Annotated in this window: 193 protein-coding genes, 2 tRNA genes and 5 pseudogenes (2 of these 200 cut by a window edge); 117 read left to right on the top strand and 83 right to left on the bottom strand. The window is 72.5% G+C overall.

Translation table 11 applies throughout. The features are described 5' to 3' along the window. Positions 1-777 carry the 5' portion of an ALF repeat-containing protein gene (locus ACZ4QV_RS10115; protein ID WP_467762764.1) on the bottom strand. It extends 219 nt beyond the left edge of the window, so only the first 777 of its 996 coding nucleotides appear in the window; the start codon lies at positions 775-777; its stop codon lies beyond the left edge, outside the window. A gap of 64 nt (positions 778-841) precedes the next feature. Here ACZ4QV_RS10115 and ACZ4QV_RS10110 point away from each other — a divergent pair, with 64 nt between their 5' ends. Both ACZ4QV_RS10110 and ACZ4QV_RS10105 read left to right on the top strand, forming a co-directional pair. After that, positions 842-1,639, top strand: a complete 798-nt coding sequence (locus tag ACZ4QV_RS10110; RefSeq protein WP_361149383.1) for an alpha/beta fold hydrolase — start codon at positions 842-844, stop codon at positions 1,637-1,639. Between the two features lie 88 nt (positions 1,640-1,727). Then, entirely contained in the window at positions 1,728-2,444 is a 717-nt protein-coding gene (locus ACZ4QV_RS10105; protein ID WP_467762763.1) for a hypothetical protein, read from the top strand. A 95-nt stretch (positions 2,445-2,539) separates the two neighbouring features. Here ACZ4QV_RS10105 and ACZ4QV_RS10100 read toward each other — a convergent pair whose 3' ends face one another. Further along, positions 2,540-3,733 (bottom strand): thiolase C-terminal domain-containing protein, encoded by a 1,194-nt coding sequence (locus ACZ4QV_RS10100; protein ID WP_361584479.1) that lies wholly within the window; start codon positions 3,731-3,733, stop codon positions 2,540-2,542. Between the two features lie 149 nt (positions 3,734-3,882). On the opposite strand from ACZ4QV_RS10100, the gene ACZ4QV_RS10095 reads away from it, so the two are divergent. After that, on the top strand, positions 3,883-5,172 hold the full coding sequence (locus ACZ4QV_RS10095) for an acyl-CoA dehydrogenase family protein (protein ID WP_467762762.1): 1,290 nt from the start codon (positions 3,883-3,885) through the stop codon (positions 5,170-5,172). A 32-nt stretch (positions 5,173-5,204) separates the two neighbouring features. After that, the gene (locus ACZ4QV_RS10090; RefSeq protein ID WP_467762814.1) at positions 5,205-5,678 is read left to right on the top strand and encodes a nitroreductase family deazaflavin-dependent oxidoreductase; all 474 of its coding nucleotides are present in this window, start codon (positions 5,205-5,207) and stop codon (positions 5,676-5,678) included. Between the two features lie 335 nt (positions 5,679-6,013). Here ACZ4QV_RS10090 and ACZ4QV_RS10085 read toward each other — a convergent pair whose 3' ends face one another. Further along, a complete protein-coding gene (locus tag ACZ4QV_RS10085) occupies positions 6,014-6,661 on the bottom strand; it encodes a TetR family transcriptional regulator (RefSeq protein WP_361149396.1) in 648 nt (215 codons plus the stop codon). Positions 6,662-7,051: 390 nt separating this feature from the next. Here ACZ4QV_RS10085 and ACZ4QV_RS10080 point away from each other — a divergent pair, with 390 nt between their 5' ends. Continuing rightward, positions 7,052-7,816: a VOC family protein gene (locus ACZ4QV_RS10080; protein ID WP_467762761.1), complete on the top strand. Its 765-nt coding sequence runs from the start codon at positions 7,052-7,054 to the stop codon at positions 7,814-7,816. Between the two features lie 657 nt (positions 7,817-8,473). Next, positions 8,474-11,125 carry a protein serine/threonine kinase AfsK gene (gene afsK / locus ACZ4QV_RS10075; RefSeq protein ID WP_467762760.1) on the top strand — a complete coding sequence of 884 codons (2,652 nt, stop codon included), beginning with the start codon at positions 8,474-8,476 and terminating at the stop codon, positions 11,123-11,125. A gap of 31 nt (positions 11,126-11,156) precedes the next feature. Here the strand turns inward: afsK and ACZ4QV_RS10070 are convergent, their stop codons facing one another. Next, entirely contained in the window at positions 11,157-12,065 is a 909-nt protein-coding gene (locus ACZ4QV_RS10070) for a hypothetical protein (RefSeq protein ID WP_467762759.1), read from the bottom strand. A gap of 229 nt (positions 12,066-12,294) precedes the next feature. On the opposite strand from ACZ4QV_RS10070, the gene ACZ4QV_RS10065 reads away from it, so the two are divergent. Further along, positions 12,295-12,888, top strand: a complete 594-nt coding sequence (locus ACZ4QV_RS10065; protein WP_361587392.1) for a hypothetical protein — start codon at positions 12,295-12,297, stop codon at positions 12,886-12,888. Then, complete coding sequence (locus ACZ4QV_RS10060; protein ID WP_361149407.1) at positions 12,888-13,427, top strand: hypothetical protein; 540 nt, start codon at positions 12,888-12,890, stop codon at positions 13,425-13,427. The genes ACZ4QV_RS10065 and ACZ4QV_RS10060 overlap by 1 nt, the downstream gene beginning before the upstream one ends. A 65-nt stretch (positions 13,428-13,492) precedes the next feature. Here the strand turns inward: ACZ4QV_RS10060 and ACZ4QV_RS10055 are convergent, their stop codons facing one another. Genes ACZ4QV_RS10055 through ACZ4QV_RS10045 form a run of 3 tightly spaced genes read right to left on the bottom strand, consistent with a single transcriptional unit; the run spans position 13,493 to position 15,960 of the window. Then, a complete protein-coding gene (locus tag ACZ4QV_RS10055; protein WP_361149410.1) occupies positions 13,493-14,281 on the bottom strand; it encodes an enoyl-CoA hydratase/isomerase family protein in 789 nt (262 codons plus the stop codon). Then, positions 14,278-14,802 (bottom strand): Zn-ribbon domain-containing OB-fold protein, encoded by a 525-nt coding sequence (locus ACZ4QV_RS10050; RefSeq protein WP_361149413.1) that lies wholly within the window; start codon positions 14,800-14,802, stop codon positions 14,278-14,280. The genes ACZ4QV_RS10055 and ACZ4QV_RS10050 overlap by 4 nt, the downstream gene beginning before the upstream one ends. 6 nt (positions 14,803-14,808) lie before the next feature. Further along, the gene (locus ACZ4QV_RS10045) at positions 14,809-15,960 is read right to left on the bottom strand and encodes a lipid-transfer protein (RefSeq protein WP_361149416.1); all 1,152 of its coding nucleotides are present in this window, start codon (positions 15,958-15,960) and stop codon (positions 14,809-14,811) included. Positions 15,961-16,068: 108 nt separating this feature from the next. On the opposite strand from ACZ4QV_RS10045, the gene ACZ4QV_RS10040 reads away from it, so the two are divergent. The 3 genes from ACZ4QV_RS10040 to ACZ4QV_RS10030 all read left to right on the top strand — a co-directional run bounded on the left by ACZ4QV_RS10040 (position 16,069) and on the right by ACZ4QV_RS10030 (position 18,885). Further along, positions 16,069-17,727, top strand: coding sequence for a FadD3 family acyl-CoA ligase (locus ACZ4QV_RS10040; RefSeq protein WP_467762758.1), 1,659 nt, complete (start codon positions 16,069-16,071; stop codon positions 17,725-17,727). 131 nt (positions 17,728-17,858) lie between these two features. Continuing rightward, positions 17,859-18,512, top strand: a complete 654-nt coding sequence (locus tag ACZ4QV_RS10035; RefSeq protein ID WP_361617671.1) for a hypothetical protein — start codon at positions 17,859-17,861, stop codon at positions 18,510-18,512. A gap of 154 nt (positions 18,513-18,666) precedes the next feature. Further along, positions 18,667-18,885, top strand: coding sequence for a hypothetical protein (locus ACZ4QV_RS10030; RefSeq protein ID WP_361149424.1), 219 nt, complete (start codon positions 18,667-18,669; stop codon positions 18,883-18,885). 20 nt (positions 18,886-18,905) lie between these two features. Here the strand turns inward: ACZ4QV_RS10030 and ACZ4QV_RS10025 are convergent, their stop codons facing one another. Beyond that, a complete protein-coding gene (locus ACZ4QV_RS10025; RefSeq protein ID WP_361149427.1) occupies positions 18,906-20,543 on the bottom strand; it encodes a class I adenylate-forming enzyme family protein in 1,638 nt (545 codons plus the stop codon). 148 nt (positions 20,544-20,691) lie between these two features. Here ACZ4QV_RS10025 and ACZ4QV_RS10020 point away from each other — a divergent pair, with 148 nt between their 5' ends. Further along, positions 20,692-21,123: a pyridoxamine 5'-phosphate oxidase family protein gene (locus ACZ4QV_RS10020; protein ID WP_361617668.1), complete on the top strand. Its 432-nt coding sequence runs from the start codon at positions 20,692-20,694 to the stop codon at positions 21,121-21,123. 93 nt (positions 21,124-21,216) lie between these two features. Here ACZ4QV_RS10020 and ACZ4QV_RS10015 read toward each other — a convergent pair whose 3' ends face one another. The 3 genes from ACZ4QV_RS10015 to afsR form a co-directional block, all read right to left on the bottom strand. Next, positions 21,217-21,438, bottom strand: coding sequence for a hypothetical protein (locus ACZ4QV_RS10015; RefSeq protein WP_361149432.1), 222 nt, complete (start codon positions 21,436-21,438; stop codon positions 21,217-21,219). Between the two features lie 339 nt (positions 21,439-21,777). Next, positions 21,778-22,215 carry a laminin G gene (locus ACZ4QV_RS10010; protein WP_361149434.1) on the bottom strand — a complete coding sequence of 146 codons (438 nt, stop codon included), beginning with the start codon at positions 22,213-22,215 and terminating at the stop codon, positions 21,778-21,780. Positions 22,216-22,425: 210 nt separating this feature from the next. Then, positions 22,426-25,368: an SARP-family global regulator AfsR gene (gene afsR / locus ACZ4QV_RS10005; protein ID WP_361149437.1), complete on the bottom strand. Its 2,943-nt coding sequence runs from the start codon at positions 25,366-25,368 to the stop codon at positions 22,426-22,428. Positions 25,369-25,721: 353 nt separating this feature from the next. Here afsR and ACZ4QV_RS10000 point away from each other — a divergent pair, with 353 nt between their 5' ends. The 10 genes from ACZ4QV_RS10000 (at position 25,722) to ACZ4QV_RS09955 (ending at position 37,740) form a co-directional block, all read left to right on the top strand. Further along, positions 25,722-26,978 (top strand): amidohydrolase family protein, encoded by a 1,257-nt coding sequence (locus ACZ4QV_RS10000; protein ID WP_361638708.1) that lies wholly within the window; start codon positions 25,722-25,724, stop codon positions 26,976-26,978. Positions 26,979-27,090: 112 nt separating this feature from the next. Next, the gene (locus tag ACZ4QV_RS09995) at positions 27,091-27,912 is read left to right on the top strand and encodes an alpha/beta fold hydrolase (protein ID WP_361587404.1); all 822 of its coding nucleotides are present in this window, start codon (positions 27,091-27,093) and stop codon (positions 27,910-27,912) included. 58 nt (positions 27,913-27,970) lie between these two features. After that, on the top strand, positions 27,971-28,354 hold the full coding sequence (locus ACZ4QV_RS09990) for a thiol-disulfide oxidoreductase DCC family protein (protein WP_361149446.1): 384 nt from the start codon (positions 27,971-27,973) through the stop codon (positions 28,352-28,354). A gap of 181 nt (positions 28,355-28,535) precedes the next feature. Continuing rightward, positions 28,536-29,483, top strand: coding sequence for a TIGR03619 family F420-dependent LLM class oxidoreductase (locus tag ACZ4QV_RS09985; RefSeq protein ID WP_361587538.1), 948 nt, complete (start codon positions 28,536-28,538; stop codon positions 29,481-29,483). 32 nt (positions 29,484-29,515) lie between these two features. Then, positions 29,516-30,295 (top strand): SDR family NAD(P)-dependent oxidoreductase, encoded by a 780-nt coding sequence (locus tag ACZ4QV_RS09980; RefSeq protein WP_361587406.1) that lies wholly within the window; start codon positions 29,516-29,518, stop codon positions 30,293-30,295. Positions 30,296-30,456: 161 nt separating this feature from the next. Then, positions 30,457-31,593, top strand: a complete 1,137-nt coding sequence (locus ACZ4QV_RS09975) for an LLM class flavin-dependent oxidoreductase (RefSeq protein ID WP_361149451.1) — start codon at positions 30,457-30,459, stop codon at positions 31,591-31,593. Positions 31,594-31,612: 19 nt separating this feature from the next. Continuing rightward, complete coding sequence (locus ACZ4QV_RS09970) at positions 31,613-33,343, top strand: N-acyl-D-amino-acid deacylase family protein (protein WP_467762757.1); 1,731 nt, start codon at positions 31,613-31,615, stop codon at positions 33,341-33,343. Then, complete coding sequence (locus ACZ4QV_RS09965) at positions 33,340-34,833, top strand: aldehyde dehydrogenase family protein (RefSeq protein WP_361149457.1); 1,494 nt, start codon at positions 33,340-33,342, stop codon at positions 34,831-34,833. Before ACZ4QV_RS09970 ends, ACZ4QV_RS09965 begins: the two co-directional genes overlap by 4 nt. A 237-nt stretch (positions 34,834-35,070) precedes the next feature. After that, positions 35,071-36,660: an APC family permease gene (locus ACZ4QV_RS09960; protein WP_467762756.1), complete on the top strand. Its 1,590-nt coding sequence runs from the start codon at positions 35,071-35,073 to the stop codon at positions 36,658-36,660. Positions 36,661-37,368: 708 nt separating this feature from the next. Further along, entirely contained in the window at positions 37,369-37,740 is a 372-nt protein-coding gene (locus tag ACZ4QV_RS09955) for a DUF6415 family natural product biosynthesis protein (RefSeq protein ID WP_467762755.1), read from the top strand. A gap of 9 nt (positions 37,741-37,749) precedes the next feature. Here ACZ4QV_RS09955 and ACZ4QV_RS09950 read toward each other — a convergent pair whose 3' ends face one another. After that, entirely contained in the window at positions 37,750-39,261 is a 1,512-nt protein-coding gene (locus tag ACZ4QV_RS09950; protein ID WP_467762754.1) for a CehA/McbA family metallohydrolase, read from the bottom strand. Between the two features lie 214 nt (positions 39,262-39,475). Here ACZ4QV_RS09950 and ACZ4QV_RS09945 point away from each other — a divergent pair, with 214 nt between their 5' ends. From ACZ4QV_RS09945 to ACZ4QV_RS09935, 3 genes are all read left to right on the top strand, one after another. Continuing rightward, entirely contained in the window at positions 39,476-40,300 is an 825-nt protein-coding gene (locus ACZ4QV_RS09945; protein WP_361149465.1) for a TIGR03619 family F420-dependent LLM class oxidoreductase, read from the top strand. A 310-nt stretch (positions 40,301-40,610) separates the two neighbouring features. Then, the gene (locus ACZ4QV_RS09940; RefSeq protein ID WP_361881752.1) at positions 40,611-43,253 is read left to right on the top strand and encodes a bifunctional FO biosynthesis protein CofGH; all 2,643 of its coding nucleotides are present in this window, start codon (positions 40,611-40,613) and stop codon (positions 43,251-43,253) included. A gap of 99 nt (positions 43,254-43,352) precedes the next feature. Further along, complete coding sequence (locus tag ACZ4QV_RS09935; RefSeq protein ID WP_467762753.1) at positions 43,353-46,235, top strand: tetratricopeptide repeat protein; 2,883 nt, start codon at positions 43,353-43,355, stop codon at positions 46,233-46,235. Between the two features lie 9 nt (positions 46,236-46,244). On the opposite strand, the gene ACZ4QV_RS09930 is transcribed toward ACZ4QV_RS09935, so the two are convergent. Continuing rightward, entirely contained in the window at positions 46,245-46,505 is a 261-nt protein-coding gene (locus ACZ4QV_RS09930; protein ID WP_030021897.1) for a hypothetical protein, read from the bottom strand. A gap of 219 nt (positions 46,506-46,724) precedes the next feature. Here ACZ4QV_RS09930 and ACZ4QV_RS09925 point away from each other — a divergent pair, with 219 nt between their 5' ends. From ACZ4QV_RS09925 to ACZ4QV_RS09905, 5 genes are all read left to right on the top strand, one after another. After that, positions 46,725-47,846, top strand: a complete 1,122-nt coding sequence (locus ACZ4QV_RS09925; RefSeq protein ID WP_361149474.1) for an ADP-ribosylglycohydrolase family protein — start codon at positions 46,725-46,727, stop codon at positions 47,844-47,846. A gap of 594 nt (positions 47,847-48,440) precedes the next feature. Beyond that, positions 48,441-49,421 (top strand): ABC transporter permease, encoded by a 981-nt coding sequence (locus ACZ4QV_RS09920; protein WP_467762752.1) that lies wholly within the window; start codon positions 48,441-48,443, stop codon positions 49,419-49,421. Then, on the top strand, positions 49,421-50,461 hold the full coding sequence (locus ACZ4QV_RS09915) for an ABC transporter permease (RefSeq protein WP_467762751.1): 1,041 nt from the start codon (positions 49,421-49,423) through the stop codon (positions 50,459-50,461). Before ACZ4QV_RS09920 ends, ACZ4QV_RS09915 begins: the two co-directional genes overlap by 1 nt. Continuing rightward, a complete protein-coding gene (locus tag ACZ4QV_RS09910) occupies positions 50,458-52,995 on the top strand; it encodes a dipeptide ABC transporter ATP-binding protein (protein ID WP_467762750.1) in 2,538 nt (845 codons plus the stop codon). Before ACZ4QV_RS09915 ends, ACZ4QV_RS09910 begins: the two co-directional genes overlap by 4 nt. A gap of 79 nt (positions 52,996-53,074) precedes the next feature. Then, the gene (locus ACZ4QV_RS09905) at positions 53,075-54,775 is read left to right on the top strand and encodes an ABC transporter family substrate-binding protein (protein WP_361149485.1); all 1,701 of its coding nucleotides are present in this window, start codon (positions 53,075-53,077) and stop codon (positions 54,773-54,775) included. Positions 54,776-54,822: 47 nt separating this feature from the next. On the opposite strand, the gene ACZ4QV_RS09900 is transcribed toward ACZ4QV_RS09905, so the two are convergent. Next, positions 54,823-56,454, bottom strand: a complete 1,632-nt coding sequence (locus tag ACZ4QV_RS09900) for a sodium:solute symporter family protein (protein WP_467762749.1) — start codon at positions 56,452-56,454, stop codon at positions 54,823-54,825. A gap of 401 nt (positions 56,455-56,855) precedes the next feature. Continuing rightward, positions 56,856-57,640, bottom strand: a pseudogene (locus ACZ4QV_RS09895) (SDR family oxidoreductase). Positions 57,641-57,920: 280 nt separating this feature from the next. Here ACZ4QV_RS09895 and ACZ4QV_RS09890 point away from each other — a divergent pair. Beyond that, positions 57,921-58,874, top strand: a complete 954-nt coding sequence (locus ACZ4QV_RS09890) for a hypothetical protein (protein ID WP_467762748.1) — start codon at positions 57,921-57,923, stop codon at positions 58,872-58,874. Between the two features lie 152 nt (positions 58,875-59,026). Here ACZ4QV_RS09890 and ACZ4QV_RS09885 read toward each other — a convergent pair whose 3' ends face one another. From ACZ4QV_RS09885 to ACZ4QV_RS09875, 3 genes are all read right to left on the bottom strand, one after another. Then, the gene (locus ACZ4QV_RS09885; RefSeq protein ID WP_361149498.1) at positions 59,027-59,236 is read right to left on the bottom strand and encodes a DUF397 domain-containing protein; all 210 of its coding nucleotides are present in this window, start codon (positions 59,234-59,236) and stop codon (positions 59,027-59,029) included. Between the two features lie 201 nt (positions 59,237-59,437). Further along, complete coding sequence (locus ACZ4QV_RS09880; RefSeq protein WP_361149500.1) at positions 59,438-60,304, bottom strand: helix-turn-helix domain-containing protein; 867 nt, start codon at positions 60,302-60,304, stop codon at positions 59,438-59,440. Positions 60,305-60,645: 341 nt separating this feature from the next. After that, the gene (locus ACZ4QV_RS09875; RefSeq protein ID WP_361149503.1) at positions 60,646-61,419 is read right to left on the bottom strand and encodes a GOLPH3/VPS74 family protein; all 774 of its coding nucleotides are present in this window, start codon (positions 61,417-61,419) and stop codon (positions 60,646-60,648) included. Between the two features lie 248 nt (positions 61,420-61,667). Here ACZ4QV_RS09875 and ACZ4QV_RS09870 point away from each other — a divergent pair, with 248 nt between their 5' ends. Beyond that, positions 61,668-64,448: a D-alanyl-D-alanine carboxypeptidase family protein gene (locus ACZ4QV_RS09870; protein ID WP_467762747.1), complete on the top strand. Its 2,781-nt coding sequence runs from the start codon at positions 61,668-61,670 to the stop codon at positions 64,446-64,448. Between the two features lie 289 nt (positions 64,449-64,737). Beyond that, a complete protein-coding gene (locus ACZ4QV_RS09865) occupies positions 64,738-66,168 on the top strand; it encodes a glycosyltransferase family 39 protein (protein ID WP_467762746.1) in 1,431 nt (476 codons plus the stop codon). A gap of 49 nt (positions 66,169-66,217) precedes the next feature. Here the strand turns inward: ACZ4QV_RS09865 and ACZ4QV_RS09860 are convergent, their stop codons facing one another. Beyond that, positions 66,218-67,042 (bottom strand): ArsR/SmtB family transcription factor, encoded by an 825-nt coding sequence (locus tag ACZ4QV_RS09860; protein ID WP_361587434.1) that lies wholly within the window; start codon positions 67,040-67,042, stop codon positions 66,218-66,220. A gap of 63 nt (positions 67,043-67,105) precedes the next feature. Between ACZ4QV_RS09860 and ACZ4QV_RS09855 the strand changes: the two genes are divergently transcribed. After that, the gene (locus ACZ4QV_RS09855) at positions 67,106-68,191 is read left to right on the top strand and encodes a hypothetical protein (RefSeq protein WP_361149511.1); all 1,086 of its coding nucleotides are present in this window, start codon (positions 67,106-67,108) and stop codon (positions 68,189-68,191) included. After that, the gene (locus tag ACZ4QV_RS09850) at positions 68,188-69,072 is read left to right on the top strand and encodes an isocitrate lyase/PEP mutase family protein (protein WP_361587438.1); all 885 of its coding nucleotides are present in this window, start codon (positions 68,188-68,190) and stop codon (positions 69,070-69,072) included. Before ACZ4QV_RS09855 ends, ACZ4QV_RS09850 begins: the two co-directional genes overlap by 4 nt. 89 nt (positions 69,073-69,161) lie before the next feature. Here the strand turns inward: ACZ4QV_RS09850 and ACZ4QV_RS09845 are convergent, their stop codons facing one another. Continuing rightward, positions 69,162-69,470, bottom strand: coding sequence for a hypothetical protein (locus ACZ4QV_RS09845; protein ID WP_361149516.1), 309 nt, complete (start codon positions 69,468-69,470; stop codon positions 69,162-69,164). Between the two features lie 257 nt (positions 69,471-69,727). Between ACZ4QV_RS09845 and ACZ4QV_RS09840 the strand changes: the two genes are divergently transcribed. Next, on the top strand, positions 69,728-70,381 hold the full coding sequence (locus ACZ4QV_RS09840) for a hypothetical protein (protein WP_361617060.1): 654 nt from the start codon (positions 69,728-69,730) through the stop codon (positions 70,379-70,381). Continuing rightward, on the top strand, positions 70,378-71,835 hold the full coding sequence (locus ACZ4QV_RS09835) for a sensor histidine kinase (RefSeq protein WP_361587443.1): 1,458 nt from the start codon (positions 70,378-70,380) through the stop codon (positions 71,833-71,835). Before ACZ4QV_RS09840 ends, ACZ4QV_RS09835 begins: the two co-directional genes overlap by 4 nt. Here the strand turns inward: ACZ4QV_RS09835 and ACZ4QV_RS09830 are convergent. Together ACZ4QV_RS09830 and ACZ4QV_RS09825 are read right to left on the bottom strand one after the other, a co-directional pair. Further along, positions 71,816-74,026 carry a caspase, EACC1-associated type gene (locus ACZ4QV_RS09830; protein ID WP_361587445.1) on the bottom strand — a complete coding sequence of 737 codons (2,211 nt, stop codon included), beginning with the start codon at positions 74,024-74,026 and terminating at the stop codon, positions 71,816-71,818. The genes ACZ4QV_RS09835 and ACZ4QV_RS09830 overlap by 20 nt on opposite strands. A gap of 61 nt (positions 74,027-74,087) precedes the next feature. Continuing rightward, entirely contained in the window at positions 74,088-74,615 is a 528-nt protein-coding gene (locus ACZ4QV_RS09825) for an effector-associated constant component EACC1 (protein ID WP_361149526.1), read from the bottom strand. Positions 74,616-75,155: 540 nt separating this feature from the next. Here ACZ4QV_RS09825 and ACZ4QV_RS09820 point away from each other — a divergent pair. Then, entirely contained in the window at positions 75,156-75,305 is a 150-nt protein-coding gene (locus ACZ4QV_RS09820; protein ID WP_361149529.1) for a hypothetical protein, read from the top strand. Positions 75,306-75,408: 103 nt separating this feature from the next. Here ACZ4QV_RS09820 and recQ read toward each other — a convergent pair whose 3' ends face one another. After that, positions 75,409-77,391 carry a DNA helicase RecQ gene (gene recQ, locus ACZ4QV_RS09815; protein WP_361587542.1) on the bottom strand — a complete coding sequence of 661 codons (1,983 nt, stop codon included), beginning with the start codon at positions 77,389-77,391 and terminating at the stop codon, positions 75,409-75,411. A gap of 376 nt (positions 77,392-77,767) precedes the next feature. Between recQ and ACZ4QV_RS09810 the strand changes: the two genes are divergently transcribed. After that, on the top strand, positions 77,768-78,376 hold the full coding sequence (locus ACZ4QV_RS09810) for a DUF4232 domain-containing protein (protein ID WP_361149532.1): 609 nt from the start codon (positions 77,768-77,770) through the stop codon (positions 78,374-78,376). Between the two features lie 102 nt (positions 78,377-78,478). After that, positions 78,479-78,763 carry a hypothetical protein gene (locus ACZ4QV_RS09805; RefSeq protein WP_467762745.1) on the top strand — a complete coding sequence of 95 codons (285 nt, stop codon included), beginning with the start codon at positions 78,479-78,481 and terminating at the stop codon, positions 78,761-78,763. Positions 78,764-79,077: 314 nt separating this feature from the next. Here ACZ4QV_RS09805 and ACZ4QV_RS09800 read toward each other — a convergent pair. From ACZ4QV_RS09800 to ACZ4QV_RS09760, 9 genes are all read right to left on the bottom strand, one after another. Further along, positions 79,078-79,150, bottom strand: a tRNA-Arg gene (locus ACZ4QV_RS09800). Between the two features lie 374 nt (positions 79,151-79,524). Then, positions 79,525-81,156, bottom strand: coding sequence for a SulP family inorganic anion transporter (locus ACZ4QV_RS09795; RefSeq protein ID WP_467762744.1), 1,632 nt, complete (start codon positions 81,154-81,156; stop codon positions 79,525-79,527). A 17-nt stretch (positions 81,157-81,173) separates the two neighbouring features. Further along, on the bottom strand, positions 81,174-81,776 hold the full coding sequence (locus ACZ4QV_RS09790) for a carbonic anhydrase (RefSeq protein ID WP_361149541.1): 603 nt from the start codon (positions 81,774-81,776) through the stop codon (positions 81,174-81,176). Positions 81,777-81,872: 96 nt separating this feature from the next. Then, on the bottom strand, positions 81,873-82,769 hold the full coding sequence (locus tag ACZ4QV_RS09785) for a hypothetical protein (protein WP_361587452.1): 897 nt from the start codon (positions 82,767-82,769) through the stop codon (positions 81,873-81,875). After that, on the bottom strand, positions 82,766-84,229 hold the full coding sequence (locus ACZ4QV_RS09780; protein ID WP_361587453.1) for an MFS transporter: 1,464 nt from the start codon (positions 84,227-84,229) through the stop codon (positions 82,766-82,768). Before ACZ4QV_RS09780 ends, ACZ4QV_RS09785 begins: the two co-directional genes overlap by 4 nt. Before the next feature lie 40 nt (positions 84,230-84,269). Next, positions 84,270-84,791 (bottom strand): glycine-rich domain-containing protein, encoded by a 522-nt coding sequence (locus tag ACZ4QV_RS09775; RefSeq protein ID WP_361149548.1) that lies wholly within the window; start codon positions 84,789-84,791, stop codon positions 84,270-84,272. Positions 84,792-85,004: 213 nt separating this feature from the next. After that, complete coding sequence (locus tag ACZ4QV_RS09770; protein ID WP_361149550.1) at positions 85,005-86,282, bottom strand: phenylacetate--CoA ligase family protein; 1,278 nt, start codon at positions 86,280-86,282, stop codon at positions 85,005-85,007. 271 nt (positions 86,283-86,553) lie between these two features. Continuing rightward, on the bottom strand, positions 86,554-86,715 hold the full coding sequence (locus tag ACZ4QV_RS09765) for a hypothetical protein (RefSeq protein ID WP_361149552.1): 162 nt from the start codon (positions 86,713-86,715) through the stop codon (positions 86,554-86,556). Positions 86,716-87,338: 623 nt separating this feature from the next. Beyond that, positions 87,339-88,508, bottom strand: a complete 1,170-nt coding sequence (locus tag ACZ4QV_RS09760) for a ScbA/BarX family gamma-butyrolactone biosynthesis protein (protein WP_361587456.1) — start codon at positions 88,506-88,508, stop codon at positions 87,339-87,341. A gap of 215 nt (positions 88,509-88,723) precedes the next feature. Between ACZ4QV_RS09760 and ACZ4QV_RS09755 the strand changes: the two genes are divergently transcribed. Further along, positions 88,724-89,338, top strand: a complete 615-nt coding sequence (locus tag ACZ4QV_RS09755; protein WP_361587544.1) for a ScbR family autoregulator-binding transcription factor — start codon at positions 88,724-88,726, stop codon at positions 89,336-89,338. A gap of 22 nt (positions 89,339-89,360) precedes the next feature. Further along, positions 89,361-90,572 (top strand): NAD-dependent epimerase/dehydratase family protein, encoded by a 1,212-nt coding sequence (locus tag ACZ4QV_RS09750; RefSeq protein ID WP_361587458.1) that lies wholly within the window; start codon positions 89,361-89,363, stop codon positions 90,570-90,572. Positions 90,573-90,674: 102 nt separating this feature from the next. On the opposite strand, the gene ACZ4QV_RS09745 is transcribed toward ACZ4QV_RS09750, so the two are convergent. Then, entirely contained in the window at positions 90,675-91,922 is a 1,248-nt protein-coding gene (locus ACZ4QV_RS09745) for a transposase (protein ID WP_361617065.1), read from the bottom strand. Between the two features lie 1,023 nt (positions 91,923-92,945). Here ACZ4QV_RS09745 and ACZ4QV_RS09740 point away from each other — a divergent pair. The 4 genes from ACZ4QV_RS09740 (at position 92,946) to ACZ4QV_RS09725 (ending at position 97,143) form a co-directional block, all read left to right on the top strand. Continuing rightward, positions 92,946-93,788: a helix-turn-helix domain-containing protein gene (locus tag ACZ4QV_RS09740; RefSeq protein ID WP_361149558.1), complete on the top strand. Its 843-nt coding sequence runs from the start codon at positions 92,946-92,948 to the stop codon at positions 93,786-93,788. A gap of 105 nt (positions 93,789-93,893) precedes the next feature. Then, positions 93,894-94,859, top strand: coding sequence for an aminoglycoside phosphotransferase family protein (locus ACZ4QV_RS09735; protein ID WP_361587460.1), 966 nt, complete (start codon positions 93,894-93,896; stop codon positions 94,857-94,859). Positions 94,860-94,897: 38 nt separating this feature from the next. Further along, the gene (locus ACZ4QV_RS09730; RefSeq protein ID WP_361587462.1) at positions 94,898-95,611 is read left to right on the top strand and encodes a hypothetical protein; all 714 of its coding nucleotides are present in this window, start codon (positions 94,898-94,900) and stop codon (positions 95,609-95,611) included. A gap of 212 nt (positions 95,612-95,823) precedes the next feature. Then, complete coding sequence (locus ACZ4QV_RS09725) at positions 95,824-97,143, top strand: IS701 family transposase (protein ID WP_361587464.1); 1,320 nt, start codon at positions 95,824-95,826, stop codon at positions 97,141-97,143. Between the two features lie 9 nt (positions 97,144-97,152). Here ACZ4QV_RS09725 and ACZ4QV_RS09720 read toward each other — a convergent pair whose 3' ends face one another. After that, a complete protein-coding gene (locus ACZ4QV_RS09720) occupies positions 97,153-97,494 on the bottom strand; it encodes a hypothetical protein (protein ID WP_361587466.1) in 342 nt (113 codons plus the stop codon). Beyond that, positions 97,491-97,664, bottom strand: a complete 174-nt coding sequence (locus ACZ4QV_RS09715) for a hypothetical protein (protein ID WP_361149571.1) — start codon at positions 97,662-97,664, stop codon at positions 97,491-97,493. Before ACZ4QV_RS09715 ends, ACZ4QV_RS09720 begins: the two co-directional genes overlap by 4 nt. Positions 97,665-97,755: 91 nt before the next feature. On the opposite strand from ACZ4QV_RS09715, the gene ACZ4QV_RS09710 reads away from it, so the two are divergent. The 3 genes from ACZ4QV_RS09710 to ACZ4QV_RS09700 all read left to right on the top strand — a co-directional run bounded on the left by ACZ4QV_RS09710 (position 97,756) and on the right by ACZ4QV_RS09700 (position 99,199). Beyond that, complete coding sequence (locus ACZ4QV_RS09710) at positions 97,756-98,406, top strand: TetR family transcriptional regulator (RefSeq protein ID WP_361587468.1); 651 nt, start codon at positions 97,756-97,758, stop codon at positions 98,404-98,406. 119 nt (positions 98,407-98,525) lie between these two features. Continuing rightward, positions 98,526-98,849 carry a helix-turn-helix transcriptional regulator gene (locus tag ACZ4QV_RS09705; RefSeq protein WP_361617048.1) on the top strand — a complete coding sequence of 108 codons (324 nt, stop codon included), beginning with the start codon at positions 98,526-98,528 and terminating at the stop codon, positions 98,847-98,849. After that, complete coding sequence (locus ACZ4QV_RS09700; RefSeq protein WP_361587470.1) at positions 98,798-99,199, top strand: DUF5753 domain-containing protein; 402 nt, start codon at positions 98,798-98,800, stop codon at positions 99,197-99,199. The genes ACZ4QV_RS09705 and ACZ4QV_RS09700 overlap by 52 nt, the downstream gene beginning before the upstream one ends. Before the next feature lie 256 nt (positions 99,200-99,455). Here the strand turns inward: ACZ4QV_RS09700 and ACZ4QV_RS09695 are convergent, their stop codons facing one another. Continuing rightward, positions 99,456-100,112 carry a rhomboid-like protein gene (locus ACZ4QV_RS09695; RefSeq protein WP_361587472.1) on the bottom strand — a complete coding sequence of 219 codons (657 nt, stop codon included), beginning with the start codon at positions 100,110-100,112 and terminating at the stop codon, positions 99,456-99,458. Positions 100,113-100,509: 397 nt separating this feature from the next. Here ACZ4QV_RS09695 and ACZ4QV_RS09690 point away from each other — a divergent pair, with 397 nt between their 5' ends. Further along, positions 100,510-101,178 carry a TetR/AcrR family transcriptional regulator gene (locus tag ACZ4QV_RS09690; protein ID WP_361149585.1) on the top strand — a complete coding sequence of 223 codons (669 nt, stop codon included), beginning with the start codon at positions 100,510-100,512 and terminating at the stop codon, positions 101,176-101,178. A gap of 327 nt (positions 101,179-101,505) precedes the next feature. Next, complete coding sequence (locus ACZ4QV_RS09685; RefSeq protein ID WP_361149588.1) at positions 101,506-103,041, top strand: MFS transporter; 1,536 nt, start codon at positions 101,506-101,508, stop codon at positions 103,039-103,041. A 222-nt stretch (positions 103,042-103,263) separates the two neighbouring features. Here ACZ4QV_RS09685 and ACZ4QV_RS09680 read toward each other — a convergent pair whose 3' ends face one another. Together ACZ4QV_RS09680 and ACZ4QV_RS09675 are read right to left on the bottom strand one after the other, a co-directional pair. Continuing rightward, the gene (locus tag ACZ4QV_RS09680) at positions 103,264-103,761 is read right to left on the bottom strand and encodes a MarR family winged helix-turn-helix transcriptional regulator (protein WP_030024258.1); all 498 of its coding nucleotides are present in this window, start codon (positions 103,759-103,761) and stop codon (positions 103,264-103,266) included. 143 nt (positions 103,762-103,904) lie between these two features. Then, positions 103,905-104,960: a questin oxidase family protein gene (locus ACZ4QV_RS09675; protein WP_361637304.1), complete on the bottom strand. Its 1,056-nt coding sequence runs from the start codon at positions 104,958-104,960 to the stop codon at positions 103,905-103,907. 106 nt (positions 104,961-105,066) lie between these two features. Between ACZ4QV_RS09675 and ACZ4QV_RS09670 the strand changes: the two are divergent. Next, positions 105,067-105,528: pseudogene (locus tag ACZ4QV_RS09670) on the top strand (pyridoxamine 5'-phosphate oxidase family protein); the annotation flags it as partial. A 58-nt stretch (positions 105,529-105,586) separates the two neighbouring features. Here ACZ4QV_RS09670 and ACZ4QV_RS09665 read toward each other — a convergent pair. Continuing rightward, complete coding sequence (locus ACZ4QV_RS09665) at positions 105,587-106,174, bottom strand: hypothetical protein (RefSeq protein ID WP_361587475.1); 588 nt, start codon at positions 106,172-106,174, stop codon at positions 105,587-105,589. A 104-nt stretch (positions 106,175-106,278) separates the two neighbouring features. After that, a pseudogene (locus ACZ4QV_RS09660) lies at positions 106,279-106,599 on the bottom strand (GNAT family N-acetyltransferase); the annotation flags it as partial. A 174-nt stretch (positions 106,600-106,773) separates the two neighbouring features. Between ACZ4QV_RS09660 and ACZ4QV_RS09655 the strand changes: the two are divergent. The 4 genes from ACZ4QV_RS09655 (at position 106,774) to ACZ4QV_RS09640 (ending at position 112,038) form a co-directional block, all read left to right on the top strand. Further along, positions 106,774-107,775 carry a sigma-70 family RNA polymerase sigma factor gene (locus ACZ4QV_RS09655; RefSeq protein ID WP_361149597.1) on the top strand — a complete coding sequence of 334 codons (1,002 nt, stop codon included), beginning with the start codon at positions 106,774-106,776 and terminating at the stop codon, positions 107,773-107,775. Between the two features lie 382 nt (positions 107,776-108,157). Continuing rightward, complete coding sequence (locus ACZ4QV_RS09650) at positions 108,158-108,928, top strand: DeoR/GlpR family DNA-binding transcription regulator (RefSeq protein WP_031008731.1); 771 nt, start codon at positions 108,158-108,160, stop codon at positions 108,926-108,928. Beyond that, positions 108,925-109,872, top strand: coding sequence for a 1-phosphofructokinase (gene pfkB, locus ACZ4QV_RS09645; protein ID WP_361149599.1), 948 nt, complete (start codon positions 108,925-108,927; stop codon positions 109,870-109,872). Before ACZ4QV_RS09650 ends, pfkB begins: the two co-directional genes overlap by 4 nt. Positions 109,873-109,968: 96 nt before the next feature. Beyond that, positions 109,969-112,038 carry a PTS fructose transporter subunit IIABC gene (locus ACZ4QV_RS09640; RefSeq protein WP_467762743.1) on the top strand — a complete coding sequence of 690 codons (2,070 nt, stop codon included), beginning with the start codon at positions 109,969-109,971 and terminating at the stop codon, positions 112,036-112,038. 130 nt (positions 112,039-112,168) lie between these two features. Here the strand turns inward: ACZ4QV_RS09640 and ACZ4QV_RS09635 are convergent, their stop codons facing one another. Both ACZ4QV_RS09635 and ACZ4QV_RS09630 read right to left on the bottom strand, forming a co-directional pair. After that, a complete protein-coding gene (locus ACZ4QV_RS09635; protein WP_361150179.1) occupies positions 112,169-113,425 on the bottom strand; it encodes a L,D-transpeptidase in 1,257 nt (418 codons plus the stop codon). Positions 113,426-113,524: 99 nt separating this feature from the next. Beyond that, positions 113,525-114,721, bottom strand: a complete 1,197-nt coding sequence (locus ACZ4QV_RS09630) for a CaiB/BaiF CoA transferase family protein (protein ID WP_361587481.1) — start codon at positions 114,719-114,721, stop codon at positions 113,525-113,527. A 356-nt stretch (positions 114,722-115,077) separates the two neighbouring features. On the opposite strand from ACZ4QV_RS09630, the gene ACZ4QV_RS09625 reads away from it, so the two are divergent. After that, positions 115,078-115,344: a hypothetical protein gene (locus ACZ4QV_RS09625; RefSeq protein ID WP_361149606.1), complete on the top strand. Its 267-nt coding sequence runs from the start codon at positions 115,078-115,080 to the stop codon at positions 115,342-115,344. 45 nt (positions 115,345-115,389) lie between these two features. Here ACZ4QV_RS09625 and ACZ4QV_RS09620 read toward each other — a convergent pair whose 3' ends face one another. The 8 genes from ACZ4QV_RS09620 to ACZ4QV_RS09585 form a co-directional block, all read right to left on the bottom strand. Beyond that, positions 115,390-116,013: a YIP1 family protein gene (locus ACZ4QV_RS09620; protein ID WP_361149608.1), complete on the bottom strand. Its 624-nt coding sequence runs from the start codon at positions 116,011-116,013 to the stop codon at positions 115,390-115,392. Positions 116,014-116,035: 22 nt separating this feature from the next. Then, positions 116,036-117,277 (bottom strand): P1 family peptidase, encoded by a 1,242-nt coding sequence (locus ACZ4QV_RS09615; RefSeq protein ID WP_361587484.1) that lies wholly within the window; start codon positions 117,275-117,277, stop codon positions 116,036-116,038. A 163-nt stretch (positions 117,278-117,440) separates the two neighbouring features. Next, entirely contained in the window at positions 117,441-118,211 is a 771-nt protein-coding gene (locus ACZ4QV_RS09610; RefSeq protein WP_361617042.1) for a L,D-transpeptidase family protein, read from the bottom strand. Between the two features lie 212 nt (positions 118,212-118,423). Further along, complete coding sequence (locus ACZ4QV_RS09605) at positions 118,424-119,578, bottom strand: low temperature requirement protein A (RefSeq protein WP_361149615.1); 1,155 nt, start codon at positions 119,576-119,578, stop codon at positions 118,424-118,426. Between the two features lie 103 nt (positions 119,579-119,681). Next, positions 119,682-120,596 carry a hypothetical protein gene (locus tag ACZ4QV_RS09600; RefSeq protein WP_467762742.1) on the bottom strand — a complete coding sequence of 305 codons (915 nt, stop codon included), beginning with the start codon at positions 120,594-120,596 and terminating at the stop codon, positions 119,682-119,684. A 53-nt stretch (positions 120,597-120,649) separates the two neighbouring features. After that, entirely contained in the window at positions 120,650-122,269 is a 1,620-nt protein-coding gene (locus ACZ4QV_RS09595) for a peptidoglycan-binding protein (protein WP_361587490.1), read from the bottom strand. 130 nt (positions 122,270-122,399) lie between these two features. Continuing rightward, a complete protein-coding gene (locus ACZ4QV_RS09590; protein ID WP_361149622.1) occupies positions 122,400-122,795 on the bottom strand; it encodes a hypothetical protein in 396 nt (131 codons plus the stop codon). Between the two features lie 154 nt (positions 122,796-122,949). Then, a complete protein-coding gene (locus ACZ4QV_RS09585; protein ID WP_361587494.1) occupies positions 122,950-123,303 on the bottom strand; it encodes a WXG100 family type VII secretion target in 354 nt (117 codons plus the stop codon). 577 nt (positions 123,304-123,880) lie between these two features. On the opposite strand from ACZ4QV_RS09585, the gene ACZ4QV_RS09580 reads away from it, so the two are divergent. Next, positions 123,881-125,203, top strand: a complete 1,323-nt coding sequence (locus ACZ4QV_RS09580; protein ID WP_361637329.1) for a M20/M25/M40 family metallo-hydrolase — start codon at positions 123,881-123,883, stop codon at positions 125,201-125,203. Positions 125,204-125,293: 90 nt separating this feature from the next. On the opposite strand, the gene ACZ4QV_RS09575 is transcribed toward ACZ4QV_RS09580, so the two are convergent. Then, positions 125,294-125,869, bottom strand: coding sequence for a TetR/AcrR family transcriptional regulator (locus tag ACZ4QV_RS09575; protein WP_361149629.1), 576 nt, complete (start codon positions 125,867-125,869; stop codon positions 125,294-125,296). Between the two features lie 70 nt (positions 125,870-125,939). Here ACZ4QV_RS09575 and ACZ4QV_RS09570 point away from each other — a divergent pair, with 70 nt between their 5' ends. From ACZ4QV_RS09570 to ACZ4QV_RS09560, 3 genes are all read left to right on the top strand, one after another. Further along, a complete protein-coding gene (locus tag ACZ4QV_RS09570; RefSeq protein WP_361149631.1) occupies positions 125,940-126,545 on the top strand; it encodes a dihydrofolate reductase family protein in 606 nt (201 codons plus the stop codon). Between the two features lie 190 nt (positions 126,546-126,735). Then, positions 126,736-127,908: a MerR family transcriptional regulator gene (locus ACZ4QV_RS09565; RefSeq protein ID WP_467762813.1), complete on the top strand. Its 1,173-nt coding sequence runs from the start codon at positions 126,736-126,738 to the stop codon at positions 127,906-127,908. Between the two features lie 138 nt (positions 127,909-128,046). After that, positions 128,047-128,679, top strand: coding sequence for a TetR/AcrR family transcriptional regulator (locus tag ACZ4QV_RS09560; RefSeq protein WP_467762741.1), 633 nt, complete (start codon positions 128,047-128,049; stop codon positions 128,677-128,679). 35 nt (positions 128,680-128,714) lie between these two features. Here the strand turns inward: ACZ4QV_RS09560 and ACZ4QV_RS09555 are convergent, their stop codons facing one another. From ACZ4QV_RS09555 to ACZ4QV_RS09545, 3 genes are all read right to left on the bottom strand, one after another. Then, positions 128,715-129,920, bottom strand: a complete 1,206-nt coding sequence (locus ACZ4QV_RS09555) for an NAD(P)/FAD-dependent oxidoreductase (protein WP_361149636.1) — start codon at positions 129,918-129,920, stop codon at positions 128,715-128,717. Between the two features lie 113 nt (positions 129,921-130,033). Beyond that, positions 130,034-130,957: a sulfite exporter TauE/SafE family protein gene (locus tag ACZ4QV_RS09550; RefSeq protein WP_467762740.1), complete on the bottom strand. Its 924-nt coding sequence runs from the start codon at positions 130,955-130,957 to the stop codon at positions 130,034-130,036. An 85-nt stretch (positions 130,958-131,042) separates the two neighbouring features. Then, positions 131,043-131,828 carry a GntR family transcriptional regulator gene (locus ACZ4QV_RS09545; protein WP_361149641.1) on the bottom strand — a complete coding sequence of 262 codons (786 nt, stop codon included), beginning with the start codon at positions 131,826-131,828 and terminating at the stop codon, positions 131,043-131,045. A 402-nt stretch (positions 131,829-132,230) separates the two neighbouring features. Between ACZ4QV_RS09545 and ACZ4QV_RS09540 the strand changes: the two genes are divergently transcribed. Further along, on the top strand, positions 132,231-133,658 hold the full coding sequence (locus ACZ4QV_RS09540; RefSeq protein WP_361587503.1) for a rhodanese-like domain-containing protein: 1,428 nt from the start codon (positions 132,231-132,233) through the stop codon (positions 133,656-133,658). Here ACZ4QV_RS09540 and ACZ4QV_RS09535 read toward each other — a convergent pair. Continuing rightward, positions 133,618-134,409, bottom strand: a complete 792-nt coding sequence (locus ACZ4QV_RS09535) for a hypothetical protein (RefSeq protein ID WP_467762820.1) — start codon at positions 134,407-134,409, stop codon at positions 133,618-133,620. The genes ACZ4QV_RS09540 and ACZ4QV_RS09535 overlap by 41 nt on opposite strands. A 216-nt stretch (positions 134,410-134,625) precedes the next feature. Further along, positions 134,626-135,024: pseudogene (locus tag ACZ4QV_RS09530) on the bottom strand (MFS transporter); the annotation flags it as partial. Positions 135,025-135,188: 164 nt separating this feature from the next. Here ACZ4QV_RS09530 and ACZ4QV_RS09525 point away from each other — a divergent pair. Continuing rightward, positions 135,189-135,704, top strand: coding sequence for an AMP-binding protein (locus ACZ4QV_RS09525; RefSeq protein ID WP_361149652.1), 516 nt, complete (start codon positions 135,189-135,191; stop codon positions 135,702-135,704). A 21-nt stretch (positions 135,705-135,725) separates the two neighbouring features. Here ACZ4QV_RS09525 and ACZ4QV_RS09520 read toward each other — a convergent pair whose 3' ends face one another. Continuing rightward, complete coding sequence (locus tag ACZ4QV_RS09520; RefSeq protein ID WP_361587508.1) at positions 135,726-136,136, bottom strand: recombinase family protein; 411 nt, start codon at positions 136,134-136,136, stop codon at positions 135,726-135,728. 107 nt (positions 136,137-136,243) lie between these two features. Then, positions 136,244-137,437 (bottom strand): helix-turn-helix domain-containing protein, encoded by a 1,194-nt coding sequence (locus ACZ4QV_RS09515; protein WP_361587552.1) that lies wholly within the window; start codon positions 137,435-137,437, stop codon positions 136,244-136,246. A gap of 227 nt (positions 137,438-137,664) precedes the next feature. Here ACZ4QV_RS09515 and ACZ4QV_RS09510 point away from each other — a divergent pair, with 227 nt between their 5' ends. Further along, positions 137,665-137,877, top strand: coding sequence for a hypothetical protein (locus ACZ4QV_RS09510; RefSeq protein WP_361587554.1), 213 nt, complete (start codon positions 137,665-137,667; stop codon positions 137,875-137,877). A 49-nt stretch (positions 137,878-137,926) separates the two neighbouring features. On the opposite strand, the gene mscL is transcribed toward ACZ4QV_RS09510, so the two are convergent. The 4 genes from mscL to ACZ4QV_RS09490 form a co-directional block, all read right to left on the bottom strand. Continuing rightward, entirely contained in the window at positions 137,927-138,445 is a 519-nt protein-coding gene (mscL, locus tag ACZ4QV_RS09505; RefSeq protein WP_361149658.1) for a large conductance mechanosensitive channel protein MscL, read from the bottom strand. A 1,004-nt stretch (positions 138,446-139,449) separates the two neighbouring features. Further along, positions 139,450-139,806: an FmdB family zinc ribbon protein gene (locus tag ACZ4QV_RS09500; protein ID WP_361149660.1), complete on the bottom strand. Its 357-nt coding sequence runs from the start codon at positions 139,804-139,806 to the stop codon at positions 139,450-139,452. 69 nt (positions 139,807-139,875) lie between these two features. Continuing rightward, on the bottom strand, positions 139,876-141,099 hold the full coding sequence (locus ACZ4QV_RS09495; protein ID WP_361150185.1) for an MFS transporter: 1,224 nt from the start codon (positions 141,097-141,099) through the stop codon (positions 139,876-139,878). Between the two features lie 528 nt (positions 141,100-141,627). Beyond that, positions 141,628-143,310, bottom strand: coding sequence for a potassium/proton antiporter (locus tag ACZ4QV_RS09490; RefSeq protein WP_361149662.1), 1,683 nt, complete (start codon positions 143,308-143,310; stop codon positions 141,628-141,630). Positions 143,311-143,584: 274 nt separating this feature from the next. Here ACZ4QV_RS09490 and ACZ4QV_RS09485 point away from each other — a divergent pair, with 274 nt between their 5' ends. Further along, positions 143,585-146,494 (top strand): penicillin acylase family protein, encoded by a 2,910-nt coding sequence (locus ACZ4QV_RS09485; RefSeq protein WP_361149665.1) that lies wholly within the window; start codon positions 143,585-143,587, stop codon positions 146,492-146,494. A 140-nt stretch (positions 146,495-146,634) separates the two neighbouring features. Here ACZ4QV_RS09485 and ACZ4QV_RS09480 read toward each other — a convergent pair whose 3' ends face one another. Further along, the gene (locus tag ACZ4QV_RS09480) at positions 146,635-147,243 is read right to left on the bottom strand and encodes a 5-formyltetrahydrofolate cyclo-ligase (RefSeq protein WP_361150187.1); all 609 of its coding nucleotides are present in this window, start codon (positions 147,241-147,243) and stop codon (positions 146,635-146,637) included. 80 nt (positions 147,244-147,323) lie between these two features. Between ACZ4QV_RS09480 and galU the strand changes: the two genes are divergently transcribed. The 9 genes from galU (at position 147,324) to ACZ4QV_RS09435 (ending at position 154,975) form a co-directional block, all read left to right on the top strand. Continuing rightward, the gene (galU, locus tag ACZ4QV_RS09475; RefSeq protein WP_361149667.1) at positions 147,324-148,226 is read left to right on the top strand and encodes a UTP--glucose-1-phosphate uridylyltransferase GalU; all 903 of its coding nucleotides are present in this window, start codon (positions 147,324-147,326) and stop codon (positions 148,224-148,226) included. A gap of 4 nt (positions 148,227-148,230) precedes the next feature. Beyond that, entirely contained in the window at positions 148,231-149,547 is a 1,317-nt protein-coding gene (glp, locus tag ACZ4QV_RS09470; RefSeq protein ID WP_361149670.1) for a molybdotransferase-like divisome protein Glp, read from the top strand. 303 nt (positions 149,548-149,850) lie between these two features. Then, positions 149,851-150,333, top strand: a complete 483-nt coding sequence (moaC, locus tag ACZ4QV_RS09465; protein ID WP_361587512.1) for a cyclic pyranopterin monophosphate synthase MoaC — start codon at positions 149,851-149,853, stop codon at positions 150,331-150,333. A 77-nt stretch (positions 150,334-150,410) separates the two neighbouring features. After that, positions 150,411-151,184 carry a MogA/MoaB family molybdenum cofactor biosynthesis protein gene (locus tag ACZ4QV_RS09460; protein ID WP_467762812.1) on the top strand — a complete coding sequence of 258 codons (774 nt, stop codon included), beginning with the start codon at positions 150,411-150,413 and terminating at the stop codon, positions 151,182-151,184. Further along, positions 151,181-151,804 carry a GNAT family N-acetyltransferase gene (locus ACZ4QV_RS09455; RefSeq protein WP_361150189.1) on the top strand — a complete coding sequence of 208 codons (624 nt, stop codon included), beginning with the start codon at positions 151,181-151,183 and terminating at the stop codon, positions 151,802-151,804. The genes ACZ4QV_RS09460 and ACZ4QV_RS09455 overlap by 4 nt, the downstream gene beginning before the upstream one ends. Positions 151,805-151,955: 151 nt before the next feature. Beyond that, complete coding sequence (sepX, locus tag ACZ4QV_RS09450) at positions 151,956-153,134, top strand: divisome protein SepX/GlpR (protein ID WP_467762739.1); 1,179 nt, start codon at positions 151,956-151,958, stop codon at positions 153,132-153,134. Between the two features lie 75 nt (positions 153,135-153,209). Next, positions 153,210-153,282: transfer RNA gene (locus tag ACZ4QV_RS09445), tRNA-Ala, on the top strand. Between the two features lie 308 nt (positions 153,283-153,590). Beyond that, a complete protein-coding gene (locus ACZ4QV_RS09440; RefSeq protein WP_361637359.1) occupies positions 153,591-154,022 on the top strand; it encodes a DUF3995 domain-containing protein in 432 nt (143 codons plus the stop codon). Between the two features lie 146 nt (positions 154,023-154,168). Next, positions 154,169-154,975, top strand: a complete 807-nt coding sequence (locus tag ACZ4QV_RS09435) for a hypothetical protein (protein WP_467762738.1) — start codon at positions 154,169-154,171, stop codon at positions 154,973-154,975. A 53-nt stretch (positions 154,976-155,028) separates the two neighbouring features. Here the strand turns inward: ACZ4QV_RS09435 and ACZ4QV_RS09430 are convergent, their stop codons facing one another. Then, positions 155,029-155,580 carry a TetR/AcrR family transcriptional regulator gene (locus ACZ4QV_RS09430; RefSeq protein WP_467762737.1) on the bottom strand — a complete coding sequence of 184 codons (552 nt, stop codon included), beginning with the start codon at positions 155,578-155,580 and terminating at the stop codon, positions 155,029-155,031. A 413-nt stretch (positions 155,581-155,993) separates the two neighbouring features. On the opposite strand from ACZ4QV_RS09430, the gene ACZ4QV_RS09425 reads away from it, so the two are divergent. Further along, a complete protein-coding gene (locus ACZ4QV_RS09425) occupies positions 155,994-156,950 on the top strand; it encodes a DMT family transporter (RefSeq protein ID WP_467762811.1) in 957 nt (318 codons plus the stop codon). On the opposite strand, the gene ACZ4QV_RS09420 is transcribed toward ACZ4QV_RS09425, so the two are convergent. Both ACZ4QV_RS09420 and ACZ4QV_RS09415 read right to left on the bottom strand, forming a co-directional pair. Continuing rightward, positions 156,925-157,458 (bottom strand): M23 family metallopeptidase, encoded by a 534-nt coding sequence (locus ACZ4QV_RS09420; RefSeq protein WP_361637365.1) that lies wholly within the window; start codon positions 157,456-157,458, stop codon positions 156,925-156,927. The two genes, ACZ4QV_RS09425 and ACZ4QV_RS09420, sit on opposite strands and share 26 nt — an antisense overlap. A 120-nt stretch (positions 157,459-157,578) precedes the next feature. Continuing rightward, positions 157,579-158,682, bottom strand: a complete 1,104-nt coding sequence (locus tag ACZ4QV_RS09415) for a LacI family DNA-binding transcriptional regulator (RefSeq protein ID WP_361879367.1) — start codon at positions 158,680-158,682, stop codon at positions 157,579-157,581. Positions 158,683-159,200: 518 nt separating this feature from the next. Between ACZ4QV_RS09415 and ACZ4QV_RS09410 the strand changes: the two genes are divergently transcribed. The 6 genes from ACZ4QV_RS09410 to ACZ4QV_RS09385 all read left to right on the top strand — a co-directional run bounded on the left by ACZ4QV_RS09410 (position 159,201) and on the right by ACZ4QV_RS09385 (position 169,273). Further along, positions 159,201-160,640: an ABC transporter substrate-binding protein gene (locus ACZ4QV_RS09410; RefSeq protein ID WP_467762736.1), complete on the top strand. Its 1,440-nt coding sequence runs from the start codon at positions 159,201-159,203 to the stop codon at positions 160,638-160,640. A 36-nt stretch (positions 160,641-160,676) separates the two neighbouring features. Then, complete coding sequence (locus tag ACZ4QV_RS09405) at positions 160,677-161,645, top strand: carbohydrate ABC transporter permease (protein WP_467762735.1); 969 nt, start codon at positions 160,677-160,679, stop codon at positions 161,643-161,645. Next, a complete protein-coding gene (locus ACZ4QV_RS09400) occupies positions 161,642-162,559 on the top strand; it encodes a carbohydrate ABC transporter permease (protein ID WP_361149689.1) in 918 nt (305 codons plus the stop codon). Before ACZ4QV_RS09405 ends, ACZ4QV_RS09400 begins: the two co-directional genes overlap by 4 nt. Before the next feature lie 41 nt (positions 162,560-162,600). Further along, positions 162,601-163,833: a glycoside hydrolase 5 family protein gene (locus ACZ4QV_RS09395; protein WP_467762810.1), complete on the top strand. Its 1,233-nt coding sequence runs from the start codon at positions 162,601-162,603 to the stop codon at positions 163,831-163,833. Positions 163,834-163,894: 61 nt separating this feature from the next. Then, on the top strand, positions 163,895-166,105 hold the full coding sequence (locus tag ACZ4QV_RS09390; protein ID WP_467762734.1) for an endo-beta-N-acetylglucosaminidase: 2,211 nt from the start codon (positions 163,895-163,897) through the stop codon (positions 166,103-166,105). Between the two features lie 87 nt (positions 166,106-166,192). After that, on the top strand, positions 166,193-169,273 hold the full coding sequence (locus ACZ4QV_RS09385; protein ID WP_467762733.1) for an alpha-mannosidase: 3,081 nt from the start codon (positions 166,193-166,195) through the stop codon (positions 169,271-169,273). A 50-nt stretch (positions 169,274-169,323) separates the two neighbouring features. Here ACZ4QV_RS09385 and ACZ4QV_RS09380 read toward each other — a convergent pair whose 3' ends face one another. Together ACZ4QV_RS09380 and ACZ4QV_RS09375 are read right to left on the bottom strand one after the other, a co-directional pair. Next, on the bottom strand, positions 169,324-170,574 hold the full coding sequence (locus ACZ4QV_RS09380) for a glycosyltransferase (RefSeq protein WP_467762732.1): 1,251 nt from the start codon (positions 170,572-170,574) through the stop codon (positions 169,324-169,326). Continuing rightward, positions 170,571-171,422 (bottom strand): MerR family transcriptional regulator, encoded by an 852-nt coding sequence (locus ACZ4QV_RS09375; protein WP_361587531.1) that lies wholly within the window; start codon positions 171,420-171,422, stop codon positions 170,571-170,573. The genes ACZ4QV_RS09380 and ACZ4QV_RS09375 overlap by 4 nt, the downstream gene beginning before the upstream one ends. Positions 171,423-171,838: 416 nt before the next feature. Here ACZ4QV_RS09375 and ACZ4QV_RS09370 point away from each other — a divergent pair, with 416 nt between their 5' ends. The 3 genes from ACZ4QV_RS09370 (at position 171,839) to ACZ4QV_RS09360 (ending at position 174,189) form a co-directional block, all read left to right on the top strand. Next, positions 171,839-172,321, top strand: coding sequence for a hypothetical protein (locus ACZ4QV_RS09370; RefSeq protein WP_361149699.1), 483 nt, complete (start codon positions 171,839-171,841; stop codon positions 172,319-172,321). 6 nt (positions 172,322-172,327) lie between these two features. Then, on the top strand, positions 172,328-173,581 hold the full coding sequence (locus ACZ4QV_RS09365; protein WP_361587533.1) for a HAMP domain-containing sensor histidine kinase: 1,254 nt from the start codon (positions 172,328-172,330) through the stop codon (positions 173,579-173,581). A 104-nt stretch (positions 173,582-173,685) separates the two neighbouring features. Then, positions 173,686-174,189 (top strand): DUF1269 domain-containing protein, encoded by a 504-nt coding sequence (locus ACZ4QV_RS09360; RefSeq protein WP_361587535.1) that lies wholly within the window; start codon positions 173,686-173,688, stop codon positions 174,187-174,189. Positions 174,190-174,223: 34 nt separating this feature from the next. On the opposite strand, the gene ACZ4QV_RS09355 is transcribed toward ACZ4QV_RS09360, so the two are convergent. Further along, the gene (locus tag ACZ4QV_RS09355; RefSeq protein WP_361149704.1) at positions 174,224-174,757 is read right to left on the bottom strand and encodes a GNAT family N-acetyltransferase; all 534 of its coding nucleotides are present in this window, start codon (positions 174,755-174,757) and stop codon (positions 174,224-174,226) included. Between the two features lie 266 nt (positions 174,758-175,023). On the opposite strand from ACZ4QV_RS09355, the gene ACZ4QV_RS09350 reads away from it, so the two are divergent. From ACZ4QV_RS09350 to ACZ4QV_RS09330, 5 genes are all read left to right on the top strand, one after another. After that, positions 175,024-175,353: a hypothetical protein gene (locus tag ACZ4QV_RS09350; RefSeq protein ID WP_361149706.1), complete on the top strand. Its 330-nt coding sequence runs from the start codon at positions 175,024-175,026 to the stop codon at positions 175,351-175,353. A gap of 126 nt (positions 175,354-175,479) precedes the next feature. Further along, entirely contained in the window at positions 175,480-176,283 is an 804-nt protein-coding gene (locus ACZ4QV_RS09345) for an exodeoxyribonuclease III (protein ID WP_361149709.1), read from the top strand. Between the two features lie 189 nt (positions 176,284-176,472). Beyond that, positions 176,473-177,189 (top strand): class I SAM-dependent methyltransferase, encoded by a 717-nt coding sequence (locus ACZ4QV_RS09340; RefSeq protein WP_361149711.1) that lies wholly within the window; start codon positions 176,473-176,475, stop codon positions 177,187-177,189. Then, entirely contained in the window at positions 177,186-178,418 is a 1,233-nt protein-coding gene (locus tag ACZ4QV_RS09335) for a cytochrome P450 (RefSeq protein ID WP_361588665.1), read from the top strand. Before ACZ4QV_RS09340 ends, ACZ4QV_RS09335 begins: the two co-directional genes overlap by 4 nt. A 196-nt stretch (positions 178,419-178,614) precedes the next feature. Beyond that, complete coding sequence (locus ACZ4QV_RS09330) at positions 178,615-179,439, top strand: ATP-grasp domain-containing protein (RefSeq protein WP_361149716.1); 825 nt, start codon at positions 178,615-178,617, stop codon at positions 179,437-179,439. 12 nt (positions 179,440-179,451) lie between these two features. On the opposite strand, the gene ACZ4QV_RS09325 is transcribed toward ACZ4QV_RS09330, so the two are convergent. Next, entirely contained in the window at positions 179,452-179,664 is a 213-nt protein-coding gene (locus ACZ4QV_RS09325; protein ID WP_361588662.1) for a DUF397 domain-containing protein, read from the bottom strand. A gap of 100 nt (positions 179,665-179,764) precedes the next feature. Then, positions 179,765-180,952 carry a helix-turn-helix domain-containing protein gene (locus tag ACZ4QV_RS09320; RefSeq protein ID WP_361588660.1) on the bottom strand — a complete coding sequence of 396 codons (1,188 nt, stop codon included), beginning with the start codon at positions 180,950-180,952 and terminating at the stop codon, positions 179,765-179,767. Between the two features lie 324 nt (positions 180,953-181,276). On the opposite strand from ACZ4QV_RS09320, the gene ACZ4QV_RS09315 reads away from it, so the two are divergent. The 3 genes and pseudogenes from ACZ4QV_RS09315 to ACZ4QV_RS09305 all read left to right on the top strand — a co-directional run bounded on the left by ACZ4QV_RS09315 (position 181,277) and on the right by ACZ4QV_RS09305 (position 183,397). After that, entirely contained in the window at positions 181,277-181,573 is a 297-nt protein-coding gene (locus ACZ4QV_RS09315) for a DUF7848 domain-containing protein (RefSeq protein ID WP_361149725.1), read from the top strand. Between the two features lie 9 nt (positions 181,574-181,582). Further along, positions 181,583-182,062, top strand: a pseudogene (locus tag ACZ4QV_RS09310) (methyltransferase domain-containing protein); the annotation flags it as partial. A gap of 180 nt (positions 182,063-182,242) precedes the next feature. Further along, a complete protein-coding gene (locus ACZ4QV_RS09305) occupies positions 182,243-183,397 on the top strand; it encodes a DUF6183 family protein (protein ID WP_361588658.1) in 1,155 nt (384 codons plus the stop codon). Positions 183,398-183,544: 147 nt separating this feature from the next. Here ACZ4QV_RS09305 and ACZ4QV_RS09300 read toward each other — a convergent pair whose 3' ends face one another. Next, positions 183,545-184,447 (bottom strand): ALF repeat-containing protein, encoded by a 903-nt coding sequence (locus ACZ4QV_RS09300; protein WP_361588657.1) that lies wholly within the window; start codon positions 184,445-184,447, stop codon positions 183,545-183,547. A gap of 333 nt (positions 184,448-184,780) precedes the next feature. On the opposite strand from ACZ4QV_RS09300, the gene ACZ4QV_RS09295 reads away from it, so the two are divergent. After that, positions 184,781-185,203, top strand: coding sequence for a hypothetical protein (locus tag ACZ4QV_RS09295; RefSeq protein ID WP_467762731.1), 423 nt, complete (start codon positions 184,781-184,783; stop codon positions 185,201-185,203). Next, positions 185,119-186,279, top strand: a complete 1,161-nt coding sequence (locus tag ACZ4QV_RS09290) for a hypothetical protein (RefSeq protein WP_361588653.1) — start codon at positions 185,119-185,121, stop codon at positions 186,277-186,279. Before ACZ4QV_RS09295 ends, ACZ4QV_RS09290 begins: the two co-directional genes overlap by 85 nt. 42 nt (positions 186,280-186,321) lie before the next feature. Here the strand turns inward: ACZ4QV_RS09290 and ACZ4QV_RS09285 are convergent, their stop codons facing one another. Beyond that, positions 186,322-187,065 (bottom strand): MerR family transcriptional regulator, encoded by a 744-nt coding sequence (locus ACZ4QV_RS09285; RefSeq protein ID WP_361150197.1) that lies wholly within the window; start codon positions 187,063-187,065, stop codon positions 186,322-186,324. A gap of 259 nt (positions 187,066-187,324) precedes the next feature. Here ACZ4QV_RS09285 and ACZ4QV_RS09280 point away from each other — a divergent pair, with 259 nt between their 5' ends. From ACZ4QV_RS09280 to ACZ4QV_RS09265, 4 genes are read left to right on the top strand one after another with little or no spacing between them, the layout of a single operon-like run. Beyond that, the gene (locus ACZ4QV_RS09280) at positions 187,325-188,857 is read left to right on the top strand and encodes a flavin-containing monooxygenase (protein ID WP_361588651.1); all 1,533 of its coding nucleotides are present in this window, start codon (positions 187,325-187,327) and stop codon (positions 188,855-188,857) included. After that, complete coding sequence (locus ACZ4QV_RS09275) at positions 188,857-189,819, top strand: alpha/beta fold hydrolase (protein WP_361637872.1); 963 nt, start codon at positions 188,857-188,859, stop codon at positions 189,817-189,819. Before ACZ4QV_RS09280 ends, ACZ4QV_RS09275 begins: the two co-directional genes overlap by 1 nt. Further along, positions 189,816-190,697 carry an SDR family oxidoreductase gene (locus tag ACZ4QV_RS09270; protein ID WP_361149741.1) on the top strand — a complete coding sequence of 294 codons (882 nt, stop codon included), beginning with the start codon at positions 189,816-189,818 and terminating at the stop codon, positions 190,695-190,697. The genes ACZ4QV_RS09275 and ACZ4QV_RS09270 overlap by 4 nt, the downstream gene beginning before the upstream one ends. 39 nt (positions 190,698-190,736) lie before the next feature. Next, the gene (locus tag ACZ4QV_RS09265; RefSeq protein ID WP_467762730.1) at positions 190,737-190,991 is read left to right on the top strand and encodes a hypothetical protein; all 255 of its coding nucleotides are present in this window, start codon (positions 190,737-190,739) and stop codon (positions 190,989-190,991) included. Positions 190,992-191,063: 72 nt separating this feature from the next. Here the strand turns inward: ACZ4QV_RS09265 and ACZ4QV_RS09260 are convergent, their stop codons facing one another. Then, positions 191,064-191,660, bottom strand: coding sequence for a L,D-transpeptidase family protein (locus ACZ4QV_RS09260; RefSeq protein WP_361149746.1), 597 nt, complete (start codon positions 191,658-191,660; stop codon positions 191,064-191,066). Between the two features lie 30 nt (positions 191,661-191,690). Further along, complete coding sequence (locus ACZ4QV_RS09255; RefSeq protein ID WP_467762729.1) at positions 191,691-195,116, bottom strand: S41 family peptidase; 3,426 nt, start codon at positions 195,114-195,116, stop codon at positions 191,691-191,693. A 174-nt stretch (positions 195,117-195,290) separates the two neighbouring features. Between ACZ4QV_RS09255 and ACZ4QV_RS09250 the strand changes: the two genes are divergently transcribed. Together ACZ4QV_RS09250 and ACZ4QV_RS09245 are read left to right on the top strand one after the other, a co-directional pair. Beyond that, a complete protein-coding gene (locus ACZ4QV_RS09250; protein WP_361617598.1) occupies positions 195,291-195,863 on the top strand; it encodes a TetR/AcrR family transcriptional regulator in 573 nt (190 codons plus the stop codon). Between the two features lie 143 nt (positions 195,864-196,006). Next, entirely contained in the window at positions 196,007-198,214 is a 2,208-nt protein-coding gene (locus ACZ4QV_RS09245) for an MMPL family transporter (RefSeq protein WP_361149752.1), read from the top strand. 199 nt (positions 198,215-198,413) lie between these two features. Here the strand turns inward: ACZ4QV_RS09245 and ACZ4QV_RS09240 are convergent, their stop codons facing one another. Both ACZ4QV_RS09240 and ACZ4QV_RS09235 read right to left on the bottom strand, forming a co-directional pair. Further along, positions 198,414-199,610: a serine hydrolase domain-containing protein gene (locus ACZ4QV_RS09240; protein ID WP_361588641.1), complete on the bottom strand. Its 1,197-nt coding sequence runs from the start codon at positions 199,608-199,610 to the stop codon at positions 198,414-198,416. A gap of 123 nt (positions 199,611-199,733) precedes the next feature. Continuing rightward, positions 199,734-201,779, bottom strand: coding sequence for an MDR family MFS transporter (locus ACZ4QV_RS09235; RefSeq protein ID WP_361149757.1), 2,046 nt, complete (start codon positions 201,777-201,779; stop codon positions 199,734-199,736). 149 nt (positions 201,780-201,928) lie between these two features. On the opposite strand from ACZ4QV_RS09235, the gene ACZ4QV_RS09230 reads away from it, so the two are divergent. From ACZ4QV_RS09230 to ACZ4QV_RS09205, 6 genes are all read left to right on the top strand, one after another. Then, on the top strand, positions 201,929-203,116 hold the full coding sequence (locus ACZ4QV_RS09230; RefSeq protein ID WP_361149759.1) for an energy-coupling factor ABC transporter permease: 1,188 nt from the start codon (positions 201,929-201,931) through the stop codon (positions 203,114-203,116). A gap of 1 nt (position 203,117) precedes the next feature. Continuing rightward, positions 203,118-203,879 carry a cobalt ECF transporter T component CbiQ gene (gene cbiQ / locus ACZ4QV_RS09225; protein ID WP_361149761.1) on the top strand — a complete coding sequence of 254 codons (762 nt, stop codon included), beginning with the start codon at positions 203,118-203,120 and terminating at the stop codon, positions 203,877-203,879. Beyond that, on the top strand, positions 203,867-204,691 hold the full coding sequence (locus ACZ4QV_RS09220; RefSeq protein WP_467762728.1) for an energy-coupling factor ABC transporter ATP-binding protein: 825 nt from the start codon (positions 203,867-203,869) through the stop codon (positions 204,689-204,691). Before cbiQ ends, ACZ4QV_RS09220 begins: the two co-directional genes overlap by 13 nt. 89 nt (positions 204,692-204,780) lie before the next feature. After that, entirely contained in the window at positions 204,781-205,986 is a 1,206-nt protein-coding gene (locus ACZ4QV_RS09215; RefSeq protein ID WP_361149767.1) for a serine hydrolase domain-containing protein, read from the top strand. Positions 205,987-206,071: 85 nt separating this feature from the next. Then, a complete protein-coding gene (locus tag ACZ4QV_RS09210; RefSeq protein ID WP_361149769.1) occupies positions 206,072-206,233 on the top strand; it encodes a hypothetical protein in 162 nt (53 codons plus the stop codon). 117 nt (positions 206,234-206,350) lie between these two features. After that, positions 206,351-207,166 (top strand): SDR family NAD(P)-dependent oxidoreductase, encoded by an 816-nt coding sequence (locus tag ACZ4QV_RS09205; protein WP_361149772.1) that lies wholly within the window; start codon positions 206,351-206,353, stop codon positions 207,164-207,166. On the opposite strand, the gene ACZ4QV_RS09200 is transcribed toward ACZ4QV_RS09205, so the two are convergent. The 4 genes from ACZ4QV_RS09200 to ACZ4QV_RS09185 all read right to left on the bottom strand — a co-directional run bounded on the left by ACZ4QV_RS09200 (position 207,163) and on the right by ACZ4QV_RS09185 (position 212,261). Beyond that, positions 207,163-208,008, bottom strand: coding sequence for a DMT family transporter (locus ACZ4QV_RS09200; protein WP_361149775.1), 846 nt, complete (start codon positions 208,006-208,008; stop codon positions 207,163-207,165). The two genes, ACZ4QV_RS09205 and ACZ4QV_RS09200, sit on opposite strands and share 4 nt — an antisense overlap. 246 nt (positions 208,009-208,254) lie before the next feature. Beyond that, positions 208,255-209,913: a penicillin-binding transpeptidase domain-containing protein gene (locus ACZ4QV_RS09195; protein WP_361617594.1), complete on the bottom strand. Its 1,659-nt coding sequence runs from the start codon at positions 209,911-209,913 to the stop codon at positions 208,255-208,257. Between the two features lie 133 nt (positions 209,914-210,046). Further along, the gene (locus tag ACZ4QV_RS09190; RefSeq protein WP_361617592.1) at positions 210,047-210,433 is read right to left on the bottom strand and encodes a hypothetical protein; all 387 of its coding nucleotides are present in this window, start codon (positions 210,431-210,433) and stop codon (positions 210,047-210,049) included. 100 nt (positions 210,434-210,533) lie between these two features. Beyond that, a complete protein-coding gene (locus ACZ4QV_RS09185; RefSeq protein WP_361149783.1) occupies positions 210,534-212,261 on the bottom strand; it encodes a dolichyl-phosphate-mannose--protein mannosyltransferase in 1,728 nt (575 codons plus the stop codon). A 152-nt stretch (positions 212,262-212,413) separates the two neighbouring features. Between ACZ4QV_RS09185 and rsmI the strand changes: the two genes are divergently transcribed. From rsmI to ACZ4QV_RS09145, 8 genes are all read left to right on the top strand, one after another. Next, positions 212,414-213,283, top strand: coding sequence for a 16S rRNA (cytidine(1402)-2'-O)-methyltransferase (gene rsmI / locus ACZ4QV_RS09180; protein WP_361617590.1), 870 nt, complete (start codon positions 212,414-212,416; stop codon positions 213,281-213,283). A gap of 170 nt (positions 213,284-213,453) precedes the next feature. Continuing rightward, positions 213,454-213,933 (top strand): hypothetical protein, encoded by a 480-nt coding sequence (locus ACZ4QV_RS09175; protein WP_361149789.1) that lies wholly within the window; start codon positions 213,454-213,456, stop codon positions 213,931-213,933. A 57-nt stretch (positions 213,934-213,990) separates the two neighbouring features. Further along, complete coding sequence (locus tag ACZ4QV_RS09170) at positions 213,991-214,869, top strand: TatD family hydrolase (RefSeq protein WP_361149791.1); 879 nt, start codon at positions 213,991-213,993, stop codon at positions 214,867-214,869. Positions 214,870-214,994: 125 nt separating this feature from the next. Continuing rightward, the gene (locus tag ACZ4QV_RS09165) at positions 214,995-216,677 is read left to right on the top strand and encodes a ubiquitin-like domain-containing protein (protein WP_361637887.1); all 1,683 of its coding nucleotides are present in this window, start codon (positions 214,995-214,997) and stop codon (positions 216,675-216,677) included. 90 nt (positions 216,678-216,767) lie between these two features. Next, complete coding sequence (gene rsmA / locus ACZ4QV_RS09160; RefSeq protein ID WP_361149796.1) at positions 216,768-217,661, top strand: 16S rRNA (adenine(1518)-N(6)/adenine(1519)-N(6))-dimethyltransferase RsmA; 894 nt, start codon at positions 216,768-216,770, stop codon at positions 217,659-217,661. Continuing rightward, positions 217,658-218,563 (top strand): 4-(cytidine 5'-diphospho)-2-C-methyl-D-erythritol kinase, encoded by a 906-nt coding sequence (locus ACZ4QV_RS09155; protein WP_361588623.1) that lies wholly within the window; start codon positions 217,658-217,660, stop codon positions 218,561-218,563. The genes rsmA and ACZ4QV_RS09155 overlap by 4 nt, the downstream gene beginning before the upstream one ends. A 179-nt stretch (positions 218,564-218,742) precedes the next feature. After that, on the top strand, positions 218,743-220,545 hold the full coding sequence (locus ACZ4QV_RS09150; protein WP_361149801.1) for an ABC-F family ATP-binding cassette domain-containing protein: 1,803 nt from the start codon (positions 218,743-218,745) through the stop codon (positions 220,543-220,545). Between the two features lie 236 nt (positions 220,546-220,781). Continuing rightward, positions 220,782-221,498 carry a helix-turn-helix transcriptional regulator gene (locus ACZ4QV_RS09145; RefSeq protein ID WP_361149803.1) on the top strand — a complete coding sequence of 239 codons (717 nt, stop codon included), beginning with the start codon at positions 220,782-220,784 and terminating at the stop codon, positions 221,496-221,498. Between the two features lie 9 nt (positions 221,499-221,507). Here ACZ4QV_RS09145 and ACZ4QV_RS09140 read toward each other — a convergent pair whose 3' ends face one another. After that, entirely contained in the window at positions 221,508-221,804 is a 297-nt protein-coding gene (locus tag ACZ4QV_RS09140; RefSeq protein WP_361149806.1) for a hypothetical protein, read from the bottom strand. Between the two features lie 33 nt (positions 221,805-221,837). Then, a complete protein-coding gene (locus tag ACZ4QV_RS09135; protein ID WP_361617587.1) occupies positions 221,838-223,535 on the bottom strand; it encodes a sodium:solute symporter family protein in 1,698 nt (565 codons plus the stop codon). Between the two features lie 235 nt (positions 223,536-223,770). Here ACZ4QV_RS09135 and galT point away from each other — a divergent pair, with 235 nt between their 5' ends. The 3 genes in view from galT to galK are tightly spaced (each overlapping or abutting the next) and all read left to right on the top strand, a layout consistent with a single transcriptional unit that may run on beyond the window. Beyond that, the gene (gene galT / locus ACZ4QV_RS09130) at positions 223,771-224,817 is read left to right on the top strand and encodes a galactose-1-phosphate uridylyltransferase (protein ID WP_361149811.1); all 1,047 of its coding nucleotides are present in this window, start codon (positions 223,771-223,773) and stop codon (positions 224,815-224,817) included. Beyond that, entirely contained in the window at positions 224,814-225,785 is a 972-nt protein-coding gene (galE, locus tag ACZ4QV_RS09125) for a UDP-glucose 4-epimerase GalE (RefSeq protein WP_361617584.1), read from the top strand. Before galT ends, galE begins: the two co-directional genes overlap by 4 nt. After that, positions 225,782-226,425, top strand: the 5' portion of a protein-coding gene (galK, locus tag ACZ4QV_RS09120) for a galactokinase (RefSeq protein ID WP_467762727.1). The gene runs 616 nt beyond the window's last position; 644 of the gene's 1,260 nt are visible here — the first part of the coding sequence; it begins with the start codon at positions 225,782-225,784; its stop codon lies off the right edge, out of view. The genes galE and galK overlap by 4 nt, the downstream gene beginning before the upstream one ends.

Genomic DNA, 226,425 nt, shown 5'->3' with positions numbered 1-226,425 from the left:
GGAGTCGACGGCGGGCGTGACGTTCTTGCCGCCGCCCTTGGCGGCCTCGTCCTCGGCAGCCTTGTCCTTTGCTGCCTTCTCCTTCGCCGCCTTGTCCTTGGCCGCCTTGTCCTTGGCGGCCTTCTCCTCTTCCGCCTTCTTCGCGGCGGCCTCGTCCTTGGCGCGGGCCTCGTACTGGCCTACGTCGAGGAAGTGCTGAAGGGCCTCGGGCCCGGCCCACAGCGCCTCGTCGGCGGCGGCTCTGACGGCGGGGCCGCCGATGCTGGAAATCTGCACCGCGCGCACCCTGTTGTCCGCTTCGGTGGCCAGGGCCAGGCCCTCCTTCAGGAAGCGCACCCGGTCCTGCGGGGTCCCCTCAAGAGCCTTGGCGGCTGCTTTGTAGACGCTGGAGTCGGTGCTCTTGCCCGCGATGCTCCGCAGGATCGCCACCCTGTTGTCCTCGTCGCGGGCCTCGTACTGCCCTGTCTCCAGGAACTGGCGCAGGCCCTCGCGCGGACCCATGAGCGCCTTCCTGGCCTCCCGGGCCAGCGCGCGGCCGGGGTTCCCGTCCAGCATCCGCGCGACCGTGAGCAGGTCCTCCTTCATGCTCGACGTGTCCGCCGGCTTCTTCGCGGACGCGTCCGGCTCCGTCTGCGCGCCCTGGTCCGGCGCCGAGTTGGCGGTGGCCGGTGCCTCGGCGGCGAGCGCCGGGGAGGCGAACAGCACGGCCGGCGCGACGGCGGCAGCCGCCAGGAAGGCCGTGAGACGGGCCTGCTTCTTCATGTCTTGCACCAACATTTCCAGTAATGATCAAAAAATAACCTTTACAGGGTAAGGGGTGTCCGGGATTAGCGTGCCGGGCATGGGGACTTCGCAAGAACACCGCAGTCGGCTGCTCCTGGGCGGCCGTAGCCTCTCGTATCTCGATTTCGGCCCCGCCGACGGAAAACCTCTCCTCGCCTTGCACGGGCATTTCTCCGAAGGCCGCGGTTTCGCCGGGCTCGCCGCCGAACTCGCCCCGGAATGGCGGGTGATCGCCCCCGACCAGGGCGGCCACGGCGAGTCGGACCGTACCCCGGACCTTTCCCGTGAGGCGTACGTCGCCGACGCGATCGCGCTCCTCGATCATCTCGGCCTGTCGTCCGCCGTGGTGCTCGGACACTCCATGGGCGGCAAGAACGCGTACCACCTCGCCGCCCGGCATCCCGAGCGGGTCCGTGCGCTGATCAACGTGGACGACCCGGTCGTGATCACCGACACCGGCCCCAGCGGCATCGCCTTCTGCCTGGACTGGCCGCGCCAGGCACCGACCCGTGAGGCGCTGCTCGACGGCCTCGGCGCGGCGGCGCCGCTGATCGCCCCATGGCTGCGGCAGCAGGACGACGGCAGTTGGCGGCTACCGTTCGTGCCGGAGGACATCGTCGCGTCCGACTTGGGCGTGCGCGGTGACCACTGGCCGGTCTGGCTGGGCAGCGACTGTCCGGCCCTGCTCGTGCACGGCCGTACGAGCTTCTTGCTGACGCCGGAGCTGGCCCGGGAGATGGCCGGGCGTCGCCCGCGCACCCGCCGGGTCGAGCTGGACGCCGGGCACTTCATCCCGACCGAGGACCCGCAGGGGCTGGCCAGGGCGGTACGGGAGTTCCTGGGCACGCTTCGGTGAGCGGGGAACGGGTGAGGGGGCGGGTGCGAGGGTGTTACGGGCGGGGCCATAGTGGACAGAGGGGAGGAAATCTCCATAAGGTAAAGAAATGGCAAACTTCGTTGAATGCATAACCGATCCGGACGCCGCCGGTGAGCTGTGGTGCGGAGACCGCACGGTCGCCGTACTCGCCGCCCGCCCCCAGGGAGCGGTCGATGGGGCCGGAGGCGTCGAGGGCTCGGTCGCGCTGCTGGACCTGGGCGCCGACGACCCCGCCCTGCGCTTCGTCGCCGTCCTCGACTGCGCCGAGGACGCGATCCTGGTGCCCCTGTTGCAGGGGGCGACCGACGAGGTCCGCAAGGCGGGCGGCACGGCGCTGCGGTGGATCACGGAGGAGGACACGAGCCCCGGCAGGCCCGCGGTGGAGCTGGGTGCCCTCGAAAGCGGCGAGGTCTACCGGTGGTGGCGGCGCGGCCTGCCGGCCGGTGTCCCCGTGCGGGACGCGGCCGTACGGCAGTTCCCCTCCGAGGAGGAGGGGGTCGCGTTCCGTATCGGTACGGACGACGCCTGGTACGACGTCGAGTTGGACGACGCCCGCGCCCGCCTGGTCCACAACCGCGAAGAGGACAGCACCGCCGACGCGCTCACCGCCCTCACTTCCGCGGCCCTCCACGCGCTCGACACCGACCACCCCGGCCTCCGTACCGCCGAGGTCAACGCGGCACCCGACGACGAGGAACTCCACGCGGCCCTGCGCCGTCTGGGATTCGAGGCGACGGACTCGCGCGCCGTGGAGTACACGTTGGCGCTGGTGCAGGGCGGGTAAGGGGTGGGCCGGGCCGCCGCTTCACGGACGCGGCACGGCGTCGAGCGAGAGGGAGTAGTTGAAGGGGTAGTGGCTCACGGCCTCTGCCCCGTCCTCTACCCCCGCCCCAGCACCACCGTCCCCGACGAGCAGAACCAGCCGCCCGTCCCCGAGGCCACGGCCAGTTCCGGGAGGCTGCCGTCCGGCCGTCGTACCTGGCGGCCCTCGCCCGCCTCGCCGCGTAGCTGGCGTACCGCCTCGACCAGCAGGAACAGGCCGCGCATGCCGGGATGGCAGGCGGCCAGGCCGCCGCCGTCGGTGTTGACGGGGAGGGCGCCGTCGCGCAGCAGCCGGCCCTTTTCCACGAACGCGCCGCCCTCGCCCTTGGCGCAGAAGCCGAGGTCTTCCAGCGTCACCAGCGTCATGTAGGTGAAGGCGTCGTAGATCTCGGCCACGTCGATCTCCGACGGGCGCACTCCGGCCCGTTCGAAGGCGAGGCGGCCGGAGACGGCGGCAGGGGAGACGGTGAAGTCCTCCCATTCGGACATCGCGGAGTGCGACACGGCGGTGCCCGCGCCCAGGACGTGGACGGGCGGTTGGGCCAGGTCGCGTACGTACTCCTCGGCGGCCAGGAGGACCGCGCAGCCCCCGTCGGAGCGGATGCAGCAGTGGAGCTTGGTGAAGGGGTCGGCGATCAGCGGGCCGGACAGGACGTCGTCGACGGTGATGGGGTCCCGGTACATCGCGTCCGGGTTCGTGGCCGCGTTGGCCCGCGCCTGGACGGCGACCTCGGCGAGTTGGGCGAGGGTCGTGCCGTACTGGTGCATGTGGCGGCGCGCGGCCATGGCGTACTTGGCGACGAGGGTGTGGCCGTACGGCACCTCGTACTGGAGCGGGCCGCGGGCGCCGAAGGAGAGGCTGGCGGTACGGCGGCCGGCCTTGAGGTCGGCGCGCGCCGTGGACCCGTACACCAGCAGCACCGCGCGCGCCTGCCCGGCCGCGATCGCGTCCACGGCGTGCGCGGCCATCACCTCCCAGGTCGCGCCGCCCACCGACGTGGAGTCGGTCCAGGTGGGACGCAGCCCCAGGTACTCGGCGACCTCCACCGGCGCGAGGGTGCCGAGTCCGGCCGAGGCGAAGCCGTCGACGAGCGAGCGGTCCAGGCCGGAGTCGGCCAGCGCGCGGCGGGCGGCCTGGGCGTGCAGGGCGTACGGGGTGGGTCCGTCCACGCGTCCGCAGTCGGAGAGGGCGACACCGGCGATGACTACCTTGCGGGGGAATGCGGCGGTACTCCCTGGCGGTAGCGGCATGGACCTGACGGTACATCAGATAGCGGGCGGGGCGGGAGGGTGCGACAGCGGGGTGAGAAGTGCGCGTGAGGCTGGGAAAAGCGGTTCGGGGTACCTAACATGACGGGCCGTCAGGTCGTCGTACGGCCGTGACCGGGAGGAGTCCGCCGATGGATGCCGCGTTCACCGATGAGCAGGACGAGATCCGCCGTACGCTGCGGGAGCTGCTGCGGAAACGCTGCGGCTCCGACGACCTGCGGGCCGCCGTGCGCACCCCCGAGGGGTACGACCCCGACCTGTGGCGACAGCTCGCGCAGCATCTGGGGCTGCCGGGACTGGCACTGCCCACCGCGTACGGCGGCGTCGGCTGCGGGCCCACCGAGCTGGTGCTGGCCTGCGAGGAGACCGGGCGGGTGCTGCTGCCCTCGCCGCTGCTGCCCACCGCCGCCCTCGTCGCGCCGCTGGTGCTGGCGCTGGGGACGGAGGCGCAGCGTGCGGAGCTGCTGCCCGCCCTCGCGTCGGGAGAGCTGACGGGTGCGCTCGCCGTACCGGGCGGGCAGCTCGGCACGGCCCTCGCGCTCACCGCCCGTAACGGCGGGGACTGGGCGGGGGGCGGCCGGGCCGGCGGCATCCAGGCGCGGGAGTGCGGAGGGGGAGGGGGGCGCGGGACGGCGGGGGAGTGGCGGCTGTACGGGGAGGCCGCGCAGGTGCTGGGCGGGCACAGCGCGGGGCTGCTCCTGGTGGCCGCGCACGCGGGCGGCTATGCGCGCAGCCGGACGCTGCTGTTCGTCGTACAGGGGGACGCGCCCGGTGTGGCGCGGGTGCGGCAGACGGCGATGGACGAGACCCGGGCGCTGGGGGTCGTCCAACTGCGCGATGTACCCGCCTCGTTGCTGGGGGCGGAGGGCGCGGGCGGGGGGAATGGGCGGGTGGGGCGCGCGCTCGCGCAGGCGGGTGCCGGGGTCGCGGCGGCGCTGGCCGCCGAGGCGGTCGGGGCGGCGGGCGCGGCGTTGGAGCGGACCGTCGAGTACGTCAAGGTGCGGGAACAGTTCGGCCGGCCCATCGGGTCCTTCCAGGCCGTCCAGCACCGGCTGGCGGACCTGTACGTACAGGTGCAGGCCGCCCGGTCCGCGGTCTGTTACGCGGCGTGGGCGGTGGGCGGCCCGGCGGTAGGCGGCCCGGCGGAGGGCGGCCCGGCGGAGGGCGCCGAGCCCGGTGCCCCCGGCCTTGCGCTCGCGCACGCTCTGGAGACGCTGCGCGCGGTGGCCGGGGAGGCCATTCAGTTGCACGGCGGGATCGGCTTCACCTGGGAGCACGACGCCCACCTGTTCTTCAAGCGCGCGGCCTGCGACGAGCTGCTGTTCGGGCCCGTGCACCGGCTGCGGGCGCAGGCCGCCGAGACGGCGGGAGTGTTCGGGGACGGTGGGGGCGGCGAGCTGCGGGCGGAGGTATCGGCGTGAGGGCGCCCGGCGGCTCCGGAGCGTCCGCCCGGGTGAAGGCGTCCGGCAGGCGGGTGGTGCAGAAGGTGTCCGCGACGCGTGGCTTCGCGCGGGTGGCGCCGTACGTCGTCCCCGCCCTGGACCGTACGGTGCACCGGCTCACCAAAGGCAAGGTGCTGCTGAGCGCGCGGATGCTGCCCGGTGCGGTGCTGACGGCGACGGGCGCCCGGACCGGCCTGCCGCGGCGGACGCCGCTGGCGTGCCTGCCGGAGAAGGCCGGGACGTGGCTGCTGGTCGGCAGCAACTTCGGCCGCCCCGGGCACCCGGCCTGGACGGCCAACCTGCTGAAGCACCCGGAGGCCGAGATCAGTTGGCGGGGCCGGGACGTCCCCGTACGGGCCCGGCTGCTGACCGGTACGGAGCGGGCGCGGGCATGGGCGGCGGTGGTCGGGTTCTGGCCGCCGTACGCCGCGTACCAGGCGCGGGTCAGCCGGGAGATCCGGCTCTTCCGGCTGGAGTCGCGCTGAGCGCACGGGCTCACGGGTGCACGGGTGCACGGGTGCACGGGCGCACGGGCTCACGGGCGTACGGGCTCCGGGCGTCCGCGCGTCACGGCCCTGGGCGTCCGGGGGCTTGATGCTGCCCGCAGACGCGCACAGCGGGTGCCGGCCGGCCCCGAGGGGCGGACAACACCCGCTGTGACGTACAGCTATGGCAGGACGAGCGCGAACGAGAACCGTTCCGTGGGCTGTTTCGTGAGGTATTCCCGAGCTGTGTCGTGGCGCGGAACCGGGGTGCCGCGTGGGGTGAAACAGGAGGGCGAAATGTGGCCTGAGCCGTGTGCCGTGGAATGCGACCCGGGTTATTTGGTGGGCTTTTTCCCGGTGACGCCCAGGTGCACCAGAAGCGCCAGGTTCGGCTTCAATTCCTGCTGTTTGACACCCCAGCTCGTGAAACCCTTCTGATGAGCGGCGACCGCCGCCAGCATGGCGACGAGCGAACCGGCCATCGCGGCCGCACTGACGTCCTTGTCCACCTTGCCCTTGGCCTGGAGCTCCTTGATGGAGTCGGTAAGGGAGTTGGTGACGGCATTGAGGATCTTCATGCGGATCTTGTAGAACCGTTTGTCGCCCTCGGCGGCACCGAGGTCGACGACGCGCAGGATCGCGTCGTTCCGCCGCCAGAAGGAGAGGAATCCCTCGACGAGTTCCTCGGCCGCCTGCCGGCCCGACCGGCCCACCCAGGAGCGCCCGGCCACCAGGTCGGTCAGGCTCGCGCCCTCTTTGGCCATCTCCTCGGCGATTTCCAGTACCGCGCCCTCGACATCGGGGAAGTACTGGTAGAACGTCGCGGGCGAAGTGCCCGCTTTGCGGGCCACATCGATGACCTTGACGTCTCTGTACGGGGACGAACTGAGCATGTCGCTGAGGCAGTCGAGCAGCTTCTGCCGGGTCGCCTGTCCACGGCGCCCGGCGACTCTGCCGTCGACGGTCCGAACTTGTCCTGTCATGCCGTCAGCTTACCGAGGGGTGATCGGAGCGCGATTTGGCTGCCTGCAAATGGGGATGCGGGAGTTCGGCCGTATCGGTCCTGGCCGGCCCCGTGCGCGGGGCGGCCGGGGCGGGCCGGAGCGGGCCCTGAGGGCGGCTTGGCCCGAACAAGTGAATCGTATTGTCAACAGGCTGTGGACAACTTTTCCGGACCGGCGCGGACCGGGTTCCGGCGGGGGTGCGCGACCGTGCCGTACGGCATTGCGGGCGCGGAACAGATCATTGCGGACGGGGAACTGCTCATTGCCGGACGGCGGGGAATGTCCGGTAAGGAGCGTGATCGCAGAGAATTGGCAGAATGTTCGATTACTCTCCGGGCGCGCGGCAAGATCCAGGGCTAGTTTGGCCCCATGACTGCATTCGCGGCGGGCGCCCCGTGCTGGGCCGACGTCATGCTGCCCGATCTGGAAGCGGGCAAGAGGTTCTACGGAGAGCTGTTCGGCTGGACCTTCTCCGGCGGCGCCCCCGAGTCCGGCGGCTGCACCGAGGCGTACAAGGACGGCAGGGCGGCCGCCGGCCTGATGCCCAAGCGGGACGGCCGGATGCCCACCGCGTGGAACGTCTACTTCGCGACCCCGGACGCCGCCCGGACCAGCGCGCTGATTCTGCGGGCGGGCGGCCGGATCGTCACGGAGGCCGCGCCCGTCGGTGACTTGGGCACCATGCTGGTCGCCGCCGACCCCACCGGCGCGGTCTTCAGTATCTGGCAGGCCGGCACCCACCAGGGCTTCGGCGTGCAGCGCGAGTCCGGCGCGTACGTCTGGACGAGCCTGAGCACCCGCGACCCGGAGCGGGCCGACGCCTTCTACGAAGAGGTCTTCGGTTTCGAGAGCGTGGCCGACAGCCCGGCGGCGGACGAGCGCTTCCGGCCCTGGCGGCTGCCCGGCCAGGGCCGCGAGGTCGGCGGCCGGATCCTCATGGACGAGCACGCGCCCGCCGCGATGCCGCCGCACTTCACCGTCTGCTTCCTCGTCCCCGGAATGGACGACGCCGTACGGACCACCACCCGGCTCGGCGGCCGGGCCACGGTCGAACCGGTCGGCACGCCGGGCGGGCCGTTCGCGGTGCTCACCGACAACCAGGGGGCGGGCTTCGGCGTCATGGCCCCGAAGTAGGCGCTCACCGACCACAATTGAGGACGAGGACAGCTCCCGCTGTCGGGCCGCGGACGGCGCGGCCCGGCAGCGGGCCTGTGCGAGGGGCCTGTGGGGGCGGCGCGACGACCTTGAGTACGGCACAGTGGGTACGGCCGCGCGCGGGGAGAGAACGGGGACGGGACGACATGACCAGTACGGACAGCAGACCGGACGGACGGCTTCCGGTGCTCGCGGGGTGGGGTACAGGACTGGACATATCGGAGCCCGGCGGACGTAACCGATCTACCCGACGTACCCGGTCGTTCCCGGGCGCAGGTCCGGTCCGGCGGCAGTTTCGGGCGGTGTGACGGCGCGGCGACGGCACGCCCCGGCGCGATCCGGTCGTACGGTGTTCGACAGCTCGTCGGCGGCCCGCGGCGGCGCCCGGGCCCGTCCGTACGGACATCCGTCCGCACGGATCCGTCACGGCATGTGACGGTACCGGTGCGCACCGCAGAAGCCCGCCGGGACACGACGGGAGCGGCCCCGGGTTCGCAACCGTGGGCCCGGCCAGGAAGAATCAGCACGCGTACGGCCGAACAGGCCAGGCGGTGAGACGCTGCACGGGGCAGTGGCTCTCGGCGGCCACCGGCTTTTGAGAGTCTCTTTAACGCCCCACGGGGAGGTGGCAGGCAAGTGGTGGAGCAGCTGACACAGCTGACGCAGCACGATCCCCGGCGGATCGGCCCGTTCGAGGTGCTCGGCCGTCTCGGGGCCGGCGGCATGGGGCTGGTCTACCTCGCGCGCTCGGCGTCCGGGCGGCGGGTGGCGATCAAGACGGTGCGTACGGAACTCGCCGAGGACCAGCTGTTCCGGGTCCGCTTCACCCGCGAGGTGGAGGCGGCCCGCGCGGTCAGCGGCTTCTACACCGCCGCGGTGGTGGACGCCGACCCCCGGGCCGCGGTGCCGTGGCTGGCCACCGCCTACGTGCCCGCGCCCTCCCTGGAGGAAATAGTCAATGAGTGCGGGCCGCTCCCGGCCCAGGCGGTGCGCTGGCTCGCGGCCGGCATCGCCGAGGCGCTGCAGTCCATCCACGGCGCGGGCCTGGTCCACCGGGACCTGAAGCCGTCCAACGTGCTGGTCGTCGAGGACGGCCCGCGCGTCATCGACTTCGGTATCGCCAGCGGCGTCTCCAACACCCGCCTGACCATGACGAACGTGGCCGTCGGCACGCCCGCGTACATGTCGCCCGAGCAGGCCCGCGACTCCCGCAGCGTCACCGGCGCCAGCGACGTCTTCTCGCTCGGTTCCACCCTGGTCTTCGCCGCCACCGGACACGCCCCCTTCCACGGCGCCAACCCGGTCGAGACGGTCTTCATGCTGCTGCGCGAGGGCCCGGACCTGGCCGGGCTGCCGGACGAACTGCGGCCGCTGATCGAGTCCTGCATGCAGATGGAGGCGCCGGGCCGCCCCACCCCCGCCGACCTCCAGTCCCAGCTCGCACCGCACCTGTTCGGCTCCGGCAGCGACGACAGCGGCACCGCCTCCGCCTGGCTGCCGGACGGCGCCGTCGCCCTCATCGAGGGGCGGCGCGGCGGACGCCAGACCGCGTCGGCGGCCGCCGGGCGCGGCGGCACCGGGCAGCCCCGCGCCGCGCGGCAGCCCGTACCGCACTCGCCGCCGCCCGCCCAGCCGCCGCCACCGCGCCCGCGCGACGCCCCGGCGGCCGCGGCCGCGCAGGCCGGCGGCGCGATGGGGGCGCCCGGGGCGGAGCCCGGCTGGGCCGGAGCCGCCGGAGTGGGCCCCGGCGCACGCCGGGCCGCCGACCCGCGCGGCGCCGCGCAGCCGCCGCAGTCCGCGCCCGCCGGTCCGGTGGCCGCGGCACCGCCGGTCGCCGCCCCGCCGTTCTCGTCCGCCCCGCCCGCCGCGTCGCGGCTGCCGGACGCCGACGTGCCGAACGGCTCCGTACGCCTCGCGGGCACCTCCGCACCGATAGGCCCCGGCCCCCGCGCCGGGGACGGCGGGCAGCCGCAGCCACGCGCCCAGGCACCCGCCACGGACTGGGTCCGGCCGCCCGCGGGCGCGCCGGGCGGCCCCGGCCACGGCCCCCACGAAGGCGACCCGGCCGCACCCCTGCCGCAGCAGGGCGCCGCGGCGGGGCACGGCTCCGGCGCGCCCGTCACCGGTGCGGGCGGCGGCTCCGGAGGCGCCGCGCCCGCCCGCTGGCGTCCCTGGCGTTTCCGCATGTCCAACGACGTATGGGGCACGCCCACGGTCGCCGGCGACCTGCTGTACGTCACCTCCTTCGAGGTGCACGCCCTCGATGTGGCCAGCGGCCGCCGCCAGTTCAAGACCCGTGACGTGGCCTGGAGCATGTCCGTCGCGGACGGCCGTATCCACGCCTCCGACGGGCCGAGCCTGTACGCGCTCGACGCCGCCGACGGCACCGAGCAGTGGCGCCTGGGCAGCGACGGCTGGATCTACGCGCTCACGGCCGACCGGGGCACCGTCGTCACCGGCACCCGCGGCGGCGGCGTCCAGGCGTGGGAAGCCGCCACCGGCGAACGGCTGTGGGAGACCGGCGGCGTCCAGACCGACTTCGAGACCGCCGACCTGGGGCCGGTCCTGCACGAGGGCACGGTCCTCGTGTGGACCGACGGGCGGCTGAAGGCCCTGGAAGCCCGTACCGGTGCCGAGCGCTGGTCGTACCCGGTCGGCGACACGGCCTCCTGCGGCGGCGTCCCGGTGCGGCTGCTGCCCGCGCCGGACGGCGCCGTGTACGTCACCGCCGGGACGCGGGTGCTGGCGATCGACCTCGCGCGCGGCGAGGTGCGCTGGCACTTCGAGGCGCCCGCCGCGTTCCTCAGCCGCCCCGCGTTCGCGCCGGGGCCCGCGGTCACCGGCGGCGGTCTGTACCTGGCCGACTACCTCGGCACGGTCTACGCCCTGGACGCGGCCGACGGCCGGGACCGCTGGCGCATCGCGACCGAGGCCCGGCAGTCCACCGAACCGGTCCTGGTCGCGGACGGTGCCGTGCACCTCGGCAGCGGCCAGGCGCTCTACACGCTCGACGCCGTCACGGGCACGCCCCGCTGGCGGTTCCAGGCGGGCGGCGAGGTGATCGGCGCGCCCGTGGTGGCGGACGGCCGGGTGCACTTCGGCTCGGCCGACCACTGCCTGTACACCCTCGACGCGACGGGTGGACAACTGCGCTGGAAGCTGGCCACCGGCGGCGAGATCACCGGCACGCCGGTGGCCGCCGGGGGTGTCGTCTACGCGTGCAGCAAGGACCGGTGCGTGTACGCGCTGGACGCGGCGAAGGGGACGGGGCTGGCGCGGCGGTCGTGACGGGCGGCGGCCGGGCCTCGCGCGGGCGCGGCTACCGGTCCTTGTCGCGGGGCGGCTGCCCGGGCCGTTCCTGCTCCGGCTGTACCGGCCGCTCCGGGGGCTCCGGCTGTACCGGCCGCTCCGGGGGCTCCGTCTGTACCGGATGCTCCGGCCGTTCCGGCTGTACCGGCCGTTCCGGTGGCGGTGTCGTCCTGATGGGCCGCGTCTCGTCGTCGGGCCGGGGCGGCGGCTGTCCCGGATCGTCCGAGGCCGGGGGCATCCGGACCGCCCGGGTGGGCTGGTCGTCCGGGTCCGGCGGGCCCGACGCGGGCGGCGGGTGCCCGGCGCCCGGCCACCGTACGGGCGGCTGCTGATGGGGTGCCGGAGGCGGTGTCGCGCCGTACGCGGGGGTGCCCTGCGGCGGGGTGTCGCCGCCCCGGATCGGGCCGGGCTCCCACTCGGGCCCGGGGGCCCCGTAGGGCGTCGGCTCGCCGTACCGGTTGTCCCGCTCCGCGGAACCGGCCTCCCGGCGCCGGGAGCGCACGCCCCGGCGCCCGCTCATCACCAGGGCTCCCAGCCACAGCAGCGCGCCCCCTCCGAGGGCGTACGCCACCCCCAGCCCCACCCCTTGGCCGGCGTTCTCGCCCACGGTGAGGCTGCCCGCCTGCTGCCCCTGGCGGACCATCCACAGGATGGTGAAGCCGAGCACGACGAGTCCCGCCACCGCGACGAGCAGGCGGGAGCGGAACACGATGCCCAGCAGGGTCACCAGCGCGGCGAAGGCCATCGGCAGGAACACCGAGCCGAACAGGTCCGCCTTGTCCCCGGTGATGCCCCGGAACAGGTCCTCGATACGGATCTCGCGTCCGTGACGGCCGTCGTACCAGGCACGGAAGGGGCTCCAGACGGCGGCCGCCGCTCCGGCGAGGGCCAGTACGGATCCGAGTACGTTGCGCACCACAGGCGTCGCCTCTCAGGTCGCTGATTCGTCCCGTTTCCCTCTGTAATCGACGCTACGCCCGACTGCACGCGCGCGCCAGACCTGCGCGTTTTACCTGGTCAGGAAGAGATTTTGGGTAACGCAAAGAGGTTGCTAGTCTGCCGTGCACTCGTCAAGAAAAGATAAGGACGAGCGAGGCCGCACGGGCAGGACGCGGCTCTTTCAACGGGGTCAACGGGGGCACAACAACATGAAATTCCGTCATGTCCGCGCGGTCGCGGCGGCCGCGGTGGTCCTGGTCGCGCTGACCGGCGCCCGTCACTCGCACGGAGGTGGCTGCGGCAGCAGCCACAGCAGCAGCGACGGCGGTTCCAGCAGCACGGGCGGCAGCAGCACCAGCGGCAGCAGCAGCGGCGGCTACGAGGCCAGCACCGGCGGCTACGACGGCGGTACCAGCGGCGGCAGCTCGACGAGCGGCAGCACGACCAGTGGCGGCAGCACCAGCGGCAGTACCTCCGGCTACACCAGCGGCGGCTCCGGCAGCAGCCGCAGCGCCATGGGCGACATCAAGATCAACGGCTGCCGGTACAACGGCGCCGGGAGCGTGAAGACCACGGTCAGCGCCACCAACAGCTCGTCCACCACCAAGTACACGTACCTGCTGACGGTGAAGTTCACCGCGCCCGGCGGCAAGGACCTCGGCACCCGCCACCCGAGCATCCCCTACGTGATGCCGGGGCGCACCGACTCCACCGACGTGATCCAGTACGTGCCGTCCGACGCCGCCACCGCCGGTACGTACCGCTGCTCGGTGACCGACGTCCAGCGCACCCCGCTGTCCTGATGGCCACCTGGGAACGGCGGCCCGTGCGGGCCGCCATCGCGGCCGTGACGGTGACCGCCGGCGCGCTCGGGCTGGTCGGCTGCGGCGCCCTGCTGCCCGGCGGCCACGCCGGCCGGGTGACACCGCCGCCGCCACCTCCCGGCTACCGCTACTCGCCGTCGCCCGGCTACGACTCGCCCTCGTACGAGCCGACGTACTCCTACTCGCCGTCGCCGACGCCGGAGGAGACGTACGACCCGGACGGCCGCTCGGACGCGCGCGGCAACAACTGCCGCTACGACCAGTCGACCCACCGCCTCGAATACTCGGTCTCGGTGACCAATCCGTCGCTGACCAAGACCTTCAAGTACGAGATGGCCGTCAACTGGATGAAGGCGCGGCCGGCCGACGGCACGGCGTTCGGGCTGCACCAGCGCAGCATCATCGTCCGGCCGGGGCAGACCGAGACGTACACGGCCTCGTACAGCTACACCAACACCTCGACGCGGCAACTGTGGTTCCAGTGCGAGATCCGCAGGGCGCGCAAGTCGGAGCTGTGACGGGGCCGTCGGCGGACCGGTGACGCTTGCGGGCGTACGGCCTCCGGGGCCGGTGCGCCCCGGCGTCAGCGGACCCGGAAGTCCCGGGAGCGGGCCGCGAACAGCCCCGCCTGCTCCTCCGGCGGCAGACTGCCCAGCGCGATGAGCTGCGGGGCGTGGGCCACGGCCTGCGCCCGCGCGGCCTCCCGCGACGCCCACAGGGCCCGTACGGTGCCCTGCACCGCGCCGGTCGGCTGCGCGGCGAGCACGGCGGCGGCACGCCGGGCCGCCGCCACCGCGCCGCCCGGTGGCGTCAGCTCCGACACCAGGCCCGTCGCATGGGCGCGGCGGGCACCGAGCCGCTCCGCCGTGCCCATCAGGGACAGCCGAGCGATCTCGCCGTACGGCATCCGCTGCGCCATGAAGACCGACTCGTACGCGCTGACCATCCCGTACGTCGTGTGCGGGTCGAAGAACGTGGCCTCCTCGGAGGCCACCAGGAACTCGCACTCGCCCAGCAGGTAGAACGCCCCGCCGCAGGCCATCCCCTCGACGGCCGCGACGACCGGCTTCCACAGGTCGTTCGCCTTCGGGCCGATGCCGAGCAGCGGGTCGTCGGCCGAGAACGGGGCGGACGGCTGCGGGACGTCCGCCGAGCGGTCGATGCCGGTGCAGAACGCCGCACGCCCGGCGCCGGTCAGGACGACGGCCCGTACGGCGTCGTCGAAGCGGAACCGGCGCCAGACGGCCGCGAGCGCGCCGGCCGTCGCCAGATCGATGGCGTTGTGGCGTCCGGGCCGGTCGAGCGTGACCAGGGCGACGCCGTCGGGCGCCGTCTCCACCCGGACGGGCGGCTGTCCGCCCGGCGTCGTCACGGCCGCTCCAGCAGCCAGCGCGGCACGGTGACGCCCGGCGCCTGCTCGTGGAACGCCACCCTCACCGCGGCGCCGATACGGACCCGGCCCGGGTCGACGGAGTTCAGCGGGGCGTCCGGGGCCGCGACCAGGTTGCCGGCCAGGCGGATGCGCGGGGCGTCGGCCAGCTCCACCACGACGACGGTGTACGGGGCCTGCGCGGTGTAGGCGGGCAGCAGCGGCGGGTGCGGCACGACGTACGACCAGACGCGGCCCCGGCCCGACATCCGCCGCCAGCGGTGGTCGAAGGACTGGCAGTGCGGGCAGCACGGGCGGGGCGGGAAGCGCAGCTCGCCGCAGGCGGCGCAGGACTGGACGCGGAGTTCGCGGCGGGCGGCGTACTCCCAGAAGGGGGCGCCGTCGTCGTCGGGGACGGGGAGGAGGAGAGCGTCGGCGGGGGCGGGGGTCGCGTTCGGGGCTTTGCCCTGGTCGGGGGCCGGTTCGGGGCCGTTGTCAGTGGTCGGCCTCATGCTGGTGGACATGAGCACTCAACTCCTCAGCAGCAGGGCCGATGTGGGGACGCCCTCACCGGCCGTGACCAGGCAGGTGGCGGCGTCCGGGACCTGGGCGGTACTGGTGCCGCGCAGTTGCCGGACGCCTTCGGTGATGAGGTTGAAACCGTGTACGTACGCCTCGCTCAGCCCGCCGCCCGCGGTGTTCAGGGGCAGCCGGCCGCCGATCTCCAGGGCGCCGCCCTCGGTGAAGGCCGCGCCCTCGCCGCGCCCGCAGAAGCCGTACCCCTCCAGGGAGAGCGGGATCAGCGGGGTGAACGCGTCGTAGATCTGCGCCACATCGACGTCCTCGGGGCCGAAGTCGGCCTGCTTCCAAAGCTGCCGGGCCGCGGTCCAGGCCGGTCCGGTGAGCGGGTCGTCGGTCCAGTAGTTGACCATGCCGTGGTGCTGGGCGGGCAGGCCCTGCGCGACGGAGTGCACATACACCGGGCGGTGGCGCAGGTCGCGGGCGCGTTCGGCGGCGACGACCACACACGCCAGCGCGCCGTCGGTCTCCAGGCAGTTGTCGAAGAGGCAGAGCGGCTCGCTGATCCAGCGGGAGGTCATGTACATCTCGCGGGTCAGCGGCCGGTCGTACATGATCGCGGCCGGGTTCTGGTTGGCGCGGTTGCGGCAGGCGAGCGCGACGTTGAAGAAGTGGTCACGGGTCGCGCCGTATTCGTGCATGTAGCGCCGGGCGAGGACACCGATCTCGTCGGCGGGCCGCAGCAGACCGAAAGGTCGGGTCCATTGGGCCGGAGTGGGCAGTTGGACAGCGGTGTTCCGCCACGGGCGGGGCCCCGATCCGCGCTTGCGCGAGCGCCAGGCGACGCCCACGCCCGCCTGGCCGGTGGCGATGGCCGCAGCCAGGTGCGCGACGGTCGCACACGAACCGCCGCCGCCGTAACCGGCCTTGGTGAAGAAGGTGACGTCACCGGCGCCGATCGCCTTGGCGACCTCGACCTCGTCGGTCTCCTCCATGGTGTACGAGGCGAACGCGTCCACCTCGGCCGGGGCGATCCCCGCGTCGTCCAGCGCCGCGACGATGGCCCGGCACGCCAGCGTGCGTTCGGACTCCGGAAGCCGCTTGGCGAACGCCGTCTGGCCCGTCCCGGCTATCACCGCCGCGTCCTTGAGGGTCGCCCCCATCGCCACCTCCGTGGTCGGCCGTCCGTGCTGACAGCCGAGGAGGCTACCGCTAACCTGACGGGTAGTCAGCTACTCGGTACGGGCAGCTCTGTCGCGGGAGGTAGTGCGATGCGCGGTGACCTGGACGAGCCCGGCACCACCGACCCCCGCGCCGACCTGGAGCACGGCACGATCCCCCGGCTGGTGCGGGCCGCCGCCGAGCGGTACGGCCCGGCCGAGGCGGTCGCCGAAGGCCGCCACCGCCTGAGCTACGCACAGTTGGGGGAGCGGGTCGAACGGGCCGCGGCGGCCTGCCTCGCCGCCGGTGTCCGCCCCGGCGACCGGGTGGCCGTGTGGGCCCCCAACACCACCGGATGGATCACCGCGGCGCTCGGCGCGGTGACGGCGGGCGCCGTCCTGGTGCCGGTCAACACCCGCTTCAAGGGCGCCGAGACGGCCCACGTCCTGCGCCGCACCCGCGCCCGCCTGCTGTTCGTCACCGGCACGTTCCTCGGCACGTCCTACGTGGCCTCGCTGCGGCGCGCGGCCCGGGAGGGCTCCGGTCGCGGCCCGCTCCCCGGCCTGCCGGACCTGGAGCGGGCCGTCGTCCTCTCGGGAGACGCCCCGGACTCCTTCCAGACCTGGCAGGACTTCCTGGCGGCGGGCGAGGCGGTACCGGCCGACGCGGTGCGCGCACGGGCCGACGCCGTCCGCCCCCAGGACCCTTCCGACATCATCTTCACCTCCGGCACCACCGGCCTCCCCAAGGGCGCCGTCATCACCCACCAGCAGACCCTGCGCGCGTACGGCGTCTGGAGCGAACTCGCCGGACTCGTGCCCGGCGACCGCTACCTGATCGTCAACCCGTTCTTCCACACCTTCGGCTACAAGGCCGGCATCATCGCCTGCCTGCTGCGCGGCGCGACGATGATCCCGCAGCCGGTCTTCGGCGTCCCCACCGCGCTGGCCCACATCGCCGCCGAACGCGTCACGGTGCTGCCCGGCCCGCCCTCCCTCCACCAGCAGCTCCTCGACCACCCCGACCGGGCCCGGTACGACCTCGGCTCGCTGCGCCTGGTCGTCACCGGCGCCGCCGTCGTACCGCTGGAGCTGGTCGAACGGCTCCGCGCCGAGCTGGGCGTCGGCACCGTACTGACCGCCTACGGCCTCTCCGAAAGCTCCGGCATCGCCACGATGTGCCGCCGCGACGACCCGCCCGCCACCGTCGCCGGAACGTCCGGGCGCGCCGTACCCGGCACGGAGATACGGATCGCCGGCGCCGACGGCCGGGGGGTGGCGGAGCCGGGGACGGCGGGCGAGGTCCAGGTCCGCGGCTATCACGTGATGACCGGCTACTACGAGGACCCGCCGGCCACCGCCGACGCGCTGACCCCGGACGGGTGGCTGCGCACCGGCGACGTCGGAGTCCTGGACGCCGACGGCAACCTGCGCGTCACCGACCGCCTCAAGGACATGTTCATCGTCGGCGGCTTCAACGCCTACCCCGCCGAGATCGAGCGCCTGCTCGCCCGCCACCCGGACGTCGCCGAGGTCGCCGTCGTCGGCATCCCCGACCCCCGGCTCGGCGAGGTCGGCAAGGCGTACACGGTCCGCCGCCCGCACTCCACGCTCACCGCGGCGGAACTGATCGCCTGGGCGCGCCGGGAGATGGCCAACTACAAGGTGCCCCGGGAGGTCACGTTCGTGACGGCCCTGCCGCGCAACGCGAGCGGGAAGGTCGTCAAGGGCGAGTTGCGCGGCGCTCTCGCCCTTCCGACGCACCCGTAGCGGCAGGCCCCGGGCAGGGGGGCGTAGGACGCCACCCGTCGATTACCGGGGTGTTAGCAGGCTGTTAGCCGCCCCCGGCACCGTTGAGTACGTACCGACGACTCCGCCGCACCTGTTCCTGGGGGAACCGCATGACCAGCCTCACCACCGCCGCCTTCCGCCGCGGCCGCCGGCTCGCCGCCACGGCGATCGTCGCCGTCGCGGCGTTCTCGCTCACCGCGTGCAACAGCTCCTCCGGCGGCCCGGGCCCGGCCGAGAGCGCGGCGGTCGACGCTCCCGAGGGCGGCTCGTCCGGCGGCTCGGGATCGTCCGGCGGCTCGGGCTCCGCGGGCGGCGACGCGGGTCCCGTGGACACCGGCACCTCGGGAGCACAGGCTGCGGGTGGCTCCACCGGCGGCGGCACGTCGGGCGGCACGGGCTCCAGCGGGTCCGGCACGGGCAAGGCAGCAGGTACCGGTACCGGTGCCGGTACGGGCGCCGGTCGCAAGGGCGTCGACGCCACCCTGGTCGGCACCCTCAAGTACCTCGCCCCGGGCAAGCTCACCGTGACCCCGCGGTCCGGTACGGAGCAGGCGTTCTTCGTCGCCGCCGACACCGAGGTCCTCGGAGCCGCGACCATCTGCGGCGGCCCCGACGGCCAGGTCACCATCACGGACGACAGCTACGGCACCACCGCCTGCACCACGGACCAGCTCGACGAGGCCGCCAAGAAGAACACGGTCAAGGTCCGCGCCACGATCCACAAGGGCATCGCCACCAAGGTGGAGGAGCGCTACCACCCGTAAACCACTTGCCCACCCCCGGCGCAGCCCCCGGCCCCCCGACCGGGGGCTGCGCGCATCCGTCGCGGCCTCGGTACGGTGCAGTGCAGTGCGGCGCGGTCGGCCGCTGTCCCGATCCGGTGGTTGTGAAGCGGCGCTCGCGTGGAAGGCGTGCAGTATGAGCACTCCGTATCCCGACGGGCCCGAGCCCGGCGGCCCCGTGACCGACCCGCCCGACCCGCCCGGCCCCCAGCCGGGACCCGAACCTCAGCCGGGACGCGACCCGAGTCCGCCCCCGCCCGGGCCGAGCGACCCCATGGGCCCGGACCCGATCCCGCGGCCGTCCGACCCGGACGCGGCCCCGGAGCCCGCGCCGCAGCCCGGCCCCCTCACCTGACCCTCACCTGCCCCCGGCCCTCAGCGCTCCCCGAACCGCTCCCGCAGCGCCCCCTTGAGCACCTTGTCCAAGGGGCCGCCCCGCGGCAGTGCGTCCAGGATCTCCAACTGCTCCGGCAGCTTCTGCGGCATCAGCCCCGCCCGGCGCAGATGTGCGGTGAGCGCGCCGAGCGTCAAGGCCCCCGGGCTCGGAACCGCATCAGGCTCCGAGCCCGGCCCCGGCCCCGGCCGGGCGCCTGCCTCCGCCCCCGCCCCCGCGAGAGTCACCACCGCACACACCCGTTCACCGCGCTCCCGGTCCGGCAGACCGATCACCGCCACCTCGCCCACCGCCGGATGCGCGCGGATCAGCTCCTCGACCTCTTGGGCGGAGATGTTCTCGCCCTTCCTGATGATGATGTCCTTGAGCCGCCCGGTGATCACCAGGTGCCCGTCCGCACGCAGCAGGCCCAGGTCGCCGGTGCGGAACCAGCCCTCCGCGTCGAACGCCCCGGCCGTCAGCGCCGGGTCGGTGTAGCCGCGGCAGACCATCGGCCCGCGTACCGTGATCTCGCCCGGCTCGCCGGGCCGCGCCTCGCCGCCGTCCGGCCGGGCGATCCGGACGCGGGCTCCGGTCACCGGCTTGCCCACGGTGTGTGCCAGTTGTTCGTCGCTGTCGTACGGCGTCCCCATCGCGATCATGGGGCACTCCGTCATCCCGTACCCGTGCACCACCGCGCACTCCAGCTCCCGGCCCGCCGCGTGGTACAGCTCCGGCGGGAGCGGCGCCCCGCCGCCGGACAGCAGCCGCAGCGTGGGGACGAGCTTGACCGCCGGTCCGGGTCCGGCATGCGCCCGGCGACGGCGGGCCTCATCGAGGAACGCCTGGTAGAAGGCCGTGCTGCCACCGGCCATGGTGACTCCGTGCCGCCGGTACGCCGCGACCGCGGCCGCCGGTTCGAACGTGTCCAGGACGACGGCCGGGAAGCCGCTGAGCAGCATCGCGACCACGTAGTCGGGCCCGGCGACGTGTGCGTACGGGAAGGCGATCGAGCCGGTGTCCGCATCGGTCATGCCCAGCGCGGTGGCCAGTCCGATGCCGCCCGCGAGGAGCGAGCCGTCGGTGTGCTCGACGCCCTTGGGGTCGGCGGTCGTGCCGGAGGTGTAGTAGATCCACGTCGGCGTGCCGCCCGGCCGTACGAAGTCCGGCAGCGCGTCCCCGGAGCCGGGCGCGGCCTCCGGCAGCCCGTCGGCGACGGAGAGCACCCGCACACCGGCGGGCGCGACCTGCCGCGCCGTGCCCGCATAGTCGTGACCGCGCCACTCGCCCGGCACGATCGCGTACTCGGCGCCCGATTGCCGCAATGCGAAGCCGACTTCCCGCGCCCGGTGCAGATGCAGCACGGGTATCTGCACGGCTCCGAGCCGGGCCAGCGCGAGGGACACCGCGACGGTCAGGGGCCAGGTGGGCAGTTGCCACAGGACGCGCGTGCCGGCGCCGATCCCCAGCCCGTGGAACCCGGCCGCCAGCCGCAGGGCCCGGTTCCGTACCTCCTCGAAGGTGACGGTCTGCCCGGAGCCGCCGGTGGTCTCGTCGAAGAACATCGGCTGCCGCGGGGACAGCTCCACCCGGTACCCCATCAGTTCCCAGAGCGAACGCACACGATCGGGTTCGAACACGTCGCCTCCTAGGGGAGCGGGGCCGCGACGGTAGCAGACGTACGCAGACATGAGGAGACGTCAACTGGCGGAACATGCGGAACATCCGCACGGGGGACGGCGTTGGGAGCTGGTGACCTGGTCCGCACGAGCACGTGAGGAGACGGCCATGCCGTTGAGTACGGAAGAGCGCGAGGCTTTCCTGGCCGAGCCGCACATCGGAGCCCTGTCGGTGGCGTCGGGCACGGCGGACCGCGCCCCGCTGACCGTGCCCATCTGGTACGGCTACGAGCCGGGCGGCGATCTGTGGATCACCACCGAGCGGGATTCGCGCAAGAGCCGGCTGATCGCGGCGGCGGGCCGGTTCTCCCTGATGGCGGACCGGGTCGAGCCGACGGTCCGCTATGTGTCGGTCGAGGGGGAGGTCGTCTCGACCGAGCCGTCGACGGACGAGGAGCTGCGCGCGATCGCCGAGCGCTACCTCGCTCCGGAGGCCGCGGCGGCGTACCTCAAGAACGTCCTGCCCACGTTCGGCCCGTCGGTGACCATCCGGCTGCGGCCGCGGCGGTGGCTGTCGGCGGACATGGGGTCGGCCGTTTGACCCGAGCAAGCCTTGGATCGGACGCCGTAGGGGCCGGCCTCACCTGGTCCGGCCCCCGTCGGTCGTGGTCCGGGCCCGTGACGGGCCCGGGGGTTACGGGCGGTGGGTGTCCAGCGGGACAAATCCGCCCGCGTCCGGCCGGTGGGTGTCGGGCGCGACGGAACGCTCGACAGGGGTCGGGCGGTGGGTGTCGGGCGCGACGGAACGGTCGGCGGGTATCGGCCGGTGGGTGTCGGCGAACGCGGGAACCGCCGCCGTGCCCGCTACGGCAGTGGCGAAAGCAAGAGTGACAAGGGTGCGCTTGATACAACTCATGACAGCTCCTCCGTGGGGGAATCCCATATGAGTGACGCTAGCTTCTGGTGAGGCATGTGTTCGATCCCCCCGGCCGGAAACGGCCGTAGAGCGGGGGCGAAAGCGTATGACTGCGGGTATGCCGCGGGGACCGGCTTCGATGGCTCCCCCCTGAGTGCCATCGAAACCGGCCCCCGCGATCCCCCGGATCCCCCCGGATCCCCCGATCCCCGGATTCAGCAGTCCCCCCGGATCCCCCGATCCCCCGGACTGCCGAAACCGCAGTGGGTCTGGTGTGGAGTTACTCGCCGTACGGGCGGGCCGATGGTTCCCCCGTGACCCGCCCGTACGGGCGTCGCACTACTTCGGCTCGGCCACGGGCACGTTGCCCTCGTCCATCACGACCACATTGCCGTCCCGGCCCGGTGCGGGCTGGGTGGCGTCCTCCGTGACCAGCGCACCGTCGATGATCGGCCGGTGGCTGTCCTCCGGCTTGATGGGCCGGTGGCTGTCCATGGGCGTGATCGGCCGGTGGCTGTCCATGGGCGTGATCGGGCGGTGGCTGTCCTCCGGCTGGATCGGCCGGTGGCTGTCGACGGTCTCCGGCTGGATCGGCCGGTGACTGTCCTGCGGCACGATGGGCCGGTGACTGTCCTGCGGCTGGATCGGCCGATGGCTGTCGACGGGTTGCGGCGGAATGGGCCGGTGGCTGTCCTGCGGCTGAATGGGCCGGTGACTGTCCAGCGGTTTGACGATGTTCCTGTCGTCGTCCTTTCGAGCCTGATTCTGAGAGCTCACGGTGATCAACTCCGTTGTGTGGGCGCAGTTGGCCCACCCGGCCGGCAACTCCCCCGTGGGTCGCCGGACGGGTGGACCATGGCCTTACACCTTGCGGTGGGGCCTGGTCACCGAGCCGCTTGCCCCCCGAGGCGGCGGATCGGTAATTAGAGACTGACCCCTCGCGATGAACGATCGATAAACGCCTGAAGCCCGCCGTCCGGGCGGCTTTTACACCAGCGCGACAGGGGCGGTGAAATGCTGCGTCTCCCCGTCCGCGGGCAGGCCGAGCTGTTCGTGGATGGACACGACTTCCTGCCAGCAGACCTTCGCCCGTCCGGTGTGCCCGATCTGGTTCAGGGCGTGCCCCAGCGTCGTCAGCGCGTCGGCCCGCCAGCGGCCGCCGCCGAGCCCCCGCAGGGCGGACAGCGCCTGCTCGGCGTAGTTGGCAGCGTTGGCCGGGCGGTGGGCCGCCAGGTCGACCTCGGCGAGCCGGAGGTAGGTCATGCCCTCCCAGAACCGCTGCCGGCTGTCGCGGAAGATGACGAGTGCCTCGGTGAGCTGCTGGGTGGCCTCGTCGAGTCTGCCGGCCAGCGTCAACGCCATGCCCAGCGCGTACATGCCGTTGCCGAGGCGGCGGGTGGCGCCGACCTCGCGGAGGGCGGCGACACCCTGCTCGGCGAGCTGGATGGCGCTCTCGGTGCGCCCGGTGTCCAGGTGCAGCCGCGACAGGTTGCACAGCGCGCTGGCCTCGGACTGCTTGTTGTCGTTCTCGCGGAAGGCGAGTAGGGCCTGGTTCAGGTAGCCCTCGGCCGCCTCGAAGCGGTGCTGGATGCTGGCGATGATGCCGCGGTCGTTGGGGCCCTGCGAGGCGGCGAAGGGATCCTCGGCGGCGAGCCCCAGCAGGGTGGCCAGCTTCGCGTGCTCGTCCGCCTCGTTGAGCCGTCCGGAATGGGTGTAGAAGGGCGCCAGTGCCCAGTGGGCCCGGCCCTCCGCGTGCTGGTCGCCCGCGCGGCGCGCGGCGTCCAGCAGGACGAGGTTGGCCTGCTCCCACTGACGGCTGTTGGCGCCGGACTCGGCCATGTCCCGGGTCAGGAGCAACAGGTCGACGGCGCGCCGCAGCACCTTCTTGCCGGTGTTCTGCAGCGCGCAGGCGATCAGGGAGCGGGTCTCGTTGAAGAGCCAGCTCAGGGCCTCGGCGCGGTCGGTGAAGAGCAGGCCCGGGTAGTGCGGGGTCTCCGTGTGGTCGGTGAGGCGGTCCCCGGGGCGCTCCAGCGCGAACATGTGGGTGGCGGTGGCCAGGTAGAAGTCCAGCAGCCGGGCCAGGGCCGCGTCGCGTTCCTCGGCCGGCTGCTCGTCGCGCTCCGCGCAGGAGCGGGCGTAGAGGTGCACCAGGTCGTGGAAGCGGTAGCGGCCGGGGGCGGCGGACTCCAGGAGGGAGGTGTCGACGAGCGATTCGAGGAGGTCCTCGGCGTCGTCGGTGTCCATGTCGAGGAGGGCGGCCGCGGCGGCGAGCGAGATGTCGGGGCCGTCGGCGAGGCCCAGCAGCCGGAAGGCCCGTGCCTGGCGGGGCTCCAGTTGCTTGTAGCCCAGCTCGAAGGTGGAGTTCACGGCGAGGTCGCCGGCGCGCAGCTCGTCCAGCCTGCGGCGCTCGTCGGCCAGCTTGCGGGCGAGTACGGAGACGGTCCAGGTGCGGCGGGCGGCCAGCCGGGACGCGGCGATACGGATGGCCAGCGGCAGGAAACCGCAGGCGCCGACCACGTCCATGGACGCCTCGCGCTCGGCGTTCACGCGCTCCTCGCCCACGATGAGCGCGAAGAGGGTGAACGCTTCCTCAGGGCTCATCACGTCCAGGTCGACCAGATGCGCGCCGGCCAGGTCTATCATCCGGACGCGGCTGGTGATCAGCGCCGCGCAGCCGTCCGTACCGGGCAGCAGCGGGCGGACCTGGGCGGCGTCGCGGGCGTTGTCGAGCAGGACGAGCAGCCTGCGGCCGGCGAGGGCCGAGCGGTAGAGGGCGGCCCGTTCCTCGATGCCGTCGGGGATGGCCGCGCCCGGCGTCCCCAGCGCGCGCAGGAACGCGCCGAGCACCGCTTCCGGGTGGGACGGGGAGTGCCCGACGCCCTGGAGGTCCACGTAGAGCTGACCGTCCGGGAAGTGCGCATGGGCGGCGTGCGCGACATGCACGGCCAAGGTGGTCTTGCCGACGCCGCCGATGCCGGTGAGTGCCGAGACGGCCATCACCCGGCCCTCGGCGGTGGCGAGCTGCTCGCTCAGTTCCGTGACGAAGGCGGCCCGGCCGGTGAAGTCGGCGACGGTGGCCGGAAGTTGCTGCGGACGTACGAAGGCCGGCTCGCCGGGCAGTTGGCCGTCGTGCGGCACGGCGGGCGCGTCCAGCTCCGTGTCCGCGCGCAGGATGCGCTGCTGGAGTTCGGAGAGCGACGCGCAGGGGTCCACCCCCAGCTCATCGGCGAGCAGACGCCGCGTGTCGGCGTATACGGCAAGTGCCTCGGCCTGCCGGCCGCTGCGGTACAGCGCCAGCATGAGGAGTTCTCGCAGCCGCTCGCGCAGGGGATGCGCGGCGGTCAGCGCGGTCAGCTCCGAGACGGCGTCGCCGTGGCAGCCCAGTTCCAGGTCGAGCTCCAGGCGCGTCTCCATGAGGGACAGGCGCCACTCCTCCAGGCGGGTGCGCTGGTTCTCCGCGTAGGGACCGGCGAGGTTGGCGAGCGGTTCGCCGTCCCACAGGGCCAGCGCGGAGTCCAGGAGGTCCCGGGCGCGGCAGCGGTCGCCGGTGGCCCGGGCCTTCTCGGCGTCGGCCGCGTACTGCTCGGCGTGGACCATGTCGAGGTCGAGCGGCCGGTGGTCCGCCGACCGCAGTGCATAGCCGCCGGACTCGCTGACCAGCGTGTCCGCGTCCGCCCCGAGTGCTTTGCGGATGCGTGAGGCGTACGTGCGCAGCGCCGCGAGGGCGGCGTGCGGCGGTTCCTCGCCCCAGAGGGCGTCGACGAGTTCGGATGCGGTGGCGGTGCGTCCGCCCCGCAGGAGAAGGGCGGCCAGCAGCGCACGCTGCTGCGGGGAGCCGGCCGCCAGTGGCGTCGCGCCGCGCCAGGCCCGTACGGGACCGAGCACGGTGAAGCGGAGCCGCTCCTGGCCCTGCTCCGGACCGTCGTCCATGGTGTCCCCCTGCCCTGTGCACTTCGTTCGCATCGGCCAGTCTGCCTTGTCGTAGCCCCTTACGTCAGTAGGGGTCCGGTCTCAGCACGGTCTCTCCACGCCCGGCGTTCGGGCTGGTGTTCGGCTGCGTGGCGGGGGTCGGGCCGGGGCGGTCGCCGGTGCCGGTGACCGTGCGGATGCGCGTGCAGCTTCCCGTGCGCGGTCCGGGTGCGGACGGGGGCCCGAGCGTCGCTGCTCAGCCGCCTGCGAGGCCGCGCGGCGCCCGGCCGGCGCCCGGAACGGTGCCGTCTGCATGCATTCCCTCCCGTCACTGGGTTACTGACGACCCGTCAGTTCGACGCTACGGTAAAAACATGGAGAGTTTTCCGAAGATAATCTCGGTGGACGACCACACGGTGGAGCCGCCGCACGTCTGGCGGGACCGCCTCCCCTCGAAATATCACGACATCGGCCCCCGAATCGTCCGGGCACCACTGAAGGAAATGACCTTCGTGGGCGGCAGGTTCGCGCCGAAGATGGGCCGGCCGGGGGACGAGGGCCCGCTCGCCGACTGGTGGGTCTACGAGGACCTGCACCGCCCGCTGACCCGCCTGGACACCGCCGTCGGCTACGCCCGCGACGACATCAGACTCGAAGGCATCACCTACGAGCAGATGCGTCCCGGCTCCTTCAGCGTCCCGGAGCGGCTGGCCGACATGGACGTCAATCACGTGCAGTCGGCGCTGTGTTTCCCCACGTTCCCGCGGTTTTGCGGCCAGACCTTCACCGAGGCCAAGGACCGCGAACTGGGGCTGCTGGGCGTGCGCGCGTACAACGACTGGATGGTGGAGGAGTGGTGCGGTCCGGCCGCGGGCGGACGCCTCATACCGCTCTGCCTCGTCCCGTTGTGGGACGCGGAACTGGCCGCGCGGGAGGTGCGCCGGAACGCGGAGCGGGGCGTACGGGCGGTCTGCTTCAGCGAAATCCCGCCACATCTGGGCCTGCCCAGTATTCACACCGGTGACTGGGACCCCTTCCTGCGCGCCTGCGAGGAGACCGGGATTGTCATCGCCATGCACATCGGCTCCTCCAGCAGGATGCCGTCCACCTCCGCCGACGCGCCGCCCGCCGTCGGCTCCACGATCACCTTCGCCAACTGCTGCTTCTCGATGGTCGACTGGCTGATGAGCGGAGCGTTCGACCGCTTCCCCGGCCTGAAGATCATGTACGCGGAGGGGCAGATCGGGTGGATCCCGTACATCCTGGAACGCGCCGACGTGGTCTGGGAGGAGAACCGCGGCTGGGGCGGCGTCGCCGACAAGGTCCTGCGGCCGCCCTCCGAACTCTTCGCCGGGCACGTGTACGGCTGCTTCTTCGACGACGCCTTCGGCCTGCGCAACCTGGACGCGATCGGCGTCGGCAACGTCCTCTACGAGACCGACTACCCGCACTCGGACTCCACCTGGCCGCGCTCCAGGGAGGTCGGCGAGGCCCAGATGGGACACCTCGCGCCCGAGACGGTCGAACGGATCGTCCGCGGCAACGCCATCGACCTGCTCGGACTGACGCCGGACGGGCTGTGGGCGGGCTCCGGGACGGGGCCGGGAGCGAGGCCGGGAGCGGGGGCGTAGGGGCGGCGCGCGCCTGTGCGACGCCGGGTCCGGCGCGTGCCCGTGCGACATGCCGCCTTTCGTGCACCCGGAACCTCCCCCTACGGGCCGCCTTGCGGTCACGATGGGACGAGTGGAGGTGACACACATGATGACGTTCGTGCTGGTGTCGGGCGGGTACACCGGAGGATGGATCTGGCGGGAGGTGGCGGACCACCTGCGCGCGGCGGGACACCGGGCGCATCCGGTGACCTTGACCGGGATGGGGGACCGCCGCCACCTGTCAGGCCCCGGCACCGATCTGAACACCCATGTCGAGGACGTGGTGCAGGTACTGGACCACGTGGGCGCGGGGGAGCCGCACGAGGCGGGCGAGACCGTACTGGTCGCGCACTGCTACGGCAGCTACCCGGCGCTGGCCGCCGCCGACCGCGCCCCGGAGCGCATCGCCCGCCTCGTGTTCGTGGACGCCGGCCTGCCCCGCGACGGCGCCGCCGTCCTGGACTCGCTGCCCGACCCGGCCGTACGGGAACGGCTGCGGCGCCGCGCCCAGGAACACGGCGACGGCTGGCGCCTGCCCCCGCCCGCGTTCGACGAGACGGAGATCTGGGGCAGCCTGGACGGCATCTCCAAGGACGGCCTGGACCGGCTGGCCCGCCTCGCCGCGCCACAGCCGCTGGCCACCCTCACCCAGCCGGTCCGGCTGACCGGCGCGACGGCCGGGCTGCCCACGACCGGCATCTTCTGCACGAAGAACGTCACCAGTACCGCGGCCGTCCGCGCCCTGGTGGCCACCGGCGACCCGGCCTTCGCGGCGCTCGCCGACCCCCGGGTCGGCTTCTTCGACCTCGACACCGGGCACTGGCCCATGCTCTCGCGCCCCGGCGAGCTGGCCGACCTGCTGCTGCGGGCGGCGGCGGACGAAGGGGAGCGGATCGGGGCGGCCGCGGGCTGAGGGGAGCGCCGTCCGGGGCGCCGCCGGACCGCCGCCGGCGCCCCGGCATGATGGAGCCATGACCAACCGACCTGTACTCGTCTACGACGGGGACTGCGGCTTCTGCACCACCTGCGTGCGCTTCGCCGAACGCCGCATCCACCCCCGCTGTACCGTCTCGGCCTGGCAGTTCACCGACCTGGAGGCGCTCGGCGTCACCCAGGGGCGGGCCGAGCGCGAGCTGCTCTGGATCACCCCGGCGGGAACCGTGTACGGCGGCGCGCAGGCGGTCGCCAAGCTGCTGATGAGTGCGCGCGGCCGGTGGGCCGTCCCCGGTGCGCTGCTGACCCTGCCGCCGTTCCGCCAGGCCGCCCACGCCGTCTACCGCCTGGTCGCCGACAACCGCCACCGCATGCCCGGCGGCACCGCGGCCTGCTCGCTCCCCGCGCACCTCCGGCCCTGACGCCCGCCACCAGCGCCCACCCCCTTGCCTGACGGGCCGTCAGCCCACACCATGACCCCCAGCCGACGACGACGGGCCGTCGGCCGAGCGCCCGGGGGTGGACGCGGACGTGGACAGCGCTACGGGAAGCGGCACACACAGCGGCACACGCACCGACAGCACCGGCAGTACGGACGACGCGGTGCGGGTGCTGCCCGACGGGAAGCTGGCCTACGGCATCCAGCTCCCCGTCCAGTCGCAGAGCACCCTCTACACGGAACCGTGGGAGGCCGCGGCCGGCCCCGCCGACCTCGTGGAGATCGCCCGCACCGCCGACCGCCACGGCTTCGCCTACATCGCCTGCTGCGAGCACATCGGCATACCGCGCCGGCTGGCCGCGGCCATGAGCACGGTCTGGTACGACCCGGTCGCCACCCTCGCCTACCTGGCGGCTGCCACCACCCGCGTCCGGCTGCTCAGCCACATCGCGCTGGCCGCCCTCAAGCACCCGCTGGTCAGCGCCAAGCAGTACGCGACCCTGGACCACCTCTCGGGCGGGCGGCTGATCCTCGGGGTCGGCGCCGGGCACGTACCGGAAGAGTTCGACGCCCTCGGCGTGGACTTCACGCGGCGCGGCGCCCTGCTGGACGAAGCCATCGACGCGCTGAAGGCGGCGCTGGGACCGGAAGAGTTCCCCGCCTACCAAGGGAAACGATGCGCCTTCGCCGGACTGGGACAGCGCCCCCGCCCCGTACAGACGCCGCGCCCGCCGGTCTGGGTGGGCGGCTCCTCGCCCGCCGCCGTCCGCAGAGCGGCCGTACGCGGCGACGGCTGGCTGCCGCAGGGCGACCGCAGGGACCAGCTCCCGGCGCAGCTCGCCAAGCTGCGGCGGCTGCGGGCGGAAGCCGGGATCAGCACGCCCGCCGAGGCCGGCGCCATCACCGAGCCGCTGTACGTCGGCGAGCCCGCGTGGGACACCGGCCGGCGCACCCTCACCGGGCCGCCCGAGCGGCTGGCGGAGTCCCTGCGCGCGTACCAGGCGATGGGGGTGCGGCAGATCCAGGTCCGGTTCCGCAGCCGGAGCCGCACCGAACTGTCCGACCAGATGGCGGCGTTCGCCACCGGGGTGGCCCCGCACTTCGACTGCTGAGACGCACGGCGCTCGCGGAGGGACCGGTGCACATGGGGAAGCTGGACGGCCGGGTCGTCGTCATCACCGGCGCCGCACGCGGCCAGGGTGAGCAGGAGGCGCGGCTCTTCGTCGCGGAGGGCGCCCGCGTGGTGCTGGGCGACGTGCTGGACGGCCCGGGGGAGGCGCTGGCGGCGGAGCTGGGGGACGACGCCCGGTACGTACACCTGGACGTGCGCCGGGAGGCGGACTGGGAAGCGGCGGTCCGGGCCGCCGGAGAGGCGTTCGGCACGGTCGACGGGCTGGTCAACAACGCCGGAATCCTGCGCTTCAACGAGCTGGCCGCCACCCCGCTCGCCGAGTTCCAGGAGGTGGTGCAGGTCAACCAGGTCGGCACGTTCCTCGGGATGCGGGCGGTGGTCCCGGAGCTGACGGCGGCCGGCGGCGGCACCGTCGTGAACACCGCCTCGTACGCCGCGCTGTCCGGCATGGCGTACCTGACCGCGTACGCGGCGTCCAAGGCCGCGGTGGTCGGCATGACGCGGGTGGCGGCGATGGAGCTGGCGGGCCGGGGCATCCGGGTCAACGCGATGTGTCCGGGGGCCGTCGACACCCCGATGACCCGGCCGGAGCGGGGACCGGGGGGCGCCTCCGACACCTCCGCGCGGGAACCGGACGCGTTCTATGCGAAGGCCGTCCCCCTCGGGCGGATCGGCCGGCCGGAGGAGGTGGCCCGGCTGGCGCTGTTCCTGTCGTGCGACGACTCCTCGTACATCACGGGGCAGCCGTTCGTCATCGACGGCGGCTGGCTGTCCGGCATCAGCCTGTACTGAGGTGCGTACGGTGCCTCCGAAGTCCGTACCACGGCCCTGTCCGTGCCGTACCTGATGGCCCGTCAGGTATTGACGCTCCGGATGCCCGGTGCGAGAGTCGGACCCGATCTGACGAGGCGTCAGGTGGTGGCGCCAGGGCGGACGAGGGACGGTGAACCCCCTTGGAATTCGGGCTGTTCGTACAGGGATATGTGCCCGCCGCGCGGGCGGAGGTCGACCCCGAGGCAGAGCACCACGCACTGATGGAGGAGACCGAGTACGTCATCCAGGCCGACCGGTCCGGGTTCAAGTACGCGTGGGCCTCCGAACACCACTTCCTGGAGGAGTACTCCCACCTCTCCGCCAACGACGTCTACCTGGGCTACCTCGCCCACGCCACCGAGCGCATCCACCTCGGCTCCGGCATCTTCAACCCGCTCGCCCCGGTCAACCACCCCGTCAAGGTCGCCGAGAAGGCCGCCATGCTCGACCACCTCTCCGGGGGCCGCTTCGAGTTCGGCACCGGGCGCGGCGCGGGCAGCCACGAGATCCTCGGGTTCATGCCGGGCGTGACGGACATGAACCACACCAAGGAGCTGTGGGAAGAGACCATCGCCGAGTTCCCGAAGATGTGGCTCCAGGACGAGTACCAGGGGTTCCAGGGGAAGCACTGGCAACTGCCGCCCCGGAAGGTGCTGCCCAAGCCGTACGGGGCCGCGCACCCGCCGATGTGGTACGCGGCCGGCTCGCCGTCCTCGTACGCGATGGCGGGGAAGAAGGGCCTGGGTGTACTGGGCTTCAGCGTGCAGAAGGTCGCCGACATGGAGTGGGTCGTCGAGTCGTACAAGACGGCCGTCGAGCAGGCCGAACCGGTCGGCGCGTACGTCAACGACAACGTCATGGTGACCTCCACCGCCATCTGCGCCGAGACGCACCGGAAGGCCGTGGAGATCGCGGTGGGCGGCGGGCTGAACTACCTCCAGTCGCTGCTGTTCCGCTACCACGACACGTTCCCGCGCCCCGAGGGAATCCCGGAGTGGCCCGAGCTGCTGCCCGAGTACACCGAGGAGATCATCGAGCTGCTGATCGCCGAGGAGCTGATGATCTGCGGCGACCCCGACGAGGTCTTCCGGCAGTGCAAGCGCTGGGAACAGGCCGGCGCCGACCAGCTCTCCTTCGGCCTGCCCATCGGCGTCTCGCCCGAGGACACCCTCACCACCATCCGCCTCATCGGCGAGCACGTGATCCCGAAGATCGACACCGACCCGGTGCACCGGACCGCCCGCTTCCGGCAGGGCGCCGCCGGACCGGACGCCTGAGGGAGAGGGGCACCCGGGGATGCTCGACCACCTGATCAAGGGCGCCACGATCGTCGACGGCACCGGCGCCCCCGCCTACCGGGCCGACCTCGCCGTCCAGCACGGCCGCATCACCGCCATCGGCAGCATCACCGACCCCGCCGGGACCACCGAGGACGCCCACGGCCTCGTCCTCACCCCCGGCTTCGTCGACCCGCACACCCACTACGACGCCCAGCTCTTCTGGGACCCGTACGCCACCCCCTCCATGCACCACGGCGTCACCACCGTCGTGGGCGGCAACTGCGGCTTCACCCTCGCCCCGCTCAACCCGGACCGCCCCGGCGACGCCGACTACACGCGCCGCATGATGAGCCGCGTCGAGGGCATGTCGCTGGCGGCGCTGGAGCAGGGCGCGCCGTGGAACTGGTCCACCTTCGGCGAGTACCTGGACGCGCTGGACGGCCGGACCGCCGTCAACGCGGGCTTCATGGTCGGCCACTGCGCCCTGCGCCGCCACGTCGTGGGTCCCGACGCCGTCGGCGGACAGCCCACCGCGGCCCAGCTCGACGCGATGCTGCGGCTGTTCCACGACGCGATGGACGCGGGCGCCTGGGGCCTGTCCACCACCCAGTCCGCCACCCACACGGACGGCGACGGCCAACCGGTCGCCTCCCGCCACGCCCGCCCCGCCGAACTGCTCGCCCTGTCCCGCGCGGTCGCCGACCACGAGGGCACCCAGCTCGAGGCCATCGTCGCCGGCTGCCTCGACCAGTTCGCGGACGAGGAGATCGACCTGCTCGTCGAGATGTCGGCCGCCGCCGGGCGCCCCCTGAACTGGAACGTGCTGACCATCGACGCGGCCGTACCCGAACGCGTGCCCCGGCAACTGGAGGCGAGCGAGCGCGCCCGTAAGGCGGGCGGCCGGATCGTCGCCCTCACCATGCCGATCCTCACCCCCATGAACATGTCGCTGGGCACCTTCTGCGCCCTCAACCTCATCCCCGGCTGGGGCGACGTCCTCGCCCTGCCCGTACCGGAGCGCATCGCGCGGCTGCGCGACCCGGCCGTACGGGAGGAGATGCTGCGGCGCGCGGCGAGCAAGGAGGCGGGCGTCTTCCGGCGGCTGACCGACTTCGCCCGGTACGTCATCGGTGACACGTACTCCGCCGCGAACCAGGGACTCTCCGGCCGGGTGGTCGGCGACATCGCCGCCGAACGCGGCCAGGACCCCTTCCACACCCTGGTCGACATCTGCGCCGAGGACGGGCTGCGCACCGTCCTGTGGCCGATGCCGACCGACAACGACCCGGAAAGCTGGGCCCTGCGGCAGCGCACCTGGCAGCACGAGGACGTCATGCTGGGCGGCTCCGACGCGGGCGCCCACCTGGACCGCATGTGCGGCGCCCCGTACACGACGCGGTTCCTCGGCGACTGTCTGCGCGGCCGGAAGCTGGCGGGGCTGGAGACGGCCGTACGGATGCTGACCGACGACCCGGCCCGGCTCTTCGGACTGCGCGACCGTGGCCGGATCGCCGTCGGCCACCACGCCGACCTGGTCCTCTTCGACCCGGAACGGATCGACGCGGGCCCGGCCCGGCTGGTGCACGACCTGCCCGGGGACAGCCCGCGACTGGACTCGGAGGCCGCCGGGATCGTGAGCGTACGGGTCAACGGCGTCGAAACGGTACGGGACGGCGCGGTGACCGGGGCGGTACCGGGGAAGGTGCTGCGGTCGGGGCGGGACACCGAGACGGTGCGGACGCGGTGAGCGCTTCCGGCGGGGCGGCCGAATCGCGATATGAGCGGCTGCTGATCGGCGGCGAGTGGACCGCGCCGGAGCGGGGTCACTACGAGGTCATCGACCCGGCGACCGAGGAGACCGTCGGGCTGGCGGCGGAGGCGGGCCGTGACCAGGTGTACGAGGCGGCCCGCGCGGCGCGCGAGGCGTTCGGGCCCTGGTCGCGCACGGCGCCCGGGACCCGGGCACGGGTGCTGGAGCGCGCCGCCGAGATCCTGGCGCGCCACATCGGCCCGTACGCCCGGCTCGCGCAGGCGGAGACCGGGGCGACGGCCGGCACCGCCCGCGCGATGCAGGTGGGCGTCGCCGTCGCCCGCCTCAGGCGGTACGCGCGCGGAGCGCTGGAGCCGGTGGAAACCCCCTTGCCCCCGCAGATCAACGAGGCGGGCCCGTTCGGGAAGGCCGCCGTCCTCGGCGCGCTCGCGGTGCGCCGCCCCGTCGGCGTCGTCACCTGCGTCACCTCGTACAACAACCCCTGGGCCAACCCGGCAGGCAAGATCGCGCCCGCCCTGGCCATGGGCAACACCGTCGTGATCAAGCCCGCCCCGCAGGACCCGCTCTCCGTCCACCGCCTCGCCGAGGCGCTTCAGGAGGCGCTGGACGAGGGCGGTGCGCCACCGGGCGTCGTCAACCTCGTGACCGGCACGGACCCGGCGATCGGCGAGGCCGCGGTGGACGCCCCGGACGTGGACATGGTCAGCTTCACCGGCTCCACGGCCGTCGGGCAGCGCATCGCCGAAGTGTGCGGACGCGGCATGAAACGCCAGCTCATGGAGTTGGGCGGGAAGGGCGCCGCGCTGGTCTTCGACGACGCCGACCTGGACGCGGCCGTCGCCGGCATCGGCACCACGTACTCCTTCTACAGCGGACAGATCTGTACGGCGCCGACGCGCGTGCTGGCCCAGCGGGGCATCCACGACCGGCTGGTGGAGCGGCTGGCCGCGTACGCCGGCCGGCTGAAGGTCGGCGACCCGGCCTCGGCGGACACCGTCGTCGGCCCGGTGATCTCCGCCGCGCACCGCGACCGCGTCGAGTCGTACGTCGAACTGGGCAGGAAGGAAGGCGCCCGCCTGGTCACGGGCGGCGAGCGCCCACCCCTGCCCCGCGGCTTCTACGTGGCCCCCACCCTCTTCACCGACTGCGCCCCCACCATGCGCGTCGTACGCGAAGAGATCTTCGGCCCGGTGATCGTCGTCCTCCCGTTCACCGACGAGGAGGAGGCCGTCGCGCTCGCCGACGACACCGACTACGGCCTGCTGGACTACGTGTGGTCCGGCGACGTTGCGCGCGCGTTCCGGGTGGCGGGGCGGCTGCGGGCGGGCGGCGTCGGTGTCAACACGGTCGGCCGGAACATGGAGGCGCCGTTCGGCGGCTTCAAGCGGAGCGGGGTGGGGCGCGATGTCGGCTCGTACGCGCTGCACGCGTACAGCGAGACGCAGGCGGTGGTGTGGCCGGGGTGAGGCCGGTGCGGGACGGTGCGGGAAAATTTTGAAACGGGACGAATCGGGCGGGGGTGCGGTTCCCGCAGTCCGGAACTCGACGGTACGACCTTCAAGTTACCGCTCGTAACGCGCAGTCGACCTTGTAAACCGCGACCGATGCCCGATTCGCACCTCGCTAAGCGAGGAAAACGGCGGCACTCAGGGGTCGATCTCCAGCCCCCCGATGCGGAAACAGCAGCCCTTAACGTCCTGTTCATGCTTCAGGTAGACCCCCGGCTCCCGGCCGGAGACACGGTAACGAGGGCCGCCGGCACGGCTGGTGACACGCCCGTCGGCGGCACCGGCGGTACCCGCGGCAAGGGCCTGAGCGGCAACTCCGTCGGCCTCCTCGGCAGCGCCGTCATCGGCGTCTCGACCGTCGCCCCCGTCTACTGCCTGACCTCGACCCTCGGCCCCACCGTCGGCGAGGTCGGCCTCCAGATGCCGGCCGTCTTCCTCGCCGGTTTCCTGCCGATGTTGCTGGTCGCCTTCGCCTACCGCGAGCTGAACAAGGCCGTACCCGACTGCGGTACGTCCTTCACCTGGTCGGTGAAGGCGTTCGGCCCCCGCATCGGCTGGATGTGCGGTTGGGGACTGGTGATCGCCACGATCATCGTCCTCTCCAACCTGGCCGGCGTGGCCACCTCCTTCTTCTGGCTCCTGCTCGGCGAACTCACCGGCAGCGACGCCGTCGCCGCCCTGGACGGCAACAAGGCCGCCCACGTCCTGACGTGCCTGGCCTTCATCGCCCTCGCCACCGCCGTCAGCTACCGCGGCATGACCGCCACGAAAGGCGTCCAGTACGCGCTGGTCGGCCTCCAACTGGCCGTCCTGGCCGTCTTCGTGGTCATGGCCTTCGCCAAGGCCGGCTCCGGCGCCTTCACCGGCTCCCTCCACTTCTCGACGAGCTGGCTGAACCCCTTCGCCGTCCAGTCCTTCTCCGCCTTCACCGCGGGCCTGTCCCTCTCGATCTTCATGTTCTGGGGCTGGGACGCCTGCCTGACCGTCAACGAAGAGACCGCCGGCAGTGCCAAGACCCCCGGCCGCGCCGCCCTCCTCGCCATGCTCGTCCTCATCGGCTCGTACCTGCTGACCGCCGTCGCCGCCCAGATGTACTCCGGCGTCGGCACCGAAGGCCCCGGCCTGGGCAACCCCGACACCGCCGACAACGTCTTCGCCGCCCTCGCCACCCCCGTCATGGGCCCGGTCCTCGGCGTACTCCTCTTCGTCGCGGTCCTCGCCTCCGCCGCCGCCAGCCTCCAGACCACCTTCATCCCGGTGGCCCGCACGGTCCTGGCGATGAGCGCGTACGAGGCACTGCCGCCGTCCTTCGCCCGCATCCACCCGCGCTTCCGCTCCCCGGGCCGCGCCACCGTCGCGGCGGGCATCGCCACCGGCGTCTTCTACGCGGGCATGACCTTCCTCTCCCAGAACGTCCTCGTCGACACCATCTACGCCCTCGGCCTCATGATCTGCTTCTACTACGCGATCACGGCCTTCGCCTGCGCCTGGTACTTCCGCCGCGAACTGCGCCGCTCCGCCCGCGACCTGCTCTTCAAGGGCGTCTTCCCGGCCCTCGGCGGCCTGCTCCTGACCGCCGTCTTCACCAAGACTCTCCTCGACATGTGGAACCCGGCCTACGGCTCCGGCAGCTCCGTCCTCGGCGTCGGCTCGGTCTTCGTCATCGGCGTCGGCCTGCTCCTGCTCGGCTTCGTCCTCATGCTGGTGATGCGGCGGCGCAGCCCGGCGTTCTTCCGGGGTGAGGTGCTGACGCGGGCTACGCCGGTGATGGTGGTGGAGGAATAGAACGGGCGAAACCGCCCCGCCGGCCTCCGACGAGGCCAGGCCCCCGAACTCGTCGAGGATGTCCGCCACCCGGTCGGTCACCGCCCGGACCGTCTCGACCTGTGCCGCCCCGACACGGCCGGTCCGGCCCGGACGCGCCGCCGCTTCGGCGCGTCCGGCGAGGTCGGAGAAGAGCGGCACGGCCAGGGCGGCCGAGTAGAGGCCGGCTTGCAGGACGCCCCTGCGGGACGGGTCCATGTCGTCGCGGCTCAGGTCGAGGAGTTCTTCGACGGCTGCGCTCCCGGCCGGGGGCGCACTGCCCGGCCGGGTGGGGAAACCGGCTTCGGCGTGGGTGACGGGACGTCCGAGGCGCCTGGCCAGGGCTTCCAGGACGACGGGCCGGACCTGGGGCCTCGGCATGGTGCCGGAGAGCCAGTGGGCGACGGCCGACTGCTCGTACCGGAGGGTGAGACCCGCTTCCGTCCCCGCACGGTTCACCGCGTTGGCGAACTGCTGCTCGGTCCATGTGGCCTGCCGGAGCAGGAGCGCGAGACCGGTGTTCGGTGTGCGCCGACTGGTCGCCATGCTCAACTCCCGGCAGTATTCATGGCTTTCATGTCCCTGCCCGCCTTCCACGGTACCCGCGCGGGCGCCACACCGAGTTGTCTCCGTGCAGGACAGGGCACCACGGACGAGGTGGCCCGGTACCCGGGTAACGAGGAAGCAGCGGTGAGGGACATGGAGCCACGGGAGCAGGCGGGTGCGGTGCCGGCGGGAGTCGACTTCGAGGCGGCGCGCCGCACCATCGGCGCGATCAGGGCGCAGGTGCGGAGCTGCTCGGCGACGGAGGACGCGGCGCGGCTGATGGGTGAGGTGCGGGCCATTCTGTCCCAGCTGATCCCCCTGGTCGACGAGCGTGTAGGGCGGCTGCCCCGCACCTCGCTGGAGTGGGACCGGGGCTGCGACACGGTCGCGCGTGCCCGTACGGCCCTGACGTGGACCCATACGGGCAGCAGCATCTCGTACCTCGGCTACGTCGCCCACGTCGCCGATCACCTGCTGAGCTACTTCCCGGACCGGAGGCCTGAGGAGGGAGCGTGATGGCCGGCGTCAGTTCTGGCCCAGGAAAATCGGATTCGTCATGGCCGCCATCGGGCCCGGCGCCCCCGGTGTCGTCGTCGGGTGGCGGACCTCCGCGCGTACGTAGGCGGCGTTGGCCGGGGTGGTGTGCCATGTGGCGGTTCCCGTGGCGGGGGTGGTGAAGCGTTGGCCCTGGTCGGTGAGGAAGCGGATGGTGCTGTCGGGTGGGGCGCCGGTGACGGCGAGGCGGATGGTGACCGGGGTCGAGTCGTGTACGGGGAGGCGGTCGCCGATGGTGGCGTGTTCGCCCTTGGGGCCGGTGGCGGTGAAGGTGAGGGAGAGGGAGGACGATTCGGCGAGGTAGGCGTGGCCCTTGCGGATGCCGTCGAGGATGGCGTGTCGCGAGAGGGCGTCGGCGTGGACGACGGTCTGGGGGAGGCCGATGACGTCCGGGTCGCGGTGGGCGTCGCTGTGGCCGACGGCGGGGAGGAAGCGGCCCCGGTCGTGGGCGTGTGCCACCAGGGCGTTGTCCCACTCGGCGATGGCGACCTCGTCGTCGAGGGTGAAGGGGCCGTTCCAGACCTCGACCGCGTCGGCCTCTTCGTAACCGAACTTCCAGTTGCAGCCGATGCAGGTGGCGTGCGGGTGGGCCGGGATGACGAGGCCGCCCGCGCGGTGGATGCGGCGTGCGAAGCGGTCGAAGACGGCGTCGCGGGCGCGGTAGCGCCAGTCGATGAAGACACCGGGGTCGGTGCCCATCGCCACCACGTGGCCGTTGCGCGTGGTGACCTCTTCGCCGGTGAGGATGAGCAGGTCATCGCCCCACAGGCCCTCCCAGGCCCGGTGCGAGGAGGTGGTGTTGTGCTCGGTGGTGGTGATGAAGTCCAGGCCGGCGGCGCGGGCGAGGGCGGCGATCTGGGCGGGGGTGCGCTTGCCGTCGGAGTGGACGGAGTGGAGGTGGTTGTCGCCCCGGTACCAGGAACGGCCGCGGCCTTCGGCGCGTTGGGGAGGGTAAGAGGGCACAGGCGGGGTGCCGGGGGAGCCGTAGTGGAGGGTGATGGTCACTTCGTAGGTGAGGCCCTGCGGGGCCACGGTGTACGGGCCGAGGGCGATGTACCAGGTCCCGGGGTTGAGGGGGCCGGGGAGGTAGCCGGGCGTCGCGTCGTCGGCGCGGAGGAAGAACTCCGTACGGGCGCCGCCCGACCAGCCGCGGAAGCCGCGTCCGCCGAGGTCCGTGCCGCGTTCGTCGAAGATGCCGATGTCGCAGGCGTTGCCCGCGGTGCCGGGTGGGGTGGCGGGGCGGTCGTAGGTGTAGGAGACGGCGATCTCGCTTACACCGTCGGGGATTTCGACGGGGAGGTGGACGTAGTCGGGGCAGCCGGCGGGGAGGCGCCCGGTGACCTTGCGTGTGGTCGCACCGGCCCGGCCGTCGCTGTCGGCTGCCGCGAAGCTCACACCGTTCAACGTAAGCGCCGCGGCGGCTCCCGTCACCAGGAGGGTGCGGCGTCCGAGCGGGCCGCTGGGTCTGTCGTCGTCGCACATGGGGCATCGCTCCCGGGGAGGCGTGGCGGAACCGGCGTACGGAAACCCTCGTATTGAGGCGTGAACGGACGGGCAAGGGAAGGGGGCGGGCCGGAAACGCTCCTGTGTGGCGCGTCGTGTGGCGTGTTCCGCGGCCACCGCACCGGCGCCTCATGGACGCTGCCCCTTCCCGGCGGTAGGAAGGGAGCACTACCGACGCGGAGGTACGCCCAGTATGCGGATCTCGACCACCATCTTCCTGACCGACGAGACCGTCCGGCCCGACCGGCTGGCCCGGGAGCTGGAGCAGCGCGGGTTCGCCGGGCTCTACCTCCCGGAGCACACGCACATTCCGGCCAGCCGCGACACGCCCGCCCCCATGGGTGAGCCGCTGCCCCGCGAGTACGGGCGCACGCTCGACCCGTTCGTGGCGCTGGGGCAGGCCGCCGCCGTCACCGAACGGCTGACGGTCGCCACCGGCGTCACCCTCGTCGCTCAGCACGACCCGATCGCCCTGGCCAAGCAGGTCGCCACGCTGGACTTCCTCTCGGGCGGGCGGTTCACGTTCGGGGTGGGGTACGGCTGGAACGTGGAGGAGGCGGCGGACCACGGGGTCGAGTGGTCCTCGCGGCGCGCGCTGGTGCGGGAACGGATGCTGCTGATGCGCGCCCTGTGGGCGGAGGAGCCGACGGCGTACGAGGGGCGCTTCGCTTCGGTACGGGCCAGCCTGGCGCATCCGAAGCCGGTCAAGGGCGCGCCGCGCACGCTGCTCGGCGGCGCGCCGGGCCCGCGGCTCTTCGCGGGCATCGCGGAGTACGCGGACGGCTGGCTGCCGATCGGCGGCGCGGGGCTGGCGGAGGCGCTGCCGGCCCTGCGGCAGGCGTGGACGGACGCGGGCCGGGACGGCGAGCCGGTGGTGGTGCCGTACGCGGTGCAGCCGTCGGCCGGGAAACTGGCGCGGCTGCGGGACTTGGGGCTGGAGGAGGTCGTCGTGGGGCTGCCGTCGGCGGGGGAGGCGGAGGTGCTGCGGACGCTGGACGAGTACGCGCAGTATCTGTGAGGGGCGGCTGGTCACTCGGCGGGGTCGGCAGGGCTGGGGAAGGGCGCAGGGCGTCCGGCGAGGGCGGCAGGGGCCAACGTGAGGGACGGCAGGCCCCCGGCGAGGGCGGCAGAGGCCACGTGAGGGACGGCAGGCCCCCGGCGAGGGCGGCGGGGCCCGGCCCGGTACACCTCCGCACCCGGTCGCACCACTCCCGCCCAGGCTGCCCGCCCCCGCCCCGGAGGGAACCTCCGTCTGACGTGATCAGTGGCACACCGTCGCAGGCCGGCCGGTCGGCGGCACTGTCGGTGGTCGCTCGTATGCTCGTTGGATGACTAGCAGCGCGCAGGTACCCGGGCAGGGGACGGACCGGGTGGCGGTCCCCACCGGCACACCCTCTTCCGCCACCGCCCCCACCGCCAACGCCATGCGCCGCGCCCTCAAGCGCGCCCGCGACGGCGTCGCGCTCGACGCCGCGGAGGCCGCGGTGCTGCTCCAGGCGCGCGGCGACGACCTGCGCGACCTGTGCGCGTCCGCCGCCCGGGTGCGCGACGCCGGCCTGGCGGCCGCCGGGCGGCCCGGTGTCATCACGTACTCCAAAAGCGTGTTCATCCCCCTCACGCGCCTGTGCCGCGACAAGTGCCACTACTGCACGTTCGTCACCGTCCCCGGCAAGCTGCGCCGCGCCGGCCACGGCATGTTCATGTCCCCGGACGAGGTGCTGGACATCGCCCGCCGCGGCGCCGAACTGGGCTGCAAGGAAGCGCTGATCACGCTCGGCGACAAGCCGGAGGAGCGCTGGCCCGAGGCGCGCGAGTGGCTGGAGGCCGAGGGGTACGACTCCACGATCGCGTACGTGCGCTCCATCGCGATCCGCATCCTGGAGGAGACCGGGCTGCTGCCCCACCTCAACCCGGGCGTGCTGTCCTGGACGGACTTCCAGACGCTGAAGCCGGTCGCGCCGTCGATGGGCATGATGCTGGAGACCACCGCCGAGCGCCTGTGGAGCGAGCCCGGCGCCCCGCACTACGGCTCCCCGGACAAGGAACCGGCCGTCCGGCTGCGCGTCCTGGAGGACGCCGGACGCTCCAACGTGCCCTTCACGAGCGGCCTGCTCATCGGCATCGGCGAGACGTACGAGGAGCGCGCCGAGTCACTGTTCGCGCTCCGCAAGGTGCAGCGCGCGTACCACGGCATCCAGGAAGTCATCGTGCAGAACTTCCGCGCCAAACCGGACACGGCGATGCGCGGCATGCCGGACGCCGAACTGGAGGACCTGGCCGCCACCGTCGCCGTCGCCCGGCACATCCTGGGCCCGGCCGGCTGCCTCCAGGCGCCGCCCAACCTCGTCGACTCCGAGTACGCGCTGCTCATCGACGCGGGCATCGACGACTGGGGCGGCGTCTCCCCGGTGACGATCGATCACGTCAACCCCGAGCTGCCCTGGCCGCAGATCGAGGAGCTGGCCGAGAAGTCCGCCGCCGCGGGCTTCGAACTGCGCGAGCGGCTCGCCGTCTACCCGGAGTACGTCCAGCGCGGCGAGCCCTGGCTCGACCCGCGCCTGCTGCCGCACGTACGGGCCCTGGCCGACCCGGAGACCGGGCTGGCCCGCCCGGACGCGAAGGTCGAGGGCCGCCCCTGGCAGGAGCCCGACGAAGGCTTCTCGATGAGCTCCTCGGGCCGTACGGACCTGCACCGCACCATCGACACGGACGGCCGCACCGCCGACCGGCGCGACGACTTCGACGAGGTGTACGGCGACTGGGACGCGCTGCGCGAGGCCGCAGCCCCCGGCATGGCTCCCGAACGCATCGACACGGACGTCCGTGCCGCCCTCGCGCAGGCCGCCGACGACCCGACCAAGCTCACCGACGCCGAGGCGCTGGCCCTGCTGCACGCCGACGGCCCGGCGCTGGACGCGCTGTGCGGCATCGCCGACGACCTGCGCCGCGCCACGGTCGGCGACGACGTCACGTACATCGTCACCCGCAACATCAACTTCACCAACGTCTGCTACACCGGCTGCCGCTTCTGCGCCTTCGCCCAGCGCCGTACGGACGCCGACGCGTACACCCTCTCCCTCTCCCAGGTCGCCGACCGCGCCCAGCAGGCGTGGGACGTGGGCGCGGTCGAGGTCTGCATGCAGGGCGGCATCCACCCCGACCTGCCCGGCACCGCGTACTTCGACATCGCGCGCGCCGTCAAGGAACGCGTCCCCGGGATGCACGTCCACGCCTTCTCGCCGATGGAGGTCGTCAACGGCGCGAGCCGCACCGGCCTGTCCATCCGTGAGTGGCTGAGCGAGGCCAAGGCCGCCGGCCTGGACAGCATCCCCGGCACCGCCGCCGAGATCCTCGACGACGAGGTCCGCTGGGTGCTGACCAAGGGCAAGCTCCCCACCGCCACCTGGGTCGAGGTCGTCAAGACCGCCCACGAGCTGGGCATCCGCTCGTCCTCGACGATGATGTACGGCCATGTCGACCAGCCCCGGCACTGGCTCGGCCATCTGCGGCTGCTCGCCGGGATCCAGCAGGAGACCGGCGGGTTCACGGAGTTCGTGACGCTGCCGTTCATCCACACCAACGCGCCCGTCTACCTGGCCGGCATCGCCCGCCCCGGCCCCACCACCCGCGACAACCGCGCCGTGACGGCCATGGCCCGCGTACTGCTCCACCCGCACATCCCCAACATCCAGACGAGCTGGGTCAAACTGGGCACGGAAGGCGCCGCCGAGATGCTCCGCTCCGGCGCCAACGACCTCGGCGGCACCCTGATGGAGGAGACCATCTCCCGGATGGCGGGCTCCAGTTACGGCTCGTACCGTTCCATCCAGGACCTGATCGCCATCGCGGACGCCGCGGGCCGCCCGTCGCGCGCCCGCACGACGCTGTACGGGCCGGTGGCGGCGGAGCGGGAGGCGGCGGCGCTCGCCTCGGACGGGCATCTGCCGGAGTTGCTGCCGGTGGTGGAGTAGCGGGACCGGGGGCGGCCGGAGCAGGGCAGCGCGGAGCACCCCGCGGCGCTACGGTTACCTCCCAGAGCCCGCCGGGGGACGCGGGCCGGGAGGTGAGCGGTGGACCGCAGACGGCTCTCGCGCCAGGAACTGCTCCGGGCCCGCAGCGGGGACGGCTTCGTGGGCCGGGAGGGCGAACTGGCCGCGTTCCGCGCGAACCTCGGCCGGGACACCGCCGATCCGGATTTCCGGTTCCTGCACCACCTGCACGGCCAGGGCGGCGTCGGAAAGACCTCCCTGGTCCGGCGCTTCGAGCAGATGGCACGCGAACGGGGAGCGCTGACCGTCTGCACGGACGAGTCGGTGCACAGCGTCCCGGAGGCGATGGCCGAGATCAGTGCCCGGCTGGCCCGCCAGGGCGCCGCGCTGAAGTCCTTCGACAAGCTGCTGGCCACCTACCGTGAGCGGCGGCACGAGGCCGAGGCGGCGCTCGCGGGCCCGGACGAGCCGGGTGACGAGGCGCCGCCCTCGCCCGGCAACATGATCATCGCCAGGGCGGGCATGGCGGGCCTGGGCCTCATCCCGGGCGTCGGGCCCTTCACGAGCGTGGTGGACACCACCCAGGTCGCCCGGGGCACCGAGCGGCTGCGCAGCCGCATCGGCGCGCGGCTGCGCAACCACGACGACGTACGGCTGGTCCTGTCCCCGGTCGAGGTGCTGACCCCGGTCTTCGTACGGGAACTGAGCGACGCCGCCGACGCCGTACCCGTCCTGGCGCTGTTCTTCGACACCTACGAGGCGACCGGCCCGCTCCTGGACACCTGGCTGCGCGACGTCCTCTTCAGCGACCGCTACGGCCCGCTCGCGCAGAACGTCATGGTCACCCTCTCCGGCCGGGACGCACTGGACCGGGGCTGCTGGGCCGACCACCTCGAACACGTCACCGACGTACCGCTGGACGCCTTCACGGAGGCCGAGGCCCGGCAGTACCTGGCCGCCAAGGACATCACCGACCCCGGCACCGTCGACGCCATCCTGCGGCTCTCCGGCGGCCTCCCGGTGCTCGTCTCGACGCTCGCGGGCAACCGGCCACGCGCGGCGGAGGCCGTCGACGACCCCAGCGACACGGCCGTCGAACGCTTCCTGAAGTGGGAGACCGACCCGGTACGGAGGGAAGCCGCGCTGGCCGCCGCCCTGCCGTGCCACCTGGACGAGGACGTGTACCGGGAAGCGGTGGACGCCGAGGCCGCAGGACACTTCGGCCGGCTGTGCGCCCTGCCGTTCGTCACCGAGCGCGGCGGGCGGTGGCAGTACCACGAGGTGGTCCGTACGGCGATGCTCCGCCTCCAGCGCCGCCGCTCGCCGCGCCTCTGGGCCGAGCGGCACGGGCGGCTGGCGGAGGCCGCACGGCGGTGGCGGGCGGAGTGCGCGGGGGACGGTCCGGACGGCTCCGGGGGCGGGGGCGGCAGGTACGGGGAGGACAGCGACGCGGGCGCGTGCCACCGCGACGAGCGGTGGCGGGAATTGCGGCTGGGGGAGATCTACCACGGGCTGTGCGCCGACCCGCGGGGGTTCCTGCCCGAGGCCCTGTCCGAGGTGACGGCCACCGCGCGGTACGAGCCGCCCGCCGTACGCCTGGTCGCCGAGACCGTACGGAAGGCCGGGGCGGACGCGGACGCGCCCGAGGTACGCGACTGGGGTGAACGGCTGCTGGCCGCCCTCGACGGGGCGGAGGGGCTGACGCAGGCCCTGACCACGCTGCTCGCCCGGCCCGGTCTCGGCGCGCCGGAGCAGGCGCTGATCCACCGCCTGCGCGGCCGGGAACACCGCAAGGCCGAGTCGTGGCAGCAGGCGTTCGCCGACTTCGACCGGTGCCTGGAGCTGGCACCGGACGACGCGCACGCGCTGGTCGGGCGAGGGCTGACCCACCGGTACCGGCGCGACTTCGAGCCCGCCGTCCAGGACTTCACCCGGGCCCTGGCCCTCGATCCGCGCTCGGTCACCGCAGCCTTCCACCTCGGCGAGGCCAACCGCCTCATGGGCAGGTACGAGCAGGCGCTGACCGCATTCGACCGGCCGCTGGAGCTGGACCCCCGTTACCCGCCGGCGCACGGCAGCCGCGCCGTCTGCCTGCGCCACCTGGGCCGCCACGAAGAGGCGCTGGCGGTGCTGGAGCACGCCATCGAGCTGTACCCGGACTACGCCTGGGCGATGGCCGAGCGGGGCATGACCTACCGCGCCATGGGCCGGTACACCGAAGCGCTGGCGGAGTTCGACCGGGCGCTGGCCGTCAACCCGGTCTACGCGTGGGCCGCCGGAGCCCGGGGAAGGGTCGCCCTCCTCGCGGGGCGGCCCGCGGAAGCGGTGGCGGACTTCGGCCGGGTCGTCACCCTCGGGGCGGCCGATGCCTGGCTCCTCGCCCGCCGCGCCAAGGCACACGCGCTGCTGGGGGCGGCGGAAGAAGCGCTTGCCGACTACGACAGGGCACTGGCCGAAACCGACCGGTCCGCCGTGCCGGACGAGGCACGGGCCGCCTTCCAGGCCGGGCGCGCCGGGTGCCTGCGCCGCGCGGGACGGCTCGACGCGGCACGCGAGGCCGTCGAGACGGCCGCGGCTCTCGCGCCGGACGCACTGCCGGTGCGGTACGAGGCCGCGCTCCTCACCTGCGCCGCAAGCGGACCACGGGCCGCCGCGCCCGCCTGGGAAGCGCTACGGGACGGCGCGGAGGCCCGGCCGCCGGACGGTGACGACTTCACCGGCCCCGCCGTCGCCGCCGCCGTCAGCCGCTGTGCCCTTGCCGACTGGACCGGCGCCCATGCCGTGCTCACCGGCCTGCTCGACGACGGTGCCTCCTGGGAGCGCCTGGCCGAGGTGGAGTCCGGGCTGCGGGACCTGGCCGGGGCGTGGCCGGGCCCGGACGCGGCGGGAGCCGAACAGTTGGCAGCCCTCCGCCGCGTACTCCTGGACCGGATGACCGAAGCAGCCGCCGAGCACGCGCGGTGACCGCCGTCCTCACCCGTCCCCCGTCTCCGCCTCCGCCTCGTGCTGGAGGATGCACTGCTGCCACTGCGCCAGTGCTTCCGCGCGGTCGCCGCCGGTGTCCTCGGCGGCGGAGATGAGGGCGTCGGCGGCCATCGCGGCCAGCCGGACGGTGATCTGACACACGTCGCGCTGCGAGAGCGGGCGGAGGAGTTCCACGGCGCCGTCGCTGTCACCGGCCAGGGCGCAGGCCACGGTGGCCATGGCGGTGCGGTCCCACTCGAAGTCGGGCATGGCAGAAGCCTTCCCACGGCACGCCGGACGTATGGCCTCGGTGCGCAGGGGGCACGACTGTGTGGATCGGGACCGTAGTGATCAAAAGCCTCCTCCGGGGTGACTGTTCGCATAGCGTTCCTTGCCCGGAGTTGACTGTTCTTGGTCGATTACAGTGCTGCGGCAGGGGGCGCGTAAGGACCCCGTAAGGGAAGTGGTGGGCCACGGGGAGGGACGAGCGTGAGCACAGCGGCAGGCGGCGCGGCCATCTGGGGCCGCGCCGAACAGCAGGACTTCCGCAGCCGGGTACGCGGCTGCCTGTTGGGCGGGGCGATCGGTGACGCACTCGGCGCCGGCATCGAGTTCAGCTCGCTGGACGCGATCCGCGAGGCCCACGGCCAGGACGGTGTGACGGACTACGTACCGGCCTTCGGGCGGCGCGGCACGGTCACCGACGACACCCAGATGACGCTGTTCACCGTCGACGGGCTGATCCGGGCCCAGGTGCGGCGCGACACCGGCGCCTGGCACCCGCCCACCGACGTGCACCGCGCGTACCTGCGCTGGGCCGCCACCCAGCGCGACTGGGGCCCCGACGAACGCAAGGAGGACGACGGCTGGCTGGCGCGCGAGGAGTGGCTGTACGCGCAGCGGGCACCCGGCCGGGCCTGCCTGTCCGGGCTCGGCGACGACGTGATGGGAACGCTGGAACAGCCCAAGAACCCCACCTCCAAGGGGTGCGGCGCGGTCATGCGGTCGGCGCCCTTCGGGCTGCTGGTCGGCTGGGAACCACAGCTCGTCTTTCAGCTCGCCGTCGAGTGCGCCGCGCAGACGCACGGCCACCCGACCGGCTACCTCGCGGCCGGCGCCCTGGCGGTGATCAACCACTCGCTGGCCCGGGGCGAGGACCTGGACAGCGCCGTACAGAAGTCCCTGGCCCACCTGGCCACCCGGCCGGACCACGAGGAGACCGCCGAGGCGCTCAAGCAGGCGCTGGGCGCCGTACGGCAGGGGATGCCCACGGCCGCCCGCGTGGAGTCGCTCGGCGAGGGCTGGACGGCCGAGGAGGCCCTGGCGATCGGCGTGTACTGCGCGCTGGTCGCCGAGGACGTCCGGCACGGGCTGCTGCTGGCGGTCAACCACGGCGGCGACAGCGACTCCACCGGAGCCATCTGCGGCAACCTCCTGGGCACCCTGCACGGTGAGACGGCGCTGCCGCCCGTGTGGCTGGCCGAGGTGGAGGGCCGCGCGACGATCCTGCAACTCGCCGACGACTTCGCCATGGAGATGACACAGGGCCCGGCCCTGCACGGACCGGGCAACTCCGCGCCGGGGTGGCTGGAGCGGTATCCGCGGGCGTGACGGTTGCGGCGGTGGGGGTTCGGGGCGACGCCTGGGCCCACCCCATGGGGGGGGGTACCGCAGCCCGCTCCATGGGCCGGCATGCAGCTCGCTCCATGGGCGGCACCGCAGCCCACTCCGTGGGCGGTCCGGTGCGCAGCTCACCTCAGGGTCCGGCACGCACCCACTCCACGGGCCGGCATGCAGCCCACTCCGTGGGGCGGTCCGGTGCGCAGCTCACCTCAGGGTCCGGCACGCACCCACTCCACGGGCCGGCATGCAGCCCACTCCGTGGGGCGGTCCGGTGCGCAGCCCACTTCAGGGCCCGGCACGCACCCACTCCCTGGGCTGGTGTGCACCCACTCCATCCGCCGGCACGCAGCCCGCCCCATGCGTCCACCGGGGGCAAATCGAACGGACTCAGCCCCCCAGCGGGGGAATACCCGGGGGCGGCGCACCGGACACGCCGGAGGTCAACTCGGCTGGCGACCGCAGGCGTTCGCATTGTCCCGCTTTGGGGGCGCCTTGGTCGACAAACCCTCCCCGGGCATGCGAGAACAGCCCGAGGGGACCGCAGGCGGTCCACGCCGTAGCCGTACGAGGGGGAGAGAGATCATGGGCCGCTACCTGCTGCGCAGGCTGGCCGGTTACCTCGTCCTGGTGGCCGTGGCGGCGTCCCTGACGTATTTCCTCGCCGGGCTGAGCCTGAACCCGCGGGCCCGGTTCGAGAACCGCAACCCGCCGCTGCCCGAGGCCGCCGTCACCCGCACCCTCGACGACGTCAACATGAATCCGGACACCCCGGTGGCGGCCCGCTTCGCGCGCTGGGCCGGCGACGTCGTCCACGGCGACCTCGGCCGGACCCTTTCCGGCGACTCGCTCAACGACGACTTCGGCCGCCGGGTCGGTGTCAGCACCCGGCTGCTGCTCCTGGCCACCTTCGCCGGCTCGGCCCTCGGCGTCGCCGTCGGCGCGTACGGAGCGATCCGCCAGTACCGGTTCTTCGACCGGTTCTCCACCCTCGCCTCGTTCTTCGTGCTGGCCATGCCGGTGTTCGTGGTCGGCGTCGCCCTGAAGATCGGCGCCACCGCCCTCAACGACGGTACGCAGACGATCAAAGTCCTCGGCGAGTACGACGCGCAGTACGTCGGCCGGTGGGACCCCGCCGCCCTGTTCAACCGCGCCCAGCACATGCTGCTGCCCGCTCTGACCCTGATCATCGTGCAGGTCGCCCTCTACAGCCGCTACCAGCGCAACACCATGCTGGACGTGCTCGGCGCCGACTTCCTGCGTACCGCGCGCGCCAAGGGCCTGCGCCGCCGCACCGCGCTGTTACGACACGGGCTGCGCACGGCCGTCCTGCCGGTCGTCCCCCTGCTGGTCTACAACATCGTGCTGCTCTTCGCCGGTGCCACGTTCGTCGAGAAGACCTTCGGCTGGCACGGCATGGGCGAACTGCTCGTCGACTCGGTCGCCGGGCAGGACGTCAACGCAGTCGCCGCGGTGGGCCTGTTCACCGCCGTACTGGTGCTGGCGGCGGGGCTGCTGTCGGACCTCCTGTACGCGGCGCTGGACCCCCGCGTAAGGGTGCGGTGATGCGTACCGCAACCGGCGGCCGTACGCCCTGGCCCGGCCGTACGCCGTGTTCCGACCGCCCGTCACGTGGCCGCCGTACGTCGCGTGACGGCCGCCCCTCGCGGTCCGGCCGTCCACCGCGTGACCGCCGCCCGTCCCGCGCGCGCCTCACCGCGCGCCGCTTCGCGCGCAACCGGCTCGCGACGGCCGGGCTGGCGCTGCTCCTCCTGCTCTTCCTCGCCGCGTACGCCGGCCCGCTGCTGACCCCCTGGGACCACCGCACCCACGACTTCCTCAACTTCCTCTCCGGACCGTCCGCCGAACACTGGTGGGGCACCACCCAGAGCGGCCTCGACCTGTACGCGCTCACCCTGCGCGGGCTCCAGAAGTCCCTGGTCATCGGCATCCTCGTGGGAGTGGTCTCCACCTTCCTGTCGGCCGTGGTAGGCGCCTTCGCCGCGTACTTCGGCGGCTGGACCGACCGCGTCCTGACGGGCGTCGTCGACCTGCTGCTGGTGATGCCCGCGTTCCTGGTCGTCGCCGTCCTGTCGCCGCTGGTCCGCGGCTCCGGCTGGCCGGTCTTCGTCGTCCTGCTGGCCGCCTTCAGTTGGATGATCACCGGGCGGGTGGTCCGCAGTGTGACGCTCACGCTCAAGGAACGCGAGTACGTCAAGGCGGCCCGCTACATGGGGGTACCGGGGCCGGTGATCGTCTTCCGGCACATCCTGCCCAACATGGCCTCCCTGCTGATCATCGACGCGGTCATCCAGGCCGGGGCCGCGGTCATCGGGGAGAGCGGACTGTCGTACTTCGGGTTCGGGGTGCAACCGCCGGACGTGTCGCTCGGCACGGTCATCGCCGACCACACCAACATGGCCGCGAGCTACCCGTGGCTGTTCTTCTTCCCCGCCGGGTGCCTGGTGCTCATCGGCGTCTCCCTCGCCTTCATCGGCGACGGGCTGCGGGACGCGCTGGACCCCGACGCGGCGTGGGCGCAGGCGCGCGCCAAGGGGCGCGGGAAGCGTGGGAAACGCGCCCTCACGGAAGGCCGCCGCCGGTGACCGGACAGCGTGCCGCCGGCCCGGACCCGGCGGCCGCCCGCCCCGCCCTCCAGGTGACGGACCTGCACGTCACCTTCCCCGGCGAGCACGGCCCCGTGCACGCCGTACGCGGTCTGAGCTACGCCGTACGGCCCGGCGAGGTGCTCGGCATCGTCGGGGAGTCCGGCTCGGGCAAGTCCGCCGCCGCCCAGGCCGTCCTCGGACTGCTGCCGGACGGCACCGGCGTACGGGGCTCCGTCGTACTGGACGGCCGGGAACTGCTCGGACTCGGCGACGCCGCGCTGTCCAAGATCCGCGGCAACGGCATCAGCATGGTCTTCCAGGACCCGCTGTCCGCCCTCACACCCGTCCACAGCATCGGCACCCAGCTCGTCGAAGCACTCCGCGTCCACCAGGACCTGAGCCGCAAGGCCGCACGGGACCGCGCCGTCGAACTCCTCGCCCTCGTCGGCATCCCCGACCCGCGGCGCCGCGCCGACGCCTTCCCGCACGAGTGCTCCGGTGGGATGCGGCAGCGCGTGGTGATCGCCATGGCCATCGCCAACGGCCCGCGGGTGATCGTCGCGGACGAGCCGACCACCGCGCTGGACGTCACCGTCCAGGCGCAGATCCTGGACGTCCTGCGGACCGCCAGGGAGGTGACCGGTGCCGCGATCGTCCTGATCACCCACGACCTGGGGGTGGTCGCGGGGTTCGCGGACCGGGTGCAGGTCATGTACGCGGGCCGGTCCGTGGAGGCCGGTACGGTCGACGAGATCTACTACCGGCCCCGGATGCCGTACACCATCGGCCTGTTGGGCGCCACACCCCGCCTGGACGGACCCACGGGCGTAGCGCTGACCCCCGTCCACGGCACCCCGCCGTCCCTGACGGAGCTGCCGCCCGGCTGCCCGTTCGCCCCGCGCTGCCCCGTCGCCGTCCCCCACTGCCGCGAGACGGAACCCGACCCGGCCCCGGGCGTGCCCATGGCCGCCACCGTAACCACGGCTCCACCCGCTCCACCAGCTCCACCAGCTCCACCGGTTCCACCAGACCCATCAGCCCCATCGGCCCTCACTCAGGTCCCCCCGGCCACTGCCGTTCCTCAGGCCACCCCCGCCACCCGGGCCACCATGGCCCCCGGCCATGCCGCCGCCTGCCACCGCAGCGGGGAGATCGCCTCGGGCGCGTTGCCGCGGGCGGGGATCTTCGCGGGGGCCGGGGGGACGCCTTCGGGCGGGGGCGGTTCACCTTCGGACCCCGGCGGTACGGGCACGGCCGGTACGGGTACGGGCGGTACGGGCTCTCGCAGTACGGGGACGGGCGCTACGGCCACCGGCGGTACGGGCTCTCCCAGCACGGCCACCGCCCCCGGTGGCGCTTCCGCCGCCCCACCCCGTACGGACCGCGCGCCTATCGGGGCGAATCGAACGGCCCGGTCCCCCCAGCAGGGGGTTACCCAAGGGCGGCAGCCCGGAACCGTGCCGCCCGCCCCGCCACCTGCCCCGTCGCCCGCCGCGCCACCCACCCCCCGCCCCGCCATCCTGGAAGTCGAAGCTCTCGTCAAGCACTTCCCACTCACCCGGGGCACCTTCGTCAAGCGCACGATCGGCGCCGTGCGGGCCGTGGACGGCATCAGCCTGGTCGTACGGGAGGGGGAGACGCTCGCTCTGGTCGGCGAGTCGGGTTGCGGCAAGACCACCACCCTGATGGAGATCATGGACCTGGCGGCCGGGCAGGCGGGCACCGTCCGCCTCTTCGGCCGGGACGTACGGGACCTGGACCGCGCCGCGCGCCGCGCCCTGCGCCGTGACCTCCAGATCGTCTTCCAGGACCCGACGGCCGCACTGGACCCCCGGATGCCGGTCGGCGACATCCTCACCGAGCCGCTGCGCACGCACCGCTGGCACAGGGACCGGATCGCCGCCCGCGTCCCCGAGCTGCTGGAGACGGTCGGCCTGGCGGCCGCGGACGCGGGGCGCTACCCGCGCGAGTTCAGCGGCGGCCAGCGTCAGCGCATCGCCGTCGCGCGTGCCCTGGCGCTGGAACCGCGGCTGCTGGTGCTGGACGAGCCGGTCTCCGCCCTCGACGTGTCCGTGCAGGCCGGTGTGCTGAACCTGCTGAACGAGCTGAAGGCCCGGCTCGGTCTGAGCTACCTGCTCGTCGCCCACGACCTGTCCGTCGTCCGGCACAGCGCCGACCGGGTCGCGGTCATGTACCTGGGCCGCATCGTGGAGTCGGGCGACACCGCGGACGTGTTCGCGGCGCCGGCGCATCCGTACACGCGGGCCCTGCTGTCCGCCGTACCGCTGCCCGATCCGCGCAAGGAGAGGGCCAGGACCCGGAGTCTGCTGGGCGGCGACCTGCCGAGCCCGGCGGACGTGCCGTCCGGCTGCCGGTTCCGCGGCCGCTGCCCGCTGTACGCGGCGCTCGGCGCGCCGGAACAGCGGCGCTGCGAGCAGCGGGACCCGCCCCCGGCACCCGTCGGGCCCCGCCACGAGTCGGCCTGCCACTACGCGGGGCACCGGCCGGACACACCGCCCACCGGAGGCTGAAGAACACCTCCCGCACCACGCCCTCCCTGTGTTTTCGTCAGTCCAGTCCAGTCCAGTCGAGAAGGGGAACGTCTCCGCAATGAAACTCTCCAGAGTTCCACTCGCCCTCGTCGCCACCGTCGTGGCGTCGTCCTTGGCGTTGACCGCGTGTGGCGGGTCGGACGACAAGGGCGGTGACGGCAAGGCGAAGCAGCCGCCGAGGACCACCGCGCTGGACATCAACAAGACCGACCCGGCGCGGCTGGCCCAGGGCGGCACGCTGAACTGGGCGATAGACCAGTTCCCCGTGCAGTTCAACGAGATGGAGACGGACGGCAACCAGGCCGCCACCAATGCCGTCGTCGAGGCCCTGCTGCCGTCGCTGTGGCACTCGGCGCCCAACGGCGAGCAGGTGCCCGACAAGGCGTTCCTGCTGGACGCCGCCAGCCGTACGGAGGGCGGCAAGCAGATCGTCACGTACCACCTGAACCCCAAGGCGAAGTGGTCCGACGGCACGCCGATCACCTACCGGGACCTGGAAGCCAACGTCCGGGCGCTGAGCAGCAAGGACCCGGCGTACAAGGTCGGTTCGCCGGCCGGGTACGAGGACGTGTCGTCCGTGCGCAAGGGCAAGGACGACCACGAGGCCGTACTGACCTTCGGCAAGCCGTACGCGGACTGGCGCGCCCTGTTCGGAGCGCCCAACAACACCCCGCTCTACCCGGCGAAGTACATGGCCGACGCGAAGAGCTTCACCACCGGCTACCTCAACAAGATCCCGGTCACCGCCAACGCGTACAAGCTCGGCGGCATCGACAAGACCGCGCAGACCGTCACCCTGGTGCCCGACCCCGCGTGGTGGGGCGCGAAGCCGAAACTCGACAAGATCGTCTTCCATGCGATGACGACCGAGTCGATGCCCGCCGCCTACGCCAACGGTGAGATCGACTACTTCGACCTGAACGCGAGCGTGGCCGCCTTCAAACAGGTCTCGGGCGTGAAGACGGGCGAGATCCGCGAGGCCGGCGGCCCCAACTACCGGCACCTGACCTTCAACGGCAAGAGCCCGAAGCTCAGCGACCCGAAGGTACGCAAGGCGCTGTTCAAGGCCACCGACCGCGAGACGCTCGTGAAGTCCGGCCTCAAGGGCCTCAACTGGGAGGGCACGCCGCTGGGCAACCACTTCCTCATGCCCAACCAGCAGGGTTACCGGAACAACGCCGGCGACCTCGGCACGTACGACCCGAAGGCCGCCGCCCGGCTGCTGGACGAGGCCGGCTGGAAGCTGGACGGCGGCAAGGTACGCAAGAAGGGCGGCGAGGAGCTGAAGCTGCGCTTCGTGATCCCCACCGGCCAGCCCGCCGCGAAGAACGAGGCCACCATCCTCACCCAGATGTGGGCCGAGGCCGGGGTCCGGCTGGACATCCGGACGGTGCCCGTCAACGAGTTCTTCGACAAGTACGTGACCCCGGGCGACTACGACGTGGCGCCCTACAGCTTCTCCCGTACGCCGTTCGCCGCGACCGGCTCCAGCGGCACCTACGCCCGCGACGGCGGCGGCAACGACTCCAAGACCGGCAGCGCCAAGCTGGACGACCTGCTGGACAAGGCGGGCCGCAGCGCCGACCAGGCCGCCGCCCTGGAGGCCGTCAACGCGGCCGACGCGGAGGCGTGGCAGGTGGCCGGCGTCCTGCCGACCTACCAGCTCCCCGAGATCACCGCGGCCAAGAAGAATCTGGCCAATCTCGGCGCCCAGGGCATGGCCGACATCGCGTACGAGCGGATCGGCTACACGAAGTAGTTCGCGAAATCCGCCGTGGGCGAGGGGCGGCGGGCCGCACGGCCGCCTCACCGTGGTGGCGCACGGTGTCCGGGCCCGCCGGCCCGCCCGGACACCGTGCGGGCAGCGGTGCCCGTACCGCCGGTGCCGACGCCGTCCCCGCCACTTCCGTCCGCACCCGCACCCGCGCCCCTGCCCTCGCCCTCATCCTCATCGTCGCCGGAGTTGATACGGGCGAGCACCGCGTCCCGCTCCGGCGTGTCCTCCGGCTTGAGGAAGCCGATCACGACGTACAGGACCAGCGAGGTGGCCACCGGCGCGACGATCTGGACCTGGAGCTGGACGCCGGTCAGTCCGTAGTTGGTGAGCCAGAAGGCGAACAGGCCCGCCGCCCAGGACACCAGCGCCGCGGTCGGCCCGGACCTGCGGAACCGCGGCACCATGCCGAGCAGGAACGGGATGGAGATCGGCCCCACCAGGCCGGCCACCCACTTGATGACGACGGTGATGATGTCCTTGAACGTCGGCGAGTTCACCTGGGTGGCGATGGCCATCGACAGGGCCAGGAAGGCGACGGTGGACAGCCGCGCGGCCAGCAGACCCGCCCGGTGCGACCAGGCACGGGCCCGCGCGCCCAGCTTCGGCAGCGCGGGCGCGATGTCACGGGTGAAGACGGCGGAGATGGCGTTGGCGTCGGACGAGCACATGGCCATCGTGTGCGAGAAGAAGCCGACGATGACCAGGCCCAGCAGGCCGTGCGGCAGCAGGTGTTCGGTGAGCAGCGCGTACGAGTCGGACGCGTCCGGCTTCTCCGCCTTCACCAGCAGCGGCGCGACCCACATGGGGAAGAAGAGCACCGCCGGCCACACGAACCACAGGGCGGCGGACAGCCGCGCCGAACGCCGTGCCTCGCGCGCGCTGCGGGTGGCCATGTAGCGCTGCGCCTGGTTCCACATGCCGCCGCTGTACTCGAACGTCTTGATGAAGAGGTACGCGAGCAGGAACGTCAGCGTGTACGGGCCGACCGTAGGCTGTGTGTGGCTGTCGGGCAGCCGGCCCCACACCGTCCACAGCGCGCTGACACCGCCCAGCTCCGCCAGTACGGTCACCAGCATCGCCACGCCTGCCAGCAACTGGATGACGAACTGGCCGAGCTCGGTGAGCGCGTCCGCCCACAGGCCGCCGACGGTGCAGTAGACGCCGGTGACCACGCCGGTGATCAGGATGCCCTGGTTGAGGGAGAGCCCGGTGAAGACGGACAGCAGGGTGGCGATCGCCGCCCACTTGGCCCCCACGTCGACGACCTTCAGCAGCACGCCGGACCAGGCGAGCGCCTGCTGGGTGGGCAGGTTGTAACGGCTCTTGAGGTACTCCAGCGGCGAGGCGACACGCAGCCGCGAACGCAGCCGGTTCAGCCGCCCGGCGAACAGGCGCGCCCCGATGGCGATCCCCACCGCGATGGGGAAGGACCAGGTGACGTAGGACGTGACGCCGTACTGGTAGGCGATCCCCGCGTACCCGGTGAACATCACGGCGCTGTAGCCCGACATGTGGTGCGAGATGCCGGACAGCCACCAGGGCATCCGGCCGCCCGCGGTGAAGAAGTCGCTGACGTCGTCCACGCGCTGGTGGGACCACACGCCGATCGCGACCATCACACCGAAGTAACCGATGAGCACGGCCCAGTCGAGACTGTTCATGCCCCCTCCAGGGGTCCGCCTTGTGAACGGGAAACACATCGCCGTACGTTCCGCGGGGCGGCGCCCCCGTGCGGGAGCGGGGACTTCGGGGATTGAACCGTTCATGGCGAGGGATGGTCAAGGGTGCTGGTGGTCAAGGATGTGAACCTATGCCAGCCAGGCGAACGATTTGGTGTCCTCCTGGCTGGTGGAGGAGTTGTCGGGTGCGGCTCCCGGAGCCGACGCTGAGCGCATGCTTCGCCGGGAGCCGGGAGCCGGGAGCCGGGAGCCGGGAGCCGGGAGCCGGGAGCCGGGAGCCGGGAGCCGGGAGCCGGGAGCCGGGAAGAGGTAGGGGGCGAGGCCCAGGGGGAGGCCGGGGAGGGAAGCGGCGTGCCAGTGAGGTGGTACGGCGGAAGCGGCGCCTAGCGCATGATCTCGCCGGCGTTCACCAGCAGCGACTGGCCGGTGATCGCCCGCGCCCGGTCGGACGCCAGGAACACCGCCGTCTGTGCGACATCGGCGTCCGTCGCCATCTCCGGCAGTGCCATCCGCGCGGTGAGCCGGTCCAGCACCTCGCGCTCCGGCACGCCCTCGGTGTGCGCCGCGTACCGGACGTACGCCTCGACCTGCGGCCCCCACATCCAGCCCGGCTGCACGGTGTTGACGCGTATCCGGCGCGGCCCCAGCTCACACGCGAGCGAGTACATCGCCGAGACCAGCGCGCCCTTGGACGCCGCGTACGCCGCCTGCCGCACCTCGGACGGTGCGGCGACCGACGACTGCGTGCCGATCAGCACGACCGACCCGCCGCCGCGCTCCGTCATGGACGGCAGGCAGGCGCGCGTCATGCGCAGCGTGCCGAAGAGGTTGACGTCCACGACCCGCTGCCAGGCGTCGAAGTCGGCGTCCGCCAGCCCGCCGAAGTACGAGTCCAGCGCGGCCACCTGAACGATCGCGTCGACACCGCCGAAACGTTCGGCCGCGAGCGCGGCCAGTGCCGCGCACTGCTCCTCGTCCGCGATGTCCGTCACCCGCCAGGCGACGCGCTCGCCCACGGGTCGGCCTGCGCCGCCGTCTCGGCGAGGCGGGACTCCGTACGGGCGCCGAGCACCACCGAAGCGCCGTCCCGTACGCATGCCGTCGCCACCTGGTGGCCGAGCCCGGCGCCGACGCCCGAGACGACGACGGTCTTGTCCCGCAGCAGCATGCGCGCCCCCAGCCCGACGGGATGTGACGAGCCGTCAGGATAGGTGCGCGGGATCTCGATGGCTACGGGCGCGGCGCCCGCAGTGTCTTCGCCGGCCGCAGCAGCCCCTCCTGAATCTCCTCCGTCGGGCGCGTCACGAAGGACAGCCGCACGGTCCCCGCGTCGGCCGGCCCGGCTTAGGAGCAGAGGTGCCCGCATGGTGAACCGGGGGTGGCGGGTACGGGTGCCGTGGGCTCCGCGCCTCTCCTCAACTGACGCGGCGTCAGCTACACCTCTGGGTATGACCCGGAACCCCGGCACGGACGAGCACGCGACAACGGACCTGGACACGGAGACGGGCGCAGCCACGGATGCGGAGACGGACGCAGGCGCGGCAACGGGCGCGGACGCCGAGGCTGACGCGGACACCCGCAGCGGGACCTACGCCGAACTGGCCGCCGTCGGCCCCTACGGCGTGCGCCCCGGGCACGCGCTGATCACCATGGTCGAGCCGCATCCCGGCCACGAGTCCACGTACAACCGCTGGTACGAGGACGACCACTACCTGGCCGGCGCGATGGCGATGCCCTGGATCTTCGCGGGGCGCCGCTGGGTCGCCACCCGGGACCTCCGGCTGCTGCGCTACCCCGCCCGGTCGGCCGTCGCCCGGCCCGTCACCGCCGGGTGCTACCTCTCCACGTACTGGATCACCGAGGGGCGCTATGACGACCACCTGCGGTGGACCGTCGCCATCAACCGGCGGCTGAACGCCGACGGCCGGATCCACCACGACCGTACGCACGTCTTCACGGCCTTCCACGACCACCAGGCCACCGTCTACCGGGACGGCACCCACGGCCCCCGTGACTTCCACGCCCTGGACCACCCGTACGCCGGCCTCGTCGTCGAGATCGTCGACGCGGAGGGCGCTCCGGGCCGTACCGCGCTGCTGCGGTGGCTGACCGAGGAGCGGCTGCCGCGCCGGCTGGCGGGCTCGCCCGCGGCCATGGTGACGGTCTTCCGGCCCAGGCCGCTGCCTGCGGACCGGATGGCGTACGTGCGGCAGGTGGAGGGTGCGGACACCCGGCTGACGCTGCTGTGGTTCCTCCAGGAGGACCCGCGAGCGTGCTGGGACCGGTGGTTCACGGGGCTGGACGGGGAGGTGGCGGCCTCGGGGCTGGGGCGGGTGGAACTGGTCGCGCCGTTCGTCCCCACCGCGCCCGGGACCGACCGGTACGTGGACGAGCTGCGCTGAGGCGGTGGGGAGGGCCGCCCCGCGCGCTCGCGGGCAGGGCCGAGCCCCCTCGGCCGGGACGGCGATCCAGTCGAGAGGGCTCTGGGGTGGTGCTCGTCATGCGGTGTACGGCATCAGGCCGGGACCGGCCGGACCGGACCGGGAGGTCCGGATCAGGTCAGGTCGTACGCGCCTTTGCTCACGTCCCCCACGAAGGAGTTCCACGCGGAGGTGTCGAAGGTCAGGCGCGGGCCGTCGGGGTTCTTGGAGTCGCGGACCGCGATGGCGGCGGGCGCCGGTACGGCGACCTCGACGCAAGCGCCATTGCCACCGGAGTACGAGGACTTCGTCCAGGAGAATGCGGAATTGGGCTGAATGGCCATGTTCACTCCGACTCGATCTGAGTTGCACCGCGTTGCCGCGGATTCGGTAGTCCCGACGCTACGCGCCAACATCACCGGAGGCAGGAGTAGTTCACCCATCCGTATGGCATATTCCTTGATCTCTTTCCAAGTGGCAGCGTCTCGGTGTACGGTGCCGGACTTCCTTCCGGAATCCTGGATTCGGCCATCCTGGCGCGGTGATCAGGTCATGCTGTCCGCGTGCTTCTTCGCCGCCGCGGCGATGAACTCCCTGCTCTGGTCCGCACTCAGCGCCTGGGCCCGCAGATGTTCGTACATGATCGTGTACTTGTGCACATCGTTGGTCTTCTCCAGGTACAGGTCGCTGGTGACGCCCTCGATGTAGACCACGCTCGAATCGGCCGCGTCGTCGAACTCCAGGATCGAGAACGTGCCCGACATACCCGCGTGCGCGCCCGCGTCGTACGGCAGCACCTGCACCGTCACATGCGGCAGATTGCTGACCTCCACGAGGTGGTCGAGCTGCTCGCGCATGATCAGGTGGCTGCCCACGACCCGCCGCAGCGCGCTCTCGTCCAGGACGACCCACAACCGCAGCGGGCTGTCGGGGTGATTGACCCGGTCCTGGCGGCGCATCCGCACCTGAATGCGTTTCTCCAGCTGCTCCTGCGTCAGCTCGGGGACCGTGCCGGGAATGACGGCCTCGGCGTAACCGGACGTCTGCAACAGGCCCGGTACGAGCAGCGACTCGTACACCCGCAGCGAGGCCGCCTCGGTCTCCAGACCGATGTAGACGCTGTACGGGATGTCACCGAACGCGTGCCACCAGCCCTGCTGGCGGGAGTCCTTGGCCATCTGCATCAGCGAATCCACGACCCGGTGGTCGTCGACCTCGTACACCCCGCACAGGTCCCGGACATCACGCTGGCTGATGCTGCGGCGGCCGTTCTCCAGCCGGCTGATCTTCGACTGGGACACGAGCAGGCGCTCGGCGACCTCCTCGGCCGTCATGCCCTTCAGCTCGCGGAGCCTGCGCAGCTCCTGGCCCAGCCGGCGCCGCCGGACGGTGGGATTGATGTTGGACGCCACGGGACGTGCACCTCCGGCTCCGTACTGCTGATTTCTCCTGCTCAGCAGATTGCCATCCCAGGTCCGCGCAGCGCAGTGGAATGGACACACAAGGCGAGCGGACGTGCGCGCGGGGTGGCGGCCCGGCCGTCGTCCGGAACGGCCGGTCCGCCACCCCGCGTTTGCTGCGGCTCCCGAACGGGACCGTGGGGACGGTGGTGCTGGTGCTGGTGCTGGTGCTGGTGCTCGGTGCGCCTGACACGCACCGAGCGGGTGCCGCGTGGTGTGTGTCCGTGCTCTGCGCGACGTGCCGTTACCGCCGCGGTGCCGGGCTCGTCGTCGGCGTGCGCCGACGCGAGACGTCAGCGTGCGCCGACGCGGGCCATGGACCCGTGCCGGGGCTGTACCGGTACGCCCGCCGGCTCGGCTGCCACGCGGGTCGCGGGCTGCCTGCCCGCACCCGGCCCGGCCGCCGCTCCGGACACCGTCACCGGTGCGCGCCTCGGCTGTGCCGCGACGCCGTTCTGCACATCCATGACGGCATGTGCGACCAGCCCGCCCATCGGGTCGTGCCGGATCAGGTCCCGGAGGCGGGAGCGCGAGGAACGCCCCTCGTTCCCGGGATACAGGTGCTTGCCGAGACCGACCGCGTGGGCCAGAGCGGCGAGCGCCGCGGTCCGCGGGTCCGGCGGTACGCCGGTGCGGATCGCGTTGTCCAGCCGGTTCTTGATCTCCCGGCTGATGGCCGTGTCCGTCGCCTGGTAGCGAGTCGTCGGCAGCACCCCGCACATCTGGCCCGCCACGGCATGGACCATGCCGCACCGCTCCAGATGCGTGAGATACGTCTGGCGCAGCCCCAGCCGGGGCCCGCCGATCCAGTGGACGGCGCGCACCGGGCTGCCGCGTCGGCGCAGCAGTTCGAGCGCGGAGTCCAGAGTCGGATCTCCGGTCGGCCGTGGCAGCACCACGGCGATACGATCCCCGTCAGGGGCTATCCGTCCGGCCAGAGCCAGCTCTACTAGCTGGGCCCCGGCCAGACCGAGGTCGAGCGACTGCGGCTGCGCTGTGGTTCCCGTTGCCGGGTCCAAAGCGAGCAGCAGAAGCTCCTCCGGAATTGTTCTGCGGCTCCTGCCCATCCATGCCTCCCCGCGTGGATGAATGACAGGGTGACCCCTCTCACATTCATCTGTCGAGAGTGCCTGGGGGGTTAGGCAGGGAACCTGTAGGTATGTCGTTGTCGTCTAGCTCCTTGGCGACGCCTTCTGTGGGGCGGGGCGCCCAGCGTTTCGCGTGGCGGTGCGGACGTGCCTCGCGGACACAGGACACTTGGGAACACTGGGCCAGACAGAGCGCGACGTATCGCGGACGTGTGAAGGAGACATAGGTGGCGGGCGAGTCCCCCGGCAAGCCGGAGCAGAAGCAGTCGTCGGGGGAGACGGCGGGGAGCGAACGCGATCCGCGGCTCGCGGTCTTCCGCGAACCGAAGGCCGACCCGGCCGACCCGGAACCGAAGAACGGCACGGCGGACGACGCCGGGTCCAAGGCTGCGGACGAGGGCACGGGCGAGGCCGCGAAGGCGGGCAAGGCAGGCGAGGCGGACAAGGCGGAGAAGACCGCTGCGGAGCCGGCTGCGGAGCCCGGCGGCGAGGGCCGTGACGAGCGGCTGCGGGAGGCGGTCGCCGCCTGGGTGGCGAACTCGGACGGCGAGGACGCGTCCGACGGGGACGCTTCCGGAGCCGATGCCTCTGGTGGCGTCGCCTCCGATGACGTCGCCTCCGGTGGCGACGCCTCCGATGGCGACGCAGGGGCCGGAGCGGAAACGCGTGCGAAGGCTGAGGCGGACGAGGCCCCGGTGACGAAGGTGACGAAGTCGTCGAAGGCATCGAAGGGGAACGACGAGGAGAAGGCCGGCGGCGCCCCCGAAAAGGCTCCCGAGGCCACTTCCAAGACCGCCCCTGAGTCTGCCCCCGAGCCCGCTCCCAAGGGTGCCTCGAAGGCTGCTGAGGGCGCGGCTAAGGGCAAGACCGAGGCTGAGCCCAAGGACAAGTCCAAGAGCGGGTCCAGGGATGTCTCCAAGGGTGCCTCCAAGGCGGGTGAGGCCGCTGCGAAGAGCTCCTCCGGTGCGGCGGCCGACGGCCGGCCGAAGGCGGACGAGGGCAAGCCGAAGGCGGCCGAGGAGCAGTCGAAGGCGGTGGACCAGCCGACGGCGATCTTCAAGATGCCGAGCGCGGAGGAGCCTGCCGACGACGCGACCCGAGCGTTTTCGATCGCAAACCGAAAGGGGTCGGACGCCGAGGTTCCGGCGACGTCCGCCAAGGACGCCGGCAAGGCCGGGAAGCCCGGATCAGAGGACGCCGGGACCGACGCGAAGACCGACTCCAAGGCCGGCACCGAGGCTGAAAAGCCCGGTGGCAAGCCCGGTGGCAAGACCAGCGGCAAGCCGGAGGACGAGCCGGCCGCCGACCAGCCGACCACCGCGATAAAGGTCGTACGGCCTGCCGGTGCCGCGGAGTCGGACGGCGAGCGGACCAGCCAGTTCGTGGCCCTGAAGTCCACCGACCCGCAGCCGATCAAGCCGCCGCGGCCGGTCACGGGCGACAAGCCGGGCAAGGGTGGCAAGCCCGCGGCCGAGGACGCCGCGAAGACCGAGGGCAAGCCCGGTACCGGTGCCAAGTCCGACGCCAAGGCGGGTAAGAAGGCGGGCGCGAAGCCCGCCGCCGAGCCGGACGTCGCGCCGGGCACGAAGTGGGGTGCGAAGGCCGCCGGGACCGAGGCGAAGCCCGCCGCGCCCGAGGCGCCCGCCGCCGCGGCGTCCACCGGCGCCACCGCGCTGCCCGACTCCGAGCGCACCAAGCAGCAGCCGCTGCCGCCGCTGGACCTGCTGGCGCAGCTCACCAACACCCCGCCGCCGCCCGAGACCCCGCTGCGCACGGTCGCCCGCCGGTTCAAGATCTGGACCCCGCTGGTGATCCTGCTGGCGATCATCTTCGTCGTCGTCCAGCAGGTGCGCCCGCTGCCCGACCCGACGCTGGCGCTGGGCGGGAAGTCCGCGTACACGTTCGCGGGCGACGCGTTCCAGATGCCGTGGCCCGGTGAGGGCCAAGCGGCGGCGCGGGTCGTCGGCGTGGGTGACGTCGGCACGTACGGGCCCCAGAAGCCGGTGCCGACGGCCAGTGTCGCGAAGGTGATGACCGCACACCTGATCCTCAAGAACCACCCGCTCAAGCCGGGCGAACAGGGCCCCAAGATCAAGGTGGACGCCACGGCCGTCAAGGAGTCGGGCGCCGAGGACGAGTCGCGGGTCAAGGTCAAGGAAGGGCAGTCGTTCACGGAGTTCCAGATGCTCCAGATGCTGCTCATCCCCTCCGGCAACAACATCGCCCGGCTGCTGGCGCGCTGGGACTCGCCCCAGGACGAGCAGGCGTTCATCGGCAAGATGAACGCCGAGGCCAAGGCCCTGGGCATGACGAACACCACCTACACCGACTCCAGCGGGTTCAAGGACTCCACGAAGAGCACGGCGGTCGACCAGCTCAAGCTGGCCGAGGCCGTGATGAACAACGAGGTCTTCCGCAAGATCGTCGCCATGCCGAACGCCCAGGTGCCCGGTCTCGACCAGCGGCTGGAGAACAACAACAGCGAGCTGCTGATCAAGGGCACGGGTGTCCTGGGCATCAAGACGGGATCCAGCACCCCGGCCGGCGGCGCGCTGATGTGGGCCGCCCGGCGGACCATCGACGGCAAGCCGCACACCATCGTCGGGGTGACCATGGACCAGCACTTCAAGGGCCTGGACCCCAACGCCGAGAACAGCCTGCGGCTCGTCCGCGACCGGAGCTACAAGATGATCAGGGCGTTGCAGGACGCCATGACCTCTGCCGACGTGGTCAAGAAGGGTGACGTGGTCGGTTACGTGGACGACGGTCTCGGCGGACGGACGCCGGTGGTCGCGACCAAGGACTCCAAGGCGGTCGGGTGGCCCGGCCTCAAGGCGAAGTTCTCGATCGACAGCGGCCGCACTCCCGTACCGCACGAGGCGAAGGCCGGGACGGTCGTGGGACAGCTGAACATCGGCAGCGGCCCCGGCCGGGCGACGGTGCCCGTAGCGCTCCAGAAGGATCTGGCCGAGCCGTCCTTCGGCGCGAAGCTGAAGCGCATCGCCTGATCGTCGGACTCACCGGCGGCCTGGCTCCCGGGCGGGCCGTCGGCGGGTCTCCCGTCTTACGGCGTGAACCGTCGAGGCCCCGGCAAGCAGCGGTTTGCCGGGGCCTCGGCCATGCCCGGCGTACGGCCGCCGCGCACCGGCAGGCCCCCGCCTGCTGCTGGGCGGCGGCTGTCGTACGGTCTAAGCGTGTCCGCACAGGCATCGTCCCGACCCTCCCGCTGAAGCGGAGTCCGCCATCGACGTAGCGCAAACCGCATACGCGTCCCCCGCGCGCGCCCGGAGCATCTGGGTGTCGCGGGGGGCCGTCGCGTTGTACCCCGCCACCTTGATGCTGCTGCTGGGCCTGTGGGGCATCCGCCGCCAGGGCAGCATGTGGCGGGACGAGGCGGTCACGTACGACATGGCGCACCGCACCCTGGCGGAGCTGTGGCCCACCCTCCAGACCGTGGACGCGGTGCACGGTCTCTACTACGTGCTCATGCGCGGGTGGTTCCTCGTCTTCGGCGGGGGTGTGGTGGCCCTGCGACTGCCGTCGGTGGTGGCGATGGCGGCGGCCGCCGCCGGGGTCACCCTGCTCGGCAGGCAACTGGCGGGCCGGCGGGCGGGGCTCTTCGCGGGTCTTGTCTTCGTGCTGCTGCCGACGGTGCAGCAGTACGCGCAGGAGGGCCGCTCCTACGCGATGGTCTGCGCGCTGGTGGTGTGGTCCACCTACCTGCTGGCGCGGGTCACCGCCCGGCCCGGCAGGCGCCTGTGGGTGGGGTACGCGGCACTGTCGCTGGCCGCCTGCCTGATGCACGAGTTCGCCGTACTGGTCCTGCCCGCGCACGGCGCCGCCGTCGCCCTGTCCGGGTTGCCGCGCGCGGTGCGCAGGGCCTGGTGCGTGGCGGCGGCCGCGGTGGTCGTCGGCCTGGTGCCGCTGGCCCTGTTCAGCATGGGGCAGTCGGAACAGCTCAGCTGGCTGCAATGGCCCAACCCCGTCCAGTTGGGCACTTTCATCGCCCTGGTGCTGGGCGGCCTGCTCTGCTCCCGTGCCCCGGTCGCCCGCGCGGGCCGGCGGCGGCTGCGGCTGCGGCCGGTCGCGTTCCCCCTGCTGGTCCTGCCCACGGCGCTGCTGGTGCTGCTCTCCCAGCTCAAGCCGATGTACGTGGACCGCTACGTCCTGTACTACGTGGCCGGGTTCGCCCTCCTGGCGGGCGCGGCGCTCGACTGGGTGCTGCGCCCGCCCGGCCGCCGCGGCCAGACCCGGCGCAGGGTGCTGTACCGGTCGGCGGCGCTCGTCGTGGTCCTGGCGCTGCTCGTCCCCGTCAACGTCTTCCTGCGCAGCCCGCAGAGCCGTACCGACGACGCGATCGCGGTGACCCAGGCCGTACGGGAGCTGTCGTCGCCCGGCGACGGCCTGCTGTTCCTGCCCGCGCGGCGCCGGGTGTGGGCGGCGGCCGCGCCCCACGAGTTCCACCGCCTGCGGGACCTCGCGCTCGACGAGAGCCCGGTCGCCTCGCACACGCTGTACGGCACCGAACTGTCCGGCGACCGCGTCCACGGGCACATGATGCGGGCCCGCCGTATCGTCGCGGTCGGCGACGCGAAGGGGCAGCCGCTCGACCGGACCGATCAGGAGATCGCCAAGCGGAACACCTTGGAGTCGGCGTTCCAGGTCTGCGCGACGAGGGACGTGAAGGGTGCGAGCATCACGCTGTACGCCCGTCCTGGGCACTGCTGAGGGGTAACGGTCCCGGGCACTTACGCGCCGGAGTACCGGCCCGGGGTACTTACGCGCTCCGGCCGTCCTCCCGCCCCGCTTCCGCCGCTTGCCCGTCAAGCAGCGCCGCCTGAGCAGCGCCGCCTGTCCGCTGGAGCAGCCCCGCCGCCTCCGCATCCAGACCCAGCAGGTCACGCAGGGCCTCCGCCCCCGTGGGCGTCAGCCGTACGGCCCGGCCGCTGCCGACGCGCCGTACCCACGCCCGTTCCAGCAGCCCCGCGCAGAGCCGGGCGCCCGCCACGCCTGCCAGGTGCTGCCGCCGCTCGGTCCAGTCCAGGCAGCCGCGCGCCGTCGGGCGGCGGCCCGCGCGGAGCATGGCGGTGTCGGTGGCGAGGGCCTCGGCGAACCAGGCGCGGCCGGCGCCGGTGAGCGCGAACCCGCCGTCCTGGTCGATCAGGCCGCGCCCGGTCATCGCGTCCGTGACGGCCACGCCCAGCCGCCCGGCCAGGTGGTCGTAGCAGGTACGCCCGCGGGCCAGCGCCGCCGACGCGTTCGCTGCGCGCAGCCCGCGCGGCCGCTCGGCGGGTGGGTCGAGGTGCGCGGTCAACCCCTCGATCAGTTCGGCGACGCGAGGGCTTGCGAGCTGCACGTACCGGTGCCGGCCCTGTCGGTGCTCCACGAGCAGCCCACCCTCGGTCAGCCGCGTCAGGTGCTCGCTCGCACTGGAGGGCGCGACCCGCGCGTACGCGGCCAGCTCACCCGCCGTCCAGGCCCGCCCGTCCAGCAGGGCCAGGCAGAACGCGGCCCGGGTCCGGTCGGCGAGCAGGCCCGCGAGACGCGCGAGCCCGACGCTGTGCGCCGGTGCCGCGTCCGGCGGCGGTGCCTGCGTGGTCATGGGTCCATTGTGCGGGGGCACGTTTCGGCCGGGCCCGAAACAAGGCGGTTCTACGGTCCTGGCATGCAGACCTTGGACGTGGACGACATGGACGACGTGGACGTCACGGGCGACCTGGACAGCACACGCGGGGGTACCGGCCCTGACCTGCTCACGGACCCGGGCTGGGGAGTGTCGCCGGTACCGGAGGACGCACCCGAGGGCACGATGGCCTGGCTGCGGGCGCGGGTGGCCCGCTTCAGCAGCGGGGAAGCGCATGCGCGGCGGCGGGCACTGGCGACCGAAGCGCTTGATGCGATCGGTGCACTTGATTTTCCCGGTTCGGCGGGTTCGGTGATGGCGTCGGGTTCGGTGGGTGCGTCGGGTGCGTCGGGTGCGTCGGGTGCGTCGGTTTCGACGGGTTCGACGGGTTCGACGGGATCGCCCGGTGGGCCGGACGCGGCCGTGGCGCTGCGCGCCGCGGTCCTGCGCGACGCGACGCGCGTCCGGACGCAGGAGCTGCTGTGCGCCCCCGGCCCGATCGAGGTGATGGCCCGAGTGGCCCGCGTCGTGCCCGCCGAAGTACTCGCCGCGTCGCTCGGCCTGCCGGTCACGGCGGACACGGCCGGGCTGGTGGGGGACGTGGCCCGCGCGTACCACGCGCACGGCGGGACGGTCCCGGCCGCGGACCGCGCCCTCACCCGGCTCGTGGCGGACTGCGGCGGTACGTGGGACGAGGCCACCGCGGCCCGCATCGGCCTGCTGGTACAGGCGTACGACGCCACGGCGGGGCTGATCGGGAACGCGGCGTACCTGTCGCTGTCGGGAACGGGGCACGCGCCGGAGCTCCTGCCCGTACCACCGTGCGCCGACCCCACCACGGACCGGCTGGAGCAGGCCCTGCGCACCGACCCACCCGTACGGGGCACCCTCCGCGCCCCCGTGGACGGCGGCGACCCGATACGGGTCGGCCTGGTCGCCCCCGACGGATCGCTGGCCTTCGGCGCCGGGGCGCACGCCTGTCCCGGGAACGCTCACGCCCGGGCCCTCGCGGCCGGAGTGCTGGACGCGTTGCTCGCGCGCGGCTGCCGCCTGGTCCGCCCGGACATCGCGTACGAGCCGTCCGTGAACCTGCGGGTGCCGGCGGCGCTGGAGGTGGTGTGCGCGTGAGTAAGGACCGGAACCGCACCTTCCACGCCCTGCACCACGCCGACGCGCCGCTGCTGCTCCCCAACGCCTGGGACGCCGCCTCCGCAGCCGCCCTCGCCGCCGCGGGCTTCGCCGCGATCGGCACCACGAGCCTGGGCGTCGCGGCCGCCCTGGGCGAACCCGACGGGCAGGGTTCGGCCCGCGTACGGGACGCCACGGTCGCCCTCGCGCGACGGCTCGGCAGCCGCCTGACCTGCCCGTACACGGTGGACATCGAAGGCGGCTTCGGCGGTGGGCCGGAGGAAGTGGGCGCGCTGGCGGCGGAGTTGGCGGAGGCGGGTGCGTCCGGCGTCAACCTGGAGGACGGGCTGCCGGGCCGGACGGGGGACGGCCCGCTGGTCGCGGCCGCGCGGCAGGCGGAGCTGATCCGCGCGGTCAAGGAGCGTGCGCCGGTCCTCTACGTCAACGCCCGTATCGACACGCACTGGCTCGTGGACGACGTGGCGACGCGGCCGCTGGACGAGACGCTGGCCCGCGCCGAAACGTATCTGGCGGCCGGGGCGGACGGCGTCTTCGTGCCGGGCGTCGCCGACGAACGGGCGGTCGGCACGCTGGTCGCGGGCATCCCGGCACCGCTGAACGTCCTGTACACGCCGGGCCCGGACGGAGGCCGGGGCCGCCTCGCCCGCCTGGCCGAGCTGGGCGTACGGCGCGTCAGCACCGGCTCGCTGCTGTTCCGTTCGGCGCTGCACGCGGCCGTGACACTCGCGGAGTCCGTACGTGCCGACGGGGCCGACGGGGACGGCAGGGACGATGGGGCGGACGAGGCGGGCGGTGGCGGTGGGGCAGGTGTTCTCGCCGGTGTGCCCGGTTACGAGGCGGTGCAGCGGCTGGCGGAGTGACGGGCCCGACGGGACGAAGGAGGGGCGAGGAGGGGCGGGGCGAGGGCCTGGACGTACGGGACGCGGGCGCTGCCTTCGGCCGCTTCGGCTCAGACCTGCTGCGCCTGGCGGCGCCGGTGCACCGCGATGCCCGCACCCGCCGCGCCGAGTACACCGGCCGCGGCCGCGAGCCCGCTCGCGGGGAGCCCGCCGATCCGCTCGGCGATCCCGGCGAGGCCGTCCTCGGGCAGCACGGCGGACAGGCGGCCCGACGCGTGCTGGGTGGCGGCTTCGGCAGGGGCGGTGGGGGTTTCGGCGGTGGCGGCGGCGAACGCGCCGCCCGCCGGGAGGAGCAGGGCGGCCGCGACACCGGTCGCGACGGCGGCGGTACGGATCACGGAGCGGCGCTTTGCCCGCATGGAACGACTCCTCGTCGTGGCGGCCCGGACCGGACTGCCGTAGGTCTGCTGGTTCGAAGACGAATGTACGAGGCGTCTTTCACGGCGATCCGTAGGTTGTGTAACAGCCTGGGCCATCTCTGCGGTCAGTGATGTCACGGCATGGGCGCAGGTAACCGTACGCGCGCCGCCACTATGGGTAACTTTGTCTCGTTACGTACATCTGTGTCCGTGCCCGGAAGGCCACGGGGACGCGTCGGACGGGAAGGCGGTGGGCCGTGCGGCGCCGGACGCTCGCGGCGGTGGCACTGGTCATGGTGCCGCTGCCGCTCGCCCTGGCGGCGGGCTGCGCACCCGTCGCAGGACTGCACGAGGACGGCCGGGCGCGGAACGTGAAAGCACCGCTCGCCCTGTGGGCGGACCGTACGCCCGCGCCGCGCGTCCGCGACGAGGACCCCGGCGACCAGCGCGCCGTACCGGGCATCGCCCGAGTCCCCTCCGGCGACATGAAGGACACCGACCCGGCGGCCGTCGTCCGCGCGGACTTCGCGGCCGACGGGGACCGGCCGCCCGCCCCCGACGCCGTACGCAGCCCGGTCCTCCACGACCTCACCGACGACGGAAAACCCGACCTGATCAGCGCCGTCGACCTGGACGCGCGCACCAGCCTGCTGCGCGTCTACAGCGTCCGCGACCAGGTCGTGACGCGCGTCCTGGCGATGCGCGCCGTACTCGCGGGCGTCGAACTGGCCGCGGGCCACCTCGCCGTACGCGAGCCCACCAAGGACCCGCGCTACGTCAGCGTCACCGACTACGTGTGGGACGGCCGCCGGATGGGCCTGTGGGACCTCACCCTGGACGACTACCGGACCTCGAAGAACCCGCTGCCCACGGCCCCGACGAACACGCCGTCCCCAAGGGCTCCCGCATGACCCGCCCGGCGCGTCCCGCACGCCCGGCGCGTCCGTCACGCCCGGCGCATCCGGCACTTCTGGCGCTCTCCCTCCGCTGGAAGATCGCGCTCACCGTCACGGCGGTGTGCTGCGCGGTCGCCGCCGTACTGGGTGTCCTGGTCCACAACGCCGTCGCCCGCCAAACCGTCGGCCAGGTACGGAAGGAGACCCTCGCCGACCTCGACGACGCGCTGGACCTGTACGAGTACGGCACCTCCCGCGAGGGCCTCAACTCCGTACTCGACCCCGCCGAACTGCCCGCCCAGCTCAGCGCGTTGGTCCACCACGGCCGGCGCGGCAGCATGGTCGGCACCTACCACGGGCAGCGTGTGATGTGGACGGCGGCGCCGGCCGGGGACCAGGTGATGGCGGTCTGGTCCCCGTACGAGAACACCCGCCGCTCCCTGGAGAACCTCGACACGGCCATCTTCGGCTCGGCCGTCCTCGCCGCCACCGCCGTCGCCCTCGCCGGACTGTTCCTCGCGCACCGCATCAGCCGCCGGCTGAGCACCACGGCGGCCGTCGCGCGCCGCATCACCGCAGGGGATCTGGACGCCCGGGTCGGCACCGAGGGGGTGGGGCGGCGGGGCCGGCCGGGGGCGCGGGACGAGGTGGCGGCGGTGGCCGCGGCGCTGGACTCGGTGGCCGGCTCCCTCCAGGGCCGCCTCCAGGCCGAACAGCGCTTCACCGCCGACGTGGCCCACGAACTGCGCACCCCGCTGACCGGCATCCTCGCCTCGGCCGAGCTGCTGCCCGAGGGCCGCCCCAAGGAGATGATCAACGACCGGCTGCGGGCGCTGCACCGGCTCACCGAGGACCTGTTGGAGATCTCCCGTCTCGACTCCGGCGCCGAACACCCCGACCTGGCCGCGTACGAGCTGGGCGCGCTGGTCCGCGGCTCCGTGCGCGGCACGGGGCTCGACACCGAGGTACGTGTCGTGCGGGACGCGGTCGTACGGACGGACAGGCGCCGCCTGGACCGCATCCTGTGCAACCTGGTCCTGAACGCGCACCGGCACGGGGAGTCTCCGGTCGTGGTGACCGTGGATGTGCCGGGCGGCGAGGGCGGGAGCGGGGGCGGGGGCCAGGGCGGAGGGTACGCGGGGAAGCCGTACACAGGAGAGCCGTACGAGGGAAAGCCGCACGTCAGGACACCGCACGACCGGCCGCCGCACGACGGAGCACACCGAGGAGGACCGTCCCCGATCCCTGTCGTTGAAGTGCGCGACCACGGGCCCGGCTTCCCGGACGAGTTGCTGCACCGCGGCCCGCAGCGTTTCCGTACCGACGCGCCGGGCCGCGGCAAGGGACACGGTCTCGGCCTGACCATCGCGGTCGGCCAGGCGGCCGTCCTGGGCGTCGAACTGCACTTCACCAACGCGCCGGACGGCGGCGCGCGAGCCGTTCTCCGCCTCATCCCGCCCCCGCCGTAGCCCCCGTCCTCGCCTCCGTCCCCGTCCTCGCCTCCGTCCCCAGCCCCGTCCCGCTCCCCGTCCCCGTCCGACCGGTCCGGATCGCCAGGGCGTACACCCGGGTGATCTGGTGCGGGCTGTTGTTGTTGTCCGACACGATGAAGAGCGGCAGCCGCCCCTTGTACGGGCCGGAGGCCAGCGGCGCGGTGCCGAGCGCCATCCCCTCGGCGTTCTCCAGCAACGGGTTCGACTGCGGCTGTGCGGTCGCCGCGGCCCCCCGCGGACAGGTGACGAGGTCGACCGGCTCCCACTTCTTCGCGAACGCGTCGACCGGCTCGGACTGCAACGACGCGACCTGGGAGACGTCCTTAGCCCGGCTCAGGTCGGCCCCGAAGACGCGCACCGCGTTGCCCTGGCCCTCGGCATGGTTGGTCTCCAGCACGAGCAGCCGGTCGCCGCCCATCGCCACCAGCTCCGAGACCCGCAGCCCGGCCGCCGACTGGTAGGCGAACTGCTTGTCCGGTACGTACGCGCCGCCCGGCGTCCCCTTGAAGCGCTGGATACGCAGCAGGCTGCGGCCCCGCGCCTTGCCGTCGCGGAAGAGCGGCGCCTCCATGCCCGCGTACAGGTACCGGCCGTCCGGGGACGCTCCCAACGCCTCCAGGTTCTCCGGCCCGGCCCATTCGACCAGGTTGCGCGGCAGTTCGATGCGGCCCGTCTCCGCGCCGTCCGACACCCGGAACCTGCGGATCGACGGGCCCGCCTCCGAGGCGACCAGGACGGTATGCCCGCCCTTCTCCAGGACGAGCCCCTCGCCGTCGAAGCGGCCGCCGCCGGTGGGACGGAGGGTACGCAGGTGGACGGCGCGGGCGGCCGGCGGTGCGGCGCCCGACGTACCGAGGTCGAGGTCGAAGATCCGGCCCGGCGTATTGTCGGCCAGCGCCCACGCCCGGGAGGGGCCGGACATCGCCAGGCCGGACAGGCCGTCCACCGGTACGGCGCCCTCGTACTCGACGCCGTTGAGCGCGTCACTGTGACCGATCAGCGCCACGTCGTCCGAGCAGGCGCCGGAGGACGGCTCGTCGTCCCGCGACTGCCACCACACGGCGGCCGGGACCGCCGTCGCCACCACCGCGACGCACAGTACGGAGATCAGCGCCCGCCGCCGGACCTTCCGCGCCTTGACGGCTTCCGGGGCGGGGGGTGCGGGTGAGACGGGTGAGCGTGCGGTGCCCGGGGGGCCAGAAGGGCTGGCGGTCCCTGCGCTTCCGGACGATCCGACGTCCGAAGCCTGGCCGGGCTCGCCGGGTGTACCGGGCCGGCCGTTCTGCCCAGGTGGGCCGCTCTCACCACTCTCACCGGTCTTATCGGTCTGGCTGGTTTGGCCCGGTGGGGGAGCGGGGCGCGCAGCCCGGTTCCGTACGAACGGCAGCTTCTCGATGCCGTTCTGCGCCTGCTGCTGCGGCAGCGGACGGTTCTTCTCGCGCAGCGCGCGGCGGACTTCCCGGTAGATGGCTTCGAGGCTGAGGTGATCGTGGGGCGGGGGAGCCGCGGCCGGGCCGGTTGCCGCGCTCTCCGGACCCGGGCCCGGGATCCCCTCCCGCAGCACCCGCAGGAACTCACCGGTGAAGGCGGTGTGCTCCTCGCCCTCCGGTGCCAGCGCCTCCACGTTCCACGGCGTCGAGGTGAGCAGGTACGAGACGCCCTCCAGGCTGTCCATGCCCTCGAACAGGGCCTCCCCCAGTTGACTGGACGCCTGCTGTGTGGCCGCCGCGGTGGACATGGTGCCGGACATGGTCCCGACGGACATGCGTCTGATCACGCTGCCGCTGTAGCAGCAGTCGAGGATGATGATGCGGCGCTTGGGCGGCGTACGGGTGCCCAGGGCACTGCTCAGCCAGGTGTACGGGATGCCGCTGTGCACCTTCCCCGGTTCCGTACCGGGCAGCGTGAGGTACAGGCCCTCCGGCCGCGAATCGAGGAACCCGTGGCCCGCGTAGTACACGATCAGGGTGTCCCGCGCGGCCCGTACCGCCTCCTCGATGGGCTTCAACGCCGCGGTGACCGTGCGGGGATTGGACACGATCCGGCAGTTCTTCTTGGGCATCCCGCCGATGGTCCGGTCGGTCAGCGCGGCCTTGAGGGCCTTGAGGTTGTTGCGGACCCCGGGCAGCGGCGGCAGATTGGCGTACCGGTCGACCCCGATGATCACACAAGCCGACTCCGTCGGATCGAACGCCGCCCCCACTTCTCCCCCGACTCCATCCATCCCGTCAACCCCCACCCGTCCCGCCTTCACGCGCTTCTCCTGCACGCGCTTCTGCCGTACGCGGTTCTACCGCGCGCGGTGCTCCTGGTCGTGCCTCTCCCGCCCCCGCTTCACCTGAACGTGCTTCTCCCCCTGCCTCCGACCTCTCCACCTCGTCCGCTCCCTCCTCCCCTCCCGCCTCCTCCAACTGCTCCATCTCCTCCAACGCGCGAAGAATGCTCCGGGCACCGTCCGTGTCCGCCGTGGCGAAACTGACCCGTACGCCATTGCGTTCGACCGTCATCTTGGGGCGCGCCGCGTACGCCCTGCGCCAGCCGTCGATGGCGATGGCGAGGCTGCTCAGTTGGAACGCGCTGTCCACGATCAGTTGGACGGCGTCGAACCCCAGCCCCATCTCCCCGGGCCTGCCCTCCCTCGCCCGCAGCGAGACGTCCGCGCTCCGGCCCACGGCGGGATCGTCCGTCAGCCACTCGCACAACGACCGCAACTCCAGGTCGCTCTCCGCCTCGTCCAGCCTGACCCGAATCCTCATCAGCCCCCCATGCTCCGGTCCGGCCTCACATCAACTCTCGCCCCATACCCATCCCCTTCGCGGCGATTCCCGGAACCGCGCGCAATCACCCTGCGCGCGTGCGCTTCGTCCGGTCGGCTGTCAAGGAACCGGATGCACGGAGGCCGGCCCTCTGCCAAGCCCCCCGTACATCGAACATTCCATCGATGACGTACGCCCGTATCGGCGTGACTCTGCACGAGATCGGCCTGGTGTCCGAGGCGCAGATGCACAGCACCCTCGCGGAGGCGGCGAACTAGGCGGACGAGCCACTGGCAGAGCATGAACAGGCAGCGTGCGCACTCCAAGAGTTCGACGTCACGGTCTCGGCCCGCGCCGACGACATCGACGACACCAGCTCCATCGACTCCACCTCCTACGACCGCGCCACCCTGTTGGAGGACCCCGTAACGGACGCCGGCGGCAAGGCCGCCATCACCAACGCCCGGATCGTCGAGAACGAAGACGACTTCGAGGGCGGCCGCCTGGACCAACCGGAGTTCGAAACGGAACGGCAAGCCCATGCCCACCCTGACCGACCACCTCGCGGAGGACTACCACGACCGGGACGCCGTCCGTGAGGCCCGAGCCGAGACCACCCACGACGACGGCCCGCAGACCTGGCGCTTCCACGCCGGCCGCACCGCGCCTACGACAGCATCATGGTCCTAGCCACCCCCGAACAGGCCCAGGCCCTCCACACCCACCTAGCCTTCACCTTTCCCAACTAACCCCCTCTCCTTCCCCCCCCGGGGCTCCCGGAAGCGGAGCCCTCTCACTCCTCCTCAGCCGGCGGCTCCCCCCAGTCCCACTCCTCCTCCGGCACCGGCTCCCGCCCCGCAGTCGGTCCCGTCGCCGGCGCCGCCTGTTCCGAAAGCACCGCCTGCTCCGCCGGTATCGCCTGCTCCGACAACACAGCCAGAATCTGTTCGCCGTACTTCGCCAGTTTGTTCTCGCCCACTCCGTTCACGGAGCCGAGTGCGCCCATGCTCGACGGCCGGGCCGTGGCGATCTCCCGCAGCGTCGCGTCGTGGAAGATCACGTACGCCGGTACGCCCTGCTCCTTGGCCGTACGCCCCCGCCAGGCGCGCAGCTCCTCGAACACCGGCACCGCCTCCTCCGGGAGGTCCACCGGCACCGCGCGCCGCCCCTTGGCCGCCTTCGCGGCCTTGGCCTTCACGGCCTTCTCCGGCTCGCGGCGCATCAGCACCTCACGCTGCCCCCGCAGCACCTCACCACTCGCCTCGGTGAGCACCAGCGTGCCGTAGTCACCCTCCACCGCGAGGAGCCGCTGGGCGAGCAACTGCCGGATGACGCCGCGCCATTCGGCCTCCCGCAGGTCCTCCCCGATCCCGAAGACGCTGAGCTGGTCGTGATCGAACTGGATGACCTTCGCGGTCTTCCGCCCCATCAGGATGTCGACGATCTGCCCGGCACCGAACTTCTGCTTCCGCTCGCGCTGCAGCCGTACCACCGTGGAGAGCAGCTTCTGCGAGGGAACGGTGCCGTCCCAGGTCTGCGGCGGTGTCAGACACGTGTCGCAGTTCCCGCAGGCGCTGCTCTCCTGCCCGAAGTAGGCGAGCAGCCGCACCCGCCGGCACTCCACCGTCTCGCAGAGCGCGAGCATCGCGTCGAGGTGCGCCGACAGCCGCCTGCGGTGGGCGTCGTCCCCGTCCGAGCCGTCGATCATCTTCCGCTGCTGAACCACGTCCTGCAGCCCGTACGCCAGCCACGCCGTGGACGGCTGGCCGTCCCGTCCCGCGCGACCCGTCTCCTGGTAGTACCCCTCCACCGATTTCGGCAGGTCCAGGTGGGCCACGAACCGTACGTCGGGCTTGTCGATGCCCATCCCGAACGCGATGGTGGCGACGACCACCACCCCGTCCTCCCGCAGAAAGCGGGCCTGGTGTTCGGCGCGCATCCGCGCGTCCAGCCCCGCATGATACGGAAGCGCGGTGATGCCGTTCTGCACCAGGAATTCCGCGGTCTTCTCGACCGACGCCCGCGAAAGGCAGTACACAATGCCCGCGTCACCGGCGTGCTCGGTGCGCAGCAATTCCAGCAGCTGCTTCTTCGGGTCACTCTTTCCGGCGATCCGGTACTGAATGTTCGGCCGGTCGAAGCTGGCCACGAAATGCCGGGCGTTCTCCATCCCGAGCCGCGAGGTGATCTCGCGGTGGGTGGCTTCCGTGGCCGTCGCGGTCAGGGCCATCCTCGGGACCTCGGGCCACCGTTCCCGGAGCATCGACAGAGCGAGGTAGTCCGGCCGGAAGTCGTGGCCCCACTGCGCGACACAGTGCGCCTCGTCGATCGCGAAGAGCGAGATCTTGCCCCGGTCGAGCAGGTTCAGCGTCTGCTCCACCCGCAGTCGCTCCGGTGCCAGATACAGCAGGTCCAGCTCTCCGGAGAGGAACTCGGCCTCCACCAGCCGCCGCTCCTCCAGATCCTGCGTGGAGTTGAGGAAACCGGCCCGCACGCCCAGCGCCCGCAGCGCGTCGACCTGGTCCTGCATCAACGCGATCAGTGGTGAGACGACCACCCCGACGCCCGGCCGCACCAGGGCCGGAATCTGGTAGCACAGGGATTTTCCGCCGCCGGTCGGCATCAGTACGACCGCGTCGCCACCCGTTATGACGTGCTCGATGATCGACTGCTGTTCCCCGCGGAACGCGTCGTACCCGAATACCCGCCGCAGTACGCTCACCGCGCCACTGACGTCGTCCTCGGTTTCCCGGGTTTCCTCGGCACCGGAAGCCATCTCCGCCTCGCTCATGCCAGCAGCGTACGAGCAATCCCGCCACCCGCGCTCAGCCCTGTGGATAACTCCGCGCCAGGCCTGCCCCCTCTGCTACCCCCGGACCGAGCCTGCCCGGGCCCCGTACGACCTCGGCCCCAGGCTCTGCACGGGTGCCACGCAGCCCCTGACCGCCTCGCGCCACGCCGCCATACAACGAAAACCGCCGTCCGTCCGTCTCACAGAACGCCGAGGAACATCACATATCGCGCCCCGCGAACACCGCGCCCCATCCCGATCCCTCCGCCCCATCCCACCCACTACCCCGGGCCTACCTTCTCCCCCCTTCCGCCTCCCACCTCCCTCCGCCACCAAGACCACCCACAGGACGGAGAACCACATGCGCACACACAGCACCCGACCCCACCCCACTCGCTCACTCAACCGCACCCACTCCACCCACCCCACCCCCGCCAAACGCCACCACTCAACCAGGAACGCCACAGCCCTCCTCGCCACCATCACAGCCGCAATCGCAATCCTCACCACACTCACCACCACAGCCTCGGCCAACCCCATCGCCACACCCACCTCCTCAACCGCCCCCACCCCCCGCTGCCCTGAATCCGCACTAACGATCAAGGCATCCATCCCCACCCCCCAACACCCCGACATCCTGCGTATCAGCGCCACCAACCGCACCACCAAGCCCTGCGTCATCGACCGCATCCCGACCGTCACCTTCGGCGATCTCGACGGCGCCGCCGAGCCCGACCCGCCCACCGAGAGCGCCCCGTACCGCCTCGCGCCCGGCTCCACCGCATACGCCACGGTCCGCACCGTCACCGGCCGGCCCACCCCGTCCGCCCGTACCGTCGACTTCGTCACCGTCGCTGCCGACCCGTCGCACCACGGCCGCCGCTTCGACGCCACCGCCATCGGCGCCCCGCCCACCGGCATCCGCGTATGGTCGCCGACCACGACCTGGTGGCGTCCGACGCCCACCTGACGCCAACTGGTCAACGCATGACCGCGCATCCAAGTGCCCACCACCGAGGGCGGGTTGAAGCGAACCCCCGCCCTCGATCGCGCCGCCCACCAAAGTGAGCGCATGAGTCTCACGACCGTCGGCGAACCGCCAGGCCCGGTACGTTTCTTCCTCATGTGCGCCCGCCTGGGCTGCGGCGCCCGCGCCGTCCTCGACCTGGTCGTCCCCGATCAGCCCCCGGACATCGGGACAGACCTCTTCGGCCACCTCCTGCACAGCGCCAAGGCGGCCACCCCACACATCACCGACATGGGGTGGACGTACTACCAGGGCGACGGCTACTGGTGCCCGCGCTGCTCGACCCCGAGCTCCCAACGCCCCCAAAGAGGCCACACCCGCTCCTCATGAACCAGAGCACCCCACGACCTCGACCGCCGACTCACCGCACTCAAGGCAACTCGCGACGGACCAAAGCCCGCCCGAACGGCTCCCCGGTGGACGGTCGTGGTCGTGGTGGCCGGCATAGGGCTGCTTGTACGAGGCCCGGCAAGGGAGGCAAACATACGAGGTCTTTCCGTGAGCCATGCAGCAAGGCAGAACCGCCGAAGAACCGGGCTGGGCCGACTTCCGGCAGGCTGCACAAGCCCTTCGCCATGGGCGCGCGTGAGCACGAGAGCCCCTCCACCCGGTAGGCGGAAGGGCTCTGACCTGCTTCTTCTCTGTGCCCCCGGCAGGATTCGAACCTGCGACACCCGCTTTAGGAGAGCGGTGCTCTATCCCCTGAGCTACGGAGGCGGGGAGTGGTCGGCGCCTGGTGGGCGCGCGGCCGGGCTGCTGGTGGGCAGCTTTGGACAGGGTAGCGGATGGGGGGTGGGTGGTGGGGAGGGGCGGGGGGAGGGGAGGCAGGTGGGGTGTTTTCGGGTTGGGGCGGGGCGATCGGGAGTGTTCCCGGAGAGGGGATACGCCCATGGGCCCGGGTGGGACGCGCCCACGACCTCAGGTGAGGACGCGGCGCCCCCGGGTGGCAGCCCCACGCGCCGAGCTGGACGCGCCCACGCGCCGACCGGGACGCGCCCACGCCCCGACTGGGAGGCGCCCACGCCCCAGGTGGGGGCGTGGGCGTCCATGGATACGTCAGTGCCGCCTACAGGGCCGGCGTGGGCGTGTGATTAGGGCGCGTGGGCCGGGTTGTCGGGGGTGGGGGAGTTGGTCTGGTTGGAGCGGTGGGTGGTCCAGGTGGTGAGGGCGGTGGCGCAGGCGTGGTCGAGGTGGCGCAGGCCGGTGAGGTCGAGGGTGACCTTGCGGTCGTGGGGGAGGGCCTCCAGTTGGTCGAGGATCTTGGGGAGGCGCAGGAAGGTGGCGTTGCCGAGGGCGCGTACCTGGACGGGTTCGGTGGACGGGGCGTCCAGGCCGGAGATCTCCAGGTGGACGTGCGAGGTCTCCCAGGCGGTCTTGGCGATCGCGAGGAGGAGGCCGATCAGTACGCCCTCGAACATGTTGGTGACGACGATGGCGATGGCCGTCGCGGCGAGGACCACCGCTTCGCCGCGGTGCTCGCGCCACAGAGGGCCGAAGTCGCGTACGGGGATGAGCTTGAAGCCCGCGTGGACGAGTACGCCTGCCAGCGCCGCGACCGGGATGATGCCCAGGGCCGCCGGGACGGCCGCCGCGAAGATCAGCAGCCAGGCGCCGTGCATCACGCGGGACGCCTTGGTGCGGGCTCCGGCGCTGACGTTCGCGGAGCTGCGCACGATCACCGCGGTCATGGGCAGCGCGCCCAGGATGCCGCACACGGTGTTGCCCGCGCCCTGGGCCATCAGCTCCTTGTCGTACTGCGTGCGCGGCCCGTCGTGCAGCCGGTCCACGGCCGCCGCGCTGAACAGGGACTCGGCGGACGCGATGAGTGCGAAGGCGAGAATCGTGCCGATCGCGCCGACGCCCGCGAGCTGGGCGAAGTCCGAGCCGCCGGGCGGCTGGACGGAGGAGAGCAGGCCGTGGACCTCGACGCGGGCTATGGGCAGGTCGAGGGCGAAGACCGCGAGCGTGGCCAGGGCCACGGCCGCGAGCGGGGCCGGCAGGATGCGGGCCGCGCGCTTCCACCGGGGCCACAGCACCAGTACGGCGATGGTGCCCGCGCCCACCGCGAGGGCGGACAGGGCGGCTCCGGAGCCCGCGGTGCCGGTGACCAGGCCGGGCAGGCCGCCGAGGTTGGCGAGTCCGCTGCCGGGGGCCTTGGCGTCGGTGAGGGTGTAGAGCTGTGCGGCGATCAGGACGAGTCCGATGCCCGCCAGCATGCCTTGGACGACGGCCACGGAGATGGCCCGGAACCAGCGGCCGAGGCGCAGCGCGCCCATGGCGAGCTGGAGGAGGCCCGCCACGAGGACGAGTGCGCCCAGCGTGCCGAGTCCGAATTCCTTGACCGCCTCGAAGACGAGGACGGTCAGCCCGGCGGCCGGGCCGCTGACCTGGAGGCTGCTACCGGGCAGGAAGCCGGTGAGCAGGCCGCCGACGATGCCGGTGATCAGACCGAGTTCCGCCGGGACGCCGGAGGCGACGGCCACGCCGACGCACAGGGGCAGGGCCACCAGGAAGACGACGATGGAAGCGGTGAAGTCCGCCCGGAGGTGGGGCCAGCGGGGGGAGGGGGAGGAGGGGGAGGGAGTAGAGGGAGTAGAGGGGGAGGGATTCTTGGGGTGGATAGGGGTGGGGTGGGGCGCGCCGTCGGTGCCGGGCGCCGGGGAGGGAGCTGTCGCGCCCGTGGTCACGTCCGTGGTCGTGCCCGGGTTCGATTTCGGTGTCATGGAAGGCGCCTTCGCCGTCAGAGGGGGAGGAACGTGTCGGTGTCGGGCCGGTGCGCCGTGACCAGGCCGGTGTGGACCTCGTAGTACCAGCCGTGCAGGTTCACCTCGCCCGCGTCGACGCGCTCGCGTACGCACGGGTACTGGCGCAGCCGCGCCACTTGCTCGGTGACGTGCCGCTGGACCGCGGTCGCGACCGTCGGCGCCTCGTCCACGGGCAGCTCGTCGGAGAGTTCCTGGGTCAGCCAGGCGCGTACGTCGGGAGCGCCGGCGAGATCCTCGCGGCGCGCCATGGCGCCGACCGCCCCGCAGTGCGAGTGACCGCAGACCACGATGTCGGCGACGCGGAGCACCCGCATCGCGTACTCGATGGTGGCGGCCTCCGCGCTGGCCGGCATGTCCGGCCGGTGCGCGGGTACGGCGTTGCCCGCCGTACGCAGTTCGAAGAGTTCGCCCGGCAGCGCTCCGGTGATCAGGGACGGAATGATCCGTGAGTCGGAGCAGGTGATGAACAGGGCGAGCGGTGACTGGCCGTCGGCGAGCCGCTGGTAGGTCTCACGCTCCTCGTGCGCGGCCGCGATGCGGGCGTTGAAGGAGCGGGCATGTTCGATGAAGGTTTCCACGAGGGAATGTCTCCTGCTGGTCGGTAAGTGGTGCCATTGAGGGGCATGGCAGAACCCGTTCGACTGGTGCGGAGCAGGAAGCCCCAGCAGCGCTTCTCAGCAGCGGAACACGCAGTGGAGACAGTGCAAGGCGGGGCGGGTGGCCACGCCTGGTCTTGATGTGGTGAGTGCGGCGGCGGTGCCGGTGTGTGCGGAGAACAGGGCGGCGGTCGGGTAGGACCGGGCCGCGCACGGGTGCGACGGAAGCCGACGGTGGTACGGGGACGGCGCGCCCGGCGCGGTCCGCGTGCAACGACGCGCCTGGTTACGGTCCTTGTCCTTCTCCCGCCCGGGATCGCGTTCGTTGTCGCGCCGGTACTGGATGCCCGTGGTGGAGCCGGCCCGGGCGGGGGACACCTGGGTGGGGGTGCCGTGCGCGCCCGGGGGAGCCGCCGGGGTGGGGGTGGGATCGGGGGCCTGTACGGGCGCGGCGCCGGCGGCCGTGAGGGTCGGGGTCTTGCCGCCCTTGGCCGCTGCCGTTCCGGAGAAGAGCAGGGTCAGCGCCACGATGAAGATGCCGAGGACACTGAGGATGTTGAGGGGGTGGGGGGAGTGGTTGCTCCGGGTGGAACGGGTGGAGCGGGTGGAGCGGTCGTTTCGAGTGGTGCGGGTGTTGCGAGGTTTCTGGGTGTGCTGGAGGTGGCGACGGACGGGAGGCCGTACGCGGGCAGCGGCCCGCATACGGGGCGGCGTTGCCGAACGCTTGCCGGCCGGGGCGACGACGGCAGCCTCGGCGGCGGGCTTGGTGGCGTGCCCGGTGGCGGAGGCCGCACGAGTGGCCGTACGCGTCGCCGCGCGCGCCGCTGTACGGACCGCCGCGCTGACCGGCCCCGCGCCCGGCGGGCTGTGCGGACGGTTGGAGGCCGTGTAGTGGGCGGGGTGCCCGGCGGTGTCCGGACGGGTTTGCAACTGAGGGAAGCCTTTGCGGCCCGTGAGGCTCTTGAAGTACTTCATGTCTGCTCCCCCGGCGCAGACGTACCCGCGCCCGCGCGCGCGTCTGCACCCGCGCCCGTACCCGTGCGATCACCACGCTCCTCACGCCCCCCACGCCCGCTCAGCACCAGCAGCGGTACGAGGCCCAGCGCCACGATCCCCCCGCCCAGCGCCAGCGTGGAGTAGCCGCCCGTGGCCACGACCAGCCCCGACGCCATGCCGCCGGTGGCACCGGCGACGGCGATGCCGACGTCGACCAGGCCCTGCGTCGAGGCGCGGGTGGCCAGCGGTACGGCGTCGGTGACGATGGCGGTGCCGCTGACGAGGCCGAAGTTCCAGCCGATGCCCAGGAGCACGAGTGCGGTGGCGAGCGCCGGTACGGAGTGGGCCGGTGCGAGTGCGGCGAGGACGCCCGCGGCGAGCAGAACCACGCCGGAAGCCGCGGCGACGCGCAGCCGGCCGATCCGGTCCACCAGCATCCCGGTGAGCGGCGACGGCAGGTACATCGCCGCCACGTGCAGGGCGATGACGAGCCCGGCGGTCTCGGTCGCGTGGCCGTGCGCCCGCATGTGGACGGGCGTCATCGTCATGATGGCGATCATGACCAACTGGGTGAAGGTCATGACGGCGGCACCGGTGACGAGCTTGCGGGTGTCGGCACGGGCCGCGGGGGCGGCGGCCGCGACGCCATCGGCCTCCGCGGTCTCCGACGCCTCTTTCGCCGCCTCCGCCTCAGCCGACGCCTCCTTCGCCTGCTCCTCCGTCTCCGCGAGGCGCCGCGCCAGATGCAGCGGGTCCGGGCGCAGGAACAACCCCAGCACCACGGCCGCCGCCGCGTACGCGACCACCGCCAGCAGGAACGGTCCCGCCAGGCGCGGCACGCCCAGACCGTGCGCGACCTCGCCCGTCACCCCGACCAGGTTCGGCCCGATCACCGCGCCGAGCGTGGTGGCGAACAGGACCAGGCTCACCGCACGCCCCCGGCGCGTCGGCGCGGCCAGGTCGGCGCCCGCGTACCGGGCCATCAGGGTCGTCGCCGTACCCGCTCCGTAGACGAGGAGCGACAGGAACAGCAGCCATACGGAACCGAGGCCCGCGGCGGCGACGACGCCGAGGCTGCCCAGGCCGGCGGTCGCGTACCCCGCGGTGAGACCCGGCCGCCGGCCCCAGCGCTGGCAGACCCGGCCGATGCCGACGGCACCGAGCGCCGCCCCGCCCGTGAACAGGGCGGCGGGCAGGCCGGCCAGCCCCGTCGAGCCGAGCATCTCCTCCGCGAGCAGGGCCCCCACGGTGATGCCCGCGGCCAGCCCGGCGCCGCTGAGCGTCTGCGACAGCGCGAGCACGATGAGCACACGCTTCTGCTCCGGGGGCTCCAGAACTTCCGCGGCTGGATCGCCGTGCTGGCCGTGCGGGCCGTGCTGGCCGTGCGGTGAGGCGTGGGGTGCGGCATGTGGTGCCGGTGTGCCGGGCCGAGCGCTCATAGGTCCGTTTCCTCGTTCTCGGGCTGCCCCGATAGCGCGCTCAGGGCGCGCCGGCAGGCTGGAGCGCCGCGATGTCCCGCAGCGACATGCTCAACTGGTCGTGCAGGAAGCGCACGATCGTCCAGTGCGGCAGGGCGCCCTCGTCGAAGGGGCCGAACTCGCGGACGTACAGCGGTATCCAGCGCAGGGCCTCCTCGATCACCTGCTCCCGTCCCGGCTCCTGCTGGTACGCGTCGTAGCCGATGCTGCGGTGCTCGATGAAGAACCGTCCCGGCAGCCGTTGCTCGCACCACTCCCGGTACTCGCGCGTCTGGAGGATGAGGTAGTGCCAGATCTCGTCGATGTCCTGCTCGACGGGCAGGAAGAGACCACTGAGCTGCTCGCGGTGGCGGGAGACGAGGTAGAGGTAGCGCAGGCACTCGGTGACCTGCCGCTCCACGTACTCCGTCCCGGCGTCGCTCAGCGCCTCGAAGTGCCGGACCACTTCGGCGTGCAGGCGCTCGCCGAGCAGGGCTACGAGGTCGTCGGTCGTGACGTGCGGTTCCTGCGTCTGCGAGGTCATGGTGCTCCCGGTTTCTTCGGGTGGGGTCGGTACCGTCGGTGCGGTGGATGCGGATGTCTTCGGGGCCGCTCCGACGGGTCGAGCTGTACGGAATCGGAGCCGCTCCGTACGGAATCGGACCCGCTTCGTTCGGATCCGGAACCAGGCCGTACGGAAACGGAACCGAGGCGCACGGGATCGGAACCGAGCCGTACGGCCCCGAACGCGCGGACTTCAGCCGACGGCCTGTCCCCGCTCCAGCCACGCGTACTTCCCCGACTTCCCGATCGGAAGGTGCGCGCGGTGCTCGACACGGCACGGAAGCCCCGTCAGCCGCTCCACCCCCGCGCTCAGCGCCGCCGCTTCCGCCGCGTCCACGGGAGCGCCGTCGAAGGTCGTGTACCGCAGCTCGGCGCCGCTCCGGTCGTCGGGCACGTGCAACTGGTGGACGAACACGCGGGACGAGGCCGTGCCGACGCAGTCGTCGAGATCACCCTGCGCGACCGGGCCCTGGCCGTGTGCCGATGCGAGCAGCTCCTTCTCACGGCCGCAGAACCGGGAGATCTTCTCCGGGTCCGGAGTGCCGTCGACCGTGCGCGCGCAGTCCCCGGAGCGGTAACGGATCAGCGGCATGTACGGGTTCCGGACGCTCGACACGATCATGCTGAAGAGGTGGCTGCCCGGCTCCACCGGGACCAGCTCGACGCTCATCTTGTCGAGGTACGGGTGGTACCGGCCGTGCCGGTCGCTGTAGTAGAGGTAGCCCAGCTCGGTGCTGCCGAACAGGTCGATGACCGGGCAGTCGAAGTGCTCGTGCAGGTAGCGCCGCACGTTCACCGGCGTGTACTCGTACGCGTGCACGATGCTCGCCGGCCGCGGGAAGCGGTCCCACAGGTCCCAGTCGGTCACCTTCCGCACGAGGTGCGCCAAGTGGTAGCTGCTGCAGTCGAGGTGGTAGCGGCCGTGCGGGTGGGCCTGCTGGGCCGTACGGATCTCGTCGAGCATCCGCTCGACGTCCGCGCGGTCCCAGAGGGCCGGGTCGAGCTTGAGGTTGACGTAGAAGGTGCGCTCGTCGAGGCGCCGGTCCGCCAGGTCGGGTACGGGCGCGGGCGCGGTACGGCCGTGCTTCTTGGCGTTGACGCGTGCCACGTGCTCGGTGGCCAGCACCGTGGTGAGGGAGACGCGCCGGCACCCCTCGTGCCAGGTGTCGGCGATGTCCGGGTGCTCGCTCCAGAGCTGGTAGTACGAGTTCAGCAGGAAGTACGGCGGCCGGATGATCTGCATCCGCGCGTGGTTGGTCCCGGTGGAGAGCACGTACTCCGCGGTGCCGGCGGCGAGTGCGTCGGCCAGTACCGGCGTCATCCAGTTGTCCGGAAATCCCCGGGCGATCTCGGGCTTGTCCAGTATGGGGAAGTGCCCCCGCTCTATCGACGAGCGGTAGATCGGTATGTCCCTTATCCGGTTCACGATGTCGGCGGTCGGCTGTCCCGACCGGCTCGGCTGGCCATCCATGGTCACCCTCAGGTCTGTCTTGTCTGGCGGACGGGGAGTGATCGGTGTCGCGGCGTACGAGAACCTGTGTCAAAGCGTAGGAAACGAGAGGAACACGCGGAATCCGCGGAATCCGCATACCCGGTCTGCTGCGAACGGGCTGCGGCCGGAACGCGATCGGAAGGCGGTCGGACCGCGCTCGGACCGCGATCGGCTGCATGAAGTGGCGGGGAGACGGCCGGAGGTGTGCGGGCCGCCGGCCGGCTCCCCGCCCGGAAGGCTCAGCGCCCGGTCAGGAAATACATCCCGTTTTGGGCGCGGCCGAGGTCGCGCTGATGCAGCCGGACTTCGTCGCGCTGATGCAGCCGTCCTTGCCCGCTGCGCGCGGGGAGTTCACGGCGACCCACTCGCGCCAGACGCCGTCCTGGGCCATCTTCTTGATCAGCTGTTCCATGTCCGTCGAGCCTCCGAAGGCAGGGGATGGTGGAAAACGGCGATGATCAGCCACGCGAGTCGCGCGGGTGCCGCTCCCTAGAACGTAAAAGAAAGGCCAAGTGATCGTCAAAGGCCCGCAATCGAGGGATGGCTCAAACGCCGACACGAACGGACACTTTGGCTTGATCCTTCCCGTCATGGCCACAGCTCGCACGGGCTTCGTGGCCGGTAGTAGCCGGTTGCGGCCGATAGGTGTGCGGTGTGCTGCTGGTCTGGACCATGAAACTGGTACGCCGTGGACATGACAGTAGGGCCAGTGGCCGGAACGGTGTGGAGCGACTTGATTACGACAGGGTGGCCACGAGGTGAACGTAGGGTGAATCGCCGCACGTCTGATGGATCTCCCGAAGTCGTAGCGGGATGGCGTGCGATGTGTGCGGCCCCGCGGAGGGCGGTTCGGGCGCGCCGGGACGGGCCTTTCGGTCACCTTGCCCGTGCGTGTACTTCCGCCCGGAATTCGGTAGTCGCAGCCGCTCCGGCAGGTGTGGGAGTTCTTGTGTGGGGTGTTGTGCGAGTTCCCGTGCGAGTTCTTGTGTGGATTCGCGCGATTGCGCCCGGCGTCCCCGGCGGAGTTCCGCCTGACTAGCCGTCATATTCGTTACTCGGCGCCATACGTGGCGACGGGACCAGAGGGCGGGCCTTGACCATTGCGGTGAACAGCTCCCGGCCGTTCTGGCGCGCGGTGACGCGTACGTGGACGAGGCCGGACGAATCGGTGCGCACCGTACCCGATTCCGTCCTCCATTCCGCCCCCGATTCCGCTGTCGGCCCCGCCCCCGATTGCGCTCCCGATTCCGTTTCGAGTTCGGCCCTGGAATCCACTCCTGATTCCGCCCCTGACGGCGACCCTGCCTCCGCTCCCGGATCCCCCTCCGTACCCGCTCGGCCGATTACCGTGGCCTCTATCCAGCACGGCGCGTCCAGTTCGGCGTATCGGGCGAACACGGTGCTCAAGCCGACGGGTATCACCGGCTGCGGGTGGAGGACGGCATGGACGGCCTGGTGCGTGGCTTCCAGCAGCAGCATCCCGGGTGCGTGGTCGACCGGGTGGTCGAAGATGACCGGGTGGGTGGTGTCCGTACGGAGCTGCCAGCGGTTGCGGGTGTCCGTGGGGGAGAGCATCACACTCTCGTACTGGGCGCGGGCCACCCGGTGCGGCGCGACCGGCGGCGGCAGCGGCACCGCGCGGGCCATCGCCTCGCGGGCGTCGCCGTACGCGCCGCGCAGCCGGCGGTAGACGGCCGGAGCGTGGCTGGTGAAACGCGCGACCGCGGTGCCGAGGTGGACGCCGTTCCGCGTCGCCTCGACGTCCATGGTCAGGGAGCTGAGGATGCCCCTGCGGCGCCTGATGCCGGAACAGACGATGCGTAGTTCGATCTCGGCGGGGGCAGTCTCGGTACGCAGCACGCCGGGTTCGAGCGCATAGGTGAAGTGGTCCCAGATCAACTGGTGTCCGAACGGCACGTGGTAAGCGAGGTGCGAGAGCAGCGGAATGGTCTGGCGGATCGTCTCGACGAGCAGAAGGGGGTCGTGCAGCCGGTTCCTGGAGGAGTAGAACGCGTGGGCCCGCGGCCATTCCGCGGTCACGACGTGCACGTCCGGGGCCGTCTCCTGCCAACTGGTGAGCAGGACTTCGGACAGCGCCGTCTTGTGTACATACTCCTTGGGCACGGTGGTGGTCAGCGTGCGCGGACACGGGCCGGGGGCGGCAGCGGGTGCGGAGGTCTCCGGAAGCCGGCCGGTGATGCTCATACGGGTGTCCCCCTGAGGAGTGTCTGCAGGCCCGGCCCTTTGCGGTCCTTTGTGGTGCGGCCGGGGCCCCCGGGGTGGGCCGTTGCCGTCCCGCAGGGCGCCTGGTGACCAACAGGAGCCGTGGCGTGCTCGGTTCAGCAGTCACCGCGTGAGGGCCTCGGCGCTCATAAAATAAATACTATTCTTTTTGTTTGTCGAGGGAGCTGGTGCTGTCCATGCAGGAGCGCGCGGTCAGGACACGTGAGGTCATCCTCCGGGCGGCTGCCGAGGTCTTCGACGAGTTCGGGTTCAGCGGCGCCAGCATCAGCAAGATCATGAAGCGCGCCGGTGTGACCCAGGGCGGGATGTACTTCCACTTCCCGTCCAAGGAAGCCCTGGCCAGGGCGGTGATGGTCGAGCAGAGCGACGGCCTGCGGATGCCGCCCGGAGAGGACGGCCTGCAGCGCCTGGTCGACATCACCCTGTACCTGGCGGAGGAACTGCAGTCCAACCCCACTCTGCGGGCCGGCGTCAGGCTCGCGGCCGAGCAGGGCGAGTTCGGCGTGCAGGACGATTCCGCGTACCGCATCTGGGCCGAGCAGTTCGGCGGTCAGCTTCGCGCCGCGCGGGAGAAGGGCGAACTGCTTCCCGAGGTGAACGTGGACGAACTGGCCTGGGTCCTGGTCAGCGCCTACACCGGTACGCAGCTCTTCTCGCAGATCTCCACCGGCCGCTCTGACCTGCACCAACGCGTCGTTTCCCTCTGGCGCTACCTCCTCCCGGGCGTCGCCGCGCCGGACATCAGGCGGCAGGTCGACCTCGCGGTGCGGCGGAAGCGGGCGGCGGCCTGAGGGCGGGGCGCGGACGCGTACGGTGACGGCGGAAAGTGTGGCGAAGGGCGTGGCGAAAGGCGTGGTGGACGACGTGGCGGACGGTCTGGCGGTGACGGCTCCCCGGCGGGTGGTGGTGACCGGGGCGACCGGGTTCATCGGCTCCGCGGTGGTACGGGAACTGCTGTCTGTTCCGAATCAGGATTCGGTTTCGGCCCGCTCGATCCACCTCCGCGCCGTGGCTCGCAAGCCGCCGGAGCCCGCCGAGCCCCCGGAGCCCGCCGGGTCCCCGGAGCCCGCCGGGTCCCCGGATTCCCTCCGGTCCCTGCGCCCCCTCCGGTCCCCGGGTTCCCTCCGGCCCCCGCGGCCGGACACGACCGTCCCCGTCGAATGGCGCGCCGCCGACCTCGCCGACCCCGCCTCCTTGCGCGGAGTCTGCGAAGGCGCCGACGTCCTGCTGCACCTCGCCTCGGACATCGGCCGGGACGAGGAGCGCTGCGAGCTGGTCAACGTCCGTGGCACCGCGGCCGTCGTGGGCGAAGCGGTACGGGCGGGTGTCGGCCGGATCGTCCAGCTCTCCACCGCCGCCGTGTACGGGGCCGGGCCGCACGCCGGCCCGGGCGTGGGCGAGGTCGAACCCGCGCCGGTCTCCCCGGCCAGCCGTACCCGCCTGGCCGCCGAACGCCCGGTGCTCGAAGCGGGCGGCACGGTGCTGCGGCCGGGCCTGGTGCTCGGCGCGGGCGACCGGTGGGTGGTGCCGGCGCTGGCCGAACTGCTCCACCGGGTGCCGGGGCGCTGGGACGGCGGGCGCGGCCTGCTCTCCGTCGTGGCGGTCGAGGACCTGGCCCGCCTGTTCGTGCGGCTGGCCCTCGCGCCGGAGGGGGTCCCCGGTGGCGTGTACCACGCGAGTCATCCCACCCCCGTACGTAACGGGGACCTCATGGACACCCTGATCGGCCACGGCGTCCTCCCGCGGCCGGACGCCACCTCACCTCAGGGTGCCTCAGGCCCCGACGCCGACACCCGCCCCGGTCCCGGCCTCGGCCCCGACCTCTCCTGGGACGCGTGCCTGGCGCGCCTCGGCTCCGTCCCCGGCCGGGTGAGCGAGCGGCAGTTCGCCCTTCTGGCCACCGACCACTGGTACCGCAGCGACGAGGTGTGGACGGCGGCCGGCTGCGGCCCGGGCCCCGGCCCTCTCGTACGGCTCGGGGAAGCCGCCGACTGGTACCGCTCCCACCTTCAGACCCGCGCTTGACCCCGGACCGCGGCTGATCCCGACCCGCGCATGAACCGGACTGCGCTGTAACCGGCCCGCGCCTCAACCGGCCCGCCCCGCGGCCCGCTCCGCGACCCGCCCTCAGGACACGAACCGCACCGCCGTCAGCGTCTGCTCGTCCGGCACCGCGGTCAGCGCGCGATACGCGTGTGCCGCGGAGGTCAGCGTCATGTGGTGGTGCCAGCCCGGGAAGGAGCGGCCCTCGAAGTCGTGCAGTCCGAAGTCCGTCGCGAGGGTGCGCAGCGTGGCGGTGGGCAACTGGTGCAGCCGGGCGAGGCCGAGCAGTTGGCCCATGCGGCGGTGCGCCATGTTGGTGAGCCAGATCCGGGACGGCCGGGCGCCGGCCGGTCCGGGCTCGGTGAAGGCGCGGTAGGTGTGGTGCGAGCCGGGCAGGCGTACGGGCGTGGGCGCGGACTGGAGCAGGCGCGGGCGGGCGCCCGGGTCGCCTGGCATGCCGGGCGTGGCCGGGGTGGCCAGCGCGGTGGCGGACGGCACGGCGATGACGAAGTCGCGTCCCTGCCGGGCCAGTGCCTCGATGAGCCGTACGGAGTCGGAGTACTCGCTCAGGTCCGCCACGACCGGCGCCGGAGCGCAGGTCGAGCGGGCGGCCTGTGCCTCCACGAGGTCGAGGGCGTGCACCCACATCGGGCGGGGGTGGTTCGTCTCCGAGGCGGGTATGCGGTTGCGGCGCAGCAGCTCGGGGTCGTCGGCCCACTGGGGAGGCAGGAACAGCCGCCAGTCGACGGACACGGTCGCGCTGCCACCGCAGTCACCGGCGGCGGCCGATGCCGCCGACGCGCCTGAGGCCCCCGATGCACCCGAGCCACCCGAGGCGGCCCCCGGGGCCCCCGAAGCCCCCAAGGCCCCCGAAGCGGCGGACGCCGACACCGCGACGGCCGTGGCCGCCTCCCCTACCGGCAGGAACATCCCCATGGCCAGTTGACAGCTCACGGTCCGTCCGGCGGCGGAGTCGAAGCGGCGGTGGACGCCCACGGAGTGCCCGCCGCGCTTGGGCAGTATCGCCGGGGCGAGGATCCACGCCCGGGGCGGTGCGGGCTCCTCCGCCCGGCGTACGAGTTCGCGGCGTACCGGGTTCCAGTCCCAGGGGCTGGCGTTGAGGAACTGGTGGAGCGACTGCGAGGCGGTGGGCGAGTCGGAGACGGCGGCGGCCAGCCGGCGTACGGACTTCTTGCCTTCGGTGGTCAGCAGCGCCAGCAGGTACGCGTGGGCCCAGCGGCGCTGGTCGGTACGCGGCAGATGTCCGAAAAGGTCGTCAGCGAAGGTGTCGAACGACCCGAAGGTCTCGGACGTCCCCGTCGCCTCGGACATCTCCGCCGCCTCGGACATCTCGGATGTCACGCACGGACCGGACGTGCTGGACGGACCGGACGGGACGGAGGCACCGGACGAGCCGGACGTCCCGGCCGGGGCGGTGGAGGCGGAGTCGCCGGGTGCGGCGGCGCGGCGCGCGGGTGCGGCGGAGGCTTCGCCCCGGCCGGGCCCGCGGGTGGTTCCGGTTCGCCCGGCGGGGCCGGTCGAACCGGCGGCCGGGGCCCTGCCGGTGCCGCCGTTGCGGGCGGTGGAGCGGCCGTTGCGGGCGGTCCTTCCGGCAGCGGCGGGGAGCGGGTCGGTGGTGACGGACGAGACCTCGCGCACACCCGATTTGTCGGACAGACTACGTACTGCGACAGGGCGACTGGAAGAGAGGGAAGCGGCCAGGGTGTGTGCGGGGGTGCGGGTCGCCGGATGCGCAGTTTCTGTCGTCATGGTGTTCGTTCCCTCCCGTGGTCATCCCGTGAATCGGGCGCCGACCAGCAAAGAATAAAGAACGATCGTTTTTTTTGCGAGCCCACGAGGTACCGGGCTTTTTTCGTCGTGCCGGGAGCCCTCCGGGCGGGGCCGGACGGAAGCCGAACTGCGGGCGCGCGACCGGGAAACGATCAGTGCGGGCGGGCCCCGGAAGAGGGTGCGGAGACCGGTCCGCAGTGGTTCCGTACCCCCTCCCGGGCCGGTGCGGACGTGTCCCCGGCCGACCGCGAGACCCCGGCCCGGCCCAGGCTCCGGGTTCCGCTTCCACGGCACCCGAAGCCCCTTCGGGAACGGCCCGCCACCGCCCAGCAACCCCGGCCCCGACCCGGCCCCGACCCGGCACCGCCCGGAATCGGCCCGGCCCGCCCGGCACCGCCCCAGAGCAATGAACGAGTGCCCGCGTCGGCCCCCGGTTCCCATACTGATCAAGTCTTGGCCGGCTGCGGCCGCGACCGTGCGGCCCGTCAAACCCGCGCCTACCATGGGTGGTTGGGTGTCACCGGTACGGCGCTGGCAACCGAGGGCGATCACCGAGGCGGGACAATGGCGCGACAGGACCGAGCTGAGCGGACGCGCCGGACCCTGCTGCGGGCCGCCGCCGACGAGATGGCCGAGAAGGGGTACGCGGGTGCCTCGATGGCCCGCATCAGTACCGCGGCGGACGTCACGATCGGCGGCCTGACGTTCCACTTCCCGTCCAAGGCGGCGCTCGCCGAGGCGGTCAGGGAGGCCGGCTGCGCGTTGACCCGCGGCGCGCTGTCCTCCCTCATGACGGCGAGCAGGAGCCCCAAGGCCGCCGCGCGCGGCGAATTACGCCGGGTCGTCACCTTCACCCGTACCCTCGCGCGGCTGCTCGAAGAGGAACCGACCGTACGGGCCGCCGCCCGCCTGGCCTGGGACTTCCCGGAGGACGGCGACACCTGGTACGCGATGTGGCTGCCCTCGCTCGGCGAACTGGTCGAACGGGCCCGCCCGGACTTCACCGGCTGGACGACCGCGGAGGCGGTCACCGCCACGGCGGTCTCCGTGGTGACCGGCGCGGAGTTCGCGGCCCGCACCGGCGTACCGCGCGGCGCCGCGGCCGGGCTGCCCCCGACGGAGCAGGTGGACCGCGTCTGGGGTCTGGTGCTCGGTGCGCGGCCGCCGCTCCTGGTGGGCGGCGACGAGTACCCGGAGAACCGCCTGAGCGGTGAGGACACGACGGGCGGGGACCGCGGCGGCGACCACCGGGCGGGCGACATCCGGGCGGGCGACCTCCGGGTGTCGGATCACCGGATGCCGGAGCATCGGGGGCCGGAACACCGGGTGTCCGAGCACCGGGTGGGGGAACGCCGGGTGGGGGAGCGCCGGACCGGTGAAGGCCGGATGCGCGCCGCGTCCCGGTGACACCGGCACCTTCGCCCGATGCTGTACGGCACCCGCCCGCGGGGCCCCGCCAAGTGATCGGCAATTCCGTCGCGCCCCACCACGGGCCGTGGCACCATCGCTGCCATGCCAGGACTTCCGGAGTTCATGACGCCCGACCAGCTCGCCGCCCGCACGTCACGCGCGCTGGACGCGGCCGTCACCGCCGGGCGTGAACTGGGCCTGACGGTGACCGACCCGACGGTGCTGCACGACATGTTCTCGGTCGTCGTGCACCTCGCCCCCTCACCCGTGGTGGTCCGGGTGCCGACCGTCCTGCCGCCGTACGCCGACACCGGCGTCCAGGCGGCGCGTCAGCGGCTGGAGCTGGACGTGGTGGCCTGGCTGGCGATGCGGGGCGTCCCGGTGATTCCGCCGAGCCCGCTCGTGCCGCGGGAGCCCGTGCGGCACGACGGCTTCTCGATGACGTTCTGGCAGTTCGTCGAGCATGAGCAGGGCGAGGGCCGGGAGCCCGACTACGTACGCAACTCCGGCCTGACGGCCGACCTGCACGCCGCACTGCGCGCGTACCCGGGCGAGCTGCCGTTCCTGTCGGCCGCCGAGCCGAGGTTCGCCACGGAGGCGCTGGCCGCCCTCGAAGGGCACACCGACCTCATCGATCCGGCCGGTCTCGACCGTGCGTGGCGGGAGTGGGCGATCCTGGAGCCGCTGGCCGCTTCGCGCGCGGCATTCGAGGCGGAGTTTCCCGGCGTCGGCGTCCAGCCGATCCACGGGGACGCGCCCGCCGTCAACATCGTCGCCGCCGAGGCCGGTGAGCTGTACGCCGATTTCGAGCTGACCACGCTCGGGCCGGCCGAATGGGACATGGCGGCGCTCGGCCCCGAGTGCGAGGCCGCCTACGACGAGGCCGCGCGCCGCCACGGCCTGCGGCAACTCGACGAACGCGTCCTGCGCTTCGTCAACGCGGTGGGCATGGTCCGGGTGGTGGCGTGCCTCGTGCTCGTACCGCAGTTGCCCACGCTCGCGGAGGCGCTGAAGCCCGCCATCGAGCACTGGCGGACGATGCCGTTCGCCGGTGGTCTGCGGGGCTGAACACCGAGAGCCAGGCCCGGGGCACGGGAGGGCGGCCGATGGGGGACCAGGTGACAGCACGGGACGGCGCCGCGCCCTCGGCTGCGCGGCCGAGCTGGTTCTTCGGGAGCGGCGCCACCGGGGGAGAACGGGTGCTGGCCTGTATGGCGGGCGCGTTCGGCGTCTGCTTCCTGGTCTGGGACGCGGGGGACCTGAGCTGGCCATGGTGGAAGTACGCGGTCGCCGTGGCGCTGGTCTTCGACCTCGCGGGCGGAGTGGTGGCCAACGGCCTCGACGCGGCCAAGCGCTTCCATCACGGCCCGCTGCCGCTCCCGCCCACCCGCCTCAACCGCTTCCTGCACCACGAGGTCGGCTTCGCGGCGGCCCACCTCCAGCCCGTCGTCATCGGCCTGCTGTTCGGCGGGCCGTGGTGGTGGGGGCCGCTCTGGTACGCCTGGGCGCTGGCCGGTGTGGTGCTGGTCAACCGGGCGCGGCGGCACCTCGCCCGGCCGGTCGCGCTGTTCGCCGTGCTGGCCGGTGTCATGGTGGCGCCGGCGCTGCCCGCCCCGGCCGGCTTCGGCTGGCTCCCGGCCGTCCTGCTGCTCAAGCTCGTCCTCGCCCACGCGGTACCGGAAATTCCGTACGGAAACCCGGACGGGGCCCAGCACGGGACCTCATGCGGACCCTCACACGGGACCTCGTACGGGCCTGCGCACGGGACCTCGTACGGACCCCCGCACGACATGGGGCGTACGGACCCGCCCCCGCCCTGACCCGCAGGCTGCCCGTAGCCCCGTCACGCCCGCCAACGGCCGCTCCGAGCCCACGCCGAACTCGCTCCGCCGCCCCGCCTCGACCCCCCTGCGCGACTTCGTGAAGTCGTTCGCGATCCGCCCAGCGGGGCGAGAAACATAGCGAACATTCTTTATTGTCCTGCTGTCACCCGCACGCCCGTCCCGTCTCCCCGGGGGCCAGTACCTTGTCCGTGCCCGCATCCCCCACCGCCGTTCCGCCGCTCCTCCCCGGGCGGCCGACCAGCACCCAGGAGGCGTGGGTCGAGGACCTGTGCCGACACCTCTTCACCTCCTTCACCAGGGCGGATCACCACCTCAAGGGTGAGCAGTACCTGCGCGGGCTGCTCACCGCCCCCGGCCGCAAGTCCATCCGCAACATCGCCCGGACGCTGGACGACACCGGTGCGGCCCAGCGCCTGCACCACTTCATCTGCAACGCCCCGTGGAACTGGCGCACCGTCCGCGAAGCCCTCGCCGACTACCTCCTCGCCCTCACCCGCCCGCGCTCGTGGGTCGTCCGCCCGATGCTGATCCCCAAGTCCGGCACGAACTCGGTCGGCGTCCACCGGCGCTTCGTCCCCGCCACCGGCCAGCTCGTCAACGGCCAGCTCGCGTACGGGCTCTGGTACGCGGGCCAGGCCCTCAATGTCCCCGTCGACTGGAGCCTGCACCTCCCGCCACCGGCCACCGGCCTCCCCGTCCCCGACGACGACGGCGTGACCCAGATCCTCGAACTGGTGCGGCGGGCCGCGAAGACGGCGCCCGGAGCCGCCGCCCCGGTCGTCTGGGACAGCCAGATGCGCCACGCGGGTGAGGTGATGAGCGCCCTGGCCCCGCTCGGCCTGCCTGTCATGGCCCGCACGCCCGGCTCCCTCCCGCTCCAACTGCTGGACCGCTGCGGGCGGCCGGCGCGCCGCGGCGCCCTTCCGGCGCAGCGCGTCCTGGCCGCGCCGGAACGCCTGGGCCTCCAGGTCCACGACGTGGCCCCCGGGGTGCGGGCCGTACTGGCCCGGGTCGTACCGGTGCGGCCGGGCACGGGCGGCGAGAACGGCGGGAGCGCAGGGAGCGGTGAGGCGGGTGAGCTGATGCTCTACGCGCAGCGGTACGAGGACCCCGAAGGCCGCGACAGCCGCGAGGGACGCGAAAGCCGGCACGGGGCGGGCGCCCGCGCCGACTTCTGGCTGACGACGCCGACCCGCAGGTCACCGGTCGATCTGCACCAGTTCACGAGAACCGCCGCGTACGTGGCGCGGGACAGCGTCCGCATCGGCGGCCGTACAGGGCTGCGGGACTTCGAGGGCCGGTCGTACGACGGCTGGCACCGGCACATGACGCTGGCCTCGGTCGCGTACGCCGTCCAGTCACTCACCGCGCTCGACGCCGTACGGGCGGAACGCGGCCCGCACCAGCGGCTGCACGCGCTCGCACGCCCGTACGCCTACGCTCCCGGGCAGCAGTACTCCGCCTCCCGGGAGCGCGCGGCCGGATCGCCCCTCTCCCTCGCGGGGTGAAGGGCGGGGTCAGCCGCCGATCGTCCAGCTCAGGGTGCCGTCGGCGGTGGCCAGCGTCGCCAGGATGATCAGGTCGACGGCGCCGAGGGTCATGCCCAGTACGGCGCGGAAGCGCCGCGTGGTGTTACGGGCCAGGGCCAGCGCTCCGAGTACGAGGGCGCAGGGGCCGAGGGCGACGTTGGCGACCAGCGTGCCGACGAGGCCGAGGACGAACGCGGCCACGGCCATGCCGTCGGCCTGCCCGCGCGGCGAACGGCGCTTCTCCGGCCCGGCCGGGGACTTGGTGTCCGGCTCGGTGGCGGCACCTGCGCGCCGGGTGTCGGTGTCGTGGTCGGTGATGAGGGTGGTCATCGGGACACTCCCTCGCTCTTGTCGGTGCGGTGGCGGCGCTCGCGGATGAAGAAGACGAGCAGCCAGCAACTGATGGCCACTGCCGCGATGATCGTGACGGGGACCGGGAGGTGTGCCGCGGTACCCACCAGAACTCCCAGCAGGAGGAGGGCTGCGACAAGGAAGAGCATGATCTGCCTTTCCATTCTGGAGGACAGTTGTTCACTCAGGTTCCCACTGTAGGGATGGAGAAACTCGGAGCACAGTTGTTTACTGGATGGCATGAGTCACAGTGAGACCGGCGGTGTCCGGCAGGCCCAGAAGCAGCGCACGCGGCAAGCCCTGCTCGACGCGGCGCTCGGGCTGCTGGCGGAACAGAGCCTGAGCAGCCTGGGGTTGCGCGAGGTGACGCGGGTGGTCGGCGTCGCCCCCACCGCCTTCTACCGGCACTTCCGTGACCTGGGCGAACTGGGAGTCGCCCTGGTCCAGGAGTCGTTGAGCAGCCTGCACGCGACCGTCCGCGCGGTCCTCGCCGAACAGGCGGGCGCGGAGGAGCGGATCGACCACACGGTGGCGGTCGTCGAACGGTACGTACGCGAACAGCCCGCGCACGTCCGCTTCATCGCCCGCGAACGGCACGGCGGTGTACGGGCCGTACGGCAGGCCATAGCCGGTGAACTGGACCGGTTCGCGACGGAGGTCGCGGCGGCGCTCAAGTCGCAGCCGATGTCGGACGGCTGGAGCGACGAGGACGTACGGATGCTGGCGGAGCTGTACGTCGACCGGCTGGTGATGACGGCCTCCGCGTTCCTGGACGTACGGGACGGGGGTGACCAGGACACGGAGCGGTGGCGGGTGGTGGCGCGTACTGCGCGGAGGCAGCTGCGTCTCATCGATGTCGGGCGTCAGCATTGGCGCGATGCCGGTTCCTGATCGCTGTTTGTTCGTCGGTGACCAATTGATGGCGCAGTTAAGTCATTTGGCGTGATTGTCAGTGGGTGGGTCTAGCGTTTGCCGTGGGTCAACTACGCGAGTAGCGGGAGGCGGACGCGATGTCGGGTGAGAATGACAAGCCACCGATGGCGTGGCGGTACTGCGGGAATCAGATCAGGCTGTGGCGCGGACAGGCGGAGTTGAGTCGGGAGGAGTTGGCAAGCGAGGTCGGTTACTCGGTCGAGTACGTGAAGTCGATGGAGCAGGGCCGGCGCAGGCCGACGCTTCATCTGCTGCGGGTGGCGGACGAGATGTGCGGGGCGCGCGGGATGCTGACGGCGGTGATGTGTACCTCCAGCCGGAGAAATTCCCGTTGTACTCCGCTGAGTACATGCGGTACGAGGCCGATGCCATCGCCATCAACTCCTACCAGACGCCGCTGATTCCCGGGCTGCTCCAGACCGAGGAGTATGCGCGGAAACTCCTGGAAGGCCGCTGGCCACCGGCGGATCGGGAGACGATCGAGCAGCGCGTCAGGATCCGCTTGGAGCGTCAGCCCTTGCTGGACGAGGAAACCCGGACGTTCAGCTTCGTCATCGGCGAAGCCGTGCTGCGGCAGTCCGTTGTCACGGGGAAGGAGCACAAGGAGCAGTTGCACCGGCTGCTCGAAGCGGGGGAGCGGCGTAACGAGACTCTCCAGGTCCTGCTGCACAGAAACGGTGCCAGTCCCGCGCTCTTCGGTTCTTTCATCGTGCTGACGACGCCGGATCACGAGCGGATCGTCTACGAATAGGGCCACCTTGGGGGCGTGTTGTGCGCGGATCCCGAGAGGGTCGGCCAAATCGGTCAGAGGTACGAGATGCTTCTCCAGATGGCCATGGACGCCGAGGACTCGGCTCGGTTCATCGAAAAGCTGGAGGCGGAACTGTGAACGACGGCCGGGTGTGGCTCAAGAGCACCTACAGCAATGACGACGGCGCGGAGTGCGTCGAGATATCCATGACCCCCGTCGCCATTCACGTCCGGGATTCCCGAGGTCCGCAGAGTTTTCAGCTCACGTTCGGGTTGGCGGCCTGGAGTGACTTCCTCCTCGGCGTGAGGGGGTAACACGCCAGCCCCAGTAGCGCAGCGGTGAAGTGACCGATGTCGGTGAAGGTGAGGTGGTCGAAGAGGGGGGCGGTGTAGAAGAGGAGGACGCCGGCCGCGTACACGTAGCGCAGGGGGCGCCAGGGGATGCGGTACGTGAGGACGGCCGCGACGCCGGCCAGCGCGTAGCTGACGCCGACGTCCAGGGTGTTCACGGCGGAGCGCGGTGCCGCGTCCGTGTGGATGGCGAGGGCGAGGACTCCCTCGCTCAGATACGTGGCGCCGATGTGGGCGACGCCCATGACCGCGAGCCAGCGGCTGGTGCCGAGCCAGCGTTCGGCGGGGACGTGGAAGATGTTGAAGACGAGGACGTAGAGGGGCCAGCCGCCGCCGTCGAGCCACAGTGCGCTGGTGAGCAGGACCCGGCCGGGTGAGAGCAGCAGGTTGTGGATGTTGGTGGAGCGGCGTTGCAGGACCCGCTCCAGGATGTCGGGGGTCAGCTCGTGCATGATCACCGACGTCCCGAAGAGGATGCCGAGCCAGATGAACGTGCCGGGGGCGCGGCACACGTACGACCGGATCGCGCGGGGTAGAGCGGCCGGGCGGAGCGAAACGGTCATGGCGCATGTATACGGCACGCGGTCTGCCGCGCTCGGTACGCGGCCCGCCGTGCCGCGCTGGATCCGCCCGTGCCGCGCGAGCTCCGCCGTCCCGCGCCGGATCCACCGCGCCGGGTCAGCTCCGCCCCGCGCTGGATCCGCCGCGCCGGGGCAGATCTGCCGGGCCGGGTCAGCTTCGCCGCGCCGGGCCGGGTCAGCTTCGCCGCGCCGCGCCGGGTCAGCTTCGCCGCGCGGCGCCGCGCGGAGTCCGTACGACTGGCGTGGCGCAGGTCACAGCCTTGGCCGAAATAACCGGGGAGCGCATCCCCGTTTAACCCGGTGTCCGACTGAAGCGGGGATCCACTCCCCGCTTCGTACAGCCGCTCACTTCGTACAGCCCAGAGAGGAACGTGCCGACATGACCGCCACCCGGTCCCGCACCCGCGCCACCGGCGCCTGCGCGGTGACCCCGCCGCACCGGCTGCGCGCGGACGCCGTGCGCAACAGGGAGCGGATCATCGGCGCGGCCCGTGAGGCGATGGTCGAGTTCGGGGCGGAGATCCCGCTCGACGAAATCGCTCGACGGGCCGGTGTCGGCAATGCGACGCTCTACCGTCACTTCCCGGATCGGCTGGAGCTGATCCACCACGTCACGCTCTCCGTCATGGACCGCACCGCGGACAAGGCGGAGTGCGCGCTCGCCGAGGAGCCCGATGCTTTCCAAGCGCTGAGGCGCTTCGTCTTCGCCGCGGTCGAGGAGCGGATCGGTGCCCTGTGCCCGCTGCTCTCGGACGGCGTCGACAAGGACCACCCCGACCTGCTCGCAGCGCGTGAGCGCCTGGAGGGGGCCGTCGAGGCCCTGATGGGCGCCGCACGCGACAGCGGCCAACTGCGTACCGACATCGCCGTCGGTGACCTGATGGTCGCGCTCACCCAACTGACTCGGCCGCTGCCCGGAAGCGGCTGTACGGAGTTCGATCGGTTCGTGTACCGGCACCTGGTGCTGTTCCTGGACGGTCTGCGGGCGCCCGCGCGTTCGGAACTGCCCGGTGCGGCGGCCACGCTGGAGGACCTCCGGCACGGCTGACGGCCGACGGCTCAAAACGCGGCACCCTCCCCGGCAGGGGAACTTCCGGCGACCCACGACCGACCTACAGGCCGGTGGGTTCGTCGTCCCTGCCGACCCACCGTACGGAACGCAGGAGCGCCGCGTCGCGACCGTAGTCGCGCCGCCGGCGCACCCGTCGCCGTACACCCAAGCGATCAACATGTGATCAACACGTACTGAACACCCGATCAACACCACACCGACACCGTTCGTCCACGGAACGGCACCGCGGTCACGGGCTTCCACGCCCTGCCCACGTCCCTATGTCTTCGCTCACGCACCACGCACCACTAGGCGGACCCACCCATGTCTGATACGACCACCCACGTCGATCCCCGGCGCTGGAAAGCGCTCATATTCATCGCCCTGGCGCAGCTCATGGTCGTGCTCGACGCGACGATCGTGAACATCGCACTGCCCTCCGCGCAGGCCGACCTCGGCATCTCCGACGCGAACCGGCAGTGGGTCATCACGGCGTACGCGCTCGCGTTCGGCGGTCTGCTGCTGTTCGGCGGGCGGGTCGCCGACCTGTGGGGCCGCAAGCGGACCTTCATCATCGGCCTGGTCGGCTTCGCGCTGGCCTCGGCCCTCGGCGGCGCCGCCTCCAACGAGGGCGTCCTGCTCGGCGCGCGCGCCCTCCAGGGTGTCTTCGGCGCGCTGCTGGCGCCGTCGGCGCTGTCGCTGCTCGCGGTGACGTTCACCGAGGCGCGGGAGCGGGCCAAGGCGTTCGGCATCTTCGGCGCCATCGCCGGTGGTGGCGGTGCCGTGGGTCTGATCCTCGGCGGTGTGCTCACCGAGTACATGAACTGGCGCTGGACCTTCTTCGTCAACATCCCGTTCGCCGTGATCGCGGCCGTCGGCGCACTGCTGGTGATCCGCGAGCCCGCGGGCAGCCGCAACCCGTCCAAGCTGGATGTGCCCGGCGTCATCCTGGCCACGCTCGGCCTGGTCTCCCTGGTGTACGGCTTCACGCGCGCCGAGTCCGACGGGTGGGGCGCCGGAATGACCGTCGGCCTGTTCGTGGCCGCCGCCGTACTGCTCGGCGCGTTCGTGCTCGTCGAGTCGAAGGTCAAGTCCCCGCTGCTGCCGCTGCGCGTGCTCACCGACCGCAACCGGGCCGGCGTCTACGCGTCGCTGGGTCTGGCCGTCATCGGCATGTTCGGTCTGTTCCTGTTCCTGACGTACTACATGCAGATCGTGAAGGGATTCACGCCGGTCACGACCGGTCTGGCCTTCCTGCCGATGATCGTCGGCATGATCACCGGTTCGACGCAGATCGGCGCCCGGCTGATGACCCGCGTCCCGCCGCGGCTGCTGATGGCCCCGGGCTTCCTGCTCGCCGCCGTCGGCATGTTCCTGCTGACCGGGATCGACCTGGACACGTCCTACCCGGCGCTGATCCTGCCCGCCTTCCTGCTGCTCGGCCTGGGCATGGGTACGGCCTTCATGCCCGCCATGTCACTGGCCACGCACGGCGTCCAGCCGCGCGACGCGGGTGTCGCCTCGGCGATGGTCAACACCTCGCAGCAGGTGGGCGGCGCGATCGGCACGGCCCTGCTGAACACCATCGCGGCCAGCGCCACCACCGCGTACGCCACCTCCCACGCGAAGAGCGCGCCCTCGGTGGACCTGCTCAAGCTGGAGTCGATGGTGCACGGCTACACCGCCGCCATCTGGTGGGCGGTCGGCATCCTGGCCGTCGCGGCGGTCATCGCCTTCACCATGGTCACCACCGGCCACCAGGGCGGCAGCGGACCGGTCGCCCGCTCCGGTGACGGCGCGGACACGGCCGAGGGCGCCGACGCTGAGGCGGACGTGCCGATTCCGGTCATGGCGCACTGAGCGTACGTCTGCGCGGGCCGGTGTCCGGCCACGGGTCAACGGCCGGTGACCGGTAGCCGGTGGCCGGTAACCCGTCACCGGCCACCGGCACAGGTCACCGGCCACAGGCTCGTACGGGTGGTTCCGAACCCTCAGAGTGGTCCCGAATCCCCAGGGCGGTTCCGGACCCCCGGAGCGGCCCGAACCCTCCGGCGCCGGCCTGCCCCTCGGCTCCCCGCTTTCTCAGCGGAGCCAGGGCAGGTCGGCGCCTTGCGGTTGCAGGCCGTCCGCCACCGTGCGGCAGATGGCGGCCAACTGGCCGACCTGCTCGGGGCTGAGCCGGTCGAATATCGCCGCCCGCACGGCGGCGACATGGCCGGGGGCGGCCTTCTCCAGGACGCGCAGGCCCTCATCGGTGAGGACGGCGTTCTGGCCGCGCTTGTCGGAGGGGCAGTCCTCGCGCCGGACCCAGCCGCTCTTCTCCAGGCGGGCCACGGCGTGCGAGAGCCGGGAACGGGTGATCTTGGCGTTCTGGGCCAGTTCGGTCATCCGCAACCGGCGCCGGGGGGCCTGGGAGAGCTGGACGAGCAGCCCGTAATAGACGTGCGGCATGCCTGCGTCACGCTGGAGCTGGCGGTCGAGGTGGTCCTCCAGGAGCGTGGTGGCGTGCAGGTACGACTGCCAGGCGTACTGCTCTTCGTCGCTGAGCCAGCGGGGCTCACCTGCGGGTTCGGTGCTCATACCATCCACTGTCTCACCGCTCCGCCATTTCTTGAAGTTTTAACTAAGGGTGACGGGCGAGAAATGCGCAGGTGAGCCGTTGTGCACGGGGCGCCGGTTTCTTCAGGAACGCTCCGGAACGGTCGCAACCTGAGACAATCCGTTCAGGAAACGGCGGAAATCAACCGCTGGGCGCGCACGGCAGCGGCCAGTGCCCGGTCGTCACCGTCCGCGGCCGAGGCCGCCACGTCCAATGCCGTGTCGGTCATCTTGATGACGTGCTCGTCGCCGTGCCGGGCGGAACGCTCGAACACTTCCTCCGGTACGAGCGGCCCGGCACCTTCCAGCGGCGGCAGCGCCTCGCCGGCCCCGTACACCGAAGTGATCGCGGCACTCGCCGCCCAGACCGCGCCGAGCGACACCGCCCACAGCTCACGGGGGAGCGCGGGCAGGGTGCGCAGCACGGCGTTCGGGGCCGTGGCGGTGTGCACCATCAGGACACCGTGCCCGTGCCCGTGGCCGAGATAGCGGTGCACGGTGGCCCGGACGAACGCGGCCAACTGCTCGCGGGCGGCGTCCGGGTCCTCGTACGGCACCCGCAGCGCGTCCGCCGCGGCCGTCCAGCCCGGCGTACCGGGGAGCTGCGCCAGGCCGTCGAGCGGCAGAACCTGCTGGTCGGCGATGCGCGGGAGGGCGGCCAGCGCCTCGTCGGGGGAGGCGGTGCCGGCCGGGTGCACCGCGACGGGCAGCGTGGTGTGGCGCGCCGCCCAGTAACCGAGCGCGTGCGCCAGCTCCGCGATCCGCGGCGCCTCCTCGCCGTCCTCAAGGAGCGTCCGTACGACATGGCCCACCCGGATGACGGGATGCGTCGCGGCACCGGCGATGCCGGGCAGCAGCCGCGGCCACCACTCGGCGAGCACGTCCCGCCACGGGCGCTCGGCGACCAGCCGGGTGAAGTACGCGGTCCAGTCGGTGACCCGGCGCGGATCGCCCAGCGCCGCCCGCCAGTCGGCGTCCGGGATCGCCTCCCGGGGACTCGGCACCTCCTCCAGCTTCGTCGCGTAATGATCGAGCCAGCGGTGGACGGAACCCGCCTGCCCGTGCCGGACCAGAGCCTCCACCGCCATCGGCCCGTGATTGGCCAGAAACCCCTGGAACTCGGGGCCCGAGGTGTGCAGACGCTCCAGGGCCTCGTCGAGAATGCCGCTGCTCAAGTCCATGCCGCCGAGGCTAGGCCGGGCGCCGGGCCTCCGTAACGGACGCCGGTCCTACGCCCCTGTACGGCGATGGTCGTAAGGCCGGGCGTGCCCGCGCCCGCAGTCGGGCCTGGCCGCGCAACCGGAGTTGGCGGGGCAGGTGGTAGCGCGCTTCGCGGCGTACCGGCATCACGTCCTCGGGACGCTGCGCGCCGACGGCGCACCGCGTCTCAGCGGCATCGAGGCGGACTTCCGGTTCGGTGAACTGTGGCTGGGCATGATGGCCGACTCCCGCAAGGCGCTGGACCTGCGGCGCGACCCCCGGTTCGCGCTGCACGCCAACCCGGGGCCGGAGACGGACCTGGCGGGCGGCGACGTACGGGTCGCCGGCCGGGCCGTGGAGGTGACCGACCCGGCGGTGCTCGCGCGCTACACGGACGCGACGGAACCGCCGGAGCCGTTCCACCTGTTCCGGTCGGAGCTGACCGAGGTGGTCCGTACGTACGTCGAGGACCCGCACATCGTGCTGGAGGCCTGGCGGCCCGGCGGCCCCCTGCGCGTCATCCGGCGGGGGAACGGCGCCGAGCCGCCCGAGGTGACCGTCGTGCCCGAGCAGGGCATCGGCGCGGTGCCGGCGTGTCCGAGGGAGGTCAGGCCGCCGTGTGGTGTGTCCGGTGCGCTCCCTGGGACCGGTGCGTCCGCTGTGAGCCGCGGGGGCGGTGTTCGCCGTGGGGCTCACGGGTGCGGTGGGTGCGGAAGATGTACAGGGAGACGACGAACATCACCGCGCCCATGATCAGCCCCATCCGCACCGACTCCAGGATGGACGGCCCGGTCGAGTGGGAGATGCTGTACAGGTAGCCCATCGCGGTGCCGAAGAGCGCTCCGTACGACAGTGCCCGCACCTCGGTGATCAGCGTCGCCTGGACGCGTACCAGCGCCAGCCCGAGTGCTCCGCTGACGGCGGCCGCGATCAGGCCCAGCAGCCAGGCGTGGCCCAGCGAGGAGCCGCTGGTGCGGTCGACGAAGGCGGTCCACAGGCCGTAGAGGACCGCGGCGGCGACGGGCAGGGCCAGGGCGGTGGTGGACATGCCGCGCCGCTTCGAGCCGGGCGCGTTCCCGTGCGGTGCCGGACGGGACTGGGCCTGGACCTGGGACTGGGGCTGTGACTGTGACCGGGACGTGGGCCCGGACCGCGGGTCCGCGGTGGCGCCGTGCCGGTGGACGGGTGTCTCCATGACGGGCTCCTCTCACTCGCCCCCGTCTTCCAGGCCACACCCGGGCCTCGCCACCGTCAACTGGAGGGGCTGGTTCCGGCCCGTCGGCAGGGCCGTCCCGGCCGGCCGACGCCCCGGCCGACGGCCTCGCGGGCGCAGTGGACGCCGACCTCCACCGAGGTGGCATAGGCCGGCTTGATCCGGAAAGGCGTACTGGTCACATGACCCAAGAGACTCCGGTTTGTCCGGCCCCGGGCAACCAGAAGACGGTGCGGGCCGTCTTCAGGGTGGGAGAGCAACCACGAGCGGCGCCGCTCGGGGGTGCGGTGCTCCGTGTCGAAGGTGATGGGCGTCTCACGGACATAGTGGTCGTAGAGGTCCGTGAGGCTGCCGAGGTCGGCCTCGGTTGCCGCCCTGACCTGCGCTTCCCGGTACTCCGGAGACATCCGACCTCCTCGGTGGGGATGCAGGGTACTGCATGATCACGAAAATAGGTGCTCGGCAGGGGAATTCTGTCCGGATTCCAGCCGTTGTTTCCTTCGGAAGGGGTACTCGGGTCACGCACCCGGTGTCCCACCGCCACCATCCCGCGACCGACTCATCGCAAAGGGAGCACACGCATGGCAACCCGTGCCGTCGCCCGACGTCAGGCCACCAGCAGCGGTGCTGACGGGGCCAACAGTGTTCGCGCCGTAGGCGGGGAGATCGCCGACCGCGACCTGGTCGGCATGTACCTCGACGAGATCGCGCGAACGCCCCTGCTCGACGCCGCCAGGGAGGTCGAGCTGTCCCAGACCATCGAGGCGGGCGTCTACGCCCGGCAGATCCTCGACGGGATCGTCGATGACGGCAACGCCGCCGGCGGCACCCGCGAGGAGCTCGAAGCGCTGGCCGAGGAGGCGGAGAAGGCCAAGGACGTCTTCATCCGCTCCAACCTGCGCCTGGTCGTAGCGGTCGCCCGCCGCTACCCGCGCGCCGGTCTGCCCCTGCTCGACCTGATCCAGGAGGGCAACGCGGGCCTGGTCCGCGCGGTCGAGAAGTTCGACTACGCGAAGGGCTTCAAGTTCTCCACGTACGCGACGTGGTGGATCCGCCAGGCCATCACCCGCTCCATCGCGGACCAGTCGCGCACCATCCGACTCCCCGTCCACCTCGTGGAGGAGCTGGGCCGCATCCGCCGCGTGCAGCGCGAGTTCAACCGTGAGAACGGCCGCGACCCGGAGCCCGCCGAGGTCGCCCAGGAGCTGGGCTCCACGCCCGAGCGCGTCACCGACGTCCTGGACTGGGCCCGCGACCCGGTCAGCCTGAACATGTCCGTCGACGACGAGGGCGACACCCAGTTCGGTGACCTGCTGGAGGACACCTCCGCGGCCTCGCCCGAGCAGTCCGTCCTGACGCTGCTGCGCAGCGAGGAGCTGGAGGACCTGATCGACCGGCTCGACCACCGTACGGCCTCGATCATCAAGGCGCGGTACGGCATCGAGGACGGCCGCGAGCGGACCCTCACCGAGGTCGGCAAGCAGCACGGCCTGACGCGTGAGCGCATCCGGCAGATAGAGAAGCACGCGCTGCTGGAGCTGAAGCGGATGGCGCGCGACACGGGGTTCGACGCGGCGGCGTAGCGGCCGCGGGGCCGCTGCCCGCGGCCCGGTGGCGGACGTGGTGGCCGCGTTCCCTCCCTGGTCAGCGGTGGCCTGACCCGGCGAGAGGCGGCAGCCTGCCTCCGACCCGACCCCTTCCCCATGGACGAGCCCCGGTGCCGAACCCCCCCTCGGCGCCGGGGCTCTTTGCTGCTTGACGCGCGCTTCGCTGCGCGCCGAGTGCTCTGCGTGCGCGTCCCTGCACGTCCCCGCACGACGCTGCGCGTTCGTGACCGGCTGCTGCCGCCGTCCATTCATGTCCGTTTGAGTCTGTCGCGTGCCCGGATGTGTTTACTTCTCGCTCTCTCGGTCGTACCTTTGGCCTGAAACCACACGGTCGGGCACGAGGCAGGCACGAAGTCACATGTACGCAGCGGAGCGGCAGCAGGAGATCCTGCGACTGGCGCGGGAGAGCGGACGGGTCGACGTCCTCTCGCTCGCCGAGGAGTTCCAGGTCACCGCCGAGACCGTACGCCGGGATCTGAAGGCCCTGGACCGGGCCGGCCTGGTCCGCCGGGTGCACGGCGGCGCCATCCCCGCCGGGCGCCTGGACTTCGAGCCCGACCTCGCCGAGCGGGACACCGTCGCCGCCGACGAGAAGCAGCGCATCGCGCGGGCGGCCCTCGCGGAGCTGCCCGGCGGGTCCGCGCCCGGCAGCGTGATCCTCGACGCGGGCACGACCGCCGCCCGGATCGCCGCCGAGCTGCCGCTGGAGGCCGAGCTGACCGTCGTCACGCACGCGCTCCCGGTCGCCGCGCGGCTGGCCGACCACCCCGGCCTGACCCTCCACCTCGTCGGCGGCCGCATCCGGCACCGTACGCGGGCCGCGGTCGACGACTGGGCCCTGCGCGCCTACCGCGAGATCAACGCGGACGTGGTCTTCCTGGCGACCAACGGCTTCTCCCTGGAGGGCGGCCTGACCACCCCCGACCTCGCCGAGGCGGCCGTGAAGCGGGCGGCGGTCGCCGCCGCGCGGCGGGTCGTGCTCGTCGCGGACAGCAGCAAGTTCGGGCAGGTGCACTTCGCCCGCTTCGGCGGCCTCGACGACGTGGACCTGCTCGTCACCGACACCGGGCTCAGCCCCGACGACGCCCTCGCCATCGAGCGCGCGGGCACGGAAGTGGTGCGCGCATGATCCTCACCGTCACTCCCAACCCCAGCCTGGACCGGACGTACGAGATCCCGGCGCTGGAGCGCGGCGCCGTGCTGCGCGCCACCGCGGACCGGATCGACCCGGGCGGCAAGGGCGTCAACGTCTCCCGGGCCGTCGCGGCGGCCGGGCACCGCACGCTGGCCGTACTGCCGCTCGGCGGCCCGGCGGGCGCGGCGCTGGGCGGCCTGCTGGCGGCGGAGGGCATCGAGGTCGCGGGCGTACCGGTGGCCGGGCAGACCCGGTCGAACATCTCCGCCGTGGAGCCGGACGGCACCCTGACGAAGATCAACGCGGCGGGCCCCGAGCTGTCGGCGGACGAGTCGCGGGCGCTGCTGGACACCGTACGGACCCACTCGGCCGGAGCGGACTGGATCGCCTGCTGCGGCAGCCTGCCGCGCGGCCTGGCCCCCTCCTGGTACGCGGAACTGGTCGCCCAGGTGCACCGGGCCGGGGCCCGGATCGCCCTGGACACCTCGGGGCCGTCGCTGACCGCGGCGCTGAGCGCGCGGCCGGACGTGGTCAAGCCGAACGCCGAGGAACTGGCCCGGGCGGTGGGCCGGCCGCTGCGCACCGTCGGCGACGCCGTCGAGGCCGCGCGGGATCTGCGCGCCCTGGGCGCGGGCGCGGTGCTCGCCTCCCTCGGCGCCGACGGGCAACTGCTCGTCGACGGGGACGGGGAGCACTTCGCCTCCGCGCCGGTCGCGACCGTACGCAGCAACGTCGGCGCGGGCGACGCGTCGCTGGCCGGGTTCCTGGCGGCGGGCGGCGTCGGCGTACCGGCTCTGGCCTCGGCGGTGGCGTACGGGGCGGCGGCGGTGCAGCTACCGGGCAGCGCCATGCCGGCGCCGGCGGACCTCGATCCTTCGGCGGTTCTGGTGGCCGACACCGTGCCGGTGGGGCTGGAGCTGCGGGAACCGGTGGGGTGAGCGCCCCGGGCCGGCTCACGTGTTGTCGCTTCGCTCGTCCTCAAGGGCCGGACGGGCTGAGTTTGCTGGGACCTGATGCGAGCGAAGGAGCCCGCGATGAGTGAGCTGATCACCGCGGAACTGGTCGATCTCGACCTGTCCGCCGAGAGCAAGGAAGCGGCCGCGCGGTCGCTGGCCGAGCGGATGGCCGGGCGGGGCCGGGTCACCGATCTGGAGGGCTTCCTCGCGGACGTGGCCGCGCGCGAGGCCCAGATGCCGACCGGCCTGGACGGCGGCATCGGCATACCGCACTGCCGCAGCGCGCACGTCACCGAGCCGACGCTCGCCTTCGGGCGCAGCGCCGCCGGAATCGACTTCGGCGCGACGGACGGGCCTGCCGACCTGGTCTTCCTGATCGCGGCCCCGGCGGGCGGCGACGCCGACCACCTGTCGATCCTGTCGACGCTGGCCCGGCACCTGATGGACGAGGAGTTCACGGGGGCGCTGCGGGCGGCGGACGACCCGGCGGCGGCAGCGGCGCTCATCCGCGGGGACGCGCCGGAGGCCGTGCCCGAAGCCGTGCCCGAAGCCGTGCCCGAAGCCGTGCCCGAAGCCGCCCCCGAGGCGGAGCCCGAGCCGGACGCCGTACCCGCGGCAACGGCAGGGCCCGGCGCCGGGTCGGCGGACACGGCCGCTCCCGCCGCCTCCTTCAAGATCGTCGCCGTCACCTCCTGCCCCACCGGCATCGCCCACACCTACATGGCCGCCGAAGCGCTGGCCAAGGCGGGCAAGGAGGCCGGGGTCGACCTGGTCGTGGAGACGCAGGGGTCGGCCGGTTTCGAGCGGCTGGACCCGGAGGTCGTCGCCGCGGCGGACGGTGTGATCTTCGCGCACGACGTCGAGGTACGGGACCGGGCGCGGTTCGCCGGGAAGCCGACGGTCGACGTCGGGGTGAAGGCGGGCGTCAACCGGCCCGCCGAACTGATCGCCGAGGTACGGGAGAAGGCCGCGCGCGGCGACGTCTCCACACCGGCGACGCCCGGTTCCGCGCCCATGGACCGCGACGGCGAGGCGGGCGACGGCTTCGCCACCCGGCTGCGCAAGTGGCTGATGACCGGCGTCAGCTACATGGTCCCGTTCGTCGCCGCGGGCGGCCTGCTGATCGCCCTGGGCTTCGCGATCGGCGGGTACGGCATCGACAAGGCGCCGTCCGTCGCCGAGCACTTCGTGTGGAGCGAGTCCGCGAGCTGGGCGGCGCTGCTCTTCCAGATCGGCGGCGTCGCGTTCGGCTTCCTCGTCCCCGTACTGGCGGGCTTCATCGCGTACGGCATGGCCGACCGGCCCGGTCTGGTGCCGGGCTTCGTCGGCGGCGCGATCGCCCTGACCGTCGACGCGGGGTTCCTCGGCGGTCTGATCGCCGGTCTGATCGCGGGCGCGGTGGTGATGGCGGTCCAGCGGGTCGCGGTGCCGCCCGCGCTGCGCGGGATCATGCCGGTCGTCGTCATCCCGCTGATCTCGTCGGCGGTCGTCGGATTCCTGATGTTCCTGGTGGTCGGCAAGCCCGTCGCCGCGCTCCAGAAGGCGCTGACCGACTGGCTGAGCGGGCTGTCCGGTGCCAACGCCGTCATCCTGGGCGTCATCCTCGGACTGATGATGACGTGCGACCTCGGCGGGCCGCTCAACAAGGTGGCGTACGCGTTCGCCGTGGGCGGCCTCGCCCATCCTAACGACGGCAGCCTGAAGGTGATGGCCGCGGCGATGGCGGCCGGCATGGTGCCGCCGCTGGCGATGGCGCTGGCCACGACCGTACGCGGCCGCCTGTTCACCCGTGCCGAGCGGGAGAACGGGAAGGCCGCGTGGGTGCTGGGTGCTTCGTTCATCACCGAGGGCGCGATCCCGTTCGCCGCGGCCGACCCGCTGCGCGTCATCCCGTCCGCGATGGCGGGCGGCGCGGTGACCGGTGCCCTGTCGATGGCGTTCGGCTGCACGCTCCGGGCCCCGCACGGCGGTGTCTTCGTGGTGCCGCTGATCGGGCAGCCGCTGCTCTACCTGGTGGCCGTGCTGGCCGGTACGGCGGTCACCACCGCCCTGGTCGTCCTCCTGAAGGGCCTGCGCAAGCCGGACGCGCCGCAGGCCGCCACGGAGCGGGCCCAGGCTCCGGCCGAAAGCACACCGGTGGCGGCCTGACGAACCGATCGCGGTACGACGGTGGCCGGTCCCCGGGGGGGACCGGCCACCGTCATGTCGTCAGGGCCGCGCAGGCCGTGCCGTACGTACGGGAATCAGCCCGCGTCGGCCGTGCCGTACGTCCGCGGCATCAGGCCGCGCTGCCCGCCTGCCACTCGCTCCACGCCATGTTCCAGCCGTTGAGGCCGTTGTCGGGCTTCACGGTCTTGTCGGGGGAGTTCTTGACGACCACGACGTCACCGATCAGCGAGTTCTCGAAGAACCACTTGCCCGGGGTGTCGCCACCGCCGCCCCGGTTGTCCTGGAGGCCGACGCAGCCGTGGCTGGTGCCGGCCTTGCCGAAGATCGACGGGCTGCCCCAGTAGTTGCCGTGGATGAACGTGCCGGAGCTGGACAGCCGCATCGCGTGCGGGACGTCCTTGATGTCGTACTCACCGCCGAAGCCGACCGTCGAGCCGTCCATGCGGGTCTGCGTGAACTTCTCCGAGATGACCATCTGGCCGTTGTACGTCGGGTTCTTCGCGCTGCCGCCGGAGATCGGGATCGACTTGACGGTCTTGCCGTCCCGGACCACCGTCATGGTCTGGGTGTTCATGTCGACGGTCGAGACCTGGGAGCGGCCGATGGTGAAGGACACCGTCTTGGACTGCACCCCGGTGATGCCCTGGCCGCCCTTGACCCCGTCCAGCTCGATCTTCAGCGTGACCTTGGACCCGGCCTTCCAGTACTGCTCCGGGCGGAAGTCCAGGCGCTGGGCGCCGAACCAGTGACCGACCACCTTCTGGCCGCTGCTGGAGGTCACCGTGATGTGCGACTGGACGTCCTTCTTGTTGCTGATCGCCTTGTCGAAGGTGAAGGACACCGGCATGCCCACGCCGACGGTCTTGCCGCCGTCGGGCGTGTAGGAGCCGATGAAGCTGTTCTTCGACGAGACGGTGGTGAAGGTGGCGTTCTCGGTGGCCGCCCGGCCCTTGCCGTCCTTGGCGTTGGCCACCAGCTTGTACTTCGTCCCGCGCTCCAACTGCGCCGACGGCTTCCAGGACGAACCGTCGGCGGATATCGCGCCCTTGACCTCCGCGCCGTTGTCCGCCTGCACCAGCTTCACGTCGGTCAGCTTGCCGCCGCTGACCTTCACACCGGTGTCGTTGATGCTGGCGTTGGTGGCGCCGTCCTTCGAGGTGACCGAGATCTTCGCCTCGGAGGCGTCCTTGGCGGCCGCGGCGTCCGCGCCCGCCTGCCCCTTGCCGTCGTTGCCGCCCGCCGAGGCGTCACCGCCGCACGCGGACAGGGCCAGGGCACCTGCGGTCAGGAGGGAGGCCGCCGCGAGACCGCGACGCAGCCGGCGCTTGGTGCGGGACGGTGCGGGCGGCGCGGTGTTGTCCGGCATTGTCACGGGCTGCTCCATGCAAGGGTGTTGTCAGTCAGTGCTGGTAAACAGCAACTACGGGAGGGTTTGGTTGCACTCCCCGAACTCTTGTGATGAACGTCACAGGAGGGGTGGCAGGGGCGTGTCGTCCGGGCCGGACAGCCAGGCGCGGAGGGGGTCACCGTGCTCGTCCAGGGCGGGTGGGGCGTGCGGGGCGACGACCGGCGTGGCGGACAGCCGCAGCGGACTGCGCACCTGCGGGGCCCGGCCGGCACCGACCGGCACGACCGGGTCCAGGCCGAGCCGTTCGGCCAGGGCCAGTGCCGCGCCGACGGAGTTGACCGGCCCGCACGGCACGGACGCGGCGGTCAGCCGCTCGGTCCAGGCCGCGGGCGTCTCCGCCGCCAGCCGCTTCTCCAGTTCCCCGACCAGTTCGGCGCGGTGCCGCACCCGGTCCTGGTTGTGCGCGAACCGCTCGTCGTCGGCGAGGCCGGGCGCGCCGAGCGCCTGCGCCAGCGCCCGGAACTGCCGGTCGTTGCCGACCGCGACGGCCAGCGGCTCGCCGTCCCGGCAGGCCAGCGTCTCGTACGGGGCGATGCTCGGGTGCCGGTTGCCCATCGGGCCCGGGTCCCGGCCGGTGGCCAACTGCCCGGACGCCTGGTTGACCAGCGAACCGAGCAGCGACGACAGCAGGTTGACCTCGACGTGCTGGCCCTGACCCGTACGGTCGCGGTGGCGCAGTGCGGCCAGGACGGCGGTGGCGGCGTCCTTCGCGGTCAGGACGTCGACGAGCGCGACGCCCGCCTTCAGGGGCGGGCCGCCCGGTTCGCCGGTGATGCTCATCAGGCCGCCGACGGCCTGCACGACGAAGTCGTAGCCCGGCAGACGGGCGCCCGCGCCGGAACCGAACCCGGTGATCGAGCAGTGCACCAGGCCGGGATGGGCGGCGAGGGTGGCCGACGGGTCCAGCCCGTAGCGGGCGAGGGCGCCGGGCCGGAAGTTCTCGATCAGTACGTCGGCCCGGCGGGCCAGTTCCCGGGCGGCCGCCGCGTCGCCGGGGTCGGCGAGGTCCAGGGCGAGGCCGCGTTTGGAGCGGTTGGCGGCGTCGAAGTACGCGGCCGTGCCGTCGGAGGAGAAGGGCGGTCCCCAGGAGCGGGTGTCGTCGCCGGAGCCGGGCCGCTCCACCTTGACCACGTCGGCTCCCAGATCGGCCAGGGTGGCGGCGGCCAGCGGACCGGCCAGGACGCGGCTGAAGTCGGCCACGAGGACGCCTTCCAGGGCCTTGGGGGTGGTGCGGGGTGCGGTCGGCTGCGGCACGTGCGTACTCCTCGCGTCGGGAGGGCGGCGGAGGCCACATGCTCGTGGACGATCTTGGGTGAGGGGAAGGGGGCGTGGGCGTGCGGCGCGGGTGCGGGGGGGGCGGGCGTACGGGGGGGGGCGGGCGTACGGGGGGCGGGCGTCGGCGGTGAGCGGCGGTGTGGGGGAGACGTGGGGAGGCCGGGCGGGAGGCGCGGAGGTGTACGAGCGGTGTGGGAGTTACGTCACGTGTGGGGTGTAAGTCCGTTGAATCCCCTGACGGAAGTACCTGACATGGTGTCTACTACTGAAGTCCGCCCGCCGGGGCCAGCACGGGCCCGGAACCGCACCGTCGCGCATCCGACCTGGAGGACCGCATGCTCCCCTCCGTACCGCTCCTCCAGCAGATCGGCCTGGCCATTCTGCTCACCGTCACCGTGGGGTGGGCCGTGAGCCAGGCCCGGCTCGTGCGCCGGCACCGTTACGGGGCCCCGGCCGGGAACGGCACCAGACCGCTGCTGCGCGCGGTCCCGCGGCAGACCGGCCCGGCCGGACCGCCGTCCGAGCGCGTGGAGCTGAGCGCCGCCGAGCGCGAGGCGTTCGCCGGACTCGTACGGCAACTGGACGAGAACGAGCGGCACTGAGCGGCACCGGGCCGGGCCGGACCTCGGCGCCGCGATGCCCCGGCTTCAGCGCACCGGACCCAGCTTCAGCAGCGCCAGCGAGGTCAGCATCTGCACCGCCACCGCCACCGCCGCCTTGACGGTGGACAGATGGTGCTGGCCCCGGATGAGCAGGATGGCCAGCAGATAGCCGAAGCCCCAGGTCGTCCAGGCCACGGCCTGCACGAGCGTCGAGCCGTGCGGCAGCCAGGTGGCCAGCACCAGCCGCGGCAGGTCGGTGACCCAGAACAGCACGACGAACAGGCTGACCGTCGGCTCGAACCTGCCGTTCCCGCCGATCGTGCGCGCTATGGCATGGGTGACCATGCCCAGCGCGAGACTGGCGAGCAGGACGCCCGCCTCCGCGACGGCCGCCAGCTCCAGGGCCTGGCGCTGGTCCATCGCCCACTGCTTGCGGAAGGCGTCCACCGACACGATGCCGAGGGCGCCGCTGATCAGGCACAGCAGGACGGCCGCACTCCAGGCGCTGCGGTCGCGCGCCTCGTCCATCACCTCGACGGGCCGGTACCAGAGCCCGAGGAACAAGCGGTGCCACCACAGCCGCCGGCGCCGCTTCGGCGGCTGCGGCGGGCCCGGTTTCTTCTTGGGCGATGGCTGGACGAGCGTGGGGGGAGGCGGCGGCACGGACATAAGGCCCGTTCTACCACCGGTGTCAGGAAGGCGACTGCGACGGGTAGAGGTCACGGTACGACGGGAAGCAGCCGCCCGGAGTGTCCACCGTCTCCGCCGCCAGTACGCCCTTGACCACGGCGCGGGCCAGCACGTCGGCCCCCGCGGCCAGGATCTCGTTGAGGGCGGCGGTCTCGGCGTGCGCCGCGAACACCGGGTCGGCGGCGGCCGCTTCCGGCATCGGCGGCCGGTCACCGGTGGCGAGCGCGAAGACCGTGTCGCCGTCGGTGAGCAGGTGCGCCGGGCGTACGGCGCGGGCCAGCCCGTCGTGTGCGGTGCCCGCCAGTTTCTGGGCCTGGGCGCGGGTCAGGACCGCGTCGGTCGCGACGACGGCGAGGGTGGTGTTCAGGGGCGGGCGCGCGGAGACGGCCGAACGTCGCTCGGAAGCGGTACGGGCCTCGGCGAGACGGCGCCGCGCGCCGGCGTGCGCGCCGGGGGAGGGCAGGCCGGGGGCGGGCGAGCCCGGAGCCGTCCGGCCGGCGCCTTCGTCGGGCACCGCTCGCGCCAACTCCTCGCACACGTCCCCGTACTGCCCGTACAGCACACCGGTACGCGGGTCGACCACCGACCCCGCCGCGTTGACGGCCGCCAGCGCGGCGACCGTGACGCCCGACGGCAGGACCACGCTCGCGGTGCCGATGCCGCCCTTGACGCCGCCGGCCACCGCGCCCGTACCGGCACCGGTGTTGCCCTCTCGGACGGGCGCGTTCAGTGCCGTGGTGGCGGCGTCCTCGATGGCGGCGCGGCCCAGCGCGGCGTCCGGGCGGGCGTACCAGTCGCCGCCGCGCCCCAGGTCGAACAGGGCCGCGGCCGGTACGACGGGGACGACCTGCGCCGGGTCCGGGCCGACGCGGTAGCCGCGGCCCTGCTCCGCCAGCCAGGCCACCGCCCCGGAGGCGGAGTCCAGGCCGAAGGCGCTGCCGCCGGTCAGGACGACCGCCTCGATGCGCTGGACGAGGTTGCGCGGGTCCAGGGCGTCCGTCTCGCGGGTGCCGGGGCCGCCGCCGCGCACGTCCACGGCGGCGATGACGCCGCCTTCGGGCGCCAGGACGACGGTGGTGCCCGTCAGGCGCCCGTCGCCGAGGAGCTGCGCGTGGCCGACCCGCAGGCCGGTGACGTCGGTCAACGCGTCACGGGGGCCGGGACGTTGCGGGGCCTCCTCAGGAGCGGAGAGGGAGGCGCGGGGTGCGGCTTCGTCGTGCGACTGCTGAGGGTCGTCGGCCATGGCACATGCGTACCACGAGTGAAGGCGGGGCGATACGGGGAGCGGCGGGGCTCTTGTCGGGGCCCCGCCGGGTGATGCCGGGTACCTGGACCGGGGCCGTCAGGGCCCGCCGGGGAGATGCCGGGGCGGTGCCGGAGGCTCTGCCCGCCCGCCGCGGGGGAGATCAGTGGCCCGCCGGGCCCATCACGACGACCGGGTGCTGTGCCGGGTCCAGCGTGCGCAGCAACTCCTGCATCACCTCGGGTTTGAGGCTGATGCAGCCCTGCGTCGGCCCGTTGTGGTCGACGTGCAGCCAGACGCCGCCGCCCTTCGCGGCACCCTGCGGGCGCCGCTGGTCCAGGGGCGAGGAGCCCTTGACCCGGTTGTAGTCGATGGCGATGACGTAGTCGAAGGCGCCGCCCAGCGGCTCCCCTTCGACGCCGGTGCCGTGCGCGACGAAGCTGCTGTTGTGGTCGTACGGCAGCTTGGTGCCCTCCGGCGGCGCCAGCTTGCCGCCCGCGTCGCTGAGCGTGAACACGCCCTCGGGCGAGCGCAGGTCGCCGTAGTGGTGGTCCTCGGTCCAGCCGCGGGAGGCGTTGTGCGCCACCCAGCGGGTGCCGGGCCGCCAGTCGTCCGAGTGCTCGGCGCGGGTGTAGAGCACGACGGAGGAGTCGTGCGCGTCCGGGCCCTGGCCCGTGACGACCAGGACCTGCCGGGACTCGGCCGGGATCTGCTTGCGGGTGGCGTCGCTCAGGCCCGGGATCGTGCGCGGGGCCGGTGCGGTGGTGCCGCCGGTGACGTGGTGCGCGGGGGTGTCCGGCGCGGAGGGGGCCGGGCGGGCCTGGTCGGCGCGGTGGCCGTCGTGGTCGTCGCCGGAGGCGGGCCAGGCCCACAGTGCGGTGCCCACGAGGGTGGTCAGGGCGAGACCGCTCACGGCCTTGCCGCGACGGGTCATCCTTATTCGCGTACCGCCCGGCTGGGCGTGGCGGGCAGCCATGTCGTGGCGTCTCCTCGCCCGTCGGCTCTGGCCGGTGGGCTGTCGCAGGTATAAATCGGGCAATCTGCACCCTACACCGTTCGGGGAAATGCTCCGTACCGGTCCTGGTGCTGTTCATGCGTCAGGAGAGGTCAATGGCTGAAAGGGGCGGGTCCTTTGGCCGGAACCGGTCAGTTGCCCAGCGCCTGCCCCTGCCGCGCGGTCAGCGTCACCCCCACCGCGACCGTCGACGCCGCCACCAGCCCGGTCAGCAGCACCGCCCCATGACCCGCGAACGTGCAGGCCAGGACCAGTACGGAGGACACCGGCAGGACCAGTTGCTGGGCCGGACCGCGCTTCTGGTGGCGGGAATGGATCAGCCACACGGTGAACATGAACAGCGCACCGGGAAGGGTCACGCACGCCGACGCCGCGAACTGCGAGAGGTGCGCCTTGCCGACCGACTCCTCCACCGCCACCTCGATCCCCGCGCCGATCGCCGCCGCCGAACCGAAGACCAGGTAGTGCCCGTAACCCCAGAGGAACGCCTGGCGGTTGGAGGAGAGGTGCAGGTGGATCGGGACCGCGAAGTAGATCCAGTACGCCGCGAAGATCAGCAACAGGCCGCCCGCCGCGATGGGCAGCAGATTCCCCAGTTCCTCCTGCTCGTCCACCGCGGACTGCACCGCCACCGTCGCGGCGGAGACCGTCTCACCGAGCATGATGATGACGAACAGGCCGTACCGCTCCGCGATGTGGTGCGGGTGCCACGCCGTCTGGTGGTCGCGCTCGGCCACCGTGGGCACGGCCAGCTCCGCGACCGCCAGCGCGAGGAACACCCACGGTCGTACGTCCTCCGGCGACAGCAGGACGGCCAGCCAGCCGGCCTGGCACAGCGTCACCCCGGCGGCATAGCGCAGCGCGGTGGTCCGCTCGGGCCCGGTGCTGCCGTGTGCGGCCCGCAGCCACTGCGCCACCAGCGCGAGCCGCATCACCAGATAGCCGAACCAGACCACCGCGAAGTCACCGTCGAACGCGCGCGGCACCCCCGCCGCCAGGATCAGCACGCCCGCGATCTGTACGAGCGTCACCACCCGGTACAGCGTGTCGTCGGTGTCGTACGCGGACGAGAACCACGAGAAGTTGACCCAGGCCCACCAGATGGCGAAGAAGAGCATCAGGTAGCCGGGGACGCCGTGCCCCGGATGCCCCTCGGCGAGAGCGTGTACGAGCTGCCGCCCGGCCTGGGCGACGGCCACGACGAAGCACAGGTCGAAGAAGAGCTCCAGCGGGGTGGCCGCGCGGTGCGCCTCGGAGCGGCCGCGGGCTGTCATTCGGGCCATCATGGTGATCAGTACAGTCCGTGCGGCCGGGAGGCGCCATGAGACGCGCGGGAACCCCTGCCGGTCGGAGGACGGGCAGGGCCCCCGGCGCGGTACGCGCGCGGGGTCAGCGCACGGTGATCCGCACCGTTCTGGTCTCGGAGTACGCGCGGCTCTCCGCCGAATCCGGGGTGCCGGTGCTGCCGTTCGCACAGCGGTAGCAGCCGAACAGCTCGACCACGGCGGTGCCCGCCCGGTCGGCCGAGAAGGTGTACCAGTCCGTGCGGTCGCCCGCCGCGTCGCCTTCGACGTGCGGCACGTCGCTCAGCAGTGGGGCGGGCCCCGAGGCGCTGCGGCTGACGACCCGCCAGGTGATGCCCGGTACGTTCGAGTAGGCGTTCGGCAGCGAGAAGCGTTCCCCGCGCCGGACGGTCACCTCGCCGCCGGAACCGCCCGTGAAACCGGTGCCCAGCGAGCGCCCCCGATCGAGGCCGCCGCCCGTCGCGCTCGGGGCCGCGCTCGGTGCGGGGGCCGGTCCGGTGCCCACGGTGACCTGGTACGTCATGGTGCGCTCGCGGTCCGCCGAGGTCAGCACGATCCGTGCGGTGCCGGGCTTGACGGCGTGGAAGGCGGCCCGTACGCCGTCTTTCGCGCCGGAGCGCGAGGCGGCGCCCGGAGCCGTGCCCGAGGCGGCGCCCGGAGCCGTGCCTGAGGCGGCGGTCCCGGTTCGGTGCCGTACCGCCGCGCCTTCGATCTTCGGCTCGTCCACCCGCCAGCCGCTGCCACCCGCCCGCAGCACGATGTCGAAGTCCGTACCGGCCCGCACCCGCAGGCTCGTCACCTGGGACGGGAACGCCCAGGCCGCACCCGGCACCCCGCCCGGCGTGGTGGGCGACGGCGAGGCGGTCGGCGCCTTGACGCAGCAGTCCGACTTGCCGCCGCACGCGCCCGTCGTCAGGGCGACGAGCGCGACGCCGGCCGTGGCCAGGGCGACGGCGCGCGGCCGGGGAGCGGGTTTCCGGGGCCCCGGCCTCCGGGACACGGGCTTCCGGAACGCAGGCGTCCAGGGTCGGGGAAAGCGCGTCATCAGGCGGCTCACTTCGGTACGTGCACGGCGTACGCGTCCGGCAGGTCGTTGTCGGACGCCTTCTGCATCCGGCCGTTGACGAAGTCGTCCTCGCTGACCCAGGTCGTGGTCCCCCACGGGTTGTAGACCTGGAGCATGTCACCCTCCTGGCCGACGATCATCATGGCGTGGCCGCTGCGGTCGCCGTCCTGGTAGCCCTCGACGCCGATGGGTACGGGCTTGCCCTCGGCCACCGCCTTCTCGATGTCCGGCAGTGCGTCCCGGCGGGCGTCCGCGCTGCCGGTCTCGCGCAGTTCGTACGCGCCGCCCGTGTGCGGGCTGATCTCCTTGTTGACGACCTCGGTCTTGCCGTCGTTGTCCATACCGCTGGGCGCTCCGGTGCCGAACCAGCCCTCGTGGCCGCCGTCGCCCTCCTCGTGCACCCGGTGCTGCTCGTCCACCAGGCGCTCGCGGAACGCCTTGGGGTCGTTCTCCTGGCCCGACTCGCCGCCGGTGAGGCCCAGGGCGTAGACCGGGTCGACCATGGCCCGCGCGGTGACGGTCGAGGAGGCCACACAGGTGCCCTCCTGGCCGTCGCCGCCCTGGGCCCACGCCTGGCCGTTGAAGGCCGCGGTGTCCTTGTTGACGTTCGACCCGTCGTCGTTGAGCCCCTCGTCGTTCTTGCTGTCGCCCTGGGTGACGACCGGCGTGAGGTGGGCGGCCAGCCACGCCTCGTCGTCGCCGTGCGGGTGGATCTTGTCGCGGAAGCCGCGTACGGAGTCGAGGCCGTTGCCGGCGGCGAGCGCCTTCATCAGGTAGGCGCGCTCCTCGGGCGACTTGGACTCGGCGAGCATCCGCTCGAACTCGGCCCGGTCCGCGGCGTTCATCTTGTTCAGGTACTGGCTGGACCGCTGGAGATCGTTGCTGGTGAGGATCTCGTTCTGCTCGCGGGCCGGGTCGTTCTCGTCGACGGTGGAGGTGTCGGCGAGCATCAGCTTGTCCGCGGCGGTCAGCCCCTGGGCGGTCACCTTGCCCGAACGTGCCTCCGCGGCGTACTTGTTCAGCTCACGCGCCGCCGCCCGCCCCGCGTCGTCGGCGGTCACGGCCGCCCGGTGCAGGTCGGCGACGCCGGTCTGCGCCAGGCTCTTCGCCCGGTTCTTGGCGTCCTCCTCGCCGTCGTCCTCCCACATGTCGTCGAAGAGCCCGTCCTCGCCGCCGAGCAGGCTCAGCGCCTCCTCCAGGCTGGGGCGGCCCCGGCGGTCGGTGTCCTGGGCGGACCGTACGGCGTCCGCGAGCCGGATCAGCTCGCCGCCGGCCCTGCTGAACGCCTCCGCCATCTGCTGCGCCGCCCGGTCCGCCGCGGCCACCACGTCCGCCGCCTTGACCGCGGTCGTGCCGGTCCAGGCGTCCGGCAGGGTCTCCTGGGCGACCTTCTGGATACGGGGCTGCACCTCGTGGCTACAGGTGTCGGCCGCGGAACGGTAGCTCTTGCCGGCGCTCTCGATCGAGCCGGGGTCGCCGAACGGCGCCTGCACGGCGAGCGCCTTCTTGATCTCGGATATCAGGTCGTTCTTGCTGTCGGCACCGTCGATGCCCTTGACCCGCTCGGCGAGTTCGGCCCGCCGTGCCGTCGTGGATTCGCCCGCCATGTGGGCCGCCTTTCCCCCGTGGTGCTGCTGTGGTGGCTGTGGTGGTGATGGTGCTGTGGTGCGCTGGTGCCGGTGTGCCGGTGTGCCGGTGTGCCGGTGTGCCGGTGTGCCGGTGGTGCTGAATGGGTGCTTACGGTGCCGGTGAGGTGCCCGCGGTCAGCCGCAGTTCCATCAGCGCGGCCACCGCCTCGAACCAGCGGGCGAGCGTCTCGTCGTCGTCCACGCCCCCGGCGACTCCCGCCGCGGCGGCGAGCCAGGCGCCCGCCGTACGGGCCGGTGCCTCGCCCGGCAGCGGCAGGTCGAGTGCGGCGGCGTACGCGGCGCCGCCCGCGCGGACGACCCGGGCGAGGTAGGCCACGGAGCGGGGCAGCACACCGAGCCGGCCGAGCGTCACGGCGGCGGCGATCGCCCCGTCGCCGAAGAGGGCGCGGCGGGCGTGGCCCTCGGCGGGCAGGCCGAAGCGGAGCATGGACGGGACGTCGAGCCGCAGCAGTTGGTCGTCGGTCTTCGGAGGGAATGCGGTCATGGCTGGCTTGGCCTGTTCTGGTGGCGTGGTGTTACGTGCCTGGCCTGGCCGGGTACGGCCTGGCGGGGCTGGGTACGGCCTTCGGTCCGGTCCGGTCCGGACCGGACCGGACCGGTGTGGCAGTGGCAGTGGCAGTGGCGGGTGCGGCCGCCGGTCAGCCGAAGGGGGTGCTGCCCGCGCCGGAGGGCGCCGGTGCGGCCGCGGCCGCGTGGCGGAGGCCGGAGACGGCGGAGTGGTCCGCGGCGCCGTAGTTGTTCGTCGTGGTGCGGAGTTTCTTCGCGATCTCACCGAGCGCGTCGTGCAGAACGCCGGCTTCGCGCTGCCAGGCGCCGGCGAAGTTGTCGAAGGCGGGAGCCGCGTCCTCGCCGCCGAACGATTCCGGCCTGCTGCACGACTGCTGCGGGACGGATTTCTGTACGGAGGCGAGTTGTCCGGCGGCGGAATCCAGTTCCGACGCGCTGCTCTCCGTACCGGATTTCTTGATCGCGTAACCCGACCCGCTGGCCATGCCTGAGTACCGTCCCCCGTGCGTCTGAGCATCTGTGCGCCCGTGCGTGCGCTTCCCGCACCGAGCGACCTGACGCGCCGTGCGGAATTCCCGGATGCGGACGAAATGCGTACCGCACGCCGATTCCGTGCGCCGCGGATTTCGTCGTCCGTACGGATTCCGCTGTTCACCAGGTCACTTCGGTGCCGGAGGAGCATAACCGATTCCTTCCGGGCGCCGGCCGGACAAAGAGCGATACGGCGGCCGTTCGGCCCGATAGGCCGTGCAATAAGCCGTTCCAGGTGCTTCGGTCCCGGGAATTCCCGCAATGGGGTTTCCGTGCGGGGTGGGGGCAGGCGGGAGAAGGTGGCGCTGCCGGGAACTTTGTGCCGCACAACGCACGTTGTTCGTACAGGCTTTGCACAGGAAAGGAGGGGGCGCGCAGCGGTCTGCCGTACGCCGGTTGCCGCCGGTCGCTGTCGGCTGCCACCGGTTTTCGCCGGTGAGTCGGCAGGGGTGGGGCCGGGCGGTGCTTTCCGGCCCGCCGCGGCCGGTCCGGGCCTCGTCCGCGCGTCCGTTACATGATCAAATGCTACGTATGAGCGATAGCGCGCGTGACACCGTACTGGCCCCGCTCGACGCCCGCATGGCGGACCTCGAATCCCTCTACGAAGACCTCCACCGACACCCCGAACTCGGCTTCCAGGAGACCCGTACGGCAGCCGAGGCGGCCCGCCGCCTGGCCTCGAACGGCTACGAGGTCGTCACCGGCATCGGCCGGACGGGCGTGGCGGGCGTGCTGCGCAACGGCCCCGGCCCGGTCGTCCTGCTGCGGGCGGACATGGACGCCCTGCCCGTCACCGAGCGCAGCGGTCTGCCGTACGCCTCCGCCGTCCCCGGCGTCATGCACGCCTGCGGCCACGACGTGCACGTCACGTGCCTGGTGGGCGCCGCCGACCTGCTCGCGGCGGGCCGGGAGCACTGGTCCGGCACCCTGGTCGTGCTCTTCCAGCCCGCCGAGGAGGTCGGTGACGGAGCACGGGCGATGATCGAGGACGGGCTGTTCGGAGCCGCGGCGGACGGTTCCGAGGCGGGGAACGGGGCGGCCGGCTCCGGGGTCGGTGCTGGAGCCGGGGCCGACGGGCAGGGGCGGGTGCCCACGCCCGACGTGGTGCTCGCCCAGCACGTCGCCCCGCTCGGCGCGGGCCTGATCTCGTACGCCCCCGGCGCCTGTATGGCCGCCTCGGACAGCCTGAAGATCACCTTTCACGGGACCGGCGGCCACGGCTCCCGGCCCGAGACCGCCGTCGACCCGATCGTGATGGCCGCCGCCTTCGTCCAGCGGCTGCAGTCCGTCGTCGCCCGCGAGGTCGCGCCCAAGGACCGCGCCGTCGTGACCGTGGGCTCCTTCCAGGCCGGGGACGCGCCCAACGTCATCCCCGACCAGGCGGTGGTGCAGCTCAGCGTCCGTACCTTCGACGAGGACGTGCGCAGCCGGGTGCTGGCGGCCATCGACCGCATCGCCAAGGCCGAGGCCATCGCGTCCGGCGCGCCGCGCGAGCCGGAGACCGAGGTGCTGAACACCTTCCCGGTCACCCGCAACGACGACCGGACGCTGGAACAGGTCAACGCCGCCTTCACCGACCACTTCGGCGCCCAGCGGCTGTTCGGCTACGAACCGGCCGCCGGCAGCGAGGACGCCGGGCTGCTCGCCACGGCCGCCGGCGCGCCGCTCTACTACTGGTGGCTCGGCGGCTGGGACCCGGACGAGTTCCGCGCCGCGATGTCCTCCGGACGCCTCGCCCAGGACATCCCGTCCAACCACTCACCGCACTTCACCCCGGTCAAGCAGCCCACCCTGACCATGGGCGTCCAGGCGCTCACCGTCGCGGCCCTGAGCCACCTGGAGCCGGGCCGGTGATCTCCCGTACGCCCAGGCGTGGACAGGCCGACCCTGGACGGCCGACGCCACCGGTGTGACATCACGCGTCGTCGGGTTCGTGTGCCTGGGTCAGGGAGCCACGATGCGGTCGACCGCGGCGTACACCAGCTCTTCGCGCTCGGCCTCCGAGAACACGTCGGGCAGAGTGAGCTGTTCGACGATGAGCCAGTTGAAGGCCAGGTACAGCAGCCGGACGGCGGTCGCGTCGCCGGGCAGGCCGGAGGCCTGGTGGTAGGCCACGTTGGCGTCGACGTCGGCACGGACGCGTTCGGTCAGCACCGCGCGCAGTGCCGGGCGGCGGGTGGCTTCGAGGCGCAGTTCGAGCAGGGCCAGGTAGCCGGTGCGGAACGAGCTGACCCGGCCGACCAACTCGCGCATCAGCATCGCGTACGTCTCCCGGTCGGGCGTGGCCAGCCGCTGCCGCGCGATCGTCGCCTCGTCCGGCTGGAGGCGTTCGTAGACCCGGGCGCCCGCCTGGGTGAGCAGGTCGTCGCGGTTGGCGAAGTAGTTGGAGGCGGTGCCAGGGGGGACGGCGGCCGCGTTGTCCACCGCGCGGAAGGTCAGGCCGCGGGCGCCTTCCCCGGCCAGCACCTCGATCGCGGCGTCGACGAGAGCCGCCCTCCGCTCGTCGTTCCTGCGCACCATTGACACCACTCCGTTCGTAGTACTACGTTCTTACCACTTCACTTAGAGCACTATGGATGGAGTCGTCGGTATGCGCAAGCTGGTCTACTACGTGGCCGTCAGCCTGGACGGCCGTATCGCGGGCCCCGGCGGGGAGTTCGACTTCTATCCTGCGGGCGACGAGCAGCAGGCCGCCGCCTACAGCGCGTGGTGCAACGCCCGCTACCCGGAGTTCGTCCCCACCGCGATGCGCGCCGCCCTCGGGCTCGCCGACACGCCCAACCGGCGCTTCGACACCGTACTGATGGGGCTGGGCAGTTACCGTCCCGCGCTGGACGCGGGCATCACCAGCCCGTACGCACACCTGCGCCAGTACGTGGTGTCGAGCACGCTCGCGCCGGACATCGACCCCGCCGTGACCGTGGTCCGCGCGGACCCGCTCGCGCTCGTCCGGGACCTGAAAGGCGAGGCCGGGGAGCGGGCGGGGCAGGAGCGGGACATCTGGCTGTGCGGCGGCGGCCGGCTCGCGGGCGCGCTGCTGCCCGAGATCGACGAGCTGATCATCAAGAGCTACCCGGTGGTCGCCGGGGCCGGCATTCCGGTGTTCGACGGGGAGTTCGACCCCACCGTCTTCGACGTGACCGACCGGGACTCGTTCGACAACGGCGTCACGGTCACCCACTTCGCCAGGCGGTGACCGGGCCCGCCCCGCCCCGCCCTTGACCTTGCCCCTGGGGGAGGACCCAGCCTCAGGTCCGCGGGGGTCGTCCCCGTACGAGGAGGGTGGACGGGGGCGTGAACAGGTGCGCGGAGACACGGGAGCGGAGCCGGGACCGGAAGCAGCGACCGGCCCGGACGAGGCGGGCGGCCGGGGAACCGGGCGGCTGCTGGGCATCGGGGCGTTCGCCAGGGCGGCGCGGCTCTCGCCGAAGGCGCTGCGGCTCTACGACGAACTGGGGCTGCTGCCGCCCGCCCACGTCGATCCCGCCAACGGCTACCGGCGCTACGCGCCCGCCCAGTTGGAGCGGGCACGGCTGGTCGCCTGGCTGCGCCGGCTCGGTATGCCGCTGGCCCGTATCCGGGACGTGTGCGAGCTGGCCGCGGGACCGGCCGCCGAGGCGGTGTCGGCGTACTGGGCGCAGACCGAGGCGGACACCGCCGCCCGCCGCGAACTGGCGGCCTTCCTCGTCGACCACCTCAAGAGGAGGGACGAGGCCATGAAGAACACGTCCACGGGTGCCGCGAGGCCCGGACGGACGCTACCGCTCGGCATCCGTTACGCGGCCCTCTCGGACACCGGGCTGGTCCGGGAGAGCAACCAGGACACCGTCTACGCGGGTGACCGGCTGCTGGCCGTGGCCGACGGCTTCGGCGGGGCCGGGGCGTCCGCCGGGGCCGCGGCCGTCGAGGCACTGCGCGGCCTGGAGCGCTTCGACGGCGGGGCGCTGCGCCCCGGCGACCTGCTCAACGTACTGGCGGACGCGGCCGGGCAGGCGAACCGTTCCGTGCGGGGCGTCGTGACGGCCGGGGCGCCGGACCACGCCGGCACCACGCTGACCGCCCTGCTCTGGACCGGCTCCCACCTGGCCCTCGTGCACGTGGGCGACTCGCGGGCGTACCTGCTGCGCGGCGGCGAGCTGTTCCAGATCACGCACGACCACACCCATGTCCAGTCACTCGTCGAGGAGGGACGGCTGACGCCCGAGGAAGCCGAGTCGCATCCGCAGCGCGCCCTGCTGTTCCGGGCGCTGGACGGCAGTGACGGTGTCGAACCGGAGGTGGGGCTGCGGGAGGCGCGCCCCGGGGACCGCTATCTGCTCTGCTCGGACGGCCTGTCGGCGGTGGTTCCCTCCGACGCCGTACGGGAGGTGCTCGGCGCGGCCCCCGGCCCCGCCCGGGCGGTACGGGACCTGGTGGCCCAGGCGCACGACGCCGGGGCGCCGGACAACGTGAGTTGCGTGGTGGCCGATGTGGTCAGGGATGGGCCAGCGGGCGGGGGCGGGGTCGGGGGTCTGGACGAGGTCGCGGACGTGTCGGCGGACGTGTCGGCCTCCCCGTAGCGGCGAGGTGCGCGAGTATCGTCCGAGGACGTCTCCGATCCCGTATCTGCCGCTGGAGCCCCCGTGAACCAGCCCATCGCGCACGGTCCGGATGCGCATGGTCCGGTCGCACACGATCCGGAAGCGCACGGTCCGGATGTGCGTGATCCGGGCGCGCACGGAACCACCGCGCACGGTCCGGGCGCGCAAGAGCCGGCCGCCGGCGGGTCCGGGCCCGACGGGCAGTACCAGCGGCAGGCGCTGATCGAAGCCGCCCTGCGGATCATCGAGCGGGACGGTGCGGCCGGGATCACCCACCGCACCGTCGCCCACGAGGCGCAGCTTCCCACCACGGCCGCCACGTCCGCCTTCGAGAGCCCCGACGCGCTGCTCACCGCCGCGCTGACCAGCGCCATGGAGCTGGAGACCGAACGGTTGCGGCAGCTCACCGCCGCGCCCGCCGCCGGGCCGGGCGCGGCGGGCGGTCGCGGCGACAAGCGACGGATGCTGGCCCGCCTGACGGCCGGGGCGCCGGCGGACCGGGGGCTGCTGCTCGCCGAGTTCGAACTGAGCCTGCTGGCCGCCCGCCGCCCCGAACTGCGCGGCCACACCCGCCGCTGGTCCGAAGCGCTCGCCGACTTCGCCCGCCTCCACACGCAGGACCCGATGCGCGTGCGGCTCTTCACCCGCGCCTACGAGGGGCTGCGCCTCCAGGCCCTGCTGGCCGATGTGCCGCCTACCGCCGAGGAGTTCGAGGCGATGCTGTGGGAGCTGCTGCCGGACGAGGGGTAGGAGGGGTAGGAGGGGTAGGAGGGGTAGGAGGCCGCTCAGGCCAGGCCCTTGAGCATCCCCTTGAAGTACAACTGCGGCAGCCCGTACCGCTTCAGGAACCACATGTCGGTGCGCTCCTTGGTCGTGTCGATGAACGGGATGGAGGGCGCCGGTTCCAGGTCGTAGTCGAACTCGGCGAGCAGCATCTTGTGGCGCGCGGTGACCAGGGGGCAGGACGTGTAACCGTCGTAGCGGGCGGTGGCGGGGCGCCCGCGCAGCCCGGCCCGCAGGTTGGCGACGACGACCGGGGCCTGCTTGCGGATCGCCGCGCCCGTCTTGGACGTCGGCAGGTTCGCCACGTCACCGACCGCGAACACCTCGGGGAAGTCGGGGTGCTGGAGCGTCTCCCGGTCGGCCTTGGCATAGCCGAAGGGCGAGGCCGGGTCGGCAAGCGGGCTGTCGGCCACCCACTGCGGCGCGCGCTGCGGCGGTACGGCGTGCAGCAGGTCGTAGTGGATCGTCTCCTTCGCGCCGGTCGCGTTGTCGACGATCTCCGCCTCCCGCGCGCCGCCGTCCACCTGCGTCAGCTCCGACTGGAGCCGCACCTCGATGCCGTACCGCTGTGCCGTCTCCCGCAGCGCCCGGTCGAAGACCGGCACCTTGAACATGGCGGGCTCGGGCAGCACCAGGATCGTACGGATACGGCCCAGCAGTCCCCGCTTGCGCCAGTAATCGGCGGCCAGGTACGCGATCTTCTGCGGGGCGCCGCCGCACTTCACCGGCCCGGACGGCATCGTGAACAGCGCCGTACCGCGCCGGGTGCGCCGGATGTAGTCCCAGGTCAGCGGGGCGAGGTCGGGGCGGTAGTTGCTGGAGACACCACCGTGGCCGAGGGCCTGCGCCAGACCCGGTATGCCGTCCCAGTCCAGGCTCAGCCCGGGAGCGAGCACCAGCCGGTCGTACGAGACCGTCCGCCCGGAGGCGGTACCCACCGTACGGGCGGACGGGTCGACCGAGACGGCGGACTCGCGCAGCCACCGCACACCGGGCGGCATGACCTCCGCCTCCGTACGCAGCGCGGCCCGCAGCGGCGCCTGGCCGCCGCCGACCAGCGTCCAGAGCGGCTGGTACCAGTGCGTCTCGGAAGGCTCCAGCACCGCGATGTCGCGCAGTCCGGCGCGGCGCAGCCGGGCGGCCACGGTGATGCCCGCGGTGCCGCCGCCGATGATGACGACCTGGTGGTGCGTCGGGGCGGAAGTCATGGTTCTCTCCTCCTGAGATCGAGCTGGGATGGAGCTGAGGTCGGGCTGGGATGGAGCTGAGGTCGGGCTGGGGTCGAGCTGAGGTCGAGGACCGGATTGATTCGGGGCCCGGGTCACAATCGGGGGATGCTGGTCACCGCCATCGATACGGCGAGCACCGTGACCAGTGACGCGAACGCCGTGGACAGGGCCTGCGGCCGCAACCGGGCGGCGAGCCGGTTGCCGAGCCCGCTGCCGAGCGCGGCGCAGGCGGCGAAGGAGGCCAGCAGCGGCCAGTCCAGGCCGCCCGCCCCGGCCCGGGTGGCGAACGCCGTACCGGAGTTGACGAGGATGACCAGGAGCGACGTACCGATGGCGACCGGCATCTCCAGGCCGAGGACGAGGGTCAGCGCCGGCACGACGACGAAGCCGCCGCCGACACCGAAGAAGCCGGTCAGCAGGCCGACGGCGGTGGCGGTGACACCGATGCGCAGGGCGGAGGCGAGGCGGGCGGCGGGGGGCTTCGGGGCGGCGGGCGCCGGGATGGCGGGCGCCGGGTCGGTCGGCGTCGTCCCGGGAGCGGCGCCGACCGCGCCGTGACCGGCGCTCACCGGGCCGTGGCCGGTACTCACCGCGTCGTGATCGGCGCGTGCCGCGTCGTGATCGGCGCGCGCCTTCTCCCGTTCCCGTTCGCGCCACGTCCGTACGAGCATCACCGCCGCCACCGCCAGCATCAGCCCGGCGAACGCCGTCAGCAAGACGGTCGGATTCAGTGACGCGCTCCAGCGGGAGCCCAGAAACGTTCCCGCGGTGCCCAGCCCGCCGAACGCCGCCCCCGCCGCCCAGCGGACCCGGCCCGCACGGGCATGGCAGGCCATGCCGGACGCCGCGCCGATCCCGACGACGACCAGCGCACCCGCCGTGGCCTCGTGCGGGGTCTGGTGCAGCAGGTAGACCAGCGCCGGTACGGCGAGGATCGAGCCGCCACCGCCGAGCGCGCCCAGCAGCAGCCCGATGACCAGCCCGCAGGGCAGTGCCGCCCAGGCTAGGAGCGGCATCGCCGGTGGCAGGTCGTCGGCGGAACCGGCCGCGTCGCGGTGTGCGGAACCGGCCGCGTCGCGGTGTGCGGTGCGCGCCCGGCCGTCATGACGGACACGAGGCGCGGGGCGCCAGTTCGACCGCGTGGCTGTCGCTCGACCACTCGGCGACGAAGGCGAAGCGGTCGCCGCGTACGACGGTCTCGCGCCACTCCACCGGCCGCTCCCCGGAACGCCCCAGCCGCTCGATGGCGAACGCGGGCTCACGGTCGGCCAGCCCCAGCAGCCACGCCTGCCGGATGTCGGGCAGGAAAGGGTGGATGCGTTCCCGGCCGCCGGTGACCTTGATCCCGCAGCGCTGCTGCAACTCGCCGTAGAGCGAGGTGTGCCGGAAGTCGGCGTCGAGCAGCGGCTCGGCCACCTCGGCGGGCAGATACGTGGTGTCGTGGGCGAGCGGCTCGCCGTCCGCCAGCCGCAGCCGCTCCAGCACGACCAGCGGCGCGTCCGGGACGAGTCCGAGCTGGTCGGCGATCGGCCCGTCCGCCGTCCGCTCCAGCCGCAGCACTTCGCTGCGCTGCTCCACGCCCTGGCCCTCCAGCTCGCGGAAGAGGCTGTAGAGCGAGCCGAGCGGCTGCTGTATGCGCCGGGTGTTCAGGCGGCTGGCCCGGCCGCGTTCGGCGATCACCAGGCCGTCCGCGCGCAGTTTGCGCAGCGCCTCACGCACGGTGTGCCGGCTGACCTCGTACTCCCCGGTGAGCCGGTGCTCGGCCGGGAACTCCTCGGCGAACTCGTCCGCCTCCATACGGCGCCGCAGGTCTTCGGAGAGCTGGGCCCACAGGGGCAGCGGGGAGCGCCGGTCCAGGGGACGCGGGCCCGGCGGGTGTTCGGTCATGAGGGCGCCTCCGTGTGGTGCGAGCGGTACGGGTGGTTCGGTGGAGCGGGTGGTTCGGTGGAGCGGGTGGAGCGGATGGGGCGGATGGTTCGGGTGGTGCGGCTTTCCGAATGCGGGTGGTTCGGATGGTGCGGTTCTCCGAATACGGGTGGTGCGGGTGACCCGGTCACCGGGTACGGATGTACGGGCGGGCCGTGGTCGGACTGAAGCGTGGTCCGGCTGGGGCGTCGTCTCCGGCGCCTCCGGCTGTCCTCCTCGGTACCCGCGCCGCACCGGCCGTCGCGCCGCCCGAACTTGTCGCCGCCGACGCCGCATGCCTAATGTACGTACATCCGTGCATCCGCACAACACACTCCCCGCGGGGCCCGCGACGGCGGACCCGCAGGACCACGGAGGTCGACCGTGCACTTCGCGCAGTACTACCTCGACTGCCTCTCCCAGGCGTCGTACCTGATCGGCGACGAGACCACCGGACGTGCCGTCCTCGTCGACCCACGCCGCGACATCGACGACTACCTGCGCGACGCGGAAGCGGCCGGACTGCGCATCGAACTGATCATCGAGACGCACTTCCACGCCGACTTCCTCTCCGGACACCTCGAACTGGCCCGCGCCACCGGCGCCACCATCGCCTTCGGTGAGGCCGCCGAGACCGGCTACCCGATACGGCGGCTGCGCGACGGTGAACGGATTCACCTGGGCGGCGGCGGAACGGGTGGCGAAGCGGACGGTGAACCGGGCGACGGATCGGGCGGCGGAACGAAGCCCTCCGGCGTGACCCTCACCGTCCTCGCCACCCCCGGCCACACCCCGGAGTCCATCTGCCTCGTCGTCCACGAACACCCGGAGGCGGCGGAGCCGTACGGCGTCCTGACCGGCGACACGCTCTTCGTCGGCGACGTCGGGCGCCCCGACCTGCTCGCCACGGCCGGGCTGACGCCGCAGGACATGGCGGGCCGCCTCTACCGTTCCCTGCACGGCAAACTGCTCACCCTCCCGGACGCCACCCGCGTCTTCCCCGCCCACGGCGCCGGCTCGGCGTGCGGCCGCAACCTCTCCACCGAGACCACCTCCACCATCGGCGACCAGCGCCGCCACAACTACGCCCTGCAACCCATGTCGGAGGCCGAGTTCATACGTCTGGTCACGGCCGGGCAGCCCGCCACCCCCGGCTACTTCGCGCACGACGCCGCCCTCAACCGCGACGGCCACCCGCTCCTGGACGCCGCGCCGCCCGTCGCGCTCACCCTCGACGAGGCGCTCGCCGCCTGCCGGGACGCCGGCGCGGTCCTCCTGGACAGCCGCCCGCTCACCGCCTACACCGCGGCGCATTTCACCGGCTCGCTGCACATCAGCCTGGACACCCGGTTCGCCGAGTACGCGGGCAGTGTGGTGGCGCCCGGCACGCCGATCGTCCTCGTCAGCGACCCCGGCACGGAAGCCGAGGCCCGCCTCCGCCTGGCCCGCATCGGTTACGACCACGTCCTCGGGCACGTCCCCGACCCGGCCGCCGAGCTCGCCCGCCACCCCGAGCTGGTGTCCCGCAGCCGCCGTCTGTCGCCCGGTGACGTCCCGTCCGAAGGCGTCCAGCTCATCGACGTCCGCAACCCCGCCGAGTACGAGACGGGCGCCCTGCCGGAAGCCCGCAATCTGCCCCTCGCGAGCCTCCCCACCGGCTGCGCGACGCTGGACCCCGAGCGCCCGGTCGTCCTCTACTGCCGCAGCGGCGGCCGCTCCGTGATCGCCGCCGCGCTGCTGGAGGCCCGCGGCTTCCGGGACGTACGGGACGTCATCGGGGGCTACGAGGCGGTCGCGACCACCTGCGGCTGACGCGCCGCAGGGCGCTCCGGTTCCGCAGCAGGAGGGCCAGGCAGGGGGCCGCGCATCCGGCCGAGGCGAGGCGCAGCGCGCCGCCCGGGTCGTTACCGGCGGGCGCGAGGCCCAGCCCGGCCGTTACCGTGATCGTGCACTCGGTCAGCCCGGACGCCTCGCCCGCCTGGGCCGGCCGGACCCTGGCCTGGGTGGCCGTCAGCGTCAGGGCCCCGGCCGCACCCAACGAAGCCACGGCCACGGTGGCCGCCACCAGGAGGACGGCCGCCGCTGATTCCGCACCGGCCTGCGCCGGCGCTGCCATCGCCGCTGCTGATGGTGCCGTCGCTGAGACATCGCTGACGTCGCTGCCAAGGCGGCAGCGGCGAGACCGAGGCAGGTGGCCGTCACAGGTTCGGTGGCGGACGTGGGCACCGGCCCGGCCACCGGCCCGGCCACCCGCCCGGCCATCCGCCCGGCCACCCGCCATCGCGGCCGCCGGTACGAGGAAGGCCGTCCCCGCACCCGGTACGGACAGCCCCTGCACCTCCTGGAGCACGAACGGGACCACGAAGAGCAGCACCACGGTCGCCGCGTTCGCCACCGCACCGGCCGAAGTGAGCGCGGCGCAGGGCGCGTTACGGAAGAGGGCGCGGTCGATCAGCGGCGCGCGCGACCGGCGCTCGGCCCGTACGAACAACGCACCGAGCCCCAACGCGCCCGCCACCCACCCGCACGCCTGCCACCACACCCCCGCGCTCTCAACAGCCATCACCAGACACACCGGCGCCCCGGCCCCCACAACCACCGAGCCCCACCGGCCCCACCGGCCCCACCGGCGGCCCCGGACGCCCGCGCCTCCGGCCAGGCAGACCGCCCCTCCCCGTGCTTGCTCGCCTCCGGCCCGATGGACCACCACCCCGCCCCGGATCCCCACTGCCTGCCGGGGCCCCGCCGCCCTCCGAAACTCCACCGCCCGCCGGCCGCACAGCATCGCCGCCGCGCGCAACGGCACATTCACCCAGAACACGGCCCGCCAGGACAGCTCCTGGGCCAGCACTCCACCCACGAATGGCCCGCACGCGGTGGCCAGGCCGGCCAGCCCCAGGGCCTGTCCCGTCGCGACGCGCGCCCGCCCCGGTGGGAAGGAACGTGTCAGCAGGGCCAGCCCCACCGGCATGACCAGCGCACCTCCCACCCCTTGCAGCACCCGGAACACCACCGGCGACGGCAACGAGGGCGCCACCGCGCACCCTGCCGACGTTCCCCCGAACAACGTGAGCCCGAACAGTGCGGGTCGGCGCGGCGCGGTACGTACGGACGAGGAAGGTGAAAGGCGGGGGATTGGGTGTACCGGAGACGGGGCAGAGACGTGGAGGTGCCGCACGGGCACCTACGGTTTCGCACGAGTACGCCGCCCGAGGGGCACGAGAAGCGACGCCTTCCGGGGCGTCGCGAAAACGGCTGCTGCGGGGCACGGGACGTGCCGTACAGCGGACGTTCAGCAATTGTTGATCGCTGATCTTCAAGCTGGTCCACATGTTGCGCCGTGTGATCTCCGAGCATGAGGAAACGACCCGGGAAACGCAAGAGCCCCCGGCGTCCCCGTCCCCGATGGCCCTCACCTGGCACGGTGAGCCGGGACGTCACGAGGAGCTGACCCACACCATGCTCATGGGCCAGGCCAAGCGGGCGGCCGCTGCGCTGGCCCGGCTCGGCGTGCGGGCCGGCGACCCGGTGGCGGTCCACCTGCCGCTGGTACCGGAGTCGGTCGTCGCCACACTCGCCTGCGGCCGGCTCGACGCCGTCCGTACGACGCTGCCGGTCTTCCTGACCGTCCCGGAACTCGCCGAGGCGGCACGCGAATCCGGCGCCAAGGTGATCATCACCGCGGACGCCGCCTTCTGGGACGGCGCGGTACGCCCGGTCAAGCCCGTACTGGACCGCGCCCTGCGCCGCGACGGCGCATGGGTACGGTCCGTCCTGGTCGTGAACCGCACCAGCCGCCCGGTCTCCTGGACAGCGGGCCGCGACCACTGGTGGCACGAGGCTCTCGCCACCCGCTGACGCCCGTCCCGGCCGGGCCCGCTACACCGAGGGCTGCCGCCCCGCCGGCACCCGCGTGTACCCGGCCCGCTCGTCGCTCCGGTCGTCCTCGTCGCTCTCGCCGAACGTCGTGGCCGAGTGCCCACCCGCCTCCGCCACGCGCCGCTGGAGCGCGAGCCGCCCTTCGGCATCGTGCGCGAACCGGTTCCAGTGGTGCACGAGACAGAACGCGCGCCGGACCACCACCTGGCGCCCCAACGCACCGACCAGCGCCCCCAACTCGGGCCGCTCACCCCCCAACGCCGCATCCCCGAAATCCACCCACCACCCGGCAACCTCCCACCCCTGCCGCTCGGCATAGGCGCGACACCCGGCCAAGCGCATCTCCAACATCGCATGCGAACGCGTGGCACAACGGTCGTAGACAAAGGCGAGCGGGGGTGTGGTGGGCATGGCGGTTCCCCTTACGTGCGTCGTGCTTTTCGGTGATACGGCACGACCGTAGGAGCGCCTGCCGGGCAGCGGGGACACAGATTGTGTCCCTTGCCCTGCAGCCTTCCTCAGGCAGCCAGCAGGCCGATCTTCTGGGCCAGCTCGGATGCCCTGCGACGACGGGACGGAATCTTCGACTCGGTTTCCTCCAGCACGATCCTCTTCGCGTAGCCGTTGTAGCGGACTGTTTCCGGGGCGGCTTCGTACGCCTGTCCGAGTGTCGCCAGCGCTACGTCCCTCTGTTTGTCGAGTTGGTAGCCGCGAGCCTGCTCGATGCGATGCCGGGCTCGTCGCGGCCGGGAGGGGATGAACCTGGCCTCGGCACGTTCCGCTTGCCGGACGGCCTCGGTGCCGGAGTGCAGTTCGACCGCGACGGTCACCGCATGGGCCCCCATGATGCCGCGAGAGAACGAGGTCACCGGGTGGAAGTAGCCCGCAGGCAGCCGCTCGGCCATCTCACGGGCGATGTCCCAGGAGCGCCACGCCGTGCCCGTGTCCCCACGCCGGGCCGCCGTGTACCCGACTTCGAACTGCAGGGCCCCGGCGATGGCGCGTACGTCATCGGTCGTGTCCGGCAGCAGGGGCTCCAGGTAGCGGAGCGTTGCCAGGTTCACCTCGTCGGCGGCGTCGTAGTGCTGTGGGCCGGCGTCCCGGTGCGCCTGCCCGGTGAGCCAGGCTGCGACGCCGATCGTGTGGGGGTCCTCGGACTCCTGTGCCGCGATCATGCTGCGTTCCGCGACGCGCCACAGGAGCGCGGCGTCCGGCTGGTAGGCGACGAAGAACTGGCTGAGACTGTAGACCTCCGAGAGGAGGCCCTGGGCGGTACGTCGTTCGGCCGCCGAGTCGGCTTGCCGTACGGCGAGCTGGGCATCGCGGATGAGGTCGGGAAGCAGTCCGCCGATGACATCCCTGTGGTGCGGCGCGGAGTGCCGGGCCGACCAGGCAAGGGCCAACCGCGACCGCAGGTGTGCCGCCGAAGGAGCGACCCGGTCCGCCTCGAAGGGGAACTGGTTCACCGCCGCGGCGACCGCAGGCAGCAGCCGGTGACCAGGACCGGCGAACAGTCCGACCCGTACCGACCCGGACCCGGTGAGTTCCGCAAGATCCCGAACCCGCAGCGCTTCGGCCACTCGTAGCACCATGTCCAGCCCGGGCATCTTCAACTGCCCGTTCTCCACCCGCTTCACCCACGACTCGGACATGCCGATGAGTCCCGCGAGCACCGCACGAGTCATCCCACGGCGCTGCCGCAGGATCTGCATCCGCTGGCCGAAGACCAGGGGAGCGGGGGCGGAGTCGGGGGTGGCACCTTCTTGAGACACGGTCTGGCCCCTCTCTGAAGAGTCCGGCACAGCTCAGAGTAGGGGGGAGGGGGAGACAGCGTGCCGGGCTCGGCCGACATCCGTGAGTGCGGCGGCCGTACCCTGGAGGAGTGAGTACGACCCCCGAATCCCGGCCCGAGGCCGACGCGGAGCCGCAGGAGAGTCCGGTGCGGCCGGAGACCGTGGAGACCGCGGCGAACTCCGAGCGGCCCCCTCGGCCCCCGCAGCCCGCGGCGCACGCGGCGCTGATCTTCGACGACCCGCTGAGCCGACGGTCGTCGGACGACACCGACCGTGGCTGGGGCGAGCGTCCGGGCCGTACGGACAGTGCGGCCGACCTCGCGCGCTTCCTCGACGAAAAGCCGCCCCACCACCTCTGACCGAGGCGCCGGGACGGCTTCGTGGGACCGGGGTCCGTCGCGGCGTCCGTTACTGCGACTTCTGCGTGACGACCGAGCCGCTGCCGCCATGGCCGGGCGAGCCCATGGACGAACCGGACAGCGAGCCGTTGCGCTGCGCCACGAGCGCGTCGCGGATCTCCGTCAGCAGTTCGACCTCGGTCGGGTCCACCGGGCCGTCGTCCACCGGCTTCTTGGCGTCCTGGCGCGCCTTCCACTTGTTCATCGGCAGGATCATGAGGAAGTACACGACCGCGGCGGTGATCAGGAACGTCAGGACGGCGCTGAGCACCGAGCCCCACAGGATGTAGATCCCGTCCGTGAAGTCGCCGGTCTTGGCGTCCGTGGAGCAGGTGGTGAGGCAGGCCTTGTAGTGGTCGAGGTTCTGCGAGCCCAGAGCGCCGACGATCGGGTTGATCACGCCCTTGACCACGGCGTTCACGATGTTCGTGAACGCGGCTCCGACGACCACGGCCACCGCGAGCTCGATCACGTTGCCGCGCATCAGGAATTCCTTGAACCCCGAAAGTACGCCCGTCTTCCCGCTCACCCGAAAGCCTCTTTCCACACTCACTACGAACCGTGCAACGAACAGCACCGCAACCTACGGCAGGGCAGGGCGAGGCTGTCCAATCCCATGACCTGAACCGGTGAGCGGACAGAGCGTCCGTACGGATCGGCGCCGCGTCCCGGTCGGCCGGAGAAGAGCCTTCCCCACGGCACGACGGACGCACCCCGCCACTTTCGCCAGTGTCGCGCGCATATCGGGCAAAGGCCATTCGATCTTCGCCGGGCGCGGTCCGGGACGTCATGACTGCCCCCAGCCCGGATGGCCCCCGGGTGCCGGGGCGGCACAGGCGCCCGAAGGGCCCGAGGCGCGACCTTCGCCGCTCTGGTGGGCCGTGGCGGTCAGGGCCGCGGCGGTCATCGCCAGCCCCGCCGTCATGGTGCGCCGACGGCGCCGTACCGCCCTGCGCAAGCGGTGACGCCCGCCCTGCGCCCGTACGGGAGTGAAGTGCGCAACCTCACACGGTGGAGGGAGGGGGAGGGGAGGAGCGATGTCGTGATCGATGTCGTGATCGAGGTCGAGGTCGAGGTCGAGGTCGTGGGGCACGGTAACCACCGCCTGCGGTGCCGGAATCGGTGCGGACGAGCTCCACCGTGCCGGACTTCGCCGGAGCCCGCTCGGCCCTGTGGACAACGGACACCGACGCGCGCGGGCCGACGTTCGCTACCCGCCGGTTGTGGAGAAAACGGTCACCCTCACGGGCCTCTCCTCCCCTCGCAGCCCTCCTCCGCCCCTCACGGCAACGGAATTCCCAGATCCCAGCTTGCGGGCCGACGCCGCTGCCGGGTGGCCGGTCGTGCCGTAGGGGGGTAGGGCGTGATCTCCGTCACGACGCCCGGGAACGAGGAGAAGCCGGGTCCGCCGATGACGCCGGAAGCCCCGCCGTCGGTGACGGCGGGGCTTCCGCGAAGAGCTGTCCGGTACGGGTACGTACGTGACCGACCGGGGTACCGCAGGAGTGCTGCCGGGCGGGGCCGGAGCCTCGCTCAGGCGACCGAGGTCTTGGGCGTCGAGCTGGAGCCCGTACCCGAAGAGCTCGACGAGCCGGCGGACGACTTCGACTCGCTGCCCGAGGACGACGAGGAAGACGACGAGGAGCCGGAGTCCGAGGACGCGGAGCCGGACGACGAGGACGAGCTCGACGCGGGGGTGCTGCTGGACGACGAGCCGCGGCTGTCGTTCCGGTAGAACCCGGAGCCCTTGAACACGATGCCGACCGCGGAGAACACCTTCTTGAGGCGTCCGTTGCAGGCGGGGCACTCGGTGAGCGCGTCGTCGGTGAACTTCTGCACCGCCTCAAGGCCCTCGCCGCACGCGGTGCACTGATACTGGTAGGTCGGCACTGTGACTTCCTCCTGGCACTCTCACTCAATGAGTGCTAACGACGCTCCATAGTGCAGTATTCCGGCCCGTCAGTCCACTGTTGCCGGTGAGCGGTGACCCACCCCACGTCCGACGACCAGGGTTTCGGTGCGCGGCACCAGGTGCCCCCGGAACACCGCGAGCACCACCAGCGCCAAGCCCGTACCGCACAGCGGAACCAGGAATCCGGCATGCGGACCGAAGTGGTCCGCCAGCAGACCGGCGACCGTCGACGCCGCGGCCTGGCCGAGACCGACCGCGCCGGTCAGCCAGGTGAACGCCTCCGTACGGGCGGATGCCGGGACCAGCGAGTCCACCAGCGTGTAGCCGGTGATCAGCGCCGGGGCGATGCACAGGCCCACCAGCAGGCCCACCGCGCCCATCAGGGGCGCCACACTCACCGCCCACAGCGGGGTGGTCAGCAGCGTCAGCAGCGCGTACCCGACCAGCAGGCGGCGCCGGGGTCCGACCTTCCAGGAGATCGCGCCGCACACGATGCCGGCCAGCATGTTGCCCGCCGCGAAGACCCCGTACAGCAGGCCGTTGATGCCGGGCTGCCCGATGTCCTCGGCGAAGGCCGTGAGGGAGACCTGCATCCCGCCGAAGACCGTGCCGATGCCGAAGAGGCCCGCGATCAGGACCCGCAGACCCGGCACCGACAGCGCCGAGACGCGCTTGGCCGAGCTGTCGCCGGACCGGTGCACCGGCGGCTGGCTGCGCCGCTGCGCCGCGAAGAGCAGGCCGCCGCCCAGCGTCAGGACGCCCTCGGCGACCAGGCCGGCCGCCGGGTGGATGCCGGTGCACAGCGCGGTCGCCAGCACCGAGCCGACGACGAAGGTGAACTCGTCGGTCACCGACTCGAAGGCGGTGGACGTCGGCATCAGGGGCGTACCGGTCAGCTTGGCGGCCCACCGGGAGCGCACCATGGGGCCGATCTGCGGTGTCGAGGCGCCGGTCGGTACGGCGATGACCAGCAGCGCCCACAGCGGGGCCTGCGACAGCGCCAGCGTGATCATCGCGGCGACCGCCGCCGCGTGCACCAGTACGCCGGGTACGAGCACCGCGCGCTGCCCGAACCGGTCGGCCAGCTTGCCGCTCTGCGGCGCGAACAGCGCCATCGAGACGCCGGTGACCGCCGAGACGACACCGGCGGTGCCGTACGAGCCGGTGGTGTGCTGGACGAGCAGCAGGATGCTGAACGTCAGCATCGCGAAGGGCTGGCGGGCCAGAAAGCCCGGCAGCAGGAACGCCCACGCCCCGGGGGTACGCAACAACTGCCCGTAACCGGGACGGGCGTCCTTGGCCGGTGTCTGCTGTGCGGGGGTGGTCGTGTCCTGGACGGCCTCGTCCTGGACGTCCTTGCCCGCGTTGTCCTTGACCGCGGATGCCACGGCCGAGCCTTTCTACCGCCTGGTAGCGCGCTGTCCGCGAGGTTGTCACGGGGTGTGCGCGCCGAGAGCTGTCCTCTCGCGCAGGACCGAGTGATACCGCGTGGTCCGCACCGGGGAGGTGGCTGCGTGTGGCAGGGGACCGCGGCCGCCGAGCGGTCGCGCCAGCTCTGCTTCAGGCAGAGTTGGTTCCTTTGATTGCCATGTCATAGTACAGGCCGATACGTGGGAAGCCCTGGCGTCGGCCAGGGCTTCCCACGGCGATTTTCGGCATGTTTGTTGGTTGATCCCGGTCGGTCCCGGTTGTTTGCCGCCCGGGCTCCGGTTGCTCGCCGCGGTCGCCGGTCGTTCGCCGTCCGGGCGCGCCGGTGGCCCGGCATCAGGTTGCCGGCTGCCCAGCGTCCGCCCGGTCGCTCAACGCGCCGGCGTGTGCGGCGGCCGCCCACCGGTCGCTCCGTCGGGCCGGCCCCCGGCAGCTCCGTCGGGCTTCCCTTCGACCTTCCCGTCCGGCCGCGCGGCGGACCGGCCACCGGCCCGCTCCCCGGCCCGTGCACCGGCCCGCTCCCCGGCCCGGCCACCGGGATGCTCCCCGGGCCGCTCCCCGGCCCGCACCCCGGACCGGTCGCCCGGCCGCAGCCCCGCCTTCTGGAGGGCCCGCCGCCCGCCCGGCCCGCCCGGCGCCAGCCAGCCGGCCAGTTTGCCGTGCTGGGAGACCGCCTGGAGCCGGTTCTCGACCGCGTCCCGTACCGGGTCCGTGGCCACGACCAGCAGGTCGTCCCCGCGTCGCAGCACGGTCGTGGGCGACGGTACGAAGCTGGTCCCGTCCCGTACGACGAGGGTGACCGCGGCTCCCGGAGGCAGCCGCAGTTCGTTGATCTCCACGCCGTGCATCCGCGACTTCGGACTGATCGTCGTGGACAGCAGATGGCCGCGCAGCCGCTCCAGCGGCGCCGACTCGATCCCCAGGTCGGCGGCCTCCTCGTCGTCCCCCAGGCGCAGCTTCCTGGCCAGCCAGGGCAGCGTCGGGCCCTGGATCAGCGTGTAGACGACGACCAGGATGAAGACGATGTTGAAGACCCGGTCGCTGCCGGGCACACCGCCCACCATGGGGATGGTGGCCAGCACGATCGGTACGGCGCCGCGCAGCCCCGCCCAGGACAGCAGCGCCTTCTCGCGCCAGGGCACCTTGAAGGGCAGCAGCCCGAGGAACACGGAAGTCGGCCGGGCCACGATCGTCAGGATCAGGCCGATGACCAGCGCCGGCACCGCGTCGTCGAACAGCGTGTGCGGGGTGACCAGCAGACCGAGCAGCACGAACATGCCGATCTGGCCGATCCAGCCGAGACCTTCGGCGAAGCCGCGGGTGGCGGCCGAGTGCGGCAGTTTCGCGTTGCCGAGGATCAGCGCCGCGATGTAGACCGCGAGGAAGCCGGAGCCGTGCGCCAGCGCGCCGGCCGCGTAGGCGGAGACCGCGATGGCCATCACCGCGATCGGGTACAGGCCGGACGCGGGCAGCGCGACATGCCGCATCCCGTACGCGCCCAGCCAGCCGACGGCCAGGCCGATGGCCGCGCCGATCGTCAGTTCCAGGGCGATCTCGCCGATCAGCGTGTACCAGTGCTCCACCGGCCCGGCGGTGGAGAACGCGACGACGAGGATGACCACGGGGGCGTCGTTGAAGCCGGACTCGGCCTCCAGGACGCCGGTCAGCCGGGCGGGCAGCGGCACGTTGCGTAGGACGGAGAAGACCGCCGCCGCGTCCGTCGAGGAGACCACCGCGCCGATGAGCAGCGCCTGGCGCCAGTCCAGACCGACGAGGTAGTGGGCGCCGGCCGCGGTGACCCCCACGCTCACCGCGACACCGAACGTCGACAGCACCGCGGCTCTGGGCAGCGCGGGTCTGATCTCTTTCCACTTCGTGCCGAGGCCGCCCTCGGCCAGGATCACGACCAGGGCGGTGTAGCCCAGTATCTGGGTCAGCTCGGCGTTGTCGAAGACGACACCGCCGAATCCGTCCTGCCCTATGGCGATTCCTATCCCCAGATAGATGAGCAGGCTGGGCAACCCGCTGCGGGAGGAGACGCGTACCGCTGCCACCGCGACGAGCAGGACGAGGGCGCAGATCAGCAGGAGTTCGTTGAGGCGGTCGACAGTCAGGACTGGTCCTTCCTCGTGGCGGGCCGGTCAGGCACGGGAGCGGGCACAGGGCTGTGGAACGAGCGGGCTTTCCTTACCGTATCTAGTTACTGAGGCTAACAATTTACCATTGCTTGAATCTTGGAGGTGCCGCCGGCTACACCGCGTAGGGCTCGGCGGACCCGTGCGCCTATGGTTGCTCCAGCACTCCCACCCTGCCCCTCGAAGGACAGAGATGCCCGCCAACAAGTCCGCCCCCGCCCCTGACAAGGCTGCGAAGAAGCCGAAGAAGAAGGGGCGGCGCGGCCGCCTCGTCGCGACCACGGTCGTGCTTCTGCTCGTGGCGGGCATCGGCTACGGCGCGTACTGGGGCGTCAGTACCGTCCGCGCCTCGTACCCGCAGACCACCGGTTCCCTGAAACTGGCCGGCCTGACCGCACCCGTCGACGTCTCACGCGACGGCAACGGCATTCCGCAGATCTACGCCGACACCGACGAGGACCTCTTCCGCGCCCAGGGCTTCGTACAGGCCCAGGACCGCTTCTGGGAGATGGACGTACGCCGTCACATGACGGCCGGCCGCCTCTCGGAGATGTTCGGTCAGAGCCAGGTCGACACCGACGCCTTCCTGCGCACGCTCGGCTGGCACGACGTCGCACAGCGGGAGTACGACACCAAGCTCTCCCCGGAGACGAAGAAGTACCTCCAGGCGTACTCCGACGGCGTCAACGCCTACCTCAAGGACCACGAGGGCTCGGCGCTCTCCCTGGAGTACGCGGCGCTCGGTTTCCAGAACGACTACAAGCCGCAGAAGTGGACCCCGGTCGACTCGGTGGCCTGGCTCAAGGCGATGGCCTGGGACCTGCGCGGCAACATGCAGGACGAGATCGACCGCGCCCTGCTGACCAGCCGCTTCAGCCCGACGCAGATCGACCAGCTCTACCCGAAGTACCCGGCCAAGCGGAACCGGCCGATCGTCGACGGCGGCGCGGTCGACCCGCTCACCAAGGACTTCGACGCCAAGGCGACGCCGAGCGGCGGCCTGCAGAACAACTCGGGGTCGGGCACGGGTACGGGCACCGGGACGGGCTCCGGCACCGGTACGGGCACCGGCACCGGCCCGGGGAACGGCGCCGGCACGCGTACGGGGCAGGGAGCCGGCAACGGCACGGGCACCGGGACGGGTACGGGCACCGGAACCGGTACGGGCACCGGAACCAACTCCGCCTCCGCCGCCACCCAGGGCGTGCAGACCCAGCTCTCCTCGGTCTCCAAGTCCCTGGAGAAGATCCCGGCCCTGCTCGGCCCCAACGGCAACGGCATCGGCTCGAACTCCTGGGTCGTCTCCGGCGCCCACACCACCACCGGCAAGCCGCTGCTCGCCAACGACCCGCACCTGGCCCCCCAGATGCCGTCCCTCTGGTACCAGATGGGCCTGCACTGCCGCACCACCAGCGCCAAGTGCAACTACGACGTCTCGGGCTACACCTTCTCCGGGATGCCCGGCGTGGTCATCGGCCACAACCAGGACATCTCCTGGGGCATGACCAACCTGGGCGCCGACGTCACCGACCTGTACCTGGAGAAGATCAGCGCCAACGGGTACCTGTCGAACAACACGGTCAAGCCGTACAAGACCCGCAAGGAGACCATCAAGGTCGCCGGCGGCGCGGACCGCGAGATCACGGTCCGCTCGACCGACAACGGCCCGCTGATCTCCGACCGCGACGACGAGATGACCAAGGTCGGCAAGCACGCCCCGGTCGGCAACGCGGCGCCCGACCGCGGCGACGGCTACGGTATCTCGCTGCGCTGGACCGCCCTGGACCCCGGCAGGTCGATGGACGCGGTCTTCGAGCTGAACCGCGCCAAGAACTGGACGGACTTCCGCAAGGCCGCCGCCCACTTCGAGGTGCCCTCGCAGAACCTGATCTACGCCGACACCAAGGGCAACATCGGCTACCAGGCGCCCGGCCGGATTCCGGTCCGCGGCAAGGGCTACGACGGCACGCTGCCCGCCCCCGGCTGGGACCCCAAGGCCCGCTGGGCCGGCTACGTGCCCCAGAAGGCGCTGCCCAACGAGTACAACCCGGCGCGCGGCTACATCGTCACCGCCAACCAGGCCGTCGTCGACCCGGACAAGTACCCGTACCTGCTGACCAAGGACTGGGGCTACGGCGCCCGCAGCCAGCGGATCAACGACCTCATCCAGTCGAAGATCAAGGACGGCGGCAAGGTCTCCACGGACGACATGCAGACCATGCAGATGGACAACAGCAGCGAGATCGCCAAGCTGCTGACGCCCTACCTGCTGAAGATCGACGTGGACGACGCGTACGTCCGTGAGGCGCAGAAGCTGCTGGAGGGCTGGGACTACACCCAGGAGCCCGACTCGGCCGCCGCTGCCTACTTCAACGCGGTCTGGCGCAACACCCTCAAGCTGGCCTTCGGCAACAAGATGCCCAAGGAACTGCGCGTCGAGGGCCAGTGCCTCAACGTCCGCCCGGCCGACGACACCGGACCGGCCGACGACCAGGACAAGCTGGTGCGCGAGTGCGGCCAGCGCGCCCCCGACCAGGCGCAGCCCGACGGCGGCGACCGCTGGTACGAGGTCGTCCGGAACATCATCGACGACCCGAAGAACGACTGGTGGAAGACGGAGTCCCGGCCCGGCCGGGTCCTGGACGCCAACCGCGACCAGCTCCTCAAGCACGCCATGCGGGACGCCCGCTACGAGCTGACCAGCAAGCTGGGCAAGAACGTCGACAACTGGAGCTGGGGCCGCCTGCACCAGATGTTCCTGAAGAACCAGACCCTGGGCACCAGCGGCCCGGGCCTCCTCCAGGGCCTGTTCAACCGTGGCCCCTGGAACGTGGGCGGCGGCGAGGCGGCCGTCAACGCCACCGGCTGGAACGCGGCCGGCGGCTACGAGGTCACCTGGGTCCCGTCGATGCGGATGGTCGTCAACCTGGCCGACTTGGACAAGTCGCGGTGGATCAACCTGACGGGCGCCTCCGGGCACGCGTACAGCGCGCACTACTACGACCAGACGGACAAGTGGGCCAAGGGCGAACTGCTCCCGTGGGCCTACTCCCAGAAGGCCGTCAAGGCCGCGGCCAAGGACACGCTGACGCTGTCGCCGTGACGAACGCTGCGGCGGACGCCGTGACGGGGCGCTGACCTCGCAGGCCGGGCGGGCTCGAATCCCTTCGAGTCCGCCCGGTTCTGTTCACGGTGGTCCATGAAGGGTTACGGCGGTCCCCGGCTGCCTCCCCCCGGGGGCGACTAGGGCGGAGGCGACGGCACAGCGAACCGGTGCACACCCCCGGGCGTCACCGCCACGTCCACCGGCCGGTCGTGCTCCTCGGCCGGCACCTCCGCCAGCACCTCCGCGTCGTACAGCAGCACCACCTTCGCCGGCCGGACGCCCGCCTTCTCCAGCCGCTCCAGCACCCGGTCGTACGACCCGCCGCCGCGCCCGAGCCGCATGCCGCGCCGGTCCACCGCCAGCCCCGGCAGCAGCATCGCGTCCGCCTCGGTGACGGACCGCGGGCCCAGCCGGGGCCCGGCGGGCTCCCGCAGGCCCCGCGCGGCCCGTACGAGGCTCTCGGCGCCGTCGTACGGGGCCCAGTCCAGGTCGTTGTCCGGCAGCAGTACGGGCAGCAGCACCCGTACCCCGGCGGCGTGCAACTGGTCCAACAGCGCGTGTGTGGACGGCTCGCGCCCCACCGACACGTACGCGGCGACCGTGCCCGCCCCGGCCAGCTCCGGCAGGGCCAGCGCACGGCGCGCCAGCACCGCCCCCGCCGCCCGGATTTCACCGGCCGGCAACTGGGCCCTCATGTCCAGGAGATCACGCCGCAACCCGCGTTTCCCACCGTCGTAACCGCTCATGATGCGCCGTCGCTCCCGCTCCTGTGACCCGTTCACCGGACCCCGCCTTCCGGTGCAAAGTGCCGGTTATCGTGATCCGCATGACTCCATCGCGTACTCGGATCACCAAGGCTGTCATTCCGGCAGCCGGTCTCGGGACCCGCTTCCTCCCGGCGACCAAGGCCACGCCCAAGGAGATGCTGCCGGTCGTCGACAAACCCGCCATCCAGTACGTCGTGGAGGAGGCCGCCACCGCCGGACTCAGCGACGTCCTGATGGTCACCGGCCGCAACAAGCGCCCCCTCGAAGACCATTTCGACCGCAATTACGAGCTGGAAGAGGCTCTGGACCGCAAAGGGGACGAATCGCGCCTCGCCCGTGTCCAGGAGTCCAGCGACCTGGCCACCATGCACTACGTCCGCCAGGGGGACCCCAAGGGCCTCGGCCACGCCGTCCTGTGCGCCGCCCCGCACGTCGGCGACCAGCCCTTCGCGGTCATGCTCGGTGACGACCTGATCGACCCGCGCGACCCGCTGCTCCAGCGCATGATCGAGGTGCGGGAGCAGCACGGCGGCTCCGTCATCGCCCTCATGGAGGTCGATCCGGCGCAGATCGGCCTCTACGGGTGCGCGGCCGCCGCCCCGGACGGCGACGACGACGTGGTGCTCGTCTCCGACCTGGTCGAGAAGCCGGACCCGGCCGACGCCCCCAGCAATCTCGCCATCATCGGCCGGTACGTCCTCGACCCGGCCGTCTTCGAGGTGCTGCGCAGGACCGCGCCGGGCCGTGGCGGCGAGATCCAGCTGACCGACGCCCTCCAGGCGCTCGCCGCCGACCCGGACCTCGGCGGGCCCGTCCACGGTGTGGTCTTCAAAGGGCGCCGCTATGACACCGGCGACCGTGGCGACTACCTCCGCGCCATTGTCAGACTGGCATGCGAACGTGAGGACCTGGGCCCGGAGTTCCGGACCTGGCTGCGCAGCTTCGTCAGCGAGGAGATGTGACACCGTGAGCGCCACCACCGGCCGGATCAGCCACCAGGAACGCGTCTGGTCGGTGGCCGACCACCTCGAAGACGTCCTTTCCAAGATCCACCCGCTGGAGCCCATCGACCTCCACCTCCTGGACGCGCAGGGCTGCGTGCTGGTGGAGGACGTCACCGTCCCCGCCGCCCTGCCGCCCTTCGACAACAGCTCCATGGACGGGTACGCGGTCCGCGTCGCCGACGTGGCGGGCGCCACCGACGACTTCCCCGCCGCCCTGACGGTGGTCGGCGACGTCGCGGCGGGCAGTGCCGAGCTGCCCGCCGTCGGCCCGGGCGAAGCCGCCCGCATCATGACCGGCGCGCCCCTTCCCCCCGGCGCGGAAGCCGTCGTGCCCGTGGAGTGGACCGACGGCGGAACGGGCGGCGGGCCCGCCGAGGCGATGCGCGCGCACAGCGCCGTGCCCGAGGCCGCCGGCGGCGAGGTCCGGATCTACCGCCCGGTCGACGAGCGGCAGCACGTACGCGCCCGCGGCAGCGACGTCCCGGCCGGCGAACTGGCCCTGCCGGCCGGCACCGTCATCGGCCCCGCCCAGACCGGCCTGCTCGCCGCCATCGGGCGCGCCTCGGTCCGGGTCCGGCCGCGCCCCCGGGTCGTGGTCCTGTCCACCGGAAGCGAACTGGTCCAGCCCGGCGAAGAGTTGGCCCCCGGCCAGATCCACGACTCCAACAGCTTCCAGCTCACCGCCGCCGCCCGCGCGGCCGGCGCCATCGCCTACCGCGTCGGCGCCGTCGCCGACGACGCCGAGACGCTGCGCGCCACCCTGGAGGACCAGCTCATCCGGGCCGACATCCTGGTCACCAGCGGCGGCGTCAGCGTCGGCGCGTACGACGTGGTCAAGGAGACCCTCGCCGACCTCTCCGCCGAGGAAGGCACCGTCGAGTTCCGCAAGCTGGCCATGCAGCCCGGCAAGCCGCAGGGCTTCGGCCTCATCGGCCCGGACCGCATCCCGCTGCTGGCCCTGCCCGGCAACCCGGTCAGCTCGTACGTCTCGTTCGAACTGTTCGTCCGCCCCGCCATCCGTACGCTCATGGGCCTGCCCGACGTGCACCGCCACACCTCCCGGGCCACCTGCGGCGCGGCCGTCGACTCCTCCCCGCAGGGCCGGCGCCAGTTCCTGCGCGGCCGGTACGACGCCGACACCGCCACCGTCACGCCCGTGGGCGGCGCCGGGTCCCACCTGATCAAGGCGCTGGCCCAGGCCAACGCGCTGATCGTGGTCCCGGAGGAGACGACCGAGGTCGCGGAGGGGGCGGAGGTGGAGGTCGTGCTGCTGGGGTGAGGGGCCAGGGGTGGGGGACGAGGCGGGGGGGTGGGGCGGGCGGTGTCCGTGCGGTGCCGTGGGGCCGTCCGCACGGTGCTGCGGGGGGCATACGGTGCTGCGGGGCGTTCATACGGTGTAACGGGGCCCGTCCGCACGGTGGCTGTGGGGCCGTTCGTACGGTGCCGTGGGGGCCGTCGGTACGGTGTCGTGGGGCCGTCCGCGTCGAACGTGCGTGCCGTCAGCACCGGGGAGCCGGGTGAGGGCCGACGCCTGCGGGTACGGTGTCGTCGCACAGGCGGCACGGTCCGGACCGGGAGAACGATGAGCAGCGGCCAGCAAGACCTCACCCACCTCGACGCGTCGGGCGCGGCCCGCATGGTCGACGTGTCCCAGAAGGACGTCACCGCGCGCACCGCCCGCGCCAGCGGCCGCGTCCTGGTCGCGCCGCGCGTCGTCGAGCTGCTGCGCGGCGAGGGCGTCCCGAAGGGCGACGCACTCGCCACCGCCCGCATCGCGGGCATCATGGGCGCCAAGCGCACCCCCGACCTGATCCCGCTCTGCCATCCGCTCGCGATCTCCGGAGTGGAAATCGACCTCCGGGTGGCCGACGACGCCGTGGAGATCCTGGCCACGGTCCGCACCACGGACCGCACGGGCGTGGAGATGGAGGCCCTGACGGCCGTCTCGGTCGCCGCCCTGACCGTCGTCGACATGGTCAAGGCCGTCGACAAGGAAGCGGTCGTCACCGACGTACGGGTCGAGGAGAAGACCGGCGGCAAGTCGGGCCACTGGAGCCGGTCATGACCGCGGACCGGCACCGCCCCGGCCAGGACGGACACGGCGCGACGGCAGACCCGGGACCGGAAACCGCGCCCGGCGCGGTGCGCGGCCCGACCGCGAACCCGGGACCGGAGACGGCCACCGGCCGCCCCGCCGCCACGCCGCCCAACCCCGGACCGGGCACCGCGGCCCGGGCTCCCGGGGCTCCCGCTCCTGCCGGTCCGGGTCCGAGCCCGAGCCCGAACCCGGGGGCGTCCCACCGCCCACACCGGGACGCCCCGTCCCAGAACCCCTCGCCCCGGCGACCCACCCCCGCACCGTCGCCCGAGGCCCCGGCCGAGGTACCGCCCCGAGCCCTCGTCGTCACCGCGTCCAACCGCGCGGCGGCCGGTGTGTACCCGGACAAAGGCGGGCCGCTGCTCGCCGAGGGCCTGGCCGCGCTGGGCTTCGCGGTCGACGGGCCGCGGGTGGTCCCGGACGGCGAGCCCGTCGAGACCGCCCTGCGCGCCGCCGTCACCGCCGGCTACGACGTCGTCCTGACCACCGGCGGTACGGGCATCTCGCCCACCGACCGCACCCCCGACGTCACCCGCCGCGTCATCGACTACGAGGTCCCCGGCATCCCGGAGGCGATCCGCGCCGCGGGCCGCGCGAAGGTGCCCACCGCCGCGCTCTCCCGGGGCCTGGCCGGGGTGGCGGGCCGTACGCTGATCATCAACCTGCCCGGCTCCACCGGCGGTGTCCGCGACGGCCTGGCGGTCCTCGCCGACCTCCTCCCGCACGCGGCGGACCAGCTACGGGGCGGCGACCACGGGCCGACGCCGACGCCGACGCCGGCACCCCCGGATCCCACCTCCACCGGGAGCGCACACTGAACGCCCCCTGGCCCGTCGTACTGGCGGACGGCGAGACCGCCCTCCGCCCGATAAAGCTGCGCGACCAACGCGCCTGGCGCGACGTCAACCGCCGTAACCGCGACTGGCTGCGCCCGTGGGAGGCGACCATCCCGCCGCCCCCGCCGGGCGTCCCCGCGCCGCACCGGCCCACGTACCGTCAGATGGTCCGGCATCTGCGCGCCGAGGCGCACGCGGGCCGGATGCTGCCGTTCGTCGTCGAGCACCGGGGCCGGTTGGCCGGGCAGCTGACGGTGGCCGGGATCACCTGGGGCTCGATGTGTTCGGGCCACGTCGGCTACTGGGTCGACGAGGCGGTGGCGGGCCGCGGCGTCATACCGACGGCGGTGGCGCTCGCCGTCGACCACTGCTTCCGCTCGGTGGGCCTGCACCGCGTCGAGGTCTGTATTCGGCCGGAGAACCTGCCCAGCCGCCGGGTCGTGGAGAAACTCGGCTTTCGCGAGGAGGGGCTGCGGCCGCGCTATCTGCACATCGACGGGGCCTGGCGCGACCACCTCGTATTCGCGCTGACCGCGGAGGAGGTGCCCGAGGGGCTGTTGAGCCGCTGGCACCGGGAGAAGCCCAGCACACCCCACAAATAAAATACGTGTTCGAATATTTTCACCAATTGACCACAAGCGCGTACGGCTGATCTCAACAATCACAAAAAAAGTTCGAGATATCAGCCAGATCGTGCGACACACCGGCTCAATTGGCGGATGGCCCCCTGCAAACCCCTCTACCGTGTGAGACGTGAGCAGCAGCGGCCTCATCTACGCAGTCATCGTCGGGGCCTGGGCCGCCTACTTGGTGCCGATGTGGCTTCGCAGGCAGGACGAGCTCAATGAAGCCCGGCCGACGGAACGCTTCAGTACCGCCATCCGGCTCCTGTCCGGACGGGCGGCGATGGAGCGCCGTTACGCCAAGGGGCTGGAGGGGCAGGGCAGCCGGCCCACCGACGATGCGGGCGAAGCGCGAGAGCCGGACGCCGCGGCCGAGGAGGCCGACGTCCGGGACTTCGACGCGCCCGCGGACGAGGCCCCGCCCGCCGCTCACCGCCACGCGGCGCCCGCGCCCGGCGGCGCGTCACCCGGCGGCCCAGTGCCCGGCAGCGCGTCCTCCGGCGGCCGGCCCGCCTCCGCGAGCGCCGCTGCCTCCGGGCCCGCACCCGCTCCCCGCCCCGGCAAGAAACCCGCCTTCAACCGGGCCTCCACCGCCGAGCGCATGAAGCGCGCCAAGGTGCTGGCCCGCCGTCGGCGCACCACCACCGTCCTCTTCCTCGCCTTCACCGTCGGCACGATCATCGCGGCCGTCGGCGGCCTCGCCTTCCTCTGGGCGCCGGCCATCCCCGCCATACTCCTCAGCGCGTACATCGTCTACCTCCGCGCCCAGGAGCGGCGCCGCTTCACCTTCACCATGGACCAGCGCCAGGCGGAGGCGGCCGCCCAGCGGCTGCGGGAGGGCAGGCCACGCCCTCCCCAGGCGTCCCAGCAGCCCCCCGCCGACGAAGCCCCCGCTGAGGACGCCGCCGCCATGTCCCCCGCCCCGGCACGCACCGCCGCGCCCGCCTCCCGCCCCGAGCCGGCGTCGACAGCCGGCCGCCGCGCCCTGGTGGAGGAGACCGACCACGCGGAGTGGGTGGACCAGCAGCGCGAACGCGAGCGCACCGAGCCCGGCGGCTGGGACCCCGTCCCGGTCCCGCTCCCGACGTACGTCACGGCCCCGGTCGCCCCGCGCGCCACCAGCCATGTCGACCTGGACGCCGACGACGCCTGGAGCTCCGCCCGCTCCGGCCCGGCCACCGAAACCCCCCAGCCGACCCCGTCCACCACCCCGCAGCGCCGCGCCGCCCCCGGCCGCCGCACCCGGGGCCGCACCCCCTTGTTCGACCAGTACGCCGACGACGACCGCCCCCGCGCGGCGAACGAGTGAGCCCCCACGGCTGACCAGCACGGGAAGCGATTTTTGAGCACCCCGGCAAGGATGCTAGAGTTTCACTCGTCGCAAGGGCCTGTGGCGCAGCTGGTAGCGCACCTCGTTCGCAACGAGGGGGTCAGGGGTTCGAATCCCCTCAGGTCCACCGACGGACTGCTTCCGAGTTGGCTCGGGAGTGGTTCACGAGATCCCGTCCGATCTGTTGATCGGGCGGGATCTTTGCGTTGCCCCGGGACCGGAGGGTGTGCTTCGGCGGAAGTGTGCGGATCGCTGTGCCGGACGCAGGGGAATCTCTCGCCGCTCCGGCTCAGGAGTTACTGCGAAGGGTCGCGGTCGGTTACTCGACGGCCGATGCCGGCCGGCGTGTCGTGCCTACCCCAACTGCGGTGCTGGCGAGAGCAGTTGCCATGATGGGTCAGGTTCCTTATGGGCAGCGAGGGGGAGGCGTTGTACATGGTTCGCACGGTGGTTCCGGTGGGGTTGGCTGTTGTTCTGGCGGCAGTCGGTGTGCTGCATTTCGTCTGGGCTTTCTCGACCTGGCCGATGAAGGACACGGTGACGTTCACCAAGACGATCGGTGGCAGCGACGACGGTGTGATGCCGTCGGCGCCGAGCACGGTTCTGGTGGGGGTGGCGCTGATCGGTGGCGCCGTGCTCACGCTCATGGTCAACGAGTCCATTCCGGCGATCGGCCCGGACTGGCTGCGGCTGGTGGGTATGTACGGACTGGCCGTGGTCCTGCTCGCCCGTGGCTTGGGCGGGTACTTCATGAACTCCGGAGCCGCCGTCGAGTTCCAGCGGCTGAACAGCTTCCTGTACTCGCCGTTGTGCGTGGTGCTCGGCGTCCTGGGCGGGATCGTTGCGGTGGCCGCGAGCAGGCGCTGACACGGCGTGGGGGCGGTCGAACGAGGGTTGTCCACAGGCCCAGTTGATTGTCGGTCCTGGGCTCTAAAGTTGTTTTTTGCGGGGCCGGTGGGCTTCGTCATGGGTACGTGATCGGGTATCCGATGGCGGTGGCGACGGGAGGACACATGGCCAAGGAACGGGCGTTCGGGCCGCATCAGCTGGCCGAGTGGCTGGGGATCGAGCCGCGGCATGTACGGCGTGCCGAGACCCGGGGGCTGATTCCGCCCCCGGATGTGGGGGACGAGCGGTGGTCGGTGGGGTTGGCCAAGACACTGCCGGACCGGGTCGAGGAGATCCTGTCCGTGGTGGGCGACGAGAACTACGGGGATGCGCAGGGCTCCGGGAAGGCCGGGCGTCGTCAGCCGGTCAAGGGGGACACGCTGGGGCCGCACCAACTGGCGAGCGAGCTGGAGCTCCAGCGGTGGCAGGTCGGCCGGGCCGAGCAGCGGGGGTTGCTCCCGCCGCCGGACGTGGACGGCAAGCGATGGTCGCGGGAGGTCGTGGAGGGCTTGCGGGAGCGGGCGGCGGAGATCAGGGAAGAGCTCGGCGACCACCCCGGGCTGGGGTCGATCGACGCGGCGAAGCACCTGGCCGAGCGTATGGAGCTGGGGGTCGAGCGGGAGGACGTGCGGGTGCTGGCGGGGCAGGGGCACCTTCGGCCGGTGGGGGAGTTCCGGGGGTATCCCATGTTCAGCCTGGAAAGCCTCGACGGGCTGGGCGAGGAACTGGTCGCGGGGGTGGTGGGTGAGCGGCAGCGGTGGATGGAGCGGAGCGTGACGGCCAAGGAGGCAGCGGCGCTGTTGGGGTGGTCGGCCGGCCGGTTCGAGGTGACGGCGGAGCGGAACGGTCTGGGCCCGGGGCGGCTCGGCCGGTACGACCGGGCGGAGGTCGAGGCGTTGCCGGAGAGGGACGGGGCGGAGGGGAGGGGCTGAGGGGGAGGGGGTGAGGTGATTGAGGGGGGGACGAGGGGCCGGAGGACTGTGGGTCAGGTGGGGAGGAGGGATCGGGCCTGGGCGCGGGCTTGGAGGATGGGGGAGGGGAAGACAGCCAAGCCGTGTGTGACCAGGGCGCCTTCGTGGAGGAGCAGGAGGGTCCGGGCCAGGCGGTCCGGGTCCGGGGCGGCCAGGGTGCGGGCGAGGCCGGTGAAGAGGGCGAGCATCCAGGCCTTCTGACCGGTGATGATCGCGTACGCCGGGTGGGCCGGGTCACTGATCTCCGCGTGCGCATTGACCATGCCGCAGCCCTTGGTGCTGTGCTCCACGGACCAGGCGTGTGAGGCGTCGAAGACGGCCAGGATGCGGGAGGCCGGGTCGGGGCCCGCGGCGTCGAGGTGTTCGCCGAGGAACGCGCGCCAGCGTTCGTCGCGTTCGGCCAGGTACTCCACGACGATCTGCTCCTTGGAGCCGAACCTGTCGTAGAGCGTCTTCTTCGTGACCCCGGCCTCCGCCGCGATCAGGTCGACGCCGACGGCGTGGATGCCGCGCTCGTAGAACAGCTTGGCGGCAGCCGCGCGCACGCGCAGGGCGCCGGGGGTCATGGGGACGCGGTGCGGGGGGTTAGGGGCGGAGTGCGCCGGGGTGGGTGCTTCGGGGGTGGGCGTTTCTGGGGCGGGTGCTTCCGGGGTGGGCGAACTGGGGGCGGGTGTTCCGGGAGCAAGGGCGTCCGCGGTGGACGAATCCGAGGCGGGCGTATTCGGGCTGGGCGTGCCTGGGGGCGGTGTGCCCGGAGTGGGTGCCTTCGGGGCGGGTGCTTCCGGGGCGAGCGTTTCCGAGGTGGTGGCCTTCGAGGTGGTGGCCTTCGGAGGGGTCGGCTTCGGGGTGGGGGCTGGTGGCATCTCGGGTCCTCGGGGAGGGAGGGGTGTGTCGGGGGCGTCGAGGTGAGTATACCGATCTGTATAGTTCGAGGGGTGGTGGTAGACCGATCGGTTTAGACGGAGAGTGGGTGAGTGGTGTGGGGCTGCTGGTCTCGGCCGGGTTCGTGGTGTGCTGGAGTTCCGGGTTCATCGGGGCGAAGCTGGGGGCGGGGAGCGCGGCGGCGGTCACCGTACTGATGTGGCGCTTCCTGCCGCTGGCCCTCGTGCTGCTCGCGGTGGCGGCCGTCGCCGCCCGGAAACCGTGGCGTGGGCTCACGGCTCGGGACGTGGCACGGCAGGCGGTGATCGGAGCGCTGTCGCAGAGCGGGTACCTGCTCACCGTCTACTACGCGATCCAGCTAGGCGTCAGCAGCGGTACCACCGCTCTGATCGACGGCACCCAGCCGCTGGTGGCAGGCGCGCTCGCCGGGCCGTTGCTGCGTCAGTACGTGACGGGCCGGCAGTGGGTCGGCCTGTGCCTGGGCCTGGGCGGGGTCCTCATCGTCACCACGGCCGACGCGGGAGCCGGGGGCAAGGCGGCGGGCTGGGCCTACGCGGTGCCGTTCCTCGGGATGTTCGCGCTGGTGGCAGCCACCTTCCTGGAGAGCCGTGCCCGTACACGGGTCGTTCCGGTGGTGTCGCTGACCGTCCACTGCGCCACCAGCGCCGTGATCTTCTCCGGGCTCGCGCTGGCCACGGGGGCCGCGACGCCGCCCGCCGACGCCGCCTTCTGGCTGGCGATCGGCTGGCTCGTCGTGCTGTCCACACTCGGCGGGTACGGGCTGTACTGGCTGATCCTCCGGCGTTCCGGCGTCACCAAGGTCAACACACTCATGTTCCTCATGGCGCCGGTGACCGCTCTGTGGGGTGCCGTGATGCTCGGGGAGCCGTTCAGCCCGCAGACCGCCGTCGGGCTGGGTGTGGGGCTGGCGGCGGTCGTGGTGGTGCAGTGGGGGAGTGGGAGGCGGCATCGGAGGGGTTCGGGAGGCGGCGGCGGGCATCAGGGGAGCGGCGGGCGTGGGGTGGGGGTCAGTAGGGGAGGGCTCGTCGGGTGATGCGGATGCCGCGGCGGGCCAGGTAGGTGAGGGGGTTGATGTCGGAACCGTAGTGGCGGGTCTTGCGGACTTCGAAGTGGAGGTGGGGGCCGGTGGTGCGGCCGGTGGCGCCGCTGTAGCCGATGCGGGTGCCGGCCCGTACGCGTTGGCCGACGCGGGCGGTGATGCGGGAGAGGTGGCCGAACAGGGTGTAGTAGCCGTCGGTCATGTGGATGGTGACGGCCAGGCCGTAGTCGCCCGAGCGTTTGGCCAGGACGACGGTGCCGGATCCGACGGAGGAGACCGGGGTGCCGGTGCGGACGGCGAAGTCCACGCCGGTGTGGTGGCCGGCGGCCCAGTTTCCCTTGACGCCGTAGGGCGAGCTGACGCGGGCGTTGACGGCGATCGGGCGGGTCCACGAGCCTGCGGGTGCGGCCGGGACCGCCTCGGTCACGGTCAGGCTGAGGACGGTGCCGAGGGCCGCGGGGACCACGCCGTGCAGCAGGAGTCGTCTGCGGAGCCAGTTCATAGTTGCGAGGACACGCCCTGGGAGGGGTCGACGCATCCGGAAACACGCGGAGGGCGCCCGAACGGCGCAGAGGTTCCCCGTACCGGGTGGTAACAGGAGTGCGTGCGGGTGGACGGGGAATCAGGGCGCGCGGGTGGTGCTTTCGCGGAGTTCGAGGTGCGGCAGCTCGGCCTGGAGGCGGCGGGTGGGTGCGCCGTCGAGGAGGGACAGCAGCTCCTGGGCGGCCAGGCGGCCGAACCCCGCGGTGTCGCGTACGAGTGAGGTCAGACGCGGGTGGGTCACCCGGCACAGGGGCGAGTCGTCCCAGGCGACGATGGACAGGGCGCCGGGTACGGGGACACCGTGTCCGGCGGCCACGGCGGCTCCGGCCACGGCCATCACGTCGTTGTCGTAGACGATCGCGGTGGGCGGATGCGGGGCGGCCAGCAGGCGGCGGGTGGCTTCGGCGCCCTGTTCGTCGGAGTAGTCCGTGCAGACGGAGCGGACGTCGGCGGCGTCCAGGCCGAGGCGGGCCGCCTCGGCGCGCAGGGCGGCGACCCTGCGTTCGGTGTGGGCGAGGCCGGGCAGGCCGGCGATGTGCACGATGCGGCGGTGGCCGAGCGCGTGGAGGTGGTCGATGATCGAGCGCATCGCGGCGGCGTCGTCGGCCCAGATGGTGGAGAGGGGAGCCGTGGCGGGTGGCGGCCCGGCCTCCGCCCCCGCCTGTGTGTCGCCGATGACGACGGTCGGCAGGGTCAGGGAGGCGAGGAGGGCCGGGCGGGGGTCCTCGGTGCGGGGGTCGACGACCAGGACGCCGTCCACGCGGCGTTCGGCCCACCAGCGGCGGTAGGTCGCGCACTCGGCGTCCAGGTCCTCGACGACCTGGAAGAGGAGGGCGACGCGCCGGGCGGCGAGGGCCTCCTGGATGCCGGAGACCAACTGGAGGAAGAAGGACTCGACGCCGAGGGTACGGGCGGGGCGGGCGAGGACCAGGCCGACGCAGCCGGAGCGTTCGCCGGACAGGGCGCGGGCGGCGCTGTTGGGCTGCCAGCCGAGTTCCTCGGCGACCTCGCGGATGCGGGCGCGGGTGCCGGGGGAGACGCCGTCGCGGTCGTTGAGGGCGAAGGAGACGGCCGAGGGGGAGACGCCGGCGCGTTCGGCGATGTCCTTCATGGTCGGGCGGCGGCGCGGGGGAGCTGTGGGGATGCGGGGGGCGTCGCCCGCGGCCGGGGGGCCGGTGGTCATCTCGTCGGTCAGCTCCTCCGGTCGGCCCGGTCTCCGTGGTGCGGTGATCTGAGTGACCCGTTGCTGCTAAACCGCATTAGGTCGTCGGGCTAAAGCGCATTAGGTGATTCAGGATCACGGTGCGGGCGCGGGAAGTCAACCGTTGTACGGGAAGGCGGCAGGAGGCTGGACGGGAGTGAACTCATCGGTGTCGTTACGGAATTGAGATGGCGGGTTCGGCAAGCGGTGGCTTTAGCGCATCAGTGCAGGTGGGGCTTGGGGATGTGGCGGAAAGGGGCGGGGGTGGGCGTGGAAGGGCGCGGGGTGAAAGGGAGCGGTGGCGGCGGAAGTTCGGGGCTGTGCATTGACGGGAGGGAAAGCGGACGACAACGTTGGCACCGCCATCCGGCGGCGCGGCCGGTCGTGTGCCGGTCCGTGCGTGGCTCTTCGCTGTTTCCTCGCGGTTCCCCGAAGCGGGAGCGCTCCCTCACGGGGACGTGCCTCCCGGGCAGAAGCGTTTCCCCGACGCAGGAGTGACCATGACGCGCAGGCACTTGGATCCCGTACGTAACGCAAGCAGCGCCCGCAGCGCGAGCAGCGCACACAGCGCAAGCAACAAGCGCCCCGGCCGCCCCCGGCTGGTCGTTGCCACCACCCTCACAGCCGCTCTGATGTCGGCCACGGCCGCCTGTGGTGTCGGCGGGGCCGAGGGCTCGTCGGCCGCCGAGGGGCAGCCGAAGCGGACCGGCAAGGTCGCCGGGGAGATCACCTTCCGTACGCTCCAGTTGAAGCCGACCTTCACCACGTACGTGCAGGGCGTCATCGACGCGTTCGAGAAGAAGTACCCGGACGTGAAGGTGACCTGGGAAGACGTGCCGGGTGACGGCTACAACGAGAAACTTGTCGCCGATGCGCAGGCCGGCGGGCTGCCGGACGTGGTCAACCTGAACACCGACTCGTTCCAGTTGCTCGGCGACCGGGGGATGCTCGCGGACGTCGCCCGGCTGGACCCGAAGATCGCACGGGAATACGTACCGGGCGCCTGGGAGCAGTACAAGCTGCCGGGCAAGGGGGACGGCGTGTACGCGTATCCCTGGTACGTGACGCCCGAGATCCTCACGTACAACAAGGAACTCTTCGCCGAGGCCGGGCTCGACGTGAACAAGCCGCCCACCACGGTCGAACAGTTCTTCGGCCAGGCGGAGCGGATCGCGCAGGCGGCGAACGGCCGGTACAGCGCGTTCATGGCGGACCCGAAGGGGCGGCTGCCCGGTGACTGGCAGAAGACGGGCGTGCCGATCCTGAACAAGGAGAAGGACGCGTTCGTCTTCGACACGCCCAAGGCCGTCGAGTGGGTGCAGCGGATGAAGAAGCTGTACGCGATGGGGGCGATGCCGAAGGAGTCGCTGACCAAGGCCGACGACCTCGCCCAGCTCTACGGGGCGGGGAAGCTGGTGTTCGGGCCCGGGTCACCGGGGATCCTCAAGGACGTCAAGCGCAACTCCCCGTCGGCGTACGCGGACACGCAGGTGGCGCCGGCCGTCACCGGGACGCTCCAGCACATCGGCATCTACACGCAGTCGCTGGGCGTACGGAAGGACACCGAGCACCCGGACGCGGCGGCGGAGTTCGCGAAGTGGGTGACCAACGGGCCGAACCAGGTGGCGTTCTCGAAGCAGGTGACCATCTACCCGTCGAACGCCAAGGGCCTCGCCGACCCGTACTTCGCCGACCGCGGCGACGGCAAGGACCCCGAGACGCTGGCGCGCGCCATCGGTGCCGAGGAGCTGAAGGCGGCCCGGCTGGACGCGAACACCCCCGTGGAGTGGACCACCCAGGTCGGTGACGCGGTGGTGCGGGAGATGCAGAAGGGGATCAAGGGGGAAGAGGAGCCCGCCGCGGCGGTCAAGAACGCGCAGGAAGCGGCCAACAAGATCCTCGAACAGCAGCAGAAGCAGCACAAGCAGAAGCGGCAGTGACCGGAGATGGCATCCGGCACGACACGCACGCCACACATGACGATCACCCCGGGCCCGACCTCGGTCCCGGCCGCGCCCACCCCCGGTTCCGCCCGGCGCAGCCGCAGAGCTCTCGGCACGGACACCGGCCTGGTGCACCGTCGCTGGTGGACGCCGTACCTCTTCCTGCTGCCGGGCCTGGTCATGGTGGTGCTGTTCAGCCTCTGGCCGTTCGTCAACACCGTCATCCTGTCGCTCACCGACGCGCAGATCCTGCGCGGCGGCCGGTTCGTGGGCCTGGAGAACTACGGGCGGGCGCTCGACGACCCCGACTTCTGGACGGCGACCCTCAACAGCGTCGTCTACCTGGCCGTCGTCGTGCCGTGCCTGGTGCTGCTGCCGCTGGCGCTGGCCGTCCTCGTGCAGCGGAAGGTGCCCGGCATCGGCTTCTTCCGTTCCGCCTTCTACACGCCGGTCATCGCGTCGGCCGTCGTCGTCGGGCTGATCTGGCAGTGGGTGCTGCGCAGTGACGGACTGGTCAACACCGTGTTCGAAAAGCTGCACCTGATCTCCGGGCCGATCCCGTTTCTGACCGACTCCACGATGCTGCTGGTCTCCGCCATGATCGTCACGATCTGGAAGGGCCTGGGCTACTACATGGTCTTCTACCTCGCGGCGCTGGGGAACGTGCCGGCGTCGCTGTACGAGGCCGCCGCCCTCGACGGCGCCGGCGCCGTCCGCCGCTTCCTCAGCATCACCATCCCCAGCGTGAAACCGATGATGCTGCTGGTCGGGACGTTGTCGGCGATCTCCGCACTGCGGGTGTTCACCGAGATCTACATCCTCGGCGGAGAGAGCGGCGGCCCCGGCGGCGGGGCCCGGACCCTGCCGTTCCTCATCCGGCAGGTCGGGCTGGGCTTCGCGGGCGAGACCGGTTACGCGGCGGCCGTGTCGATCCTGCTGTTCCTGCTGACGCTGGCGTTCAGCCTGCTGGGGCACCGGCTGTCGAAGGGAGACGAGAGGTGACCGCTCTGTCCTCGTCAGGTGCGCGTCGGGTCCGGCGCGCCCAGGTCGCGGGCCGCGGCCGCAAGGCACCCCGCAGACGCAGAGCGCCCCTCGGCCGCAAGGCGATTCTCGGTCTCTCCGGCCGCTATCTGACGTTGTGCCTGATGCTGGTGGTGATGCTGGGGCCCATCGTCTGGCAGTTCCTGACGTCGCTGAAAGGGCGCGGGGAGGACGTGTACGGGGGCGTGCTGCCCAGCCGGCCGACCCTGGACAACTACGTACGGGTCGCCGAGTCCTTCCCGCTGCTGCACTACGTGGGCAATACGCTGATCGTCGCGGCGCTGGCCGTCACCTCCAACTGCGTGTTCGCCGCGATGGGCGGCTACGCGCTGTCGCGCGCCGGGTGGCGCGGGCGGCGGGTCGTCTTCACGGTGCTGGTCGCGACGCTGATGTTCCCCTTCGAGTCCGTGATGATCTCGATGTTCCTCACGGTGCGTTCGATGGGGCTGGTGGACACGCTCGTCGGCGTCTGGCTCCCCGGCGCGGTCTCCGTGCTGAACCTGATGATCATGCGGGCCGCCTTCCTCGCCGTACCGAAGGAGGTGGAGGAGGCCGCGGTCCTGGACGGGGCCGACGAGTGGCAGCGCTTCACGAAGGTGTTCGTACCGGCCGCGAAGGGCGCGCTGGCGGTGGTCTGCCTGACCAGCTTCATGGGCGCCTGGGACGACTTCCTGTGGCCGCTGATCGTGCTGACCAACAGCGATCACTACACCCTGCAACTCGGACTGAAGTCGCTGGCCGGAGCCACCACGGTCAACGACCAACGGCTGATCGCGGCAGGCGCCATGGCCGCGCTGATCCCGATGATGGCGCTCTTCTTCGCCCTCCAGCGGTTCTTCTTCAAGGGCGTGGGCGAGGGGGCGCTGAAGACGTGAAGGGAAGCGATGTGACGTCGTCCGCCGGCCGCGCGCCCCGTATGGGCGCCAACTACACGCCCAGCCAGGGCTGGTTCCACCACTGGCTGGATTTCGACCTCGACGCCGTACGCCGCGACCTGGCCGCCCTCGCGGCGCTCGGCCTGGACCACGTCCGGGTCTTCGCCCTCTGGCCGGTCTTCCAGCCGAACCGTTCCCTCATCCGCCCGCGCGCCGTCGGACAACTGGGTCAACTGGTGGACGCCGCCGCGGAGAACGGCCTGGACGTCGCCGTGGACGCCCTCCAGGGCCACCTGTCCAGCTTCGACTTCGTACCGTCCTGGCTGCGCACCTGGCACCGGCGCAACATGTTCACCGACCCGGAGGCGATCGACGGCGCGGCCCGTTACCTGGAAACCCTCGCGACGTCCCTGGCCGGCCGTCCCAACTTCCTGGGTATGACGCTGGGAAACGAGATCAACCAGTTCTCGGGGCCGCCGCACCCGGACCCCGACCCGTGCACGTACGAGGAGGCCGGGCAGTGGCTGACCCGGCTGCTGGACGTGTGCGAGCGGGCCGCGCCGGGACGGCTGCACACCCACGCCGAGTACGACGCGGTGTGGTTCCAGGACGGCCACCCCTTCACCCCCGCCCAGGCCGCACGCCTCGGCCGGGCCACCACCCTCCACTCCTGGGTCTTCAACGGCACGGCCCAGCGGCACGGTCACGACGGGACCGCGACGGTACGGCTGGCCGAGTACTTGATCCAGGTGGCCACGGCCTGGGCCGACGGTCCGGCGCGCCCGGTCTGGCTCCAGGAGATCGGCGCCCCCGCCCCGCTCGTACCGCCCGAACACGCCGCCACGTTCGCCACCGCCACCCTCGACAACGTCCTGACCTGCGAGGAGCTGTCCGGCATCACGTGGTGGTGCTCGCACGACGTGTCCCGCGAGCTGGCGGACTTCCCTGAGCTGGAGTACGGGCTCGGGCTGCTCACCTCGGACGGCGCGGTCAAACCGGCCGGGCGCGCGGTCGCCGAAGCGGCGGCCCGGCTGCGCGCGGAGCCGCCGCGGCCGGTACGCCGCACCACCGCGCTCGTCCTGGACGCGGGAGACACCGGCACGGCGCCGCACCGGTCGGTGTGCGCGCCGGGCGGGCCCTTCTTCGAGGCGTGGGTACGGCTGGCCGGCCAGGGCGTACGGGCGGGAGCCGTCCTGGCGGACCGGGCGCGGGACGCCGCGTACCTGGCGGGACGGGGGATCACGGAGGTGGTGTGGCCCTCGGACGTGAAGTGACGGAGCGGAGCAGTACGGGCGCGGACATGACCGGAGAGCGGGACGAGCGGTGGAGGACGCAATGGACGCACGACGGGATGCGGGGCGGGGCAAGGGCTCTGAGCAGGGGCCGTCCCGGCGCAAGCTGGTCGCCGGGGCCGCGGCGGCGGGTCTGGCGCTGCCGCTGACCTCCGGGAGCGCGGGAGCGGCCGTACGGGCGGACGCCTCCAGAGGGGCTGTACGGGCGGACGCCTCCGCAGCGGCGGGACGGGAACAGACCCCGAAGGCGGCAGGTTTCCTCCAGCCGTACGCCTCCTACTGGTTCCCCGACAGCTTCCCCGAGGGCCGCGAGCCCGACCCGGGCGCGGTCTGGCGCAGCCTGAAGAGCTGGCGTCCGCAGGACGACGCGGACCTGCCGTACAACGTCGCGACCGTGCCCTTGGCCAAACGTTTCGCGCCGGTGCCCGCCAACCCCACCGCCCGCACCGGCCAGGCCCGTGTCTCGGCGCTCGTCTCCTTCGCGGGGACGGCCCGGAACCCTTCCCAGGGCAGCCCGAAAGCGGACTACTACACCCTCAGCCACTGGGCCTACCTGGACGAACTGGTCTTCTGGGGCGGCTCGTCGGGCGAGGGCGTCATCCTCGCCCCCAACGCCCCGGTCACCGACGCCGCGCACCGCAACGGCGTGCCCGTGCTGGGCAACGTCTTCCTCCCGCCCACCGCGTACGGCGGCGAGCTGACCTGGACGCGCGAGCTGGTCCAGCAGGACGCGCTCGGCCGTTTCCCGCTGGCGGACAAGCTGATCCAGGTGGCCCGTACGTACGGCTTCGACGGCTGGTTCCTCAACGGTGAGACCGACGGCGGCGACCCCGCGCTGGCCCGGCAGTTCGCCGACTTCGTGCGGGCGCTGCGCAAGGGCGCGCCCGAACTGCGCATCACCTGGTACGACGCGTTCAACGCGGACGGCCGGGTCGGCTGGCAGGGCGCGCTGAACGACAAGAATGCGATGTTCTTCCAGCGCGGGGCCGAGAAGCTGTCCGACACGCTGTTCGTGGACTTCCGGTGGAGCGCGTCCCGGCTGGCGTCGTCGGCCGCGTACGCCCGGCGGCTGGGACGTTCGCCGTACGAGCTGTGGGCCGGTGTCGACGTCGAGGCCAGCGGCTGGGACTCGCGCGTGAACTGGGACGCCTTCGTGCCGGAGGGCCGTGACCACGTGGTGTCGTACGGGCTCTACCGGCCGGAGTGGACGCGGCGCTCCGGCGAGGCGCCCGGAGCGTTCCACGCGCGCGACGACCAGTTCTGGGGCGGGCGGAACACCGACCCGTCGGCGCCCGCCGGGCCGGGCTCCTGGCGCCCGGCCGCCCGTACGGTCGCGGACCGCTCGACCGTCACGTCCGTACCGTTCGCCTCCGCCTTCAACACCGGTCACGGGACGGCCTGGTACGAGGACGGGGTGCGGACCGGTGAGGCCGAGTGGAACCACCTCGGCCTTCAGGACCGGCTGCCCGGGCGGCGGTGGGCGCTGTGGGCGGACGGCGGTGGAACGTTCCGGCGGCCCGCGGTCGGCTTCGACTTCGGGGCGGCGTGGCGCGGCGGCAGCAGCCTGCTCGTGGACGGCACGCTCGACCGTCCCGTGACGCTGGAGCTGTACCGCACGCGGCTGCCCCTGCGCGCCGGCACCGTCCTGGAGATCACCCACCGGGCCGACGAGGGCTCGGCGGCGGTCACCGTGGAGGCGGCCGTGGCGTACGCGGAGCCCGCGAAGGCCGGCGGGCGGCCGCAGTTCCGCCGGATGCCGGCCCGGACCGTCCGGGCCGCGGACGGCTGGGTCACCTCCACCGTACGGATCGGGGACGGCCCCGGCCGTACCGCGTACGCGCTCGGTGTGCGGCTGGGGGCGCCCGGCGGCGCGCCCGTGCGCTGGCGGCTGGGCGCCCTCGCGGTACGGGACGGTGAACCGGCCGCGCACACGCCCGCGCCACCGGGCGCCGTGAAGATCGCCGCAGCACGCGTCACGGGTGACGGCACGGCCGAACTGCGGCTCACCTGGCAGCCGTCGGCCAAGGGCGTGCCCGTACGGCACTCGGCCAAGGGCGTGCCCGTAAGGCACTACGAAGTGCACCAAACCCTCCAGGACGGAAAGCGCCGCTTCCTTGGCGGGACCTGCGGCACGGCCTTCTATCTGCCCGCACTGCGGCGGACGGACGGCGAGCCGGGAACCCGGCTGGAGGTGCGGGCGGTCGGCGAGCTGTACGGCTCGTCGGCGGCCGCCACGGCCGTATTCACCTGGTAAGCCACTCGCCCGAGGGGCAGAAACTCCGCAGGACGCGTACCACCGCTCACCCACCCCCACCCGCCACACACCCACCGGAGCACCCTCATGCACGACGACCGCAGCATCGTGGAACACCGTCTACGCCGTGTCCTGAACGACCGCATCGTGCCCGCCGTCCGCAGCCGGTCCGTGCCGCTGACGGTCGAGCGCTGGGAGGCGCCGGGCGAGCCGGTGCCGCCGGCCGAGGGACTGGCCGCCACCTACGAACCGACGAAGACCGGGGAGGGGTGGGGGCCCGCCTGGGGCACCACCTGGTTCCGGGTCACCGGGCAGGTCCCGGCGGAGTGGGCCGGACGCACCGTCGAAGCCGTACTGGACCTCGGCTTCGACGCGAACATGCCCGGCTTCCAGTGCGAGGGCCTGGTCTACCGGGCGGACGGCGAGGCGGTGAAGGGCCTGAACCCGCGCAACGACTGGGTGCGCATCGCCGAGGCCGCCACCGGCGACGAGGCGGTCGAGCTGTACGTGGAGGCGGCCTCCAACCCCGTCCTGGCGGACCACCGGCCCACCTACGAGGGCGACCGGCTCACCGCGAGCCACGCGCCGCTGTACCGGCTGCGGCGGATGGACCTCGTCGTCTTCGAGACCGAGGTCTGGGAACTCGTCCAGGATCTGGAGGTGCTGGGCAGCCTGATGCGGGAGCTGGACGTGGCCGACGCGCGCCGCCACGGCATCCTGCGCGCCGTCGAGCGGGCCCTGGACGCCGTCGACCTGAAGGACATCCCCGGCACCGCCGCGCGGGCGCGCGAGCAGCTCACGGACGTCCTCGCGTCCCCGGCCCACGCCTCGGCGCACCGCGTCAGCGCGGTCGGCCACGCGCACATCGACTCCGCCTGGCTGTGGCCGCTGCGCGAGACGGTACGCAAGGTGGCCCGTACGTCCTCGAACATGGTCAACCTGATGGACGAGCACCCCGAGTTCGTCTTCGCCATGTCGCAGGCACAGCAGCTCGCCTGGATCAAGGAGCACCGGCCCGAGGTGTTCGCCAGGGTCAAGGCGAAGATCGAGGCGGGGCAGTTCGTGCCGGTCGGCGGCATGTGGGTGGAGTCGGACACCAACATGGTCGGTGGCGAGGCGATGGCCCGGCAGTTCCTGTACGGGAAGAAGTTCTTCCTCGACGAGTTCGGGATCGAGACGAAGGAGGTGTGGCTGCCGGACTCCTTCGGCTACACGGCGGCCATGCCGCAGCTCGTGAAGCTGTCCGGCTCGACGTGGTTCCTGACGCAGAAGATCTCCTGGAGCCAGGTCAACAAGTTCCCGCACCACACCTTCTGGTGGGAGGGCATCGACGGCACCCGCGTCTTCACCCACTTCCCGCCCGTCGACACCTACAACTCCGACCTCGGCGGCAAGGAGATGGCACACGCGGCCCGCAACTACCGTGAGAAGGGCCGGGGTACGCGGTCGCTGGCGCCCTTCGGGTGGGGTGACGGCGGTGGCGGCGCCACCCGCGAGATGCTGGCCCGCGCGGCCCGGCTGCGGGATCTGGAGGGCTCGCCGCGGGTCGAGATCGAGCGGCCCGACGCGTTCTTCGAGAAGGCGCACGCGGAGTACCCGGACGCGCCGGTGTGGGCGGGCGAGCTGTACCTGGAGCTGCACCGCGGCACGTACACCTCGCAGGCCAAGACCAAGCAGGGCAACCGGCACAGTGAGTCCCTGCTGCGCGAGGCCGAGCTGTGGGCCGCCACCGCCGCCGTGCGGGTGCCGGGTCACGCGTACACCTACCCGTACGAGGACCTGGAGCGGATCTGGAAGACGGTGCTGCTGCACCAGTTCCACGACATCCTGCCCGGCTCGTCGATCGCCTGGGTGCACCGGGAGGCCCGCGACACGTACGCGCGGGTGCGCGAGGAGCTGACCGGGATCGTCCGCGCCGCGCAGACCGCGCTGGCCGGGCCCGGCACCCGGGAGATCGTCTTCAACGCGGCACCGCACGCGCGCGGCGGCGTTCCGGCGGGCGGCGCGCAGCCCGCACCCGGGCAGGCGCCCGGCCGGAGCGGTGCGCCCGCCTCCGTACGCCCGGTGACCGTCGAGCCGCTGACCGTGGACGGCCGGGCCACCGGCGGCCACCGCCTCGCCAACGGCCGGCTGCGGATCGAGATCGACGCGCGCGGGCTGGTCGTGTCGGCATATGACATCGAGGCCGGACGGGAGGCCGTGGCACCGGGCGCGGCGGCCAACCTCCTCCAGATCCACCCGGACTTCCCCAACATGTGGGACGCCTGGGACGTGGACGAGTTCTACCGGCACAACGTCACCGACCTGGTGTCCGTGGACGAGCTGACGGTCGACGCGGCCGGCCCGCACGAGGTACGGGTCAAGGTCGCCCGGTCCTTCGGGCACGGCTCCACCGTCGTGCAGACCCTGACCCTGCGCTCCGGCGCCAAGGTCCTGGAGATCGACACCGAGGTGGACTGGCGGGAGACCGAGACGTTCCTCAAGGCCACCTTCCCGCTGGACGTGAAGGCCGACCGGTCCGCCTCCGAGACCCAGTTCGGGCACGTCTTCCGCGCCACCCACACCAACACGTCCTGGGAGGCCGCCAAGTTCGAGATCTGCGCGCACCGCTGGATCCAGGTCGAGGAACCGGGCTGGGGCGCGGCCCTGGTCAACGACTCCACGTACGGGCACGACGTCACCCGCGACATCCGTCCGGACGGCGGCCAGACCACGACCGTACGGCTGTCCCTGCTGCGGGCGCCCCGCTACCCGGACCCGGAGACCGACCAGGGTCGGCACCGCCTGCGGTACGCGCTCGCGCCCGGCGCGACGGTCGGCGACGCGGTACGGGAGGGACACCGGATCAACCTGCCCGAACGCACGGTGCGGGGTGGCGGGCCGGTCGAGCCGCTGGTCGCGGTCGACAACGACGCGGTGGTGGCGGAGGCCGTGAAGCTGGCCGAGGACCGCAGCGGCGACGTCGTGGTCCGGCTGTACGAGTCGCACGGCGGCCGGGCCTCGGCGACGCTCACGGCCGGGTTCCCGGTGGCGGGTGCCGTGGAGACGGATCTGCTGGAGCGGGAGACGGCCGGTTCGGCCGTCGGTGAGGTACGGGACGGACAGGTGGCGCTCACGCTGCGGCCGTTCCAGATCGTGACCGTACGGCTGTCGCGCGCGGCGGGCTGACAAGAAGGCGGGGCGGCCGGAGTCCTGCGGGCCCGGCTGCCCCGTCCCCCTCACCCCCCGTTCTCCACCGCCTTCAGCACCTCACCCGCGCCGTCCTCCGCCGCCATGCGCCGTGCGATCCCGGTGGCGGCAGCGCGGTGGGCGGGCTCCCGTACAGCGCGCGCGACGGCCTCCGCCAAGAGGTCCGGTGCGCCTTCCTCCTCCGCCAGCGCGCGGAACGGTACCGGACCGGTACCGGCGCCCACCGCCGCCAGCCGGGCGGCCCAGAACGGCTGGTCGGCGGTGACCGGTACCGGCACGGCCGGGACCCCGGCCCGCAGTGCGGCGGCCGTCGTGCCCGCGCCCGCGTGGTGCACGACGGCCGCCGTACGCGGGAAGAGGAGGGAGTGCGGCACCTCGCCGACGGTCAGGACGTCGTCGCCGGTCTCCGGGCCGGCCAGGCCCGCCCAGCCGGACTGGAGCACGCCGCGCACCCTGGCGCGGCGGAGGGCGGCGACGACGTTCGCCGTCAGCCGCGCGGCCGTGCCGTCGTCCCCCGCCCCTGCCGCCATGCTGCCGAAGCCGACGAAGACGGGCGGCGGGCCCGCCGCGAGGAAGTCCTCCAGCGCGGGTGGGAGGGCGGCGTCGGGTGCGGTGTACGGCCACCAGTTGCCGACCAGTTCCAGGCCGGGGCGCCAGTCCGTGGGCCGGGGGACGAGTGCGGGGCTGACGCCGTGCAGCACCGTACGGCGGTCCGCGTCCCGGCGGCGGCGCAGCGCGCCCGTCGAAACGGGCGGCAGGCCCAGCCGGGCCCGTAGCTCCCGTACCCCGTCCGCGTACAGGCGGTCCACCACCCGCAGGGAGAGACGGCCGGCGGCGCGGTTGCCCCGGCGGCCCAGCGAGCGGGTGCCCGCGACCACGGGCGGGAAGTCGCCGGTGGGCGCGTTCGGCTGGAGGGGCAGGTCGAGGAACGGGATGTCCATCGCCTCGGCGGCGTGCCGGCCGAGCGGGGCGGTGGTCGCGGACAGGAGCAGCAGGTCGGCGCCCTGGGCGGCGGCATCGGCGAGGCCGGGGCCGAGCTCCCGGGTGAAGGCGGCGGCCCGGCGCATCAGCTCCCGCTTCCCGCCGGAAGCCCCGTTCCGTTCCCTTCGGGGGTCGGCGGGCAGCGCCCGGAACTCCAGCCCGGCGGCGCGTACGAGCGGCGCGTACGAGGCGTCGGCGGCCAGCGCGACGGTGTGCCCGGCCTCCTGGAGGCGGGCGCCGAGGCCGGTATACGGGGCGACGTCGCCGTACGAACCGGCCGCCGTGACGAGGATCTTCATGACGGCTCCGGGGAGAAGGGCGGGAGGGTTTCGGGCGGGACGGCTGCGGGCGGGAGCGTTCCGGGCGGGGCGGGAGCAGGGCCTTGGCGTACCGCGTTGGCGTGCACCGCCGCCCGCAGGTACGCGGCGAGGCCGGGACGCTGCTGGGACGGCGGTACGACGAGCGCGTAGGCCCGTGGGTCGGCCGTGAAGTCGTCGGCGATCCGGCAGTGCATGTCGGTGGGGCACGGGGTGAACCAGCGGGTGAGGTGGGCGCGGTGCTCCTCGGCCAGGTCCATGGCCCGCTCGCCGTCGGCGGGCTCCCCGGCATCGAAGGCGGCGAGCAGCCGGTGCCGCCACGCGCCGGCCTCGGCCATGATCCGCGCCCAGTCCTCCTTGGTGTGCGCGGCGGCCCGCGCCATGGACTGCTGGTGGCCCGCGCTGTGCTGCCACTTCAGGTGTGCCTCGGTGGCGTAACTGAGGTCGAAGGTGACCTCGCCGAAGACCTCGAAACGCTCCTCGGGCGTCAGCTCCACCCCCGTACGCTGCACCTCCATCGCCCGTTCGGCGACCTCGACCAGCCGTTGCAGCTCGGTGATCTGCTCCTTGAGCAGGCGGTGCCGGGCGCGCAGGTGGTCCAGGGCGTCGGCCTGCGGGTCCCGGAGGACGGCGGCGATCTCGTCGAGGCCGAAGCCGAGCTGCCGGTAGAAGAGGATCTGCTGGAGGCGGGCCAGGTCGGCGTCGTCGTAGCGGCGGTATCCGGCGGGACTGCGGGCGCTGGGGGAGAGCAGACCGGTCTTGTCGTAGTGGTGCAGGGTGCGGACCGTGATGCCCGCGAAGCCGGAGACCTGCCCGACCGAGTACGCCATGGAACCGCCTCTCGTGCCACGGCCCGCCGGGGGCCGCCGTACGGCCCGTGCCGTACGGGCACAGACTGCGGCCTGACGTGGGGGGAGGGTCAAGCGGGGGCCGGTCGTCCGGACGGAGCCGGTCCCGGCGGCTCCCGCGAGCCACCGCTGGACCGCACACCATCGTCCGACCGCACACCATCGTCCGACCGCACACCATCGACCGGCCGCACACCACCGACCGAGCTCACTCCACCGATGGACCCCTGTTACACGGCCGTGGGACTGCCGTGAAACGGGCTGCTTAGCGTGAGGGCAATCTGGGCGGACACGGTTACCTTTGTCGTAAAAGCCCACAAGTCCAGTCCATGGCTCCTCACGGCGCCCCGACGGCACTCCGGTGCCACCCCGAAGCCCCCCAGCCGACCGAGGGACACGTGCGCTCACTCACCGCGACCGCCTGCGTCGCCGCGATGTCCGCGGCCGCGCTGCTGCTGTCCGGCTGCTCCGACCCGCGCGGCCTGCGGGTGGCGGGCCCCGCCGTGTCGCCCTCACCGCCGGCCGGTCCGGCCGAGGTCACCGAACCCGTTTACGTCTCCGACGCGGCACGCCGCCCGTTGCAGCGCCCCGCCTCCTTCGTGCTCACCGACTCGGTGAGCCTGACCGGCCTGCACTGGACGTCCTGGGGCGACGCGACCGCCAAGGCCACCGGAGGACTCAGCGGCGCCTGGTGCCGTCCCGCGTGCGGGGAACAGCCGTACCCGGTCGAGGTGACGCTCAGCGGCCTGCTCAAGCAGGACGGGCCGGACCGGCAGCACCGGCCGGCCTTCTATTCGAGCGCCACCCTCGTCTCCGACCGCCTGCCGCCGGAGAAGGCCGCCGAGCTGGGCAGGGTCAGCCTGCACACCCCGGAGTTCTAGGCCGCCATGGGGTTGCGCGCGAAGATCGGCATAGCGATCGCCGCCACGGCCGCCGTGGTCGCGGTCCTCATCGGCGTGCTCGTGCACAACCGGACCGTGGACGCGCAGTTCGACCTGGCGGCCGAATCGATCGACGGGCGGCTGCAGAGCCTGGTGCAGGACCGGGCGGCCGGTGTCGACACCGGCCGGGCGATCATCGACCCGCCCGACCTCCCCGGCCCGCTGAAGGACGCCGTCGCGCACGGCAAACGCGGCGTCTACCTGGAACCCGACGGCCCCAAGCCGCATCTCTGGGCCGCGACCGAGCTGGCCGGCGAGGTCATCGCGATCAAGCGCCCCTACGTACGGGAGCGGGAGACCCTGCGCAGCCTGGACCGCGTCCTGTGGCTGTCCGGCATCGCGGGCACCGCGCTGGGCTGCGTCGTCGGCCTGCTGGTCGCCCGCCGGCTGGGACGGCGGCTGACCTCCTCGGCGGTCACCGCGCAGCGGATCGCCGAGGGCGACCTGACCGCACGGCTGCCGCGCGGCGGCAAGGACGAGATAGCCCAGCTCACCACCGCGGTCAACACCATGGCCGACGCGCTGGCCGCCCGCCTCCAGGCCGAACGCGACGTCACCGCGAACATCGCCCACGAACTGCGCACCCCCGTCGCCGGCCTGGTGGCGGCCGCCGGCCTGCTGCCGCCCTCGCGCCCCACCGAGCTGGTCCAGGACCGGGCCCAGCGGGTACGGGGGCTGATGGAGGACGTCCTGGAGGTCGCGCGGCTGGACGCGCGTACCGAGGAGGCCGACACGGAGCTGCGGCCGCTGGGCGAGCTGGCGCGGCGGACGGTGGCGGCGCTGGGCGAGGCCGCCGGGGCGGGTGTGGAGATACGGGTGCTCTCGGACGGGCTGGTGGAGACCGACCCGCGGCGGGTCGAGCGGATCCTCGTCAACCTGGTCGGCAACGCGCTGCGGCACGGCGCGGCCCCGGTGACCGTCGAGGTCGAGCGCGGCGTCCTGCGCGTCCGCGACAGCGGTCCGGGCTTCCCGGAGGCCCTGCTGGCCCACGGGCCGCAGCGCTTCCGTACGGGCGGCGGCTCGGACGGTCACGGGCTCGGCCTCGGGCTGACCATCGCGTCCGGACAGGCGCGGGTGCTGGGCGGGCGGCTGACGTTCGCCAACCCGGCGGGGGGAGGGGCCGAGGCGACGCTGGACCTCGGCCGGTCGCTCGCCGACGACTGCGAAGGCTCCGGGGGCTCGTCCTCCGACGGCTCCTGACATGCGCAGCGGCCCGTCCGCACCAAGAGTGGTGTGAGACGCCCGCGTCCGGAGCAGGCGTACCGGTACCCCACCGTCGACCGCAGACCACTGGAGCCACCGCGATGGACGAGAACGTGCTCTTCATGGACCTCACCGACGCCGGGGAGGGCGCGGCGCGACGCGCCCTGGACGCGCTGCGCCACGAGGACGCCGAACACCGGATCACGCTGCGCGAGGCCACCGTGATCGCCCGGGACACCGACGGCACCGTCACCTTCCCCGAGAACGAGGACCACACCGGCACCGCGCGCGGCTTCGCCGTCGGCGGGCTGCTCGGCGGGCTCGTCGGACTGCTGGGCGGGCCGCTGGGCGCCGTGGTCGGCTTCGGTGCCGGCGGCCTGCTCGGCGGCGCGCGCGACGCACGACGGGCCAGCGCGGACAACGCGGCCGTGGACATGCTGGCGGCGGAGGTGCCGCCGGGCAGCACCGTCCTGGTCGCCGAGGTCTCGGAACCGGCCAGGGGCCCGGTCGACGCGGCGCTGGCCGGCATCGGCGAGGGCGTCGTCCGCTATCCGGCGGCCGAGGTGCGCACGTACGTGGAAGAGCTGATCGCGGAGAGCCGCTGAGGGGCGTACGAGCTGGGTGCCCGGGCGCCACGCCCTACGAGCTGTGCGCCCGGACGCCCGCGCCGGTCGGCGCTCCGGCGTCGTCCCCCGGTGACACCAGGGACTTCGCCAGGCACCGGCTGTCCTCGTACATCCGGTACAGCCCGAACTTCGTCACCGGCCGGTAGCCGCACGACGCGTACAGCGCCAGCGCCTCGGGCTGCTTGATGCCCGTCTCCAGCACCATCCGGGTCCGGCCCGCGGCCCGCGCGTCCGCCTCCAGGGCCGCGAGGATGCGCCGGGCCAGACCGCGCCCGCGGGCCTCCGTGACCACGAACATCCGCTTGATCTCGGCGTCCCCGTCCGCGTAGCCCTCGGGGTTGGCGTCCTGGGCCCGCCAGCCGCCGGTGGCCAGCGGGCGCCCGTCCTCGTACGCGAGCAGGTACAGGCCGTTCGGCGGCCGGAACATCCCCGGGTCGAGCGGCGTGATGTCGCCCTCGTCGTCGTACCGCTGCGCGTACTCGCGCTGCACCAGCCGGTCGAGGTCGACGGCGTCGGGGTGGTCATAGGGGACGGGACGGATCTCCATCCGATGAATCGTACGGATATCCGGCCGTTGGGGCGAGAGTGCCGGACGGGATACCGGCGCCCGCCCGGCGCGCCACCGACGCGTGCCTCTTCCGAAGTCCGCATCCCGTCCCCTCTACCGGACCCCGCCCCCGCCCTCCCGCCGCATACGGCGGTTCGGCGGAGCCAAAGCACCCGATGGGGGTGTGTCGGTACGGGATCGGACAATACGGGCCGGTGGCGGGGAACGGCTGCTGCGCCACTGACGCTGAACCGAAGGAGAAACCCATGCGTCTGCGTCCCGTTCTGGCCACCGCCGCCGCCGTACTCTCCCTGTCCGCAACCGGTCTGACCGGGGCTGCCGTGGCGGCGGCCCCGGCGGACCCCGCGCCGCCGGTCAGCTTCGGCAGCCAGCCGAACGACGACAGCGCCAACGGCGACAGCCGCGGCGAGCGGGATTACCCGGGCACCATCGGGTGGGGGCACAAGCCGTACCAGCTGCTCGGCGACCGCGACGGCAAGTACATCATCACGGCGGTGAACAAGACCGACACCGACCGGCTGCCGACCTGCTACCGCGACCTGTACGCGACCCCGGCCTCCTCGATCTGTCACTGACCGGAACGGCTCACCGTCGTGCCCGGCGCTCACCGCGCCGGGCACGCGCGCGCGTAGCGCCGAGTCGTTTCCGCCCCCTCGCGTCGCGTAGGCTGCGCTGCCGCCAGCGCGATGAGGGAGCAAGTAGTGCTAACTGTGACAACCGTCAACGTCAACGGCCTGCGCGCCGCGGCCAAGAAGGGCTTCCTTCCCTGGCTGGCGGAGACGGACGCCGACGTGATCTGCCTCCAGGAGGTACGCGCCGAGCCGGACCAGTTGCCCGCCGAGGCCCGCGACCCCGAAGGCTGGCACACGGTGCACGCCCCCGCGGCCGCGAAGGGCCGGGCCGGTGTCTCCCTCTACTCGCGCCGCGCGCCCGAGCGCGTACAGATCGGGTTCGGGTCGGCCGAGTTCGACACCAGCGGCCGGTACGTCGAGATCGACCTGCCCGGTGTGACGGTGGCCAGCCTCTACCTCCCCTCCGGCGAGGTGGGCACCGACCGGCAGGACGAGAAGGAACGGTTCATGGCCGAGTTCCTCCCGTACCTCGCCGCGCTGCGCGAGCGGGCCGCCGCGTCCGGCCGTGAGGTCCTGGTGTGCGGCGACTGGAACATCGCCCACCAGGAGGCCGACCTGAAGAACTGGAAGGCCAACCGCAAGAAGGCCGGCTTCCTCCCCGAGGAGCGCGCCTGGCTCACCCGCGTCCTCGCCGAGCACGAGGGCGGTTACGTGGACGTCGTCCGCGCCCTGCACCCGGACACCGAGGGCCCGTACTCCTGGTGGTCGTACCGGGGCCGCGCGTTCGACAATGACGCGGGGTGGCGCATCGACTACCTCATGAGCACGCCCGGCCTGGCGGCGCGCGCCGTGAAGGCGTTCGTGGAGCGGGCCGCCACCCACGACCAGCGCTGGAGCGACCACGCACCGGTCACGGCGGTCTTCGAGCGGTAAGAGTTTGTGGCGCGGCCCCCGCCGGGCGCCCGGCGGGGGCCGCGCCCGCACGCTTCGGCGGGCCGGCCCCTCACGCTTTCGAGGCATTGCGCGGAGCCCTGCCGCCCCCCGTGGCGCAGCGCGGGCATATATCACCCCGAACGCGTACGTATCCGGACGTACGCCGCTACGAGGAGTGACGATGCCCGAGTGCGCGCCGCCGGTCCGCCCGCCCGCCCCAGCGCCGTGGTGATCACCCCGAAGGGCGCCCGCGCGGCGCGCGCCATGACTTCGGAAGGCGTCCGTGCGGCGCGCGTCTTCAACAGCCTCGGTATGGATTTCGAGCTGGCCTTCGCCGGCCGGAAGCAGGCCCAGACCGACGCCGTCGAGGAGCTGACGCGGCGGCTGGCTCCCGGCTCCCGCGTGCTGGACGTGGGGTGCGCGACGGGGCGGCCCACCACGGAGCAACTGTGCGCGAAGGGCCTGGACGTCACGGGTATCGACGTCTCCGAGGTGATGCTAGCCCATGCGCGGCGGCAGGTGCCCCAGGCGCGCTTCGTCCTGGCCGACCTCTTCGGCGAGGCCCCCGCCGAGCTGGGGGTGTACGACGCCGTGGTGTGCCTGTTCTGCTTCGGCGACCTGCCCGAGCGTTCCTTCGTGGAGGGGCTGCGGCGGCTCGCTGCCCTTACCGTGCCGGGCGGCACCGTCCTCCTCGCGGTCCTGGAGCGCCGGGCGGCCGAGGACGTGCGGTTCCTCGGCCGGACGTACCGCGCCGCGCGGTGCCTGCGCGAGGACGTCCGGCACCACGCCCGGCTGGCCGGTCTGGAGACCGAGCGAGTGGAGGTCCGCGTCGAGGCCCCGCCGGACGGTCCGGTGCCGTCCGAGCCGGAGAACAGCCTGTACCTGTGGGCGAGGAGGCCGGTGTGAAAGCGGAGGTGAACGCGGACGCGGAGGTGAACGCGCACGTGGACGTGGACGTGGAATGGCCCCTTCCCCGGCGCGGTGACGTGGTCCCGGACGTATGTACGTGGCTGCGCGAGCACAAGCCCGTCGCCCGCATCCGTACGTTCACCGGCGACCCGGCCTGGCTGGTCTGCACGCACGAACTGGCCACGCGGGTACTCCAGGACGACGCCTTCAGCATGTCGGCCCTGGCCGAACCGGGCGGACGCCTGCAATACGCGCCGCTCTTCCCGGCGTCGAACCGCAGCAGCGTCAAGGACATGGTGGGCGTGGGCCTGCGCGACACGGTGATGCAGGCCCTCTCCCCGCACGCGGTGAAAGAGGCCACCGGCGCGTTCCGCCGCAAGGCCGGCGAACTCCTCGACGACATCACGGCCGAGGGCCCGCCGGTGGACTTCCGGGCCCGTTTCACCCAGCCCTACACCGCCTCCGTCATGGCCACCGTCATGGGCCTTTCCGAGGACCACGGACGGCTGCTGATGGACGGATTCGACATCAGCATCATGACCGTGCCGCGTACGTTCGAGGGCGCGCAGGTCAACCTGGAGAAGTGCCTGGCCCGTACCCGCGCCCGCCTGCTGGCGCCGGACGCCGTCGACGCGCCGGGCCTGCTCGGCGCCCTGGCCCGCTTCCGTATCGAGAACGGGACGGAGCCCGAACTCGACGAAGAGATCATCCTTATGATCAACAACCTCTTCGTCGCGGGAGGGCTGAGCACCGCGGCCTTCCTCCTGCTGTCCTTGCTGCAACTCACCACGCACCGGGACCAGACGCAATGGCTGCACGCCCACCCGGAAGCCATGGAACCGGCGGTGGAGGAACTCCTCCGTTACAGCCTCGCCATCGGCGACGGTCTCCCGCGCATCGCCGTCAGGGACACCGAACTCGGCGGCCAGGCCATCACCAAAGGCGACCTCGTCCTCGTCCTCGTGGAAGGCGCCAACTACGACCCCGCCGTATTCGACAGCCCCGACCAACTCGACCTGACCCGCAACGCGAAGGAACACCTGACCTTCGGCACGGGCCGCCACTACTGCTCGGCCACGTATCTCGCGCGCACCCACGCGTCCGTCGCGCTGTCCGCCGTTCTGGAGCGGATGCCCGCACTGCGCCTGGCGATCCCCCCGGAAGAAATCAACTGGCGGACGGGCTGGATCAAACGCACCCCGGAGCGGCTGCCACTTCTGTGGTGACACCGCGCGGGTACGCGCCGGTCGCGGTTGTCCACGATCACGACCGTTCACGATCCTGGCTGACGCCGTACCGGCGTACGCGCCGGCGCAGGGCCGAGAGCCGGTCCGGGCCCACGGGAGCTGCGAGCAGTGCGGCCCGCTCAGGCCGCCCCACCTGCACGGTTAGGCTGATGATCACCGTTCGAGGAGATGCATCGTGTCCAGCCGCCCCCGCGTTCTGTTCGTGACCGACCTCGCCTACCAGGCCAAGGGGCGGCGCTACTGCGACGAGGACATCTTCCTGTCCTCCCGGCTGCGCGACGCCTTCGACATCGCCCTGTGCCACCCTCTGGACGCCGCCGGGCTGATGGACGCGTTCGACGCGGTCATCGTGCGTAACAGTGGTCCCGTGCTGCACTATCAGGAGGAGTACGACGCGTTCCGCGAGCAGGCTCTGGCGCGCGGCACCCGGGTCTACAACCCGCTGACCGGGCGTGGCGACATGGCCGGCAAGCAGTACCTGCTGGACCTGACCGCCGCCGGGTACCCGGTCATCCCCACCGTCGACCGCCCCCGAGACCTCCACCTGCTGCCCAAGGCCACGCAGTACGCGGTCAAGCCGAAGGCGGGCGCGGACTCCATCGGCCTGACCTTCGCCCCCGCAGCCCAACTCGCCGACCTGCCCTACGGCGACATCCTGGTCCAGCCGCGCATCGACTTCCGCTACGAGGTGTCCTTCTACTACGTCGACGACACCTTCCAGTACGCCCTCCACGCCCCGGACCCCACCCGCCGCTGGGAACTCACACCGTACGAGCCCACCGAGGCGGACCTCGCCTTCGCGCACCAGTTCATCGGCTGGAACACCCTCGACCACGGCATCCAGCGCGTGGACGCCTGCCGCGCCCCCGATGGCGACCTCCTCCTGGTCGAGTTGGAAGACCTCAACCCGTACCTCTCCCTGGACCTGCTCCCCGAGCAGACCCGGGACGCGTTCGCGACCAGCCTCGCGGCGTCACTGCGTGGGTTCTTGGAGGGGTGAGGGGGCAGCCGCTCAGGCGAAGAAGGTGCCGGACTTGACGCCGACGACGAACGCCGCGAAGGCGGCGGCGGGGAAGGCGAGGACGGGACCGTCCGGGGCCTTGCTGTCGCGGACCGGGACGATGCCTGTGGCCTCGGCGGTCGAGGGAGACCACTCCACGCAGTTGCCGCCATCCGGGCTGCTATGGCTCGACTTGGCCCAGGGAAGGGGCAGGTTGGGCGACATGGTGCCTCCCTGTGCTGTCCGGTTTTCCCGGCGCACGCCATGCAGGGGCAGGGAGCCGTAGGCCCGGCGGAGAGCGACGACTCCCGTACGCGCTCGGTCACTAGAGACTGATGCCCGAAAGCTTGGACAGGCGCAGCAGCTCCGGCTTGCTCCGCCTGTGCAGGGACGACAGTACGCGGAACACCTCCCGCGCCGTGGGGTGGATGCGTGCCATCTGCGGGGCCGCGTCCCATGCCGCACTCAGGCTTTCCAAGGCGCCGTCACGGTCGCCCACGTCCAGCTGAGCGCGGGCGAGATTCATCCTGGTCGGGCCGACGCGGTTGGCGGGCAGGTCCGCCAGGGCCGCGTCGATGGCCTCCGCGGCTTCCAGGGCCTCGCGCGGACGGCCCAGGTCGAGGCGGGTGGCCAGTACGTGAGTGGTGACGTTCCGCGGGCCGAAGATCATGTTGTGCCGGTGCCAGTCGCGGTCGTCGAACCACTCGGCGGCTTCCCACGCGGACGCGATGTGCCGCTCGGCCTCGCGTCGGCCCACCTGCTTGTCGTGCAGGCGACCGGCCAGGGTCATGCCGCGGAGGTTCAGCACGCCCACGGCGAAGGCCCGGTCCTGACCGGACAGGCCGGACTGGGCCTGTGCGACGGCGCGGTCGACAATCGTCAGCCCGCCCTCGAAGTCACCGCCGTTGAGGTACGCGCCCGCCCTGTCGCGAGCGGCGATCGCCACCCCCAGCGGGTCGGGCTTCTGCTCGACGGCCCAACGCTGCCGGGTCACGGCCAGCTCCGCCATGTCCATCCAGCGGTGCCGGGCGGCCAGCCAGTACACGCTGCTGTAGACCTCGGACAGCGCCATCCACGCATCCACCGTGTTGGCGGCGTGCGCATGGACGGTGGCATTTCTGAGCAGCCCGGGGAGCAGTGTCAGCAGCCGGTCCACCGCTGCGGCGTCGCGGTGACGCCGCGCGGTCTCCAGGGCGGCGACTATGCCGGCCTCGTGGACTTCGTGACGTCCGGGCAGGTCGTAGTCCCGGATCGCAGAGCGCAGTTCCGCCAGTCGCTGCTCGTCGTCCCGGGAGACCGAGGCCCGGCCCAGCACCTCGGCCATGCTGAGCCCCATGGGTTTGCCCAGGGCTGCCGCTACGGCAGATGTCAGGGCCCTGTCTCCCACCTCGATCTTGGACAGGAGGGAAACGGAGATGTTCGCCCGTGAGGCCAGCTGCGTCTGAGACATGCCGCGCGCCTTGCGAAGCGCCGCGAGGTTCGCGCCCGGTGCCAGTTCCGTGGTCGTGCCCATGTGATCAGCCCTACCCGAGGAGGTGCGTCCTGCTGTCATGGTGGCAAGGCCCTGCGGGTACCCGCACGCTCTTTGTGCAAGCCATGTGCAAGTTCACCGTCCGCAACCTGGGTTGACTGGTTGCATGACGTTCCCCAGGACCTCGCACGAGCAGCCGGTGGAGCTGCCACCGAGGCAAGAAGCCGAGCCACGTCCCCGCCCGGGTTGCACGACGTGTCTCGGGGTGTCCACGCGCAGGGCGAACTGCCGATCGACCGGTGATTGCAGCGGCGTGTCCGACGCGAATGTCCTGATGCGCAAGCACCAGGCCAAGGAATGTGGGCAATGAGCCGCCGCATCTTCCGGTACGTGCCCTTCACGATCAGGCAGGACCCGACAGCGGAGCCCACCTACGAGGCCGTGTGCGTTTCAGGCGAGGAAAAGGAATGCGGCGAGAAGTCCGACGAATGGCTGACTCCCCACCCGGTGGAGGTGTGGATGCGTGAGCACAGCAAAGAAACCGGCCACAGGCGCTATCGGCGGAACTTCCAGGATTATGCGGCGGTGGAAGCGGAGTTGCCCGCCGGGCCGTGGAAGCATCCGTACGGTGATGACAGCCCCTCACCGCCTCGGAGGCCGTGAGCTCCTCGCGACGGGCGCAGCGCTTCGGGGAAATTCACCGGGGCGGTGGAATGCATGAAGCTGCGGGCGCAGCGGCTGCCGCAAGTGGTGCACACGGCGTACGTTCCGGGAAGCGTGGCGAATGGGGACGAGACGTCCACGGGGCTTACGGAGGAGGAATTCACGGGCGGGGCGTTCGGGCCCCAGCGGTTTGCCGTGGGGCTGCGGGTGCCCCACTGTGTGCAGGTCGAGGCGGAGAGACGCGGGGGTGCGCGGCCGGTGTGGCTCTACGGGCTGCGGGACCGGTCCTGGGCGTGCGTGTACTTCCGTGACGGCGCGGAAGCCCGCGTCTGGCAGGGCGGCCCTCGTCGGCTGTGGGACGAGGTGGAGGCCGCCCACCGGTGGTGGGTGGCGCAGGGCCGGCCCGGCTGCGAGCGGTTCGGGCTGACCGTCGCCGCCGAGGGCCAGCAGGTGTGGCTGGACGATCCGGGTGCTGCCTGGGCGCTGTGAGGCGGACAGGCGCGCGGCTTTCCGCCGGCTCCCCGGAGAACCCGTCTCGCTGGTGGTCGTGTGTGGTGGGTGCCCGAGGGCGGCGAGCTACGGCGAAGCGGACGGGGGACGGGGCCCGCCCCGCTGGCGTCGGCTCGCTGTGCCGCGTGGCGAAGCGTGGGCGCATATGCTGATCAAGCCATGCACGCTGACATCGCCCGTGTACTCGACAGTCTCCCGAATCGCGTGGACGTCACCGGCGTCCACGACGAAGTCGAGCGTCGGGTGACCGCCGGGGACCCCGACTTCGCCCGCGACCTGGCCAGGGCCATTGTCGCTCTCGGTCGCACGAAGACCGAAGCCTGGCAGTACGAAGCGGTGTTCAGCCACGCACTGTGCGCCTTGCAGACCACTCCGGGAAGGGCGAACATCGAGCGCGCGATCAGCCTCCCCGGTACCCGCTTTCCCGAGGCCGAGCGTCAGGCAGCACGCTTCCGGGCCTCCGTACTGGCCTCCGAGCAGCCCGTGGAGGACCTGCTCGCGGCGGTGTTCGCTCCCGGGAGGACAACGGCGGCAGCCCCGTACGAACTGCGTGCCTGCCTGCTGCACGAGCTCGTACTGCGTGGCATCGATGTGAGCGGGCTCGCGGAGACCCGGGGCTTCGCCGCGGCACTGCGCAGCGGAGACCACCCGCTGGCGGCGCTGCCGACCCGGCTGCTGGAGGCCGAGGAGAAGGTGGAGCTGCCACGCTACTCGACCCGTGGTGCATCGCACAGCCTTCCCTGTCGCTCCGGGACGGAGCCGCCTGGCCCGAGTGCGAGCCCGTCCGCCGGCCCCGGCCCGGCCTTCGGCCTGGCGGAACTCCCCGACCCGGCGCAAAGCGAAGCCATGGCCACAGCGGTCAACGGTTGGCGGGAGCACTCCAACGGGAAGATCGAGGCGCGGGTCTTCGCCGGTGACGCCCCTTGCGACCGCGCCCACCTGCGCGCGGCGATCGATGTGCTACCCCTGGAATGCCTGGCGGGAACACGGCGCGGGACGGTACGCATGGACGCCTCGACCGCCGGGAGGGCGTGGCGCATGCTGTTCTCGGCCGCCTCCACCGGAGGCGCATACGGCGGGAGCTTGCACGGCGCCTACGGACGCTTGGCAGCCTGGCACTCGATGACCGGGCTTGTCGGAGCGCCGGCCGGCACAGAGTTCGAACAGGTCGACGAGAGCGCCCGGGCCTGCACGTGGTACGACTTGGGCACCGAAACGGACTGGTTCCACGGCGTCGCGTGGGACTTCGGCATCTTGGCGCTGCGCCCCGACCGGCATCACGTGGCCGTCCTGGCGGCTACGGACACCGACTGACTCCTGGCCCGCCTCCCGCCGGTCGGCTGATGACTGCTGACGTACGCACGGCCGGGCGACACCGTGCGCATCTCCGAGAGCTGTGGTGCACGGTGTTTCCCGAGGCCGATTGATGGCGGACGCGCCGGGGCCCGCCGCTGACCGGGGTCAGCGGGTGCGTACCTCGTACGGTCCGGTCTCCAGGAAGCGCCGCATTTCTTCCGGCGTACCGTCCACGGCCTTTTCGGCGGCCTGGCGGAGCTTCTTGTCGAGATTCGGCTTGGCCAGAATGCGGAGGATGGCGAACCGGTCGTCCTCGGCGCGGGCGAGGCGGTAACCGGTTTCGAGGAAGGCGCGGAGGGCTTCCGGGCTGCTGTCGTCGAGGGCTTTGCCGGCTTCCCGCTTCACGGCCTTGCCGACGTTCTTGCCGGCGAGGATACGGGAGATGGCGAACCGGTCGTCCTCGGCGCGGGCGAGGCGGTAACCGGTTTCGAGGAAGGCGCGGAGGGCTTCCGGGCTGCTGTCGTCGAGAGCCTTGCCGGCTTCGCGCTTCACTCCCTTGCCGACGTCTTTGCCGGCGAGGAGGGTGGCTATGGCGACGCGGTCGTCTTCTGCGCGGACGAGACGGTAGCCCGTTTCGAGGAAGGCGCGCAGTTCTTCCGGTGTGCCGTTGTCGAGGAGCTCGTAAATGGCTTCCTTGACTCCGCGACCGGTGTCCTTGCGGGCGAGGATGATGGAGATCGCGACGCGATCGTCCTCGGCCTGGGCGAGGCGGTAACCGGTTTTGAGGAAGGTGCGGAGGGCTTCCGGTGTGCCGTCGTCCAGGGCCTTGCCGGCTTCGCGCTTCACTCCCTTGCCGATGTTCTTGTCCGCCAGAATGCGCGAGACCGCGACGCGGAGGTCGTCCGGCGACATCTCGTCGACCGGCGTGCCGGGGGCGGTGGTCGCGTGCGTGGCCGCCACGGGTGTCGGCGTGGCCGCCGGGGTGGTGGCGGACGCCGGGGTGGCCAGGAGCAGGGCCGGGGTCAGGGCGGTGGCCGCGACGAGCAGGGCAGCGCGGGTCGGTCTCATGGGTGGGGTGCCTCCGTGGTTGAACTGCCGATGACACGATCGTCACCCTCGTGCGCCCGGCGGTCATTGCCTGAAATCGGCAAAGTCGGGAAGCTGTCGGTGCCTCCGGATACTTGGTGATGTGGGGGCCGGTCAACTTCCCGGGATCTATCCCCTTCGTGCGATCTGCCGGGAATGAGAAAAGCGTTAGGTCCGTGGGACAGGGTGAGGGACGTCCACGTGACGTCCCGTGACCGTCTTCGGTCGTCTCCGGCGCATTCCGGCAGGAGTCCCATGTCCCGCCCCGCCTTCCACGACACCGGCGTCAGAACGCGTCGGCGGTCTCGTCCCCTGGTGCGCTTGATGACGGTCTGTGCCGCCTTGGGCGCGGCGCTGCTCACGCCCGGTGCCGCCGGGGCGGCCGGATCGCGGAACCAGGACGCCTACCGGGACCTCGGGTCGACGACCCGGCTGGACTGGATGGCGAACATCGCGGACGACACCTCGCTGGCGGCGATGTCCCTGCCCGGCACCCACGACACGCTCGCCATTCACGGTGGCGCCATCACGCAGACGCAGGAGGACTTCGGCGACAACGGGAAAACCTTGAAGGCGCAACTGGAGCACGGCATCCGTGCCATCGACGTCCGGGTCCGTATCGGCGGGGCGAGGATTTCACCATCCACCACGGAGTGGTCTTCCAGGAGGCCGATTTCCGTGACGTTCTGGACGAGACGCAGGCCTTCCTCAAGAAGCACCCGAGCGAGACGGTGGTGATGCGCCTGAAGGCCGAGTGCCCCTTCGGGGGTGCCAGCGCCACCGAGTGTGCGAACGATCCGAAGTCGATGACGGCGGAAGACGCCCAGAGCATCTTCGGCCACTACGTGAAGAGGTTCGGCGACCTGTTCTACTCCCCTTCGGTGAAGGGCGACAAGAGAGCACCGGTCCCCAGCCTCAAGGACGTCCGCGGCAAGCTGGTCCTGGGCAGCTTCGACAGCGTCGGCAACGACAAGTACGGGATCGAGACCTTCAACAAGAATCAGGAAGACCACTGGACGGCGGACCCCGTCCAGAAGAAGTGGGACCACGTCAAGGAGAACGTCGACCGGGCGGCCCGTGACGACAAGGACGAGGTGTACGTGGCGTACACCTCGGCGTCCAAGACCATTCTGCGGCTCCCGTTCGAGTACGCCGGCGGGTACTGGCAGGAGCAGGGCGGTGTCCGTACCGAAGTCGAGGGCATCAATCACCGGTTGCTGAAGTACCTCAACGCCGGTGACAGCGGCCGCGTCGGCATGGTCATGATGGACTTCCCCGGCTGGGCCCTGGTGGACACCATCATCTCCCGCAACGACGGCCACATCCCCAAGGGCGGCGGCAACCGGGCGATCTGGCCGGTCAACTCCGACAGGACCTACGTCAACAGCCAGTACAAGCGGTGCATGGTGCGGGGTCCCGAGTTCGACAGCTCCAAGACCGGCGGCCTGGTCACCCAGCGCGCGTGCCGGTCGAAAGCGCCCAGCAGCCACCAGTGGCAGGCCGAGCAGCCCACGTCCTTCGAGCACAAGGGCTACTTCCAGATCAAGTCGAGCAACGGCAAGTGCCTGACCGTCCCCTACAACGACGGCAAGCCGCCGCCGGCCGGCACCCAGCGGTTCTGGTGGGACTGCGAGACCCGCTGGTTCTCGGGCAGCCAGATGTGGAACGTCGTCCCGACCAAGATCGGGTCCGTGAGCGACTCCAAGAAGAGCTTCCGGTTCGTCAACAACTGGACGAACCTGCGCCTGTCGATGGACCCGGCCACCGCCTCCGCCGGCAGCGGCAAGGTGACCCAGGACACCTGCCCCGAGTAGGCAGGCCCGACACGGGAGCAGGGAACGGGGAGCGGGGAGCGGTCAGTCCCCGCTCCCGTTTCCGTTTTCCGTCTCCCGCCGCCACGAGTCCAGCTCCGCCCGCACCCTCCGGTCCATCGCCATCGACAGTTCCGCGTCGACGATGCCCTTGGAGATGGGGCGGAGTTTTTCGATGGTCCGGGTGATGCGGGCGGCCTCGGTGGGGTCGAGGGGCACGCCGGCCGCGGCGCGGTCGAGGACGTCGGCCAGGACGTGGGTGCGGATGACCGAGATGAACAGGTCGGCGAGGGCGTCGGCGTGGGTGCGGACCTCGCGGCCCGCTGTGAGGACGGCGGCCAGCGGTACGCCGTTGGCGACGAGTTCGGTGGAGGCGTCGAGCAGGCGGCGGCTGATGTGGACGAACTCGTCACCGTCGACCGCCAGATAGCCGATGTCGAGGGAGGCGGAGAGGTTCTCCGGGGTGACGTCGTCCTTGAAGTGGTCGGCGAGTTCCTCGGGAGTCAGGCGTACGGGGGTCTCCTCGGACCAGGGGGCCACGAGGGTGTCCTCCAGGCCGAGGAGTTCGCCGACGTCGCGGCCGGTGTCGAAGGCGGCGAGGAGTTCGGCGATGCCGCCCAGGGTGTGGCCGCGTTCGAGCAGGCCGGCGATGGTGTGGAGGCGGGCGAGGTGGTGCTCGTTGTACCAGGCGATGCGGCCCTCGCGGCGTGGCGGTGGGATGAGTTTGCGCTCGCGGTAGAAGCGGAGGGTGCGGACGGTGATGCCGGCCGCTTCGGCGAGGTCGGCCATGCGGTATTCGCGGGGACCGGGGCCGGGAGCGGGGGTGCCGGGGTCGGCGGGAGGTCCGGGATCGCCGTGCGTTTTCTCTGCCACGGCTTCACCCTATGTCGCCCCACCGGGCCCCGGCCGAGGTGCAACCAGCGGTAACTTCCCGCCGCGTACCCCCTACCGCTCGGTACGTCCGTGTCCTACCCTCCAATCGTGCCAGTGATTGCTGGCGCGATCGAGCAGGGTCTGACGACGACGGTCGAACTCGGGAGGCGGCGGCATGGCCGAGCGCGAACACGAGCACGTACGGGTGGCGGTGATCGGATCGGGGTTCGGTGGTCTGGGGGCGGCCGTACGGCTGCGACGCCAGGGCATCACCGACTTCGTGGTCCTGGAGCGGGCCGGCTCGGTGGGCGGCACCTGGCGTGACAACAGCTATCCGGGATGCGCGTGCGACGTGCCCTCGCACCTGTACTCGTTCTCCTTCGCGCCCAACCCCGAGTGGCCGCGCAACTTCTCCGGGCAGCCGCACATCCGCGCGTACCTGGAGCGGGTCACCGACACCTTCGGGCTGCGGCCGCACCTGCGCTTCGACTCCGAGGTGCGCAGCCTGCGGTGGAACGGGGAGGAACTGCACTGGGAGGTGGAGACGGCGAAGGGCGCCCTGACGGCGGATGTGGTGGTTTCGGCGACCGGGCCGCTGTCGGATCCGAAGGTGCCGGACGTTCCCGGACTGGACTCCTTCCCGGGGAAGGTCTTCCACTCGGCGCGCTGGGACCATGACTACGACCTGCGCGGCAAGCGGGTCGCGATGATCGGTACGGGCGCCTCGGCGATCCAGATCGTGCCGTCCATCCAGCCGACCGTGGACCGGCTCACCCTCTTCCAGCGCACTCCGGCCTGGGTGCTGCCGCGCGCGGACCGGAGGATCAGCGGGCTGGAGCGCTGGCTGCACACCAGGGTCCCGGCGACCCGGGTCGCGCGCCGCGGACTGCTGTGGGGCATCCGCGAGATGCAGGTCAGCGCGTTCACCAAGCGCCCGAACGAGCTCGGGCTGATCGAGGGCCTGGCCAAGGGGCACATGAAGCGGGCCGTGAAGGACCCGGCGCTGCGGGCCAAGCTGACACCGGACTACCGCATCGGGTGCAAGCGCATCCTGCTGTCCAACACGTACTACCCGGCGCTGACGCAGCCGAATGTGGACGTGGTGGCGAGCGGGCTGAAGGAGATACGGGGGAACGTGCTGGTCGCCTCGGACGGTACGGAGACGGAGGCGGACGCGATCGTCTTCGGCACAGGCTTCCACGTCACCGACATGCCGATCGCCCACCGGGTCACCGGCGCCAACGGCACCACGCTCGCCGAGGAGTGGAAGGACGGCATGGAGTCGCTGCGCGGCGCCAGCGCGGCCGGCTTCCCCAACTTCCTCACCATCATCGGCCCCAACACGGGCCTGGGGAACAGCTCGATGATCCTGATGATCGAGTCGCAGTTGAACTACCTGGTCGACTACCTGCGGCAGTTGGACGTGCTGGGCGGGAAGAGGAAGGTCGCGCTGAACGCCCGGCCGTCCGCCGTGCACGCCTGGACACGCGGCATCCAGCGGCGGATGGAGCGCACGGTGTGGACCACCGGCGGCTGCGACAGCTGGTACCTGGACGCCAACGGCCGCAACACGACGGCCTGGCCCGGTACGACCGCCGAGTTCCGGAAGCTGACGCGGGAGGTGGACCTCGCGGAGTACGAAGTGCTGCGCCTGCCGGCGCCCCGTACGGGCGAGCGGGCCGGGCACGCGGCGAAGGCGGTGGCGTGATGGCACCGACCCCGATGACCCGCGGGCGGTACGCGCCGCCCGCACCGCGCCGCGAACTGACCGCCACCTCCGCCGACGGCTCCCGGCTGCACGTGGAGGTCCACGGGTCGGAGGCCCCGGGCACGCCCGCCGTCGTCCTGTCGCACGGCTGGACCTGCTCGACCGCCTTCTGGGCCCCGGTGGTCCGGGACCTGGCCGCCGACCACAAGGTGGTGCTCTACGACCAGCGGGGGCACGGCCGCACCCCGGCGGTGGGCCCCCGCGGCTACAGCACCACCGCGCTCGCCGACGACCTGACCGCCGTCCTCGGCGCCGCGCTGGATCCGGGGGAGCGGGCGGTGCTGGCCGGGCACTCCATGGGCGGCATGACGATGATGGCGTCCGCCGAACGCCCCGAGTTCCGGGAGCGGGCCGCGGCCGTCCTGCTGTGCAGCACCGGCAGCGCGAACCTGACGGCGGAGTCCCTGGTGATCCCGCTGCGCTCGCCGGGCGGCCGGCGCGTCGCGCACCAGGTCGTCCTCGGGTCGCGGGCGCCGCTCGGACCGGTCAGCGCGCTCGCCAAGCGGATTCTGAAGTACGCCACGATGGGGCCGGCCGCCACGCCCGAGCAGGTCGAGGCGTGCGCGCGCATCGTGCACGCCTGCCAGGTACGGCCGCGGGCGAAGTGGGGCAAGGTCCTCGCGGGGCTGGATCTGACCGGCGGCGCGGCCCGGCTGGAGGTGCCGACCGCCGTCATCGCGGGCACCGCCGACCGGCTCACCCCGATCGTCCTCTCCCGGCGGCTGGCCTCCGTACTGCCCCACTTCCTGGGGCTGACCGAACTGCCCGGAGCCGGGCACATGACGCCCATCGAGGAGCCCGACGCGGTCATCGGCCGCATCCGGGAGCTGGTACGGGACCACCTGCCGGCCCGTGCCGTCCGTGCCGAGGCGGCCACCGAAGCGAAGGAGAAGACCGGATGAGCGCACGCAGGAGCCTGGAGGGACAGGTCGCCGTCGTCACCGGCGCGGCCCGCGGGGTCGGCGAACTCCTCGCCCGCAAACTGTCCGCACGCGGCGCGACGCTCGCCCTGGTCGGCCTGGAGCCGGAGGAACTGGCGCGCGTCGCCGCCTCGATGCACGGCGAGGCGGCGCACTGGCACGCCGATGTGACCGACCACGAGGCGATGGCCCAGGTGGCGCGCGAGGTCAAGGCGCGCTTCGGCAAGGTGGACATTGTGGTCGCCAACGCCGGGGTGGCCACCGGCGGCCCGTTCGTGGACTCCGACCCGGTGTCCTGGCGGCGGGTCATCGAGGTCAACCTCATCGGCGGCGCGGTCACGGGACGGGCGTTCCTGCCGGTCCTGGCGGAGTCACGCGGCTACTTCCTCCAGATCGCCTCGCTCGCCGCGCTCACCCCGGCGCCGATGATGACCGCGTACTGCGCCTCCAAGTCCGGCGTCGAGGCGTTCGCGCACAGCCTGCGCGCCGAGGTCGGCCACAAGGGCGTACGGGTCGGCGTCGGTTATCTGAGCTGGACCGACACGGACATGGTGCGCGGCGCCGACCAGGACGACATCATGCGCGAGCTGCGCCGGCGGCTGCCCTGGCCGTCGAACAAGACGTACCCGCTGAGCCCGGCCGTGGACCGGATCGTGGCGGGCATCGAGCGCCGCTCGTCGCACGTGTACGGGCAGTGGTGGCTGCGCGGCATGCAGTCGGTCCGCGGCTACCTGCCGTCCGTCATCGGGACGGTGGGGCAGCGTGAGATGCGCCGCTTCGGCGACCGGCTGGAGGGGATGCGCGTGGGGCTGGTCGGCGCGGGCGGGGCGGCGGACGAGAAGGTGCGCGCGAACCGCTAGGAAGGCCGCCGACGCCGCCGGTTGATCGAAAGGCGCGGTGTGCCGGCGCGTGCCGGGCTGGTCGGTGCCTTCCCCCGACCACCCCACCAGGAGTGCAGCACGGGCATCAAGGACCAGTTCGAGGACAAGCGGCGGCAGCTCCGGAAGAAGGCCGAGGAGCGCGGGCAGCAGGGCAGGGACGAGGCGAGCGGACGCGCCCAGCAGGCCCGCGAGGAGGCCCGCGACCGCGAGGAGCAGGGCCGCCGGCTGGTCGCGGACGCCGAGCGGGGCCCCCGGGACACCTTCGAGGGCTGAGAGCGCGTACCGCACACCTGAGGGGTGTACCCGTACCGGCGGGTGCACCCCTCAACCGCTGGGCGGAAAGGCTTACTTGACGACCTTCAGCGACGTCGGCCACCCGTACCGCTCCGCCGCCGCGAAGAGGTTCTTGATGTCCGCCGGGGCCAGCTTCACGCAGCCCAGCGAGCGGTAGTCCCCGTCGCCGTCCCAGCGGTACGGACTGTCGCGGCCCGGCACCGCGATGCCCTGGGCGCCGTCCGACCGCATCTCGCTGTGCAGGAACAGCGCGGTGCGCCGGGTGCTGCCGTCCCGGCACACCTTGTCGCCGACGTGGATCGCGTAGCCGTTGATGCCGTCCCGCCCGCCCTTCTTGCGGGTGGTGTGCGAGAGCACCCGGTACGTGCCGTCCGGCAGCCAGCCCTTGTTCCGTACGCATTCGTCGCGGCCTGCCGTGCCGCCCTGGCCGGACCCGGCGCGGTAGTCGGCCAGTGCCTTGCCGGTGCCGGTCCGCACCAGGCGCACCCGGGACGCGGCCGGGTCGCGCTGGTTCTTCTCGAAGAGGAGGTGGGTCGGGCCCGCCCGGCCGGGCGGCGGGGCGGCGTGGGCGGGTGCCGTGGCCGTGACGAGCCCGGCCGTCAACGCTGCGGTGACGGTCAGTGACGCTGTGCGTATGTGCGTTCCCATGCAGGTGCTCCTGTCGTGCGGGGGCGTTGCTCAGCCGCTGCGGGGCGGCAGGTGGGGACGCCGCCGGTCCGGTACGTCGGACAGGTCGGGCGGCGTCGCGGCGGGGTGGCGTTCCAGGAGGTCCAGTGCGGTACGGACGGCCACGCCGAGCTGCGGGTGGCGGCCCTCGGCCCAGTCCAGCGGGGAGCGCGGCGCCTCGATGTCCGGCTCCACGCCGTGGTTCTCCACGCCCCAGCCGTACGCCTCGAACCAGGCGGCGTTCATCGGCACCGTGATGTACGTACCGTCGCCCAGCCGGTGCCGCCCGGTCATCCCGACCACACCGCCCCAGGTACGCAGGCCCACGACCGGGCCGATGCCCTGGAGTTTGAACGCCGCGGTGATCATGTCGCCGTCGGAGGAGGTCATCTCGTCGGCGACGGCGACCACCGGGCCGCGCGGCGCGTTGCTGGCGTAGCTGACCGGCCGGGCGTCGCGGGTCAGGTCCCAGCCGACGATGGTGCGGGTCAGCTTCTCGACGACCAGCTCGGAGATGTTGCCGCCGGCGTTGCCCCGCACGTCCACGATCAGCGCGGGCCGTGAGACCTCCATCCGCAGGTCGCGGTTGAACTGCGCCCAGCCGGAGCCGCCCATGTCGGGGATGTGCAGATAGCCGCACCGGCCGTCGCTCAGCTCCCGTACGACCTCGCGGCGCTTGGCCACCCAGTCCTGGTAGCGCAGCGGCCGTTCGTCGATCAGCGGGACCACCGCGACCCGGCGTGACGGGCCGCCGCCCGCCGGCGCGAAGGTCAGCTCGACGGTGGTGCCGCCGGCCGCGGACAGCAGGGGGGCGGGGCCCGCCACCGGATCGACCCGGCGGCCGTCCACGTGTGTGAGCGCGGCGCCCTCGCGGATGCCCGTACCGGCCAGCGGCGAGCGGGCCCGGGAGTCGGAGGAGTCGCCGGGCAGGATGCGCCGCACCACCCAGTAGCCGTCCTTGAAGACGAAGTTGGCGCCGAGCAGGCCGATCGCGCGCTGGTAGTGCGGCGGCCCCTCGTTGCGCTTGCCCGCCGTCACGTACGCGTGCGAGGTGCCCAGCTCGCCCAGCACCTCGCGCATCAGGTCGGCGAACTCGTCGGGCGAGGCGACCCGTTCGACCAGCGGCCGGTACTGCTCCAGCACCGCCTCCCAGTCGACACCGCACAGCCCGGGGTCCCAGAAGTACGCGCGGATGATCCGGCCGGCCTCGTCGTACGCCTGGCGCCACTCGGCGGGCGGGTCCACCTCGTGCAGGATGCGCCGCGGGTCCAGGTGGACGGTCGAGTCGGCGTCCGGCGGCTCGGTGGCGGGCACCGCCCGCAGGTCGCCCTCGTCGTTGACGACCAGCCGGGTGCCGTCGCCGCTGAGCGCGTAGGAGTCGATGGCGCCGGTCAGTTCGGTGCGCTTGGCCTTGACCAGGTCGAAGTGTTCCAGCGTGGGCTGGCCCGAGGTGTTGTCGGGATTGGCGAAGGTCTCGCCCAGCGCGCCGGAGATCGGCCAGCGCAGCCAGACCAGCCCGCCGCCCGCGACCGGACGCAGTGCCGAGTACTTCGACGCCGAGACCGGGAACGGCGTCACCCGGCTGGCCAGCCCCTCCACCTCCACCAGCGCCGTGCCCTCGGCCGTCACCGGGGCCTCCGCCGGGTCCAGACCGCCCGCCGCGGGCCGCCCGTCGGCGGACAACTGGAAGGGGGAGGGCGTGGCGGAGGACAGCGGTACGAGGTAGGGGCGGCAGCCGAGCGGGAAGGACAGGTCGCCGGTGTGCACGTCGTAGACCGGGTCGAAGCCGCGCCAGGACAGGAACGCGAGGTAGCGGCCGTCGCGGGTGAAGACCGGCTGCTCGTCCTCGAAGCGGCCGTTGGTGACGTCCACGACGGTCCGGGCGGCGGAGCCTTCCCCGTTCCCGTCCCCTTCCCCTTCCCCGTTCCCGTCCCCGCTCCCGGCGCCGTCGCCGCCGGTCAGCCGGGCCATCTTGATGCTGCGCAGCGTCCGGCCGATGCCGGGGTGGGACCAGGTCAGCCAGCCCGAGTCGGGGGAGAAGGCCAGGTCCCGCACGGGCCCGTTGTCGGACCTGATCAGCTCGGTGACCCGGCCCTCGCCGTCACCGTCGGCCGAGACGTCGACGAGCAGCAGCCGCCCGTCGTGCGCCGCCACCGCCAGCCGTTCGCCGTCCGGCGCGGCGACCAGTTCGTGCACGCGGCCGAGCCGGCCGGCCGCGAGGCGGTGCGGGTCGCGCGGGATGCCGGCCTTGGGCAGGTCGGCGATCTCGATGGCGTCGTCGCCCTCGGCGGAGGTGATGTAGGCGATCCGGCCGGTGGAGCCGAGCATCTCGGGGAGCCGGACGCGTACCCCCGGCTCGTCGTGGATGGTGCGCGCCGGGCCGTCGCGGTGGGTGAGCCAGTACAGGCTGCCGCGGACGCCGACGGCGCTGGCCCGCCCGGTGGTGTCCACGGCGAGGGAGGTGATGTGCGAACCGGCCGGGATCTGGTACGTACGGCGTCCGGCGCGCGGGCCGCCGAGCCGCACCCGCAGGCGGCGCGGTGCGCCGCCCGGGCTCAGGTCGTCCACCAGCCACAGGTCGCCGCCGCACTGGTAGACGACGCGCTGCCCGTCGGTGGCGGCGTGCCGGGCGTAGAAGTCGGCGTGATCGGTGTGCCGCCGCAGGTCCGTGCTGTCCGGCCGGCAGGAGTAGAGGTTGGCGATCCCCTCGTGGTCGGAGAGGAACGCGATCCGGTCGCCGACGAACATCACCGCGTCCAGGTGGCCGCGCAGGTCCGGCACGAGCCGGGTGCCGTGCAGCCACATCCGTCCCATCGCGCCGCCGCGGTAGCGCTTCCAGGAGGCGGGCTCGTGCGGCGGCTTGCCGGTGAGCAGCAGCGTCTTGCGGTCCACCGAGTCGTCGTGGCCGCCGCCGGAACCGTTCCCGGGGCCGTCCCCGTCGTCCACGTGCCCGTACGGATGGCCGTCGCCTTCCAGCCGGTGCCCGTCCGCGGCGAAGTCGGCGACCGCGATGTCCGAGACCGGGCCCCAGGGCAGCCGGCCGCCGGGGCTGCCGTCGGTGGGGACGCTGTAGGCCCAGGAGTAGTACGAGAAGGGCTGGCCGTGCGAGGAGACGGCCAGGATCTGGCCGTCGGGGGTCCAGCCGCAGACCCGGGCGTCGGTGCTCCCCCAATAGGTGAGGCGGCGGGCCGGGCCGCCCTCCACCGGGGCGAGGTGGATCTCCGGGTCGAGGCTGCGCCAGGTGGTGAAGGCGATGTTTCTGCCGTCCGGGGAGATCCGGGGGTGGCTGATCCGGGTGCGGTCCACCGTCAGCCGCCAGGCCCGTGGCGTACTGCCGCCCTCGGTCGTCAGCGGTGCCACCCAGAGGTCGTCCTCGGCGGCGAAACACAGCATCTCGCCGTGGAGATGCGGGAACCGGAGATACGCGCCGTCACTCACGCCCCCATGCTTTCGGCGAGCGCGGACGGTGGCAACTCGGCCGGGCGCGTGTTCCCGTGACACACGCCACCATCGAAACGTTTCCGTTTCGCTGGGGCCGGGGGTACGGTCGAGCCGTACCGAAGCTGTACGAAACCGTTTCGTTCACATGAAGTCGTGAGGAGGTGTGCCGCCATGGGCCGCAGCCGGCTGACCCCCGAGCGCGAGGCGGAGCTCTACGCGGCCGTGCTCGACCTGCTCCGCGAGGTCGGCTACGACGCCCTGACCATGGACGCCGTCGCCACCCGCACCCACGCCAGCAAGGCCACCCTCTACCGCCAGTGGCAGGGCAAGCCGGAACTGGTCGCCCAGGCGCTCCACCACCACAAGCCCGTCCAGGTCGCCGGCATCGACACCGGCAGCCTCCGCGGCGACCTGCACGCCATGGTCTCCCGCGCGGACGACTGCGAGAGGGAACGCGACTGCGCGCTGCTGCGGGGCCTCGTACGGGCCGCGCACGACAACCCCGACCTCCACCGGGCGCTGCGCGACCTGTTCGTCAATCCGGACCTCTCCGGGATGGACGGGATGCTCGCCCGCGCCGTCGAGCGCGGCGAGATCCCCGCCGACCGCCCCGCGCTCGCCTACGTACCGCACATGCTGATCGGCGCCTTCGTCGCCCAGCAGCTCATCGAGGACCGGCCGCCGAACCGCGCCTTCCTCGCCGATTACGTCGACGCCGTGGTCCTCCCCGCCCTAGGCGTCTGACCGGGTCCGGCCGCCCCCCCCGGCCGGACATCCGCCGTCCCCAACTCCCCCCATCACGGCAGCACTCGACGCGCCGCTCTCGTCGTCGGGCCGGCTCCGTACGCCCTTGTACGTCCCTCATCCCGACGGGAGCGCCCCTTCTCGTGGCCACATTCCTCTACAAACTCGGACGGTTCGCCTTCCGGCGACGCCGCTTCGTCGCTCTCATATGGGTGGCGCTGCTGGCCGTCGCCGGAGTCGGCGCCGCCACCGCGTCCTCGCCCGCCGCCGACTCCTTCTCCGTACCGGGTACGGAGTCGCAGAAGACCTTCGACCTGCTGGGCGAACGCTTCCCCGGCACCAAGGCGGACGGCGCCACCGCGCGCGTGGTCTTCAAGGCGCCCGACGGGCAGCAGGTGACCGCGCCGGCGCAGAAGAAGGCCGTCGAGAAGGTCGTCGGCGAGCTGAAGTCCTCCTCGCCCCAGGTCGCCTCGGTCTCCGACCCGTACCTGGCCAAGGGCGTGGCCCAGGACGGCAGGATCGCCTACGCGCAGGTCACCTACAAGGTCTCCGGCTTCGAGCTGAAGGACGACGCGCGCGACGCGCTCAAGGACGCGGCGCAGCACGGCCGGGACGCCGGACTGACCGTCGAGATCGGCGGCAACGCGCTCCAGGCGATGCCGGAGACCGGCGCCACCGAGATCATCGGCATCGTCATCTCCGCCGTCGTCCTCGTCATCACCTTCGGCGCCCTCATAGCCGCCGGCCTGCCGCTGCTGACCGCGCTGATCGGGGTGGGCATCGGCGTCTCGTCCATCACCGCGCTCGGCAGCGTGCTGGACCTGTCGAGTACGACCTCCACCCTCGCCATGATGATCGGCCTCGCCGTCGGCATCGACTACGCGCTGTTCATCGTCTCCCGCTACCGCTCCGAACTGGCCGAGGGCCGGGAGCGGGAAGAGGCGGCCGGGCGGGCCACCGGCACCGCCGGGTCCGCCGTGGTCTTCGCCGGACTGACCGTCGTCATCGCCCTGGTGGGCCTGTCCGTGGTCAACATCCCGATGCTCACCAAGATGGGCATCGCGGCGGCCGGCACGGTCGTCGTCGCCGTCCTCGTCGCCCTGACCCTGATCCCCGCGCTGCTGGGCTTCGCGGGCAAGCGCGTACTGAGCCGCAAGGCGCGCAAGGGCGCCACCGCCCCCGAGGAGGCCGACGGCGGCAAGCCCAACATGGGCACCCGCTGGGCGCGCTTCGTGCTGCGGCGGCCGGTCGCGGTGCTGCTGGCCGGAGTCGTCGGCCTGGGCGTCATCGCCGTACCCGCCGGCTCGCTGGAGATGGGCCTGCCGGACGACGGCGCGCAGCCCACCAGCACCACCCAGCGCAAGGCGTACGACCTGCTCTCCGAAGGCTTCGGGCCGGGCTTCAACGGCCCGCTGATGCTGGTCGTGGACGGGCAGGGCGGCAAGGATCCGAAGGCGGCGGCCGCGCAGGTCGCCGGGACCGTCGCCAAGCTGGACGGCGTCGCGGCCGTCACCCCGCCCACCTTCAACCAGGCGGGCGACACGGCGCTGCTGAACGTCGTACCGAAGTCCAAGCCGAGCAGCACCGAGACCGAGGACCTGGTCCACGAGATCCGCGGCAAGGCGGGCGACGCCGCCCGGGACGCCGACGCGCAGGCACTGGTCACCGGCACCACCGCGATGAACATCGACGTCTCCGAGAAGCTCAACGACGCGCTGCTGCCCTACCTGGCGCTGGTGGTCGGCCTGGCCTTCCTGCTGCTGATGGTGGTCTTCCGCTCGGTCCTGGTACCCCTGAAGGCGGCCCTCGGCTTCCTGCTGTCGGTCGTCGCGGCGCTCGGCGCGGTGGTCGCGGTCTTCCAGTGGGGCTGGCTGGCGGACCTGTTCGGCGTCGAGCAGACCGGCCCGGTCATGAGCATGATGCCGATCTTCATGGTGGGCGTGGTCTTCGGACTCGCCATGGACTACGAGGTCTTCCTCGTGACGCGGATGCGGGAGGCGTTCGTCCACGGGGAGCGCCCCGGGCAGGCCGTCGTCACCGGCTTCCGGCACGGCGCGCGGGTGGTCACGGCCGCCGCGGTCATCATGATCTCGGTCTTCGCGGGCTTCATCGGCTCCTCCGAATCCATGATCAAGATGATCGGTTTCGGGCTCGCCGTCGCCGTCTTCTTCGACGCGTTCGTGGTCCGCATGGCCCTCGTCCCCGCCGTCCTCGCGCTCCTCGGGCGCGCGGCGTGGTGGCTGCCCAAGTGGCTCCAGCGCGCCCTGCCCAACGTGGACGTCGAAGGCGAACAGCTCCAGAAGCACCTCGCGCCCGAACCGGCCGGCAAGCCGGAACTCACCACGGTGTGACGGCCGAGGCGTGACCGGCCCCGGGGCGGTCACGTGAGCGGCGCGCCCGTACCGGCGGTGCCGCCCCGTGGGGACGGGGCGGGCGCGCGGGACACGGCCCGGCGACGGGTCCCGTACGGAACGGGGCCGGTCGCCGGGCCGTGTCCGTGGGCCGTGTGCGCGTGCCGGGCGCGTGTGCCGCGTCCCGGGCGGCGGGGCCTCAGGCGGCGCGTCCGGTCAGCCCCGGCGCCGCGTACACCGCCTCGACCAGCGCGAGGTTGCGGGTGTCGTCGCCCGTCGTACCGCTGCCGAACCTGTTCATCACATACGCGTACGCCAGCCGGCTCTCCGGGTCGGCGAAGGCGAGGGAGCCGCCCGCGCCGCCATGGCCGAAGGCCGTACGGTTCGGGCCGAAGTAGTGCGCCTCGTTGAGCATGTAGCCGCAGGCCCAGGCGAACGGCAGCGCCTCCTGCGCGAACGCGCCGAGCACCAGGTCGCGTTCGCCGGGACGGCTCTGCCGCTCCCGCAGGGACGCGAGGGTGCCGGGGCCGACCAGCTCGCCGTCGGCCAGCGCGCGGTAGACCGCCGCCAGGCCGCGCGCGGTGGCGTTGGCGTTGGCGGCGGGGACCTCGGCCGAACGGCACGCGGCGCTGTTCACGTCCCCGGTGGGCATATGGCGCATGGCGAGCGCCAGCGGGGCGAACGGGTGGCAGTCCAGGGACCGTACGGCCCCGTCCGGCACGCCCGGGAACGCGCTGCTGAGGACGCCGTCGCCGTCCGGGCCGATGAACCGGGCGCAGCGGCCGTGTTCCGAGGCCGGCGTACCGATGTACAGGTCGGCGCCGAGCGGTTCGGTGATCTCCGTACGCAGGAAGGTGCCGAGCGAGACCCCGGTGACACGGCGGACGACCTCGCCGACCAGGAAGCCGAAGGTGACGGCGTGGTAGCCCTGGGCCGTGCCCGGCTCCCACCACGGCTCGGTGGCGGCGAGGACCGCGCAGGTCTTCTCCCAGTCGTACACGTCCTCGGCCGTCAGCCGCTCCCGGGGGCCGATCAGGCCCGCGCGGTGCGAGAGCAGCCAGCGCACCGGCACCTCGCCCTTGCCGGCCTGCGCGAACTCCGGCCAGTAGCGGGCGACCGGCGCGTCCAGGTCCAACGCGCCGCGGTCGGCGAGCAGGTGGGCGCACAGGGCGGTCATGCCCTTGCTCGTCGAGTACACGTTGACCAGCGTGTCGCGCTCCCACGGGCGGGTGCCGTCGGCGTCCGCGTGCCCGCCCCACAGGTCGACGACGGTCTCCCCGTCCAGGCACACCGCGAGCGCGGCGCCCACCTCGCCGCGTTCGGTGAAGTTGCGCGCGAACTCGGCCCGTACGTTCTCGAACTCGGGGGCACAGGTGCCCTGAACGGCTGCTGCCACGGTCGACGGCTCCTCACACGGGCTGAGTGGTTGCCTCGGCAACCTAACTCCGGGCCAGGACCCCGTCCAGGACGCCGCTGGACACTTGGACGGCCTTGGCGCGTTCCCGCTCCCGGACCGCCGTCAGACCGCCGTCCGCTCCCGGTGCGACGTGTCCTCGTCCAGCAGCCGCGCCGCCATGTTGTCCAGCGCACGCGCCAGCCGGGCGCGGTCCTCGGGGTCCTCCGCCGTCCACCCCTCCAGCCGCTCGTCCAGCCACGTGCGCCAGGCGACGATCAGCCGGTCGATCTCGGCGCGGCCCGCCTCGGTCGGCTCCAGCCGCCCGCCGTCCCCGTACCGCGCGTACCCCGAGGACACCACCCGGGTGAAGACCGGCTCCAGCACCTCGTCCGGCATCCGGTGCGCCTGTGCGACGGCCGTCAGCGACGTCTCACCGTGGATACGCGTACGCCAGTGGATCTGGCCCAGCGCCCACGCCTGGCCGGGCGTGAGCGGGCTGCCGGACGCGGCCAGCACCTCCAGGCTCACCGGCCCCTCCGCCTTGCGCATCGCCCGCGCCACCGCACGCTCCAACTGCTGGTCGGAGTCGGTGGAATCGGGCGCCGCGAAGCCCTCGCCGAGGTCGCCGGCGGCCGCCCGCGCGCTGTCGCGCAGCGGCACCTCCTTGAGGAACCACGCCACCACGAACCCGGCCAGCGCGACCGGCACCACCCACTGGAAGACGTGGTTGACGGTCTCCGCGTACGCGTCGATCACCGGCCTGGCCTGCGCTTCGGGCAGCCGGTGCAGCGCCTGGGGGCTCGCCGCGGCCTCCGGCGGCACGCCCGGGGACTTCGCCAGCGCGGCCTTCAGGCTGGGGTCCAGGCGGTTGCTGTAGAGCGTGCCGAAGACGGCCGTGCCGAAGGACGAGCCGAGGGTACGGAAGAAGGTCACGCCCGAGGTCGCCGAGCCCAGCTCGTGGTAGTCGACCGTGTTCTGCACGGCGATGGTCAGCACCTGCATCGCCAGGCCGATGCCGAGGCCGAGCACGAACATGTACAGGGATTCGAGCCAGACGCCGGTGTCCGCGCCCATGGTCGACATCAGGTAGAGGCCGAGCGCCATCACGCCCGTACCGACGATGGGGAAGACCCGGTAGCGGCCGGTGCGGCTGACGACGACGCCGGAGAGCATCGAGGTGCCCAGCAGCCCGGCGACCATCGGCAGCGTCCGCACGCCCGACATGGTCGCCGAGACCCCGTCGACGAACTGGAGGTACGTCGGCAGGTACGTCATCGCGCCGAGCATCGCGAAGCCGACGATGAAGCTGAGCACCGAGCAGACGGTGAAGACCGGATTGCGGAACAGGTGCATGGGGAGCATGGGCTCCTTGGCCCGCAGCTCCACGAAGACGAAGGCCGCCAGCAGCACCACCGAGCCCACGAACAGGCCGATGATGACCGGCGAGCCCCAGGCGTACTCGTTGCCGCCCCACTCCAGGCCCAGCACCAGGCCGCAGGAGCCCAGCGCGACCAGCACGATGCCGATGTAGTCGATCACCGGGCGGACCGCGGCCCGGACGACCGGCACCGTACGCGCGGCCATCACGACCATCACGATCGCGATGGGAATGTTGACGTAGAAGCACCAGCGCCAGGAGGCGTGGTCGGTGAACAGGCCGCCCAGTGTGGGCCCGACGACCGTGGTCACGCCGAAGACGGCGCCCAGCGCGCCCTGGTACTTGCCGCGTTCGCGCAGCGGGATGACGTCCGCGATCAGCGCCATCGCGGTGACCATCAGGCCACCGCCGCCGATGCCCTGCACGGCGCGGGCCACGACCAGCATCAGCATCGAGGCCGAGGCGCCGGCCAGGACGGAGCCGCCGACGAAGACCACCGCGCTGACCTGGAAAATGATTTTCCGGCCGAACAGGTCGCCGAACTTGCCGACCAGCACCGTCGCGACGGTCTCCGCCAGCAGGTACGCCGTCACCACCCACGCCATGTGCCCGCCGCCGCCCAGGTCCGCCACGATCGTGGGCAGCGCGGTGGACACGATCGTCTGGTCCAGGGCGGCCAGCAGCATGCCGAGCACGATCGTGGTGAAGACGAGGTTGGTACGGCGGCGGCTGAGCGCGGGCGGGGTGCTGCGCGCTTCGGGGGCGGAGGCTTGCGCGGCGGCCGTGGTCATGGACCAAGCCTTTGCGCCAATGCCCCGCTTCGCCACCTTTTGCTGCTGTGGGGGTGACGCGCGGTCGCCGTTTCGCGCCCCGAGCGCTCTTGCGACCCGTTTGCAGTACGGCCACGATGAAGGGATCGCGCGGCTGAGCGGAGACCCTCATGCACGTACCCGACGGATTCATCGACGCCCCCGTCTCGGCCGCCACCGGCGTTCTCGCCGCTGCCGCCGTCGCCGTCAGCCTGCGCGGCGCCCGCCGCGAACTGGGCGGCCCCGAACCGCACGCCGGACTCGGCGCCGAGCGCACCGCACCCCTCGCCGGGCTGGTCGCCGCCTTCATCTTCGCCGTCCAGATGCTCAACTTCCCCGTCGCCGCCGGGACCAGCGGGCACCTGCTGGGCGGCGCGCTGGCCGCCATCCTCGTCGGCCCGTACACGGGCGTGCTCTGCGTCTCCGTCGTCCTGCTCATGCAGGCCGTGCTCTTCGCGGACGGCGGGCTGACCGCTCTCGGCGTGAACATCACCGACATGGCGGTGGTGACCGTCCTCGTCGCGTACGGGATCTTCCGGGGCCTGGTCAAGGTGCTGCCGCGCGGGCGCCGCTCGGTCACGGCCGCGTCCTTCGTGGCCGCCGTGGTGTCCGTACCGGCCGCGGCCGCCGCCTTCACCGGGCTGTACGCGCTGGGCGGCACCACCCACGTACCGATCGGCACCGTCTTCGCGGCGATGACCGGCGTGCACGTCCTCATCGGCATCGGCGAGGCCGCCATCACCGCACTCACCGTCGGTGCGGTCCTCGCCGTGCGCCCCGACCTCGTGTACGGGGCGCGCGGGCCGGCCGAGCCGCTCCGGCTGCGGACTTCCCCCTTGGCCGGGCCCGTGGCGGGAGCGGGGGAGCCCGGTGCCGTGCCGCCGGCGGCGCCCGGCGCCGGTCCGCGGCCCGCCGGTGCCCGGCGCTCCGCCCGCCGCGTCTGGCTGGCCGGCGTCGCCGTCGCGCTCGTCTGCGCGGGCGGCGTCAGCTACTACGCCTCCACCAGCCCGGACGGACTGGAGAAGGTCGCCGGGGACCAGGGCATCGACGCCAAGGCCGAGGAGCACGCCGCGAAGGACTCGCCGCTGGCCGACTACAGCGTCAAGGACATCGCGGACCCGCGGATCTCCGGCGGGCTCGCCGGAGTGATCGGGGTGGGGGCGACGCTCGCCGTCGGCACCGGCGTCTTCTTCGTCGTACGGCGCCGCCGCGGCGCGGCCCGGGACGACGGCGGGACCGACACCGCTGCCTCCGCCAGGCCCGGAACCGGCGCCGGGGACGCCCCGGCGCCGCCGCGGCACAGCCCGGGATCGGCCTGACATGAGCGCCGGGCACGCCCACAAGCTCTACCGGCACGGGCACTCGCCGGTGCACGCCCTGCCACCGCACTGCAAGATCGCGGCGGTGCTCTGCTTCGTCCTGACCGTCGTCGCCACCCCGCGCACCGCCGTCTGGACCTTCGCCCTCCACGCGCTGCTGCTCGCCGCGGTCGCCGCGGCGGCCCGGGTGCCCGCCGGGTTCCTGCTCAAGCGGCTGCTCATCGAGGTGCCGTTCGTGGCCTTCGCCGTCCTGATGCCGTTCGTCGCCACCGGGCCCCGCGTCCACATCCTGGGGACGGCGCTGAGCGAGCCCGGACTCTGGGGCGCCTGGAACATCCTCGCCAAGGGCACGCTGGGCGTCGCCGCCTCCGTCCTGCTCGCCGCCACCACCGACCTGCGCGGCCTGCTGCTCGGCCTGCAACGGCTGCGGATGCCGCCGCTGCTCGTCCAGATCGCCTCCTTCATGATCCGGTACGGCGACGTCATCGCCGACGAACTGCGGCGGATGCGGGTCGCCCGCCTCTCCCGCGGCTTCGAGGCGCGCGGCGTCCGCCACTGGGGCGTCCTCGCCAAGTCCGCCGGCGCCCTGTTCATCCGCTCCTACGAACGCGGCGAACGCGTCCACCTGGCCATGGTCAGCCGCGGCTACACGGGCACCCTGCCCGTACCGGACGCCGCCGCGGCGACCGGCGCCCAGTGGACCCGCGCCGCCGCCCTGCCCGCCGCCGCCCTCGCCGTATGCCTGCTGGGATGGACCCTTTGAACGACCCCGCGACCTCGCCCGTCACCACCGCGCCCGTACCGCCCCCGGAAGCCCCCGTGCCCGTGCCCTCCCTGGAGGTCGCCGGGCTCGCCTACGCCTACCCCGACGGACACCAGGCCCTCTACGGCGTCGACCTGACCGTAGCCCGCGGTGAGCGGGTCGCCCTGCTCGGCCCCAACGGCGCCGGCAAGACCACCCTCGTCCTGCACCTGAACGGCATCCTCACGCCCGGCGCCGGCACGGTCACGGTCGCCGGGCTGCCCGTCACCCGGCACCACCTCGCCGAGGTCCGCCGCCGCGTCGGCATCGTCTTCCAGGACCCCGACGACCAGTTGTTCATGCCCACCGTCCGCGAGGACGTCGCGTTCGGGCCCGCGGCGGCCGGGCTGCGCGGCGCCGAACTGGCGGCGCGGGTCACCGAGGCGCTCGGCCGCGTCGGCATGGCGGACTACGCCGACCGCCCGCCGCACCACCTCTCCTTCGGGCAGCGCCGCCGGGTCGCGGTCGCCACCGTCCTCGCGATGCGCCCCGAGATCCTCGTCCTGGACGAGCCGTCCTCCAACCTCGACCCCGCCTCCCGCCGTGAACTGGCCGACATCCTGCGGGCGTTGGACGTGACGGTGCTGATGGTCACGCACGACCTGCCGTACGCGCTCGAACTGTGCCCGCGCGCCGTCGTGCTGTCCGAAGGTGTCATCACCGCCGACGGGCCCACCCAGCGCCTGCTGAGCGACACCGAACTGATGGCAGCGCACCGACTCGAACTGCCCTTCGGATTCGATCCGGGCTCTGTGACGATCCCCACGCCCTGACGGCACCCCCGCACACCGCGTCCGCCGCCGCCCCTGGTCACCAGCACTGATCCGCGCGTTGCACCATTGATAGGTCACAAACGCGACGGATGAGTGGGAAGCGGGAAACAGTGGTGGACGTCCAGGGCACGGTCGCGGACGGCTTCGAGCCGGTCCGGGACGCCTTCGCGGCCAACTTCGCGCGGCGCGGCGAGCGCGGCGCGGCTGTCGCCGTCTACCGGCACGGGCGCAAGATCGTCGACCTGTGGGGCGGCAGCCGGGACGCCGACGGCCCCGAGGACGGCGCCGCGCCCTGGGAGGCGGACACCGCCCAGGTCATCCGCTCCGCCACCAAGGGCGTCGCCGCCATCGTCCCGCTCCTGCTGCACCAGCGCGGCCTGCTCGACCTGGACGCGCCCGTCGGCACGTACTGGCCCGAGTTCAAGGCCGCCGGCAAGGAACGCGTCCTGGTCCGCCACCTCCTCTCGCACCGCGCCGGACTGCCGGTCCTGGACACCCCGCTCACCCCGGAACAGGCCGTCGACGGCGTCAGCGGCCCCGCCGCCCTCGCCGCCCAGGCCCCCGCCTGGACCCCCGGCACCGAGCACGGCTACCACGCCCAGACCTACAGCTGGCTGCTGGCCGAACTGGTACGGCGGGTCACCGGCCGCACCATCGGCACCTGGATCGCCGACGAGATATCCGGACCCCTCGGCCTGGAACTGTGGGTCGGCGCACCCGCCGACGCGCTCGCCCGCACCGGCCGCCTGGCCGACGTCGAGGCACCGGCCCCGCCCGCCGCGGCCGGACTGCGCGTCCGCCCCAAGCGCAGCGTCACCGACGCCTACCGCGACCCCGCCTCCCTCACCCGGCGCGCCTTCGGCGCCATCACCCCGGCTCCCGACGAGAACGCCGACGCCTACCGCGCCGCCGAACTCCCCGCCTCCAACGGCATCGCCACCGCCCGCGCCCTGGCCCGCTGCTACGCGGCGCTCATCGGCCCCGTCGACGGCCACCCCCGCCTCTTCGCGCCCGCCACCCTCACCCTGGCCCGAACGGAGGAGTCCGCGGGCCCCGACCGCACCCTCGTGGTCACCACCCGCTTCGGCCTCGGCCACATGCTGCACGGCTCCGCCGCGCCCCTCCTGGGCCCCGGCTCCTTCGGCCACCCCGGCCGCGGCGGCTGCCTGGCCTTCGCCGACCCCGAGTCCGGCACCGCCCTCGGTTACGTCACCAACGGGATGCAGCAGAACGTGACGGCCGACCCGCGGGCCCAGGCACTCGTACGGGCGCTGCGGGCGGCGCTGGAAGGCTGAGCGTGGGGCGCACGTGTCGCACGTGGCTCCCGGGGCACCCGTACGCCCTGACGAGCCACTTCGATCCACACGCCAAGGAGCGGACATGGGCGACGAGCGCAAGCTGACGGACCCCCGGGAGGCCGGGCCCGACGAGGACAAGCCGAAGCCGCTGAACAACGAGCGGGACCGCAGCGCCGAGGAGGTCAACGCGGACCAGCCGTCCGTACGCGGCGAGAAGCCGAAGCCCGCACCGAAGCGGTACTGAACCGGCGCCCGGCGCCCGGCACCGGTCTGGCTCGCGGTGCCGGCCCGGCGTGCGGTACCGGCCGGGCACGGCCGACGCCCCCTGTTGCCCGTGGGGCGCATGCGCCAAGGTGGGCGCATGAGGCGATTCGACGGCTACCGCGTACTGATCACCGGCGCCGGCCAGGGCATCGGCGAGGCCACCGCCCGACGGCTCGCCGCCGAAGGCGCGCGGGTCCTGGTCACCGACCTGGACGGGGAGCGGGCCGAGCGGGCGGCGGCCGGCATCCGGGACGGCGCCGAGGTACGCGACAGCGGCGGCACCGCCGAGGCACTCGCCTGCGACGTCGCGGACCGCACCGCCGTCGAGGCGGCCGTCGCGCACGCCGTGCGGCGCTTCGGCGGGCTCGACGTGCTGGTCAACAACGCCTGCCGCTGCACCCCCGACGCCCCGCTCTTCGACGGCCAGCGGGACGAGGACTGGGCCGGCGACCTGGACGTCACCCTCAACGGCGCGTTCCGCTGCGCCCGCGCCGCCCTGCCCCATCTGGCCGCCGCCGGCGGCCGCGGCGCGATCGTCAGCGTCGGTTCGGTCAACGCCGAGCAGGACTTCGGCAACCACGCCTACAGCGCCGCCAAGGCGGGCCTGGCCTCCCTCACCCGCACCCTCGCGGGCGAGGCGGCCGGCCGGGGCGTACGGGTCAACCTGGTCGCGCCGGGCACGGTCGACACCCCCAACTGGGGCGACCGGCCCGAAGCCCTGGAGCGCGCCGCGGCCGAGTACCCCCTGGGCCGCGTCGGCCGTCCCGCCGACATCGCCGCCGCCGTGGCCTTCCTGGCCTCCTCCGACGCCGCCTGGATCACCGGCGTCACGCTCCCGGTGGACGGCGGCATCCTGATCGCCAACACGTCCCTGAGCCGGGCGCTGCACGGCGGACCGGACGGACCGCGCTAGCGCAGCATCAGCGCGATCCCCGCGACCATCAGCCCCGCCGCGGCAAGACGCGGGGCGCCGAAACGTTCCTTGAAGAACAGGGTGCCGATGGCCGCGCCCACGATGATCGAGGACTCGCGGAGCGCGGCGATCGGCGCCAGGTCGGCCCGCGTCTGGGCCCACAGGACCAGGCCGTAGGCGAAGACGGACAGCACCCCGCCGGCCGCGCCGCGCACGGCCACCGGACGTAGCTGGGTCAGGAGCAGCCGGCGCCGGGTGGCCAGCGCGTACACGGGGATCGCCACGCCTTCGAGGACCATCAGCCAGCCGATGTAACCGAGCGAGGTGCCGGAGGCGCGGACGCCGATGCCGTCCACCGTCGTGTACGAGGCGATCGCCAGCCCGGTGGCGAGAGCGGCGACGATGGCCGGCCAGTGCGGTCTCGTACCGGAGCCCCGGATGCCCCACAGCGCCAGACCGACCAGGCCCGCCGAGGCGAGCACCACACCGGCCAGCGCCCAGGCGTCGGGCACCTCCCCGACGAAGACGGCGGCCAGGACCGTGACGGCGAGCGGCGCGGTGCCCCGCGCGATGGGGTACATCTGCCCGAACTCGCCCATCCGGAAGGACTGCATCAGCAGCACCTGGTAGACGATGTGCAGCACGGTGGAGCCGGCGAGCGGGAGCCAGGCGGCGGGCGCGGGCAGCGGCGCGCAGCAGGCCAGCACCGCGCCGCAGACCGCCCCGCCGCCGCCGACCAGCGTGAAGGCGATGAGCTGGTCCTCGATGTGGTGCGCGATCGCGTTCCAACTGGCATGGGTGACGGCGGCGGTCAGGACCGCCGCGACGACCAGGGGGCTCATGCGGCGCGCTCGCGCACGTCGGCCGCCCGGCTCCGGGCGTACGGGGCCGGGACTCCGGGGGCGGCGCCGGGGGCCGGTGGGCGGGGGGCTTCATGACCGTACGGGAAAGGGCGCATGGCCCGCACGCTAGCTGTAGCTGTACGGGCCATGCGATGGTGCGCGGGCGGGGTGGGGGAGATCACCCCGGGGGCCGGGGGAGGCCGCCCCGGGAGACGGCCCCGGCAGGTCGCCCCGAGTCGGAGGGGCTCAGCCCGCCGACAGGATGGACCGGACGACCGGCCCGGCGTTCGAGCCGCCGTGGCCGCTGGCCGGGACGACGGCGGCCGCCGCGATGTCGCCGCGGTAGGCGGTGAACCAGGCGTTCGGCTTCTCCTGCCCGTCGACCTCGGCCGAGCCGGTCTTCGCGCCGATGTCACCGCTGAGCCCGGACATCGCCTCCGCCGCCGTGCCGGACGTGGCGGTCAGCTTCATCAGCGACTTCAGCGCGGACGCGGTGTCCGGCTTCATCGCGCGCGGCGCCTTGGCCAGGGCCCGGCCGTCCAGCGCGGGCGCGACGACGTACGGCTGGTGGAATCCGCCGTTCTGCACGGTCGCGGCGACGGAGGCGACGGTCAGCGGGTTCATCCGCACCCCGCCCTGCCCGATCAGCGAGGCGGCCATCTGCGCGTCGCTCTGCACCGGGACCGCGCCGTCGAAGGTCGGGATGCCGGTCTGCCAGTTCAGGCCGATGCCGAAGACGTCGCGGGCCTGCTTCGTCAGATCGTCGTCCGCGAGCTTGGGCGCCATGGAGATGAAGGCGTTGTTGCAGGAGGCGGCGAAGCTCTGCGCGAAGGTGCCGTTCTTGATCTCGGTCTTGTTCAGGTTCTGGAACTTCCAGCCGCCGACCGTCACGAACTTCTCGCACGGGTGCGGCTTGCCCGGCGCCGTCAGGCCCTTGTCGATGAGCATCGAGGCCGTCACGACCTTCATCGTCGAACCGGGCGCCAGCGAGCCCTGGGTGGCCGTGTTGAAGCCCTTCTCCGGGGAGTTGGCGATGGCCAGGATCTCGCCGGTGCTCGGCTTGAGGGCGACCGCCGACGCCTTCGGCTTGCCCTTGACCGCCTTCTCCGCCGCGGCCTGCACCGTGGCGTCCAGAGTGGTCTTCAGGGTGCCCGGCGTGCCCTTGGAGAGCACCTTCAGCGTCTCGTCGGGCTGCTGCGTGGCCTTGTCACGGGCAGCCCGGTGGACGGACAGCTCCACGCCGGGCTTGCCGTCCGTCTTCTTGCCGTACTTGTCGCGCAGGCTGTCCAGCACCCCGGCCAGCGCCGGGTGCGCCTCCTTGGTCAGCTCGGCGCCGTTGCGGTCCACGGCCTTGATGGGCGGCGCCTCGGCCTCGCCGGTCCGCAGCACGTCGCCCTTGCCCAGCTTCGGGTGCAGGATGCTCGGCGCCCAGGCGACCCGCGGCTCGCCGGTCACCTTGTCGCGCTTGACGGTCAGTGAGGTGCCGTACGAGACGGGCGCCTTCAGGTTCTTGTACGAGATCTGCGCGGCGACCGTGTACGCGACCTTGTCGCCGGTGGCCTTGCCCGGGGTGAGCTTCAGGTCCGTGAAGTGGGTCTGCTTCGGGTACGCGGCCAGGCCGGCGGCGGCCGCCTTCGCGTCGTCCGTGAGGGCGGCGGCCCGGTCGGCGGCGCCCGCCTTCCAGGCGTCGAGGAACTTCCCCGCGGTGCCGGTGACTTCCGCGGCGGACAGCGGTCCCGACTTCACCTCGGGCGCTCCGTCACCGGGCTTGCCGTCCCGGGCCGCGCGGACCTCCTGGGCCGGATCGCCGTCACCGGACCCGCCGAGCAGCGTGTAGCCGCCGACGCCACCCAGGACCAGGGCCACCGCCCCGCCGATCAGCCCGTACCTCACCTCACGGCGCATGTCGCCGATCCCCTCCCGAATCCTCGTTCTTCAGCACGCACACAAGAACGTGCAGCGCACTCTATGGGACACGGGGTGCCGGGGTGAGTCTCGGCCCTGTGCCGCGCGCGACGCGGGCGCCGCACGCGGCGCCTCAGGTGGCCGGCTGCCGCGACAGGGGTCGGCGCTGCCCCGGGACCACTTCCACCGCCGTCACGCGGAAGACCACGGTCCTGCGCCCGTCGACCTCGGTCGTGGCCTGGCGGCCCGTCGCGTTGCCGAGCAGCGGATTGTTGCTCTCCTGCCAGGTCAGGCCCGGGTGCTGCTGCCGTTCACCCCGGATCTCGGCCACCACCCTGGCCTGTTCGATGTCGAGGAACGCGGCGAGGGCCAGCTCCTTGCAGGCGGACGCGACGGTACGCGGCGCACCGTGGCCCCCGACCTGTTCCGGCTTGTTGTGCCCGATGACGTACACGATCTTCGGGGTGCTCAACTGCGGTTCCTCCCCGGCCGTCCGGGGCGCCGGGGCGACGATCGGCATTGACCGGCATCGTTCGATGACGGTCAAGTATGACCGCCGTCCCTGCGCGGACGGCGCTTTCGGCGTACGGAATCCGGCCGTGTCGCCCCTGCGACAGGTCCTAGACCCAGGTGTCGAACCACATCCGGTTGTGCCAGGCGCTCTTGGGGATCGGCTGGCCCGTGTAGATCGGGTAGAAGTAGATGAAGTTCCAGACGATGAGCAGGACGAGCACCCCGGCGCCGACCGCGCCGGCCGCGCGCCGCCGTTCGCCCGACCCCGGCGGGCCGAGGATCGCGCCGATCATCATGGCCAGGGCCAGGCACACGAACGGCACGAACACCACCGCGTAGAACAGGAAGATCGTCCGGTCCTGGTACAGGAACCACGGCAGATAGCCCGCCGCGATGCCGCAGGCGACGGCGCCCGCCCGCCAGTCCCGTTTGAACAGCCAGCGGTAGAGCATGTAGAGGATCGCGAAACAGCCCGCCCACCACAGGAGGGGAGTACCCAGCGCGAGCACTTCCCGTGCGCACCCCTCGGCCGCCTTGCAGCCGTCCTGCCCCATCTTGGGGTCCTCGTAGAAGTACGAGACGGGGCGGCCCTGCACCAGCCAGCTCCAGGGGTTGGACTGGTACGTGTGCGGGGTGGACAGGCCCTTGTGGAAGTCGTAGACCTCCGTCTCGTAGTGCCACAGGCTGCGCAGCCAGTCCGGCAGCCACTGCCAGCCGCCCGCCCGGCCCTCCGGCGTGGCGGTGGCCCAGTCGCGGTGGTAGCCGCCCTTGGTGACCACCCAGCCGGTCCACGTCACCAGGTACGCGGCCAGGCCCACCACGACGGTCGAGACGAACGCGGGCGCCACGTCCCGGCGCAGCACCGCGCGTACGGGGTGCCGGGCACCGGCCGTGCGCCGCGCGGCCACGTCCCACAGCACCGACAGCACGGCGAACGCCGCCAGGAAGTACAGGCCGTTCCACTTGCTCGCGGCGGACAGCCCCAGGCACAGCCCCGCCGCCAGCCGCCACGGCCGCCACCCCAGGCGCAGCCGGTCGCCCACCGACTCGTCCGGCCGGGCCAGGCCGTCCGCGCCGACCGGCAGCGCCGCCGCCAGCCGCGCCCGGGTGCGGTCCCGGTCCACCAGCAGACAGCCGAACGCCGCCACCACCCAGAACATGACGATGAGGTCCAGCAGCGCGGTACGGCTCATCACGAAGTGCAGCCCGTCCACCGCCAGCAGCAGCCCCGCCAGGCAGCCCAGCGCCGTGGAGCGCAGCAGCCGGCGACCGATGCGGCAGATCATCAGCACCGACAGGGTGCCGAGCAGCGCCACCATGAACCGCCAGCCGAAGGGGTTCATCCCGAACGCCCATTCCCCCAGCGCGATCATCCACTTGCCCAGCGGCGGATGGACGACGTAGGAGTGCTCGGGCGAGAGCAGGATCTCCGGGGGGTGCGCCACCAGCGCGTCGTTGGCGTTCTTCGCCCAAGTGCCCTCGTACCCGTACTGGAGCAGCGACCAGGCGTCCTTGGGGTAGTACGTCTCGTCGAATATCACCTTCGCCGGGCTGCCCAGGTTCCAGAACCGCAGCAGGCCGGCGAAGAGCGCGACCAGCAGCGGACCGCCCCAGCCCGACCAGCGCGCCAGCCGGCCCGCGGCGGCCGGGCCCAGGCCCAGCACCGTCCACACCCGCGTCCCCGGTACGGGGAACGCCGGCACCAGCCGCTCGCGGGCGTCGGCCTGCGGCTGCCCGGCGTAGCCGAACCGGCGCAGCCTGCGCTGCCACCGCCGGGGCTGCCCGGCGAGCTCCTCCTCGGCGCGGTCTGCGTCTGTCGCGGTGTCACTCGTCACCGGCCCATCGTAGGGAAGCGGCCTGTGCGGAACGCGGGGGCCGCGCGGCCGGGACCGCAGGACCGGTACGGGCGGGGCGTACGGGGCCGGTGAGCCGCGTGCGGCAGCCGCCACCGGGACGCGCCGCGCCGTACGGCTGGGAGGATGGGGGCGTGACTGGAACGCTGGTACTTGCAGGGACGCCCATCGGCGACGTCGCGGACGCCCCGCCGCGGCTCGCCGCCGAACTGGCGGCGGCCGAGGTGATCGCCGCCGAGGACACCCGGCGGCTGCGCCGCCTGACCCAGGCGCTCGGCGTGCACACGACCGGCCGCGTCGTGTCGTACTTCGAGGGCAACGAGGCGGCCCGCACCCCCGAGCTGGCCGACGCCCTCGAAGGCGGCGCCCGCGTGCTGCTCGTCACCGACGCCGGCATGCCCTCGGTCTCCGACCCCGGCTACCGGCTGGTCGCCGCCGCCGTCGAACGCGGCGTCAAGGTCACCGCCGTGCCGGGCCCCAGCGCGGTGCTCACCGCGCTCGCCGTCTCCGGCCTGCCCGTGGACCGGTTCTGCTTCGAGGGCTTCCTGCCCCGCAAGCCCGGCGAACGCCGCTCCCGGCTGCGCGAGGTCGCCGACGAGCGCCGCACCCTCGTCTACTTCGAGGCCCCGCACCGCCTCGACGACACCCTCGCCGCCATGAGCGAGATCCTCGGCGCGGACCGCCGCGCCGCGGTCTGCCGCGAGCTGACCAAGACGTACGAGGAGGTCCGGCGCGGACCCCTGGAAGAACTGGCAGCGTGGGCGGCGGACGGCGTACGCGGCGAGATCACCATCGTCGTCGAGGGCGCCCCCGAGACCGGCCCGCAGGACCTCGGCCCCGAGGAGCTCGTGCGCCGCGTACACGTCCGGGAGGAGGCGGGGGAGCGCCGCAAGGAGGCCATCGCCGCCGTCGCCGCCGAGACCGGCCTTCCCAAGCGCGAGGTGTTCGATGCCGTCGTGGCGGCAAAGAATGCGGCGCGAACGGGACCGGCGGAAGGTAAATGACTAGCCTGGAAGGTAAAACGTGGGCCGCGCAGCGGGGCCGATTCTCTGCACCCCGCCAAATCTGGGCCAACAGCTGACCGTCCTTGCTGCGCCACCGCCGGGGAAGGCGTCCACTGGGAGGTGGGACGTCCGTCCCCGGAGACCTTGTCCAGCGGGCAAGAGGAGCGGCTATGAGTGACATCGCGCGTACGCCGGGCAGCATCACCACCGGCGCCCACCCCACCCCCCGGACCGACCCCCCGGCACACGAGGCGTACGCCTTCGCGTGCATGAGGTGCGGCCACGGCTGGGAGCAGGCGTACGAGATAACGCACCACGTCGACGCGGACGGGCGCGCGCACTGTGTGTACTACGCGGACGGCGAGCGCGTCCCTTCCCCCCTGACCCGGCCCACCTGCCTGAACTGCGGCGCGCACGTCGTCCGCATCATGCGGGCCGGGCAGGTCTCCATGGTCTCCAAGGCGATCGCGAGTCTGTACGAGCAGCCCTCGGCGGGCGCCGCCGAGGGCAACGCGGGCGCGGGGGCGGGAACCGTCCCGCAACAGGGCGAGCACAGCGGGACCAGCAAGAACACCGCGGACGGTCACCGCGAACGCCACCACTGGCACCTCGCCGACCTGCTGCACCCCTTCCAGCACCACCGCAGGTGAGCCGGCGGCCGCGGTCCCGCCCGGTGGCCGTCACCGGCCCCTCGTAGGATCGCGGCCATGAGCAAGAGCACCAAGGACGCGCCGCCGCCGCTGCCCGAACCGCTTCGGGTGCCGGTGGCGGACTCGCACACCCACCTGGACATGCAGGACGACTCCGTCACGGAAGCCCTGGCCAAGGCCGCCTCCGTGGGCGTGACCACCGTCGTCCAGGTCGGCTGCGACGTGAACGGCTCGCGCTGGGCCGCCGAGACCGCCGCCGCGCACGAGGCCGTGCACGCGACGGTCGCACTGCACCCCAACGAGGCGCCGCGGATCGTGCTCGGGGACCCTGGGGGAAGCCGGTCGCACCAGGGTGCCCGCGAGCCCGGCGGCGACGCCGCCCTCGACGCCGCGCTCGCCGAGATCGACGCGCTGGCGGCCCTGCCGCACGTCCGCGGCGTCGGCGAGACCGGCCTGGACCACTTCCGCACCGGCCCCGAGGGCATGGCCGCCCAGCAGCGCTCCTTCCGCGCCCACATCGAGATCGCCAAGCGGCACGGCAAGGCCCTGGTCATCCACGACCGCGAGGCCCACGACGACGTGTTGCGGATCCTGCGCGAAGAGGGCGCGCCGGACACCGTCGTCTTCCACTGCTACTCGGGCGACGCCGAGATGGCCAAGGTCTGCGCCGAGGCCGGTTACTTCATGTCCTTCGCGGGCAACGTCACCTTCAAGAACGCCCAGCCGCTGCGCGACGCCCTCGCCGTCGCCCCGCCCGAACTGGTGCTCGTCGAGACCGACGCCCCCTTCCTCACCCCCGCCCCGTACCGCGGACGGCCTAACGCCCCGTACCTCATTCCGGTCACGCTGCGGGCCATGGCCGAGGTCAAGGGAATGACGGAGGACGCCCTGGCCAGCGCCGTCGCCGCGAACACGGCGCGCGCCTTCGGCCACTGAGGGGCCCGCGGAGACGGGCGCGGCACCATAGCGCGACGACACTGCGTAGCGGGTCCGCTTTGGAGAGTCACCCGCGCTCCGCTACATTCCGGGCCGACACCCGGACCCGTGGCATGTGGAGCGTCGTGACTCATTCGCAGGGCAGCCACCACCTCGCGCACGGCGGACACGGACCGAGCACCGAGCCGCCGCGTGACGCGACCGTCGAGACCCCCGACCCGTACGGGAGGTACGCGGCGTACGGCGACCACGGGGCGTACGGGACGCGCGGCGGTTACGGGACGCAGGGCGAGTACGGGGCCTACAGCGCGTACAGCGAGTACGGGCCGTACGACGTGTACGAGACGTACGGCCCGTACGGAACGGGCGACCGGTACGAGCGCCACGCCCCGGCACGGGACAGCCGGGCCGGCTCCGCCCCGGCCGCCCCGGCGCACCCGTACCCGGCGCGCGACACCGCCGACGCCCGGCAGCCGGAAGAACCTTCGGGCGGCCCCGCGAGCCCGCCCGGCGCGGGCGAGACCTGGGAGACCCCCGCGGTCCCGGGCCGCGTGCCCCACCAGGGGCCGCTGGTCCCGCTGCACGACGACCTCGCCGGTGTCCCGGCCCCCCGCGCCGGAGGCCGGGCCGCCGCCCGCCGTGCCTCCCGCGGCACCGCCCACCGCCGCGGCATGACCGGCCGGCTCAACGCCACCGACCGCCGCGGCGCCGACGGCACCGAGACCCGCCGCCGCCTGCTCCCGCAGGCCCTCGTCGTGGCCTTCCTGGCCGGCGGCACCTCCGCCTTCATCGCCCACGACAAGGCCGTCCGCATCGACGTCGACGGCGAACCCCGCACCCTGCACACCTTCGCCGCCGACGTCGGCGACCTGCTCGCCGACGAGGACGTCGAGGTCGGCGCGCACGACCTCGTCCAGCCCGCCGCCGACGCCGCGCTGACCAGCGGCGACGAGATCACCGTCCGCTACGGGCGGCCGGTCCGCCTCACCCTGGACGGCGAACGCCGCCAGGTCTGGACGACCGCCGAGACCGTCGGCGGCGCGCTGCGCGGGCTCGGCGTCCGCGCCGAGGGCGCCCACCTGTCCGTCGACCCCGCCCAGCGCATCGGCCGCAACGGCCTCGACCTCGACGTCCGCACCGAACGCAGCGTCACCTTCATCGCCGACGGCCGCGAGCACACCGTCCGCACCAACGCCGCCACCGTCAGCGAGGCCCTCGACCAGGCGGGCATCGTGCTGCGCGGCGAGGACATCACCTCCGTGGCCCCCGAGTCCTTCCCGCGCGACGGCCAGACCGTCTCCGTCCTGCGGATCACCGGCGCCGAGAAGGTCCGTGAGGTGACCATCCCGTTCGAGACGGTCAGACAGGCCGACCCGACGCTCTTCAAGGGCACCGAGACGGTGGTCCGCCAGGGACAGCCCGGTGTACGCCGCCTGACCTACGAGATCCGCACGGTCAACGGCGTCCAGCAGAAGCCCAAGAAGGTCGGCTCCGAGGTCGTCCGCGAGCCGCGCGACCGGATCGTGCACGTCGGCACCAAGCCGATGCCGATGAGCGTCGACGGGGCCGACCACCTGAACTGGGGCGCGCTCGCCCAGTGCGAGGCGGGCGGCCGCCCGGACGCGGTCGACGCGTCCGGCACCTACGGCGGCCTCTACCAGTTCGACACCGGCACCTGGCGCGGCCTCGGCGGCAACGGACGCCCCCAGGACGCACCGGCCAGGGAACAGACGTACCGCGCCAAGAAGCTCTACATCAGCCGGGGCGCGAGCCCTTGGCCGGTCTGCGGGCGCAAGCTGCACGACTAGCGGGCTGCACGACTGAGCGGGGGGGGAGGACGGCCCGGGGCGCGGAGGCGCCGTCGCCGAGCCGCGCCCGGCGCGCCGTAAGCTGCACGGGTGAGCAACAGCAGCCCCACCGACGAGCCCGGCCCCCTCCTCGGCGCCGCCGACATCCGCGAACTGGCCACCGCCCTGGGCGTCCGGCCCACCAAGCAGCGCGGCCAGAACTTCGTCATCGACGCCAACACCGTCCGGCGCATCGTGCGCACCGCCGAGGTACGGGCGGACGACGTCGTCGTCGAGGTCGGCCCCGGGCTCGGCTCGCTGACCCTGGCCCTGCTGGAGGCCGCCGACCGGGTCACCGCCGTCGAGATCGACGACGTCCTGGCCGCCGCGCTGCCGTCCACCGTCGAGGCCCGGCTGCCCGGCCGCGCGGACCGCTTCGCCCTCGTGCACAGCGACGCGATGCTCGTACGGGATCTGCCGGGGCCCGCGCCCACCGCGCTGGTCGCCAACCTGCCGTACAACGTCGCCGTCCCCGTCCTGCTGCACATGCTCGCGACGTTCCCCACCATCGACCGCACCCTGGTCATGGTCCAGTCCGAGGTCGCCGACCGGCTCGCGGCCCGGCCCGGCAACAAGGTGTACGGCGTGCCGTCCGTCAAGGCCAACTGGTACGCCGAGGTCAAGCGGGCCGGCGCGATCGGGCGCAACGTCTTCTGGCCCGCGCCCAACGTCGACTCCGGGCTGGTCTCGCTGGTCCGCCGGGAGAAGCCGGTCGAGACCACCGCGAGCCGCGAACAGGTCTTCGCCGTGGTCGACGCGGCGTTCGCCCAGCGCCGCAAGACGCTGCGCGCCGCGCTGGCCGGGTGGGCCGGGTCGGCGGCCGCCGCCGAGTCCGCGCTGGTCGCCGCGGGCGTGTCGCCGCAGGCCCGCGGCGAGGCGCTGACCGTCGAGGAGTTCGCCCGCATCGCCGAGCACAAGCCCGTCCACGAGGGGAGCGCCGCGTGACCGACCGGTCCGCCGTCACCGTCCGCGTACCCGCCAAGGTCAACGTCCAGCTCGCCGTCGGCGGCGCCCGCCCGGACGGCTTTCACGACCTGGCCAACGTCTTCCTGGCCGTCGGCCTGTACGACGAGGTCACCGCCACCCCCGCGGCCGCCCTGCGGATCACCGCGACCGGCCCGGACACCGACCGCGTCCCCCTCGACCGTACGAACCTGGCCGCCCGCGCCGCGGAACTCCTCGCCGCCCGGCACGGCATCGCGCCCGACGTGCACCTGCACCTCGCCAAGGACATCCCCGTCGCGGGCGGCATGGCCGGCGGCAGCGCGGACGCGGCGGGCGCCCTGGTGGCGTGCGACGCGCTGTGGGGCACCGGCGCCACCCGCGAGGAGCTGCTCGCGATCTGCGCCGAACTCGGCAGTGACGTGCCGTTCTCCCTGGTGGGCGGGGCGGCGCTGGGCCGCGGCCGCGGCGAGCTGCTGACGCCGCTGGAGGTGGGCGGCACGTTCCACTGGGTCTTCGCGGTGGCCGACGGCGGCCTGTCCACTCCGGCCGTCTACGCCGAGTTCGACCGCCTCACCGAGAACACGGACGTCCCGGTCCCGGAAGCGTCCCCGGCCCTGCTCGACGCCCTGCGCACCGGCGACGCGACCGCCCTGGCCCCCGCCCTCGCCAACGACCTCCAGCCCGCGGCCCTCTCCCTGCGGCCGTCCCTGGCCGCCACCCTCACGGCGGGCACCACCGCCGGAGCCCTGGCGGCCCTGGTCTCCGGCTCGGGCCCCACCACGGCCTTCCTCACCAAGGACGCCGACACGGCCGCCTCGGTGGCCGACGCCCTGCTGACCTCCGGCACCTGCCGGGCCGCCCGGGTGGCGGCGGGACCGGTGCCGGGCGCGACGGTCGTCTGACGCGACGCCCGTCCGAGGGGGCGACGGCCCTCGGCGCGGTACGGGGCGCACGGGGCGCCCCGGCCACCCCCGCGGCGCGCGGCGCCCCGATGCGCACTCCCCGCGCGGGAAGCACGCGGGGAAAAGCCTCCGGGGGCCGGACTAGGCTGTCGGGAGGACCCCGACCGATGGAGTGAAGTGTGGCCGTCAACCTCGTCAATCTGGAAGCCGTGGGCAAGGTGTACGGAACCCGTGCACTGCTCGACGGTGTTTCCCTGGGTGTCAATGAGGGGGACCGGATCGGCGTCGTGGGGCGTAACGGCGACGGCAAGACGACCTTGATCCGGATCCTCGCGAAACTGGAGGACGCCGACGACGGCCGGGTGACGCACAACAGCGGACTGCGGCTCGGCGTGCTGACCCAGCACGACTCGCTGGACCCGGCCGCGACCGTGCGCCACGAGGTCATCGGCGACCTCGCGGACCACGAGTGGCGGGGCAACGCCAAGATCCGGGACGTGCTGACCGGGCTGTTCGGCGGGCTGGACCTGCCGGGGCTGGGGCAGGGCCTGGACACCGTGATCGGCCCGCTGTCGGGCGGTGAGCGCCGCCGGATCGCGCTGGCGAAGCTGCTGATCGCCGAGCAGGACCTGATCGTGCTGGACGAGCCGACGAACCACCTGGACGTCGAGGGCATCTCCTGGCTCGCCCGCCACCTGCGCGAACGCCGGTCGGCCCTGGTGTGCGTCACGCACGACCGGTGGTTCCTGGACCAGGTGTGCACCCGTATGTGGGACGTGCAGCGCGGCGACGTCCACGAGTACGAGGGCGGCTACAGCGACTACGTCTTCGCGCGCGCGGAGCGGGAGCGCATCGCGGCGAGCGAGGAGGCCAAGCGGCAGAACCTCATGCGCAAGGAGCTGGCCTGGCTGCGCCGGGGCGCCCCGGCGCGGACGAGCAAGCCGCGGTTCCGTATCGAGGCGGCCAACGAGCTGATCGCGGACGTGCCGCCGCCGCGGGACACCGCCGAGCTGATGAAGTTCGCCAACTCGCGGCTGGGCAAGACCGTCTTCGAGCTGGAAGACGTGACCGTGCAGGCCGGGCCGAAGGTGCTGCTCAAGCATCTGACGTGGCAGCTCGGCCCGGGCGACCGGATCGGCCTGGTCGGCGTGAACGGCGCGGGCAAGACGTCGCTGCTGCGGGCGCTGGCCGAGGCGGCGCGTACGGAGGGCGAGGCGCAGCCGGCCGCGGGGAAGATCGTGGTCGGCAGGACCGTGAAGCTGGCCTATCTGTCGCAGGAGGTCACGGAGCTGGACCCGGCGCTGCGGGTGCTGGAGGCCGTGCAGCGGGTGCGGGAGCGGGTGGATCTCGGCAAGGGCCGGGAGATGACCGCGGGGCAGCTCTGCGAGAAGTTCGGCTTCACCAAGGAGAAGCAGTGGACGCCGGTCGGCGACCTGTCGGGCGGTGAGCGGCGGCGGCTGCAGATCCTGCGGCTGCTGATGGACGAGCCGAACGTGCTGTTCCTGGACGAGCCGACCAACGACCTGGACATCGAGACGCTGACGCAGTTGGAGGACCTGCTCGACGGCTGGGCGGGTTCGCTGGTGGTCATCAGCCACGACCGGTACTTCGTCGAGCGGACCACCGACCGGGTGTTCGCGCTGCTGGGCGACGCGACGCTGCGGATGCTGCCGCGCGGTCTGGACGAGTACCTGGAGCGGCGACAGCAGGTGATCGACGCGGCGGCGCCCGCGTCCGCTCCGGCGCAGGAGGCGCCGAAGCAGAAGCCGGCGGCCGTGACGCGGGCGGCGCAGAAGGAGCTGCAGAAGATCGAGCGGCAGCTCGACCGCATCGGCGAGAAGGAGGCGAAGCTGCACGCGCAGATCGCGGAGCACGCGACGGACTTCGAGAAGGTGGCGGGGCTGGACGCGCAGCTACGGGAGCTGGTGGGCGAGCGGGAGGAGCTGGAGATGCGGTGGCTGGAGCTGGCGGAGGACGCGTGACGGATCGTCACCACCGCCGGAGCCGGCCACGATCGATCAGCTCCGGTGCATCTCCTGTCACATTCGGCCAAGAAACTGGGTCCAGCTCCCCCCGATTGGCCGGGATTTCAGCATGACGACAGGCTTCTTCCTCTGAGGGGGCGCGCAATGTCGAACAAGCGTGTAGCTTCCGGGGGCAAGGGGCCTGGCGGGGGCCGGGGGGCTGGGCTCGCCGGGGGATTTGGGGGGTTGCTGCAATGGGCGTGCGGCTGATGGTGGTCGACGATCACCGACTGCTCGCCGAGGCACTCGCCTCGGCCTTGAAACTGCGCGGCCACCGCGTGCTCGCGGCGGCCGCCCCGAGCGCCGGGGCGGCGGACCTGGTGGTGAGCCGGGCGCCCGAAGTGTGCCTGCTGGGCACCGCGTCCCCGGCCGAGCCGGGCGCCTTCGACCCGGTCGTACGGATCAAGAAGGAGCGGCCGCAGGTCGCCGTCGTGGTGCTCGGCCCGGTGCCCAATCCGCGCGGCATCGCGGCCGCGTTCGCCGCGGGCGCCTCCGGCTACGTACGCCACGACGAGCGCATCGAGGGCGTGGAACGCGCCATGATGAAGGCGCGGGCCGGTGAGGCGGCGATCGCGCCGCAGTTGCTCCAGCAAGCCTTCGAGGAACTGCTGCATCCGGCTGCCCAGCCCGACGACGAGGGCGCCCGGCTGCTCCAGATGCTCACGCCGCGCGAGGTCGAGGTGCTGGTACGGGTCGCCGAGGGCGAGGACACCCGGCTGATCGCGGCCGGGATGGGCATCGCGCCGAGCACCGCCCGTACGCATGTGCAGCGGGTCCTGATGAAGCTGGGCGTGGGCTCACGGCTGGAGGCGGCGGCGCTGGCGGCCCGTACGGGGCTGCTGGACCGGGCGGCCACGCGGGGCGCGGGCGCGCGTGAGGCGGCGGAGGCCGAGGCCGTCCCGCCGCCGTGACGCGCGCCGTCAGTCGGTGTCCTCCTGGAGGGCAGCCAGTTCCTCGGCGGTCGGCGGGACGACCGGGCGCAGCTTGATCCAGGCCAGGAAGAACAGGCCGAGCAGCAGCATGCCCAGGCCGGTCCAGAGGTTGATGTTGATGTCCTCGGCCTTCTTCAGGTCCGCGTCGGAGACGGTGAACCCGGCGATCATGACGATGACGCCGTAGACCGTGAACAGGCCGCCGATGATGAGCCGGATGTCGAAGAGCCGGGCGGCCGTGGCCGACCTGCGCTCCAGTTCGACCTCGTGCTGGTAGTCACTCATGGTGCGTGCGTTCCTTCGGCTGGGTGGCGGGCGTCAGAAGGAGTACGGGAGGTAGCAGAGCGCGGCGAGGACGACGGCGCCCCAGCCGAGCAGGGCCGGCTTGCGGTACCAGGCGTCGTCGCCCTCGGCGGGCGGCTCGTCCAGGCCGGGGACGGGGGTCCCCCCGGCCGAAGGCTGGGGGAGGGTGCCGTAGACCAGGCCGGCCAGCTCGGCCTCGGGCCTGGGCCGCGTGAACAGGGTGACGGCGACCATCACCACGGCGCCGACGACGAAGGCGACGATCGCGGAGACGAAGTTGGCGCCCTGGTCGGTGGGGATGGCGATGATGCCCTGCTTGTAGATCCAGAAGTAGTTGATCATCGCGGCGGTGGTGCCCGAGACCAGGCCCCACACACCGGACTTCATGGAGGCCCGCTTCCAGAACATGCCGATGATGAACACCACGAACATCGGCACGTTGAAGAACGAGAACAGCGTCTGGAGGTAGCCCATGATGTTGTTGAAGCTGGCGGCCAGGAAGGCCGTACCGATGCTGCACAGCACGCCGACGGCGGTCACCAGACGGCCGAACCGCAGGTAGTAGCGGTCCTCGCGGCCGGGCCTGACGTACCTCGCCCAGATGTCGGAGGTGAACACCGTGTTGAACGACGAGACGTTGGCGGCCATGCCCGCCATGAAGGCGGCCAGCAGACCGGTGACCGCGATGCCCAGGACGCCGTTGGGCAGCAGGTCCCGCATCAGCAGCGGAATGGCGTCGTTGTACGTCAGGTCGGACCCCTCCTGGCCGATGCGGGGCACCACGACCGCGGCGACCAGACCGGGGATCATCACCAGGAAGGCGATGAACATCTTCGGGTAGGCGGCGATCAGCGGGGTGCGCCGCGCGGCGGAGAGGTTCTTGGCGGACAGGGCGCGCTGCACCTCGGCGAAGTTGGTGGTCCAGTAGCCGAAGGAGAGCACGAAGCCCAGGCCGAGGATGATCGTCAGCCAGTTGGCGCCGAGCGCGTTGGGCTCGCCGATGCCGGTGCCGTCCCAGGCCGTCAGGAAGCTGTGCCCGTGGCTCTTCTCCAGCGACGAGGTCAGCCCGTCCCAGCCGCCGACCCGCTTGAGGCCGAGGACGCAGATCGGGATGAGCGCGGCCAGGATGACGAAGAACTGCAGCACCTCGTTGTAGATCGCCGAGGACAGACCGCCGACGGTGATGTACGCGAGGACGAACACACCGGCGACGACGATGGCGACCCACTGCGGCCAGCCCAGCAGCGCCTCCACCACGATCGACAGGGCGTAGAGGTTGACGCCCGCGATGAGGATGGCGGCGAAGGCGAACAGCACCGAGCTGAGCAGGTGCGCCGACTTGTCGAAGCGCTGGAGCAGGAACTCCGGTACCGAGCGCACCCGCGAGCCGTAGTAGAACGGCATCATCACCAGGCCGAGGAACACCATGGCGGGGATGGCGCCGATCCAGTACCAGTGCACGACGGCGACGCCGTACTGCGCGCCGGTGGCGGCCATGCCGAGGATCTCGGTGGCGCCGAGGTTGGCGGCGACGAAGGCGAGACCGGTGACCCAGGCGGGCAGCGACCGCCCGGACAGGAAGAAGTCCAGGCTGGTCTTCACGCTGCGCCGGGCGGCGAAGCCGATGCCGAGGACGACGACGAAGTAGAGGGCGAGAATCGCGTAGTCGAGCCCGTTGGTGGGCAGCCGTAGCCCTGCGGCCAAGGTGATCATGGGGGCACTCACTTCTCTGTGCGTGATGAACGCACAGGAAACTACGCGCGGTCCTTGAGAAACTGAAGACTTTTGTTCGTTCTCGTGGCCCCATCGTGATCGGGGCGGGGGCTTTGGAATGGATTGTCCGGGTGCCGATCCGGCCGAGGTCAGGCGTTGACTGGGTTGTTTAGTTGTGCTTCATTATGTGTGTTTGTGTTTGGTGGGTGTGACGGTGTGCCCGAGGAGTGCTCCAGTGAAGAAGACGATGACCCGGCTCGCCGACGGCCGGGAGCTCATCTACTACGACCTGCGCGACGACGTGGTGCGCGACGACACCGACCGCCGCCCGCTCGACCCGGTCTCCACCGCCTCCGAGGTCCGCCACGACCGCCTGCTCGGGGACGCGGTGGCCGTCGCCTCGCACCGCCAGGGCCGTACGTACCACCCGCCGGCCGACGCCTGCCCGCTGTGCCCCTCCCGCGACGGCCGCGGCACCGAGATCCCCGCCGCCGACTACGACGTCGCCGTCTTCGAGAACCGTTTCCCCTCCCTGGCCGGCGACACCGGCCGCTGCGAGGTCGTCTGCTTCACCCCCGACCACGACGCCTCCTTCGCCGCCCTCACCGAGGAACAGGCCGCACTCGTCCTGGAAGCCTGGACCGACCGCACCGCCGAACTCTCCCAACTGCCCGGCGTCCAGCAGGTCTTCTGCTTCGAGAACCGCGGCGCGGAGATCGGCGTCACCCTCGGCCACCCGCACGGCCAGATCTACGCCTACCCCTTCACCACCCCGCGCACCGAGCGGATGCTCGCCCAGTTCGCCGCCCACCGTGACCGCACCGGCGGCCGCAACCTCTTCGACGACGTCCTCGCCGACGAACGCGCCGACGGCCGCCGCGTCGTCCTGGACGCGGAACACTGGACCGCCTTCGTCCCGTACGCCGCGCACTGGCCGTACGAGGTCCACCTCTACCCCAAGCGCCGCGTCCCCGACCTGCTCGCCCTCGGCGAGGACGCGCGCACAGAGTTCCCACAGGTCTATCTGGAAGTCTTGCGGCGCTTCGACCGGATCTTCGGCCCCGGTGAGCCGCCGACCCCGTACATCTCCGCCTGGCACCAGGCGCCGCTGTACGCCGCCGACCGCGGCGAGTTCGCGCTCCATCTGGAGCTTTTCACCGTCCGCCGTACTTCCGGCAAGCTGAAGTTCCTCGCGGGTTCCGAATCCGGCATGAACGTGTTCATCAACGACGTGCCGCCGGAGGCCGCGGCCGAGCGACTGCGAGAGGTAGCGAGCGAGTGAGCGACAAGTACCTGGTCACCGGCGGCGCGGGATACGTGGGCGGCGTCGTCGCGGCCCACCTGGTCGAGGCCGGGCACACCGTCACGGTCCTCGACGACCTGTCCACCGGGCACCGCGAGGGTGTCCCGGCCGGCGCCCGCTTCATCGAGGGCCGCGTCCAGGACGCCGCCCGCCACCTGGACGCCTCCTACGACGCGGTGCTGCACTTCGCCGCCTTCTCCCAGGTCGGCGAGTCCGTCACGGACCCCGAGAAGTACTGGCGCAACAACGTCGGCGGCACCATGGACCTGCTCGCCGCGATGCGCGCCGCCGGCGTGCGCACCCTGGTCTTCTCCTCCACCGCCGCGACCTACGGCGAGCCCGCGGCCACCCCCATCACCGAGTCCGCGCCCACCGCGCCCACCAGCCCGTACGGCGCCTCCAAGCTCGCCGTCGACCACATGATCGCGGGCGAGTGCGCGGCGCACGGCCTGGCCGCCGTCTCGCTGCGCTACTTCAACGTCGCGGGCGCGTACGGCGCGTACGGCGAGCGCCACGACCCCGAGTCGCACCTGATCCCGCTCGTCCTCCAGGTCGCCCAGGGCAAGCGCGAGGCCATCTCCGTCTACGGCGACGACTACCCGACGCCCGACGGCACCTGCGTACGCGACTACATCCACGTCGCCGACCTGGCGGAGGCCCACCTGCTCGCCCTGACCGCGGCGGCCCCCGGCGAACATCTGATCTGCAACCTCGGCAACGGCAACGGCTTCTCCGTACGCGAGGTGATCGAGACCGTCCGCAAGGTCACCGGCCACCCCGTCCCCGAGATCACCGCGGGCCGCCGCGGCGGCGACCCCGCCGTCCTCGTCGCCTCCGCGCGGACCGCCGTCGACCGGCTCGGCTGGCGCCCCAGCCGTACGGACCTGGCCGAGATCGTCGCCGACGCCTGGGACTTCGCCCGGCGCAGGGAGGCCGACACCCCGTGACGGACATCAGCGGCCCGGCCGCGGACCAGGAGCAGCGCGCCCGGGACACCGCCGAGCGCTTCCGTGAGGTGTACGGCGCCGCCCCCACCGGAGTGTGGGCGGCGCCCGGCCGCGTCAACCTGATCGGCGAACACACCGACTACAACGACGGCTTCGTGATGCCCCTGGCCCTGCCGCACACCACCCTCGCCGCCGCCGCACCCCGCGCCGACGGCGTCCTGCGGGTGCACTCCGGGGACGGCGGCAGCGGCGGCGGCCAGACCGTCGAACTGCGGCTGGACGCCCTGCGCCCGGTCCCCGACGGCGGCTGGGCGGCCTACCCCGCGGGCGTCGTCTGGGCGATGCGAGAGGCCGGACTGCCCGTCGGCGGCGCCGACCTCCACTACGACAGCACCGTCCCGGTCGGCGCCGGACTGTCCTCGTCGGCCGCCCTGGAGGTCGTCACCGCGCTCGCCCTGGACGACCTGTACGGACTCGGGCTCACCCGGCAGCGCCTGGCGCAGCTCGCGCAGCGCGCCGAGAACGCCTTCGTGGGCGTGCCCTGCGGCATCATGGACCAGACCGCCGCCGCCTGCTGCGCGGACGGCCACGCGCTGTTCCTGGACACCCGCGACCTCTCCCAGCGGCAGGTCCCGTTCGA

The sequence above is a fragment of the Streptomyces sp. NPDC026394 genome, assembly GCF_055567735.1.
This window is presented reverse-complemented; position numbering and strand designations above follow the sequence as displayed.

What these genes read in the sequence shown, in the direction of transcription:
- ACZ4QV_RS09825 (WP_361149526.1), bottom strand. Translation starts at nt 74,615, where the DNA reads ATGAGGATTCGGGTCAGGCTGGACGAGGCGGAGAGCGACCTGGAGTTG.
- ACZ4QV_RS10030 (WP_361149424.1), top strand. Translation starts at nt 18,667, where the DNA reads ATGAGCACTCCGTATCCCGACGGGCCCGAGCCCGGCGGCCCCGTGACC.
- pfkB (WP_361149599.1), top strand. Translation starts at nt 108,925, where the DNA reads ATGATCCTCACCGTCACTCCCAACCCCAGCCTGGACCGGACGTACGAG.
- ACZ4QV_RS09820 (WP_361149529.1), top strand. Translation starts at nt 75,156, where the DNA reads ATGCCCACCCTGACCGACCACCTCGCGGAGGACTACCACGACCGGGAC.
- ACZ4QV_RS09585 (WP_361587494.1), bottom strand. Translation starts at nt 123,303, where the DNA reads ATGGCCAGCGGGTCGGGTTACGCGATCAAGAAATCCGGTACGGAGAGC.
- ACZ4QV_RS09355 (WP_361149704.1), bottom strand. Translation starts at nt 174,757, where the DNA reads ATGGAGATCCGTCCCGTCCCCTATGACCACCCCGACGCCGTCGACCTC.
- ACZ4QV_RS09375 (WP_361587531.1), bottom strand. Translation starts at nt 171,422, where the DNA reads ATGGCGTACTCGGTCGGGCAGGTCTCCGGCTTCGCGGGCATCACGGTC.
- ACZ4QV_RS09720 (WP_361587466.1), bottom strand. Translation starts at nt 97,494, where the DNA reads ATGACCACCCTCATCACCGACCACGACACCGACACCCGGCGCGCAGGT.
- ACZ4QV_RS09680 (WP_030024258.1), bottom strand. Translation starts at nt 103,761, where the DNA reads ATGAGCACCGAACCCGCAGGTGAGCCCCGCTGGCTCAGCGACGAAGAG.
- ACZ4QV_RS09610 (WP_361617042.1), bottom strand. Translation starts at nt 118,211, where the DNA reads ATGACCCGTCGCGGCAAGGCCGTGAGCGGTCTCGCCCTGACCACCCTC.
- ACZ4QV_RS09220 (WP_467762728.1), top strand. Translation starts at nt 203,867, where the DNA reads ATGGACCCTTTGAACGACCCCGCGACCTCGCCCGTCACCACCGCGCCC.
- ACZ4QV_RS09775 (WP_361149548.1), bottom strand. Translation starts at nt 84,791, where the DNA reads ATGACCTCGCAGACGCAGGAACCGCACGTCACGACCGACGACCTCGTA.
- ACZ4QV_RS09305 (WP_361588658.1), top strand. Translation starts at nt 182,243, where the DNA reads ATGCACGCTGACATCGCCCGTGTACTCGACAGTCTCCCGAATCGCGTG.
- ACZ4QV_RS09590 (WP_361149622.1), bottom strand. Translation starts at nt 122,795, where the DNA reads ATGACCGCATTCCCTCCGAAGACCGACGACCAACTGCTGCGGCTCGAC.
- ACZ4QV_RS09175 (WP_361149789.1), top strand. Translation starts at nt 213,454, where the DNA reads ATGAGTGACATCGCGCGTACGCCGGGCAGCATCACCACCGGCGCCCAC.
- ACZ4QV_RS09745 (WP_361617065.1), bottom strand. Translation starts at nt 91,922, where the DNA reads ATGTCCGAGGCGACGGGGACGTCCGAGACCTTCGGGTCGTTCGACACC.
- ACZ4QV_RS10015 (WP_361149432.1), bottom strand. Translation starts at nt 21,438, where the DNA reads ATGAGTTGTATCAAGCGCACCCTTGTCACTCTTGCTTTCGCCACTGCC.
- ACZ4QV_RS09260 (WP_361149746.1), bottom strand. Translation starts at nt 191,660, where the DNA reads ATGGGAACGCACATACGCACAGCGTCACTGACCGTCACCGCAGCGTTG.
- ACZ4QV_RS09990 (WP_361149446.1), top strand. Translation starts at nt 27,971, where the DNA reads ATGACCAACCGACCTGTACTCGTCTACGACGGGGACTGCGGCTTCTGC.
- ACZ4QV_RS09230 (WP_361149759.1), top strand. Translation starts at nt 201,929, where the DNA reads ATGCACGTACCCGACGGATTCATCGACGCCCCCGTCTCGGCCGCCACC.
- ACZ4QV_RS09810 (WP_361149532.1), top strand. Translation starts at nt 77,768, where the DNA reads ATGCGCACACACAGCACCCGACCCCACCCCACTCGCTCACTCAACCGC.
- ACZ4QV_RS10045 (WP_361149416.1), bottom strand. Translation starts at nt 15,960, where the DNA reads ATGGGGGCGACCCTCAAGGACGCGGCGGTGATAGCCGGGACGGGCCAG.
- ACZ4QV_RS09900 (WP_467762749.1), bottom strand. Translation starts at nt 56,454, where the DNA reads ATGAACAGTCTCGACTGGGCCGTGCTCATCGGTTACTTCGGTGTGATG.
- ACZ4QV_RS09580 (WP_361637329.1), top strand. Translation starts at nt 123,881, where the DNA reads ATGAGCGATAGCGCGCGTGACACCGTACTGGCCCCGCTCGACGCCCGC.
- ACZ4QV_RS09920 (WP_467762752.1), top strand. Translation starts at nt 48,441, where the DNA reads ATGGGCCGCTACCTGCTGCGCAGGCTGGCCGGTTACCTCGTCCTGGTG.
- moaC (WP_361587512.1), top strand. Translation starts at nt 149,851, where the DNA reads ATGAGCAGCGGCCAGCAAGACCTCACCCACCTCGACGCGTCGGGCGCG.
- ACZ4QV_RS09860 (WP_361587434.1), bottom strand. Translation starts at nt 67,042, where the DNA reads ATGACCACGCAGGCACCGCCGCCGGACGCGGCACCGGCGCACAGCGTC.
- ACZ4QV_RS09705 (WP_361617048.1), top strand. Translation starts at nt 98,526, where the DNA reads ATGTCGGGTGAGAATGACAAGCCACCGATGGCGTGGCGGTACTGCGGG.
- ACZ4QV_RS09715 (WP_361149571.1), bottom strand. Translation starts at nt 97,664, where the DNA reads ATGCTCTTCCTTGTCGCAGCCCTCCTCCTGCTGGGAGTTCTGGTGGGT.
- ACZ4QV_RS09380 (WP_467762732.1), bottom strand. Translation starts at nt 170,574, where the DNA reads ATGAAGATCCTCGTCACGGCGGCCGGTTCGTACGGCGACGTCGCCCCG.
- ACZ4QV_RS09270 (WP_361149741.1), top strand. Translation starts at nt 189,816, where the DNA reads ATGAGCGCACGCAGGAGCCTGGAGGGACAGGTCGCCGTCGTCACCGGC.
- ACZ4QV_RS09735 (WP_361587460.1), top strand. Translation starts at nt 93,894, where the DNA reads ATGCCAGGACTTCCGGAGTTCATGACGCCCGACCAGCTCGCCGCCCGC.
- ACZ4QV_RS09435 (WP_467762738.1), top strand. Translation starts at nt 154,169, where the DNA reads ATGGCCAAGGAACGGGCGTTCGGGCCGCATCAGCTGGCCGAGTGGCTG.
- ACZ4QV_RS09690 (WP_361149585.1), top strand. Translation starts at nt 100,510, where the DNA reads ATGACCGCCACCCGGTCCCGCACCCGCGCCACCGGCGCCTGCGCGGTG.
- ACZ4QV_RS09675 (WP_361637304.1), bottom strand. Translation starts at nt 104,960, where the DNA reads ATGGACTTGAGCAGCGGCATTCTCGACGAGGCCCTGGAGCGTCTGCAC.
- ACZ4QV_RS10100 (WP_361584479.1), bottom strand. Translation starts at nt 3,733, where the DNA reads ATGCCGCTACCGCCAGGGAGTACCGCCGCATTCCCCCGCAAGGTAGTC.
- ACZ4QV_RS09970 (WP_467762757.1), top strand. Translation starts at nt 31,613, where the DNA reads ATGCTCGACCACCTGATCAAGGGCGCCACGATCGTCGACGGCACCGGC.
- ACZ4QV_RS09415 (WP_361879367.1), bottom strand. Translation starts at nt 158,682, where the DNA reads ATGACCACCGGCCCCCCGGCCGCGGGCGACGCCCCCCGCATCCCCACA.
- ACZ4QV_RS09700 (WP_361587470.1), top strand. Translation starts at nt 98,798, where the DNA reads ATGCGGTACGAGGCCGATGCCATCGCCATCAACTCCTACCAGACGCCG.
- ACZ4QV_RS09365 (WP_361587533.1), top strand. Translation starts at nt 172,328, where the DNA reads ATGGGGTTGCGCGCGAAGATCGGCATAGCGATCGCCGCCACGGCCGCC.
- ACZ4QV_RS09665 (WP_361587475.1), bottom strand. Translation starts at nt 106,174, where the DNA reads ATGGAGACACCCGTCCACCGGCACGGCGCCACCGCGGACCCGCGGTCC.
- ACZ4QV_RS09835 (WP_361587443.1), top strand. Translation starts at nt 70,378, where the DNA reads ATGACCCGCCCGGCGCGTCCCGCACGCCCGGCGCGTCCGTCACGCCCG.
- ACZ4QV_RS09890 (WP_467762748.1), top strand. Translation starts at nt 57,921, where the DNA reads ATGACCCGGAACCCCGGCACGGACGAGCACGCGACAACGGACCTGGAC.
- ACZ4QV_RS09595 (WP_361587490.1), bottom strand. Translation starts at nt 122,269, where the DNA reads ATGGCGGGCGAATCCACGACGGCACGGCGGGCCGAACTCGCCGAGCGG.
- ACZ4QV_RS09755 (WP_361587544.1), top strand. Translation starts at nt 88,724, where the DNA reads ATGCAGGAGCGCGCGGTCAGGACACGTGAGGTCATCCTCCGGGCGGCT.
- recQ (WP_361587542.1), bottom strand. Translation starts at nt 77,391, where the DNA reads ATGGCTTCCGGTGCCGAGGAAACCCGGGAAACCGAGGACGACGTCAGT.
- ACZ4QV_RS09650 (WP_031008731.1), top strand. Translation starts at nt 108,158, where the DNA reads ATGTACGCAGCGGAGCGGCAGCAGGAGATCCTGCGACTGGCGCGGGAG.
- ACZ4QV_RS09410 (WP_467762736.1), top strand. Translation starts at nt 159,201, where the DNA reads ATGACGCGCAGGCACTTGGATCCCGTACGTAACGCAAGCAGCGCCCGC.
- ACZ4QV_RS09275 (WP_361637872.1), top strand. Translation starts at nt 188,857, where the DNA reads ATGGCACCGACCCCGATGACCCGCGGGCGGTACGCGCCGCCCGCACCG.
- ACZ4QV_RS10095 (WP_467762762.1), top strand. Translation starts at nt 3,883, where the DNA reads ATGGATGCCGCGTTCACCGATGAGCAGGACGAGATCCGCCGTACGCTG.
- ACZ4QV_RS09480 (WP_361150187.1), bottom strand. Translation starts at nt 147,243, where the DNA reads ATGAGCGGTTACGACGGTGGGAAACGCGGGTTGCGGCGTGATCTCCTG.
- ACZ4QV_RS09430 (WP_467762737.1), bottom strand. Translation starts at nt 155,580, where the DNA reads ATGACCCCCGGCGCCCTGCGCGTGCGCGCGGCTGCCGCCAAGCTGTTC.
- ACZ4QV_RS09885 (WP_361149498.1), bottom strand. Translation starts at nt 59,236, where the DNA reads ATGGCCATTCAGCCCAATTCCGCATTCTCCTGGACGAAGTCCTCGTAC.
- ACZ4QV_RS09535 (WP_467762820.1), bottom strand. Translation starts at nt 134,409, where the DNA reads ATGGCTGTTGAGAGCGCGGGGGTGTGGTGGCAGGCGTGCGGGTGGGTG.
- ACZ4QV_RS09550 (WP_467762740.1), bottom strand. Translation starts at nt 130,957, where the DNA reads ATGCCGCTCCTAGCCTGGGCGGCACTGCCCTGCGGGCTGGTCATCGGG.
- ACZ4QV_RS10105 (WP_467762763.1), top strand. Translation starts at nt 1,728, where the DNA reads ATGGCAAACTTCGTTGAATGCATAACCGATCCGGACGCCGCCGGTGAG.
- ACZ4QV_RS09140 (WP_361149806.1), bottom strand. Translation starts at nt 221,804, where the DNA reads ATGAGTGACTACCAGCACGAGGTCGAACTGGAGCGCAGGTCGGCCACG.
- ACZ4QV_RS09730 (WP_361587462.1), top strand. Translation starts at nt 94,898, where the DNA reads ATGGGGGACCAGGTGACAGCACGGGACGGCGCCGCGCCCTCGGCTGCG.
- ACZ4QV_RS09915 (WP_467762751.1), top strand. Translation starts at nt 49,421, where the DNA reads ATGCGTACCGCAACCGGCGGCCGTACGCCCTGGCCCGGCCGTACGCCG.
- ACZ4QV_RS09615 (WP_361587484.1), bottom strand. Translation starts at nt 117,277, where the DNA reads ATGGCCGACGACCCTCAGCAGTCGCACGACGAAGCCGCACCCCGCGCC.
- ACZ4QV_RS09170 (WP_361149791.1), top strand. Translation starts at nt 213,991, where the DNA reads ATGAGCAAGAGCACCAAGGACGCGCCGCCGCCGCTGCCCGAACCGCTT.
- ACZ4QV_RS09930 (WP_030021897.1), bottom strand. Translation starts at nt 46,505, where the DNA reads ATGCCCGACTTCGAGTGGGACCGCACCGCCATGGCCACCGTGGCCTGC.
- ACZ4QV_RS09325 (WP_361588662.1), bottom strand. Translation starts at nt 179,664, where the DNA reads ATGTCGCCCAACCTGCCCCTTCCCTGGGCCAAGTCGAGCCATAGCAGC.
- ACZ4QV_RS09695 (WP_361587472.1), bottom strand. Translation starts at nt 100,112, where the DNA reads ATGACCGTTTCGCTCCGCCCGGCCGCTCTACCCCGCGCGATCCGGTCG.
- ACZ4QV_RS09785 (WP_361587452.1), bottom strand. Translation starts at nt 82,769, where the DNA reads ATGAAGTACTTCAAGAGCCTCACGGGCCGCAAAGGCTTCCCTCAGTTG.
- ACZ4QV_RS09190 (WP_361617592.1), bottom strand. Translation starts at nt 210,433, where the DNA reads ATGCCGATCGTCGCCCCGGCGCCCCGGACGGCCGGGGAGGAACCGCAG.
- ACZ4QV_RS09640 (WP_467762743.1), top strand. Translation starts at nt 109,969, where the DNA reads ATGAGTGAGCTGATCACCGCGGAACTGGTCGATCTCGACCTGTCCGCC.
- ACZ4QV_RS10035 (WP_361617671.1), top strand. Translation starts at nt 17,859, where the DNA reads ATGACCAGCCTCACCACCGCCGCCTTCCGCCGCGGCCGCCGGCTCGCC.
- ACZ4QV_RS09250 (WP_361617598.1), top strand. Translation starts at nt 195,291, where the DNA reads ATGGGCCGCAGCCGGCTGACCCCCGAGCGCGAGGCGGAGCTCTACGCG.
- ACZ4QV_RS09555 (WP_361149636.1), bottom strand. Translation starts at nt 129,920, where the DNA reads ATGACTTCCGCCCCGACGCACCACCAGGTCGTCATCATCGGCGGCGGC.
- ACZ4QV_RS09205 (WP_361149772.1), top strand. Translation starts at nt 206,351, where the DNA reads ATGAGGCGATTCGACGGCTACCGCGTACTGATCACCGGCGCCGGCCAG.
- ACZ4QV_RS09320 (WP_361588660.1), bottom strand. Translation starts at nt 180,952, where the DNA reads ATGGGCACGACCACGGAACTGGCACCGGGCGCGAACCTCGCGGCGCTT.
- ACZ4QV_RS09215 (WP_361149767.1), top strand. Translation starts at nt 204,781, where the DNA reads ATGAGTGGGAAGCGGGAAACAGTGGTGGACGTCCAGGGCACGGTCGCG.
- ACZ4QV_RS09210 (WP_361149769.1), top strand. Translation starts at nt 206,072, where the DNA reads ATGGGCGACGAGCGCAAGCTGACGGACCCCCGGGAGGCCGGGCCCGAC.
- ACZ4QV_RS09385 (WP_467762733.1), top strand. Translation starts at nt 166,193, where the DNA reads ATGCACGACGACCGCAGCATCGTGGAACACCGTCTACGCCGTGTCCTG.
- ACZ4QV_RS09485 (WP_361149665.1), top strand. Translation starts at nt 143,585, where the DNA reads ATGCCCGCCAACAAGTCCGCCCCCGCCCCTGACAAGGCTGCGAAGAAG.
- ACZ4QV_RS09765 (WP_361149552.1), bottom strand. Translation starts at nt 86,715, where the DNA reads ATGGAACAGCTGATCAAGAAGATGGCCCAGGACGGCGTCTGGCGCGAG.
- ACZ4QV_RS09285 (WP_361150197.1), bottom strand. Translation starts at nt 187,065, where the DNA reads ATGGCCGACCTCGCCGAAGCGGCCGGCATCACCGTCCGCACCCTCCGC.
- ACZ4QV_RS09770 (WP_361149550.1), bottom strand. Translation starts at nt 86,282, where the DNA reads ATGGATGGCCAGCCGAGCCGGTCGGGACAGCCGACCGCCGACATCGTG.
- ACZ4QV_RS09195 (WP_361617594.1), bottom strand. Translation starts at nt 209,913, where the DNA reads ATGCGCCGTGAGGTGAGGTACGGGCTGATCGGCGGGGCGGTGGCCCTG.
- ACZ4QV_RS09845 (WP_361149516.1), bottom strand. Translation starts at nt 69,470, where the DNA reads ATGCGGGCAAAGCGCCGCTCCGTGATCCGTACCGCCGCCGTCGCGACC.
- ACZ4QV_RS09945 (WP_361149465.1), top strand. Translation starts at nt 39,476, where the DNA reads ATGCGGATCTCGACCACCATCTTCCTGACCGACGAGACCGTCCGGCCC.
- ACZ4QV_RS09280 (WP_361588651.1), top strand. Translation starts at nt 187,325, where the DNA reads ATGGCCGAGCGCGAACACGAGCACGTACGGGTGGCGGTGATCGGATCG.
- ACZ4QV_RS09360 (WP_361587535.1), top strand. Translation starts at nt 173,686, where the DNA reads ATGGACGAGAACGTGCTCTTCATGGACCTCACCGACGCCGGGGAGGGC.
- ACZ4QV_RS09805 (WP_467762745.1), top strand. Translation starts at nt 78,479, where the DNA reads ATGAGTCTCACGACCGTCGGCGAACCGCCAGGCCCGGTACGTTTCTTC.
- ACZ4QV_RS09635 (WP_361150179.1), bottom strand. Translation starts at nt 113,425, where the DNA reads ATGCCGGACAACACCGCGCCGCCCGCACCGTCCCGCACCAAGCGCCGG.
- ACZ4QV_RS10000 (WP_361638708.1), top strand. Translation starts at nt 25,722, where the DNA reads ATGGAGAGTTTTCCGAAGATAATCTCGGTGGACGACCACACGGTGGAG.
- ACZ4QV_RS09980 (WP_361587406.1), top strand. Translation starts at nt 29,516, where the DNA reads ATGGGGAAGCTGGACGGCCGGGTCGTCGTCATCACCGGCGCCGCACGC.
- ACZ4QV_RS10085 (WP_361149396.1), bottom strand. Translation starts at nt 6,661, where the DNA reads ATGACAGGACAAGTTCGGACCGTCGACGGCAGAGTCGCCGGGCGCCGT.
- ACZ4QV_RS09795 (WP_467762744.1), bottom strand. Translation starts at nt 81,156, where the DNA reads ATGACACCGAAATCGAACCCGGGCACGACCACGGACGTGACCACGGGC.
- ACZ4QV_RS09315 (WP_361149725.1), top strand. Translation starts at nt 181,277, where the DNA reads ATGAGCCGCCGCATCTTCCGGTACGTGCCCTTCACGATCAGGCAGGAC.
- ACZ4QV_RS09710 (WP_361587468.1), top strand. Translation starts at nt 97,756, where the DNA reads ATGAGTCACAGTGAGACCGGCGGTGTCCGGCAGGCCCAGAAGCAGCGC.
- ACZ4QV_RS09520 (WP_361587508.1), bottom strand. Translation starts at nt 136,136, where the DNA reads ATGCCCACCACACCCCCGCTCGCCTTTGTCTACGACCGTTGTGCCACG.
- ACZ4QV_RS09940 (WP_361881752.1), top strand. Translation starts at nt 40,611, where the DNA reads ATGACTAGCAGCGCGCAGGTACCCGGGCAGGGGACGGACCGGGTGGCG.
- ACZ4QV_RS10040 (WP_467762758.1), top strand. Translation starts at nt 16,069, where the DNA reads ATGCGCGGTGACCTGGACGAGCCCGGCACCACCGACCCCCGCGCCGAC.
- ACZ4QV_RS10110 (WP_361149383.1), top strand. Translation starts at nt 842, where the DNA reads ATGGGGACTTCGCAAGAACACCGCAGTCGGCTGCTCCTGGGCGGCCGT.
- ACZ4QV_RS09575 (WP_361149629.1), bottom strand. Translation starts at nt 125,869, where the DNA reads ATGGTGCGCAGGAACGACGAGCGGAGGGCGGCTCTCGTCGACGCCGCG.
- ACZ4QV_RS09740 (WP_361149558.1), top strand. Translation starts at nt 92,946, where the DNA reads ATGGCGCGACAGGACCGAGCTGAGCGGACGCGCCGGACCCTGCTGCGG.
- ACZ4QV_RS09655 (WP_361149597.1), top strand. Translation starts at nt 106,774, where the DNA reads ATGGCAACCCGTGCCGTCGCCCGACGTCAGGCCACCAGCAGCGGTGCT.
- ACZ4QV_RS10020 (WP_361617668.1), top strand. Translation starts at nt 20,692, where the DNA reads ATGCCGTTGAGTACGGAAGAGCGCGAGGCTTTCCTGGCCGAGCCGCAC.
- galU (WP_361149667.1), top strand. Translation starts at nt 147,324, where the DNA reads ATGACTCCATCGCGTACTCGGATCACCAAGGCTGTCATTCCGGCAGCC.
- ACZ4QV_RS09405 (WP_467762735.1), top strand. Translation starts at nt 160,677, where the DNA reads ATGACGATCACCCCGGGCCCGACCTCGGTCCCGGCCGCGCCCACCCCC.
- ACZ4QV_RS09780 (WP_361587453.1), bottom strand. Translation starts at nt 84,229, where the DNA reads ATGAGCGCTCGGCCCGGCACACCGGCACCACATGCCGCACCCCACGCC.
- ACZ4QV_RS09960 (WP_467762756.1), top strand. Translation starts at nt 35,071, where the DNA reads ATGCTTCAGGTAGACCCCCGGCTCCCGGCCGGAGACACGGTAACGAGG.
- ACZ4QV_RS10060 (WP_361149407.1), top strand. Translation starts at nt 12,888, where the DNA reads ATGGCCACCTGGGAACGGCGGCCCGTGCGGGCCGCCATCGCGGCCGTG.
- ACZ4QV_RS09420 (WP_361637365.1), bottom strand. Translation starts at nt 157,458, where the DNA reads ATGAACTGGCTCCGCAGACGACTCCTGCTGCACGGCGTGGTCCCCGCG.
- ACZ4QV_RS09235 (WP_361149757.1), bottom strand. Translation starts at nt 201,779, where the DNA reads ATGACCACGGCCGCCGCGCAAGCCTCCGCCCCCGAAGCGCGCAGCACC.
- ACZ4QV_RS09515 (WP_361587552.1), bottom strand. Translation starts at nt 137,437, where the DNA reads ATGCAGATCCTGCGGCAGCGCCGTGGGATGACTCGTGCGGTGCTCGCG.
- ACZ4QV_RS09440 (WP_361637359.1), top strand. Translation starts at nt 153,591, where the DNA reads ATGGTTCGCACGGTGGTTCCGGTGGGGTTGGCTGTTGTTCTGGCGGCA.
- ACZ4QV_RS09350 (WP_361149706.1), top strand. Translation starts at nt 175,024, where the DNA reads ATGCGTCTGCGTCCCGTTCTGGCCACCGCCGCCGCCGTACTCTCCCTG.
- ACZ4QV_RS09855 (WP_361149511.1), top strand. Translation starts at nt 67,106, where the DNA reads ATGCAGACCTTGGACGTGGACGACATGGACGACGTGGACGTCACGGGC.
- ACZ4QV_RS09760 (WP_361587456.1), bottom strand. Translation starts at nt 88,508, where the DNA reads ATGAGCATCACCGGCCGGCTTCCGGAGACCTCCGCACCCGCTGCCGCC.
- ACZ4QV_RS09905 (WP_361149485.1), top strand. Translation starts at nt 53,075, where the DNA reads ATGAAACTCTCCAGAGTTCCACTCGCCCTCGTCGCCACCGTCGTGGCG.
- ACZ4QV_RS09570 (WP_361149631.1), top strand. Translation starts at nt 125,940, where the DNA reads ATGCGCAAGCTGGTCTACTACGTGGCCGTCAGCCTGGACGGCCGTATC.
- ACZ4QV_RS09605 (WP_361149615.1), bottom strand. Translation starts at nt 119,578, where the DNA reads ATGATGGCCCGAATGACAGCCCGCGGCCGCTCCGAGGCGCACCGCGCG.
- ACZ4QV_RS09625 (WP_361149606.1), top strand. Translation starts at nt 115,078, where the DNA reads ATGCTCCCCTCCGTACCGCTCCTCCAGCAGATCGGCCTGGCCATTCTG.
- ACZ4QV_RS09135 (WP_361617587.1), bottom strand. Translation starts at nt 223,535, where the DNA reads ATGATCACCTTGGCCGCAGGGCTACGGCTGCCCACCAACGGGCTCGAC.
- ACZ4QV_RS09545 (WP_361149641.1), bottom strand. Translation starts at nt 131,828, where the DNA reads ATGACCGAACACCCGCCGGGCCCGCGTCCCCTGGACCGGCGCTCCCCG.
- ACZ4QV_RS09300 (WP_361588657.1), bottom strand. Translation starts at nt 184,447, where the DNA reads ATGAGACCGACCCGCGCTGCCCTGCTCGTCGCGGCCACCGCCCTGACC.
- ACZ4QV_RS10050 (WP_361149413.1), bottom strand. Translation starts at nt 14,802, where the DNA reads ATGTCCACCAGCATGAGGCCGACCACTGACAACGGCCCCGAACCGGCC.
- ACZ4QV_RS09395 (WP_467762810.1), top strand. Translation starts at nt 162,601, where the DNA reads ATGGGCGCCAACTACACGCCCAGCCAGGGCTGGTTCCACCACTGGCTG.
- afsR (WP_361149437.1), bottom strand. Translation starts at nt 25,368, where the DNA reads ATGGACGACGGTCCGGAGCAGGGCCAGGAGCGGCTCCGCTTCACCGTG.
- ACZ4QV_RS09200 (WP_361149775.1), bottom strand. Translation starts at nt 208,008, where the DNA reads ATGAGCCCCCTGGTCGTCGCGGCGGTCCTGACCGCCGCCGTCACCCAT.
- ACZ4QV_RS09875 (WP_361149503.1), bottom strand. Translation starts at nt 61,419, where the DNA reads ATGGGCAGGAGCCGCAGAACAATTCCGGAGGAGCTTCTGCTGCTCGCT.
- ACZ4QV_RS09145 (WP_361149803.1), top strand. Translation starts at nt 220,782, where the DNA reads ATGGGCGTGCGGCTGATGGTGGTCGACGATCACCGACTGCTCGCCGAG.
- ACZ4QV_RS09685 (WP_361149588.1), top strand. Translation starts at nt 101,506, where the DNA reads ATGTCTGATACGACCACCCACGTCGATCCCCGGCGCTGGAAAGCGCTC.
- ACZ4QV_RS09620 (WP_361149608.1), bottom strand. Translation starts at nt 116,013, where the DNA reads ATGTCCGTGCCGCCGCCTCCCCCCACGCTCGTCCAGCCATCGCCCAAG.
- ACZ4QV_RS10065 (WP_361587392.1), top strand. Translation starts at nt 12,295, where the DNA reads ATGAAATTCCGTCATGTCCGCGCGGTCGCGGCGGCCGCGGTGGTCCTG.
- ACZ4QV_RS09390 (WP_467762734.1), top strand. Translation starts at nt 163,895, where the DNA reads ATGGACGCACGACGGGATGCGGGGCGGGGCAAGGGCTCTGAGCAGGGG.
- cbiQ (WP_361149761.1), top strand. Translation starts at nt 203,118, where the DNA reads ATGAGCGCCGGGCACGCCCACAAGCTCTACCGGCACGGGCACTCGCCG.
- ACZ4QV_RS10080 (WP_467762761.1), top strand. Translation starts at nt 7,052, where the DNA reads ATGACTGCATTCGCGGCGGGCGCCCCGTGCTGGGCCGACGTCATGCTG.
- ACZ4QV_RS09950 (WP_467762754.1), bottom strand. Translation starts at nt 39,261, where the DNA reads ATGTGCGACGACGACAGACCCAGCGGCCCGCTCGGACGCCGCACCCTC.